We start from the raw sequence: 176,265 nt of genomic DNA, 5'->3' as shown, positions 1-176,265 counted from the left end.
CAGCGCGTGTGCGACGGTGGACGTGCGGCGGTGCGGCGGTCCTTGCGAGCGCCGCCCGGCCCGCCGCACGCACCACGCCGTGTCGTGCCACGCCGTGTCGGGTCGTGTGGAATCGGGTCGTGTCGGGTCGTGTCGGTGCTACGCCGCGAGTGCGTGCCCGGGGTGCAGGACGACCTTGGTGTAGCCCTCGATCCGCTGGTCGAACTTCTCGTAGGCGCCCGGCGCCTCCTCCAGCGGCAGTTCATGGGAGACCACGAAGCTGGGCTTGGCCCGCCCCGCGATGATCAGGTCACGCAACTGGCGGTTGTACTGCTTGACGTTGCACTGACCGGTACCCATCCGCTGACCCTTCTCGAACATCCTGCCGATGGACACCAGCAGTTGCCCGTGCTTGGCGTGCTCGTCCGGTCCGCCCGGGTCGGACGGGACGTACAGACCAGGCACGCCGAGCATGCCGGTCGGCCGTACCGTCTCGACGAGGCTGTTCAGGACGACGGCGGGTTCCTCGTGACTCGCGTCGTGCGCCTGGGCCTGGTAACCGACGGCGTCGACGCCCTTGTCCGTCCCCTCTCCCGCGGTCTGCTCCTTGATCTGTTCGGCCGGGTCGCCCTTGGTGAAGTCGATCGGTGTCGCGCCGATCTCCTCGGCCTTGGCGAGCCGCTCGGGCACCCGGTCGACCGAGAACACCTTGGACGCGCCGCGCAGCAGCGCGGAGTACGCGGCCATCAGCCCGACCGGTCCGGCTCCGAAGACGGCGACGCTCTCGCCGGGTGTCACCTGCGCGAGCTCGCACCCGTGGTAGCCGGTCGGGAAGATGTCGGCGAGCAGCACGAAATCGGTCTCGAACTCGTTGCCCGGCGGCAGCTTCAGGCAGTTGAAGTCGGCGAACGGCACCCGCAGCAGCTCCGCCTGACCGCCCTTGTAGGGGCCCATGGCCACATAGCCGTAGGCGCCGCCGGCGAAGCCCGGATTCACCGTGAGGCAGAAGCCGGTCTTGCCGGCCAGGCAGTTCTTGCAGAAGCCGCACGCGACGTTGAAGGGCATGACGACCCGGTCGCCCTCGGACAGCGAGGTCACGCCGGAGCCGGTCTCCTCGACGATGCCGAGGTTCTCGTGCCCGAAGACGATGCCCGACTCGGCGGACGTACGCCCCTCGTACATGTGCAGGTCGGACCCGCAGATGGCGGTCGACGTGACCCGTACCAGCACGTCGTTCGGGTGCTGTATCCGTGGATCGTCGACGTCCCTGACGGCGACGCTGAACGGCTTCTCGTAGACAACGGCTTTCACCTGGCTCACCTCCGCGTCGAACGCCGGGCGGCGGACGGACCGCGCGGACCCGAGGCTTTGGCCAGGAGAAACACGTCAAGGCAGGCCCCCGGTCCATGCCGTAACCCTGGGCGCTCGTGTTCACCATCGGACACTTCCAGGGAACGCCGATCGCGCAGGCACTGCAACCCTGGACGGCGCCTCGGCGTCCGGCGCGGGCGGAGGGAGGTGTGCGCCGACGCGATGGACCGGCTGCTGGTGTCAGCGGGGCAGTCGGTGGGTGAACCAGTCGCCGGCCAGCTGCGCGACACGTTCCAGAGTGCCGGGCTCCTCGAACAGGTGCGTGGCGCCTGGGACGACCTCCAGCCGGGTCTCGCCCGGAATCCGTGCCATCGCCGCCCGGTTGAGCCGCAGGACCTCGCGGTCCCGCCCGCCGACGATCAGCAGGGTCGGCTGCCGGACGGACGGCAGTGCGTCCCCGGCCAGATCCGGTCGGCCTCCCCGGCTGACGACCGAACGGACCGCGTCCGGGCGCTCGGCGGCGGCGACGAGCGCGGCCGCGGCACCCGTGCTGGCGCCGAAGAACCCGCACCCCAGGCCCGCGGCCGGCGGGTACCCGCGGAGCCAGTCGGCGAGGCCGACCAGGCGCGCGGCGAGCAGGCCGATGTCGAAGCGGAGCGCGCCCGTGAGCTCGTCGGCCGTCTCCTCGTCACGGGTGAGCAGGTCGGCGAGGACAGTGCCGATCCCGGCGGCGCGCAGTTCGCCGGCGACGAAGCGGTTGCGGGGACTGTGGCGGCTGCTGCCGCTGCCGTGCGCGAACAGCACGACGCCCTTCGCCGCCTCGGGCACGGCCACGTCGGCGTCGAGCCGCACCCCGGTGGCGGGTATCCGCACGCTCTCCACTACAGCGTTCACGGCACCCTCCTCTCCCGCGGGGGTTCCATGATGCTCCGAGGGCGCGCCGGGTGTCGCGGCCGACCGGATTCCACGCTTCTCGCCGGGTACCCGGCTGCTGCCGCCACACCGCAGGCGGCGGGAAACGAGGACACGAGCGATGACGACAACAACCCACCACCCCACCCGCCCGACGGTGGGCGGACTCCGGACGGACCTGCTCGGGATCTATCTCAACGACCACCTGGCCGGGGCCACGGCCGGAGCCGGCCGCGCCCGGTTCATGGCCCGGTCGCATCGTGACACCCCGGCGGCCGGAACCCTGCGGGCGCTGGCGGAGGAGATCGCCGAGGACCGCGCGAGCCTGGTCGGCGTCATGCGGCGCCTGGGCGTGCCGGAGCGCCGGTACAAGACCGTCGCCGCCGGCACGGCCGAGCGACTCGGGCGCCTCAAGAGCAACGGACGTCTCCTGCGCCCCTCGCCGCTGACGCTGGTGGTCGAGCTCGAGTTCCTCCGGCTGGGGGTCAAGGGCAAGGAACTCGGCTGGCGGACCCTGCGCTCGCTGGCCGAGGTGGACGACCGCCTCGACGAGCGGGCACTCGACGCACTGATCGAACGGGCCCGGCGGCAGACGAGCACGCTGGAGGAGCTGCGGGTCGGCACGGCCCGGGACGTGCTGGTCAGCGGCTGATCGTATTCGTCCGGCCGCCGGGTGTTGCCTCCGCGTCGAGTGGGGTACCCGGCCGCTGTGCGAAAGCGAACCGAGCACGACGCGAAGGCCGAGGGGCCCCGGACCGCCGAGGACGAGCTGCTGGAGCAGGTCGGGAAGCGGGCCGGGCGGGCGGACGCCGACCGGGGCGCGCCCGAGCGGGCCGGGTCCGGCGACCCGATCACCCCGAACCCCGAGGCCAACGAGAGGACCCTCCGGGGGCGCACCGCGCCCCGGGACTGAGCCTGCGACGAGGAGGAACAGATGAGCACGGTCAAGGAAGCCGTGGACGTCGACGTCCCGATCCACACGGCCTACAACCAATGGACCCAGTTCGCGGACTTCCCGAACTTCATGGAGGGTGTCGACGAGGTCACGCAGCTCGACGACCGCCACAACCACTGGACCACCAGCATCGGCGGGGTGCGGCGCGAGTTCGACACCGAGATCGTCGACCAGTTGCCGGACGACCGGATCACCTGGCGGACCATCGACGGTGACACCCGGCAGCGCGGGTCCGTCCGCTTCGAGCCACTGGACCCGACGCACACGCGGGTCGAGCTCACGATGGACGTGGAGCCCTCCGGGCTGGCCGAGAAGGGCGCCGACGCGCTCGGCATGATCGACCGGCGGGTCAAGGGTGACCTGCGTCGCTTCAAGGACTTCATCGAGAAGCGCGGCGCCGAGAGCGGCGCCTGGCGCGGCCGGATCCGGCCCGGCGACCCTGGCGGCCTGCACTGACTGCGCCGGGCTGAGTGCCCCGACCGGTACCGGATCTCTCCCCCGGGAAAACCCCGGGCCCCCAGCGGGCCCGGGGTTCCGTCGTGTGCGGGGCGCTTCGGCGCCCCGCGGGAGCTGCGGCCGCGCTGTGTGCAGAACCACGTGGTCCCGCGTCACGCGCTCTATCTCCGCGAGCCCGCCTCGGGATACCGTTTTGCCGGATCCTGGTCGGTTTCCGACTGGTTCCGATCAGTTCCCCGGTCGGCTACCTGGTCGGCAGGCAAGTTCTCGGACGGTTCGGCAGTGCTCGCAGATCTCTCCCCGCTCATCGCGGCCACCGCGCGCTGGCTCGCGGGCGCCTTTCCCGCTCACGGCGGCGCCTTCGCTGCCGCGCGGTGCGAAGCCCAGGTACGGCAGGCCGTGACGGTCGCGGCCTGGCTGCGCTATCCGACGGCGCTGGACGCGGGTCTGGTCGCCATGACGGGGCCCGGAGGTTCGGCGCGGCTGGACTGGGTCACCGGCGGTGACGCCGCTGACGACCCGGACGGCGACTGGCGCACCTGGGTGGACGAGGTGGTGGCGAGCTGGGCCGCCGGCCTGCTCGGCGACCCCGAGCTGGCGAGCGCCGCGGTCGGCGCGCTCGGGACGGGGGAACACCTGGCGTCGGGGCCGGTGGACTTCCGGCGGCTGCTCGTCCCGGACGAGGACGACCGGCGGGCGGCGTCCCTGCTGCGCCATCCCGACCTGCTCGCGCCCGTGGCCGCGCTGCACCACGCGCAGCTGCTGCGGCGCCTCGACCGGCCCGGCCGCCCCGTCTCGGCCTGAGCCCCACCGCTCAGGCGGCCGTCTCCAGGGCCTCCGGCAGGGTCGCGTCGCCGTGCGGCGGCCGGATCGCCACGGGGGCCGAGGTGCGCCGTACCCGTACGGCGAAGCCGGCCGCGATGCTCCCGGCGACGAACAGGCCGCCGCCCACCAGCGCCCCGCGGGCCCCGGCCGTCTGCATGAGCAGGCCGAGCAGCGGGGGCCCGCCGAGGCTCCACACGGTCCCGATGCTGTTCCAGACGCCGAGCACGCGGCCGCGCAGATGTGCGGGCGGGTCGGTCTGCAGGACGGACGTCATGGCCGTGTCGGAGACGGACTCCACCGCCGCCATGGGCAGCACGAGCACCAGCAGCACGAGCAGCGACGGGGACAGCCCCGCCACCGCCTGCAGCACTCCGCCGACTGCGGCGAGGAGGCCGACGAGCCGCACCGAGGGCCGGCGCAGCCGCCCGCCCAGGACGGCCCCGACGATGCCGCCCGCCGCCAGCACGGCGGAGACGGTGCCGAAGGCGCCCGCCCCGCCGGCCAGCGGTCCGGTGACCAGGACCGCCAGGGTCAGCCCGTAGTTGCGTCCGAAGACCGAGCTGACGGCGGAGACGCAGGCCAGTGCGACCAGTCGCGGCCGGCGGGCGAAGAACGCCAGCCCCTCGCGGACGGTGAGCGCGGGCTCCTGGGCAGCGGGTTCCGAGAGGGTCGGCGACGCCGGGGCCCCGGCGTCCCGCACCGGGCGCAGGAACGGCACCACCGACGCCACGAGCAGGAACGACACTCCGTTGGCCAGGTACGCGGAGGCCGTACCCAGGAAGCCGACCGTCACCCCGGCCAGGGCGGTGCCGACCAGCCGGCCCGCGCTGTGCACCAGCGCGCCCACGCCGATCGCGGACGGGAGGTCCTCCGCGGGGACGAGGTCGTTGCCCAGCAGGGCGCAGGCGGGTCCGTCGACGGTGGCGATGACGCCGGTCACCGCGGCCAGCAGGAGCAGGCCGGTCATGTCGAGCCGGTCCAGGGCCACCAGCAACGCTGTGGTGAAGGCGACGGCGCCGAGCAGTGCCTGGCTCACCGCCACGGTGGTGCGGCGGGGCCAGCGGTCCACGGCCGCGCCGCCGAACACGCTGATGAAAAGGGCCGGGGCGGCCTGCACGGACACCGAGAGGCCGGTGGCGGCGGCCGAGCCGGTGATGTGGAGCACGAGCAGGTTCTGCACCGTGAGCTGCATCCACGTGCCCGCGTTGGACAGGAAGTTCGCGGCGGACCACCAGCGCATTCCGGGATGGCGCAGTGACCGCCAGGGCGAGCGGGACGCGTTCGCGGAGGTCTGGGCGGGGCGAGACGCCTGGGCAGGGGGAAAGGCAGGGGCAGCAGACACAGCGGTACTCGGCAACCGGGGAGGCGGGAGGGGACCGGCGGAGGCGGAGGGCGCCGGCTGCGCTGCACGGCGGCTCCATCCGGTCGATGAGGCTCCGCCATGGTGGCAGACGGTGCGCCCGGCCCGGGAGCGACTGCTTCTCCCTCGCGACCACGGCACGGCCAATCCGCGCGCGCCGTGCCCGAATTGACCACCGAGTGTGCTTGCTCACAGGGGCCGCTCAGTTGGTTTCAACGCCTGAACACGACTGCGGCCACTCCGAACCGTCCCCCCAGAACCGCGCCGCGTGCATCCTGGGCCGCGCTGCGGGCATCACGCAGCGTGCATCACCTTGCGCGCATCGCAGCCTGCATCACGCGGCGTGCATCGCCCCTGCGCGGGGCGCGGCGGTCCGCCCCGCACCGCATCGCCGGTCCGACCCGGCCGGGGCCACGCCGGGAGGCCGCCCCGGGAAGGTGCCGAGAACGTGCCGGAGCCCGGCGCGCTCGGCGCCGGGCCCCTGGGTCGGACGGCAGGGTGCGGGTCAGTCGGGCTTGCCGCGGCCCGTCAGCGCGTCACGGAGCCGGTCGACCAGGCCGGCGCCGGGCGCCAGCATCTTGTTGGCCGGGGGCTTGTCCGGGGCCGCCGGGTGCGGACGGGTCGGCGCCGTCTTCTTGGCCTGGCGGACCTTGTCGCCCAGGTCGTCGAGGGCGTCCGGCGGACACGCCGCGCGCAGCCTCGGGAAGAGGTTCTGCTCCTCGTCCTCCACGTGCATGCGGATCTCGCTCATGAGGGAGGTCAGGAGCGAGTCGAACCGGGCGTCGTCCGGTTCGCAGCTCTCCAGATCCTTCATGATCTGCTCGGCCTTGGCGTGGTCCTCCAGCTCCTTGTCGGCCAGCGCGCCGCCGCCCTCGACGTGCTCACGCACCGCCGGGTAGAGATAGGCCTCCTCGGCCACCGAGTGCCGTACCAGTTCCATCGTGGCCTGGTCGGCGTACAACTTGCGGTTCTTGTCACCGGACGGCAGTGCCTCGATCTTGCCGAAGATCTCCTCCACCTCCCGGTGGTCGGTCATCAGCTCGTCGATGACGTTTCCCCCATGTCCCATGCCCTTCACCTCCACACGTGGCACGGCGGTCCGGGATCCGGGCCCGCCGCGGCACGAGTGCCCGCAGCCGGGCACCTCACACGGGCTGCGCCATGGGACGAAGCGCGCATACTGGAATCAACGTGTGAAAGCTACTGGCACGGGAACTCCGTCCCAGAGCCGCCGGGAAGACGGCGGCAGCCGCAGCCGGCCGGACCGCGGACGGTCGGACCGCTCGGCCCCGACCCCCATCGAACCTTCTCTTTCACATCTCACTGTCACCTCTTGCACCGCGCCGGACCTGCAGTGCCCGGGCGTGTGGTCCCGTGTGGCCCCGGTAGCGGTCGAAGGACATCCCATGACTGATGCCTCGTCAGCCCTGCCCTGGCGGCATGCCGTGGTGACCGGCGGAGCCGGTTTCCTCGGCAGCCACCTGTGCGAACGCCTGCTGGATGCGGAGGTCGAAGTCGACTGCGTCGACAACCTGCTCTCCGGTGCCCGGGAGAACGTCGCCCACCTGGCCGGCCGGACCGGTTTCCGGTACGTCGAGCACGACGTCAGCGCGCCGGACGTCGGCCGGAAGCTGACCGGGCCGTACGACCTGGTCCTGCACTTCGCCTGTCCGGCCTCCCCCGCCGACTACCTGAGTCATCCCCTGGAGACGCTGGACGTGGGAAGTCTGGGCACCCGCAACATGCTGGACGTCGCGGAGCGGGACGGAGCACGCTTCCTGCTGGCCTCGACGTCCGAGGTGTACGGCGATCCGCTGGTGCACCCGCAGCGCGAGGACTACTGGGGCAACGTGAACCCGGTCGGTCCGCGCAGCGTGTACGACGAGTCCAAACGGTTCGCCGAGGCGCTGGTCACCGCGCATGCGGGCAGCCGGGGCGCCGACGCGGGCATCGTCCGTCTCTTCAACACCTACGGGCCGCGGATGCGCGCCCTGGACGGGCGTGCCGTGCCCACGTTCGTCTGCCAGGCGCTGGCCGGCGAGCCGCTGACGGTGGCCGGCGACGGCAGCCAGACCCGCTCGCTGTGCTACGTCGACGACACCGTGGCGGGGATCCTGCTGGTCGCAGCCAGCCGGTCGGTGCGCCCGGTCAACATCGGCGGCAGCGACGAGGTCACCGTCCGCGACATCGCCCGGCGGGTACGGGAGTTGACCGGATCCGGGTCCCCGATCGAGTTCGTCGAGCGGCCCACCGACGATCCGCAGCGCCGCCGGCCCGACACCACGCTGGCCCGTGAGCTCCTCGGCTGGACGCCCCAGGTGCCCTGGGAGGAGGGCATCAAGCAGACCATCGCCTACTTCGCCGCCCGTCCGGCCGCCGCGCCGGACCCGCGCGGCTGACTCCCGCCCCGCCCACCGTCTCGGAGGCACCGCATGCGCGTCCTGGGAATCAACGCTCTCTTCCACGATCCGGCCGCCGCCCTGGTGCTGGACGGCCGCATCGTGGCGGCGGCCGAGGAGGAACGCTTCAGCCGGCGCAAACACGGCAAACGCCCACTGCCCTTCTCCGCGTGGGAACTGCCCGAGCGGTCCGCCCGTTGGTGCCTGGACCAGGCCGGGCTGAGCGCTGCCGACCTGGACGCGGTCGCCTACTCCTACGACCCCGGACTCGCCCTTCCGGCAGAGCAGTTGGGCCTCGACGACCCCTGGGACGGGCTGCGCCAGGAGTACGCCCGGCAGGCCCCGGCGTTCCTGGCCGAGGCGCTGCCCGGACTCGACCCGGAGAAGGTGCGCTTCGTCGCCCACCATGTCGCCCACGCCGCCTCCGCCGGTCAGGCCTCCCCGTATCCCGACTGCGCGGTCCTGGTGCTGGACGGCCGCGGCGAGTGCGGCTCCCATCTGGCCGGCCGCTACGTCAACCGTGAACTGGAGGTCCTGTCGGCGCAGTCGCTGCCGGACTCGCTGGGCCTGTTCTACGAGGACCTCACCCAGCATCTCGGATTCCTGCGCAGCAGCGACGAGTTCAAGGTGATGGCGCTGGCCTCCTACGGCCGCCCGCGCTTCCTCGACGTGCTGCGGGAGTACGTCCGCCTGGAGGCGGGGAACGGGGACGGCGGCGGCTTCCGGGCCCGGCCGGTGCCCTGGGCGTCGCTGGTGCCGGCCCGGTCCCGCGGCGACGGCTGGACCGAGGGCCACGCCGATCTGGCGGCCAGCGCGCAGGCCGCTCTGGAGGAGGTCCTGCTGGGGCTGGTGCGCTCGCTGTACGAGCGGACCGGCGAGCAGGTGCTGACCCTGGCCGGTGGGGTGGCGCTCAACTGTGTCGCCAACTCGCGCCTGTTCCGGGAGAGTTCCTTCGACACCATCTGGGTGCAACCGGCCGCCGGGGACGCCGGCACCGCGCTCGGCGCCGCCCTGCACGTGGCGAACCAGAAGGAGACGGTGGAGGCGATGCCGGGCGCCGCGCTCGGCCGGGGCTGGCGCGACGACGAGCTGCGGGCCTGGCTGGAGCGCGCGGCCGTGCCGTACGAGGAGCCCGCCGACATCGCCGAGACCGTGGCCGCCGAGCTGGCCCGGGACGGCATCGTGGCCTGGTTCCAGGGGCGCAGCGAGTACGGCCCCCGGGCGCTCGGGCACCGCTCGCTGCTCGCCCATCCCGGCCGGGCGGCCAACCTGGAGCGGTTGAACGCCGTGAAGGGGCGTGAGGAGTTCCGGCCGGTCGCCCCGATGGTGCTCGCCGAGCGGGCCGCCGAGCTGTTCGACGGGCCGCTGCCGAGCCCGTACATGCTCTTCGTCCATGAGGTCGCCGAGGAGTGGCGGACCCGCATCCCGGCGGTCGTGCACGTGGACGGCACGGCCCGCATCCAGACCGTGGACCGGGCCGAGGAACCGCTGGTGGCCCGGATGATCGAGGGGTTCGAGGCCCGGACGGGGCTGCCCGTGGTCGTCAACACCAGCCTGAACACCGCGGGCCGGCCGATGGTGGACGACCCGCGCGACGCCCTGGAGTGCTTCGGCTCCGCGCCCGTGGACCTGCTGGCCCTCGGCCCGTTCGCGGTCCGCCGCAGGGAGGTCTTCGGATGAGTACGCCGGCCTACAGCGTGGTCGTCCCGACGATCGGCCGGGCGTGTCTCGCCGACTGCCTGCGGGCACTCGGCGCGGCCGGCGGCCCGCTCCCCGAGGCGGTCGTCGTGGTCGACGACCGTCCCGGGCCCGCCGCGCCGCTGCCGCTCGACGCGGCGGGCCCGCTGCGGGAGCGGCTCCGCGTGCTGCGGACCGGCGGACGGGGCCCGGCGGCCGCCCGCAACGCCGGCTGGCGCACGGTCGGCACACCGTGGACCGTCTTCCTCGACGACGACGTGCAGGTGCTGTTCGGCTGGTCCCACCGGCTCGCCGACGACCTGGGCGGGGCGGCGCCGTCCGTGGGCGGTGTCCAGGGCCGGCTGACCGTGCCGCTGCCGGCCGACCGCAGGCCCACCGACTGGGAGCGGAGCACCGCGGGGCTGGAGCAGGCGGCCTGGGCGACGGCCGACATGGCGTACCGCACCGCGGTTCTGGCCGAGGTCGGCGGCTTCGACGAGCGGTTCCGCAGGGCTTTTCGCGAGGATGCCGACCTGGCGCTGCGGATCCTGGAAGCAGGCTGGGCGCTGCACCACGGGCAGCGGGCCACCCGTCATCCGGTGCGGCCGGCCGGCCCCTGGGTGTCGGTACGGGCCCAGCGGGGCAACGCCGACGACGCCCTCATGACCCGGCTGCACGGCCCCGACTGGTGGGACCGGGCCCGCGCACCGCGCGGGCGGCTGCCCCGGCACGCGCTCGTGACGGCGGCGGCCCTGGCCGCGACCGCTCTCACGCTGGTCGGCCGCCGCCGGTCCGCCGTTGCCGCCGCGGCGTTGTGGGCGGCCGGGACCGCCGAGTTCGCCCTGGCCCGCATCCTGCCGGGTCCGCGCACCCCCCGGGAGACGGCCGTGATGACCGCCACCAGCGTGCTCATCCCGCCGCTCGCGGTGCGTCACTGGCTGACCGGGCTGATCCGGCACCGCGGCGCCGGGCCGCTGCGTCACCACGGCGAGCGCACCACCGCCTCCGCACCACTGCGGAGCACCTCGTGACCGCCGCCGGACCCGGTCCCACGCGCCCGTCGGGAGCGCCCCCGCGGGCCGTCACCGCCGTCCTGTTCGACCGCGACGGCACCCTGATCGCCGATGTGCCCTACAACGGCGACCCGGAGCGGGTCCGCCTGCTGCCCGGCGCCCGGCAGGCGGTGGACCTGCTGCGGGGCGCCGGCGTCGCCACCGGCGTGGTCAGCAACCAGTCCGGCATCGGGCGCGGCCTGCTCACCCATGCCGACGTGCGGCGCGTCAACGCACGGGCCGACGCGCTGCTGGGCGGCGTCGACGTGTGGCTGTACTGTCCGCATCCGCCCGAGGCCGGCTGCGACTGCCGCAAACCCCGCCCCGGACTGGTGCTGCGGGCGGCACGGCGACTGGGCAGCGCGCCGGGCGCCTGCGTGGTGATCGGCGACATCGCCGCCGACCTGGGGGCCGCTCGGGCCGCCGGCGCGCGAGGGGTGCTGGTGCCGAACGCGGCCACCCGGCCCGAAGAGGTCGCGCGGGCCCCGGTCACCGCCCCGGACCTGCTCTGTGCCGTCCGCGGGCTGCTGGGCGGTGACGGGTCGTGAGGGCACTGGTCGTACGCCTCGACAGCTTCGGCGACGTGCTGCTCGCCGGGCCCGCCGTGCGCGCCGTCGCCGCGCACTGCTCCCACGTCACCATGGTCTGCGGGCCGCGCGGCGAACCGGCCGCCCGGCTGCTACCCGGTCTCGACGAGGTCCTGGTGTGGGAGGCGCCCTGGGAGGGCTTCGACCCGCCCTCCGTGGCCGAGTCGGACGTCGACGGCCTGCTGGGACGGCTTCGGGCGGGCGCGTTCGACGTGGCTCTCGTCCTCACCTCGTTTCATCAGAGCTCCCTGCCGACAGCGCTGCTGCTGCGGCTGGCGGGCGTGGGGCGGATCGGCGCCGACAGCGTCGACCATCCCGGGCGGCTGCTGGACGTACGGCACCAGCGGGGCGAGGGACGGCACGAGGTCGAGGCCGCGCTGGACACCGCGATGGCGCTGGGTTTCCTGCCCCGGCCCGGTGACGACGGGCGGCTGCGGGTGCTGCCGCCCCCGGACACGGTGGCCCTCACCGGCCGCGGCCCCTACGTGGTGGTCCACCCCGGGGCCAGCGCACCGGCCCGCGCCTGGAGTCCCGAGCGGTGCGCCGAGGCCGTCGGGCTGCTGGCCGACGCGGGCCACCGGGTCGTGGTGACCGGCGGCCCGGGTGAGACCGAACTGACCCGGTCGGTGAGCGGGGAGGCGGGGATCGACCTCGGCGGCCGCACCGACCCCCAAACTCTGGCGGGTGTGCTGCGGCTGGCCGGAGCGGTGGTGTGCGGGAACACCGGGCCCGCACACCTGGCGGCCGCCGTCGGAACGCCGGTGGTCTCCCTCTTCGCACCGGTGGTCCCGGCCGAGCGCTGGGCGCCCTACGGAGTGCCGAGCGTGCTGCTCGGCGACCAGTGGGCGCCCTGCGCGGACAGCAGGGCCCGGCACTGTCCCGTCCCCGGACATCCGTGTCTGGAGGAGGTGACCGCGCAGGACGTGGTCGACGCGGTGCAGAAGCTTCTCTGAAAGGCATGTGAGCAGGAGATCCCGATGAACGTCCTGATATGGCACGTGCACGGTTCATGGCTGACGTCGTTCGTCCGCGGCCCCTACACCTTCCTCGTGCCGGTGACCCCGGACCGCGGGCCCGACGGTCTCGGCCGGGCCCGCACCTGGCGGTGGCCCGACTCGGTGCGCGAGGTGACGCCGGAACAGCTGCGCGAGGCGGACATCGACCTGATGGTGCTGCAGCGGCCGCACGAGCTGGACCTGGCGCGCGCGTGGACCGGCCGCCGGCCCGGCGTGGACGTGCCGGCCGTGTACGTCGAGCACAACAGCCCGCACGGGACGCCCGAGGGCACCCGGCACCCGCTGGCCGACCGCGACGACATCACCGTCGTGCACGTCACCCACTTCAACCGTCTGATGTGGGACAACGGGCGGGCGCCCACCGCGGTCGTCGAGCACGGGATCATCGACCCCGGGCACCTGTGGACCGGGACCGAGCCGCGGGCCGCGGTCGTCGTCAACGACCCCGTCCGCAGGGGCCGCACCACCGGCACCGACCTGCTGCCCCGGTTCGCCGAGTGGGTGCCGCTGGACGTGTTCGGGATGCGCACCGGCCCGCTCGCCGCCCACCTGGGGCTGCCGGCGGACCGCTGCCGCTGCCGCGACCTGCCGCAGGGCGAGCTGCATCCGGAGATGGCCCGCCGCCGCATGTACATCCACCCCGTGCGCTGGACGTCGCTCGGGCTGTCCCTGCTGGAGGCGATGTTCCTCGGGATGCCCGTGGTGGCCCTGGCCACCACCGAGGTCCGCGAGGCGGTGCCGGACGGTGCCGGGGTCGTCTCCAACCGGTTCGACGTCCTGCAGTACGCCGTGCGCGGATTCCTCGCGGACCCGGCGTACGCCAGATCGGCCGGGGAGGCCGCTCGGGCCGCGGTACAGGCCCGCTACGGAGAACGCCGTTTCCGGGACGACTGGGAGCGCCTGATCAAGGAGGTCACCCGATGAGCCACAGCCCCAAGCCGGCCGGTCGCGTCGCCATGGTCTCGGAGCACGCCAGCCCACTGGCCGAGCTCGGCGGACCGGACGCGGGCGGCCAGAACGTGTACGTCGCGCAGGTCGCCGGAGTGCTCGCCCGCCGCGGTCACGAGGTGGTCGTCTACACCCGGCGGGACGGGACGCGGCTGCCGGACCGGGTCGTCGCCCCGGACGGCGTGCAGGTCGTCCATGTGCCGGCCGGTCCGGCCGCGCCGATACCCAAGGACGAACTGCTCCAGTACATGCCGGAGTTCGGAGACCGGCTGGCCCGGGAGTGGGCGCTCGCCCCACCGGACGTGGTGCACGCCCATTTCTGGATGTCCGGGATGGCGGCACTGGCCGGCGCCCGCGGCCTGGGCCTGCCGGTGGTGCAGACGTACCACGCCCTGGGCACCGTGAAGCGGCGCCATCAGGGAGCCGCCGACACCAGCCCGCCCGAACGCGTCGCCATCGAGACGTCGGTGGGCCGGCAGTGCGCGGCGATCGTCGCGACGTGTCAGGACGAGGTGGCCGAGCTGGCGGCGATGGGCCTGCCCACGGGCCACGTCTCGGTGGTGCCCTGCGGAGTGGATCCGGTGCAGTTCTCCCCTGTTCCGGGGCTGCGGCGCGGGGCCGGCGGCAGTCCCCGGCGGCTGCTGACGGTCGGCCGGCTCGTCCCCCGCAAGGGATTCGACCGGGCGATCCGCGCGCTGGCCGGTGTCCCGGACGCGCAGCTGCTGATCGCCGGCGGCCCGGAACCGGCGCTGCTCACCGCGGAACCCGAGGCCGAACGGCTGTGGGGCGTCGCCCGCGAGTACGGGGTGTCCGAGCGGGTGGGCCTGCTGGGCGGGGTGAGCCGGCAGCGGATGCCCGCACTGATGTCCAGCGCGGACCTGGTGCTGTCGCTGCCGCGGTACGAGCCGTTCGGCATCGTCCCCGTCGAGGCCATGGCCTGCCGCACCCCCGTGGTGGCCACCGCCGTGGGCGGCCAGCTGGACACGGTGGTCGACGGCCTGACCGGTCTGCTGGTCCCCTCGGACGACGACCACGACACCGCGGCCACGATCCGCGCTCTGCTCGACGACCCCGCGCGGCTCGACGCGTACGGCGCGGCCGGCCGGCACCGGGTGCTCGACCGCTACACCTGGGACCGGGTGGCCGACGGACTCACCGAGGTCTACGGCGCCGTGGCCGGCGTGCCCTCGATGTCGGGGGTGCTGCGATGACCCTCGCCACCGACGTCACGCACTGCGACGACCTGATGAAGGCGCTGGAGGCCTTCCGGGCCGACGCCCCGCTGCTGCAGCGGTGGGGCACCGACCTGGCCGGGCGGATGTCCGGCGGGGCCCGACTGCTGGTCGCGGGCAACGGCGGCAGTGCCGCGCAGGCCCAGCATCTGACCGCCGAGCTGGTGGGCAGGTACCGGGAGGACCGGCCGCCGTTCTCGGCGCTCGCGCTGCACGCCGACACCTCGGCGACCACCGCCATCGCCAACGACTACGGGGTCCAGGAGATCTTCGCCCGCCAGGTGGCCGCGCACGGCCGCGCCGGGGACGTCCTGATGCTGCTGTCCACCAGCGGGGCCAGCGCGAACCTGCTGGTCGCGGCGGTCCGGGCGCAGCGCCTGGGGATGTCCGTGTGGGCGGCCACCGGTCCCGCGCCCAACCCGTTGCAGGCCTGCGCGGACGAGGCGCTCGCGGTGGCCGCGGCCACCGGCGCGACCGTCCAGGAGCTGCACCTGGTGGCCGTGCACATGATCTGCGAGGCCTTCGACCGGGCCGTCGAGCCGCCTGACGCGCCGCCCGGCACGCCGTCCGGTGCGTCGCCGCGCCGGACGGTGGCCGGGAAGGAGGGCGCATGACCGGCCCCGACCCGCTGCTCGTCGTCGGTGACGCGCTGCTCGATCACGACCTGTGCGGGCGGGCCGACCGGCTCGCCCCCGACGCCCCGGTGCCCGTGGTCAGCGGCGTACGGCGCACCACCCGCCCCGGGGGCGCGGCCCTCGCGGCCTGCCTGGCCGCCGCCGACGGCCGGGGGGTCACGCTCATCACCGCGTTGGGGGACGACCCGGCCAGCGCCCGCCTGCGCGAGCTGCTGGCGGACCGAGTGCGGGTGGTCGGGCTGCCCCTGGACGGCACCCTGTCCTGCAAGACCAGGGTGCTCGCCGAGGGCCGGCCGGTGCTGCGCCTGGACGACGGCGAGGGCCGCGCCCGCGAGGCCACCGACGAGGCCCGCCGGGCGGTCCTGGAGGCGGGCGCGGTGCTCGTCGCCGACTACGGCCGGGGCAGCGCCGATGCCCTGCGGGAGCCGCTGCGCCTGGCCGCCGGGCGGGTTCCGGTGGTCTGGGACCCGCATCCGCGGGGCGGCGCGCCGGTGCCGGGGATCCGGGTGGCGACGCCGTCGGCCACCGAGGCCCGTGCCTTCGCCGCCCGGCTCGGCACGAAGGCGGAGCCGGCGGACGACTCCGCCGGGCTGCGCACCGCCGCCCGGGACGCCGACACCCTCGTCGGCGCCTGGCGGGCCGCCTCGGTCGCCGTGACGCTGGGCGGCCGGGGGGCGCTGCTGTCCCACGGCGGGACCCCGCTGCTGGTGCCCTCGCCGGTGACGGCCGAGGGGGACGCGTGCGGCGCCGGGGACCGGTTCGCGGCGACGGCCGCCGGAGCGCTGGCCGACGGCGAGCTGACCGAGACGGCCGTCGGCGCCGCCGTGCACGCGGCCACCCGGTACGTCGCCGAAGGGGGCATGCGCTCCCTGGTCACCGAGTCCGAGGCGGCACCGGGTCCCGAGGCGGGACCGGCGGACGACGCGCTGCGCGTCGCGGCCCGGGTGCGGGCGGCCGGCGGCACGGTGGTCGCCGCGGGCGGCTGCTTCGACCTGCTGCACGCCGGACACGTCGCGCTCCTGCAGGCCGCCCGCCGCAGCGGCGACTGCCTGATCGTGTGCGTCAACTCGGACGCGTCGGTGCGCCGCCGCAAGGGCGACGGCCGGCCGTTGGTGACCGTCGCCGACCGGATCCGGGTGCTGCGCGCGCTGGAGTGCGTCGACGCGGTCGCCGTCTTCGAGGAGGACACCCCCGAACGGCTGCTCGGCGAGCTGCGCCCGCACATCTGGGCCAAGGGCGGCGACTACGCCATGGCCCCGCTGCCGGAGGCCCCGCTCGTCGCGGGCTGGGGCGGACAGGTGGTCCTCTTCCCCTACCTGGACGGCCGCTCCACCAGCGGCATCGCGGCCCGCGCGGCCCTCCGGGGGTGACGGCGCTGACCGCCCCCCGAGCGCCCCGGCTGCTGGTCCTGCGCGCGCTGGGACTGGGCGACCTGCTCACCGGCGTCCCGGCGCTGCGCGGCATCCGCCGGGCCCACCCCGGCCACCATGTCGTCCTCGCCGTGCCCGCGGCCCTCGCCGAGGCCGCGCTGGCCACCGGCGCGGTGGACGCGGTGCTGCCCGCCGAGGCCCCGGACCGGGCCGTGCCCTCCCTCACCCACTGGCCGGGGCCGCCCCCGGACCTGGCGATCGACCTGCACGGCAACGGCCCCGAGAGCCGCGACGCGCTGGCCGCCCTGCGGCCCCGCCGGCTGCTCGCGCACGCGGACCCGGGACGGCCGCCGATCTGGCGGGTGGACGAGCACGAGCGCGACCGCTGGTGCCGCTTCCTCCGCTCCTACGGCATCCCCGCCGACCCGTCCGACGTGCGGCTCCCTCCGCCGGCGGTGCCCTCCCCGGCGCCGGGCGCGGTCGTCGTCCACCCGGGGGCGGACGCGGCGGCCCGGCGCTGGCCCGCGGAGCGGTTCGGCGAGGTCGCCCGGCGGCTGCGCGGCGCCGGCCGGCGGGTCGTGGTCACGGGCGGACCGGGCGAGGACTCCCTGGTCGAGGCCGTCGCCGAAGCGGCCGGAGTCCCCGCGCGGGACGCGCTCTGCGGCGGGCTGCCCTTCGGCGCGCTGTCCGCGCTGGTGGCCCGTGCCGCGCTGGTCGTCAGCGGCGACACCGGCCTCGCCCACCTGGCGATCGCGCACGCCACGGCGTCGGTGACCCTCTTCGGACCGGTCTCGCCCCGCCTGTGGGGACCGCCCCCTGGGCTCCCCCGGCACGTCGCCCTGTGGCGGCCGGGGCCGCCCGGTGACCCGCACGGCACGGTCCCCGACCCACGCCTGCTGCTGATCGGCGTCGAGGACGTCCTCCGGGCGGCCTCGCGGGCCGTCCCCGCGCGGGAAGGAACTGACCGGCGTGTCTGACGGCCGAGTCACCGTCGCGGTGATCACCCGCGACCGGCGCGCCAGTCTGCTGCGCACGCTCGACGCGCTCACGATGCCCTGCCCGAGCGGCCCCACCCGCCGCTGCGTGGGCTTACCTGGACTCAGGCGGCCTCACTTCGCGCCACCGCCCCCGCTGCCGAAGGATCCGCTGGAGCCGGGCTGCCAGCGCGGGCGGGTCTGGTCGCCGCTGGGCCTGCTGGGCGCGTTGCCGAGCTGGTGCGGGGTGAGGCGTTCGTCCCCGTCCCCCGCCTGGGGCACCTCGTTCGGCTCGCGCATGGTCCGCTCCTCGTACACCGGCCCGGAGTCGGGCAGTTTCGGGTGCTCCGAACGCCGTGGCGGTGCCGACTCCCGCCGCCGCACCCCGATGCCGAGGCGCACGGCCGCCATCAGGGCGGCCGTGAGGAGCACGCCACAGACGACGATGATGATCATCCCTGCCGCCGAGCCGGCGGCTGCCAGTTGCTCGAGTGCTGTGTACATCAGCGCCGGGTACCCGCCGGCCGGCATCGAATGCCCCGACGGCGGGGCGTGGCGGACCCGGTCTTCGGCGGGTCAGCGGTAGCGTCACCTCGGAGCCGACCTGTCCCCTTCGTCTGTTCTGCCGGTTTCGTCGCCGCGGACGGCAGCCCGGCCCGCGCAGGCCGGCGGTTTCCGGGTACGGAGGGCAGGGCACCCGCGAGGCGCTTTCCGCGCCCGGAACGGCCGAGGAGGACCATGAGCGAAGTCTCGCAACGCGTCGGCGAAGCGCCCACGCCTCCCGCGGGACCGGCTCCGCTGGGGCGCAGGCTGCTGGGCTGGGCGTCCACGACCGACCACAAGGTGATCGGCCGGCTGTACATGGTGACGGCGTTCTGCTTCTTCCTCCTCGCCGGGCTGCTGGCGCTGGGCATGCGAGCCGAACTGGCCCGTCCCGGGCTGCAGTTCCTCAGCAACCAGACGTACAACCAGTTCCTCACCATCCACGGCACGATCATGATGCTGCTGTTCGCGACGCCGATGTTCGCCGGTTTCTCGAACGCGATCATGCCGCTCCAGATCGGCGCCCCGGACCTGGCCTTCCCCCGGCTCAACGCGCTCTCGTACTGGATGTACCTGTTCGGCGGACTGATCGTGGTCTCCGGGTTCCTGGTGCCCGGCGGGGCCGCGGCCTTCGGCTGGTTCGCCTACGCACCGCTGAACAGCGCCTACTTCTCCCCCGGGCCCGGCGGTGACCTGTGGGTGATGGGGCTGGTGGTCTCGGGCGTGTCGACGACCCTGACCGCCGTGAACTTCCTCGCCACCGTCCTGTGTCTGCGCGCCCCGGGCATGACCATGTTCCGGATGCCGATGTTCACCTGGAACGTGCTGTTCACGTCGATCCTCGTGCTGCCCGCGTTCCCGGTGCTGACGGCCGCGCTGCTGGCCCTCGAGTCCGACCGGAAGTTCGGCTCGCACGTCTTCGACGCCCACAACGGCGGGGCGCTGCTGTGGCAGCACCTGTTCTGGTTCTTCGGGCACCCCGAGGTGTACATCGTGGCGCTGCCGTTCTTCGGCATCATCTCCGAGATCATCCCGGTGTTCTCGCGCAAGCCGCTGTTCGGGTACCTGCCGATGATCGGGGCCACGACCTCCATCACCATGCTCTCCGCGGTCGTCTGGGCGCACCACATGTTCGCGACCGGCGCCGTGCTGCTGCCGTTCTTCTCCGTCATGTCGTTCCTGATCGCCGTGCCGACCGGCATCAAGTTCTTCGCGTGGATCGGGACGATGCGCGGGGGCTCGCTCTCGTTCGAGACCCCGATGCTGTGGTCGATGGGCTTTCTGGTGACCTTCCTGCTCGGCGGGCTGAGCGGAGTGCTCCTCGCGTCGCCCCCGCTCGACTTCCACGTCACCGACTCCTACTTCGTCGTGGCGCACCTGCACTACGTGCTCTTCGGCACGGTGGTCTTCGCCATGTTCGCCGGGTTCTACTTCTGGTGGCCCAAGTTCACCGGGAAGATGCTCGACGAGCGGTGGGGGAAGGTGCACTTCTGGCTGCTCTTCCCGGGGTTCCAGCTGACCTTCCTGGTGCAGCACTGGCTGGGCGCCGAGGGCATGCCCCGCCGGTACGCCGACTATCTGCCGGCCGACGGGTTCACCCTCCTCAACACCCTCTCGTCGGCGGGCGCGTTCCTGCTGGGCGTCTCCACGCTGCCGTTCCTGTACAACGTCTGGCTCACCGCCCACCGGGGGAAGCGGGTCGAGGAGGACGACCCGTGGGGGTTCGGGCGCGGCCTGGAGTGGGCGACGGGCTGCCCGCCGCCGCGGCACAACTTCACGGCACTGCCCCGGGTGCGGTCGGAGTCGCCAGCGTTCGACCTGCACCATCCGGAGATCACCCGGCTGGCGGAGAAGGAGGGGCTGCGATGAAGGTCGAGGCACTGCTCTTCGGCGGGGTGGCCGTCTTCTTCGGGGCCGCCGCCGCGCTCTACGGGGCGTGGTCGCGGGCCGACCCGGCCGGGACGGCGGCGCTGATCGTGGCGTTCGCGATGGCGACGCTGGTGTCGTTCTTCTGCGCGGTCACCTTCCTGCGGCACGGCCCGCGCGACCAGGACCGCACGGAGGCGGAGGTGGCGGACTCCGCCGGTGCGGTCGAGTTCTTCCCGCCGCACAGTCCCTGGCCGATCGTCACCGCGCTCGGCTTCGCGCTGGCGGCGACCGGGGTGGTGTTCGGGCTGTGGCTGTTCCTCATCGGCTTCGGTGTTCTGGCCCGGGGTGTCGCCGGGCTGGTGTTCCAGTACGTGAACCGGGGGGTTGATCAGGACTGAGCGGCCGGCGTGGGGCTCCCGGCCGGAACGAGGTCACCGGCCGGTGCTCGCTCTCGTAGCCGCCGGCGATCGTCTGCCGGACCTCACCGGTCTCCTCGCCCTCGGCCAGCCGCTCCTGTTCCGCATACAGCAGGGCCCGGCAGAGCCCGCGGGTGACGAAGAACGCGACGACGGGGCCGACCACCAGGGTGACGCGCAGGATCCAGGTCAGGGCGTTCACCGAGATCCGGAAGCTCTGCGCCACCACGTCGTTGCCGCCGGCCAGCACCAGGACCCCGTAGAAGGTCACCCCGGCCACTCCGAGGCCGGTCCGCACGGGCCGCTCCCGGGGGCGCTCGCTGAGGTGCTGTTCCTGCCGCCACTCCCCGGTCAGCCGCTGTTCGACGAAGGGGTAGGCGTACAGGACGGCGAAGAGCAGGGCGGGCAGGACCACGGCCGGCAGCAGGACGTTCCACATCAGGGTGTGCCCGGCGACGTTCGTCTCCCAGGGTGGCACCAGGCGCAGCGAGCCTTCCAGGAAGCCCACGTACCAGTCCGGCTGGGAGCCGGTCGACGCCTGGTCGGGGCGGTAGGGGCCGTACTTCCAGACCGGGTTGACCTGGGCGACCCCGGCGAGCGCCACCAGCAGTCCGCCGACGGTGAGGGACAGGCCGATGGAGGAGGCCGAGAACTGCGGGTAGAGCGGCTTGCCCACCACGTTCCCGTTGGTCCGGCCCGGCCCGCGCCACTGGGTGTGCTTCAGGTGGAAGACCAGGATCAGGTGGATGGTGACCAGGGCGATCAGCGCGCCCGGCAGCAGCAGGATGTGCAGACTGTACAGCCGGGGGATGATGTCGTGACCGGGGAACTCGGAGCCGAACACGAACATGCTCACGTACGTCCCGACCACGGGGAGGGAGAGCATGATGCCCTGGGCGATCCGCAGTCCGGTGCCGGACAGGAGGTCGTCGGGGAGCGAGTAACCGGCGAAGCCCTCGGCCAGGGCGAGCGCGAAGAGCGTGACGCCGATGACCCAGTTCATCTCCCTGGGTCTGCGGAAGGCGCCGGTGAAGAAGATCCGCAGCAGGTGCGCGCCGATCGCGGCGACGAAGACCAGCGCCGCCCAGTGGTGGGCCTGGCGCATCAGCAGTCCGCCGCGGATGTCGAAGCTGATCCGCAGGGTGGAGTCGAAGGCTCCGGACACCGGCTGCCCGCGCAGCGGGACGTACGTCCCCTGGTAGACGACGTCCCGCATCTCGGGCTTGAAGAAGAACGTCAGCCACACGCCGGTGAGCACCAGGACGATCAGGCTGTAGAGGGCGATCTCGCCGAGGAAGAACGACCAGTGGTCGGGGAAGGCCTTGCGCAGCAGCCGGCCGGCCCCGTCATGGACAGGCAGCCGGGCGTCCACCGCGTCCGCGAACCGCTCCCCCGCAGCACCGTGTCCGGGATTCACCCACGCCCTCCTCGCCTCATGCCATCCCTTGCCCGCCGGGCGCGGGGCGAGTACCCAGCCGCCTCGAAACACTCGCGCGGCTGGGCGGTGGCACCCGATCGGCTCAGGTGTTGGGCCTGGCCGCGCTGATGTCGCCGAGGGCGGACTCCTCGTCGCGTTCGATCGCGAGGTCGCCGAGGGCGAGGATGCCGACCGGCCGGTCGCCGTCGACCACCGGGAGCCGCCGCACGGCGTGCTCGCGCATCAGCCGGACGGCCCGGTCCAGGCTGTCGTCGGGGGTGACGGTCACCAGGTCGTCGCTGGCCGCCTGCATGACGGTGGTCCGGTCCGGGTCGGCGCCCTCGGCGAAGGCCCGCACCACCAGATCACGGTCGCTCACCAGGCACCGCAGGTGTCCTTCCTCGGTGACCAGGACCGCGCCGACGTCCTCGTCCCGCATCACCCGGGCCACGTCGGCCACCGACGCCTGCGGTTCGACGGTCACCAGGTCGCTGGTCATGATGTCGCGCACGTGCTGGGCCATGACCGGCCCCCTTCCCACTGTTCGAGGATGTCTGTCCGCAAGCCGGGTACCCCTCGTGCCCGGTCTCTCCCGGTCTGCCGGGAATCGGGACCCCGGAGTCACGGCGTGCCGAGCGAGTAGACGTGGAAGGCCCGTCCGATGACCGGCTGGGCGACGTTGCGCACCCGCACTCCCCCGCCGGTCATGCCGTGTTCCGTGCCGGCGTGGGCATGGCCGTGGACGGCGAGGTCGGCGCCCACCGTGTCGATGGCCTCGGCGAGGAGGTAGCTGCCCAGGAACGGGTAGATCTCCGGGGGCTCACCGGCCAGGGTGTCCGGGACGGGGGCGAAGTGGGTGAGGGCGATCCGCGCGTCGCACTCGTGCCCGCGCAGCTCTTCCAGGGCGGCGCGCAGGCCGTCGGCGCGGCGGCGCGCGTACCGGACGAACTCCTTCATCACGGGTTCGCCGAACTCGCCGGCGCACCGCCCGACGAACCCGCCGCCGAAGCCCTTGGTGCCGGCCACGCCGATCCGCAGGCCCCGGTGGCTCACGACGGTCGCCTCGCCCTCCAGGACGTGCGCCCCGGCGTCCCGCAGGATGGCCGTGACCTCCTCGGCGTGGTCGTCGTGGTGGTCGTGGTTGCCGAGTACGGCGACGACCGGGACGCCCAGGTCCTTGATCTCCCGGGCGACGACCTGCGCCTCGTCGGGGGTGCCGTGCCGGGTGAGGTCGCCGGCGAGCAGGAGGATGTCGGCGCAGGCCGGCAGGGTCTCGAAGGCCGGGCGGAGGGTGCCTTGGCTGTCGGGGCCCATGTGGATGTCGCCCACGGCCGCGACCCGGGTCATGCCAGCACTTCCGGGTGGTCGGGCGGGGCGCTCTCGGCGACGACCAGGTCGTCGTGGACCGGCACGTCCGCCAGTTCGTCGTGGACGGCGCGGCGAACGGCCTCCCGGCAGCCCGCGGACGGGACCGTACCGGTCAGCAGGACCGCGTCGCCGCGGATCTCGGCCCGCACCCCCAGCTCGCCGCACGGCCCGGCGGCGAGGTGCTCGGCGACGTGCGCCACGCGGTATTCGAGGTTCATCACTGCTCCCGCTGGGGTTCGATGACGTTCAGCCGCTCCAGGAGGAAGAGGAAGGCGGCGGGCATCGGCTCGTCGCCGCAGCGGCGCCGCACCTGCGTCCAGTCGACCTTCTCGCGCAGCGTGCGGGCCACCGGAAGGACGGCCCCGAAGTCGCAGTGGTGCTCCGAGAAGGCCATGTTCAGGTTGACCAGCAGGTCGGTCGCCGAGAGCACCGGCATGTGCACGGAATCGACCGGGAGTTCCTCGGCGCGGGCCAGCAGGTCCACGGTGACCGGCCGGTGGGCGAGTTCGAAGATGATGTCGACGTCCTGGTCGAAGCAGGAGGTCTTCACCAGCCAGTCCTCGGGCGGGACGCGCACCGTGAGCCCGGCCGAGCGCAGCGAGTCCGCCACCGCCTCGGCGTCCTCGGGAAGCACGCAGAAGTCGGCGTCGTGCCGGAGCCGGCCGCTGCCGCCGTGGGCGTAGACGGCGACACTGCCGGCCAGCGCGAACTTGTGCCCGGCGCGCTTCAGGATGGCGCCGACCTGCTTGGCCGCCTCCAGGATGGCCTGGGTGCGGTCGGGCGGCAGCCGCCCCGGCCCGGAAGGTTCCGGCGCCGACGGCCCCGGCCCGGACGATTCCAGCGCCGACGATCCCGGCCCGGACGATTCCAGCGCCGACGATTCCAGCGCCGACGAAACCGGCGCCGACGATCCCGGCCCGGACGATTCCGGCGCCGACGATCCCGGCGCCGGCGGTCCAAGCGTGGACGGCCCCGGCGCGGACGGTTCCGGCGCGGACGGTCCCGGCGCGGACGGTCCCGGCGCCGACGATTCCAACGCCGACGAAACCGGCGCGGACGGTTCCGCCACCGACGATTCCGGCGCCGACGGTTCCGGCACCGGGTCGGCCGTCCGGCGTACGGGTGCGCGCACCGTGTCCCGTCCGCTGCCCGTGGCCGGCCGCCGTTCGGCTCTCATCACCGGCTCCCTTCGGCCGCCAGAGCCGGGCCGCCCGCCCCGCCCGGCCCGCTCGACTCACTCGACCCGGTCGGCGCGGCGGACTCCGCCGACTCGGCGGCCGAGGTCGATGCCGCGCGCCGGCAGCGCCACAGCTCCTCGGCGTACGGCACGACGACGCCGGAGACGATCGCCCCGGCGAGTCCCGCCAGGTACGCGGCGGGCAGCGGATGCTCCTTGGGCAGCAGCCGCCAGTCCTGCGGACCGCGGCCGCCGCGCAGGGCGGCGCGGACCTGGTCGGCGTGCAGGCAGGCGGTGAAGGCCAGGGCGGTGAGCGGCAGCACCTCCAGGAAGCTGTGGATGTGCTGTTCGACGGGCCGTACCTCGCGCTCGCCGACGGCCAGCGAGACGTCCCACACGGCCGTCGCGCCGTGGGCGAGGGCGGCGCCGCCCATCACCGAGAGCACCAGGGGGTTGACCCGGGCCAGCAGGCCCATGAGCACCGGCACCCCGGCCTCGGTCATCATCAGGGCGTGGACGGCGGACTCCTTGGTGCCGCTGGTGTGCTCGATCCGGGTCCTTCGGTGCATCCACCAGTCGGCGAGGCCCGGCAGCACCCACAACGGCAGGGCACCGTACAGGAGGAAGCGCCGGCTGGCGTCCTCCACCTCGGTCGAGTGGAGCGGAACGCGCAGGTCGGCGGAGCGCCGCCAGTTCCGCCAGGCCTTCCGGGGCAGCACGCGCAGTGCCATGGACACCTCCGTGGAATCGGTCTGTCGGGGCCCGCCTCTCCGGTACCCCTCCTCATCCGGGCGACACGCCGTGCACAACCCGGTGGTCACCGGGTACTCGGCTGCGGTCCCCAGTCACACACGCGGATCAGGAGAGACGATGGCGGGCTTCGGATACTTCCTCTCGTGCGAGGAGCACGGCCCCGCGGAACTGGTCGAGCAGGCGCGGATGGCCGAGCAGGCCGGTTTCGAGTCACTGTGGATCTCGGACCACTACCACCCCTGGCACGACGGGCAGGGCCAGAGCCCGTTCGTGTGGTCGGTGATCGGCGCGTTGTCGCAGGCGGTCTCGCTGCCGGTGGAGACGGCCGTGACCTGCCCGCTCGTGCGCACCCACCCCGCGGTGATCGCCCACGCGGCCGCGACCGCCGCGGTGCAGCTGGGCGGCCGGTTCCGGCTGGGCGTGGGCACCGGTGAGGCGCTGAACGAGCACATCCTCGGCACGACCTGGCCCGAGGCGCCGGTGCGGCTGGAGATGCTGGAGGAGGCCCTCCAGATCATCCGGCGGCTGTTCACCGGGGAACAGGTCAGCCACCGGGGCAAGCACTACACCGTGGAGAACGCCCGCTTGTACACGGTGCCCGACGAGCCGGTGCCGATCGACGTCTCGGCGTTCGGACCGCAGGCCGCCGAGGTGGCTGCGCGCATCGGGGACGGGCTGATCACGATGATGCCCGACGAGTCCTTGGTGGAGCGGTTCCGGCGGGCGGGCGGCGGCACCAAGCCGGTGTACGGCGGCATGAAGGTGTGCTGGGGTCCCGACCGGCAGGCGGCGGTGCGCACCGCGCACCGGCTGTGGGCGAACGAGCAGCTGCCGGGCGAGCTCCCGCAGATCCTGCCGACCCCGCGCCACTTCGAGCAGGCCATGGACCTGGTCACCGAGGAGCAGGTGGCCGACTCCGTGCCGTGCGGTGACGACCCTCAGGAGCACGTCAAGGCCGTCAGCGCGTTCGTCGACGCCGGATTCGACACCGTCTACGTCAACCAGATCGGCCCTGACCAGCAGGGTTTCTTCGACTTCTACCGCACCGAGGTCCTGCCGCGGCTGCGGGACTGACCCGTACGAGGTGGTGGACGGCATGCCCGAGCCCGGAGAGACCGGCAGCAGCGCGCTCGTCGTGATCGACATGATCAACACGTACGACCACGAGGACGCGGAGTTGCTGCTGCCCGCCGCGGAGCGCGTCGTCCCGGTCCTGGCGGATCTGATCGGCCGGGCCCGGGAGGCGGGCGTGCCGGTGGTCTACGCGAACGACAACTTCGGGCTCTGGCGTTCCCATCACGGCGAGCTGGTCGAGTCCGCGCTGTCCCGCCCGCACGGCGACCTGGTGGAGCCGATCCGTCCCGACGACGACTCCCTGTTCGTCGTGAAGGCCCGGCACTCGATCTTCTACGACACGCCCCTGTCGTATCTGCTGTGGCAACTGGGTGTCGGGACGGTGGTGCTGACCGGTCAGGTCACCGAGCAGTGCGTCCTGTACTCGGCGCTCGACGCGCACATCCGCCACCTGGAGGTGACGGTGCCGCGGGACGCCGTCGCCTCGATCCACCCGCGGCTGGCGGACGCCGCGCTGGACATGATGGAACGCAACATGGGTGCCCGGATCATCCGGGCGAGAGAAGTCGACTTCCGGGGTACCCGGCGGCCCGTACCGGACGAAGCCGCGCAGCCCGGAGGTCGGCGATGAGCACACGTGTCCCCGGAAAATCCCTCGACGGCCTGGTCGCGGCCCTGCGGGCCGGGACCGACGCGGAGGTCCGCTTCGATCCCGGCAGCCGGGGCGCCTATTCCACGGACGGTTCCAACTACCGGCAGGTCCCGCTCGGCGTGGTCGTCCCCCGCACCGTCGAGGCGGGCGCCCGCGCGGTGGAGCTGTGCGCGCACTTCGACGTCCCGGTGCTGTCGCGCGGTGGCGGCACCAGCCTCGCCGGGCAGACCACGAACGCGGCGGTGGTGATCGACTGGAGCAAGCACTGCCACGCCCTGGTCTCGGTCGATCCCGAGGCGCGCACCTGCGTGGTGGAGCCGGGGATCGTCCTGGACGAGCTCAACCGGCGGCTGGCCGATCACCGCCTCCAGTTCGGCCCGAAACCGTCGACGCACAGCCACTGCGCCCTGGGCGGCATGATCGGCAACAACTCGTGCGGGGCGTCCGCGCAGGCGTACGGGAAGACGGTGGACAGCGTGCGCCGCCTCGAAGTGCTGACGTACGACGGTCTGCGGATGTGGGTGGGGCCCACCTCGCGGGCGGAGCGGGCGCGGATCGCCGCCGAGGGCGGGCGACGGGCTGAGCTGTACGACGGGCTCGACCGGATCGTCACCGAGTACTTGGCGGACATCCGGCACGGTTACCCCAGGATCCCGCGCCGGGTCTCCGGCTACAACCTGGACTCGCTGCTGCCGGAGAACGGCCTCGACGTGGCCAAGGCGCTGGTGGGCAGCGAGGGCACCCTGGTGACCGTCCTGCACGCCGAACTCGACCTCGTCCCCGTGCCGTCGTACGAGTCGCTGCTGGTGCTCGGGTACGACGACATCTGCCGGGCCGCCGACGACGTGCCCCGGCTGCTGGAGCACTGCTCGCCGGGGCAGCTGGAGGCGCTGGACGGGCGGATGGCGCAACTGATGCGCGAGGAGCACGCCTACCTCGACTCGTTGCGCGCCCTGCCCGAGGCGGAGAGCTGGCTGCTGGTGCAGTTCACCGGGGACAGCCAGGAGGAGGTGGACGGTCAGGCGCACGCCCTCCTGAAGGCCGTCGGCCGGTCCGAGAAGGACGCCTCGGTCGCCTTCTCCGACGACCCGCAGCGCGAGCAGCGGATGCTCAAGGCGCGGGAGGCCGGGCTCGGGGTGACCGCGCGGCCGCCGGACGACCGGGAGACCTGGGAGGGCTGGGAGGACTCGGCGGTGCCGCCCGACCGGCTGGGCGACTACCTGCGGGACCTGAAAGGGCTGTTCGAGGAGTTCGACTACGACCACCCGTCGCTGTACGGGCACTTCGGGCAGGGGTGCGTGCACACCCGGATCCCGTTCGGGGTGACGACGGCGGACGGGGTGGCGGACTTCCGGCGGTTCGTGGAGCGGGCCGCCGACCTGGTGGCCTCCTACGGCGGCTCGCTGTCCGGCGAGCACGGCGACGGGCAGGCCAGGGGCGAGCTGCTGACGCGGATGTTCGGGGAGCGACTGGTCGGTGCCTTCGGCGAGTTGAAGGCGCTGTTCGATCCGGGCAACCGGATGAACCCGGGCAAGGTCGTCGACCCGCACCCGGTGGACGGGCAGTTGCGGCTCGGGCCCACGTGGCGGCCGGCCACGCCCGAGACCCATTTCGGGTACCCGGAGGACGACCACTCCTTCACCCGGGCGGTCATGCGCTGCGTCGGCATCGGCAACTGCCGGGGGCTGCACGGCGACGTGATGTGTCCCTCGTACCGGGCCACCCGGGAGGAGGAGCACTCGACGCGCGGACGGGCGCGGCTGCTCTTCGAGATGCTGGACGGCCATCCGGACTCGGCGGTCGAGGACGGCTGGCGGTCGACCGAGGTCCGGGACGCCCTGGATCTCTGCCTGGCCTGCAAGGGCTGCAAGTCGGACTGCCCGACGGGCGTGGACATGGCCACCTACAAGGCGGAGTTCATGGCCCACCACTACGCGGGGAGGCCGCGGCCTGCCGCCCACTACTCGATGGGCTGGCTCCCGCTCTGGGCCCAGCTGGCCGAGCGCGCACCCCGGTTGGCGAACAGCGCGTTGCAGGCGCCGGTCCTGGGCCGGGCCGGTAAGGCGCTCGCCGGGGTCGACGGGGCCCGGCGGCCCCCGGTGTTCGCCGAGCGGTCCTTCGTGCGGTGGTGGCGCGCCCTGGGCACCGAGCAGCCGGACCCGGCGGATCCGGCGACGGTGGTGCTGTGGCCGGACACCTTCAGCAACCACTTCCACCCGGCGGTCGCGATGTCGGCCGTGCGGGTCCTGGAGGACGCGGGATTCCGGGTCACCGTGCCCGAGGCGCCCGTGTGCTGCGGGCTCACCTGGATCTCGACCGGTCAACTGGCCACCGCCAAGAAGGTGTTGCGGCGCACCCTGCGGGTGCTGCGGCCCTATCTGGACGCGGGCACCCCGATCGTCGGCCTCGAACCCTCCTGCACCGCCGTCTTCCGGTCCGACGCCCCCGAGTTGCTGCCCGGCGACCAGGACGTGCAGCGGCTGGCCCACCGGACGCGGACCTTCGCCGAACAGCTCGTCCACCACGCCCCCGCCGGATGGCAGCCGCCGTTCCTCGCCCGGCAGGCGACCGTGCAGACCCACTGCCACCAGCACGCGATCATGAAGTTCGACGCCGACCGGGAACTCATGCGCCGTGCCCGGCTCGACGCGGACGTCCTCGACGAGGGCTGCTGCGGCCTGGCCGGTAACTTCGGCTTCGAGCGCGGGCACCACGAGGTCTCCATGGCGGTGGGCGAGCTGGGGGTCCTGCCCGCCGTCCGCGCGGCCGCCCCGGACAGCCTGGTGCTGGCCGACGGCTTCAGCTGCCGCACCCAGATCGAGCAGGGCTCCACCGGACGCCGGGCCCTGCACCTGGCGGAGGCGCTGGCCCTGGCACTCGACGGGCCCCTGCCCGCCGACCGGCCCGAGCGGCTGGCCCGGCGGCCCGCCGAACCCTCCGGCACGGCCCGCTGGGCGGCCACCGCCGTCGCCGGGACCCTCACCGGGGCGGCCGCCCTGCGCGCCGTACGGCACCTGCGCCGCCCGTGACAGCACACCACTTCAGGAAAGGTTCTCGAACATGTCGACGAAGGTCTCCGACTACATCCTCCAGCGGCTGCGCGAGTGGGACGTGGAACACGTCTTCGCCTACCCGGGCGACGGCATCAACGGTCTGCTCGCGGCCTGGGGACGCGCGGAGAACAAGCCCCGGTTCATCCAGTCCCGGCACGAGGAGATGTCCGCCTTCGAGGCCTGCGGGTACGCGAAGTTCTCCGGCAAGGTCGGCGTCTGTGCCGCCACCTCCGGACCCGGCGCCATCCATCTCCTCAACGGCCTGTACGACGCCAAGCTGGACCACGTCCCGGTGGTGGCGATCGTCGGCCAGACCAACCGCAGCGCCATGGGCGGCTCCTACCAGCAGGAGATCGACCTGCTCAGCCTGTACAAGGACGTGGCCTCGGACTTCTGCGAGATGGTCACCGTCCCCGAGCAGCTCCCGAACGTGCTCGACCGGGCGATGCGCACCGCCATGGCGCGCCGCTCGGTGACCGCCCTGATCGTCCCGGCGGACGTGCAGGAACTCGACTACTCGCCGCCCGAACACGCCTTCAAGATGGTGCCGTCCAGCCTCGGCATGTCGCACTACGCTCCGGTGCCCGACGACGGCGACCTCCAGCGGGCCGCCGATGTGCTCAACTCCGGCGGCAAGGCGGCGATCCTGATCGGCCAGGGCGCGCGCGGCGCCCGCACGGAGGTCAAGGAGGTCGCCGAACGGCTCGGCGCGGGCGTCGCGAAGGCACTGCTGGGCAAGGACGCCCTCGACGACGACCTGCCCTACGTCACCGGCGCCATCGGACTGCTGGGCACCCGGCCGTCCTACGAGATGATGCGCGACTGCGACACGCTCCTCGTGATCGGCTCGTCCTTCCCCTACACGCAGTTCCTGCCGGCCTTCGGGAAGGCGCGGGCGGTGCAGATCGACATCGATCCGCACATGGTCGGGATGCGCTACCCCTTCGAGGTCAACCTCGTCGGCGACGCCGCCCGGACGCTGCGCCGGCTGCTGCCGCTGCTGGACCAGATGGAGGACCCGTCCTGGCGGCAGAAGATCGAGAACAACGTCAGGGACTGGTGGGAGGTGATGGACCGGCGGGCCGCCGTCTCGGCCGACCCGATCAACCCCGAGTACGTCGCCCACGCCCTCAGCGGGTTGCTCCCGGACGACGTCATCCTCTCCTCCGACTCCGGTTCGGCCGCCAACTGGTACGCCCGGCACCTGAAGCTGGGCGGGGCGATGCGGGGTTCGCTGTCGGGGACACTGGCCACGATGGGACCGGGCGTGCCCTACGCCATCGGTGCCAAGTTCGCGCACGGGAACCGGCCGGCGATCGCCCTGGTGGGCGACGGGGCGATGCAGATGAACGGCATGGCCGAGCTCATCACCGTCGCCAAGTACTGGCAGGACTGGGCGGATCCGCGGCTGATCGTCGCCGTCTTCAACAACCGGGACCTGAACCAGGTGACCTGGGAGATGCGGGCGATGGAGGGCGCCCCGCAGTTCCTGCCCTCGCAGTCCCTCCCGGACGTCGGGTACGCCGACTTCGCCCGCTCGCTGGGGCTGACCGGCATGCGTGTGGAGGAGCCGGGCGGGGTGCGCGGCGCCTGGGAGGCCGCGCTCGCCGCCGACCGGCCGTGTGTGCTGGACTTCGTGACCGACCCCGCCGTACCGCCGATCCCGCCGCACGCCACCCTCGACCAGATCGAGGCCGCGGCGGCCGCCGTCCTCAAGGGCGACAGCGACCGGGTGGCGATGGTCCGCCAGGGCTTCAAGGCCAAGGTGCAGGAGTTCCTGCCGCACCGGCACGAAGCGGGCCGACGGTGAGCGACCTGCCGGCCGTCGAGCGGGTGGACAGCGCCGTCTACACCGTCCCGACGGACACGCCCGAGGCGGACGGGACCGCGAGCTGGGACAGCACCACGCTGGTCCTGGTCACCGTCGGCTGCGGGGAGGTCACCGGGCTCGGCTACACGTACGCCCCGGCCGCGGCCGCGCGGGTCGTCGACGACCTGCTGGCCGGGGCGGTCACCGGCCTGCCGGCCCTCGACGTGCCGCGCGCCAACGAGGCCATGCAGCGAGCCGTGCGCAACGCCGGGCTGCCGGGGATCGCCGCCGAGGCGATCTCCGCCGTCGACATCGCCCTGTGGGACGCCAAGGCGCGGCTGCTCGGGCTTCCGCTGGTGCAGCTGCTCGGCGCCGCCCGGGACGACGTGCCGGTGTACGGGAGCGGCGGCTTCACCACGTACGACGAGCAGCACCAGGACCGGCAGCTGCGGGGCTGGGTGGAGGAGGAGGGCATCCCCCGGGTCAAGATCAAGATCGGTGAGTCCTGGGGCAGCCGCGAGACCCGCGACCTGGCGCGGGTGGGCCGGGCCCGAGAGAGCATCGGAGACGCGGCCGAGCTGTACGTGGACGCCAACGGCGGCTACGGCGCCAAGCAGGCGGTGCGGGTGGCGGCGGCGCTGGACGGGGAGGGCGTGACCTGGTTCGAGGAGCCGGTCTCCGCCGACCGCCTCGACGCGCTCGCCGCCGTCCGCGGGCGGGTCCTGGCCGACGTGACGGCCGGGGAGTACGGCTACACGCTGCCGTACTTCCGGCACATGCTCGCCGCCGGGGCCGTGGACTGCCTTCAGGCGGACGTCACCCGCTGCGGCGGGATCACCGTCTGGCTGCGGGTCGCGGCGCTGGCGCTGGGCCACGGCCTGGAGATCTCGGGGCACTGCGCGCCCGCCGCCCACGCGCACGCGGCGGCCTCGGTGCCGAATCTGCGGCACCTGGAGTGGTTCCACGACCACGTCCGCATCGAGCGGCTGCTCTTCGACGGCGCGCCGAGCCCGCGGGGCGGCGCCCTCCTCCCGGGCCGGGACGGCTCCCCCGGCCTGGGCCTCACCCTCCGCACGGAACGGGCCCGCCCCTACCGCGTCGCCTGACGGCCCGGAGCCGACGGGCCGAAGCCGACAGCCGAGGCCCACTGACCGAAGGAAAGGATCATGTCGCAAGTCGTCGTCATCACCGGAGCAAGCGCCGGTATCGGACGTGCCACGGCACGGCTCTTCGCCGAGCGGGGTGCGCGCGTCGCGCTCATCGCGCGGGGCGAGGCCGGGCTGGAGGCGACCGCCAAGGAGGTCGGCGAGCGCGGCGGCCGGCCGCTGATCCAGCGGGCCGACACCGCGGACCCCGCCCAGGTGGAGGCCGCCGCCGACGCCGTCGAGCGCACCCTCGGGCCCATCGACGTCTGGATCAACTGCGCCTTCACCAGCGTGTTCGCGCCCTTCACCGAGATCACCCCGGAGGAGTACCGGAGAGTGACCGAGGTGACCTACCTCGGCTTTGTGAACGGCACCCGGGCCGCCCTCGCCCGGATGGTCCCCCGGGACCGGGGCACCGTCGTCCAGGTCGGTTCCGCGCTCGGCGAACGGGCCATCCCGCTCCAGTCGGCCTACTGCGCGGCCAAGCACGCGATCAACGGCTTCACCTCGTCGGTCCGCGTGGAACTGCTGCACCAGGGCAGCAACGTGAACATCACCGTCGCCCAGATGCCGGCCGTCAACACCCCGCAGTTCTCCTGGGTGCGCACCCGGCTCCCCCGTCACGCGCAGCCGGTGCCGCCCATCTACCAGCCCGAGGTGGCCGCCCGCGGAGTCCTCCACGCCGCCGATCACCCCAGGCGCAAGCAGCGCTACATCGGGGCCACCACCGCGGCGACGATCTGGGCCAACCGGCTGGCCCCGGCGCTGCTCGACCGCTACCTGGCGCGGACGGGCTTCGACTCCCAGCAGACGGACGCGCCGGCCCTCGCCGGCCGGGGCAACCTGTACGCCCCGGCCGACGCCGCTCCCGGCACCGACCACGGCGCCCACGGCGAGTTCGACGAGCGGTCGCACGCCCACTCGGCGCAGGCCGCGCTGGCCCGGCACCCGGCGGTGACGGCCGCGGCCACGACCGCCCTGACCGTCGCCGCGGTCGGCGGGGTACGACGGCTGCTGGGCACCCGGAGCGGGTAGCCCCGGGCTCCCGCGTTTCCGGCAGGTTTCCGTCGGCTATGAGTGCCCGCCGCGATGGTCACGACTTGGGACCAAACGCTTGTGCGCTTGTGCGGCGCAGTGGACCATGGCCGGATCGCGCCCCTCCCGAGCACGTTGGAGCTCCCGGTGACCGCTGCACCCCTCGCACCCGAGCCGGTCGACTCGCCGGCCGCCGCCCAGGTGGAACGGCAGAAGCTGCGCAAGCACTTCGGCCGCTTCGACATCCTGTTCTTCCTGCTGTGCACCATCGTCGGCGTGGACACCATCGGCGCGGTGGCCAAGAACGGTGCCGAGGCGTTCACCTGGCTGATCGTGCTCGCCGTGGTGTTCTTCGTGCCCTCCGCGCTGCTGATCGCCGAGCTGGGGGCCGCCTTCCCCGACGAGGGCGGCCCGTACATCTGGACCAGCCGGGCCTTCGGCCGACTGGCCGGCGCCGTCAACAACTTCCTGTACTGGATCACCAACCCGGTGTGGCTGGGCGGCACCCTCGCCGTCTCCGCGGTCACGGCGTACACGACCTTCTTCAACGACGGGAAGGACCTGAGCACCCCCGCCTTCTACGTCTTCACCGTCGTCTTCGTCTGGGTGGGCGTGCTCGCGGCGATCCTCTCCTTCGACGTCGGCAAGTGGATCCCGACCATCGGTGCCTGGAGCCGGTTCGTGCTGCTCGGCCTGTTCACCGTCACGGTCGTGGTGTACGGCATCAAGCACGGCCTGCACGGCTTCGGCCTCGGCGATTTCTCGCCGACCTACGCCGGGTTCGTCGGCCTGGTGCCGGTGCTGATGTTCAACTACGTCGGTTTCGAGCTGCCCAACACGGCCGGCGACGAGATGACGGACCCGCAGAAGGACATCCCCTACGGCATCTTCCGCAGCGCCGTCCTCTCGGTCCTCCTCTACGCGCTGCCGATCCTCGGCATCCTGCTCGTCCTGCCGGTCAAGGCGATCACCGGCCTCGGTGGTTTCGTCGACGCGATCCGGCAGGTCTTCACGGTGTACGGCGGCCACGTCGGCGCCGACGGCACGGCCACACTCAGCGGGTTCGGCACCGTGCTCGGAGACCTGGCCGGGATCATGTTCATCCTCACGGTGCTGTCCTCCGGCGTCACCTGGATCATGGGCTCGGACCGCGCCCTGGCCGTCTCCGGCTACGACGGCGCGGCGCCCCGCTTCCTGGGCGTGATCTCCAGCCGGTTCGGCACCCCGGTCCGGGTGAACATCCTCAGCGGCCTGGTCTCCACCGGTGTCCTGATCCTCGCCCACCAGCTGACCAACGGCAGCGCGGCCAAGCTCTTCGGCGCGGTGCTCGGCCTCGCCGTGTCGACCACGCTCGTCAGCTACCTGGGCATCTTCCCGGCGCTCCCGTTCCTGCGCCGCAAGCACCCGGACGCACCCCGCCCGTACAAGGCCCCCTTCCCCTGGGTCATCAGCACGGTACTCACCCTGCTCATCCTCTTCGCCAGCGTGCAGCTGGTCGCGCCCGGGGCCGGCGACCACTGGTTCGGCGCCGACTACGCGCCGGACGGCTGGACCCACGCCGAGCGCGGGAAGTACCTGCTCACCGAGCTGGTCCCGCTGGTCGGCTTCATGCTCCTGGGTGTGCTGTTCTGGGCGCTGGGCCGACCGACCCGGACAGCGGCCGCCACGGGCGCCTCCCCCGCACCCGGAGCCGGCCACGACGGGTAGCCGAAGATCGTTGCGCGTACGCTCGTGCACATGGTTCAGCATCGGATGGTCGACGTGGGCGGGACCCGGCTGCACATCGCCGAGGAGGGCTCCGGTCCGCTGGTCGTGCTGCTGCACGGCTTTCCCGAGTCCTGGCACTCCTGGCAGCACCAGTTCGGTCCGCTGGCCGCGGCCGGCTTCCACGTGGTCGCCCCCGACCAGCGCGGGTACGGCAGCAGCGATCACCCCGCGGAGGTCGAGGCGTACAGCATCTTCCACCTGGTCGGCGACGTCGTCGGGCTGATCCGGGAGCTGGGCGAGGAGCGGGCGTTCGTCGTCGGGCACGACTGGGGCGCGCCGGTGGCCTGGCACACCGCACTGTTCCGCCCCGACCTGGTACGAGGGGTGGCCGGGCTGAGCGTGCCGCCGCCGTTCCGCGGGGCGCAGCCCCCGCTGGAGACGATGGACCGCAGGTTCGGCGGCCGCTTCTACTGGAACTACTTCAACCTGCCGGGGGTCGCCGACGCCGAGTTCGGCCGCGACCCGCGCACCACGCTGCGGAAGTTCTTCACCATGGCGTCCGGGGACGGCGCCGGCGCCGGGGAGGTCCGGCAGCCGCTGGTCGACGCCGAGCGCGGCTGGCTCGCGGACATGCCGGATCCGCGGGAGCTGCCGCCGTGGTTCACCGAGGCGGACCTCGACGCCCTCACCGAGAGCTTCTCCCACGGATTCACCGGCGCCCTCAACTGGTACCGCAACCTCGATCGCAACTGGGAACTGACCGCACCCTGGCAGGGCGCGGTCGTCTCCCCGCCCGCGCTGTACGTGTACGGCGACCGTGACCTGGTCCCGGCGTTCCCCGGCACCCCGGAACTCATCGCCCGTCTGCCCGAGCTGATGCCGAACCTGGTGCGCGAGCCCCTGCGGCTCGCGGGCTGCGGGCACTGGACCCAGCAGGAGCGGCCGGACGAGGTGAACGCGGCCCTCGTCGACTTCCTGACGTCCCTCGCCTGAACATGTCCCCGCCGGTCCCTCCCTGGGACCTGGATCCACCGCCCGCGGCCGGGCGGTCCGCGGCAGCCTCTACGATCCTTTTCGTGAGCGCGTGGAACACGATCCTGACCGCGGCAGGCATCACGGACCCGGAACTGCGCCGGGACTACAGCGTCCAGCGCCGGCTGGTGCGCAGGTACCGGCGCAGCGCCTACCTCGCCTGCCGGGTGCTGCTGCCGCCCGCCGTGCTGCCCCATGTGGTGGCCGCGACCGCCGTGATGCACCACGGGGACACACTCCTGGACTCCGGCCCGAAGCCGGAGCGGGCGGCGGCCTGGGACGCCTGGGAGGAACGGGTGCGCACCGCGCTGGAGACCGGCGCGAGTGACGACCCGCTGATCCGCACCCTGGTGCACACGGTCGGCGCACACCCGCGGCACCGGGCGGCCGTCGAGGAGTATCTGGCCACCGCGGCGGCCGAGCTGGCGTTCGACGGTTTCGCCGCGGAGGCCGACTACCAGGCGTACGTGGACGCCTACTCGCTGCCCGCCTTCCTCCCGATCGCCGGGCTGCTGGGACCGGAGAGCGACACCGACGGGCGGTTCCGCGCAGGGTGCCGCACGCTCATCGACGGCAGCCAGCGGCTTGACTTCGTCAACGACCTGGCCGAGGACCTGCGGGAGGGGCACCTGGGCATCCCGGCGGAGACCCTGAAGCGCTTCTCGGTCACGGTGGAGGACCTGGCCGCGGGCCGGACCTCCGACGGGCTGCGGCTTCTCATCGAGCACGAGGTCGAACGGGCCCGGACCGATCTGCGGTCGGGGCGGGAAGTGGCGGCCCTGATGCCGGCGCCCCACCGGCCGATGGTGAGCGCCCTCGTCGAGATCGAGCTGATGACCGCGGAAGCGGTACTGGCCCGCGGTACGGGAGTGCTGCGCGGTCCGGCGTCGCCTTCCCCGGCGGGCACCCTCAGGCTGTTGCTCGGTGCCCGCCGGGCGGCGGTGCGCGCTCAGCGGTAACAGGTGGTGATGCCCGGGAGCCAGCGGCAGGCGATCCCGGCGAAGCCGCCGTCGGCGACCACATCGACGCTCAACTCGTCTCCTCCGCGCAGAACTTGGCTGTCCTGGACCAGGCCGTCGGCGCCGTCGCTGATCGTCTGCACCAGCCAGCGGCCCCGGCCGATGGCCAGCGGCACGGTGGCGGTACGGGCGGCCCCGGCGTAGACCCCGCCGAGGAACCAGCGGTTCCCGCTGCGGCGGGCGAGCACGGCTTCCTGTCCGGGGCTGCCGGCCAGCAGCCGGGTGTCGTCCCAGGCCGCGGGCTCCTGGTCGAGGAAGTCACGGGCCAGGGGCCGTTGGTCGTACGACTCGGGGGTGCCCGCGAACATCTGGAGCCCCGACTCGTACACGACGGTGAGCCCGGCCTCGGCCGCGTCGGAGTCCGGGCGCTGGCCGACCCGCTGGAAGCCGCCGGGGGTGAAGTCCATGGAGCCGATGACATTGCGGGTGAAGGGCAGGGTGGTGAGGTGGGTGGCGGTGTTGGTGCGCTTCTCCTCGCCGCCGACGGCCTCCATGGTCATCACCTGGGGCCAGGTGCGCTGGATGCCCTTGGGCAGGGTGGCGCCGTGGAAGTCGACCATGAGGTGGTGCGCGGCGGTCTCCGCGAGGATCGTGTCGTACCACTGGAACATGGACTGCGCCTCGGAGTTCATGAAGTCGATCTTGACGCCCTTGACCCCCCAGCGTTCCAGGGTGGGCAGCCACTGGGCGCGCTCCTCCGGGGTGTCGAGGTCCCGCTGGTGGATCCAGACGATGATTCCGACGCCCTTGGCCCGCGCGTAGTCGACGAGTTGCGGCATCCAGCTGTCGGTCTGCCAGTCGGGATCGGTGACGTCCCACTCGTCCTTCTTGAAGTACCAGCCGGAGTCCACGGCCTCGTAGGGCCAGTGGTGTGCGGCCGCGTAGTCGACGTACGCCTTCTGCGCGTCGAGGCTCTGCCCGGCCGTACGGCCGCCGGCCAGCCAGGTCCACAGCACGGTGCCCGGGTGGACCCAGGAGGTGTCGGCGACCCTGGAGGCGGGGGCGAGGTCGTCCGTGAAGGTGGACCGGGTGACGGTGGCCAGGTCGCCGGTGATCATGGCCCGCCACGGCGTGGTGAGGGGGCCGTCGGTGTGGACCTGGCTGTCGGCGAGCCTGACCCGGTAGGTGCCGGTGCCCTGGGTGTGGGCGAGCCGGGCGCCGGAGTAGGCGCCGGTGAGGTCGGACTCGGCGAGCAGGGTGTAGCCGCCGTCGGTGGCGAACAGGGCCTGGTCCGAGTACTCGGCCGTCGGGGCGCTCGCTGCGGTGTACTGGTTGAACTGGCCCTCGTTGTCGACCCGGTAGGTGCTGAGCCAGGCGCCCGCGTCGGCGGGCAGGTTGAACGCCGAGGCCTCGCCGAGGACGTCGCCGTGGCCGGCGGGCAGCGCGTACCGGTAGGCGATGCCGTCGGCGGAGGCGCGGACGACCAGGTCGAGTCGGGCGCCGGCCGCGGTGGCGAAGGACAGCCGGGTCTCGTTCATGCGCACCCGTCGGTCCAGGCGCTTGCCGGACTTCGCCCGGTAACGCTCCTCGACCGTCCGGTCCTTGCGGTGCAGGAAGCGCAGTCCCTGGGAGAGGTCGGCCTGTTGGGTGACGATGCCGACGGGCGACGGTTCGATGACGGTACGGCCGTCACGGGAGACGGTGAGGCTGAGGGTGCCGGTGGTGTCGTCCAGGGCTATCCGGGCGCGGGGGGCGTGGGCCGCCTCGGTCACGGTCCAGGTGTGCGGCTGCTGTTGTCCGGCCCGTGCGGGCGCGGTGCCGAGGAGGGCGGCCGTCAGCCCGGCACAGAGCGCGGCGACCATGGTTGTGGGGAGTGGAACGGCCATGTGAGCTCTGCCTTCACGGTCGGTGGTCACGGCAGTCCCCACGCCGCGCCGGGTTCGCTGACGGCGACGGGAGCGATGACGAGGTCGGGGCGGGCGCCGGAGTGCACGAGGACCTCGCGGCCGCGGGGCAGGTCGATGGCGAGGGTGCCGTCGCCCAGGTCCTGCGTGCGGGCCGGGGTGCCGTCGTCGAGCAGGACGGTGAGCCGGCCGGTGAGGCCGTGCCGGAGCTTGAGCGGCTCACCGGCCAGGCTGCGGACGCGGACGAACCGGGTGCTGCCCCCCGTGCGGACGGCGCTGACCAGGAAGGCGCCCTGGGCGCGGAAGTCGTGCAGGGTGAGGTCGGCCCAGGCGGTGGGGACGGCCGGGAAGACCCGGATGACCCCGCCCCAGCTCTGGCAGAACATGTCGTGCAGGGACTGCGAGGCGGACAGCGGGGTCTCGATGACCGGACCGGCCTCCGTGTAGTGGGTGTTGGCCCGGCAGGGGTAGCGGGTCGTGGGGTCGAAGAACGTGCGCAGGTAGCCGAGGGCGGTGTCGCCGTCTCCGGTCATCGCGTACATCGAGGCGGCCCCGGTGTAGCTGTAGCCGCGGTGGGCGCCGGTCAGCGCGTGCCAGCGCACGACCGACTTCGTGATCAGCTCGCGGTTCTCGGGCTGGTCCCAGTTGACCAGGTACAGCGGGTACACCATCAGCAGGTGCGAGTAGTGGCGGTGGGACTGGTCGTACGGGGTGTCGGCGCCGATCATGAAGCCGTTGCCGTCGACCGGGTACGGGGCGAGCCGGGCCAGTATCTCCTGCCAGCGCGGTTTCAACTCGTCGTCGATATCGAGCAGTTCGGCGGACTCCAGGAGGGTCTGGCAGGCCCAGCGGATCAGCGCCAGGTCGTAGTTGGTGTCCTGCGGCGGGACGACCGGGTACTCGGGCGAGAGCGTGCTCGGCAGGTGCAGCCTGCCGTCGCTGCCCAGGGTGAGGAAGTGCCAGTAGTAGGTGACCGTGCGGCGCAGCAGCGGGTAGATCGTGTCGCGCAGCAGGGACCTGTCCATGGAGTGGCGGTAGGACAGCCAGACGTTGTGCAGCGCCCAGGTGAGGTCGCCGGTCTCCGCGCCGGTTCCCGGTTGTCCCACCTCCCGGTCGGCGAACATGTCGGAGCTGCGGCCGATGCCCGCGCTGTCCGGGCGGTAGGCGGCGGGCACGTTGGCGGTGAGCTGTTCCTGGCTCTGGCGCAGGGTGGTGGCGAGGGCGTCCAGTTCCGGGTGGTTGAAGGCGTGGATGAGCCAGTACTCGAGCTGGACGTTGAGGTTCCACCAGACGGCGGGCCAGGGGGTGGGTTCCAGCCAGGGCCCGGAGGTGGCCATGACCGGGCCGTCGGCGCGGCTGGCGGAGGCGACCTTGTAGAGCTGGATCCAGTGGAAGCTCTGCAGCCGCTGGTCGGGGAACGACACGAAGCTCTTCTGGTAGAAGGCGTGCCACCAGCGCGTGTGCCGTCGCCTGAGGCTGCCGTACGACACCGCGCGCCGCAGGTTGCGCCGGGAGTCCGCCTCGGCGGCGCTGTCCGAGGGGAAGCTGTGGCCGACGCTCAGCAGCAGGTCGTCGCCGGTGCGCCGGTAGGAGGTGGCCGTCTGGCCGCCGCCGGTGAGAGGCTGGAGGACTTGTTCGGTGCCGTCGGCCGTGGTCCGGGTGGACCAGGGCGGGTTGGCCGTGTAGCCGGCCGGCGGCGCCTCCTGGATCTTGCGGGGGCTGATGGCCTCCTCGGGGTGGAAGGTCCAGGTGACGCGCTCATCGCCGGTGGCCGTGACCCGGACGGCCAGGACCTCGTCGTGGATGAGGGCGGCGAGGGTGAGGGTGCCCGCGGTGGTGCTGACCGTGCCGGTGAGTTCGGCGTTCCACAGGCTCAGGCGCCAGTCGACGGCGGTGACGGTGCCGGCCGGTTCGAGGGTGAGGTGCCCGACGGGGAGGCGGGCGGTGCCCCAGCCGCTGCCGAACTGCGGGCGGTGGTCCTGGACCCGGCCGTGCTGGACCGTGAACCGGATCTGCTGGGTGCCGGGCTCCTGGTAGACCATGCTGCCGAGCAGCCCGTCGCCGAGGAACGGCGCCTCGTGCCAGAGGGTCGGCAGCCTGCTCCACAGCAGGTCCTGGCCGCGCAGGAACCGGTCCCAGGCGCCGTCGCCGGTCATGGTGTTGCGGAGTTTCCAGGGATGTCTCGCCGCTCCCGCGCCGCCCTGCTCCTCGTGGGCGCCGGCCTGTTCCGCGGCCGCCGCATGGGCGGTGCCGGGCAGGGCCGCGGCCGCCGCACCGCCGAGGGCGGTGCCGAGCACGGCTCTGCGGGGGACCGGTGAACGTTTGTCCGGGGGTGAGGTCATCATTGTCCTCCCTACCTGACGGATCCTCGATACATCGGGTGTATCGGCGAACCTAGAGACCCCACATACACCTGTCAACAAGGTCAACGCGGCGAAGTTCGCGCTTGCTTGAGCGAGTAGGCAGGTTTGAACTGGGCGTTCACAGGGCTGATCTTGAATCAACCGTTTGACTCCTCCGATGTTTTCGGAGTGTCCGCGGAGATCAGCCCGTGTGTCACTTCTGGTGGGGAGTGCCGACGCAGGTCCACAGCTGGAGTCCGGTGCCGTCGGCCGTGCGCGTGCGGCGCGGTTGCCGGCGAGCGATCAGAGTGCTGCCACCCACGCGTCGACCGTCGCGACCTCTGCCTGCTTGGGGAAGACCTTCTCCGTGAGCACGCGATGCACCTCGGGGTCGGAGTCGAGGCAGCCGTCGGACAGGACGGTCAGCTCGAAGTCGAGGTCGGCGGCCTGGCGCAGGGTGGACAGGACGACACCGCTGGTGGCGATGCCGGTGAGGACGAGGTGCTCGATCCCGCCGGCCCGCAGCACCATGTCGAGGTCGCTGCCGGCGAAGGCGCTGACGCGGCGCTTGGTGACGACCGGCTCGCCGGGCGCGGGGGCCACGTCCGGGTGGACCTGGGTGGCCCTGTCGTCCCCTGCCTGCCGCGTCGCGGCGCCCACGAGGCCGCGGAACATCTTGTTGCGGGGGCTGACCTCCGGGTAGCCCGGACGGAAGCCGACGACCACGTAGATCACCGGGACCCCGGCGCCCCGGGCGGCGTCGATCGCCTTGCCCAGGCGGGGCAGGTACCCGGAGTCGGGAAAGCGGTCGACGACGACCTGCTGGACATCCATGACGAGCAGGGCTTGCTGAGGCACCGTCTCTGTTCCTTCCACGTGCCCGTTGGTCATCAAGCGATTACTTGGCAACGTAGACCGCGCTGGGGGATCATGTCAACGCATGATTACTTCGTGGCGGACTCGGGAAACCGGGTCCGTCGAGGGGTCCCGGGTGGCGTTGGAGAGAGGAGCCGCTGTGTCGTCGGACGACGTGACGGATCAGGCCGCCGCCGGGGCTCGCCGCCGGGATGCCGCGGCGACCCGGCGGGCTCTGCTGCTGGCCGCCCGCAGCCGGTTCACGCAGTTGGGCTACGACCGTACGACGCTGCGGGACGTCGCCGCGGACGTGGGCGTCAACCTCGCCCTCATCAAGCGGTACTTCGGCTCCAAGGAGGGCCTGTTCAAGGCGGCGCTGGCGTCGACACCGCGGTTCCTGGGCGGCGACGGGGAGTTCCCGCGCGACCGGGCCGCGCTGGCCGAGGCGCTGAGCCGGCAGCTGGCGGCCGGGGCGTGGGCGGAGTTCGGCGAGCACCCCGTGCTGATGCTGCTGCGGGACTCCGGGGACGAGCAGGTGACCGATCTGCGCCGGCGGGCCCTGGCGGAGTTCGGCCGGCAGGTGCTCGAAGCCTCGGGCGCCCCTGCGGCACCCGACGCCCGGCTGCGGGCGGAGCTCCTGGTCGCCCTCGGCGTGGGGGTCGCCGTCGTACGCTCCGCGGTGGGCCTGCGGCCGCTGGCCGACGCGACGCCCGACGACCTCCTGGGCCCCCTCCGCGACATCGTGGAGGGGCTGCTCGGACCGCGTCCGGACTGAGCGGCCCGTCACGGACGGGGCACTCGGGCCAGGCGGAGCCCTCGACGACCTCGACGAAGTCGCCGCGCCGGAAGCCGGGGACGTGGTGGGCGAGCACGTCGGCCTTGACGTTGCCGAAGGTGGTGCCGGGGCGGTCCTGGATGACGCTTCACCACCACCGGCCGGCCGGACCAGCCGGACCGGCCGAGAGCCGCGACCTGCCGGCCGCCGGCTGCGGCACCGTCGTGGCTTGTCGCGCCACGCGGCGGAGCCGTACGACGGCACAGCCCCGCGCCCTTTCCGCGCTCGCCGCCCGCTCAGGGAACCAGCACCAGCCGCCCGCGCACCCCGCCCGCCGCGAGACGGGCGTGGGCCTTTGCGGCATCGTCGAGCGAGAACGTCTCGGCCACCCGGAGCGTCAGCACGCCCTCGTCCACGAGCCGCGCCAGCTCCGCCAGGCGGGTCCCGTCCGCGGTCACGCCGACGGCGGCCGTCCGCACCCCGCGCACCGGCGCCGGCTCACCGCCGGGCCGGACACCGACGTAGCCGCCACCGTCACGCACCCACTCCAGGGCAGGCTCGCCGAGGACCGCCGCGTCCAGTACGGCGTCGAAGCTCCCGGCCTCGGCCGTGCCCGCGGTGAAGTGCGCGGCCCCCAGCGACCGTACGAGCTCCTCGTCGGACTCGCGGGCCAGCGCGGTCACCGAGATCCCCCGGTGGGCGGCCAGTTGGACGGCGAAACCGCCGACCGCGCCCGCCGCACCGGTCACCAGGAGGGACTGCCCTTCGGTCAGCTCCAGCAGGTCCAGAGCCTGTGCGGCGGTCAGTCCGTTCAGCGGCAGCGTCGCCGCGTGCACGGCGTCCACCGTGGCCGGTGCCGTGGCCGCCGCGTCCGCCTCGACCACGACGTACTCGGCGTGCGAGCCGAGGGGCCGCACGATGCCGGGGTCCAGCGCCACCACCTGGTCGCCGACGCTCCAGGCGGTCGCGAAGCCGGCCGCGTCCACGGTCCCGGCGACGTCCCAGCCGAGCCCGATCCGCTTGCCCGCACCACCGAAGAAACCGGCCCGCACTCCGGCGTCCACGGGGTTCAGCGCCGCCGCCGCGACCTTGATCCGCACCTGGGTCGGGCTCGGCTCGGGCCGCTCCGTCTCCACGACCTCCACGGCCTCGGGTCCGCCGAACGTGTTCACCACTGCTGCGCGCATGACGCGTTGCTCCTCTGCGACTTTCCCGCCCAGGTCTCTCCCGGGCTGTCCGCAACCCTAGGAAGAGTTACTATCCATCGGTAAGTAGTTACCTGAAGGTGCCTAGGTCCCCCAGAGGTGAGCGATGCCGACCACGACAGCGGCCCAGCGGCGCGAGCAGGCGCGCGTGGAGTACGACGCGTTCATCCGGGCCTGCCCCACCAACCAGCTGCTCGACCGGATCAGTGACAAGTGGGTCAGTCTGGTCGTCTGCGCACTGGTCCCCGGCCCCCTGCGCTACAGCGAACTCGGCCGCAAGATCGCCGGCGTCAGCCCCAAGATGCTCACCCAGACCCTGCGCTCCCTGGAACGGGACGGCCTCCTCGCCCGCACGGTGACCCCGGCCGTCCCCGTCCGCGTGGACTACGAACTCACCCCGCTCGGCCGCAGCCTCTCCAGGCTGCTGGCGGGCGTGAAGGACTGGGCGGAGACCCACATCGAGGAAGTCCACGAGGCCCGCGAGCGCTATGACGCGGAGGCCGAGGGCTGAAGTCTGAGGGCTGAAGTCCACGAAATTGCAGGGCAGCCAAGGGCGTTGACCACGTCATGACCCAAGGACCAGCGCCTCGCCCCCTGTCCGACGAAGCCCTCTCCGACCTCCTCGGCACGCAGCAGTTCGGCACCCTCGCCACCGTCAAGCGCAGTGGCCGCCCCCATATGACCACCATGCTGTACAGCTGGGACGCCGACGCCCGCACGGTGCGGTTCTCGACCACCGCCGACCGCATCAAGGTCGCGCACCTGCGGCACAACCCCCATGCGGCACTGCATGTGCAGGGCGGTGACGTGTGGTCGTTCGCCGTCGCCGAAGGCGAGGCCGAGGTCTCCGCGATCACGGCGGTTCCCGGCGACGCGGTGGGCCGGGAACTGCTCGGGATGATCCCGCCGGCCGCGAAGCCGGAGCAGGAAGACGCCTTTCTGGAGCAGTTGGTCGCCGAGCGCCGAGTGGTGATCCGGTTGAAGGTGGACCGGCTGTACGGAACAGCCCTCGACATCAACGGCTAGGACGGGTCGGGTCCGTGCCGGCCATGACCCCTCGTCCGGGGCGGCGGCCGGTACGGCTGATTCCGTGCCCGACGGAACAGGCGGCTGAAAAGCGGTGTGCAGGTGATCGAACCCGCCGCTCGCAACCGTCAGTTCAAGCCTTTGTTCTGATGCGGTCATGACATGCGTGGCTTCCGAGTGTCAATCTGCTCTCCGGAAGTTCACCGCCTGCTCACAGGTGTCTCACACAACTCCCTTGTCCGTTACCTCACTTCACCTCGCACGGCAGCGAGAAGACCTGACCCGCTTCGAGCCGTGCCCTCCACCCGCGCCGCCGGACGGCCCTACCAGGCCGACCCGCTCTCCCGGGCCCCACCAGGGCCCGAACACCCCACAGAAGGAGAACGCATGCTCCGGCAGGACCGACACCACCGTCGCGCCAGACACAGCGTGGCCCTGGTGCTGACCGCCGCAAGTGCCCTGCTCGTGGCCGGTGTCCAGAACGGCACCGCCGTGGCCGCATCCAGCGGCCACGCCCCCGCCAAGATCCTGGCCACCCCCGACGCCGGCGCGGCTCCCGCCCGGCTCTCGCCCGCGAAGCACAGGGCGCTGCTCAAGGCCGCCGCGACCGGCGCTCCCGACACCGCGAAGGCCCTCGGCCTCGGCTCCGGCGAGAAGCTGCTCGTCAAGGACGTCAGCCAGGACGCCGACGGCACGACGCACACCCGCTACGAACGCACCTACCGGGGCCTGCAGGTCCTCGGCGGCGACCTGATCGTCCACGCCGACGGCGGACGCCTGACGGTGTCGCGGGCCACCAAGGCGGCTCTGACGCTCTCGTCCACCACGGCGAAGATCTCCGCGGCCACGGCGAAGGCCCGCGCACTCGCCACCGCGGCGAAGTCCGGCGCCGACCGCCCGGCGCTCGACGCCGCCCCGCGTCTCGTCGTCTGGGCCGCCTCGGGCCACCCCGCCCTGGCCTGGGAGTCCGTCGTCGGCGGCTTCCAGGACGACGGCACCCCCAACGAGCTCCACGTCATCACCGACGCCCGCTCCGGCAAGCAGCTCTTCCACTACCAGGGCGTCGAAACCGGCACGGGCACCGGCCAGTTCAACGGCACCGTGCCCCTGAGCACCACGCTCTCCGGTTCCACATACCAGCTCGTCGACGGCGACCGGGCCGGGCACCGCACCTACGACCTGAACCAGGGCACCTCCGGCACGGGCACGCTCTTCACGGACGACAACGATGTCTGGGGCGACGGCACCCCGGCCAACCGGCAGACGGCGGGCGTGGACGTCGCCTTCGGCGCGGCGGCCACCTGGGACTACTACAAGAACGTCTTCGGCCGCAACGGCATACGCAACGACGGCGTCGCCGCCTACAGCCGCGCCCACTACGGCAACAACTACGTCAACGCCTTCTGGCAGGACAGCTGCTTCTGCATGACGTACGGCGACGGTTCGGGCAACACCCACCCGCTCACCGCGCTCGACGTGGCCGCCCACGAGATGAGCCACGGCGTCACCGCGGCCACCGCCGGCCTCACCTACTCCGGCGAGTCGGGCGGTCTGAACGAGGCCACCTCCGACATCTTCGCCGCCGCCGTCGAGTTCTACGAGAACCTGCCGGCCGACGTCCCGGACTACCTGGTCGGCGAGAAGATCGACATCAACGGCGACGGCACGCCGCTGCGTTACATGGACAAGCCCTCCAAGGACGGCGCGTCCAGCGACTACTGGAGCTCCTCGCTGGGCGGCCTCGACGTCCACTACTCCTCCGGCCCCGCCAACCACTTCTTCTACCTGCTCTCCGAGGGCAGCGGAGCGAAGACGGTGAACGGGGTGGCCTACGACAGCCCGACCTACGACGGCCAGCCGGTGACGGGCATCGGCATCGACAACGCCCAACGCGTCTGGTACCGGGCGCTCACCACGTACATGACGTCGAGCACGAACTACGCGGGCGCCCGGACGGCCACCCTCCAGGCCGCGGCCGACCTGTTCGGCGCCTACAGCCCCTCCTACCTCGCCGTCGCCGACGCGTGGGCGGCGATCAACGTGGGCCACCGGATCGCGCTGGGCGTCAACGTGGCCCCGGTCCCGGACCAGCTCAGCGGCATCGGGCAGGCCGTGTCCCTGCAGACGGACGCCTACACCACCAACTCCGGCGCGGGCCTGACCTACACGGCGACCGGCCTGCCGGACGGCCTGACGATCAGCGACACGGGCCTGATCTCGGGTACTCCGACGACTCTCGGCACCAGCCGGGTCACCCTCACCGTCACCGACGACACCGGCGCCAGCAGCACCGTGAGCTTCTCCTGGGAGGTGGCCTACGTCTACGGCAGCACCACCCGCGTCGACATCCCCGACAACGGAGCGGCGGTGGAGTCCCCGGTCACCGTCACCGGACGCACCGGGAACGCCTCGGCGACCACCCAGGTCTACGTGAAGATCATCCACACCTACCGCGGTGACCTGACGGTCGACCTGGTCGGCCCGAACGGAACGGCCTACTCCCTGCTGAACCGCAGCGGCGGCTCCGCCGACAACGTCGACCAGACGTTCACCGTGGACGCCTCGGCGCAGCCCCTGACCGGCACCTGGAAACTCCGCGTCCAGGACCACGCCGCGATCGACGTCGGCTACATCGAGCAGTGGCGGCTCATTCCCTGATCCCTCCCTCCCGCCCCGCCGGAGCCGTTGTCCCGACAGGCCCTCGTGGCCCGGGGCAACGGCTCCGCCCACGTGCCGACGACAGCCGTTCGGCGTAACGTGTGGGGGGAGAAGCGGTCGCGGGCCATGCGGTCCGACGCTGTCCGTCGGCCCGGTGGTCTCCGTGGCGGGCACCCGCATTGAGTCAGGAGCGCATCATGGGGGCACCAGTACGTCCGCGCACGCGAGGCGGCCGCGCCGCTCGGCGCACCACTGTCGGACTCCTCACCACCGTGCTCGCCGCCGGGATGTGCACCGTGCCGGCCGCCGGGGCGACCGCCCGGCGCGTGCCCACCGCCCCTGCCGCCACCTGCGCCGACACGGTCTACGCGGGCATGACCCAGGCCCAGCGCGTGGGCCAGCTGTTCATGGGCGGCGTCGCGGCCACCCACCCGAGTACGACGGACCTGCGGACGCTGCGCGCCTACCACGTCGGGTCCGTGATGCTCACCGGGCGCAGCACCGCCGGAACCACCGCGACCAGGAACGTGGTCGACGGGATCCGCGCGGGCGCCGACACGGTCGGCGGCCGACAGGTCGGGCTGCTCGTCTCCACCGACCAGGAGGGCGGCCAGGTACAGGTGCTCAGCGGCCCCGGCTTCTCGGTGATGCCCAACGCCCTGACCCAGGGCACCTGGAGCACGTCGACGCTGCGCAGCCGTGCAGAGACCTGGGCGCGGCAGCTCAAGGCGGCGGGCCTGGACCTCAACCTCGCCCCGGTCGCCGACGTGGTGCCCGCGAGCCTCGGCACCCGCAACGCCCCGATCGGGCACTTCTACCGCGAGTACGGCCACACTCCCGCCGTGGTGACCTCGCACACCGGCGCCTTCGCCGCGGGCTTCCGCACGGCCGGGGTGATGACCACGTTCAAACACTTCCCCGGGCTGGGCCAGGTCATCGGCAACACCGACACCACCGCGAACGTCGTCGACTCGGTGACCACCGCGTCCAGTTCGAGCCTCCAGCCGTTCCAGAGCGGGATCAAGGCGGGCGCGCCGTTCGTGATGATCTCCTCGGCGAAGTACACCAAGATCGACTCGAAGCACCTGGCCGCGTTCTCACCGACCGTCATCAACTCGCTGCTGCGCACCAAGTTCGGCTTCAAGGGCGTCGTCATCTCCGACGACCTCGGCCAGGCGGTCGCAGTGCGTGCCTACACCCCGGCCCAGCGGGCGGTGCAGTTCATCGGCGCCGGCGGCGACATGGTCCTCACGGTCAAGGCGTCGACCGTACCGGCGATGGTGCAGGGGGTGCAGGCGCAGATGGCGAAGGACGCCTCCTTCCGCAACAAGGTCGCCGCCTCCGTGCACCGCGTCCTCGCGGCCAAGGCAGCCGCCGGCCGCCTCACCTGCGGCTGAGCCCCCGTCGCCGAGCGAGCTGACGCCCCCTCAACAGCGCTGCGCCACGGCGCGGCCGCCGGTCCCGGCTGAGCAGGTCGTCCAGCCGCTCGGAGGTCCGCCTGCCCGCCTCGCCGCCGGCTCCTGACAGCGCGCCCGAGGCGACCATGCCGACTGCCGAGAGCACCATGCCCACCTACGGTTCCCCTCAGCACTCCCCCGACTCGCCGGTGCCGCAATGCTGTCGAGGCGACCGGCGAAGTCGCGGCAACATCGGCGCCCGGGGCGGCGGAGCTCCGTGCCGGCGCCGCTCTCAGGCCGGGTCGAGGCCCGAGGTGTCCCGGTGGGAGACGGCGAGGTAGCCGACGAAGCAGGCGATGGCGGCCGTCCAGGCCAGGGTCACCGGCGCCAGGCCCAGGCCGAGCCCGCCCCTGCCGTGGCCGACCGCCATCCAGTCGGCGAGCGAGGCGCCGAGCGGCCGGGTGATGACGTAGGCCGTCCAGAAGGCGGGTACGGCGCTCAGCAGACCGCCGCGGTGGGCGACCGCGGGGACGCAGATCGCGACGGCGAAGAGGACCGCCGAGCCGAGGTAGCCGAGCCCGATGGTGGCGGTCAGGTCGCCGGCCGCGGTGCCGAGGGCGAAGGTGGCCAGGACGGCCGCCCAGTAGAAGACCTCCCGGCGGCGGGTGCGGATGCCGTGGATGGACAGGGTCCGCTCGACGGCGTACCAGAGGACGAAGACCGCGGTGAGCACGACGACGAAGAAGGGGGTGGACAGCGTGTAGGGCACGCCGAGGCCGACGTGCAGGACGTCGGCCGCCATGGTGCCGAAGACGCTGACCATGACCACGGCGGTCCAGTACACCCAGGCGACGTACCGGCGCACGGCGAACTGCACGGCCAGGGAGGCCGCCAGGGCGAGGCCGCCGAGACCGACGGCCGGTACCGGGCCGAGGACCTTGGCCAGCAGGTCCGACGCGGTCTCGCCCATTCCGGTGGTGAGCACCTTGATGATCCAGAAGTAGGCGGTCACTTCCGGCACCTTGTTCGCCATGGTGCGCAGCGGAACGCGGGAAGGGTCGTCGAGGAGGTGCTCTGTGGTCATGGTCGGCACCATGACACGCCGGCCTCCCGGCGCCACAGAGGTCTTTGCCAATGCTTTGGCGCCTCTGGTGCATGAGTTTCAGGTCCGCCCCGCGAACCTGAACGCAACCTGTACGCCGGGGCATCCCTCCTGGTCGCAGGGGTCGAGCAGGTGGTAGGGAAGCGTGTTCCGCACCCACCACGGAGCGAGAAGGAGCGGCGAGGAGGCGGACGGGCCGGGCGATCGTCTAGAGTTCCCCCTACGTCTACAGGGCTGTAGTCGCACTGGTGTCCGTGTGAAGCCGTCCGCCGGAAAGGGCCCCGTTCATGACCGCACCGCTCCTCGCCGCGTCACAGCTGGCCGTGAACGTGCTCGACGCCCATTCGCTGCTGGCGGCCTTCGGCGTGCTCGGCGTCGGGGTGGTGATGTTCGCGGAGACCGGGTTGCTGGTCGGGTTCTTCCTGCCGGGTGACTCGCTGCTGTTCACCGCCGGCCTGCTGTGCACCGGCTCGGCGCACGGCGGTCTGCACCTGTCGCTGGGACCGCTGCTCGTGGCGGCGGCCACGGGTGCGCTGGCCGGGGCGCAGTGCGGGTACCTGATCGGCCGCAAGGCCGGCGGGACGCTGCTGGCCCGCAGCCGCTCCCGGCGTCTGCACGAGGGGGTGACGCGCGCGGAGGAGTATCTCGACCGGTACGGCCACGCGAAGGCCATCGTGCTGGCCCGCTTCGTGCCGGTCGTGCGGACGGTGCTCAATCCGATGGCGGGGGCGCTGGAGGTGCCGGTGCGCACGTTCACCCGCTGGCAGATCGTCGGCGGCCTCGTGTGGAGCCTCGGTCTCACCCTCGCGGGGTACGCGCTGGGCTCGTCGATCCCGAACGTCGACCGGTACCTGCTGCCGCTGGTGGCACTGATCGTGGTCGTGTCGCTGGTCCCCGTTCTCGCCGAGGTGTACCGGGGGCGACGGGCCGCCACGTCCGAAGAGGGCCGCGGCTGATCACCGCCCGGCGGAACCCGGCGGAGCGGGCCGTACGGCCGTAGACCCGATGGAGGACCATGCGCCACAAGATCCTGGTCGTCGAGGACGATCACGCCCTGCGTGACGTGCTGCGCCGGGGGCTGGCCGACGAGGGCTTCGAGCCGGTGCCCGCCGCCGACGGCGCCGGCGCCCTGCGGCTGACCGGCGACGGCATCGGCGCGGTCGTCCTGGACGTCGGCCTGCCGGACGCGGACGGCAGGGACGTGTGTCAGGCGATGCGCGCCAACGGGTTCACGGCGCCGATCATCTTTCTGACCGCTCGCCACCACCTGTCCGACCGGCTGTCCGGGTTTTCCGCGGGGGCCGACGACTACCTGCCCAAGCCGTTCCACCTCGCCGAACTCGTCGCCCGGCTGCGGGCCGCGCTCAGACGGGCGGCGCCGCCGACGGTGTCCACGGCCGGCGACCTCGTACTGGACGCGGTCCACCACCGCGCGAACGTCGGCGAGGCCGAGATCGAGCTGTCCCCGACGGAGTTCCGCCTGCTGGCCGCTCTCGTGGCCGCCAACGGCGCCCTCGTGAGCCGTCGTGACCTGGTCCGGGCCGCCTGGCCGGACGGCGCCCAGGTCAGCGACAACACGCTGGACCAGTACCTGAGCCGGCTGCGCCGCAAGCTGCGCGCGGCGGGCAGCGCCCTGAGCCTGGGGACGGTGCGCGGGGTCGGCCACCGGCTGTCATGACCGGCCTCCGAAGGCGCCTGACCCCGCGCACCCTGCGCGGCCGGCTCTCGCTGGTGGCGCTGACCACCGCGGCCCTCCTGATGACCGTCCTGACCGTGGTGTTCAACACCGTGGTGGACCGCAGCCTGCAACACCAGGCGGACGCCGAACTGCGCAGCCGCGCGGACGCCGTCGCCACCACGGTGGACACCAGCGGCCCGCGGGTACGGGTGCTGGAGACGGTCAATGACCGGCTCCTCGACGCCAACGTGTGGATCTACACGGGCACCCGTCTGCTGGAGAAGCCCCCGGCCACCGCCGCCGAGGGCTCGCTGACCCGGTCCGCCGCGCGGCTCGCCGTACGGGGCGACGGGGTCTGCACGACCGTGGCGGCCGGCCGTCCTGGGCCGGTGCGGCTGTGTGCCCGCTCCGTGGCCGGGGTCCGCGGCACGGCGACGGTGGTCACCGCCCTGGACCTCGCGCCGTACCGCAACTCGGCTGCCGCCGTGCTGGTGGGTTCCCTGGTCCTGGACGCCGTCATGCTCGCGTGCACCTACGCCCTGACCCGCCTCGCCGTCGGGCGGGCGCTGCGTCCGGTGCGGACCATGACCGACCAGGCCACCGAGTGGAGCGCCGCGGGGTCCGACGAGCGCTTCGGCGCCGCCCACCATCCGGCCGAGCTCGCGAATCTGGGCACGTCGCTGGACGCACTGCTGGACCGCATCCGCACCGTGCTGGGGCACGAGCGGCAGCTGACCGGGGAGCTCTCCCACGAACTGCGCACCCCGCTCACCCGGATCATCGTCGAGCTGGACTGGTGGCGGGCCCGGCCGCGCTCCGCCGCCGAGACCCGCGCCACGCACGAGGTGATCGCCGAGGCCGCCCAGGCCATGCGGACCATCTGCGACACCCTGCTGGACGACGCCCGCGAGGAGGCGCGCACCGCCGCCACGGCGGCCCCCGGCGCCACGGCCGTCGGGCCGGTCCTCAACCGGCTGGTCGACCGGCTCGGGGCGCCGGCCCGGGTGACGGCCGTCGTCGACACGTCGGGCCCGGAGCTGGCGGCAGGTGTCCGGCCGGCCCTGCTCGAACGGATCGTCAGCCCGCTGCTGACGAACGCGCTCCGGTACGCGCGCTCCACGGTGACCGTGTCCGCGCGACCGGTGCCCGGCGGGGTGCGGATCAGCGTCACCGACGACGGCCCCGGCGTGCCGGAGGTGTTCGTGGGCGACCTCTTCCAGCCGGGTCGCCGGGCGGATCCGGAGGACGGGCACGACGGCGCCGGCCTCGGACTGCCGCTCGCCCGGCGCCTGGCCCGGACCGTCGGTGGCGAGGTGTCCCACGACTCCGCGTACACCTCGGGCGCCCGTTTCCTGGCCGACCTGCCCGCCGGATGAAACCCTGCGGATCCACGGCGCGGGCATGCGCCATCAGGCGCGCGCGTGCGGACGCCCGCCCGTCAGAGGTTGATCATGTGGCCGGCGAGCCCGTGCAGGGCGTCCTGGACCGCCTCGCTCAGCGTCGGATGGGCGTGCACGTTGCGGGCGAGTTCATGCACCGTGAGGTCCCATCTCTGGGCGAGGGTCAGCTCGGGCAGCAGCTCCGTCACGTCCGGTCCGATCAGGTGGCCGCCGATCAGTTCGCCGTACCGGGCGTCGCTCACCAGCTTGACGAACCCCACCGTGTCGCCGAAGCCGTGCGCCTTGGCGTTGGCGGTGAAGGGGAACTTCGCCACCCGCACGTCGAAGCCCCGGGCGCGGGCCTCGGCCTCGGTCCAGCCGAAGCTGGCGATCTGCGGCTGGCAGAACGTCGCGCGCGGGATCATGCGGTAGTCCAGTTCCATGGTCTCCGCCCCGGCGATGCTCTCGGCGGCGACGATGCCCATGGCCTCGGCGGTGTGCGCGAGCATCAGCTTGGCCGTGACGTCCCCGATGGCGTAGATGTGCGGCCGGCTGGTGCGGCAGTGCCCGTCGACGTCGATGGCACCGCGCTCGGTGAGGCGGACCCCGGTGCTGTGCAGCCCGTAGCCGGCCGTCCGGGGCTGGAAGCCGGTGGCCTGGAGGACCTTGTCGGCCTCCAGGACCTGCTCCGAGTCGCCGGAGGCGACCGTCACGCGGACGCCGTCCTCGCTCTCCTCGATGGAGCGCACGGCCGTGGAGGTCAGGACCCGGATCCCCTGCCGCTTGAAGCGCCTGGTCAGCTCGGCCGAGACCTCCTCGTCCTCCAGCGGGGCGATCCGGTCCAGGAACTCCACCAGCGTGACGTCGACGCCGTAGGACCGCAGCAGATAGGCGAACTCGACGCCGATGGCCCCGGCGCCCGCGATGATCAGGCTGGACGGGAGGGTGTCGGAGAGGATCTGTTCCTCGTAGGTGACGACGCGACGGCCCAGCACGGTGCCCGGCAGAAGTTTCACGGTGGAGCCGGTGGCGATGATGCAGGAGCGGAAGGAGAGCGTCGTCTCGCCGTCCTTCAGGCGCACCTGGAGGGTGTGCGGATCGAGGAAGGTGCCCTGCCCCTCGAACTGTTCGATCTTGTTCTTGCGCATGAGGTAGCCGACGCCCTTGACGCGTCCGTCGGCCACCACCCGGCTGCGCTCGTAGGCGGCCCGGTAGTCCAGCGCCACCTCACCGCTGATCTTCACTCCGAACTTCTCGGCGTCGTGCAGGATCAGCTGGGCGACCTCGGCGTTGCGCAGCAGCGCCTTCGCCGGGATGCAGCCGATGTTCAGACAGACGCCGCCCCAGAAGCGACCCTCCACGATGGCCGTGCGCAGGCCCAGCTGGGCAGCCCGGATGGCGGCCACATAGCCGCCCGGTCCGGCCCCCAGGACGACGACGTCGAAGTCGGTCCGCATGGCTCCACCTCACCGTTGTGCCGAGTCGGTCTGCTCACTCCACCGTCGCACGATCGGGCGGCCCGATCAGCCGGTCACCGAGAACGGCTCCCACCGCTGCGCGTGCCGCTCGTTCCAGAGGTCGGCGAGCTCGCCCAGCGCGCGGCTGAGGCGGCCCAGCCGACAGGCGACAGTGCCCGCGGCCAACACCGTTCGCTCTCCTGCGCGTTAGAGGTTCCGCAGAGCGCCTGTCGCAGTACTTTCGCGGAATTGTCCGTGATCGGTAACGGATGGATCCGGCGCCCGCCGCCATCCGTCCTGACGGGTGCACGAGATGGACCGGACACCCAGGAACGGGGCGCACATGGCACGGCACGGCGGACGGGGATGGTACGGCCAGATGGTCGCGGCGGCGCTCGGGGTCACAGCCGTGACCGTGGCCGCCTCGCTGTGGACCGCGCAGGCCGGCCCCGTCGACGACCGTGCGGGCGGCGGTACCTCGGTGCGGCACAGCGCTCCGAGGGCGGCTCCGGCCCCGGTGTCGGTGGAGATCGCACACGCCTCGGACCGGGGCACCGGGGGCGTGAACATCACCATCGACGACGGGCCGGACCCGGTCTGGACCCCCAAGGTGCTCCAGGTGCTCAAGGAGTACGGCGTGAAGGCCACCTTCTGCATGATCGGACCGCAGGCGCAGGAGCACCCGGACCTGGTCAGGGCGGTGGTGGCGGCGGGGCACCGGCTGTGCGACCACACGGTCTCCCACGACGTCACCATGGACACCAAGCCCGAGGCCTACCAGTCGCAGCAGATCCTCGATGCCGAGCGCATGATCACCGAGGCGTCCGGGGGCGTCCGGCCGCTCTACTACCGTGCCCCGGGCGGCGCCTTCACCCCCTACAGCCGTAAGCTCGCCGCCGCGCACGGCATGCGGCCGCTGGGGTGGAACGTCGACTCGAAGGACTTCGAACGCCCCGGCACCGCCGCCATCGTCGCCACGGTGAAGGAGGAGATGCCGAACGGTCCGACCATCCTTTTCCACGACGCCGGCGGCGACCGCTCCGAGACGGTGGCCGCCCTGCGCGAGGTGCTGCCGTGGCTGAAGGACCAGGGATACGCGTTCGGCTTCCCGGTGCGCTGAACACGGAGCGGCACGTCCAGCGTGGCGGTGGGCACCGGCCGGCGCGGAGGTCGTACGCGCCGGCAAATGTTGCGGTGGGCCCGGCGGTGCCCGCATATGGGTGGTGAGCGCGGTGCGGCGGCGGGGCCGGCTGCCGGGGCCAGCGGAGGTGGACATGTCGGGGCGGGCGCCACGCCTGGTGACGTGGCTGCGCGACCGGGACCCGGATCTCGCGGCGACCCGGCGGGCCGGGCGGACGGCGCTGGTGATGCCCGCCCTGTTCGCCCTGTGCACCGAGGTGCTGCACTCCCCCGTCACTGCCAGCTACGCCGCGTTCGGCGCGTTCTCCATGCTGCTGCTGGTCGACTACTCCGGGCCGATGGTCGAGCGGCTGCGGGCGCAGGCGGCGCTCGCGGTGGCCTGGCTGGTGCTGATCTGCCTCGGCACGCTGGCCGCGCGGTGGCTCTGGCTCGCCGTGGCGGCCACGGTCGTGACCGGGTTCGTGGTGCTCTTCGCCGGGGTGGTCAGCTCGGTGCTGGCCGGCAGCTCTACGGCGCTCCTGCTGGCCTTCGTGCTGCCGGTCAGCGCCCCGGCCGCGCCCGCGCAGCTGCCCGAGCGGCTCGCCGGCGCGGGCCTGGCGGCGGCGGTCGCGCTGCCCGCCGTCGCCCTGCTGTGGCCGCGCCCCGTCGCCGACCCGCTCACCGCCCCGGCGGCCGCCGTCTGCCGTGCCGCCGCCGGATATCTGCGCATCCGCGCGAGCCTGCCGGGCCCGGACGGGCCGGGGTCCGACGCCGACCGGTGCCGGGCGGGGGCGGAGCAGACCTCCCGGACCGGCGCGGAGCTGCGCGGCGCCTTCGAGGCCACCCCGTACCGCCCCACCGGTCTGTCCGCGACCTCACGGGCGGTGGTCCGGCTGGTGGACGAGCTGACCTGGCTCTGCGGCATCCTCGTGGACCGGTCCGAGTACACCGCCGAGCCCCCGGCCTGCGATCCGGCCGCGCACACCGTGCGTCGCGCCGCCGCCGGGGTCCTGGAGGCGGCCTGCGACCTGCTCACCGACCTGGACGGGGACACCGGCCCGCTGCGGGCCCGCGGGAAGCAGCTGCGGGCGGCCCTGGCCGAGATGGAGCACAGCTCCACCGTCCGGGTGCCCGCCGAGCATCCGGGCGGCACCAGCACGGCGGAGGTCTACGGGTTCATCGCCACGCTCGACGTGTCCTTCCGCTCCCAGGAGCTCGGCTTCGCCGTGCTGCAGGTCGCCGACAACGTCGACGTGGCGGCCACCGCCTGGCAGCGCAGCTGGGCCGAGCGGCTGCTCGGCGGTGAACCGGGCGCGCTGGCCGCACCGCTCACTGCCGCCCGGGAGCGGGCCGTCACCCATCTCCGCCCCGACTCCGTCTGGCTGCACAACAGCCTGCGCGGCGCCGTAGGCCTCGGCATCGCCGTGTTCCTGGCCGGGATGACGGGCGTCGGCCACTCCTTCTGGGTGCTGCTGGGCACGTTGTCGGTGCTGCGCTCCAACGCGCTCAGCACCGGGCAGAACGCCGTCCGCGCCGTCCTCGGCACCGTGGCCGGTTCCGTGGTGGGCGCCGGGCTGCTGCATCTGATCGGTCATCACGGCACCGCCCTGTGGTTCGTGCTCCCCGTGGCCATCCTGTTCGCCGGGATCGCGCCCGCCGCCGTCTCCTTCGCCGCCGGGCAGGCCGCGTTCACCGTCACGCTCGTGGTGCTGTTCAACATCGGCCACGACCCGAACTGGCACATCGCCCTGCTGCGCGTCCAGGACATCGCGCTGGGCTGCCTGGTCAGCGTGCTGGTGGCCGCGTTCTTCTGGCCGCGCGGCGCCCGGGGCGCGGTCCACAAGGCGCTCGCGGAGGCGTACGACGACAGCGCCCGCTACCTCGGTGACGCCGTGGACCACGCCCTCGGGCGACGCCACCGGGCCGACCTCGAGCCGCAGAGCCGGGTGGCCGCGGCCGCCGCCCGCCGCCTCGACGACGCGTTCCGCACCTACCTGGCCGAACGCGGCGCCAAGCCGCTGTCGCTGTCCTGCGCGACCACGCTCGTCACCGGAGTCGTCGCGCTGCGGCTGGCCGCGGACGCCGTCGTCTCCCTGTGGCAGGGCGAGGACCGGGCCCGCGCGCAGGCCGTCCGGACCGACGCCCACCGTGCCGTCCTCGGGTCGGCGGCCCTCGTCACGGACTGGTACCACTCCTTCGCCGCGAGCCTCACCGGCCGTTCGCCCGTGCCCGGCGCCGTGCCGCTCCAGCCGAAGTGCGCCGCGCGGCTCGTGGAGTCTGTCCGCACCGAACTCAGCGACGCCCAGGGCCGGGCCACCCCCGTCGCGGTCCGGATCATCTGGACCGACGACCACGTGGACGCCGCCCGCAGGCTGCAGCCCGGTCTCGCCGAGGCGGCGAGGACCCAGGCGAGGGCGGCCCACGGCCGACGGACGGCGGGGTCCGTCAGCGCGGTTCCGCGGGCCCCTGCCCGCTGACAGCGCGGGACGGCAGAACCCGGCGCGGAGGCAACGGCACCCGGCGCGGGACGGGGGGAACCGGCGCAGGACGGGGGCACCCGGCGCGAGGCGGCAGGACCCAGCGCGGGACGGCAGAACCAGCGCGGGACGGGGAGAACCGGCGCGAGGCGGCAGGACCCAGCGCGGGACGGCAGAACCAGCGCGGGACGGCAGGACACGGCGCGAAGCGGCAGAACCCGGCGCGGGGCTCCGGGGCGCTGCCAGGGTTCCGTTCCTCGCCGCCCCCGGCGGGAGGGACGGCTGCTCCGGGTGGACCGCGCCGAGGAGCCGGGGCAGCCACCCGCGCGGCTCCGGCGGGCGGCCGGTCGACGTGCCGTCAGCTCGCGGTGCGCCGGAGGCGTCCGGCGTACCGCTTCTCCAGTTCCAGGTTGCCCTCGAAGCCGCCGGGCACGTTGGCCGAGACGTACACCGGGGGCCGCTCGCCGGAGGCGAGGAGGAGGCCGGCCGCCTCGGCCACCGCCATCTGCACGAGCATGACCCCGGTCAGCGTGGACAGCGCGCAGACCGCGCCGCCGCCCGGGAGTCCGAGAAGGGCGTCGCCGGGCGGGGCGGCGTTGTCGAGGACCACGTCGGCCAGGTCGGCGAGCTTCCTGCCGCTCGGGTGACCGGCCGGGACGGCCCTGGTGTGGGCGAGGGAGGTGAGGGCGAGGACGCGGTGTCCGCGTTCCCCGGCATGCAGCGCCATCTCCACGATCACGTTGTTCACCCCGGAGTTGGAGATGACGACGAAGAGGTCCTGGGGGTGCGGGGCGGCGAGGTCGTAGAGACGGGCGGCGATGCCGGGCCGGCGTTCCAGGAGCGGGTCGTCGAGGACGCTCGGGGGCTCGCCGCCGTGGAGGACGAGGTCGGCGATGCTGATCCGGTTGGTGGGCACCAGCCCGCCCGCGCGGCCGGCGACTTCGAGGACCACGGCCTGGGAGTGGCCGGTGCCGAAGGCCTGGACCACCCCGCCGGCGCGGACGCAGTCGGCGATCAGGCCCGCGGCCCGGGTCACGTCGGCGCGGGCGGCCTCGGTGAGGCGCCGGAGGGCGGCGAGGCCCTCCCGCGCGAAGCGTTCGGCGGTCACCGGCTCGGTCCCGAACTCGTCGGCGGACTCGACGGACACGTGCGCACTCCCCACTGCCGGGAACAACCGGAAGGGCCGGCCCGGCCGGGGTGAGCCCCCGGGACACGCGCCGACGTCTGATTGAATCAGCCCAGCCAGCCTTATTCCGATGAATCGATAAATCACGTACCGCGTGTACGGGGCCAGGGCGCCGCGCGGCGGTCCTGGTATTCATCGGACGCCGTATACGGTGGCTGATACCTTCCCTGCATGCCCTCGACCGACGTCACCACACTCATCCGGACCGAGCTGCCGCGCCTGGCCGGCTCCCTGCGGAAGGTCGGCGAGCTGATCCTGGAGGATCCGGCCGCCGTCACCCACTGTTCGGCCGCGGAGCTGGGCCGCCGCACCGGCACCTCGCAGGCGACCGTGACGCGTTTCTGCCGGGCCGTCGGCCTCGACTCCTACCAGCACCTGCTGATAGCGCTCGCGCAGGAGCGGGGCCGGGGCGAGGCCTCCGACTGGGGCACGGCCGAGATCGGTCCGGACATCTCCCCGGACGACAGCCTGGAGCGGGTCGTCAAGGTGGTCGGCACGGCGGATCTGCGGGCCGTCCAGCAAACCCTGGACCGGATCGACCTGGACGCGGTCGAGCGGGCCGCGCAGGCCATGGCCCGGGCCCGGAGGATCGACGTCTACGGTGTGGGCGGCAGCGGCGCGGTGGCCCAGGAGACCGAGACCCGGCTGTTCCGGATCGGGTGTTCGGTGCGGGGCTGGACCGAGGTGCACGCCGCGGCCACCTCGGCCGCCCTGCTCACCCCTGCCGACGTCGCGATCGGCATCTCCCACTCCGGGGCGACCCGCGAGACGACCGAGCCGTTCGAGACGGCCAGGGAGCGCGGCGCGACGACGATCGCCCTCACCGCCGACCCGCGGTCCCCGCTCGCCCGCGCCGCCGACATCCGGCTCATCTCCTCCACCTCCGAGACCAGCTTCCCCACCGGCATCATCGGCGCCCGCCACTCGGTCCTGGTCCTCATCGACTGCCTGTACGTGCGGGTCGCCCAGCTCTCCTACCAACGGGCCAGCGCCTCACTGGCGTTGACCGACCACATCGCGGGCCGGCACGCGGCGAAGTCCCGGCGGCCGCGCTGAGCTCACCGCCTTTTCGGGAAGAGGATCCGCCGAGACATGCGGCGGTTGGCGTGCCAGCCGTACCTGCGCCGGTTGAGCCGGCCGGCCTTCCCGCGCAGGGGCATGCGGGAGAGGAGGTCGGCGCCCCGGTCGTCCAAGGGCGGGGTGGGCGCGCGGTAGGCGGGTGCCGTCACGGGGATGCCTCGTGGGTCAGCGGCGGGCGGCGAGGAGCCGCGCGAGCGCCACGGCGCCCGAGCGGCCGTCCGGCACCGGGGTGATCGTGAGGCCGAGATGGGCGAGCCGTTCGGTCAGCGGTCTCAGCAGGGGGCCGTCCGGGGCGACCAGTCCGCCCGTGACGACCAGGACCTCCCCCGGGCGCGGACCCAGCGCGGCCACGGTCCCGGCGAGATGGGTGGCCGCCTCCTGGAGGATGGCCTCGGCGACCGCGTCCTGCTCCGCCGCCGCACGCGGCACCAGGGGCGCCAGATCGGCCAGCCGCACCGGCGGCCGGTTCATCACGGCGGGCAGCAGAGCGGCCCGGTAGGCGGCGCGCCGGGGCGACGCCCAGAGCCCACCGCGGGGACCGGACACCGGATCCGCGCCGCCGCCCGAGAACCCTCCAGACACACCATCGCCCAGGAACGGCCAAGAGCCCCTGCCGTTCCCCGGCGCCACATCCCCGTCGCCCGGAAACCCCCCGGACCCACCGTCGCCCCCGGGCGCCGGAGACCCGCCACGGCCCGGCAACCGCCCAGACCCGCCGTCGGCCGGGAGCGGCCGAGAGCCGCCCTCGCGTGCGGAGCCTGACACCCCACCCCCGGCCGGGAATCCGGGCACCCCACACTCGGCCGGAAGCGTCGAAGCCCCGCCGTCGGGCGAAGTCGTCCCCGGTTCGCTCCCGGTCGGGGGCAGTGCGGGTGCCGGGACTCCGAGTGCCTGCCCGACCGCCGCTGTCAGTGCTGTCGCCCTCCCCCTGCCGTCCGCTGCCCGCAGGGCCGCCCGTACCGCCTCGCGCCCGATCCAGAAGCCGCCGCCGTCGTCCCCCAGCAGCCAGCCGTCCCCGCCGCAGGTGGCGACCAGCGCGCGGCCCTCGATCCGGGCGGCGACGGCGCCGGTGCCGGCCACCAGGGCGAGTCCGTCGGCGGGCCGGCCGGGCGCACCGGCGAACGCCGCCTCGATGTCGCTGTAGACCTCGACCGCCGCGTCGCCGATGCCCAGCCGGGTCAGCGCGGCGGTGAGAGCGGCCCGTGCCCGTGCCCGGCCGGGCTCCGCGTCGGGGGACCGGGCGGCTCCTGCGAAACCGCCGACGACGGCGGCGACCCGCGCGCGCTCCGCCGTCGGCACGGCCGACGCGACCGCCTCGGCCAGGTGCCCCGCTAGTTCCGCCGATGGCACGGTCAGCGCGTTGCCCGGCCCGGCCACGCCCTCCCCGAGCGTGCGCCCGGCATCGGCGTCCGCGAGCACGGCACGGGTCCGGGTGCCGCCGGCGTCGATCCCGACGACCAGCCTCGCTCCCGGACCCGCTGCCGGATTCGGGTTCAAATCACTGTTCATTGCCGTCCATGGTGGTTGCTACATTCGCGTGAGACAAGGTCCGAGGAGTGTCCGAGGCCCCGAGGAGGACGCCATCAGCACGCCCCCGCCCGTCCCCGAACTCCGCTTCGGCGTCAACTACACCCCACGCCGCGGCTGGTTCCACGCATGGCACGACGTCGATCCGGACGCCACCCGCGAGGACCTGGCGCAGATCGCCGGGCTGGGCCTCGACCACGTCCGGGTCTTCCACCTGTGGCCGCTGCTGCAGCCCGACCGCACTCTGGTCCGCTCCGCCGCCGTGGCCCAGCTCACGCAATTGGTGGACATCGCCGCGGAGTTCGGCCTCGATGTCCTCGTGGACGGCATCCAGGGCCATCTGTCGAGCTTCGACTTCTACCCGGCGTGGACGCGCGGTCGGCACCATCGCAACGTCTTCACCGACCCCGACGCCGTCGCGGCCCAGGCCGCCCTGCTGCGCACCCTCGGCCGCGCCCTGACCGGCCGCCCGAACCTCCTCGGCCTCCAGCTCGGCAACGAGCTGAACAACCTGGTCGAGCACAACCCGGTGACGGTCGCCGAGGTGGACCACTACCTGGACACGCTGCTGGCCGCCGCGCGGGAGGGGCTGGGCGACGGCGTCGGCCTGGTCACCCACTCCGCGTACGACGCGGCCTGGTACGACGACGGCCACCCGTTCACACCGGAGACGTCGGCACGCAAGGGCGACCTGACCACCGTGCACCCGTGGGTGTTCTCCGGCGACTGCGCCCGCCGCTACGGCGCCCGCTCGCCCCAGGTGCGGCATCTCGCCGAGTACGGCACCGAGCTCGCCAAGGCCTACGCGGTGGACCCCGCCCGCCCGGTCTGGGTCCAGGAGACCGGCGCGCCCGAACCGCACGTCCCGGCCGCCGACGCCCCGGACTTCGCCCGCGCGACCCTGCGATACGCCGCGGACTGCACGCAGCTGTGGGGCGTCACCTGGTGGTGCTCCCACGACGTGGACCGGACGCTCGCCGACTTCCCCGAACTCGAGTACACGCTGGGCCTGTTCGACACGGCCGGCCGCCCCAAACCGATCGCGCACGCGCTGGCGGAGACCGTGGCGGAGCTGCGCGGCCGACGCCCGCCGGCCCCTCGGGAGACCGCGCTGGTCCTGGACTGCACGCCCGCCACCCGCGCGGTCTCCGGTCCGGGCGGCGCCTTCTTCGAGACCTGGACGCGGGCGCGTGCGGAGGGCGCCAGGCCGGCGATCGTCCTGGCGGAGCGGGCCACCGACGACCGCCATCTCGCGGCCCGGGGTGTCAAGGAGCTGATCCGGCCCTAGGGACCATTCCTTCACACCGGGATGCGCGAGCGGCCGGCCAGGTGCCCGCCGGCGGTGTGAGGATCCGCACTCCCCACGGCATTGCGTCCGGCGGCCCGACACGCAAGAGTGTTCCAACCGCCGTGCCCAACCGGCGAGTTCCTTCTGTCGACCGCCGTACGCGGTGGCCCGGGCGAAGAGGAAGAGAAGCGCGTGAGCCGCATATCGGTCCGGGGAATCGCGGTGGCGTCGGCCACCGCGGTCACCGCTGTGGGAAGTGTCGTCGGTGTCGCCTCGGGCAGCAGCGCGCAGAACAACGACGCGGACGCGACGGCGGCCGATGCCACCCTTCTCGCGGACCTGCCCGCGGGGCAGCAGGCTCAGGTGCAGACGGCGTCGCTGACGCGGCAGGCCGACGCGATGGCGGTGCAGGCGGACGCGAGCGCCCGGAAGGACGCCGAGCAGAGCGCGCGGGCGGCGGCGGCCAAGGCCGCGAAGGCCAAGCAGGCCGCCGCCAGGCAGCGCGCGGCGGCCAAGGCCGCGGCCGGTGACCCCACCGCCGGCTTCCCGGTGCAGAGCTCCTACACCGTGGCGCAGATCAAGGCCATCGCCGCGCAGATCGTGGGCAGCGGCCAGTTCCAGTGCTTCAGCAACATCGTGGATCACGAGTCCACCTGGAACTACCTCGCGGTCAACCCCTCCTCCGGCGCCTACGGACTCGTCCAGGCGCTGCCCGGCAACAAGATGGCCTCGGTCGCCTCCGACTGGCGGACCAATCCGGCCACGCAGATCAAGTGGGGCCTCAACTACATGAACACCGCCTACGGCAGCCCCTGCCAGGCCTGGGCGTTCTGGCAGGTGCACCACGCGTACTGAGCACCGGCGGCCTAGGGCTGTGCCTCGACGGAGCGGCCCGGCCGCCGGGTGAAGCGCCGCAGCCCCCGGCGGGTCGGGCTGAGGGGCGTGTCCTCGGGGGCGGCCGGTCCCTGGCCCGCGGTCAGCGCCGGTGCCGCGGCCGGGGCGGGTACGGTCCGGTTGCCCCGTTCGAGGCGCTTCCTGACGGCCTGGGCCATGGCCTGGTGGGCCGGTTCCAGCGAGATGCCCTCCGCCACCAGGTGGTCCCACATGTGCAGCAGTTCCTGCCCCCGGGTGGCCACCTGTCCGTCGTCCGTCAGCCGCTGCCAGGCCGCGGTGGCGCGGGCGACCTCGGGCGCCGCGCGGTTCAGGTCCGTGCGGCAGCGGATGCGTGCGACGGTCAGCGCCAGGACGGTGGAGTGCATGTAGTCGCCGCGCTGGAACGCGAGGTACGCCTCGATCGCCCGTGCCTCCAGGGAGAGTTCGTCCTCCGCGCCCCTGCGCAGCGTGAGGTGCTCGCGCAACGCGCTGGCGAGGACGGACGCGGCGTGCAGCTCTCCGCGCTGCGCGTGCTGGATGATGCGTTCGACACGGGCGAGCGGAGGGAACGCCTCCTCCTCCGCGGCGGTGCGCTCGCGCCCGGGCGGCAGGTCCTCCTCCTCGCCGATGGTCCGGCTGGAGCCGTCGGGGTGGACCCGCAGGCGCGCCACCTGGAGCACGCTGCGGTCGATGACGGTGGCCGCCACCGGGGCGCCCAGGGTGCGGGCGAACATGGCGATCGCGTCGAGGATCGCCTCGTTGGGCGGCCGCGTGCCGCCCATCTCCAGGAGGTGGCCGTTGACCACCGTCGACCCGTCCTCGGCCACATAGGCGTCGAGCCGGACCAGCGGCGGTGCGCTCAGCGCGGGCAGGTTCCCCCCGTCGCGGGGGGTGAGTGAGGAGGTCATCCGTTCAGACTCCGGGTCGGACGACACCGAGGATGGGCATGGAGGCGGCCGGGGCGATCGTGACGGTGCGTCCGGGCCGCGGAGCGTGGACGATCCGCCCGCCTCCTATGTACATGCCCACGTGGGTGGCGTCGTAGTAGATGATCAGGTCGCCGGGCTGTACGGAGGCGAGAGCCACCCGGGTCAGTCCCTGCCACTGCGCCTGCGAGGTGCGGGGTATGGGGTGCCCGGCCGCCGCCCAGGCGGTGGAGGTGAGGCCCGAGCAGTCGTACGACGAGGGGCCCACGGCGCCCCACACATACGGCTTGCCGATCTGCGCCAGCGCGAAGTCGACGGCCTTCGCGGCCGCTCCGCTCGCCTGGGGCGTGCCGCCGTCCGAGCCGGTGCCGGTCGAGGTGCCGCCGCCGGAGCTGAGACCCGCCCACTTCGACGTGGCCGCTTGCGCCTCCTTCTTCTCCAACTGGGCCAGTTTGCGGGTCTGTTCCTTTTTGAGGCCGGCCTCGATCCGCTCGGCCTCGGCGATCCTCTTCTCGATCTTCCGCTTCGCGTCCGCCTGGTCCGCGCGGGCCTTCTTCAGCTCCCGCAGCCTCACGGCGGCGGCGTCCGTCTGCCGGCTCAGCTCGGCGCGGGCGCGCTGCCGGCTCTCGGACACGGTGACCAGACTGCGCAGCGCCTGGCGGGCCTGGGCCGCGTCGTCCAGGGCGTGTTCGGGGTGGTCTCCGAGCAGCAACTGGATGCCGGTGGAGTCGAGGTTGCCCCCGCGGTACTGCGTGCGGGCGGCGGCGCCCGCGAGGTCGTGCAGGTCGGCCAGCCTGTCCTCGGTGCGTGCCAGGTCCTGGTGGAGCGAGGCCAGCCGCTTCGCCTGCGCGGCTGCCTTCACGTCGGCGGCGTCGTACGCCTCGGTCGCCACCTCCGCCTGGCGGTAGAGGCCGGTCAGTTCGTGGTGGATGTCCTCGATCGACTGGTCGTCGCGCGGATCGGGTGTGCCCGGGGTCGCGTAACTCGGGCCGGGTAACAGGGTGATCGCGCAGACGAAGACTGCTGTGGCGGCTCGGCTCCGCAGTCGTCTGCCGCGAGTCGACACGTTCATCGGCCCCATCTTCAGAGAACTGTTCGCGTCTCGAACACATTACCCCGCCTGGTGCGGGCCGCCCCTGGACCCCCGGGCGTGTCAACCTCCCCGCACGCCTCTCGCTCACCGCCACAGCGACGGGTGAAAGGTACCGATACATCACCGATTGCCCGGATTACCACCGGGCCGGCCGAGGCCACACCTTCGCGGTGTGTGACCGTCCGGCCGACCGCCCACCTCTCAAACGGACGGCCGGGCCAGGAGAGCGGGCACCAGGAAGTGCCCTCGATCCGGAGCGGGTTGCCCTGGAAGCCGGCACGCACGACGACGCCGGGCACGGTCGGCGCGACCGTGCCCGGCGGGTCGTCCGGCTGACCGCAACGTCCTAACCACACGTCAGGGTCGGTGCCCCCCAGTCGCCGTGGTCGTTGCCGTTGCCGTCCCCGGCGTCACCGACCCTGAGGTCGAGCACCTGGGCACCGCTGACGTCGACGTCGATCGGGACCGCGGCCTGTCTGCCGCGGACCGTCGGCGTCGTCACCAGGGTCCTGCCGTCGGCGATCACGGAGAACGTCACCGTACCCGCCCCGCCGGTCTCGTCGTCGACACCGACGTGGGCCGTCAGCCGGGAGCAGGTCCCGGCGAGGTAGAGCTGGACGTCGCTGACCGAGTTGGTGCCCAGGCCCTTGGCGTAGCCGACGCCGGCGATGGTGATCGCGCGGCCGTCACCGGCGGCCTGTTCGCCGACGCTGGTGTCGCGCTCCACGGGGCCCCACCCGTTGGTGGACGACAGGAAGGGCAGGTCGCTCACCGCGCTCTGGCCGGCCGGCGGGGTCGGCGGGATCCCGCCGACGATGCGCTCGTCGGCTCCGGTGGTCCGCCGCCCGCTCTGCACGTAGTCCACCGTGGCGGTCAGCGCCGAGGCGGACGGCAGCGTCCCGGCCGGCGGCTGGACCTTCCAGGTGAAGGTGGCGGAGTCCCCCGGTCGGACACGCGCGACCGAGGCGGGGTCGGTGGCGGTCACCGTCCAGCCGTCGGGCGCGGAGAGCACAGCCGTCAGGCCGGAGGCGGACGGCCGGTCCTTCGGCACCGCCACCGTCGCCTCGGCCGTGAAGGCGTGGCCGGGCTGCGCGGTGTCCGGCACGTCCAGGGTGACGTCCGCTCCGGGGCGCTGGGGCATGGCGTACTTCGCCGCGTCGTAGCGGGGGCTGTCGTTCTGGGCGACCCGCAGGGACGAGGCGTAGCTGCCGTAGTCGGTCAGCGCGACCTTGCCCAGGCCGCCGGTGCTGCCGTCCAGGTTCCACACGGCGATGGCGATGCTGTTGTGGCCGTTGGTGTCGAGGATGCCGTTGGGCACGGGGAACGTGTGCTGGGGGCCGAGGTAGTTGACGTAGTTGCCGACCTGCCAGCCGTTCACGAAGATCGTGGCCCGGTACTTGCGGGACGGGTCGTCGGTGAACGTCAGCCCGAGCGAGGTGTCCTGCCCGTGCGGGAGGTCCAGCTCGGCGTCCGTGCGGTACCAGGAGACGCCGGGACGGGTGTCGGTGGCCGGCAGGGACACCTGGTCCCACTTCTTGTCCGGGTAGCCCGGCAGCGACCAGCCGGCCCGCTCGCCGTACAGACCGCCCGTCGAGAGCGGGCCGCGCACCGTGTCCTGGAGGTCCTCGCCGCCGCGTACTCCCTGCACCCGCCAGGTGACGGAGGTCAGCGGCGCCCCGACCAGGGAGGCACTGGTCAGACCACGGGCGGTCTTGTTCCCGTTGGTCGAGTTGTAGTCCTCCTCGTGCCCCATGTCGACGGTGAGCACGGCGATGACGTTGTCGCCCGACGACCGCACCGAGCCGGACGGGAAGGCGAAGTCGGCGCTCCCCGTGGTGGAGCTGCCCAGGAAGGTGCCGTTGAGCCAGGCGGAGAACGCCTGGGCGCCGCCGCCGGAGTCCGAGACCAGGTGGACGCCGGTCTCCTTGCCGCCGGCGCGGAAGCGGCCGCGGTACCAGGTGTTGCCGGTGTGGAAGCCGTAGTCGTCCGCGTAGAGCACCGGCAGCGCGTCGCCGCCGGAGACGCTGTTGGTGGTCGTCCTGTCGGCCACCTGCCAACTGGTGTCGTCGAAGCCAGGGGCCGACTCGGGGGATTCCTCGGCGTGCTTCCAGTTCGTGAGTGCCGGCAGATTGATCGCGGCGGCCACCGGGATCGTGCCCGTGGCGCTGGTGTCGGTGGACCGGGTGCGCACCGTCCGGCCGTTCCAGGTGACGCGGTCGGCGGAGCTGAACACCTCGATGTTCTTGTCGTCGGCGTTGTCGCCGGTGAGGGCGACGGTGCGGCCGCCGTCCAGGCTGGTCGCCGTCCGCAGCAGGTGGGTGCCGCGCACGAGCACCGGGCCGGTCGCCGTGTCCTGGCGCCAGAAGGTCTTCGCCGTGTCCTTGTCGCCGAGGAGCAGCAGGAGCGGACGCTTTCCGGCGGCGCTGACGCTGACGCGGACCAGGCCCTTGTGCGTGTAGTTCAGCCGCAGGTCCCCGGTGGCCGCGTCCCAGGTGGTGGTGACCGGGCCGCCGGTGGCGGTCACGGTGGGCTGCGCGGCGTAGCGCAGGACGGTCTCGCCGTCGCTGCCCGGGTCGCCGTAGAGCACGGCGACGTCCCGGTCCCCGATCGTCGCGCTGGTCATGAGCTCCGACGTGGAGTACTGCAACCGCGCGTCGCCGAGCCGGTAGTTCGCCACGATCACGTGCGAGTCGCGGCCGTCGAGGGTGATCGCGGTGCCGGGCTGCTGGGGCACGACCGGATAGGTCGGCTGTGCGGCGGCGGTGCCTGTCGGCACGTCGATGGCGTCGACGGCCACGTAGTTGTCCGTCGACCCCGAGCTGTGCGTCCCGTCCACGACGATCTTCAGGGTGTGCGCACCCGGTGCCAGACCGGTCTTCTGGAAGAGCACCGCCTGGTTCTCGCCGCCGGAGTCGTCGACCGTGGCCTGCTTGGTGCCGTCGAGGTAGACGTCGGCGTAGCCGTGGTTGTTCGTCTTCGAGCCGATCCAGCGGATCGCGGTGCCGTCGAACGGGACGGTCAGCGAGTCACCGGCCTTGTTCGAGAACGACTCCGTGTGCTTGTAGTCGCCGCCGGTGTAGCTGGTGTCGGCCACGTGCGACCACGAACCGGTGTACTGGAGCGCGGAGTCGGGGTCGTCCCAGGTGTAGGTGGTGTCCGCGGCCGGCTGGGCGTCGAAGTCGAGGGAGATGTGCGTCTTGTCGACCGCGGTGGAGGTGGAGTTGCCGTGCCGCAGGACGTGGAACTGCGTCCCGGTGTCGGGGTTCATCCGGGCGGTGTCGACGACCGCGGAGTCGTCGGGCGGGGTGGCCCTGATCGCCTCGGTCTTGGTCAGCGGGGCGACCGACTGGGTGAAGTACCCGATCAGCTTGTCCTCGGCGTACTTCGCATCGAGCTGGCGGGTCTCGCGGATCGCGGCGCCGTAGTCGTACGACGTGTAGTTCTGCGGCATGCCCAGCCAGCCCCAGTTGGTGCCGCCGTAGGTCATGTAGAAGCTCTGCGCGGTGGTGCCGACGGCGATGTTCTGCTTGTAGAAGACGTCGGCGAACTGGTCGTTGATCAGCTGGGCGCACTTGTCGTAGCCCGGCCCGCCCCAGGGGTCGAAGGCGCCGCCCTGGAACTCCGGCGAGTACAGGGGCTTTCCGGCGGGGTGGTCGTAGCTGATGTCGGGGACGCCGTTCCACTTCGCGGGGTTGGAGCAGTCGAAGCCCTGCGGGTAGGAGTCCGGGCCGTCGACGTCCAGCGCGCCCGTACCGGAGTTGAAGGTGCCGTTGTTGTTGCCGGTCAGCGGGACCGTGATGCCGTCGGCGCGGGCCTTGTCCTCCAGGTGCTGCATGTAGGAGCGGCCGGCGGCCGAGCCGTTGTAGTACTCGTTCTCGACCTGGTAGGCGATGACGGAGCCGGTGCCGTTGGTCAGTTGGTGGCGGGCGATGATCCGGTCGATCTGGGTCAGCCACTCGTCCGCGTACTTGAGGAACCGCGGGTCGTCGCTGCGGTTGTCGCCGGCCTTGGTGGTCAGCCAGCCGGGCAGACCGCCGCTGTCGACCTCGGCGTTGATGTACGGCGCCGGGCGGGCGATGACGTAGAGCCCGGCCTCCTGGGCCATGTCGAGGAGCTTGTCGACGTCACGCACCCCGGTGAAGTCGTACACCCCCGGCTTCGGCGAGTGGTAACCCCAGTCGAAGTACAGCGAGGTGGAGTTGAAGCCGGCGGCCTTCATCTTCTGGAAGATGTCCCGCCACAGGTCAGGGCTCGGCAGCCGGAAGTAGTGGAACTCGCCGGACCACAGGTAGGTGCGCTTGCCGTCGACGAGGAAGGAGTAGCCGTCCAGGCTCACCGTGTGCGGCTGCGGGGCGGCGGTGGCCGCGGCGGTCTGGGGTGGTCCGCCGACGTCCCGGGCCGCCGCGGCGGCGGGTGTCATCATGCCCGCGGCGAGGGCGACGGTCGCGGCCGCCGCGAGGGCGGGTCGCCACCACCGCCGCCTACCGGGTCTCGCAGGCTCTGAACCGATCCGATCACTCCGCACCACGGCCTCCAGACCGACTGAGTAATCAACACCAAACAGACTCGGGCAAAGTCGAACAGTAAAGGTGCGCAAGCCTCAACACAATGGGTCGGGACAACACGGCCGTGGCGCCTGGGACAACGCGTGATTCCGGCGGGCCGCGCTGCCGCGGTCGTGCGGTCCGCACCGCGGCGGCAGGCGGCGAAGGGGACGTGCGAGGGCGGTCAACAGGGGCCTGCGCAGCAGGAATTGCCGGTGCAGCGCGGCCGTGTGACGACAGGAGGGGGCGCGCTGGGGCGAGACGGGGCCGTCGCGAGGCGGACGTGCGCGGGTGCTGTCCGCCTCGCGAGGCCGGGGGCGGGTGTCAGGAGGCGAAGTGGTGGGTGCCGGAGGGGACCCGGTAGACCGCGCAGCCGTCCTCCTGGCGCAGGAACGTCCCGTGGGTGTGGGTCACCGTCTTCGGGTCGTCGGTGGGGATCCAGACCTCGGCGGTGGTGTTGGGCGGCACCGCGCAGGTCAGGGTGAAGCGCCCGGACCGCTGCCGCCACCGGGTGGCGACGGGGCCGTGGACAGAGGTGAAGCGGGCGTGGGCGGTGGTGACGGCGCCGCCGGGGCGGGGGCGGATGACGATCTCGCGGTAGCCCGGCCGGCCCGCCGCGATGCCGGCGATGTTGGCGTACATCCACTCTCCCACCGAGCCGTACGCGTAGTGGTTGAACGAGTTCATGCCGGGGTCCTGGAAGCTGCCGTCGGGCCGGATGGAGTCCCAGCGTTCCCACATGGTGGTGGAGCCGCGGTCGATCTGGTAGCCCCAGCTGGGGAAGGTGCGCTGCTGGAGCAGCCGGTAGGCGACGTCGGTGTGGCCGGTGTCGGTCAGGACGGGCAGCAGCCGGGGCGTGCCGAGGAAGCCGGTGGACAGGTGCCAGTCCCTGGCCTCGATGAGGGCGACGAGGCGGTCGGCCGCTGCCCGGCGCGAGGCGTCGGGCAGCAGGTCCATGGACAGGGCCAGGACGTACGCCGTCTGCGTGTCGCCCTGCACCCTGCCGTCGGAGGTGACGTAGGCGCTCTGGAAGGCCGACCGGATCCGCTCGAAGAGGTCGCGGTACGTCGTGGCGTCCGCCTCCTCGCCGAGTTCCGCCGCCATCCGGGCCGCGAGGTCGGCGCTGTGCGCGAAGTACGCGGTGGCGATGACGTCCTTGGGGGTGTCGTCGTCGATGTTCAGCCAGTCGCCGTAGCCCTCGGCAGGGCGCAGCAGGCGGTCGCTGTGTTGTTCCAGGTAGGCCAGCCAGTCCCGGACGGAGGGCAGGGCGTCCGCGATGACCTGGCGGTCGCCGTAGGCCTGGTACAGGGCCCAGGGCACGGTGACTCCGGCGTCGCCCCAGCCTGCGGTGCCGTCGCCGAGGGTGCCGACCACCGGCGCGACGTCCGTGAACGACCCCTCCGAGGTGCGCGAGTCCCGCAGGTCGACGAGCCACTTGGACAGGAACCTGGCCGACTCCATGGTGTAGGCGGCGGTGGGCGAGAAGACGTTGATGTCCCCCGTCCAGCCCAGCCGTTCGTCGCGCGCGGGCGTGTCGGTGGGCACGGAGAGGAAGTTGCCGCGCTGCCCCCAGGTGATGTTGTGGTGCAGCTGGTCGAGCATCGGCACGTCGGTCTCGAAGTCCAGGGTGAAGGGGGCGTCCGTGTGCATCACCCGCCCGGTGACGGCCTGCGCCGTGGGAGTGCCGGGGAAGCCGGTCACCTCGACGTACCGGAAGCCGTGGAAGGTGAAGCGCGGCTCGTAGGTCTCCTCCCCGCCGCCCCTGAGGGTGTAGGTGTCCGTCGCCGCCGCGCTGCGCAGGTTCGCGGTGTAGAGCGTGCCGTCGGGGTTGAGCACCTCGGCGTGCCGGAGCCGGACGGTCGTGCCCGCGGCGCCCGACACCCGCAGCCGCACCGAGCCGACCATGTTCTGGCCCAGGTCGAACACGTGGACCCCCGGTTTCGGCTGGGTCACCTCCCGCGGTGTCAGCTCGCGCTCCACCCGGACCGGCCCGTCCGCCTGTGCGACGATCAGCCCGGGGCCGGCCTCGCCCTCCTCGCGGACCGCGAGCCAGTCGCCGTCGTCGAAGCCGGGCGAGGTCCAGCCCGGGGTCTCCTTGCGGGCGTCGTACGTCTCGCCGTTCAGCAGGTCGGCGGCGACGATCGGCCCGGCGGCGGCCCGCCAGTCGGGGGACGAGGTGACGCGCTCCCTCGTGCCGTCCGCGTACTCCACCTCCAACTGCGCGCGAAGCAGCGGGTGCCGGCCGTACTGACCAGGCCCGAACATGCCCACGTTGCCCGCGTACCAGCCGGGTGCCAGCAGGGCCCCGAGGGCGTTGGCGCCGGGCCGCAGGAGCGTGGTGACGTCGTACGTCTGGTACTGGACACGGGTGCGGTAGTCCGTCCAGCCGGGCGCGAGCCGGTCGTCGCCGACGCGGCTGCCGTTGAGGTGGGCCTCGTACAGGCCGAGCGCGGTGGCGTAGAGGCGGGCACGGGCCACCTTCCTGCGCGGGAGCCGGAACTCGTGGCGCAGTTGGGTGACGGCGTACGACACCGGGACGACCCTCCCCCACGGCCCGCCGCCCCACGCGGCCGCCACCCTGGCGGCGGGCCAGTCGCCGTCGTCGAAGCCCGACTCCCGCCAGCCGTCGGCCGGTTCGGTGTCCGTGGCCTTCCAGGTGGCGTCGGTGAACACCCGCTGCTCGCCCGAGGCGGTACGCACCACGAGGACGGCGACCAGTCCCGCGGGGCCCACGCTCGCGTTGGTGGCCGAGACGGCGATGACGTTGTCGCCCGCGCGCACCCGGTCCAGTACGTCGATCACGGCCGGGCGGCGCCAGTCCTCGTTGTCGGTGTCCAGGTCGGTGTGCGCGACCTCCGCGCCGTTCACGGAGACGGCGTACACGTTGTCGGCGGTGATGGCGAGCGTCGCCGCGGTGATCCCGGCGGGCAGCTCGGCGGTGCGGCGGAACCAGCGGGTGGCCGCCGGCACGCTGCTCGTCGGGTCGCCCTCGGGGAACCAGATCCATGAACCGCCCTCGAAGGACGGCGCGTCGGTGAGGCTCGCCGGTGCGGAGATCCACTCGGCGGTCCACTGACCCGTGTCCATGAGCCCGGTCTCCCACCAGGCGGGCGCGCTCCAGCCGGAGACCCGGCCGTCCCCGTCCCACACCCGCACGGACCAGTGGTAGCGCGTCCGGGACTGCAGCGCGGGACCCGCGTACGGCACGAGGACGGAGTCGCCGGAGACGACCTTCCCGCTGTCCCAGACGTCCGGGCGCGCCAGCCCCGACGGGGTGGTGGCGACGCGGACCTGATAGGCGCTCTGCCGCGCGCCCACCCGGTCGGAGAGCAACGGCCAGCTGAGGCGGGGGCGTCGGGCGTCGAGGCCGAGGGGGTTGGGGACGTACTCCACGGTCGGCGCGGCCACGCTCAGCCCGGCAAGCGTCGCGTCCGGCCGTGTCCGTGCCTGGGTCCGGGGCGGTCCGGCGGCCGAGGCCGTCGCTGCCGTCGCGCCGTCGACGGCGGCCGCCGCGACCGTGGCGGCGGCGCCCGCGAGCATGTTCCTCCTGCTGATCATCTGCTCTCCTCACTCCGGGGTGGCACGACTCAGTGCTTGAATCGATTCAATCTAGAGGGGCGTGGGTACCGTAGAGCCGGGCGAGGCGGGGGTCAATCGCTGTGGCGGCGATTCAGGGACACGGCTGGTTCGGGTCAGTGCGCGAAGGAGCCCTGCGCGGAGCGCGGGCCGTACAGGATTGAACGGTTTCAATCGAGCGGTTCCCGGCGCGCCGATCCAGTGTCGGCGCCGGGCGTGCGGCCGAGCTGCGGTGCGCGCGGGCGGTGCGGGCCGTGCCGCCCGGTCTCGAGACCCGTGGGGGCGGCCGATGCAATGCCGAACCCTTACACGTCTCCAGCCGGTTGACCTCCCTGGACCACATCTCGGCCGGGCGGGCCAGGGAGTCCCGGGACGGCGTCGAGGTGGCCCGCACCCTGTGGAACTCGCGGGAGGACGACGCGGTCATCCGGTCGGTGGCCACGAGCCGTCACCTCGACCGCGGACGCGTGCACTCCACCGACCTCACCGGCGAGACCGCACCGAGTACACCGGCACCACCCTGCGCGACCACCTCGGCCTGCGCGCCCGCCTCACCCACCGCTCCGTCCCCGAGCGACGCCGGGCGGGCTGAGCACGTCGTCGGCGGGGCAACGGCCACGCCGGACGTAGCGGTCGGCGGGGGCCGCGACGGTGCCCCTGCGACGAGTTCTGCCCCGCTCCCCCTGGACGGCTTCGGCGCGCACCGGCCGGGGGCCGGGAACGGCTCAGCCGCCGGGGCGGACCGTGCGCGGGGTCATGGAAGGTGAGGTGAGCAGAGGCCCACCCCGCCGGTCGATGAGTTCCCCACAGGTCTCACGTTCCCGCGACGCGCGGCCGCCACGCGAGCGTGCCGCTGAAACGGGTGACCGGGCGCGGCAGCCGTTCGCCGTCGAGAGTGATGTCGACGGCCTCGTTGTAGAAGGCGAGCAGCCCCCGGACGGCGCCGACCGCGGGCAGCGGGTCCGGGTAGCTCCAGACGACGTTGGGCGGGACGGCGGCCGCTGCGCGCCACGACCAGTACTCGGCGGTGCCCTTGTACGGGCAGGCCGTGTGGTGGTCGGTGGCTTGGAGCAGGTCGAGGCGGACGTCCTCGCGTGGGATGTAGTAGCGGGTGGGCAGGCCGGTCTCGAAGAGCAGGACCGGCCGGCGGGTGTCGGCGGCGACCGTGCCGTCGATCTCGACCACGACGTGACGGCTGCTGGGGATGGCGTCCACCCGCTTGTGCGGGTCACGGGGGTGGACGAAGATCTCTTCCTCCTCCTCGTACCAGTGGTCCAGGCCCCGCCCGACGCGCCGGAACCACTCGAAGGCGATGTGGCCGGCCAGGTCGGCGGCCGGGAAGGTCCAGGCGGCGTTCTCCAGCAGCTCGCCGTCGACCTCGACGTCGTAGAAGATCCGCGAGCCGGTGTGCGTGCCGGTCGGCGGGTTCGCCGCGGGACGCAGGAGCTCCTGGCGGACCTCGGCGTGCGGGAACGCGTACAGCGGTACGGGAACGCCGGGTTCCCAGACCAGGACGGGGTGACGGCTGTCGACGACCGTGACGTCGCCCTTGCGGCCGCGCACCCAGCGCTCGCTCGGCTCCCACAACAGGCCCTCGGGGGTGGTCCGCACGGACGGTGCGGTCGGGAACGTGGTCATGGGCGGCTCTCCTTCGGCTGGTTCACACGGTGGCGTCGGCGTCTCCACCGGCACGCTCCCACACCGAGACTGGTTCGAGGCCCGAGCCGTCCCGGGCGCAGCCTGCCGTTCGTCCGGCCTGACGACGCCGTCCTCCCGAGGAGGGCGTCGACTCGCGGCATTGACGTACGACAAAACCGATCCGTAGCATCACCAACGGCATTGAGTGTCAGCGTCAAGCCCTGGCTCGCTGACCGGCAACCCTCCCGCGCGGTGGGGTGCTCCAGGTGAAAGCCCGGCGGGGTCACCGACGACTCCCGCAAGCGCGTGGCCCCGTGACCGGGGCCGGAGACGGGGAGGTTCGGTATGCGACACAGCGATGACCCCGTTGCCTCCCCCGCCGGCGCCACATCGATCTGAAGCGCTCGACCAGCTGCCTCTGTCGGGCCTGACCGGCCCGGCTGCCGCCGGCTGACATCCGTCACCGGCCCCGGCCCCTGCGCGCCGTCCTTCCCTCTCGCCACCGGTCACCGGTGTCGTCCGCATGCCAACTCCCTGTCTGCACAGCGCATCCCCGGCTGGAGTGGATCCGCCCGGGCCGCACACGCCGTCATGCCTGCGCACGTCCGTGCGCGGTCGTGCCCCGGTGACACGAGTAGGAGAAAGACCTCCGTGACTGCACTTCCGGATTTCGGACCTTCCCGATGGGCGCCCCTGGCCGCGCTCCTGATCACCAGCGTCCTGCTGACCGCGTGCGGTTCGGGCGGCGACGGCTCCGGCGGCGGAAGCGGCCAGGCGAAGTCCGGCGGCACCCTGACCTTCGCGGTGGGATCCGACGCCGGCTGCGTGGACCCGCAGCAGGTCGGCAGCAACGACACCATCTACTCGGTGCGCCAGACCGTGGACTCCCTCACCGACCAGGACCCGAAGACCGGCAAGATCGTGCCGTGGCTCGCCAAGAGCTGGGACATCAGCGCCGACGCCACGACGTTCACGTTCCACCTGCGGTCGGGCGTCACCTTCAGCGACGGCTCGAAGCTGACCGCGCAGGTGGTCAAGGACAACTTCGACGCGGTGCCGAACCTCGGCGCCCTGGGCACTCTCGCCGAGGGCTATCTCAGCGGCGTCAAGAGCACCACGGTGGTCGACCCGCTCACCGTGAAGGTGTCCTTCAAGCAGCCCAACGCCCAGTTCCTCCAGGCGACTTCGACCCACTCGCTGGGGATCGAGTCCTCGGCGAGCGTCAAGAAGAGCCCGCAGCGCAAGTGCAGCGACGGGGTGGTCGGATCCGGGCCGTTCGTGCTGAGGCAGTACGTGCAGAACCAGTCGATCACCCTGGGCAAGCGCACCGGGTACGACTGGGGTTCCTCGCTGTGGTCGAAGAAGGGCGAGGCCTACCTGGACAAGCTGGTGTTCAAGGTCGTGCCCGAGGCAGGGGTGCGGGCCGGCAGTCTCCAGTCCGGGCAGGTGGACGCGATCAGCAGCGTCGGCAGGGCCAACGAGGCAGCGCTGAAGGGCGGCCAGGTGACCCTCCAGAGCCGGGCCAACCCCGGTGTGGTGTTCGGTCTCGGGCTGAACAACTCCCGGCCGCTGCTGAAGGACGCGAAGGTCCGTCAGGCGATCTCGGCCGCCATCGACCGCAAGCAGATCGCCGACACGGTCTTCCCGACCGGCACCCGGCCGGCGACCAGCGTCCTGGCGCACACCACGCCCGACTACACCGATCTCTCCGCGGACCTCGCGCTCGACACGGCCAAGGCGAAGTCGCTGCTGGATGCGGCCGGCTGGAAAGCGGGCAGCGACGGTATCCGCGCCAAGGACGGCAAGAAGCTCACCCTGACCGTCAGCTGGTTCCCCAACGCGGCCACCAACCAGCCCGCGCTGGAACTCGTCCAGCAGCAGCTCAAGGCTGTCGGTATCGACGTGGTGCTCAAGCAGCTCCCGGTCACCCAGTTCGCCACCACGCTCCAGTCGGGTGACTTCGACGTGGTGTGGGGGAACGTGACCCGCGCCGACCCGGACATCCTGCGCAGCTCCTTCTCCTCCCAGCTGGGCAACTTCTACCACTTGCCCGCCAGTTCGCTGGACACGGCACTGTCCGCGCAGGCAGCGACCACGGACACCGCGAAGCGCGAGGAACTGGTGTCGGAGGCGCAGAAACTGATCGTCCAGAACGCGTACGACGTGCCGGTGGTGGAGCTCCAGACCCAGCTCGGCGTCTCGAAGAAGGTGCACGACCTGGAATTCGACTCCGGCAGCCGCGTACAGCTGCACGACACCTGGATCGGCTAGCGGATGCGCCGCTATGTGATCAAACGGCTGGCGCAGGCGGTCGGGGTGCTGTGGGCGGCCTACACGGTGTCGTTCCTGGTCCTGGACTTCCTGCCGGGTGACCCGGTCTCGGCGATGGCCGGGGCCGGGATGGACACGGGGCAGGTCGACCCGGCCCAACTCGCCAGGCTGCGGCACGAGTACGGCTTCGACAAGCCGGTGCTGGTGCAGTACGCCGAGTACCTGGGCCGGGCGGTGCGCGGCGACTTCGGCGACGCGGTCTCCACCGGCCGCCCGGTGACCTCCACCCTGGCCGACGCGCTGCCGCAGACACTCCAGCTGACCGGTGCCGCACTGCTGCTGGCGGTGGTCCTCGGCGGCGGCCTCGCGGTGGTGGCGACGTACACCTCGCGGCGGTGGCTGCGGCAACTGCTGCTGTCGCTGCCCCCGCTGGGGGTGTCGGTCCCGACGTTCTGGGTGGGGCTGCTGCTCGTCGAGGCGTTCTCCTTCAAGCTCCACTGGTTCCCGGCCTTCGGCAACGACGGGCTGAAGGGGCTGGTGCTGCCGGCGCTCACGCTGGCGGTCCCGACCGGCGCGCAGGTCGCCCAGGTGCTGGCGAAGAGCCTGCTGACCGCACTGGACCAGGCCTATGCGGAGACCGCGCGGGCCAAGGGCGCGGGCCGGTGGCGGGTACATCTGCGGCACGCGCTGCGCAACGCGTCACTGCCGGCGCTGACGGTCGTGGGCCTGCTGGTCGGGCAGCTGATCGCCGGTTCGGTGGTGGTCGAGACGGTGTTCTCCCGTGACGGTCTGGGCCGGGTGACCGCGGGGGCGGTCACCGCCCAGGACATCCCGCTGGTCCAGGGGGTGGTGGTGTTCGGCGCGCTGATCTTCGTGACGACGAACCTGCTCGTGGACCTCGTCTATCCGCTGCTGGACCCGCGGATCGTGGTGGCCTCCGACAGAAGGGCGAGCTTCGCATGAGTCAGAGCCTTGTCGACGACCGGGCCGAGGCCGCCCTCGGCCTCGCCCGGCCGGTCGGGGACGGAACCCCCGCGGAACCCGGCCGCCCTGCCGGGATCCGCCGGGTGCTCCGCTTCCTGCTGCGCCGCCCGGGCCTGCTGCTGTCCGTCGTCGTCCTCGTGCTGGTGGTGCTGGCCGCATTCTGGCCGGACCTGTTCACCTCGCAGGACCCGCTGAAGGGGGTGCCGTCCCAGAACTTCCGTGGTCCGAGCGGCAGTCACTGGTTCGGCACGGACGAGCTCGGCCGCGACGTCTTCTCCCGGGTGGTCCACGGCGCCCAGCTCTCCCTCAAGGCCACGCTGATCGCGGTCCTGGTCGCGTTCGTGGTCGGCGGTCTGCTGGGCGTGGTCGCCGGGTTCGTCGGCCGCTGGGTGGACGACGTGCTGATGCGCTTCGTGGACGTCCTCCTCTCCATCCCCGCGCTGTTCCTGTCGCTGGCCCTGGTCACCGCGCTCGGCTACGGGACGGTGAAGGTGGCCGTCGCGGTCGGCATCGCCAGCGTCGCGTCCTTCGCGCGGGTGGCGCGGGCGGAGGTGCTCCGGGTGCGGCAGGCGGTGTTCGTGGAGGCGTCCCGGTCCTGCGGCGCCCGCTGGTACTCGGTGCTCGGCCGGCACGTCCTGCCCAACGCCGCAGGACCGGTGATCGTGCTGGCCACCCTGGACTTCGGCTCCTCGATCCTGGCCGTGTCGGCACTGAGCTTCCTCGGCTACGGCGCACCGCCGCCCGCCCCTGAGTGGGGGACGTTGATCTCCGACGGCCGCAACTACCTGGCCAACGCATGGTGGCTGACCGCGCTGCCCGGACTGGCGATCGCCGCGACCGTACTGGCCGCCAACCGCGTCGCACGGGCGCTGGACGGCGAATGGGCACGGCAGCGATGACCCACGACGCACGCGAGAACGACGACGCACGCGAACGCGGCGGACCACGCGAGAGCGGCGGACCGCGCGAGAGCGACGACGCGCCCGAGAACACCGACGTACACGAGAACGGTGAGGACGTGAGCACACCCCTCCTGGAGATCCGCGGCCTGTCCGTGTCGTACCGCACCCGGGGCGGCACGGTGCGGGCCGTGCGCGGCGTGGACCTGGACGTATGGCCAGGGCAGGTGACCGCGGTGGTCGGCGAGTCCGGCTCCGGCAAGAGCACCACCGCACACGCCGTCACCCGGCTGCTGGCGGCGAACGGCACCATCGACGCGGGCACGGTCCGCTTCGGCCGGCGCGACCTGGCCACCCTCTCCGAGGCGGAGCTGCGTACCGTGCGCGGCGCGCGGATCGGGCTGGTCCCGCAGGATCCGACGGTCTCGCTCAACCCGGTGCAGCGGATCGGCGACCAGGTCGCGGAGGTGCTGCGCATCCACGGTCTGGCGACCCGGCGCGGGGCCGCGGCCGAGGCGGTCGCCGTCCTCGACCGGGCCGGGCTGCCCGACGCGGCCGTCCGGGCCCGGCAGTACCCGCACGAGCTGTCCGGCGGCATGCGGCAACGGGCCCTGATCGCGGTCGCGATCGCGGCGAAGCCCGAGCTGATCATCGCGGACGAGCCCACCAGCGCGCTGGACGTCACCGTGCAACGGGTGATCCTCGATCATCTCCAGCAGCTCACCGAGGAGTCGGGCACCGGGATCCTGCTGGTCACCCATGACCTCGGGGTGGCCGCCGACCGGGCCCAGCGCCTGGTGGTCATGGAGCAGGGCAAGGTCGTCGAGGCGGGCGAGACCCGGGCCGTCCTCGCCGACCCGCAGCACGAGTACACCCGGCGGCTGCTGGCCGCCGCCCCGAGCCTGACCACGGCCCGCCCCCGTACCCCGGTCTCCACCACCCCGCCCGGCACGACGCCTCCCCTGGTCGAGGCACGCAACCTGGTCAAGGAGTTCAGGCTGCCGCGGGCCGGCGGCGAGGCCCGGACCCTGCGCGCGGTCGACGACGTCAGCCTCACCCTGCGGCGCGGGCAGACCCTCGCCCTGGTCGGGGAGTCGGGCTCGGGCAAGTCCACCACCGCCCGGCTGCTGCTGCGCCTGGCCGAGGCGACCTCCGGACAGGTGCTGTTCGACGGCACCGACGTCACCACCGCCAAGGGCTCCGAGGTCAGGGAGCTGCGCCGGCGTGCCCAGCTGATCTACCAGAACCCGTACGCCTCGCTCGACCCGCGCTTCTCCATCGGCGAGGTGATCACCGAGCCGTTGCGGGCGTTCAAGGCCGGCGACCGCGCCACCCGGCTCGACCGCGCCCGCGAACTGCTCGACCGGGTCGCGCTGCCCGCCGCGACGCTGGAGCGCCGCCCGGCCGAGCTGTCGGGCGGCCAGCGCCAGCGGGTGGCCATCGCGCGTGCCCTCGCCCTCTCCCCCGACCTCGTGGTGTGCGACGAACCCGTCTCCGCGCTCGACGTGTCCGTCCAGGCCCAAGTCCTGGACCTGCTGGCCGAGTTGCAGGCGAACACCGGCGTGGCCTACCTGTTCATCTCCCACGACCTGGCCGTCGTCCGGCAGATCGCGCACCAGGTCGCCGTCATGCGGGCCGGAAGGGTCGTCGAGACGGGCCCGCCCGAGGAACTGTTCTCCGAGCCCCGCCACGCGTACACCCGCGAGCTGCTGGCCGCGATCCCCGGCGGCCCCGCCCCCTCCCCCGCCACGGCGACCACCACCGGCCAAGGACCAGCATGAGCACTCCCACCCTCACCTCTCTCGCCTTCCTGACGCCCGGCAACTTCGCCGACGACGACCCCTACCCCGGCCTGGAGGAGACCCTCCAGCTGTTCGAGTACGGCGAGCGGCTGGGCTACGACGGCGCCTGGATCCGGCAGCGCCACCTCGAACACGGCGTCGGTTCGGCGGCCGTGTTCCTCGCCGCGGCCGGCCAGCGGACCGAGCGGATCGAGCTCGGTACGGCCGTCATCCCGATCGGCTACGAGAGCCCGTTCAGGCTCGCCGAGGACCTGGCGCTGGCCGACGTCCTGTCCCGGGGCCGGCTCCAGATCGGTTTCAGCACCGGCATGCCGCACGCCGACCTGCTCGGGGACCTGGTGTACGACGGCGAGTGGCGCAACTTCGACCTGTCGTACGGCAGGATCGCCCGGGTCGTGGAGAACCTGCGCGGCGACTACCTCGGCGGCCCGGACACCGTCATCCACTCACCGGGCAACGTCCAGCGCCCCCGGCTGCAACCGCACAACCCTGGCCTTGCACGCCGTATCTGGTACGGCGGCGGAAGCCTGCGCTCGGTCCGCTGGGCCGCCGGGCAGGGCCTGGGTCTGCTGTCCGGGAACATCGTCACCGGCGAGGGCACCGACGACTTCACCACGGCCCAGCTGAACCTGCTGTCGGAGTACCGGCGCGCGCTGCGAGGGGACCGAACGCCGCGCGTGGCCGTGGGCCGGGTGATCGTCCCCCTCGACAGCGCCGACCCGGCCACCCGTGCCCGCTACCTCGCCTACGCGGCGAGCCGCCACGAGCGCACCCTGGCCCCGCAGGGCCCCAAGCGCACCCTGTTCGCCCCGGACGTCGTCGGGACCGCCGAACAGATCCTGGAGCAGCTGACCGCCGACCCGGTGCTCGCGGAAATCCACGAACTGCGCCTGGAGTTGCCGTACGAGTTCCACCGGGAGGAGTACGAGCAGATCCTGCACGACATACGGCACCTCGTCGCACCCGAGCTGGGCTGGCGGCCCGTCGCACCGGCGGTCCAGGGGGCGGCCCGTTGAACACCGCGGTCACGCATCGCCGGCCGGCCGGACGTTCCGGCCGGGCGGGTTGACCACGAAAGCCTCCCGGGTGCCCGCTCACCGTGCAGACAGCGGTCTCCGACTCGCCGTGGCAGTCGGCGGCACCCGGCAGTGCTCGTGGCCAAAGTCCCTGTGGATGGGTGTGTCACCCCCGGTCAGCGGCAGACCACTGCCCCCGCGGGTGACCGCGACGATCTCCGCGGCGATCGACAGTGCCGTCTCCTCGGGGGTGCGGGCGCCGAGGTCGAGACCGACCGGGCTGCGCAGCCGGTCGAGCTGCCACTCGGGCACGCCCTCGGCGCGCAGCCGCACCATGCGGTCGGCCTGGGTGCGCCGGCTGCCGAGCGCGCCGACGTATGCCACGGGAAGCGCCAGGGCCCGCGACAGCAGGGGGATGTCGAACTTGGCGTCATGGGTGAGCACACAGATGACGGTACGGTCGTCGGTGGCAGTCTTGCGCAGATGGCGATGCGGCCAGTCGACGACGACCTCGTGGGCGTCGGGGAAACGCTCGCGCGTGGCGAACACCGGGCGGGCGTCGCACACGGTCACCCGGTAACCGAGGAAACGCCCGAGGGTCGTCAGGGCCGCGGCGTGGTCGATGGCGCCGAAGACCAGCATGCGCGGCGGCTCCGCACGGGCCTCGACGAACAGGGTGAACGGCTGCCGGTGGCCGTCGCCCGCCGTGCCGAGCACCACCCGGGCCCAGTGCCGTCCGGCCGCGAGAACCTGGCGGGCCTCGGCCGCCGCGGTCTCGTCCGATCCGGCGGCGCCGCCGAGCGACCCGGCGTACGAGCCGTCGGCGCGCACCAGCAGCGAACGGCCCAGCGTCCCCGGCGGACCGTCCACGACGCGGGCCAGCGCCGCGCGGTCACCCCGGAGCACGGGCACGACCGCAGCGCGGTCTGCGGCGTACACCGGGACGACCAGTATCTCGATCACCCCGCCGCAGGTCACCTGGGACAGAAAGGGGTCGTCGCCGTCCGGTCCGAACCGGGTCAGGACCGGCTCCCCGGACGCCAGCACCTCTCGGCACAGTTCGTAGACAGCCCCCTCGACACAGCCTCCGGACACGCTGCCCACGGCGACACCCGTGGCGTCGACCGCGAGCGCGGCGCCCGGCAGCCGCGGAGCGCTCCCGTCCACAAAGACCACGGTGGCGACAGCGAAGTCACGGTCCTGTTCGCACCATTCACACAGCTCAGCCGCGATGTCCAGCACTGCGGTCCCTTTCGCGCTAGTTCGGCGGGTTCGGCAGGTACGGAGCGAGTCAAGGGCCGTGCCGGTCCGCTATCGGCCGCCGACCGAGCCGTGTATTGCCACCAATATGGGGGATGACGCCGCGAGAATCAACGGCCCCTGTTTAAAGGGGCCAGGTGCCGTTGACTTAAGGGCGGGCAATTATCGCGGCCTTGTCGAACTGCCCACGGCCGACCGGGCGGTTCGGTCACCGGAGCGCTGTCCGCCAGGTCCGACCTGTGCCTGGTCACAAGGCTTGAGCTGGGCAGTTGTTGCCGGTTACCGAGGCGCTCGACGCCGTTTTGTTGCGCCGTAAATCGTACCCGCGGCAGCATCGCGGTTAAGTCACCAGCGGAACGGGAGACTCCCGTTTTGCAACAGATTTGGCTTGCCTCGGACAGCCCCACGGTGTCTTCTTGTGAAGTATCGAGCGGAGTCCAGCGCCTTTTACCGAGAGGGGCATTACGTGTCCGTTGGAAAACGGCGAGTAGCACTACGAATTGACTCGGAAGAAGGAATCTCCACGGTGCCGGAGGCGCATCGGGCCATCGTCATCGGCTCCGGTTTCGGCGGCGCCGTCGCCGCGCTGCGGCTGGGTGAGGCCGGTGTACAGACGCTCGTACTCGAACGCGGCAGGCACTGGGAGACCAGCCTCAGCGAGCCGGTGTTCGGCAATGAACTGACACCGACCAGCGAGATGTTCTGGCAGCGCGACTTCGCCATCTGGCTCACGATGGAACCGACGCTCATCGACCGGGTGCCCGGCCTCATGGAGGTCATCACCGCCGGCGGCATCCAGATCGGCACGGCGGCCTGTGTCGGCGGTGGCTCCGTGGTGTACGCAGGCGTGACCGTGCAGCCGGAGCGACGCCACTTCGAGGCGCTCTTCCCGCGCGGGGTCTCCTACGAGGAGCTCGACCAGGTGCAGTTCCCGCGCGTTCGGCGCATGCTGAACGCGTCGTACATGCCGAACGACATCTACCAGGCGGACCCGTTCACGCACTCACGGGCCTTCGACAGCCAGATGAAGCGTGCCGGACTGCCGACCGAACCGGTCCAGACCACCTTCAACTGGAGCCGGGTGCGGGGTGAGCTGGCCGGCCGGCTGCGCCCGTCGTCGATCCTGGGTGAGTCGTCCTTCGGCAACAGCAACGGCGCCAAGCATGACCTGACCCAGAACTACCTGCCGGCCGCGATGGCCACAGGCCATGTGCGGCTGTGCCAGCTGACCGAGGTGACGTCGATCTCCACCGGACCGGGCGGGCGGGGGTACTCGGTACGGGTGCGACGGCACGCCCCCGACGGGGGAATCGTGGACAGCCGTGAACTCACCTGCGACATGCTTTTCGTGGCGGCCGGTTCGGTGAACACCACCCGGCTGCTGGTGCGCGCCCGCGACACCGGCACCCTGCCCGATCTGAACGAGCACGTCGGCACCTGCTGGGGCGGCAACGGCGACGCCTTCGTCTACCGGACCTTCGACGGCGCCACCGGGGTCAGCCAGGCGGCGCCCTGTGCCTCGTCGTTCTTCGCCGACGAGGGCTTCGGCATGCCGATCCGGGTCGAGAACTGGTACGCGCTGGCCTTCGCCGGCGAGCCGTACCTCTCGCAGTTCAGTGTCGCCGTCGACATGGACAACCGCGGCACCTGGACGTACGACCGGGTCAGCGACCAGGTGAAGATGCTGGACTGGGGCCCGGAGAAGAACCTCGCTCCGGAGAGCGCCGCCATGGCCGTCAGCCAGACGGTCATCGGACGCGGCATGGCCGGGCCGGCCCCGGTGCTGCCGCCGACCGGAGGGACCGCCCATCCGCTCGGCGGCTGCCCCATCGGCCGGGCCACCGACCTGTACGGCCGGGTCAGGGGATACCGTCATCTGTACGCGCTGGACAGCTCGTTGGTGCCGGGAAACGCCGCGGGCGCCAATCCCTCGCTGCTCATCGCGGGACTGGCCGAGCGGGCGATGGACGAGATCCTCACCCACGGCGGCTGACAGGGCCGGCCACGGGTTCGAGCCCGGTGGCACCGGCGACCGCGGTGTCCTGAGGACCACATCGCCGTGGGGAAGCGGCCCGCCCAGAGCTTCGCCGGACCGCTTCCGCATGCGCGTGCCGTCGTCCTCCGCATCCGTGTGCCACCGTGCGGATTCCGTGTCCCGTCGCTCAGATCAGCTTGTCGACGGTGTCAGATCAGCTTGTCGACGGTGATCGGCAGGTCACGGACTCGCCGTCCGGTGGCATCGAAGACGGCATTGCCGATCGCGGCCGCGGTGCCCACCGTGCCGAGCTCGCCGATGCCCCGGGCACCGAGCGGGCTGAAGTTGGTGTCCGGGTGGTCGAGGAAGTGCACATCGAAGCCGGGCATGTCGGCGTGGACCGGGACTACGTAGTCGGCGAGGTTCCCGTTGGCGAACCGGCCGGTCTCCGGCTCCGCCCGCAGCCCCTCAAGGAGCGCCTGGCCGATGCCGAACATCACGCCGCCCACGATCTGCCCACGCGCGGTCTTCCGGTTGATGATCCGGCCGCCGTCGACCACGGTCGTCCAGCGGTTCAGCCGCACCTCGCCGGTCGCGCGGTGCACCCGCACCTCGCAGAAGTGCGCGGCGAAGGAGTGGACGGCGAACCGCAGCCGTTCCGCGCCGGGCATGGCCAGTCCCGGGGAGTCCAGCCAGTCCCGGCCCAGCAGTGTGAGCAACTCTCCGAAACCGAGGCGCAGTTCGCCGCTGATCAGGTGTCCGTCCGCGTAGCTCACCGCGTCCTCGGACTGACCGTGGAACGGGGATTCCGGCTCGCCGACCGCGAGTTCGACCAGCTGCCGGCGTACCGCGACCGTCGCCGACCGTACGGCCGCGGTGGTGCTCGCCGTACCCATCGAGGCGAACGCGCCGTAGTTCAGCGGCAGTGCCGAGTCGCCCAGGTGGGCCTCCACCCGGTCCACGGGGATACCGAGATCGTCGGCGCACACCATCGCCAGGACGGTACGCATGCCGGTCCCGGGGTCCGACGCGGCACTGGAGACGGCCGCTGTTCCGGCGGCGGTCAGCCGCACCCCGGCGGCGGTGATCGGCAGCAGCTGTCCGGGGTAGGTCGCCCCCGCCATGCCGGTTCCGACCAGCCAGTCGCCCTCCTCCCCCGCCGACTGCCGTGGTCCGGTGCGCGGCTGCCAGCCGAAGCGTTCGGCGCCCACCCGGTAGCACTCGTCCAGGTGCTTGCTCGACCAGGGGACACCCCGGCCGGGAAAGACCGTGGCGTAGTTGCGCATGCGCAGTTCGATCGGGTCCAACCGCAGCTCGGCGGCGAGTTCGTCCATCGCGCTCTCCAGCGCGAAGGATCCCGGTGCCTCGCCGGGCGCCCGTACCCAGGTGGTCGGCGGCGAGTCCAGCGGCACCACGGTCTGGCCGACGTGGATGTTGGGGCACCGGTACGTGTACCTCGACGTCGTGTGCGCGGCCGTTTCGTAGATCACCCCGGACAGCGAGAGGCTGGACACGGCGTCGTGCTTCAGGGCCACCAGCGTGCCGTCGCGGTCGGCGCCCAGGGCCACGGTCTGCGAGACGGCGGAGCGGTGGCCGACCACACTGAAGACCTGCTCCTGGGTGAGGACGGTACGCACCGGGCGGTCGAGTTCGCGGGCGGCGGCCGCGGTCAGCAGCGAATGCGGCCAGACGTACAGCTTGCCGCCGAAGGCGCCGCCGACGTGCGGGCTGACCACCCGGACCTGGTCCATCGCCAGTCCGAGGGTCTCGGCGGCGGCCAGCGCGTGGCCCAGCGGGCTCTGCGAACCGAGCCGCAGGGTGAGCGTCCCGTCCGCCCAGGAGGCGAGCACCGCGTGCGGCTCCAGGGCCAGCGGCACCTCGGGCGGCTGGGTGTACGTCGCCGAGACCGTGACGGGCGCCGTGTCCAGCGCCTCGTCCACGGAGCCGAGGCCGGGGGCGACGATGTCGACCTGGGAGTCCTCGAAGTGGACCGGCACCGGTGGCGGCACCGCCCTCGCCAGTCCCTGGGCGAACGACGTCCGGGCGGGCTCGGTGTGGTACTGGGGGCGGATCAGTGAGGCGGCGTACCGGGCCTGCTCATAGGTCTCGGCGACCACCAGGCCGATGATCTGGCCGTAGTACCGCACCTTGTCGTCCTGCAGGGGCAGCCAGAACTGACCGACGAAGCTCAGGTCCGCGGTGGTCTTCACACGGTGCAGTTTGAGCGGGTTGAACGGGGAGTAGACGCCGAGCACGCCGTCGGCCCGCTCGGCCGCGGTGGTGTCCATGGCCTGCACGGTGCCGCGGGCCACCGTGCTGAGCACCAGGGCACCGTGGGCCATGCCGGGCACGGAGACGTCGGCGGCGTAGTCGGCCCGTCCGGTGACTTTGGCGGCGCCGTCGACGCGGGTGAGCGACGCGCCGATGATCGGTGAGGTCACGTCAGCCTCCGAGCCGGACGAGAGCGTGGGTGACGGTCTGCCGCAACAGGCGGACCTTGAAGGCGTTGCCCTCCAGCAGCCGGGCGCCGGCCGTGGCCTGCCGGCCGGCCCGTGCCGCGCTCTCGGGGGTGAGCCGGGCACCGCGCAGTCCGTCCTCGGCCGCACGCACCCGCCAGGGCCTGGTGCCCACTCCCCCGAGGGCGATCCGGGCGTCGGCGACGACTCCGTCGGCCGTCAGGTCGACGGCCACCGCGACCGAGACCAGCGCGAACTCGTAGGAGCGCCGGTCGCGGATCTTGACGTACGCCGACCGCGCCGCCCACGGCAGCCGGGGGACGGTGATCCGAGTGATCAGTTCACCCGGCCGCAGCTCGTTCTCGATGTGCGGGGTGTCACCGGGCAGCCGGAAGAACTCGTCGAGCGGGACCCGCCGTACGCCGTCCGCGCCGCGCAGTTCCAGGACCGCGCCGAGCGCGACCAGGGCGACGGCGGGGTCGCTGGGGTGGGTGGCCACGCAGGACGGGCTGGTGCCCAGCACGGCGTGGCCCCGGTTGTCGCCGGTCAGGGCGGAGCAGCCGCTGCCCGGTTCACGCTTGTTGCAGGGCATGGCGGTGTCCCGGAAGTAGCCGCACCGGGTCCGCTGCAGGACGTTGCCGCCGATGGAGGCCATGTTGCGCAGTTGCGGGGAGGCGCTGACGAGAACCGCCTGGCGCAGGACCGGACAGCCGCCGGCCACCGCGGGGTGCCGCGCGATGTCCGCGAGGCGTTCGAGGGCGCCGATGTGCAGACCCTCGTCGTCGGTGTGGATGCCGTGCAGGGGCAGCGCGTTGACGTCCACGACCCGTCGGGGGCGGGCTACGCCGAGTTTCATCAGGTCGACCAGGGACGTGCCGCCGGCCAGGTAGGCGGCGTCCTCGACGTGACACGACAGGGCCTGCTCCACGGTGCCGGGTGCGGTGAAGGCGAAGGGTCGCATCAGCGGGCTCCGTCGGGTTCGTCCGGTCCGGTGGTCTGTTCGGCCGCGGTCTCAGCGGCGCTGCGCACCGCGCGCAGGATGCCGTCGTAGGCGCCGCAGCGGCAGATGTTGCCCGACATCGACTCGCGCACCGAGGCGTCCGACCGGGCCAGGCCCTCGTCCACCACACACACCGCCGACATGATCTGACCGGGGGTGCAGAAGCCGCACTGGAAGCCGTCGTTGTCGAGGAAGGCCTGCTGCACGGGGTGCAGTCGCTCGCCGTCGGCGAGTCCCTCGATGGTGGTGACCTGCTTGCCGTCGGCGGCGGCCGCCAGGGTGAGGCAGGACAGCACCCTACGACCCTCGATGTGCACGGTGCAGGCGCCGCACTGGCCGCGGTCGCAGCCCTTCTTGGTGCCGGTGAGGCCGAGGCCGTCGCGCAGCGCGTCCAGCAGCGTGGCGCGGACGTCGGTCCGCACCTCCTGCGTCGCACCGTTGACGTGCAGGACGACCGGGATCGACGAATCCGTCATGGGTCCTCCTCCGTAACGTTCGTGAGTGGTACGGGAAGAGTCAGGAGCGCTCCGCAGAGCGAGGATGCGCGGGACCACTGTCGCCTAACCGACTGATGAGTGTCAAGCGGTTGATAATATGCAGTCACTGTAAGGGCGTTCCGCGGGTTGCTCGCCCGTCACCGCCGGGCACCCGTCAAGCAACTCGCCGCCCCGCGACGGCGTCCATCACCCCGGGACGGCAAGCGCCGGCACCGCCCTCAAGCAGGGCCGACCTCCCTTCGGACACGGGGGCGGCCGGTGCGCGACGCCTGAACAGGCGTTGAACAGCCGCATACCAATTGCAGGGGGTAAAGTGCTTGACACCTGGCTCAGGAGCTATGGCACGCTCTCCCCTGATACGACCGCGGATCCGTGGCGAAGCGGGTCGCCCGAGAGCGGATCCGTGTCACTGGCACCGTATCCGGGCGCGGTTCGGCTTCCGGAGGCCCTTCAGACGAACGGTGCGACGACGGATCGGGCCCCCGGCTCCCGCAGACGACACGTCCCGCCGAGCATCAGCCGCACCGGCAGGATCCCCCACCTCGCTCTGGAGGCTTCGACATGCCGCCGACCAGCACCGGCGCATCGTTCTTCAGCACGACGCACACCATCCCGCGGGACTGGACCACGGACCGGATGCCCGCCCTGACCGGCACCCTGGCCGTGGTCACGGGGGCGAACGGCGGCATCGGTCTGGTCACCGCCCGCGAACTGGCCCGCGCCGGTGCCACGGTGGTCCTCGCCGTCCGCGACCCCGCCAAGGGCGACGCGGCCGCCGAGACCATCGGCAACGCTGTTCCCGGCGCCTGTCTGCGGGTCCGCCGGCTGGATCTCGCCGACCTCGGATCGGTACGCGACTTCGCCGCACGGCTCACCGCCGAGCACGACACCCTCGACCTGCTGATCAACAACGCCGGCGTCATGGCCGTGCCCCGGCGGCGCACCACCGCCGACGGCTTCGAACTGCAGCTGGGCACCAACCACTTGGGGCACTTCGCGCTCACGGGGCTCCTGCTGCCCGCTCTGCTGAACGCCCCGCAGGCCCGCGTCGTCACGGTGAGCAGCACCCTGCACACACTGGGCCGCATCGACTTCGACGACCTCCACGGCGAGCACCGGTACAGCCGGTACGCCGCCTACGGTCAGTCGAAACTGGCCAATCTGCTCTTCACCGGCGAACTCGACCGGCGCGCCGCGGCCGCCGGCAGCCGGCTGCGCGCGGTGGCCGCCCACCCCGGCTATGCCTCGACCGATCTCCAGCTGACGGGGCAGCACGCGGTGACGCGGTCCGTGATGGCCGGCTGCAACGCGCTCTTCGCCGTCAGCCCGCGCACCGGAGCGCTGCCCGTGCTGTGCGCGGCCACCCTGCCCGGCCTGCCGGGCGGGGTTTTCGTCGGGCCGCGCGGCCTCGGCGGCTACCGGGGTTCGCCCGGCGTGGCCCGGCCGCACCGGCGCGCGCAGGACCAGCGCGGCGCGGCCCGGCTCTGGGAGGTCTCCGCCGACGCCACGGGCGTCCACTACGACTTCCGGGACCGTGGCGCGCCCGCGCAGGGCCCGTCCCGTTCCGAGCGGCGGCTGGGGGACTGACGTCATGACAGCGCAGAAGAAGAGGAAACCGGAACCCGCCCCGCGCGAGGCGGACGTCGTCGTCATCGGTGCCGGGCTGGCCGGACTGACCGCGGCCGACGCGCTGCTGCGGGCCGGTCTGGAACCGCTGGTCCTGGAGGCACGCGACCGGGTCGGCGGACGCACCCTGAGCGAACCGATCGGTGACGGCGCCGTGGTGGAACTGGGCGGCCAGTGGCTCGCCCGGGGCAACGCCCGGATGGCCGAGCTCGCCGGGCGTGCCGGAGCGCCGCTCTTCCAGAACCACTCCGGCGGCACCGACCTGATGGAGATCGCGGACCGGATCCGCAAGCAGCGTGGCGCGCTGCCGCCGCTGAACCTCCCGGCGCTGCTCGACGTCGGCCTGGCCCGCCTCAGGCTGGACCGGATGGTCAGCTCGGTCCCGGTCCGGGCCCCCTGGCGGGCACCGCGCGCCGACTGGCTGGACGGCCACAGTGTGGGCCAGTGGCTGGACCGCAACGTCCGCAGCCGCGAGGGCAGGGAACTGCTGGACCTCGCCTTCACCACCCTCTGGGGCGCCGCACCGGACCGGATCAACCTGTTGCAGGCGCTGATGTACATCGGCAGCACCGGGCGCTTCGACAACCTCACCACGACCAAGATCCAGGACCGGATCACGGGCGGCGCGGCCCGCGTCGCGCAGTGGCTGGCCGCCGGCCTCGGCGACCGTGTGCTGCTGGATGCACCGGTCACCGAACTGGTACGCGGCAACGGCACCGTCGAGGCGGTCTCCGCCCGCGGCAGGGTACGGGCACGGCGTGCGGTGGTCGCCCTGGCACCCCAGCTCGCCGACCGGATCGCCTTCGAACCCAGGCTGCCGCACGACCGCGCGACAGCGCTGCGCAGCCTGCCGATGGGCGCGGTGACCAAGGTGTCGGCGGTGTACAGCACCCCGTTCTGGCGGGAGCACGGTCTCAGCGGCAAGGCGCTGACCTCCCGGGGCCCGCTGACCGCGGTCTTCGACAACACGGCTCCCGGCGACGGGGCGGTCGGCGTCCTGGTCGGCTTCGTCCCCGGTGACCGCGCCCGCGACCTGGCCGTCCTGCCCGCCGGGGAGCGCCGACGCGCGGTGCTCGGCACCCTCGTACGGCTCTTCGGGCCCGAAGCAGGCGCACCCGACCTGTACTTCGAGAAGGACTGGACCTCCGACCCGTGGTCCCGCGGCGGCTACTTCGGCCTGCCGGAGATCGGCGCCATGCACGGCGCGGTCCGGATGCTCGCCGAGCCGGCCGGCCCGGTCCACTGGGCGGGCTCGGAGACCGTGCTCAAGGACTACGGCGGCATGGAGGGCGCGGTGGCCTCCGGCGAACGCGCGGCGGCCGAGGTGCTGGCCGCGCTGACGGCGGAGGTCGAACAGCCGGTGTGACCGGACGGGCAAGCGAACGGGGGCTTCAGGCAATGTCGAACGACCGTGACCGGAGGTGGTCCACGATGAGTCTGCTGGCACAGGAACGGCACGGCGCCGTGCTCACCGTACGGGTGCGCAACGAGCCGTTCAACTTCATGACCGGCCGGCTGCTGGCCGAACTGTCCGACGCGGTGGCCCGCGCCGAGCGGGATCCCACCGTGCGCGCGGTGGTGCTCGCGAGCGCGGTGCCCGGAGTGTTCATCGGCCACTACGACATCGAGGAACTGCTCGCCGGCGCCGAGGCGGGCGGCATGGAGGTGCCCGCGCGGCTCGCCCCCGCACCCTTGCGCCTGGTCGGCGCGCTCGGCCGGCTGCCCGGCATGCGAGGCCTCCTGGAACACACCCCGGTGGCCGGGCTTCAGGCGCTGCTCGCCTTCCATGACGTGGTGCGCCGGATCCAGAACAGCGACAAGGTGTACGTCGCGGCGATCGACGGCACCGCGCTGGGCGGCGGGTTCGAGCTGGCGCTCGCCTGCGACGTGCGGATCATGGGCGACGGCCGGTACGGCATCGGGCTGATGGAGATCGCCTTCGGACTGCTGCCCGGGGGTGGCGGCAGCCAGCTGCTGGCCCGGACCATCGGGCCCGGCCGGGCGCTCGAACAGCTCCTGGAAGGAAGGCTGTTCACCCCCGCCGCCGCGCTGGAGGCCGGCCTCGTGCACCACGTGGTGCCCCCGGACGAGGTGGCCGGGCACGCGTCCCGGACCGCCACCCGGCTGGCACGGCGGCCGCCCGGCTCGGTCCGCGCGGTGAAACGAGCCGTGCACCGCGGCGGTTCCAGCGGCCTCGGCCGGGGCCTGGCGATGGAGCGGGCCCTGTTCCTCGCCCTGGTCAGCCGCCGCTCCACCCAGTCGGCACTGCGGCGCTATCTCAAGGACCTGCAGACCCACCGCCGGGTCATCGGCGGCGACGTGGCCGCCTTCGTGGAGAACCGCCTGCCCGCCTGGCAGTCCGGGACGGCCACCGAGGCCGAGACCCGCTGACCTCCCGTCCCTCGAGGAACAGCGCGCTGATCATCCCCTCTGATCCACCCACCCGTTCCTGGAGTGATGAACCATGCTGGGAAACCCAGTCGGAGACGGCGTTCGCGTCGCGGTGGTAGGCAGCGGCATCTCGGGCATGTCCGCCGCGCTCCAGCTGGAGCGCGCCGGTTACGAGGTCGACGTGATCGAACGGGACGACCGGCTGGGCGGTCGCTTCGGCATCGCCAGTCTGGGCGACCGGCCGGTCATGATGGGCGGCAAGAACATCGGCAGGCGCTACACCGCGTTCCGCTCCTGGCTCGACAGCCTCGGCACCTACGCGTGGGAGTCCTTCGGCATCAACACCTCCGTGATGAAGGAGGACGAGGTGCTGACCCTGGACAGCACCCGGCGCGGCCGCTCCCTCGCCAGCGTCCGCAGGATGGCCACCCCGCGCGACCTGGTCCGGCTGGCCGCGATGGCGGCCCGGATCCAGGCCGACGAGTCCAACAAGTTCCTGGGCTCGAAGTACTTCACCGAGCTGTCCCGCAGTCACGATCACGAGCCGCTCAGCGCCCACTTCAGCGAGAAGATCGTCAAGTCGCTGCTGCGTCCCATGACGGTCCGGATGAACGGCGCCGAGCCCGACGACGTCTACCTGGGCACCTTCGGCACCAACCTGGCTCTCCTGCTCGACCACTACGACCAGCTCGTGGACAGCGTCCAGCCCGCCCTCGACGCCTTCTCCCGACGCGTGAACGTACGGCTCAACACCACCGTCGAGGGCCTGCTGGTGCGCGGTGGACGGCTGGCCGGGGTCCGGCTGGCGGAGCACGGCAAGGAGGCGCAGGACGCCGAGTACGCCGGCGTGGTCGTGGCCGTGCCCGCCTACAGCGCGGCGGACATCGTCCGCGACGAACTGCCCGGCCTGAGCAAGCGGTTGTCCGAGGTGCGCTACAACCCCTCCAGCGTGATGCTCGTCGAGTACGACCGGCCCGTCTTCAGCTCCCAGGTGCGGGCGCTGGCCATCCACGACGACGGGCCGTGCAGCAACGCCGGCTCGTACGGCATGAACGACCGGCACATCGTCCGCTACACCTTCAGCGGCCGGGGCGCGCGCAACACCGAACTGTCCCCGGAGCAGTTGGAGACCTGGGTCGCCGACGCCGAGCGGCGGCTGACCCGGTACCTGAGTGTCGGCCGGGCCAGGCCGATCCGGTCGGTGGGCAAGATCTGGCCCGCCGCCTACAGCGCCTATCTGCCCTACCACGGCGAGTTCCTCTCCGACGTGGAGCACGCGGTCGCCAGCCTGCCCGGGCTGGAGCTGTCCGGTGACTACCTGTGGGGCGTCTCCATCGAGGCCTGCACCCGGGCCGGCAACGCGGCGGCCGCCCGTCTGGACGCGGAGCTGTCCCAGCACGCCCCGGTGCGGTCGTGATCGGCCGCCGTGCCGGCTCGGCCGGGCGCGGGTGGGCGGTGGTGACGGGTGCCTCGTCCGGCATCGGCGCCGCCCTGGCGAGCGAACTCGCCGCCCGGGGGCATCGTCTGCAGTTGGTGGCCCGGCGCAAGAACCGCCTGGAGAGCCTGGCGGGCGAACTGCGCCGACGCCACCGCGTCGAGGTGGTGGTGCGCGAGTGCGACCTGTCCGACCGCGCGGAGCGGGCCGACCTGTGCCGTGAACTGGCGACGCTGGAGGTCAGCACGCTGGCCAACAACGCCGGCTTCACCACCTGCGGACCGCTGGCCGACAGCGACCCGCGGCGCGAGGCGCAGGAGGTCGAGGTGAACGTCGTCGCGGTGCACGATCTCACCTTCGCCGTGCTGCCCGGAATGCTGGCCCGGCGCAGCGGACGCATCCTCATCACCGGCTCCACCGCGGGCATGCAGCCCGTGCCGACCGCGGCCACCTACGCCGCGACGAAGGCGTTCGTGAACACCTTCGCCGAGTCCTTGCACGGCGAACTGCGCGGCACCGGCGTCAGCTGCACTCTGCTGGCGCCCGGCCCGGTGCGCACCGAGTTCATGACGGTGGGCGGCGCCGAGCAGCTGGAGGAGCGCACCTGGTTCGCGTGGCAGACCCCCGAGGCGGTGGCCAGGGCGGGACTGCGCGCGGCCCGGTGGGGCCGGCGGATCGCCGTGCCCGGTCCGATGGCCAGACTCCAGGGGTTCACCGGTCGCCATCTGGCCCACGAGCTGACGTTCCTGGTCCTGCGTACCGTCGTCCTGCCCAGGCTCCGCGAGCCGGGGCGGACCGCTGCCGCCACCGCGTCGGCCGAGCAGCGGGATCCGCCGACGCCGGCGCGCGGCCGCGAGATCTAGGATGTCCTGAATTCCGGTTGCGCCGATTCAGCGGCGCCACTTGATTCCGAAAGGGACGCACGGAGAAGCTGCCGAGGACGCAGGTAGACGGCTTGGGTCGGAGACCCGGCCCGGCGCGTCACGGCCCGAACAGCAAGAGGAAGAGGAAGCGGAACAGGAAATTCTGTCCGGCGGTGGGATTTCGTCGCCGGAGTCACGGGGGAGAAATGATGAACGAGATAACCGAGGAGCGCTTATCGGACCGGCTGGCGATCGGGATGCTGGCCCTGGTCTATCCGCCGGAGATGATTGAGCGGGCGATCCGCAGGTGCGGCCGGCTGGGCGTTCGCAACCGTCTGCTGCCACCGCAGATCATGGTCTACTTCGTGCTGATCATGTGCCTTTTCCCGAACGAGTCGTACGAGTCGGTGGCCCGGCTCCTGGCCGAGAGCCTGCCCATGACCATTCCGGGCCAGGCGCTGAAACTCGGCACGGTGCCCTCCACCGCAGCCGTGTCACGGGCCCGGATGCGGCTGGGCGTCGAGCCCATGAAAGCGCTTTTCGCCGACGCCGCCCGGCAGCCCGCGCCGGGCGGCGGCCAGGGCACCCGCTACCGGGGCTGGCGGCTGCGCACGCTGGACGGCAGGGTCACCAACGCCTCCGACTTCCCCGACACGGCCGCCGCGGACCACGGGCAGCCGGCCGGGGCCTCGTCCGCGTTGCGGGTGAGTGTGCTGGCCGAGGAAGGCACCGGGATGCTGCTGGACGCCGAGATCCTCCCGGCCGAGGCCGGCCTGGAGGTGGCGGCCGAAGGGCTCCTGCGCCGGCTCGGCCTGGGCGATCTGCTCCTCGCCGACCGCGAATACGCCTGCCCCCGGCTCTGGCACACCGCCGTGGCCAGGGGCGTCGACCTGCTCTGGAGCGTCGCCGACGACTCCCTGCCCGCCCGGCCGGTCAGCCGGCTGCCGGACGGCTCCTGGCTGTACCGGATGCCGCACCCCGAGAACCCGGCCGCGCCCGCGGTCGGAGTGCGGGTGATCGACGCCTGCCCGAGCGGCGGTCCACGGCTGGCCACCACCCTGCTGGACCCCGCCGTGGCGCCGGCCGCAGAGCTGCGCGGCGTGCACACGGACCGCTGGTCCTTCCTGCGGGCCGCCGACCAGCTCCACGCCCTGCGGCGGTCGCCGAAGAAGGCGTTCCGCTCCCGCTCCCCGGAAATGATCGAGCAGGAGCTGTGGGGCTATCTGCTGCTCTACGGTGCCATGCGGAAGCTGTCCAACAATCGCTTCCCCTGAGTCGCCGTACATTCCAGCCGCTTAAGTCACCGAAATAGCCCGCCGCTTAAGTCACCGAAATGCCCCGCCGCTTAAGTCACCGGAAAGCCGTGGACACGGAATTCTCCGAATGAAGTTGACGCCGGACGTAGCGGACGGATATCGTCGCGAAGGTGTCCGCCCGGTAGGCGGACGAGTCCGAGCCAAGTCATTCGAACGCGGCTTTCCGGGACGATCGCGCGGGCTCCGCGCCGGGCCCGCACGGGGCCATGCGGTGTCGACGCCGGGTGGGAACGAATCCGTATCTCACTGCGCGGCAACTGCGCCCAGCCGTTTTGCTGTGCGATATGGCCGTGCCGTCTTCGAGTACCTATGGGAGCGGGAAATTGGAAACGCCATTGAAGGCTCCGAACATCTCCGCGCTGCTGTCGGAGAACGCACAGCAGCGAGGTACGGAGACCGCCTACACCATCCTGGGCAACGGCCATGACGAATCCGACGTCCTGACTCATGGTGCGCTCGACCTGATGGCGCGGGCCACCGCAGCTCGGCTGCAGCGTTCACTGCGGGCCGGCGACCGGGCGCTGGTCCTCGCCGTCGACAACACCGACTTCATCCGGGCCTTCATGGCCTGCCAGTACGCCGGTGTCGTCGCGGTCCCCGTCGCCCCTCCCCTCCCGCTGCGCAATCCGCGCAAGGTCACCACCCTGCGGACGATCGCCCAGGACTGCGGCGCCCGCGCCGTCCTGACCGGCAGCGGCACCGCACTGCACGAACCGATCCGGGAGTTCTCACCGGAGCTGGCGGCGCTGGAGTGGATCGAGGTCGACACCGTGCCGGTGAGCGAGGCGGCCGGCTACCGGGCGCCGCGCATCCGGGCCGAGGACCTGTCCTTCCTCCAGTACACGTCCGGATCGACCTCGCTGCCCAAGGGAGTGATGGTCAGTCACCGGGCGCTGCTGCGCAACGAGGAGATGTTCTCCGCTGTCATGGGGATGACCTCCGAGGACGTGATCGTGTCCTGGCTTCCGCTGTACCACGACATGGGCCTGATCGGGAAAGTGCTGCAGTCGTGCTACCTGGGCGCCCATCTGGTCCTGATGCCGTCGGCCGCCTTCGTGCAGCGCCCCGCGCGCTGGCTGCGTGCGATCACCCGCTACCGAGGCTCGGTCTCCGGTGCCCCCAACTTCGCCTACGACCTGTGCGTCAGCCGCGTCCTGGAGGAGGACCGGGCCGAGCTCGACCTCAGCAGCTGGAAGGTGGCCTTCAGCGGTGCGGAGCCGATCCGGCCCGCCACCTTCGAGGCGTTCGCCCAGGCGTACGCCCCGCACGGCCTGGCCCCCGAGACGCTGCAGACCGGCTACGGGCTCGCCGAGGCCACCCTGGTCGCTTCCGGCGGAGTACGCGGTCAACGGCCTCTCACCCGTGACGTCGACCGCGAGGAACTGCGCCGGGGACGGGCGGTGCCCGGCGACGACTACACGATGATCAGCGTCGGACGCGCCCGGCTGAGCCGCAGGTTCGTCATCGTCGACCCGGCCACCCTGCGCAGCTGCGAGGACGGTGCCGTGGGCGAGATCTGGATGTCCGGCGCGGACCTCCCGCTCGGCTACTGGGGCCGCCCCGACGCCACGCGCGAGACCTTCGCGGCCCGACTGGCCGACACCGGCGAAGGCCCCTTCCTGCGCACGGGCGACCTCGGCGTTCTCCTCGACGGCGAGCTCTACGTCACGGGCCGGCTCAAGGACGTGATCATCGTCGGCGGCCTCAACCACTACCCGCAGGACATCGAGGCGTCCGCCGAGGCGGCCCATCCCTGGATCCGGCCCGGCTGCTGCGCCGCGTTCGCGGTGGAGCGCGACGGGCGGGAGCAGGTCGTTCTGGTCGCCGAGGTGATCCGGCCGTCCGGCAGCTGGCGAACCGGTGACGAGGCCGCCGCGTCGGCCGTACCCACGCTGGCGCAGATCAGGCGCCAGGTGGCCGTCGCGGTCAGCGCCGACCACGGCATCCAGCTCGACGACATCCACCTGGTCGCACCCGCCTCGACGTTCAAGACGTCCAGCGGGAAGATCCAGCGCGCCTGGTGCCGTACCGCCTACGAGCGGGGTGAGTTCACTCCGGCCCGGGAGCCGGGTGGCCGTGCCCTTGAGGGAGTCACCCGATGACGGTGGAACGCCGGACCTCCGACTGGCTCACCCGGGCCGTGGCGGAACTGCTGCACCTGCCCGCCGGGGACATACCGACCGACCTTCCCTTCGCCGCGCTCGGTCTGTCCTCCATGCAGGTACTGGAACTCTCCGACCGGCTCCAGGTGTGGGCCGGCGTCGAACTCGGTCCCACCGCCGCCTACGACCATCCCGACATCGACGCGATCTCCGCCCATGTGGCCGCGCTGAGCGGCGCGGGGACCGGTGCCGAGGCCGCCGAGCCGACCGCACCGCTCCGAGGTGCCAAGGCCGCCGAGCCCGTCGCCGTCGTGGGGATCGGGTGCCGGGTCCCCGGTGCCGCAGGGCCGGAGGCCTTCTGGACGTTGCTCACCGACGGCGTGGACGCCGTCGGTGAGGTGCCGTCCGACCGGTGGGACCCCACGGCGTTCGACGATCCCGGCGCGGCCGGCCCGGAGCGGGTGAACGCGCGCTGGGGCGGCTTCCTGGCCGACGTCGCGGGCTTCGACTCCGAGTTCTTCGGTGTCGCCTCGCGCGAAGCCGCCCGGATGGATCCGCAGCAGCGCCTCGCCCTTGAGGTCGCCTGGGAGTCCCTGGAGGACGCCGGGATCGCCCCCGACCGGCTGTCCGGTTCCCGCACCGGCGTCTTCATGGGGGTGTCCAGCTTCGACCACGGCACCGCCGTGTTCAGCTCGTTGGAGGACGCCCAGCCCTACGACGGCACCGGCGGCGCGCTGAGCATCGTCGCGAACCGGCTGTCCTATGTCCTCGACCTGCGCGGGCCCAGCCTGGTGGTGGACACCGCGTGCTCGTCCTCCCTGGTCGCGGTGCACCTGGCCTGCCAGGCGCTGCGCGCCGGCGAGGCCGAGCTGGCGCTCGCCGGCGGGGTCAACGTCATCACCAGCCCCCGCATCGCCCTGAGTTTCAGCCAGGGCGGGCTGATGGCCGCCGACGGGCGCTGTAAGCCCTTCGACCACCGGGCCGACGGCTATGTGCGCAGCGAGGGCGTCGGCGTCGTGGTCCTCAAACCGCTCTCCGCCGCCGTCGCCGACCGGGACCGGGTCTACGCGGTGATCCAGGGCAGCGCCGTCAACCAGGACGGCCGGACGAACGGGCTGACCGCGCCGAACGGCCCGTCGCAGGAGGCCGTGCTGCGTGCCGCGTACCGTGCGGCCGGGGTGCCCACCAGTGACGTCGGCTATGTCGAGGCGCACGGCACCGGCACCGCGGTCGGCGACCCGATCGAGGTCGCCGCACTGGCCGGTGTACTCGGCACGGGCCGCCCGGCCGCACGCCCCCTCAGGATCGGCTCGGTCAAGTCCAACCTGGGCCATCTGGAGGCGGCCGCGGGGGTGACCGGGCTGATCAAGACCGCGCTCGCCCTGCACCACCGGCGGATCCCGCCGACCCTGCACTACCGGCAGGCCAATCCGCTGCTGGGGCTGGACCGCGTCCCGGTGACCGTCGTCGCCGACACCACCGACTGGCCGCTGCGGGCGGACGGCACCCCGGCCGCGGCCGGCGTCAGTTCGTTCGGCTTCGGCGGAACCAACTCCCATCTGGTGCTGTCCGCCGCACCCGAAGCGGCCCCCGAGGCCGCCGACGCCTCCGTGGCCGACGGGGCGCATACACCGCCTCGGCTGATCCCCCTCTCCACCCGCTCCGCCGACACGTTGCCGCGACGGGCCGCCGCCTGGGCGGCCCAGGCCCGGTCGGCCACGGGCGACCCCGGCTGGCCGGCCCGCTTCGGCGCGGCCGCCGCTCATCGCACCGAGCATGCCCCGTACCGGGCCGCGGTGGTCGCCGCGGACGCGAAGGAGGCCGCCGAGGCGCTCGACGCGCTCGCCGCCGGCGAACGAAGCGCGTACGCCGTGCCGGGCCGCCGGACGGCCCGGCACCGGCCGAAGGTGGCGCTGGTCTTCCCCGGGCAGGGGTCTCAGTGGGCGGGCATGGGGCGCCGGCTCGCCCTGACCGTGCCCGTCTTCCGTTCGGCCGTCCGGGAGGCGGACGCCGCGATCGCCCGCCATCTGGGGCGTTCGCTGTGGAGCGACGAGCACGGTCTGGTCGCCGAGAGCACCGCCGAGGTCCAGCCCGCTCTGTTCGCGATGCAGGTCGCCCTGGCCGAGACCTGGCGTGCGTGGGGGCTGCGGCCGGCGGCGGTGATCGGCCACAGCATGGGCGAGATCGCCGCGGCCCGGGCGGCCGGCGCGCTCACCCTGGCCGACGCTGCCGCGGTGGTGTGCGAACGCAGCCGGCTGCTCACCGAGATCTCCGGGCTCGGCGGGCTGGTACTCGTCGAACTGGGCGAGGACGAGGCGGCCGCGCTGATCACGGGCCGGACGCACGAACTGTCCGTCGCGGCGCTCAACGGCCCGCGCGCCACCGTGCTGTCGGGCACCCCGGCGGCCCTGGACGAGGTGGTGGCGCGCCTGGACGCCCAGGGGGTGTTCGCCCGTCGGATCTCGGTGGAGTTCGCCGCCCACAGCCCCCAGGTCGAACCCCTCCAGCCGCGGCTGCGCGCCGCGCTCGCCGCGCTCACCGCCCAGGACTGCGACGTCGCGCTGTACTCCACCGTGACCGGCGAAGCGGTGCGCGGGCACGAACTCGGCCCCGACTACTGGGTGACCAACGTCCGGGCCCCGGTGCGCTTCGGCCCCGCCCTGGGGCGGCTGCTCGCGGACGGCTGCGACACCTTCGTGGAGATCGCCCCGCACCCGGTACTGGCCCGGCCGGTCGCCGACCACCTCGACGAGAGCGGCCTCACCGAGGCCCTCGTGGTCTCCTCGCTCCGCCGCGACGAGGACGAACCACGCTCCCTGCTGACCGCGCTGGGCACGCTGTACACGGCGGGCGTGCCCGTCGACTGGAGCGCGCTTCACCCGGGGCCCGCCCGGCACACCCCGCTGCCCCGGCACGGCTGGCGGCACCGGCACTTCCCGATCGCACGGCTCGGCGACGGCCGACGCCCCACGTCCGCCCGCCGGACCGGCGGGCGGCTGCTGGGCGCGCGTGTCCCGGTGGGAACGGAACCGGCGTTGCGGCTGTGGGAGTTGCCGCTCGGCCCGCAGAGCGCGCCCGAACTCCTCGACCACGTGGTCGAGGACGTCCCGCTGGTCGCCGGGGCCTACTGGCTGACCGCCGCCGTCCAGGCCGCCGCGCAGACGGCGCAGGGCAGGCCGGTGGCACTGCACGAGGTGTCGTTCGCCCAGCCGTATCCGCTGCTGGACGAGGGCCGGGAACGGCCGCTGCAGATCGCCGTCCGGCCCGGTCCGGACGGCCGGGAGCACTTCACCGTCGTCTCCTGCCCGTCCGACGGCCGCCCGGTGACCCACGCGGAGGGCGTGCTCGGCGAGGCGCCCGGCGGCACTCCCCTCGGGCCGTCCGGCGACCTGGACGAGGTCCGGGCCCGCTGCGCCACCGAGGTGCCGGCCGACGGCCACTACCGGCGGCTGGAGGCGGCCGGGTTGCGGTACGGACCCCGGTTCCGGGGCCTCGAACGGCTGGCGGTCGGTGACGGCGAGGCACTCGGCCGCGTCCGGCTGCCCGAGGGGCTGGACGCCGGCGCGCCGCCGCTGCACCCGGCGCTGCTCGACTCGTGTCTGCACACCGTGGCCGCCGCGACCGCCGGGACCGGCCGGCAGGACGCGCTGCCCCTGCCGGTGGGCGCGGACACCGTGTGGAGCGCCACCGAGGGCACCCCCCTGCGCACCGGCTGGTGCCACGCCCGGATCCTGGAGGCGGGTCACGAGCGGATCGTCGCCGACGTCACGGTGCTCGACGACACCGGAACCCGCGTCTGGTCCGCGACCGGTCTCCGGATCCGGCTCACCGCCCCGCGGCGCCGGCCCGAGGACGGCCGGCTGTACGAGGTGCGCTGGACGCCGTACGACACCGGGCCCGCAGCGCCGGACCCCGGCCGCTGGCTGCTCCTGGCCGACGAGGCGTCCCTGGGGACCGCGGCCGGCCTGGCCGAACGGCTCACCCGGGCCGGCGCGCACTGCGCGACCCGCCGGCCCGGCGCGGACTCGGGCTTCGGCGATCTGACCACCGCCGAAGAGGACGGACCACTGCGCGGCATCGTCGACACCAGGGCCGCCGCGGTGCGGCCGGGGGCCACCGCGCAGGACGAGGCGGACCGCACGGCGGACGCCCTGGAACCGGTCCGGGCGGTGACCGGCGGACGATGGCGGCACGCCGCTCCCCGGTTGTGGCTGCTCACCGCGGGCACCCAGGTCCCCACCGGCGCCGCCGGGGACGAACTGCCCACGGGGGCCGGGCTGTGGGGACTCGGCCGGACCGTCGCCAACGAGTTCCCCGCACCGGGTTGTTCGCTGATCGACCTGGACCGCGACCCGGCCCCCCGGGACCTGGACGCGGCCACCGCCGCGCTCCTGGCGGCCGAGCCCTGCACGCAGGTGGCCGTGCGCGCCGGCGAGCTCACCGCGCCGGTGCTGCGCGAGGCCGCCCGCGATCCGCTGGCCGGCACGCGCGCACTGCGCGCCGACCGCGTCTACGTCCTCACCGGCGGCCTCGGCGAGCTGGGCATGCGGGTGGCCCGCCGGCTGGCCGGCCGGGGCGCCCGTCACCTGCTGCTGATCGGCCGCAGCGCCCCCTCCGAGTCCGCCGCCCGGCAGCTGGCCGAACTCCGCGCCGGGGGCTGCGACATCCGGGTCGCCCAGGCCGACGTCTCCGACGCGGACAGCCTGCGCACCGCGCTGCACGGTCCGCACCCCGACGCGGGCCCGGCCCGCCCTCCCGTCGGCGGGGTCGTGCACCTGGCCGGAGTCCTGGCCGACGCGCTGCTGCCGGACCTGGCGCCGCGGGACCTGGCCCGTGCCTTCGCGGGCAAGGCGGTCGGCGCCTGGCACCTGCACGAGCTCACCCGGGACGAACCGCTCGAATTCTTCGTGCTGTTCTCCTCCCTCGCGGGCCTGATCGGTTCCCCGGGGCAGGGGGCCTACGCGGCCGCCAACTCCTTTCTGGACGCGCTGGCCTGCCGCCGGACCGCCCTCGGGCTGCCGGCGCACAGCATCGCCTGGGGCACCTGGGCCGGTGCGAGCCTCGCGGCGACCGGGGGCGGCACCGACCGGCTCGCCGCACGGGGCGTACCGCCGCTGGATCCCGGCACGGGGCTCGAACTGCTGGACGCGGCCCTGTGCGGCGACCGTCCGCAGCTCGCCGCCACCGCCCTCGACCCGGCCCGACTGGCCGCGGCGGGTGTGTGGCCGTCCGCCCGGGAACTGCTCGCCCCGCTGCTGACGGCCTGGCAGGACGGTCTGCCGGGCACTGCCGGCGCGCGGCCCGGCACGGTGGACGCGGAGATCCTGGCCGCCGGCAGCCCGGCACAGCGCCGGCAGGCGATGGTGGACTTCCTCACCGACCAGGTCGCCCAGGTGCTCAGCGCGCGGCCCGGCACGGTCGCGGCCGACGCACCCTTCCACAGCATGGGCCTGGACTCGCTGATGGCGATCGAGCTGCGGGGCCGGCTGGAGTCAGCGCTGGGCATCCGGCTCTCGGCGACGCTGGTGTACGCCCATCCCACGGTGGGCGCGCTCGCCGACCAGGTGCTGTCCCGGCTGCTGCCCGGCGACACGCCGACGACCGGCGAACGGAACGCATCAGACGGCCGGGGCGCCGCGCTGGTACCGCCCGGGGCGACGGCTCCGGGGCCGGACCCGGACACCGGCCTGGCGCACCTGGACGATGCCGAGGTGGCGGCGCTGCTCGCCGCGGAACTGGACGCGTTCGAAGCGGAAGGGGAGGAATGAGCGTGCCGACCGCGACCGACCAGCGCAGGCTGCTGGAGCAGGCACTGCGTCAGCTCAAGGACGCCCGGGCCCGGCTGGCCGCCGTGGAGCGCGCTGAGGAGCCCGTCGCCGTGGTCGGGGCAGCGGTGCGCGCGCCCGGCGGTGTCGAGGACCTCGACGGGCTGTGGCGGGTGCTGCGCTCCGGTACCGACACGGTGACCCCGTGGCTGGACGACCCCGAGGGCCGCCGTGACGGCGGTGGCCGCCGCACGGGCCGCTGGGCCGGGCAACTCGACCGGGTCGACGGCTTCGACGCCGAGTTCTTCGGCATCGACGCGGCGGAGGCCGACCGGATGGATCCGCAGCAGCGGCTGGTGCTGGAGGCGGCCTGGGAGGCCGTCGAGGACGCGGGGCTGCCCGCCGAACGCCTCCGGGACCGTCCCACCGGGGTCTTCCTCGGCCTCTACGGCGGCGACTACCTGACGGCGCAGTTGTCCGGGCAGGCCGCCATCAACGCCTACACCGCGCCGGGCGGCGCCCACACCATCGCCGCCAACCGGCTGTCGTATCTGCTGGATCTGCACGGCCCGAGTCTGGCGGTCGACACCGCCTGCTCCTCCTCCCTGGTCGCCCTGCACCTGGCGGTCCGGTCGCTGCGCGCGGGCGAGTGCGACTTCGCGCTGGTGGGCGGAGTCAACGTGGTGCTCTCGGAAGCCGCGATGTCGGCCACGGAGAAGGTACTGCCGACCGCGTCCGCCGGGCGCTGCCGTACCTTCGACGCGGCCGCGGACGGCATCGTCCGCGCCGAGGGCTGCGGCATGCTCCTGCTGGAGCGCCGCTCCGACGCCCACGCGGCCGGCCGGCGGGTCCGCTCGCTGGTCCGGGGTACCGCGGTCAACCACAACGGCCGTGCCAACGGCCTGACCGCGCCCAGCCCCACCGCCCAGGCCGCGCTGCTGCGCCGGGCGCTGGCCGACGCACGGGCCGACGCACGGGACGTGCTCTATGTCGAGGCGCACGGCACCGGCACCCGGCTCGGCGACCCCATCGAGACCGAGGCGCTGCGCGAGGTCTACGGCGAGGGCGACCGGCCCTGCGCGATCGGCGCGGTGAAGACCAACTTCGGCCACCAGGAGGCGGCGGCGGGCATCATCGGGCTGCTCAAGACGATCCTGGTCCTGGAGCACGGTCAGGTGCCGCCGAACCTTCATCTGGACCGGCTCAACCCGGAGATCGACCTGGGCGACAGCCGGCTGACGATCCCCACCGCGCTGTCCCCGCTGCCGGGCGCCGAGCGCCGTCTCGGTGCCGTGAGCTCGTTCGGCTTCGGCGGCACCAACGCCCACGTCGTGCTGGAAGGCCCGGTCACCGGGGCCCCGCGGTCACAGAACGAGCCGGCCGGTCCGCTGCGTGGCCGGCTGCTGCTGCCGTTGTCGGCCCGCAGCGGCCCGGCGCTCGGCGCCCTCGCCGCCGTCTACGCGCGACGGCTGGCCGGGCTGGACCCGCGCGCCGCCGAGGAACTCTGCGCGGCCGCGGCGACGAGCCGCGACCACCACGCCGTCCGGCTCGTCGCCGGCGCCGACTCCGCCACCGCGCTGGCCCGCGAACTGGCCGCGGTCCGCACGGAGTTCCTCCGCCCACGGGCCGCGGGGCCGCGCGTCGCCTTCGTCTTCAGCGGCCAGGGCACCCAGTGGACCGGCATGGGCGGCCGGCTCCTCGACGAGGAGCCCGTCTTCCGAGCCGAGGCAGAGGCGTGCGACGCCGTGGTCCGGAAGCTGGCCGGCTGGTCGGTGCTGGAGGAACTCGCCAAGCCCGAGGGGGCCGGCCGGCTGCACGAGACCGAGGTGGCCCAGGTCTGCATCGCCGTCCTCCAACTGGGCCTCGCCGCGTTGTGGCGGTCCTGGGGTGTGGAGCCCCATGCCGTGACCGGGCACAGCATGGGCGAGATCGTCGCCGCCCGGGTGTCCGGCGCCCTCGACCGCGAGGAGGCCCTCGACCTGCTCGTCACCCGGGCCCGGATCACCGAGGCACACGCGAGGGGCGGTGCGATGACCGCGATCGCCCTGTCGGCGGAGGAGGTGGCGGGGCTCGTCGAGAAGGCCGGTGACCGCATCGGCCTGGCCGCCGTCAACGGCCCGCGTTCCACCGTCGTCGCCGGGGATCCCGACCAGATCGCCCTCCTGGAGTCCCTCGTGGGTCCGGACGCCGGGACCAGGCGGCTGCCGGTGCAGTACGCCTTCCACAGCCCGCTGCTGGACGGGGCCGACCGGCGGCTCGCCGACGGCCTGCGCCACCTGCGTCCGCGCGGCGGCGGCGTGCCGCACTACTCCACCGTCACCGGTGACCGGGTGCGTGCCGACCAGCTGGACCACGTCCACTGGGGACGGAACCTGCGCGGCACCGTCCTGTTCGGCGCCGCCGTGCAGGCGCTGGCCCGGGACGGCGTGACCGTGTTCCTGGAGATCGGGCCGCACCCGGTGCTGCTCCGGGACATCGGCGCGACGCTGGAACGGGCCCCGGGCCCGCGGTACACCGTCACGGGCAGCCTGCGGCGCGACATGTCCGCACGGGAGTGCCTGGACAAGGCTCTCGGCGAGCTGTACGAGGCTGGTCTCTCCGTGCGCTGGGAGGCGGTGTTGCCACCGCCCGCCCGGCATGTGCCGCTGCCCGCCTACCCCTGGCAGCGGCGACGGCACTGGCTTCCGTTGGAGAGGGTCTCGGCGGCCACCGCTCCCGTGGGCGCCGACGACGGTGCGGCGTCCGTGGCCGCGCCGCCGGCGGCCGGGCGGTCGCCCGCCGAACTGGAGGCCATCGTCGCCGCGTACATCCTCGACCGACTGTCGGAGGCCCTCGACACGGACAGCGCCGCGCCGGTGCCGGCCGACGGGCCGCTGACCGCGCTCGGACTCAGTTCCCTGGCGCTGGTTGAGCTCAAGAACCGCATCGAACGGGACTTCGCGGTCGCCGTACCGCTCCAGGCTCTGCTGGAGGACGGCACCCCCCTGGCCCTGGCCCGGACGGTCGCCCAGGCCCTGGAACCGCGGGATCCGCACGACGACCTTCGCACCGGAAGTGACGCCTCATGAACTCTGTACCGCACGGCTCCCGGCCGGCCGCCGTCATGGCGCCGGCGCCCCCTCCCGAGTCGGGCGCGCTCCTCGTGCGGGCCCGGCCGGAACCCGCCGCCCGGATGCGTCTGGTGTGCTTCCCGCACTCCGGCGCCGGCCCGGCCGCCTTCCGGCGCTGGGCGCAGCGGCTCGCCCCCGGCATCGAGGTGTGGAGCGCGGTACTGCCCGGCCGGGCCACCCGGACGGGCGAGCCCTTCGCCAACCGGTGGGAACCGTTGGTCGAGGAGTTCGCCACCGCGGTGACCGCGGCGGTGCCGGGTCCGTACGCGCTGTTCGGGCAGAGCCTGGGCGCGATGCTCGCCTTCGAGGTGGCCCGCGAGCTCGGCCGCCGCGGCGGCGGTCCGGTGCACCTGGTCGCCGCCGCCAGCGCGGCGCCGGACGTCCGTGAGACACCGCCGATCCCTTCGGACGACACGGCGCTGGTCGAGGAGATCGACCGGCGCTACGACGGGATCCCCGCAGAGGTCCGGGCGGTACCCGAACTGGTCACGTACTTCCTGCCCGTACTGCGCGCGGACCTCGAACTGGCCGCTTCCTACGTCTACCGGCCGGGGCCGCCGCTGGACGTCCCGGTCACCGTCTTCGCGGGGGACCGGGACGGCACGGTGCCCGCCGCAGGCCTGGAGAGATGGCGCGGGCACACCGGCGCCGACTGCGAGAGCCACCGGCTGACCGGTGGTCACTTCGCCGTGACCGACCACGAGGACCACGTGCTGGACGTGATCCGGCGGCGGTTGTCCGGCTGACCGCCACCACCACGACGGAAGAAGGGGCACGGCATGGCCGCACCACTGGAATGCCCGCCCGCGCTGCGGCACAGCCGCATCGAGGGCTTCGGCACGTACCGGCCGACCCGGGTGGTCGGCAACGACGAGATCTGCCGGTCGATCGAGTCCAGCAGCGAGTGGATCGTCGCCCGCTCCGGGATCCGCAACCGCAGGTTCGCCTCCGCCGAGGAGAGCCTGATCGCCATGTGCGAGGCCGCCGGGGCCGCCGCGCTCGCCGATGCCGGCGTCTCCCCCGGCCAGGTGGACGCGGTGCTCGTCGCCACCATGTCCTACCGGCTGATCACCCCGTCGCTGGCGGCGCAGGTCGGTGCCCGGCTGAACCTCCCGTCCCCGGCGGCACTGGACATCGGCGCGGCCTGCTCCGGTTTCTGCTACGGCCTCGGGCTCGCCGGCGACCTGGTCCGCACCGGGAGCGCCGGCCGGGTGCTGCTCATCGGGGCCGAGCGGATGACGGACATCGTGGATCCCGGCGACCGGTCGACGGCGTTCCTGTTCGCCGACGGCGCCGGCGCCGCGGTGGTCGGTCCCGCCGACACCCCGGAGATCGGTCCGGTGGCCTGGGGCTCGGACGGGTCCCAGAGCGACGTCATCCGGATGTCCCATACGGGTGCTCCGGCCGGCCGGCCCGAGCGGGGTGCCGCGCCCGCGCTGCTGATGGAGGGCCCCGCCGTGTACCGCTGGGCGATCTCGCAGCTCACCGAGGTCGCCCAGCGGGCCATGAAGAACGCCGGAGTCGGCGCGGGCGACATCGACGTGTTCGTACCGCACCAGGCCAACCTGCGCATCGTGGAGTCGCTGGCCCGGTCGCTGAGTCTGCGCGACGACGCGGTGTGCGCCCGCGATGTGATCGAGGCGGGCAACACCTCCGCCGCATCCGTGCCGCTGGCTCTTGCCGCGCTGCGCGCGCAGGGCCTGGCCAGGCGGGGCGACCTGGCCCTGCTGATGGGTTTCGGCGCCGGTCTCGCCTACGCCGCCCAAGTCGTCCGGCTGCCGTGAGGCCGCCCCAGCCAACCCCGAGGAGTCCGTTGTGGCCGAGCAGTTCGACGTGGTGGTGGTGGGTGCGCGGGTGGCGGGTTCGCCGATGGCCACCCTGCTCGCCCGGCGCGGCGTGAAGGTCGCCGTACTCGAACAGGCGGTGTTTCCCCAGCCCACGCTGTCCTCCAACGTGTTGCAGGCCGATTCGCTGGCGTTCCTGGACCGCCTCGGCGTGCTGGGCCGGATCCAGGACACCAAGGCGCAGTTCATGACGCGCAGCGACACCCGGCTGAACGACTTCCGGTTCACCGCCGACTTCCCGTCCTTCGACGGCTACGTGGGCGGCGCCGCGTGCATCCGCCGGGTGGTTCTCGACCCGATCCTGGCCGAGGCGGCGGCCGGCGCCGGCGCCGACCTCCGGATGGGCACCAAGGTGACGGGGCTCCTGGAGGAACAGGGCCGGGTGTCCGGGGTCCGGTTCGTCAGGAACGGTGTGGAGTCCCGGATCAGGGCCCGGCTGGTGGTCGGCGCCGACGGCCGCGAGTCCACCGTGGCCAGGCTGCGCGGCGCCCGCCGTTACAACGTCACACCCAACGAACGCTGGTACTACTGGACCTACTTCGAGGGCGCCGACCTCACCGTCACGCCCACCTTCGTGCTGCACCGCTGGGAGGACCGGCACATCTTCGCCGGGCCCGCCGATCACGGCCTGTACATCGTGGGGGTGTCCCCGCAGAACCATGAGAAGGAGCGGTTCCGCCGGGACCGGCGGCGCTCTCTCATGGAGCACGTGCGCAGTTGCGAGCCGGTGGCGGAGGTGCTGGCCGAGGCCAGGATCGCCGAGAAGATCTACGGCATCCTGCGGTTCGACGGCTATTTCCGGGAGTCGTCCGGCCCCGGCTGGGTGCTGATCGGGGACGCCGGCCATTTCAAGGACCCGGCGGCCGGGCGCGGCATCGGTGACGCCTTCCGTCAGGTCGAGCGGCTGGTGCCGGCGGTACTGAGGGCGCTGCGCGGATCCGACACGGGGATCGACCGGGCCACCGCCGAGTTCGCACGCTGGCGCGACCGGCACTACGCGCCCTTCTACGGGCTCGCCAACGACCTGGGCCGAGTGGGCCCGCTGCCCGCCGTCGTACCCGAGGTGGTGGCGAAGCTGTACGGCGACGGTGACATCGACCGTTTCCTGCGGCTGTTCAGCCATCACCTCAGTCCGGCCGACGTGCTGACCCCGGGCCGGGTGCTGTCGGCGACGGCCCGTCGGCTGGCCGGCCCCGAGCGCGGCGGCTGGGACTTCGCGAAGGAGGTGGGCACGACGCTGCGCGACGAGGCCCGCCGCCGCTGGTCCGCGTTCCGCCCGGACTTCGAAGCGACACCGGCCCGCGCGGACGTGCCCGGCCGACGAACCACCCCTCTGTCCGAAGGCGGTACGACATGACCATCAACGACACCATGGAGCCGCAGCGGGTCCGGGAGCGCCTGACCTTCGACCGGACCGTGCCACGGGCCATCGCGCACCGCCGGGCGGTCGGCGAGGTCTTCATCACCGACTCCTCACCGGCCGGCCCCGACACCTTCCTGCTGGCCTGGCAGATTCCGCGGGCGCACGCGCTGTGGGGGGACCGGCTGACCGCCCACCACGATCCCTTCGCCACCGCCGAGGCCGCCCGCCAGGGCTGCTTCGTCATCGTCCACCGGTATCTGGGCATCGCGCTGGACCTGCCGTTCAGCCTGCAGCGGTTCGAGTTCCGGGTGACCGCGGGCCTGGAGCCGTACCGGGACGACCGGCGGTGGCCGCTGCAGGGCCTGTTGCGCTACCGCATCGGTCACAAGGAGTTCCGTGGCGGCGATCTGGGCAGTATGCGCGTCGACGGCGAGGTGGAGATCGACGGCACCACGGCGATGACCGTCAGCGGTGACGTGGTGTTCCTGTCGCGTGGCGACTACGAGGCGCTGCGCGCCTTCCAGCGGTCGCGCAAGCCCCTGGCCGCCGTCCCGTCGTGGCAGCCCGCCACTCCGGTGCCGGCCGCCCGGGTGGGGCGCCGTGACGAACGCAACGTCGTGGTCGGCGCGCCGGGTACGACGTCCTTCCCGGCGGGGTTGCTGCGCTATCCGATGGTCATGGACCGGGACCATCCGTCGTACTTCGACCATGACTACGACCATGTGCCCGGTCCGTTCATCGTGGAGGGCTTCCGCCAGGCCGGACTGCTCGCGGCCTGCGGCGCGGGCCTGCTGCCTTCGCCGGTGGCCGCCCTGACCGGTCTGACGGCCACCTTCGCCGACTTCGGTGAGTTCGAGGGGCCGTTGGAGTACGTGGCGGAGGCCACCCCCGGTACCGACGGCCGGGCCGACGTCCGCGTGGGCCTGCACCAGTTCGGCGCCGAGATCGCCGAAGGCCGGATCGAACTGACCCCCTGCCCCTGACGGCCCGTCAGAACATCCGAAGGAGCGAACATTGGCAAGTCAGGCGAACGACGCCGTACGGCGCGTCGCTGTGGTCATCGAGGACACGATCCACCGCTACGCCGTCGAAGGAATGCTGCACTCCGTCCCCGGCCTCGACACGGTCCGAGCGGGCCACGACGGCAGCCACCGCGACGGGCACCCGGTCGACGCGGTGCTCGCCGCGGCCGGCGACCTGGCCGCCGAGCCCGTGCTCGGCGCGGTGCGCGCGGTGTGCGCCCGGGGAGCCAGGCTGGTGCTCCTGGTGGACGGGCCGGAGGCGGCGGAGGTACCGCGGCTCGGGAACTGCCCGGTGCACGGTTTCCTCGACTGGGCGGAACTGGACCCGGGCACCCTGGCCGACGCGGTGGCGGACGTGCTGGCGGGGAAGTTCGCGGTCTCCGCCGGCCTGGCCCGGCGGCTGATCAGCCGGTCGGCCGCCGACGGCCGCCCGGCCCCGGCCGCCGTGCCGGGAGCACTGCGCGGCCCCGCCGGGGTCGCGCTGACCCCGCGCGAGCTCCAGGTGCTGCGACTGCTGGCCGAGGGGCTGAGCAACAAGCAGGTGTCGCGCCGTCTGCTGATCTCCGAGCACGGGGTGAAGCGGCTGGTCGGCAATGTCCTGGCCAAGCTGAACTGCCCCAACCGCACCCTGGCGGTGGTACGGGCCATGGACGACGGCCTGCTCGCCATCTGAACGCGCGCACGGCCCGGCGCGCCGGGCTGTGCCGCGCCGCCCGCCACCGCTCAGCCGCTCAGCCGGGCGGCCAGTTCGCGCTTCAGGATCTTGCCGCTGGGTCCGAGCGGGAAGCCGTCGACGAACTCCACTCTGCGCGGGTACTTGTACCCGGCGAGCCGGTCCCGGCTCCATGCCACGATCTCCGCGCCCAGCGCGGTTCCGGGCCGGACACCGGAAACCGTGCGCACCACCGCGCAGACCTCCTCGCCGTAGCGCTCGTGCGGCACCCCTATCACCGCCACCTCGGCGATCGCCGGGTGCCGCATCAGCACGTCCTCCACTTCGCGGGGGTACACGTTGTAGCCGTTGCGCAGCACCATGTCCTTCTTGCGGTCGACCACCGACAGATAGCCGTCCTTGTCCTTGACCCCGAGGTCACCCGAGCGGAACCAGCCGTCGACCAGGGCCGCGGCGGTGGCCTCGGGGCGGCCCAGGTAGCCGGCCATCACGCCGGGGCCGCGTACGACGATCTCGCCGACCTCGTCCGCGGGCAGCAGCTCGATCCGGTCCTCGACGTCGGAGCGCGCGATCTCCACCTCCGTACCCCACAGCGGCATTCCTACCGTGCCCGGCCGGGTCGGCCAGGCACGCTGGTTGTAGGCCACCGACGAGGACGTCTCGGTGAGTCCGTACCCCTCGTAGATCCGGCAGCCGTAGACCTCCTCGAACCGTTCGAGCACGGCCACCGGGAGTGCCGAACCACCGCTGTAGGCGCGGTCGAGGGGAGGCCGGCAGGGGTCCTTCCCGGCGGCGTCCAGCAGCGCGATGTACATGCTGGGGACACCCATCAGCACTGTGCAGTCGTAGGCGGTCATCGTGCGCAGCGCCTCGCCTGCCTCGAAGCGGTCCATCAGCACCATCGTGGCGCCGGCCCGGAAGCAGGTGGCCATGCCGCAGATCTGGCCGAAGGTGTGGAACAGCGGCAGGCAGCCCAGCAGCACGTCGTCGGGCCCGAAGGCGAACGGCGACTCCATGCCGATCTGCACGTTCATCGTCACGTTGAGCTGGGTGAGCATCGCGCCCTTGGGGCGGCCCGTGGTCCCGGAGGTGTAGAGCACCAGGGCCAGGTCGGCCGGGGCGCGAGGCACGGCCGCGGCGACCGGCTCGGTGGCCTCGGCGAGGCTGTCCAGCGCGAGTGCGCCGGGCAGTTCGCCGGCGCCCACCGTCAGCAGCCGGGTACCGGTCGCCTCCGCCGCCGGCCGGCCCTCGCCGAGCAGCGGGCCGGCGCAGATCAGGGCCGCGCACTCGGCGTCCCGCAGGATGTACGCGATCTCCTCGGCCTTCAGCAGGCCGTTCACCGGAACCACGACGGCGCCCGCGGCCAGCGCGCCGAAGTAGGCGGCGGGGAAGACGACGTCGTTGCCGATCAGCACCGCCACCCGGTCGTCAGGGCGGATTCCCGTACGGGTCAGCGCAGCGGCGTAGCACCGGGCCCGTCGCCACAGGTCCCGGTACGTCATTTCCTGGCCGTGCTGGACCAGCGCCGGGTGTTCGGGGCGGCGCAGCGCGGCCTCCCGGAGCACGGAAGCCAGGGACAGGGACAGGGACACACAACCTCCTCGCGTCAGGTCCGGGACGGCCTCGGGGCCGCGGGGCGCCCCGGACCGGTGGGAGTCCGGCCGGGAGCGGCGGGGCGCTTCAGCCTTCGACCGGGGTGCCGTTCCGGGGCAGGCCCAGTTCCTCCCAGATGCCGTCGAGCGCCTCGGCGAACTTCTCGACGTCGCTGGTGGTGTGGGTGGCCGAGGGGGCGACCCGGAGGATCTCCTCGCCCGCCCGCACGCTCGGGGCGTTGATCGCCTGGACGTAGATGCCGTGTCGCTGCAGCAGCATGGCGGACGCCCGCTGGCACTTGAGGTCGTCGCGGACCAGGACGGAGACGATGTGCGAGTCGGGCGAGACGAACGGGATGCCGCGTTCGCCCAGCAGCCGGTGCAACAGCCGCGCGTTGGTGGCCAGCCGGGTGCGCTCGACGTCGCTGGAGCGCAGGTGCTGGACGGCGGCGAGAGCGCCGGCGGCGGTGGCCGGCGGCAGCGAGGTGGTGAAGATGAACGGCCGGGAGAAGCTGCGGACCGCCTCCACCAGCGGGGCCGGGCCGGCGATGTAGCCGCCGGCGGTGCCGAAGCCCTTGGCCATGGTGCCCATGATCACCGTGAACCGGTCGGCGATGCCGAGCGAGGCGGAGATCCCGGCGCCCTCGGGGCCGTACATGCCGACCGCGTGCACCTCGTCGAGGAACGTGGTGGCGTGGTGGCGGTCGGCCAGGTCGGCGATCTCCTCCAGCGGCGCGATGTCGCCGGACATGGAGTACACCGACTCCAGCACGATCAGCTTCGGGCGGTCCGGGTCGGCGGCGGCGAGCAGCTCCGCGAGGTGTGCCGTGTCGTTGTGCCGGAAGATCACCTTCTCGGCACGGCTGTGCCGGAGCCCGTCGATGATCGAGGCGTGGTTGAGCGCGTCGGAGAAGACCAGCGTGTCGGGGTGCCGGCCGGCCAGCACGGTCAGCGCGCCGTCGTTGGCGGTGTAGCCGGAGCTGAACACCAGCGCCGACTCCTTGTGGTGCAGCGCGGCCAGTTCGTCCTCCAGCAGAACGTGGTAGTAGTTCGTGCCGCCGATGTTCCGGGAGCCGCCGGAGCCGGCGCCGAAGGCGTCGATCGTGGTCTTCATCGCCTCCAGGACCGACGGGTGCTGTCCCATGCCGAGGTAGTCGTTGCTGCACCAGACGCTGATCTCCTGGTCGGGGCCGGTGGTCCCGGTCCGGGCCATCGCGCTCGGAAAGCGTCCGGCGCGGCGTCCTATCTCCAGGAAGGAGCGCTTGTGTTCACCGAGTTCTTCCAACTCGGCGACGAAGAAGTTCAGGAGCTGGGTCATGGTCAACTCGCCTTCTGCGTGGCTGTGTTCGGCCTCCGCCGCGTTGCGGAGGGCCCGGTGCCGGGGGCGGCCGGCGCTCAGCCGGCGGGGTGGAGCCGGCGCAGCCGGTTCTTGTCGGGCTTGCCGGAGACACCGAGCGGGAGTTCGTCGAGGAAGTGGACCTCTTCCGGTGCGTGGGCGGGCGAGATCTTCTCCGTGACGAGCTTGCGGATGGCGTCCGCGGTCAGCTGGGACCCCGAGCGGCGGACCACCGCGGCGTGCAGGTGTTCCAGGTTGTCCAGGTCACGGATCCCGTAGACGGCGACGTCGGCGACGCCGGACAGGGTGGCGATCTCCCGTTCCAGCACGGCCGGGTAGATCTTCACGCCGTCGATCTTCACCACGTCGGCGACCCGGTCGACCAGGGAGAGGTAGCCCTCCTCGTCGAGGAAGCCGATGTCGCCGGTCAGGTACCAGCCGCCGCGCAGGGACCGGTTGGTCAGCGCGGGGTCGCGCAGGTAGCCGTCCATCAGGGCGGGCGAGCGGACCCACACCTCGCCGGTCTGCCCGACGGGCAGCTCCGTGCCGGACTCCTGGTCGCAGATCTTCAGCCGGACCTCGGGGAACGGGCGCCCGACCGTGGTGCGCAGCCGCGCGTCGTCGTGGTCGCCGGGTAGCAGGATGGTGATCCGGCCGGCCTCCGCGCTGCCGTACGCCTGGAGCAGGACCGGTCCGAACACCTCGGCGGCTTCGGCCAGTTTGGCGGGGGCGGCGGCGACACCGGTGTAGATCAGCGCCCGCAGTGTGCCGATGTCGGTCTTCTCCTCCTTCACCACCTCCATCGCCTGGTACAGGTGCGGGGTGGCCATGAAGGTGCGGGTGATGCCGTGTTCCTCGATCGCCCGCACGACCCGGGTGGCGTCGAACTCCTCGTGCAGCACGACCGTGCCGCCCAGGATCAGCACCGAGTCGGCCACCGGTCCCACCACGAAGCTCAGCGGGGTGGCCACGAGCAGCCGGGGATCCGGCTCGGACACCAGCGGGACGGTGCCGCGGACGGTGAAGTCCGCCACGCGATGGGAGACACACACCCCCTTGGGCTGGCCGGTGCTGCCGCTGCTGAAGGAGAGCTGAGCGAGCGATCCCGGTTCGCGGCGGGGCAGTTCGCCCAGCTCGGCGAGGATCTCCTCGCCGCTCTCTCGGGCGGGCGCCACCGCGGGCGGGGTGGTGAGTCCGCCGTCGGCGGGCTCCGCGAGCTGGAAGCGGCCCGAGGCGCGGTCTGCCAGTTCCCGGGCCCGGGGGGCGTTCTCGGTGTCGGTCCACAGCACGGCGGCGGCCGAGTCGAAGAGGATCCGCAGCTGGGCCTCGCGGGACAGGACCGGCACAGTGGAGCCCGGGTTCGCGCCGCGGATGAAGGTCACCGCCCCGCCGAGCAGATGGGTGGCGTAGCGGACGGAGAGCATCTCCGGGCTGTTGGGTGCCACGAGGACCGCCACCATGGTTCCCGGGCCGATGCCGAGCTTGCGCAGGGTCCGGACCGACTCGGCCACGGAACGGGCCAGCCGGCCCGCGGTGATCCACTCTCCGCGCCAGTGCACGGCGGCGCGGTCCGGGTCGGCGGTCAGCGCGGTCAGGAGTTCCAGGGCGTATCCGGCGTCCTCGTTCCGTGGCCCGTCCGCACGGTCCGTGTCCGTCATCGTGGTCTCCATTTCGAATGATCCGAAGAACTGGGTGCTTTCGGGCGGCAGTTGCGCTCTTCCGGGGGGACGTGCCTCAGCTTCTCCCGGTGCGCTGATCCCCGGAACCAACCATTGACGTGTCCGAACGGGCGTCCCCGCGTGCCCCGTTCGGCCACCCCGATCAGGGGAGGGGGGTAGCCCTTCGGCCACCCCCCTCGGCAGCGCGGCCACCTCCCCGCGCCGGCGCGACCAGACCCTCCAGGAAGGGCGCTCCCGTCAGTTCCTCGCTGAGCGCCCGCAGCCGGGGCCGCGCAAGGGGACGCATGCTGCCTTCCGGCCGGCTTCTCGTGCACGGAAGTCATTGCGATACGATTCGGTATCGTATCTTTAAAAGGGGTTGCCTGCCGGGCTCCTGCTACGGTGGCGATCATGTGGTCGGGACCGCGGGAGAAGGCCGGCGCCGGCGGCCACTGCGGGCCAGAACCGCGGAAAGTGGGTGCGGAGCAGTGACGCTGTCAGCCGACGAATCGGCCGCGAGGCGCGGGCGGCCACGCCGCGCGGATGTCGACCGGACGGTCATCGAGACCGTGCTGCGCCTGCTCACCGAGGGCTCCAGCTTCGCCGAGCTCTCGATCGAAGGCATCGCGAGAGAGGCCGGCATCGGCAAGACCACCGTCTACCGCCGCTGGCCGAGCAAGGACGCGCTCCTCCTCGACGTGCTGCAGAGCGTCGAGGAGCCGCTGCCGGAGCCGGCCGGACGCTCCCTGCGCGAGGACCTGGTCGGCGCGGTCGAGGCGACCAGGCTGCGCAACCTCGCCAAGTACGAGTCCGCGCTGATGCGGAACATGCTGACCCAGGTCCACAGCAGCCCGGAGCTCTGGCAGCGCTACCAGCACACGTTCGTGCTGCCGCGCCGCCAGGTCCTCGGCCGCATCCTGCGACGCGGGATGGACGCCGGGGAGATCCGTCCGGAACTCGGCGAGGACCTGGAGCTCCTGATCGACATGGTGGTCGGCCCGGTGCTCTACCGGGCCACCCTCCACCCCGACGCGCTCCTCGTCGACCGCCTGGCCGAGAAGGTCGTGGACACCTTCCTCGACGGAGTACGCCCGCGTCCTCAGTCCGGCAGTGCCACCGAGAGCGCGTGACGGAAGACGTCACCGGGGTCGTAGCGCTTCTTGATCTGCTGCAGGCGGGTGTAGTTCTCGCCGAAGTACAGCGTGGACCAGGGCGTGCCCGAGGTGTTCTGCTCCGGGTCGGCGAGGTCGATGTCCGGGTAGTTGATGTACGACCCGTCGGTCGCGGGACCGGGCGCGGGCACGCCCCCCGTGGCCGCGTACAGGTCGCGGTAGCAGGAGCGCACCCATGCGATGTGGTCGTCGTCCTGCGCCGGGTCCGCCCAGCTGCTGGCCAGGTAGCTGATGAGGACGGAGTCGCGGTGCGGGTTCGCGGTCGCCGTCCGCGGCAAGGTGTTGACCTTCCCCCCGAAGGCGAAGAGGAGAAGGGCGCCCACGCCGGAGTACGTGTAGGCGTTGAGGTGGTCGTACACGGTCTTGAACTGCTCAGGGGTGTACGGCCGCCGCAGGTACGCGGCCTTGGCCTTGCCCCGGTTGTACGGTGAGGGCCCGCCGCCGAACAGGCTGGCCAGCTGCGCCTGCAGCCAAGGCATCGTGGTCTGCGTGACCGTGTGCTTCGCTGCGACGCCGGCGTTGAGCGCGGCCACGTAGTCGTTCATCAGCCCGGCGGCGTCGGGCAGCGTCCCGTCCATCTCGGCGACGAGGCTGATGGCGCCCGCGCTGGGCTGGTCCAGGACCAGCGCGCTGTTCAGGCTCGCGTAGGGGCCGCCGTCCTCGCTGTTGGCGGCGTGCCAGGCGCCGTGGTTGGTGAGCAGGGTGATGAAGTCGCCCTCGCTCAGACCACTCCACGGCCAGGAGACGGTGGTGACGAGCACCGACTTCGGCGGCACCGGCAGCAGGGCCGAGGGGTCCGTCCCGGTCGCGTCCGGCGAGCGGAACAGATACCGGGTGACCACGCCGTAGTTGCCGCCGCCGGAACCGGTGTGAGCCCACCACAGGTCGCGGTGGGGGTCAGCGGGGTGCCGGGTGGCGACCACGGTCCTCGCGGTGCCGGACGCGTCGACCACCACGACCTCGACGCCGTACAGGTGGTCGACGCACATGCCGTGCCGGCGGGACATCGAGCCGAAGCCGCCACCCTGCACGAATCCGCCGACACCGACCGTCGGGCAGGTGCCGCCGGGGATGACGACGCCCCAGGCCAGGAGCAGCGCCTTGTAGACGTCGCCGAGCATGGCGCCCGACTCGACGGCGAAGGCGTTGTGCCGGGAGTCGTAGGAGACGTTCTTCAACTGGGACACATCGATGAGCATCCGCACCGCCGGGTCGTCCACCAGCCGGTCGAGGCAGTGGCCGCCGCTCCTGACGGCGATCCGCCGGCCCGCGTCGACGGCCGCCTGGACGGCCTGTCGCACCTCCTCCGTGGTGAACACCTGTCTGACCTCGTCCGGGGTGCCGGTGAAGCGCCGGTTCGCCCCGCGGGTCGTGAGGTACGGGTAGCGCGGGTCGTCCGGCAGCACGGCGACCGCGTCCGGCGGCCTCACCGAGGCACCGGTCGTGGCGTCGGCCAAGGCGGTGCCCTCGGCCCCTCCGAGGCCCAGTGCGGTGACGCCACTCGCCACGGAGGCGCCCACGAACGTACGGCGTGACAGTCCAGCCATCTCTCGTTACTCCCCCTGGTCCCGGCGGGCCTGCCGAACCGGCCCGCCGGGGTCGACGATCAGTGTGGTGTGTCCGTCACCGGTTCGCGCGCAGCTTCTCCAGCTCCGCCCCGGTCCAGTCCAGCAGGTCCTTCCACGCGGCCCGGGCCTCCTCCAGGATCTCCTCCTCCAGCGTCTGGACGATCAGCCGGTGGCCGATGATCCGCAGACCCGAGAGGATCTCCAGCGCCTTCGCGTAGTTCGGGCGCACGGCGTCGGAGCCGTCACTGCCGCCGTGGTCGGCGACCGCGTCGAGCGTGGCCTGCGACATCGCGGTGATGACGTCGGACGCCACCAGGCCGTCCACGTACGCGGTGTCCGCGAGCTCGGGGTTCGTCACCGTGGTCGAGGCCCACAGCAGCCGGGTCGGCCGGGCGCCGGCGGCTGCCAGGCCGGCCCACTCCTCGGCGGCCTCCTGTCCCGACTCGGCACGGCCGTACAGCTTGTCGTAGTCCTGCAGCGCGAGTTGGGCGTTGGCCAGCGCGCCCTTGCCGACCAGGGCGAGCGCCTCGGGCGTGCCGAGCGCCCTGAGGCGCTCGTCGGCGAGCAGGTCCACGCGGCCGAGGAAGAACGACGCCACGGAGTTGATCTTCCGGAGGTCGTGGCCGTTGGTCTTCGCCTCCTCAAGTCCGGCCAGGATCGCGTCGATCATCAGGCGCCAGCGCCGGTGCGAGACGAGGTGGGTGGCGTCCACGCTGATGCCGGCCCCGACCACCGAGGAGATCGCGTAGTAGCCCGCCTCGTTGGAGGGAATCCTGAGCACGATGTTCGGACGGTCGATCAGCCGCACCAGTTCCTTGGCCTCGGCGACCGTCGGATCGCTGCGGTTCGCGAGCCGGGGGCTGATCTGGAGTGACACCCAGCCGTCGGCCCCGTCGGTCGCGTCGTGCAACGGACGGAGCACGTCGGCCGCGGCCCGCACGTCCTCGACGAGGATCGCGCGGAGGGCCTCCTCGGCCGTCACACCCTGCTCCGCGAGGGAGCGGAGCTGCTCGTCGTAGGTGGCATTGCCGACGATCGCCTGCCGCCAGGTCGCCGGGTCGGTGGCGACTCCGACCACGTACCGGTCACGCACTAACTCGGCGAGCCGGCCGCTGCGGACCAGGTCGCGGTCGAGGCCGTCCAGCCAGACGGCCACACCTGCGTCATGAATCTTCCGCAGGTTTTCGCTCATCGTTCTCTCCTCATGAGGTGATCGGTCTTTCTGATGCGACAGCGCGCGTTCGACATGCCTGCCGACGGGGGTACACCGCGATTTTCGGGCCCGATTTTTCCGGGCGTCAGGGATGAGAAAAGAACTCACCCGACGGACTTTTCTCTCGGGATTCAGCGGGCAACTACTCGCCGGTCTCGGCGAATTGTCTTTCCCGGTCGCCCCGAGCCGTGCACCTTGAATTCCAATCCGCGGTCACGGAAACACTGGCACGCCGCCCCACAGTCGTCAAGGACCTGCAGGACGACAGTCAGTGAATTCTGAAACGGTGCTTGTCGACCATCAATCGATTGTTACAGGGCCAGCAGGAATCCCCCGGCATCACCCGGCGGAGGCCCTGGAGACATCCGGTTCAGGACGCGCGGGATTCCCGGTTCTCGCGCTCCAGACCATCCGCCAGTTCTTCGAGCAACCTACGGAGCTGTTCGGCCTCGTCCACTCCGAGGACTCTGGCGATCGTCCGTTCGAGCTCGATCATCGCGGCGTCCGCCTCCGCCAGGAGCTCCTCCCCCTTGTCGGTGATCCAGATCTCGACCACGTTCAGGTGGCGGGCGTTGGGCCTGCGCTCGATCAGCCCGCGCTGCTCCAGCCGATTCGCGAGGCTCGCCACGTTCTGCGGGGTGACGTGCAGCTCCCGCGCCAACTCTGCACCCGTGGCGCCGAGATGCGCGGAGGCAGCGGCGAGCAGCGAATAGTGGGCGGCGTGCATCTCAAGGTGGCGGAGCTGCTGCTCCTTGGCAACGTCCAGCGCGCGCCCGGCACGGCGCGCCGACCAGATGATTCGGTTGAAACCTTGATCGTTCATGGCTCACTCCCGTGCTGGGCGCGACCCTGTAAGCGCTTGGCGTGCCTCAGGTGATTACTGACGGTCAGGGCGGAACGATATCAGCGGGCCCACCGCCGTGCCGGTGGGGGGCGTCACCCTACGTGCATGCTCCTCTCGTCGCAGTTTCAACCACACCGCCGCGTACGGTCGTGCGACCCCACTCCGTCGAGGAAGGTGTCGACGACCCGCTCCGCCAAACCCTCCACCTGCAGCACCTCCGGGCGCAGGGTGGCACGGTAGAGCACGGGGCCGGCCAACATGTCGACCAACAGGTCCAGATCCGCCCCGACGTCGGCCCGGATCTCCCCGCTGTCGATGCCCCTGCGCAGGATGCGCACGAACGCCGCCCGGCGAGGTGCCACGAACGTGTCACGGTAGTGCTGCCAGAGTTCCGGGCTGCTCTGCACCTGCGCCAGGACGTTCCGCATCAGCGCGGACTCGCCCTTGGTCAGATTCCGTTTCCTGGTCGCCTCGACGGCCGCGACGAGATCCTCCCGCAGGGATTGTCCGCCCGGTTCCGGAAGCGGCACCTCGACGGCCTCCAGCACGTCGATCAGCAGAGCCTCCTTCCCCGGCCAGCGGCGGTAGACCGTGGTCTTGCCGACGCCCGCCTCCCGGGCGATCCCCTCCATCGAGAGCTCACCGAAACTGACGCCCTGCGTGAGCAGCCGCAGCACGGTCTCGATGACCGCACGGTCGACGTCCGCGTTGCGCGGGCGGCCGCGCTGAGCGGTCGTCGAGCCGAGCGACTCCGTCACTGCTCGGCACTCACCTTCGGCGGCTCCGGGGCGGCCTCCGACTCCGCGGCCGGACGCGGCTTGCCGGGCAGGGTCAGCATGGCGACGACGGCGCCGAGCACCGCGACGGCCGCGGCGGCGACCGACGTGACGTGCATGGCGTGGACGAACGCGTCGTCCGCGGACCGGATCAGCGCCCCAGCCCTGGCACCCGTCCCGGCCACGGCATGGGTGGCCTCGATCGAGTGCACGGCCACGTGCCGCTGAGCCGGCGTCAGGACGTCGAGGGCTCCCTGGACGCGGTGTTTGTAGAGGGCGGCCAGCAGCGACCCCAGGACCGCGGTGCCCAGCGCCCCGCCGCCCTGACGGAAGACGTTGGTGATCGCCGATCCGGTGCCGGCCTTCTCACGAGGCAGCGACGACATGATCACCACGGTGGCGGGCGGGGTGATGTGGGCGAACGCCACACCGAGCATCGCGAACAGCACTTCGAGCACCCAGATCGGGCTGGTCCGGCCGAGCAGCAGGAATCCGACGAACGTCACGGCGTCGAGCAGAAGCGCGAAGACGCAGGTGGCACGGACCCCGAACTTCGTGACGACATGGCGCGCCCTGGGGGCGAAGAAGATCTGGGCGGCCGCCAGCGGCACCATCAGCAGACCGGTTTCCAGCGCGGTGTAGCCGCGGACGGTCTGGATGTAGAAGATGACGTAGAAGGTGACGCCGAACAGTGCGAACGACATCAGGCAGATCGCCAGGATGGCGCCGGTGAACCGCATGTTCTTGAAATAGGTGACATCGAGCGAGGGGTGGTCGATGCGCCGTTCCCACCATACGAAGGCGGCGAGGATCGCGACACCGCCGAGGAACGGCGCCCACACCGAGGTCGGGGTGACGCTGCCCGCCTGACCGCCCTGGATGATGCCGTAGACGAGCAGGACCATGCCGGCGATGGAGAGGGCGACGCCCAGCGGGTCCAGACGGGCGCTCCGCGGGTCCTTGGACTCGGGCACCAGGATGAACATGGCGACCAGGGCCACGGCCACGACCGGCACGTTGATCAGGAAGACCGAGCCCCACCAGAAGTACTGGAGCAGGGCGCCGCCGATGATCGGCCCGAGGGCGACGGACAGGCCGACGACGCCGGTCCAGATGCCGATGGCCCTCGGCTGCTCCGAGCGCTCGAAGACCTGGGTGAGGAGGGCGAGGGTCGCGACCGGGATGAGTGCGCCGCCGACGCCCATCAGAGCCCGGTAGGCGATGAGTTGGCCCGGCGAGTCGGCGACGGTGCACAGCGCGGAGCTGAGGCCGAACAGGAACATGCCGGTCAGCAGGACCTTCTTGCGCCCGATGCGGTCACCGAGCAGACCGCCGGTGAAGAGCAGCCCGGCGACGACGAGTGCGTAGGCGTTGACCGCCCACTGGAGCTGGCTCTGGCTGGCTCCCAGGCCTTCCGGCTTGGGCTCGGCCAGCGTCTTCAACGCCACGTTGAGGATCGAGAAGTCCAGAACGGTGACGAGCACGCTCAGCAGCAGGACGGCCAGGATCAGCCAGCGGCGACGGTGGATCGCCTCGGGGATGGTGGGTGCTTGGTTTACGGCCATGGACCCATCGTAGGAGAATTTCGATACGATGTCGTAGCGTATCGATTAAAGAGAAGGCAAACCGCCGATGACTGGCGGGAGTTCGAACCATGCGGACACGAAGAAGCGTGTGCGGGATGTCCGGCTGCGATCGGACACCCCACACACGCGGTCAACCGGCCCCGACGGGCCCGCGGTCCACCGGACGTTCAGGCGGACGTCCGCTGCATCTGCTCGATGCTGATCACCCCGTTGGGGCAGATGTCGGCGGCCTCCCTGACCGACGACCGGAGGGCCTCGGGCGGGTCGCTGTCGATGACGACGACCAGGCCGTCCTCCTCGTTCTGGTCGAAGACTTCCGGGGCGGTCCGGACGCAGCTTCCGGCACCGCAGCATTTGGTGCGGTCAACGTGAACGCGCATGGTGCTCCCAAGGTCGGTCCGACCGCCCCAGCGGTCCGGTCGGCAGGTGGTGTTGCCGGGACAGGGGTCCCCCGCGCGGCCGAGCGCCCGTCACCAGGCGACGGGCAGGGCACCGATCCCGTAGACCGTGGTGCTCTGACGCAGCGGGATGTCTTCGAAGGGGCAGTCGAGTCGGAGCTTCGGCAGCCGCCGCAGCAGGGTTCCCAGGGCGATCTGCAGCTCCACCCGGGCCAGCGGCTGACCGAGGCACTGATGGGGACCGAAGCCGAAGGCGACATGCCGGCGCGCGTTGCGCCCGACATCCAGCGTGTCGCCGCCAGGGAAGGCGCGCTCGTCCCGGTTGGCCGTGTTGATCATGCAGAGCACCCCGTCACCGGCCTTGATCACCCGGCCGCCGATCTCGATGTCCGACGCGGCGACCCGGGGGATGCCGTTGTGAACGATCGTCAGGTACCGGAGCAGTTCCTCGACCCCGCCCGTGATCAACGACGGGTCCTCGCGCAGCCTGGCGAGTTGGTCGGGGTTGCGGAGCAGGGCGAGCGTGGAGAGCGCGATCATGTTCGCCGTGGTCTCGTGGCCCGCGATCACCAACAGCCGGGCCGTGCTGGCGATCTCGTCGTACTCCAGATCACCGCGGGCGACGAGGCGGCTGATGATGCTGTCGTCCGGCTTCTCCTTCTTGGCCCTGGCGATGTCCTCCATGTACCGCAGCAGGTCGTGCTGCGAGGCACGGACCTCCTCCGCGGTCGCCGTGATGCTGAAGAGCGTGGTACTGCGCTCCTCGAAGAAGGAGTGGTCCTCGTACGGGACGCCCAGCATCAGGCAGATCACGGTCGAGGGCAGCGGCAGCGCGAACTCGGCGACCAGGTCCGCCGAATCCCGGCCGTCGGTCATCCGGTCGAGCAGCTCGTCCGTGTGGCGCTGGATGTCCGGGCGCATCGCCTCGGCGCTCTTGACCATGAAGTCCGAGGTGAGCATCCGGCGCAGCCGTGCGTGCTCCGGGTTGTCCTGCCGGAACATGGTCGGCTTCATGCTGCGCACCAGCTCACGGACACCGGCCACGAGGAACGGGAACCCGGGGTTGAGCGCGTCGGCGCTGATCCGCGAGTCCTGGAGCAGCTCGCGCACGTACTGGTGTCCGGTGATCAACCAGGGCGAACTGCCGTCCCACAGCGTGACCCGCGTGATCTCCTCCGTGCGCTGCAGGTCGGCGAGGCCGGGTGGCGGATCGAAAGGGCACCCCGAGGCCTTGGGCAGGGGGAAGTCGATGGCGGCGGGCTGGTCCGCGTTGCCGGTGGTCGGTTCGGCGGTGGTCATTCGGCTGGTCCTTCCATGGAGCGGGACGCGGCACTGCCGTGACCGACGATGCTGGCAGCGCCGATTGATGACGGGCCGGTGGGGCGGCGACGGCTCACGCACCTCTGGGGGCCGGCAGGGCGTCCCCGCGTCCGACGCCGGTGCGGACCGGATCACCTGGTCACAGCCACCGACCGTATCTCAACCACTTTATAAGCTACAAGAGGTTCCCCGGAATTAAGCGGTTCCCTATGATGCCGATGACTGCACCCCGCGAGAAGGAGTCTCGTATGGCGATCAAGCTGGGCCTCGGTCTTCCGCAGCTCAGTCAGTACGACATCAGTCGCGATGTCGCCGCGGTCGCACGGTCCGCGGAGGAAATCGGCTATGAGGGCCTCTGGGTGTTCGAGGTCACCATGTATCCCACCCCCATGACCCAGGGCTATCACGGGGTCCCCGGACAGCCGTGGCCCGAGTGCTTCCGCAGCTGTGCCGACCCGCTGGTCACGCTGGCGCTCGCCGCCGCCGCCACGGAGCGGCCCAGGCTGGGGACCAGTGTGCTGGTGGCCGCCCTGCACGCCCCGTTCCAACTGGCCCGTTCGCTCGCGGCTCTGGACGTGGCCAGCCGCGGCCGGCTGGTCGCCGGTCTGGGCACGGGCTGGTCGACCGACCAGTGCGCCGCGGCCTCGATCGCGCCGTTCGAGAAGCGGGGCGCGGCACTGGACGAACTGCTGGACGTCTGCGCGGCCGTGTGGGGTCCGGATCCCGTCTCCCACCAGGGCGAGCTGTGCACCATCGCGCCGTCCGCGGTGAATCCCAAGCCGGCGCATCCCGTCCCGATCTTCATGCCGGCGCTCAGCGCCCGTTCCAAGCGGCGTCTGGTGGACCGCGCGGACGGCTGGATGCCGGTGGCCCATGGTCCGCGTGAACTCGCGGACGAGGCGAAGAAGATCGAGGACCTGGCCGTCGAACGCGGCCGGGAACGGCCGTTGGAGGTCTGCCTGCGGGCCATCGCGGCCTATACGCCGAAGCCGATCGAGAGCAAGGACCGCATGCCCTTCTACGGCAATGCGGCGCAGATGGCCGAGGACGCGGCGGCACACGCCGAGGCACACGGCATCGACGAACTCCTGCTCGACCTGCAGATCACCCCGCGGGACGCGCAGGAGCTGATCGACATCGCCGCCGAGGTCCACGAGGCGATTCGGGCCGTCGGCATCTGAACGGGGCAGGTCCTGCGCGGGCCGCCGGTCGGCCCGCGCAGACCGCACCGCCAGTCCGCCGCCGCGCCGTCAGCGGTCCGCTCTCAGAGCGGAATCCGCCCCTTCCTCTGCCCGCGGGAGGCCCGCCGATGATCACTCCGCCCCGCCGCCGGCTCCGGCGGCTGCCCGGCGTCGGCGCGGCGCCGTGCTGGAACGCGCCATCCTCGACGCCGCGCTGGAGCAACTCGGCACCGTCGGTTGGATCGGTCTCACGATGGTGGGAGTCGCCGCCCGTGCCCGGACCGGCAAGTCCGCGGTCTACCGCCGCTGGCCGTCCAAGGAGGAGCTCGTCGCGGACGCGCTCCGGGCGGGCCTGCCGCCCTTCACCGCCGCCGGTGACCTGGGCAGCGTCCGGGACTAACTGCCGGCCTTCTGCGGGTGGGCGCGCGAGGCACTGCTCTCCCCGTTCGGTCTTGCCCTGCGCTCCGTCCTGCACGCATGCGATCCCCTGCACGGGGGAGGCGTCCACGACGTGGTGTTGGACGTCGTCCTGAACCCGGCGATCGAGCTCCTCGGCGCCATCGTCGAACGGGGGGTCGCACGCGACGAGGTGCCCTCCGCTGCCGCGAACTCCTATGCACGGGGCGCCATTCCCGCCATGGTGATGTACCGCCTGAGGGTACGGGAGAGCACCTGGGACGCCCCGGAGATCGGGGAGATGATCGACCACCTGATGATGCCGCTGCTGCGCCCCGGCCAGGCCTGCATGGTCGCCAGGGCGCCTGCCAGGCCCGCCTCTGGCGGTGTGGACGCCTCCCGTGGCAGCCGGTTCCCGCTTCCCCACTCCCAGGTGTGTTTGACAGCACCGCCGGGCATCCACCATGCTTCCACTAATTCATTAACACAAGCGTGGTGGACCGAGGAAGGCGACGTGATCGACTACCGGATCGACCGCGGCAGCGGCGTGCCGGCCTACGTGCAACTCGTTCAGCAGACCGAGCGAGCGCTCCGGATGGGGTTCCTCAAGGTCGGGGACAAGCTGCCCACGGCCAAGGAGGTGGTGGCGGCGACCGCCATCAACCCCAACACCGTGCTGCGGGCCTACCGCGACCTGGAGCAGGCCGGTCTGGTCGAACTGCGCCGCGGCCTCGGAACCTTCGTGACGCGATCACTCGCCCGGCCGGGCGCGGCGGACGACTCGCCGCTGCGCCGCGAGATCGCCGACTGGGTGACACGCGCCCGCGCCGCCGGTCTGGGCCGGCCCGACGTCCTCGCCATGGTCGCCGCGGCGCTGGACGCCTACGACGGACACCACGACAGCCAGACCCCGGGCGACCGGGAACGGAACAAGGAGGACGCATGACCGGGCCTGACGCGCCGGCAGCGCTGCGCGCCACGGGACTCGGGTTCCGGTACCGGAGACGGGGCGGCTGGGCCCTGCGGGACTGCGAGTTCACCGTGCCCGGCGGCCGCATAGCCGCCCTCGTCGGCCGCAACGGCGCCGGCAAGAGCACCCTGCTGCACCTGGCGGGCGGTCTCCTGCGCGCCGGCTCCGGGGACCTGCGCGTGCTGGGCGCCGTGCCCGGCACCACAGAGGCCCGCGCCCGGGTCGCCCTGCTCACCCAGGACAAGCCGCTCTACCCCCGTTTCACCGTGGCGGACACCCTGCTGATGGGCCAGAAGCTGAACTCCTCCTGGGACCGGACGGCCGCCGAGCGGATCGTCCGCGAGGGCGGCATCCCGCTCCACGCCCGCGTCGGCGACCTGTCCCCCGGGCGGCGCACCCGCGTCGCGCTCGCCGTGGCCCTGGGCAAACGGCCCGAACTCCTGCTGCTCGACGAGCCGCTGGCCGACCTCGACCCGGTGGCGCGAGGCGAGATCATGGCGGAACTCATGGCCGAGGCCGCCGAGCGCGGCACGAGCATCGTGCTCTCCTCGCACGTCCTGCCCGAACTGGAGGAGACCTGCGACTGGGTGCTGGTGCTGCGCGACGGCCGCGCCGAGCTGAGCGAGGACGCCGAGACCCTGCGCGAGAGCCACACCGTACTGACCGGACCCGCCGACCGGGCCGACGCCCTGGTCGCACAGCACACCGTCGTCCGGCGCCGCACCACCGGACGGCAACTGACCGCCCTGGTACGGCAGCGCGGACCGCTGCGCGGCGACTGGCACGCCGCACGGCCCCGGCTGGAGGACATCCTGATCGGCTACCTCCAGGCCGAGGAGGAGCCGCGCCGGCGCGCCGCGGACGAGCGGACGGAGGCGGCGGCATGAAGGGCTCCCTCTGGCTCGCCTGGCGCCAGCAGCGCGTACCGGCCGGCATCGGTGCGGCCGCCCTGGTCCTCGCCGCGGCGATCGCCGCCCACTACCGCTCGGGCATGCTGGACGCCCTGCACAGCGGGCTGTTCGCCCACTGTGCCACCGGGCCGCTGTACTGCACGCGGTCCGACACCGGCCTGCCGCTCCTGCTGGACGTCGAACCCCTGAAGTACCTCGGGGCGCTGAACATCGTCCTGCCCGTGGTCATCGGCGTCTTCTGGGGCGCCCCGTTGCTGGGCCGCGACCGGGAACTGGGCACCCATCGCCTGGTGCTCGCCCAGGGCCTGAGCCGCGGTCAGTGGTTCACCTCCCGGTTCGCCATGGCCGCGGCGACCACGACCGCCCTCTCCGCCCTGCTGGCCGGGGTTTTCGCCTGGTGGTGGCGGCCGGCCGCCGACCGCAGCTACGGCCTGTTCTGGTACGACGGCACGGCGCTGAGCGGTTCGGGACCGCGCGTCGTCGCGGCCGCCCTGTTCGGCCTGGCGGCCGGCACCCTGCTGGGCCTGCTGGCCCGACGCGTCCTGGCGGCGATGGCCCTGACCCTGCTGGTGACGGGGGTGACGGCACTCCTGCTGGAGTGGACGCACCGGACCCGGCTCCTGGTGCCGCCGCACACCTACGTCAGCGCCGGCAGCGTCCCCAAGGAGCCCATGGGCGAGAAGTGGTCGACCGGCCACTACGGTCTGATCACGGCCTCCGGCCGCCACGACTCGGTCCTCAACTGCCCCTTCCCGTCCGGCGCCCAGCTCAGGTCGTGCATGACGGCACACGGCTACGTGGCCCGCTTCTACGAGGCCAACCCGGCCGGCGACTACTGGACCTTCCAGTGGGCCGACACCGCGGTCCTCGGCGGCCTGGCCGTCCTGCTCACGGTCGTCACCGTGCTGCTCCTGCGCCGCCGCGTCTGACGCGGCCGCCGTACGGCCCGCCTCGCCTCTCGCCACCCGCCTCTTCTCATTCCCCTTTTCTGCTCTGCACGGAGGTCGCTTCGCCATGCCCACCGACGCCACGTCGCCGAAGAAACCGCGCCCCCACCACGCCGTCCTCACCACCCGCTGACCCGGGCCCGGTTCCGACATGCCGTCCCCCGAACCCCAACCCCACCGCGGGCAGGTGCGCCTGACCGCCATAGACGGGCTGCGCCTGGTAGCCGCGCTGATGGTCGCCGCGTACCACTTCCTGGGCACGCCCACCCCGCACTTCTGGGGCCGAACCGAACTCCGGGACTCCGTCCCGGCACTGCACGCGATCAGCGGCTACGGCTGGCTGGGCGTCGAGTTCTTCTTCCTCATCAGCGGCTTCGTGATCTGCATGAGCTGCTGGGGGCGGACCCCGGCGCAGTTCACCGTCTCCCGGATCTCCCGGCTCTTCCCGGCCTACTGGTGCGCGGTGCTGCTGGTCGTCCTGCTCGTCCTGGTCTCGCGACTGGCCCGATGGCCCGCCGCCACGCACGTCGACCCTCGTACGGTCCTGGGAAACCTGACCATGGCCCCGGCACCGCTGGGACTCGATCCGGTCGACGGAGTCAGCTGGACCCTCTGGGTGGAGGCGCGCTTCTACCTGCTGATGGCGGCCCTCCTCGTCGTCGGTCTGTCCTACCGGCGGGTGGTGGCCTTCTGCGGGGCCTGGCTCCTGGCCGGGGTCATCGCCCTCGAACTCCACTCATCCCTGCTCGACGAGTTCGTGCTGACCCGGTACACCGGTCTGTTCGTCGCCGGCATGGTGCTCCACCTCATGCACCGGTTCGGACAGAGCCTGCTGCTCTGGCTGCTGCTCGGTTTCGCCTGGTGCTATCAACTCACCGTGCTCGAGGCCCGGGTGGCCGACCACGCCGTCGTGCCGCCCGGCGAGAGCCGGCCCTCCTGGGCCGTCTGCGCGATCGTGCTCACGGTGTGCCTCGGGCTGCTGGCCCTCGCCGGCGTCGGCCCGCTCACCGGACTTCGCTGGCGCTGGCCGGTCACCGCCGGGGCGCTCACCTACCCCTTCTACCTCGTCCACCAGAGCCTCGGGGTCCCCTTCGCCAAGGGCCTGATCCGTGTCTTCCCTGGGCTGGGGCCGCTGCCCGCGACGGCGTTGTCCGTCAGCTGCATGCTGGGGCTGTCCCTCCTGGTCCACACCCTGGTGGAACGGCGGCTCGGACGCCGGCTGAGGCAACGCCTGACGCTCGACCTGCGGCCGCGGGAACTCGCGCCGCCGGCCCCACTGACCCGCACGCGGTGACTCCTCCGCAACCCAGCGAAGACAAGGACTCGCATGCTCTTCACCGGACGTTCCAGACGCTCCCGCATACTCATCGCCCTCGCTGCTGCGGCAGCCGCCGTCCTGGCCGTCGCCGTCACCGTGGCCCTGACGGTGACGACCTACGACCACACGACACCGCGGGCCGCCCGTGACAAGGCATCAGGATCGGTGACCGGGCCGGTCGACTGCCGCAGGGCGAAGTGCGTGGCCCTGAGCTTCGACGGCGGCCCCAGCCCGACCACGCCCCGACTGCTGGACATCCTCAGGCAGGACGGCCTGCACGCCACCTTCTTCGTCCAGGGCCGGGGTCACATCTCGAAGTACCCCGCCATCCTGCGCCGCATCGCGGCCGAGGGGCAGGAGATCGGCAACCACACCTGGACCCACCCCAGGCTGACGGACCTCGACGAGGCGGGCGCCCGCAGGGAACTGGCCCGGACCCAGGACGCCATCGAGCGGATCACCGGCGAACGACCCGTCCTGATGCGGCCGCCTGAGGGCCGCACCAACCGCAAAGTGGCCAAGGTCTGCCGTGAGTTGGGTCTGGCGCAGGTGCTGTGGAGCGTCACCGCCAAGGACTACGAGACGACCGACTCGGCCCTGATCACCCAGCGGGTGCTCGACCAGACCCACCGCGACGGCATCATTCTCCTGCACGACCTCCACAAGGGCACCGTGCCCGCCGTCCCCGGGATCATCAAGGCGCTGGAGCGGCGCGGCTACACGATCGTCACGGTGTCGCAGCTGCTCGCCCCCGCCAAGCCCCGGCCCGGCATGGTCTACCGGCCCTGAGGCACCTCGACGGCGGCCCCACCCCCTGTCGCTCTCCCCGCGGGCATCCGGACCCTCGACGTGAACTGAAGTCGGTTCAGACCACTGCCCGGCTCGGCACCGGGCACGCGCGGCGCGGCCATCGGGCGGTCCGGCGTCCCCGGGTGCCGTAGTGGCTGGTTCGCGTGATTCCCCGGGCCCTCGTGGCCGTCCCGGCGGGCGGACAGAACGACGGGAGGACAGCCCGGCAGGGCGTCCGTCAGTGGCAGGGCCACGACCGCCAGGACCTGAGTACTTCTCTGAACTAAGGCCTCTCTTTGGTCAGCTTCGGCGAGGGCGGGGCCAGCCTGGCCACGCTGATGGCGAAGTCCCGGTACAAGAAGCCGGAGAACGTACGGCGAGGCGGTCGCCGTGGTCACCAGCCTGCTCGCGCCTGAAAACAACAGACGCTGGGGTCTTGTCCAAGGCTGAAGCGTACGACCGAAACTCGTCGACTTCACCTATGCGGCGGGGTTCCTGGGCAGGAGGCGGGCGAGCCAGTCAGTGCGGGTTCGGCGGGCTGCGGCCGAGATGTGTGCCTGCGGGTACAGGGCATCGAATCCGTGGAAGCCGCCTGCCCAGACGTGGAGTTCGGCCTGGCCGCCGGCCGCCCAGATGCGGATGGCGTAGTCGGTGTCCTCGTCGCGGAAGACTTCGGCGGAGCCGGTGTCGATGTAGGTGGTCGGCAGGCCCGCGAGGTCGTCGGCCAGAGCGGGTGAGACGTATGCGGGTACCTCGTCGTCGGGGAGGTCGCCGAGGAGGCAGCGCCATCCGAATCCGTTCATCTCACGGGTCCAGACGCCGGGCCCGTTCGAGTACTGGAAGCTGGAGATGGTGGTGTTGCGGTGGTCGAGCATGGGGCCGATCAGGACTTGGGCGGCGATCGTCGGGGTGCCGAGGTCGCGGGCCAGCAGGGTGACGCCGGCGGCGAGGCCGCCGCCCGCGCTGGCGCCTGCGACGATGATCCGGGCGGGGTCGATGCCCAGTTCGGCGGCGTGGTCGGCGATCCAGAGCAGTCCCTGGTAGCAGTCGTCGACCGGGATGATGCCGGTGGACTCGGGCGCGAGCCGGTAGTCGACGGAGACCACGACGGCGCCGAACTCGTCGAGCCACTCCAGCGGGATGTCAATCTGTGAGAAGCGGTCACCCATGACCATCCCGCCGCCGTGCATCCAGTAGACGCAGGGTGCGGCAGCGGTGCGATCGCTGTTCGCGGGGCTGAAGACGGACAAGGGGATCGGGGTGCCGTCCGGACTCGCAACGGTGACCTCGCGCCGGTCGATAGCGCGACCTTCGAGGAGGGGTTCGACGGGCATCGAGGAGAGGGGGCGTACCTGCGCCAGCACTTCCGGGCTGAGCTGGGACATCAGCGGCATGTCGGCCAGGAGTTCCTGCAGTTCGGGATCGAGGGAGGGGCGTGCTGTGGTCATGGTCGTTGCCTCTCGTGGGCGGTGGCGGGACGGTCGGGCGAGGACCGGGGCCACCTCGGTGGGAACCGAGGCGGCAGAGGCCGGGGGGGTGGGGTGTTCGACGGGTCAGAGGGCGAATTTGCCGCGGACCGGAACGTAGTCGGTGTACTCGGAGTCCTTGGCGAGCAGCGGCTCGATCTGCGCCACGATGGCCTGCGCGGTCTTGCCGGCGAAGACACGGTGGTGGTCCTCCTCGCTGGTCCAGCCTTCGGCGACGTGGACGACGTCGGGGTCGGACGCGGAGCGGGAGACGAGGTAGACGAGGCAGTATTCGCTCGCGCCGGGGCTGCCCTCGTTCAGTCCGGTCAGCAGCAGGTCGACGAGCTGGTCGCCCATACCGGGCCTGGCGGTCAGGGTGGCGCTGAAGCCGTACTCGGCAATCATGGATTCTCTCTCTTCCTCTTCGGTGATGGAGTGCGGTGATTCCATTCAAGGGCTTTGAGCTGTGGAAACGTTAGACCGATACTCGTTCCTACTTGCACGATCCTCGCGACTTTGGGAACCGTGACGCGGAATGGTGCTGCAATGGACACATGGACCTCGAAGAACTCCGCACCCTGCTGGCCCGCCATGCGCGGCCCGACTGGACCACCGCCGTCGACGGCGTCCTCATCTCGAAGGTCGACCGCCCTGATCCGCCGGCCCCTTCGATGTCCGGCACGCTCCTGGCGGTCATCGCCCAGGGCGCCAAACGCCTCGCCCTGGGTGAGAGGGTGTTCGAGTACGGGCCCGGGCAATACCTGGTCGCATCCGTCGATCTGCCTGTCACAGGACAGTTCACCCAGGCCGACCCCAAGCAACCGGCGCTGGGATTCGGTCTCGTCCTGGAACCGTCCGCCGTTGCCGAGTTGCTGCTTGAGGCCGGGCCCGGAGACGCCCCCCGGAGCAGCGGGGGCGCGCCGTCGGGGATCGCCGTCAGTGACGCTCCGGCCGCGCTGCTGGACGCGGTGGTCCGGCTGCTGCGCCTGCTCGACGAGCCCCGCGACCGGGCCGTACTAGCCCCGCTGGTCAAGCGCGAGATCCTGTGGCGTCTGATCACCGGCGAGCAGGGAGCGACGGTTCGCCAGCTCGGCCTGGCCGACAGCAGCCTCAGCCACATCTCGCGGGCCGTGCGCTGGATCCGCGAGCACTACGCGCAGCCCTTCCGGGTCGAGGACGTAGCGCGGCAGTCCGGCATGGGCGTCTCCGCCTTCTACCGCAACTTCCAAGCAGTGACCGCGATGAGCCCCATCCAGTTCCAGAAGCAGATCCGGCTCCAGGAGGCCCGGCTGCTGCTCGCCACCCACCCCGGAGACGTCACCGGAGTCGGCCACCGCGTCGGCTACGACAACCCGTCGCAGTTCAGCCGGGAGTACCGCCGCCAGTTCGGCGCACCCCCCAGCCAGGACGCCGCCCGCCTGCGTCAGGCCGTGCGTGCGCCAGCAGGCCTCCTGCCCTGAGCCGGGTGGGCTTCACTGGAGGATCGTGCAAGGAGCAGCGAGGATAGTTCTACTATCTCGGCAGGTCAGAGCGATTCAATGGGATCACCGGTTCTCCCGTGGAGCAGGAAAATGCCTGCCCACCCGTATGGATTCCACATCGCAAAGGGGCGCACCATGAAGACCGTTCTGATCACTGGCACCTCATCCGGGTACGGGCGGGAGACCGCCCTCTACTTCCACTCGCAGGGGTGGAACGTCATCGCCACGATGCGTACGCCGCGTCCAGGCCTCCTTCCTGAGTCGGACCGGCTCCGCGTCATCGAGCTCGACGTGACCAGGCCCGAGAGCATCACCGCCGCGTTCCAGGCAGCCGGGACCATCGACGTCCTGGTCAACAACGCGGGCGTCCCATCGATCGGCGTGTTCGAGGGCACCCCTATGGCTCGGGTACGGGAAGTCTTCGAAACCAACACGTTCGGCGTGATGGCGGTGACACAAGCGGTGCTGCCCCAGTTCCGCGAGCGCGGCTCCGGCGTGGTGGTCAACGTGACATCCAGCGTGGTGCTGGGCCACATGCCGCTCACAGCCGTCTACAAGGCGAGCAAGATGGCCGTCGAAGGGTTCACCGCATCCCTCGCGCTCGAACTCGCGCCCTTTGGCGTCCAGGCGAAGACGGTCGAGCCGGGCGCCTGCCTAACGACGAACTTCGCAGCCAACGCGGCCAAGGCGGCGGACGGGGCACCGCTGGACGAACTGATCCCGGCGCCCTACGCGTCATGGGCGAAGAAGGCCATGGGCGACTTCACGGCGCAGGACCTGTTCACCAAGGAGAGCGACGTCGCCGAGACAGTGTGGCGAGCCGTGCACGACACGACCGGCCAACTACGATTCCCCGCCGGCCCCGACGCGGTCTCGCTCTCCCAGGCGAAGTGATAAGCCAGCGACCACGGCAGGTCATGGGCTGGCACCCTTCGGCGGTGACAGCATCAATGTCAGTGGCTCCGGCTACGTTCTGCTCAGTGGATCCCCCGGACGGACGGCGGATCCGTATGGGGAGGGGTCTGGTCTGCCATGTCCACCGGTACTGCCACGGGGTCGACGACGTATCTGGAGCTGTCCCAGGAGGACGGAACCGCGCACAAGTTCTACGAGGTCTCCGTCGCCGGCCTGGTCGTGACCGTGCGGTACGGCCGGATCGGCGCCGCCGGGCAGACGCAGACGACGACGTTCGCGACGGTGGAGAAGGCCCAGGCCGCCGCCGCGAAGACGGTCGGCGAGAAGGTCCGCAAGGGGTACGCCCCGGCCGTGCAGGGAGCCCGCGCGCCCCGCTCCGTGACCCGGCGTCAGGTCGCGTCGGCCCCCTCCACCGCGCGCTCCGCCGCGCCTGTGCTGTGGCGCTTTCGCACCGGCTCCGCCGCGTTCGGCATCCATGTCGACGACGACCGCTGCTGGGTCGGCAACCAGTCGGGCGATGTGTACACCCTGGACCACGAGGGCGGCGTGCTGGCCCGCTTCAGCCTCCCGGACGGCGTGAAGTGCCTGGTCGCCGACGACTTCTGGATCTACGCGGGCTGTGACGACGGCAAGGTGTACGACCTGTCCTCGAAACTGCCGTTCGTGGCCTACGACATCGCGGCCGACGTCGACATCTTCTGGCTGGACATCCACGAGGGAGTGCTGGACGTCTCCGACCGCGACGGCCGGCTCACCGTCATCGACCACGAGGACGAGCACCAGTGGGCCCGCCGCAGTCCGGGCGAGCAGGCCTGGATGGTCCGCGCCGACGAACGGGCCGTGTACCACGGGCACACGAAGGGCGTCACCGCGTACGCCCCCGACGGCGGCCGGGAGTTGTGGCACACGCCGACCAGGGGCGGGGTGCTGTTCGGCTGGCAGGAGGGCGACGTGGTGTACGCGGGCACCGCCCACAAGGCGGTCCAGCGGCTGTCGAAGGCGACCGGCGCGATCGAGGCGACGTACACCTGTGACAGCGCCGTGTACTCGTGCGCGACCTCGCCGGGCGGGCGGTTCGTGTTCGCCGGTGACGCGGCGTCGTCCGTCTACTGCTTCGACCGGAACGGCACCCGGCTGTGGAAGCTGGGCACGGGCGGCGGTTCGGCGCTGTCGATGCAGTACCACGGCGAGCGGCTCTACCTGGTGACCACCGACGGCTCCCTGGTCTGCGTGGACGCGAGCGAGGCGGCCGTCGCGGCGGCCCAGCAGGGCTCGGTGCCGGTGCCCCGGGACGTCAAAGCGGCCGCGGCGATGCCGGCCTGTGCGCCGGCCATGACCGTGGCCGCGGTGACCACCGTCGCGCAGGCGCCCACCGGGGCGATCGTCGTGGAGTGCGTCCAGGAGGCGGGCCGGGTCCGGGTACACGTCGTCTCGGACGGCTACGACCGGTCGCTGAACGTGCAGTTCCCCCGTGCGATACGCGAGCCCGGGGCCCGCTACGTCGTGGACTCCCTGCACACCGCGGCCGGCGGTTTCTACCGGGTGCGCGGTGACATCCGGCGACTGCTCTGAGCCGGGGACGACACTCTGAGGGTCCAGCGTCTCGAAGCGGACGTTCACCGGGGGGCGTGGATCACTGCGCCGCGCGCACTTCTGCCGCAGCTCACGCCCCTGCCGTCGCAGCAACTGCCCGAGCCGAGCGCGGCCCAGGCCGCCGACAGGGGCGTCGACACCCTCCTGCGCGGGCTCGGGGCGCGCTGATCGCCGCGGGGGTTGTGGCACGCCCCCGCGTCTGATTGGGTACGGCCCGACACAACGGGGGGCGGGCGTGGACCAGACAGCAGGGCAGGACGTACGGGGGGCGCTGCCCGCGGAGCTCGGGCGGGCGATACGGCGGACCGCCGCCGACATCGCGGCCGTGCTGGACGGCGTGCGCGACACCGGTGCGGCCGTACCGGGATCGCGCTGGACGGTCGGCGAGGCGGCGGCCCACCTGGCGCTGGCCAACGAGCTGATGGCCGACCTCGCCGAAGGCCGGGAGCGCCCGTACGGGGACGGTACGCCGCAGAGCCTGGCGGCGGCGAACGCCGACTCGCTGGCCGTGTTCCGGGAGCGCCGGGCGGCCCCGCTCGCGGCGATGATCACCGCGCAGGCGGAGCGCTGTGCCGTCGCGCTGGCCGCGGCGGCCGACGGCCCGGCGCCGGTGACCCCGCTCGGCCCGATGGACCGGCCCGTCCTCGCCTCCTATCTGCTCACCCACATGCTGGGCCACGGCTACGACCTCGCCCGTGCGCTGCGGCGCCCCCACATGATCGACGCCGAACGGGCCGGGCTGTGCGTGCCGTTCCTGCTCGCGGTGATGCCAGCCGTGGCGGACGGCTCGGCCACCGCGGGGCTGACCGCCCGGTACACGATCCGGCTGCGCGGCGGGGACGCCTTCGGCGTCGCCGTCGCCGACGGTGCCGTACAGGTGGCCCCGGAGCCGTGCGACCGCCCTGACTGCACGATCCTCATCGATCCGGCCGCCTTCCTGCTCATCGCCCTGGGCCGGCGCGGCCCGTGGCCGGCGATGGCCCGCGGACAGGTGCTCGCCTGGGGCCGCAGGCCCTGGCTCGCACCCGGCTTCCCGGCCCTTTTCGTCGCACCCTGATCTCGCGTCAGCGCCCCTGCCCGCGCGCCCCGCGGCCAGGACCCGCGGCCGCGCCATGGCGACGGACCCCGTGCCGTGACCCGCCGGTCCGGCGTGCGCCCCCCGTTCGGCCCAACGCCGCTCGCCCAGAAGAGGCGAGCGGGCGTGACCGGTGTGACCGTGGTGGAAGGTATGGGCGGCGCGCACGGATCCGAGGAGGCTGCATGGCCGAGGGACTGGTCGACGGCAGAGCGCCCCGCGCTGCCCTGGTGGACGGCTCCGGCCGCCCCGCACCGACCTTCGAACAACTGAGTGCCGTCGCCGATGCCGTGCTCTACGAGGGTTACCTCCTGTACCCCTATCGGCGGTCCTCGCCGAAGAACCGTGCCCGCTGGCAGTTCGGGGTCCTCTTCCCGCGGGACTGGGCGGAGGCCGACGGCCCTGTCAGACCGGGGGTGTCGGGTTCGGCGGACTCCTGGTACCAGCAGACGGAGTGCCTGCTGCGGGTGTCCCGCCCGGACGCGGCCGCACGGCTGCGGGTGCGGGTGCGGTATCTGCAGGTGCAGCACAAGCAGGTCGAGGACGGTGCCGGGCGGCCGGTCGAGTCGCTGACCTGCGCCGACGGGAGCGTACAGCTGACCTTCGAGGAGGCGGTGGCCCGCGAGAGCGACCTCACGATCGCGCTGGAGGAGGGAGAGCACCGGTTTCCGGTGGGTTCCCCGGCCGGCACCGACACCTGGGAACTGCCCGCCGGGGCCGGGCGCATCGTGCGGCGCCGGGAGGAGGTGCGGGCGAGTACCGTGCTGGTGGCCGAGCGGCTCGGCGAGGACCTCTTCCGGCTCCGGGTGCGGACCGTGAACGAAGGCCGCGCCGGGGACCCCCACGCCTCGCGTGACAGAGCCCTGCGGCAGGCGCTCATCGCCACCCACACCCTGCTCGGCGTCGAGGGCGCGGAGTTCGTCTCCCTGATCGACCCAGGCCCGGCCCTCCAGGAGGCCGCCCGGAAGTGCTGCAACGACTTCACCTTCCCGGTGCTGGGCGGCGCGCCCCCGGCCACCGCCCCGGCGGACGGTTCGGTGTCCGCCCTGCTGCTCTCCTCGCCGATCATCCTCCCCGACCATCCGCAGGTGGCGCCGGAGAGCCCGGGTGACCTGCACGACGCCGGTGAGATCGACGAGATCCTCACCCTGCGCACCATGCTGCTGACGGAGGAGGAGAAGCGGGAGGCGCGGGCCACCGACCCGCGGGCCGCCGAGATCCTCGACCGGGTGGACACCATGCCACCGGAGGTCTTCGAGCGGCTGCACGGCGCCATCCGTTCCCTCACACCCCTCGGCGTCGGCGTAGCCGCAGCAGGCGCGGCATCAGCAGGCCCAGCCTCGGCAGGCCCAGCCTCGGCAGGCCCAGCCTCGGCAGGCACAGGCTCGGCAGGCACAGGCTCGGCAGGCGCAGCGTCAGCAGCCGGCGACGGCTCCCGCGCCGGGCGTCCCGCCTGGTGGCAGGAGGGTGGCGACGACGGGTTCGCCCCGGCCACCGACACCGTCCTGGTCGACGGCGTGCGGGTCGGCGGCGGCAGCCCGGTGCGGTTGCGCCCGCGCGGCAAGGGCGCCGACGCCCAGGACATGTTCCTGGCCGGCCGGACCGCGACCGTGGCCGCCGTCTTCCACGACGTGGACGGCAGCACCCATCTGGCGGTCACCGTGGACGACGACCCGGCGGCCGAACTGCACGGCTGGTACGGCCGTTACCACTACTTCCGGCCCGACGAAGTCGAGCCGCTCGGGGGCACCGACGTCCCGGATCCAGCGACGGCGACCGCGCCGTCCCCGGGGCCCACTCCATCGGAGGCCTAGCGTATGAGCACCACAAGCGGCACCACCGCCGTCGGCGGCGAACCGAGCCGAGCCGAGGAACGCCAGGGGTTCGACGAGATCACCATCCTCTGGATCTCCGAGGGCATGAGCTGCGACGGCGACACCGTCTCCGTGACCGCGGCCGACCAGCCCTCCATCGAGGACGTGGTCCTGGGTCTGATCCCGGGGATCCCGAAGGTCAACCTGGTCAACAAGGTGCTCTCGCCGAGCCTGGGCGGTGAGGACTTCCTCGCCCCCTACCGGGCGGCCGCGCGGGGCGAGTTGGAGCCCTTCATCCTCGTCATCGAGGGGTCGGTACCGAACCAGAACATCATCGAGGGCGACGGCTACTGGACGTCGTTCGGCAACGACCCGGAGACCGGTCAGCCGCAGACCCTCAACGACTGGATCGACCATTTGGCGCCCCGTGCCTGGGCGGTGGTGGCCATCGGAACCTGCGCCACCTTCGGCGGCATCCACGCCATGGCCGGCAACCCGACCGGCAGCATGGGCCTCGCGGACTACCTGGGCTGGGACTTCAAGTCCCAGGGCGGGCTGCCGGTGGTGAACGTACCGGGCTGCCCGGTCCAGCCGGAGAACTTCATGGAGACCCTGGTCTGGGTGCTCTACCACGCCGCCGGCACCGCTCCCCCGCCGCCGCTGGACCACATGCTGCGACCGCAGTGGCTGTTCGGCAAGACGGTCCACGAGGGCTGCGACCGCGCCGCCTACTACGAGCAGGCGACCTTCGCGGCGGACTACAACTCGCCCAAGTGCCTGGTCAAGACCGGCTGCTGGGGCCCGGTCGTGAACTGCAACGTGCCCAAGCGGGGCTGGATGGCCGGCATCGGCGGCTGTCCGAACGTCGGCGGCATCTGCATCGGCTGCACCATGCCGGGCTTCCCGGACGCGTTCATGCCGTTCATGGACGAGCCGCCCGGCGGCACCCTCTCCTCGCTCGCGATCAAGCCGTACGGGGCGGTCATCCGCCGGCTGCGCGGCTTCACCAACGAACTGGTCAACCACGAGCCGAAGTGGCGGCACAACAAGCGCAAGCTCACCAGCGGCTACGCCCCGCGCTGGCGCCCCTGACGCGTCACGGCTCACGCCACGGCGAATCCCCCCCACCCCGACCCTCCCTCAGTCCCCCACAGCAAAGGTCAGCGAACGCCGATGACAACCGAGGCCCGGCAACAGGGGCGCAAGCCCGCGCAGATCGTGGACATGTCCTGGGATCCGATCACCCGGATCATCGGAAACCTGGGCATCTACACGAAGATCGACTTCGCCAACCGGGAGGTGGTGGAGTGTCACAGCACCTCCTCCCTCTTCCGCGGCTACTCGGTCTTCATGAAGGGGAAGGACCCGCGCGACGCGGGTTTCATCACCTCCCGCATCTGCGGCATCTGCGGCGACAACCACACCACCTGTTCCGACTACGCCCAGCAGATGGCGTACGGCGTGAAGCCGCCGCCGCTCGCCGAGCACATCGTCAACCTCGGCGAAGCGGCCGAGTACATGTTCGACCACACGATCTTCCAGGACAACCTGGTCTTCGTGGACTTCTGCGAGCAGATGGTCAAGGCCACCAACCCGAGCGTGCTGGCCCGCGCGCAGAAGACCAGCGCGCCGCGCGGTGACATCCACGGCTACCGGACCATCGCCGACATCATGAAGGCCTTCAACCCCTTCGAGGGCGAGGTCTACAAGGAGGCCCTGAAGGTCTCCCGGACCACCCGCGAGATGTTCTGCCTGATGGAGGGCCGGCACGTCCACCCCTCCACCCTCTATCCGGGCGGGGTCGGCACCATGCCTCAGCCGACCGCGTTCACCGACTACCTCAGCCGGCTGATGCACGTCATCGACTTCGTGAAGAAGGCCGTCGCCATGAACGACGACGTCTTCGACTTCTTCTACGAGGCGCTGCCCGGCTACGAGGAGGTCGGCAAGCGGCGCATCCTCCTGGGCTGCTGGGGCGCCTGGCAGGACCCGAAGGTCGTCGACTACCGGTACGAGAACATGGAGCGCTGGGGCAGGGCGATGTACGTCACCCCCGGCATCGTGGTCGACGGCGAGCTGGTCACCAACAGCCTGGTCGACATCAACCTGGGCCTGAGGATCATGCTCGGCTCCTCGTTCTACGAGGACTGGGTCAACGAGGACCCGTTCGTCACCCACGACCCGCTCGGCAACCCCGTCGACATGCGGCACCCGTGGAACCAGACCACCCTCCCGGTGCCGCAGAAGCGGAACTTCGAGGGCAACTACAGCTGGGTGATGAGCCCCCGCTGGTTCGACCGGCGCACCGGCGACCACCTGGCCCTGGACACCGGCGGCGGCCCGCTGGCCCGGCTCTGGTCGACCGCGCTCAGCGGCATCGTCGACACGCCGTACATCAAGGCCACCGGCACCAGCGTGCGGATCTCGCTGCCCAAGGGCGACTCCCTGCCGGAGACCACGCTGGAGTGGAAGATCCCGAAGTGGTCCAACACGATCGAGCGCGACCGCGCCCGGCCCTACTTCGTGGCCTACGCGGCGGCCATGGCCCTGCAGTTCCTGGACGAGGCGATGGGCCTGGTGCGGTCCGGCGACACCAAGGTGTTCGAGGACTTCGAGGTGCCGGACGAGGCGATCGGCTGCGGCTTCCACGAGGCCGTGCGCGGGGTGCTCTCGCACCACCTGGTGATCAAGGACAAGAAGATCGCCAACTACCACCCGTACCCGCCGACCCCGTGGAACGCCAGCCCGCGCGACAAGTTCGGCACGCCGGGCCCGTACGAGGACGCCGTCATGGGCCAGCCGATCTTCGAGGAGAACGGCCCGGACGACTTCAAGGGCGTCGACATCATGCGCACGGTCCGCAGCTTCGACCCCTGTCTGCCGTGCGGTGTCCACATGTACACCGGCAAGGGCAAGACCCTGAGCGTCACGCACTCGCCGGTGTACGGGGCCAGTCATGGCTGACGCCCGGCTCGACGGCCCGGCGGTCGAGTCCCGGCTGGCCCGGCTCGACGGGTTGCTGGAGAGCCTGGAGTCCGCTCCGGGGCCGACCGGCGGATCGGCCGTCGAGGCGGTACGGCTGCTGACCGAGGTCTACGGCGAGGCGCTCGCCCGGGTCCTCGACCACGCCGACGCCTCCCTGGCCGAGCGGCTGGCCGGCGACGAACTGCTCGACCACCTCATGGTGCTGCACGACATCCACCCGGACTCGCCCGAGCTCCGGGCCGCCCGCGCCGTGGAGCGGTTGCGCCCCGCCGTGCGGGAACGCGGCGGGGACGTCGAGTGGGCCGGCGTGGAGGGCGAGGTGGGCCGGGTGCGGCTGGCCACGGGCGGCGGTTGCGGCTCGGGGTGCGGCGGAGGTACCACGGAGGTGACCGACGCCGTCCGGGCGGCGGTGCTCGCGGCGGCCCCCGAGCTGGCCGACGTGCAGCCGGTGCCCGAGACCCCGGCGCCCGCCTTCGTCCCCCTGGACTCTCTGCGCCGGCCACAGGAGGCCCGGTGATCACCCGGACACCGCCCGGCGGAGCCCTGGCCCGCCTCATCCGCTCCTCGGCCGACCGGCGGCCGGCGGCCGGGGCGGAGGTGTGCGACCTGTGCGCCGAGCCGCTGTCCGAGGGGCATCCGCATCTGTACGACACCGGGCCGGGCGAGGTGCGCTGCGCCTGCCGCGCCTGCTCGGTGCTGTTCGACGGCACCCGGCAGGGAGCGGGCGCCGGGGAGGGCCGGTTGCGGCTCATCCCCACCCGCCGGGTCCGGCTCCCGGAGGTCGACACCGCCGCCCTCGGCGTCCCGGTCGGCCTGGTCTTCTTCGTGCCGCGCGCCGACGGCTCGGTCACCGCCGAGGGACCGAGCCCGGCGGGTGCCATGCGCTGGGAAGTGGCGGCCACGGCCTGGCAGCGGGCGGTCGCGGGCTGCCCGGCCCTCGGCACCATGACCCCCGACGTCGAGGCGCTGCTGGTCAACACGGTGCACGGCCTCGACCACCACTGGATCGTCCCGGTCGACGACTGCTTCCGCATGCTCGCCGTCGTCCGCCGGGAGTGGCGCGGTCTGTCCGGCGGCGGCCGGATGTGGCCGGCCGTGGAGCGTTTCTTCGAGGAGCTCACCGAGCGGCCTTGAGGAACGGCAACACAGGAAGGAGCGACCCTATGGGCAGTATCCGAGTCGGGCGGGCCCCGGCCCCGCCCGCCACCCCCTCCCACCGGCCCCGCAATCAACCCGGCACACCCGGCCCCGTCAATAAACACAAAAGTCACCACACCCACCGCACCGCCGACGCGCGGCGCTCGACCAACATCCACTGGAAGCGGCACGACGTGCTGCTGGACGTCATGCCGAACATCCCGCCCGGATGACACGGAACGAGGGAGTGCCCCCGATGAAGATGCAACGCAAGAGAACCGGCACGGCGGCCCAGCGCGTCCTGACCGCCGAGGTCGCCGTGGTGGGCGGCCTGGTGCTGGCCCTGTTCGTCACCGAGATCCCGAGCATGATGCGCGAGATGAAGATCTGGCGGATCGCCGGCGGGCTGCGCGCCCGGCACCGGTATCCGTGAGCCGGTCGTGCACGAACTGTCGATCGCGACCGCGATCGTGGAGCAGGCCGACGAGTGGGCCCGGACGGACGGCGCGGACCGGGTCCGCGCGGTGACCGTCCGGGTCGGCGAACTGTCCGGGGTCGTCCCCGACGCCCTGGACTTCGCCTTCGAGGTGGCCCGCGACGGCACCGCCCTCGCGGGGGCCCGGCTGGTGGTCGAGCAGGTGACCGCGCGAGCCTGGTGCGAGCCGTGCGCCGAGGAGTTCACGGTGGGCATGCCGCCGTTCTTCTGGTGCCCGCGCTGCGACCGGCCCTCCACCGACCTGCGCAGCGGCCGGGAGCTGGAGATCACGGCGGTGGAATGACCCCGCCGGTGCCCGGGTCGGTCCGGGCACCGGCGGGGTCGTCGCCCTGCCACCGGCGGCACGTCGCCGGCGGACGCCGCCCGCACACGTCTGTTGCGCACGCCGCCGGCAGACGTCCTCAGCAGATGCGGGGCAGTTGCTCGCCCAGCGGAAGGTCGACGACCCGGGTACCGCCGAGGCCGGTCGCCACCACCACCATGCCGGGGTGCTCGGTCACGCACTGGCCGACGACCACCGCGCCCGCCCCCTGCGGATGGGCGCGCATCGCGGCGAGCACCGCCTCGGCCTCTGTCGGCGGGACGAAGGCGACCAGGCGCCCCTCGTTGGCGACGTACAGCGGGTCGAGGCCGAGGAACCCGCAGGCGGCCGCGACCGCGTCCGGCACCGGGATCGCGCGCTCGGCCAGGCGTACCCCCGTACCGGAGGCGCGGGCGATCTCGTTCAGCGACGCGGCCAGGCCGCCGCGGGTCGGGTCGCGCAGGACGTGGATGTCGGGGGTGACGTCCAGCATGGTGGCCACCAGGTCGGCCAGCGGCGCGGTGTCGCTGGCGATCTCGACGCCGAACTCCAGCCCCTCGCGCACGCTGAGCACCGCGACGCCGTGCAGCCCGATGGGTCCGCTCACGATGACGGCGTCGCCCGGCCGGGCCCGCTGCGGCCGGATGTCGACCCGCTCGGGGACCAGGCCGATGCCGGCGGTGGTGACGTACACCCCGTCGCCGTGCCCGGACTCGACCACCTTGGTGTCGCCGGTGGCGATGGTGACCCCGGCCGTCTCGGCCGCCGCGCCCATGGCCCGCGCGACGCGTTCGACGACGGCCAGTTCGACGCCCTCCTCCAGGACGAAGGCGGCGGACAGGTAGGCGGGCCGGGCGCCGCTCATGGCCAGGTCGTTGACGGTGCCGTTGACGGCGAGGTCGCCGAGGCAGCCGCCGGGGAAGAACAGCGGCCGTACCACGTAGGAGTCGGTGGACAGGGCCAGGCGGGCGCCGCCGAGGTGCACGACGGCGGAGTCGGTCAGCCCGGCGAGCAGGGCGTTGCCGTAGGCGGGTGCGAAGACCTGCTCGATGAGTTCGGCGGAGAGGGCGCCCCCTCCGCCGTGGCCCATGATCACGACCGGCTGGTCGCGGATCGGCGCCGGACAGCTCCAGTTCGCGGGGTCGACGACGGTCTGCTCAGCCAACGGGGTTCATCTCCTCGCGCGGGAGCGCCGGTTCGGACATCCGGCGGTAGAGGTGGTAGGCGGCGCAGGCACCCTCGCTGGAGACCATGGTGGCGCCGAGCGGGGTGCGCGGGGTGCAGGTGGTCCCGAAGGCCGCGCAGTCGGTGGGCTTGATGAGGCCTTGCAGGACTTCGCCGGCCCGGCACTCGGCAGGTTCCTCGGTGCGGATGCCGGTGACGTCGAAGCGGTGCTCGGCGTCGAAGTCGCGGTAGGCCTCCCTCAGCCGCCAGCCGCTGGCGGGGATGCGGCCGATGCCGCGCCAGGAGCGGTCGGTGACCTCGAAGACCTCCTCGATCATGCGGAGGGCGGCCGGGTTGCCCTCGGGGCGCACGGCGCGGGGGTAGGCGTTCTCCACCCGGTGCTCGCCGCGCTCCAGCTGGGCCACCGTGCGGCGGATGCCCTCCAGGATGTCGAGCGGCTCGAAGCCGGTGACGACCACGGGAACCCGGTGCCGTTCGGCGAGTTCGGGGTACTCGCCCATGCCCATCACGCTGCACACGTGCCCGGCGGCCAGGAAGCCCTGCACCCGGCAGGCCGGGGCGGTCATGATGGCCTCGATGGCCGGGGGGACCCGGACATGGGAGACCAGGAGGGTGAAGTTGGCCAGGCCGAGACGCCTGGCCTGGTGGACGGCCATGGCGTTGGCGGGCGCGGTGGTCTCGAAGCCGATGGCGAAGAACACCACCTGCCGGTCCGGGTGGCTGCGGGCGAGCTGGAGCGCGTCGAGCGGCGAGTAGACCACGCGGACGTCACCGCCCTCCCCCCTGACCCGGAACAGGTCCCGGTCGGTGCCGGGGACACGGAGCATGTCGCCGAACGAGCAGAAGATCACGTCGGGGCGGGCGGCGATCTCCAGTGCCTTGTCGATGCACTCCAGTGGGGTGACACAGACCGGGCAGCCCGGCCCGTGGATCAACTCCACCTCTTCCGGCAGGAGTTGGTCGATGCCGTGCCGGATGATCGAGTGGGTCTGGCCGCCGCACACCTCCATCAGGGCCCAGGGGCGGGTGGCGGTGGCCCGGATCTCGTCCAGCAATCGGCGGGCCAGCTGGGGGTCGTTGAACTCGTCGAGGTACTTCACCGCGCCTCGCTCCCCTCGGTCTCCTCGGCCGCCTGCCGCGCCGCCTGCTGCCAGGCGTCGCCGAACTCCTCCTCCAGCAGCCCCAGTTCCTCGAAGAGTTCGAGGGAGGCCAGGGCCGACTCCTCGTCAAGCCGCTGCAGGGCGAAGCCCACGTGGACGATGACGTACTCACCGACCTCGACGTCCGACACGTATTCCAGACACACCTGCTTCTGCACCCCGCCGAAGTCGATCAGGCCGGTGAGCGGATCGGCGGTGTGGTCGATGCTCACGACCCTGCCGGGCACTGCCAAACACATGGGTCACTCCGTCTCGTCGCTGGGTGTTGTCCGTCCGTCGCCGGACCGCCGGTGGGCCGCCACCAGCAACTGGCCGAGCGCCAGCCCGCCGTCGTTGGGCGGGACCTCGCCGTGCAGCAGGACCGTGAAGCCGTCGCCGTGCAGCAGGCCGGTGCTCGCGCTCTCCAGCAGGGCGTTGGCGAACACGCCTCCGGTGAGGGCGACGGTGGTCAGTCCGGTGGCCCGGCGTGCGCCGCGGCAGAGGTCCAGGACCACCTGGGCGACCCCGCGGTGGAAGCGGGCCGCGATCACCGGCGCCGGGGTGCCGCGACGCAGGTCGGCGACGACCGCGCGCAGCACCGGAGCCGGATCGAAGCGGTCCCCGAAGGGGTACGCGGCCGTCTCCGCGCCCCAGGCCGCGCAGGCCTGCGCCTCCAGCTCCAGGGCGGCCTGGGCCTCGTGACCGGCGCGGTGGCAGACGCCGGCGAGGGACGACACCGCGTCGAAGAGGCGCCCCATGCCGGACGTGGCCACGCAGCCGACCTCGCGCCGCAACTGCCCTTCCAGGAGCCGCAGTTCGTCCTCGGCGCAGGCGGCGACGCAGGGCAGGTCGGGGTCCCAGGGCAGCCCGGCCGCCCAGAGCCGGGCCAGTGCGGTCCGGCACGGGTTGGCGACACCCGCGTCGCCGCCGGGCAGCGGGGCCGGGGCGAGGTGGGCGAGCCGCCGGTAGCCGGTGTAGTCGGCGACGAGCAGTTCACCGCCCCAGACGGTGCCGTCGTCGCCGTAGCCGGTGCCGTCGAAGGCGACCCCGATGACGGGTGTGCTGCCGTCGAGGCCCGCCTCGGCCATGGCGGAGGCGATGTGGGCGTGGTGGTGCTGGACGAAAACCGGTTCGCCCAGACCGAGTTGGCGGGCACGACGGCGGGCCCAGGCGGCGGAGTGGTAGCCGGGGTGGCGGTCGGCGGCGATGAGCCCGGGGCGGACCCCGGTCAGCCGGCGCACGTGCCGCTCGGCCCGGACGGCCGCCTCCAGGGTGGCCAGGTCGCCCATGTCACCGATGTGCGGCCCGAACCAGGCCAGGTCGTCCTCGCCGGCGCACAGCGCGTTCTTGAGGTCGCCGCCCACCGCGAGCGCGGGCCGCACCGGGACCGGCAGGCGCAGCGGGCTGGGCGCGTAGCCGCGGGAACGGCGCAGCACCTGCTCGGTGCCGTCGGCGCGGACCCGCAACAGGGAGTCGTCGCAGGGCGAGGCGATGGGCCGGTCGTGGGCCAGCCAGGCGTCGGCCAGTCCGGACAGCCGGGTCAGCGCCTCGTCGTCGTCCGTGACGATCGGCTCGCCCGAGCGGTTGCCGCTGGTCATGACCAGGACGCGGGGGCCGGGCGGGTCCCCGGGCAGGCCGAACAGCAGGGTGTGGACGGGGGTGTACGGCAGCAGCACGCCGAGGTGCGGGCTGCCGGGGCAGACGCCGGGGGCGAGCCGGGCGGCGGGGCGGGGGCGGAGCAGGACGATGGGGCGCCGGACGCTGGTGAGCGCGGCCCGTTCGGCCGTCCCGATCTCGGCGATCCGCTCCGCCTCGGCGAGGTCCGCGCACATCACCGCGAACGGCTTGTCGCCGCGCGCCTTGCGGGAGCGGAGGGTGTCGACCGCGCGGGCGTCGGAGGCGTCGCAGGCCAGGTGGTAGCCGCCGACGCCCTTGACGGCGACGATCCGCCCGGCGGCGAGCAGGTCCCGGGCACCGGCGAGGGCGGCACCGTCGCGGGCGGCTCGCACCCCGCTGCCCGGCGCGGGCACCAGCCGCAGCCTGGGGCCGCAGTCCGGGCAGGCCACGGGCTGGGCGTGGAAGCGGCGGTCGGCGGGGGCACCGTACTCCCTGGCGCAGGCGGGGCACATGGGGAAGCCGGACATGGTGGTGACGGCGCGGTCGTACGGCATGCCGGTGGCGATGGTGAAGCGGGGTCCGCAGTGGGTGCAGGTGATGAAGGGGTGGCGGTGCCGGCGGTCGGCCGGGTCGGCCAGTTCCCGCAGGCAGTCGGCGCAGGTGGCGGTGTCGGGCGGGAGCAGGGTGCGGCCCGGGGCGGACTGTTCGGTGGCACGGATGGTGAAGCCGGGGTCGGCGCCGGTGGCCGGTACCTCCTCGACGGCCACGGCGGTCACGGTGGCCAGCGGCGGCGGCTCCCCGGCCAGCCGCGCGCAGAACCGTTCCACGCCGGCCGCCGTGCCCTCGACCTCGATGAGCACGCCGCTCGCCGTGTTGCTGACGAACCCGGTGAGCGCGAGGTCGGCCGCGAGGCGGTGGACGTGGGGGCGGAAGCCCACGCCCTGCACGGTGCCGCGCACCGTGACGCGCCGGCGGACGGCCGCCGCCGTGGTGGTGGGCGCGGTCACGAGGCGGCGGGGGCGTGCACGTGACCGTGCGGGTGCGGGGCCAGCGGCGGCCGGTGGACCGGGGCGCCGTCGCGGACGGCGAGCACCCGGTCGAGGACCGTGTCGACGCCGTCGCCGGTACGGGCGCAGGACCGGACGATCTCCACCCCGGGGTTGACCCGCCGCACATGCTCGGCGAAGGCGGTCTCGTCGAAGCCGGCCGGCCCGGTGAGGTCGGTCTTGGTGAGCACGACCAGGTGGGCGGAGCCGAAGGCGGTGGGGTACTTCGACGGCTTGTCCTCGCCCTCGGTCACCGCCATCAGCACGATCCGCAGGTGCTCGCCGAGGTCGTAGGAGGCCGGGCAGACCAGGTTGCCGACGTTCTCCACGAACAGCAGCGCGGTGTCCGGTGGCAGCCAGCCCTCCAGGTGGCCGCGGACCTGCCGGGCCTCCAGGTGGCACAGCCCGTCGGTGAGCAGCTGCTTCACCGGCGCCCCCGAGCGGGCCAGCCGCTGCGCGTCGTTCTCGGTGGCCAGGTCGGCGGTGAAGGCGGCCACGGACACGCCCCGCTCGCCCGCGCGGGCCAGCACCCGGCCGAGCAGTTCGGTCTTGCCGCTGCCGGGGCTGGAGAGCAGGTTCACCACCGCGACCCCGCGGGCGGCCAGGTCGCCGCGCAGGCTCGCGGCCAGGCCGTCGTTCCTGGCCAGGACGGCCCGGGTGACCTCCTCCGACTGACACATGAGAACTCCGCTCCTCGGTTCGCCGGGCTCGGGACGAACGCGCGGAGCGGGTGGGTCCGCGTCCTGGTCCGCCAAGCGCCGCACTGGTCGTTCCGTTCGTTCGCCGCGGGCCGGTGGGGGCTGGTCGGGCCCGTGCGGCGGAGCCGCACGCCGGCCGCGGTGTCCCGCGCCCTGACGGGGCGCGGTGCCGCGGCCGGCGTCACCGGGTCCGCTCAGCGATCCTCCGCGCCGGCGGCGGCTGTCGGCGGGCGACGGGCCGCGGCGGGGGCCGCGGATTCCTCCGGGCGGGCCAACGCGGGTGTGGCCAGGGGGTCGGCGAGCAGGACCGGGACCAGGTCGTGCAGCGCCGTGACGGCGCGTTCGACCGCGTCCCGGACGGGCGCGCTCAGGCCGGGGGCGATGTCCTCGTCGCCGCGCGGCGGTTCCCCGGGCTCGCAGGCGAGCACGAGGACGCGGGGCAGGGGCTCCTCGCCCAGGTGTGCGGCGAGCGCGAGCACCGTGGCCGGGTCCATGCCGTGCGCCTCGGGCGGGGCGGCCGGGCGACGGCCGGGGCGGTCGGGCTCGACCAGGGAGAGGGTGCCGGGGCGTTCGCCGCGTACCGCCGCGTCCACGAGGACGACCACCGGCCAGCCGTCGAGCAGGCTGTAGGCGAGGTCCATGCCCCGGATGCCGAAGTCCCGGACCTGCGCGCCGGGCGGCAGCGGGCGCCGCTCCAGGGCGCGGACCACCTCCGGGCCGAAGGCGTCGTCGCCGAGGAAGATGTTGCCGACGCCCGCCACCAGCAGCCGGGTCACCGGGCACCGCCCGGCACCTTGCGGACGAAGGCGGAGCGCAGCGCGTGGTAGGCGGCGCCGGGGTCGAAGAACAGGGCGCGCATCCGGGCGAGTTCGTCCGCGCGGTACGCGGCGAGCGGCCGCTCCTCCTCGTCGGCGCGGCGGGCCGCGGCCTTGGCGGCGATCCGGCGGGCCAGACCGGCCGAGTCGTCGGCGAGCGCGGCGGCGAGTCGCTCGACCTCGGCGGTGAAGCCCTGCGCGGGAACCGGCACCAGCCGGTCGACGAGCCCGGTCCGGGCGGCCGTCGCGGCGCTCACCGGCCGGGCCTCCTCGGTCAGCCGCCGGGCGGTGTCCGCCCCGACCCGGCGGGGCAGCGAGTACGTCCAGAACTCCGAGCCGTACAGGCCCATCCGCCGGTAGTGCGGGTTGAGCACGGCGCCGGAGCGGCACCAGACCTCGTCTGCGGCGAGGGCGAGCATGGCGCCGCCGGCCGCCGCGTTCCCGCCGAGCGCTGCCACGACGAGCCGGTCGGTGGTCCGCAGCACGGCCTCGACCAGGTCGTCCATGGCGCCGAGGTTGGCCCAGGACTCCTCGGCGGGGTCCGCGGCGGCCTCGATGACGTTGAGGTGGATGCCGTTGGAGAAGAAGTCGCGGCGGCCGCCGAGCACCAGGACCCGGGTGGGCCGGCCGAGGGCGTACCGGTAGGCGGCGAGCAGGCGCCGGCAGTGGTCGGTGCTCATCGCGCCACCGGGCAAGGAGAAGTGGAGGAGGCCGACGTCGCCGTGCTGCCGGTAGCCGATGTCGGTCCAGGTGCGGCGGCCCGCGGGCAGTTCCAGCGGGGCGGGGCGCTCCGGGAGGTCCAGGCCGGCGAGGACGTCGGTGGCGGGACGGCGGAAGGGGGCCGGGTCGCCGGAGCCCTTGCGGGGGCGCAGTTCCGGGATCCAGACCGCGCCGTCGCGGGTGGCCCGGCAGACCCCGCCGGCCCGGGTCGCGAGCAGTTCCCCGGGTTCGCCGCGCAGTTCGTCCTCCGGGTGACCGCCGTGCAGGAACACCTCACGGCCCAGGAGTTCGTCGAGCACCCCCGGCTGCGAGTCGGCGCCGCGCAGCTTGCGCAGCACCGTCGCGGTGTCGTCGGCCGTCCAGTCGATCCGCCGCCGCTCCTGCCGGAAGGCGTCCCGCCAGACGACCTGCCGGTGGATCGCCGGATCGCTCTGCGGCCGCGGCTTGTACGAGCCGTCCGCGTACCGGCGTACGGCCTGGTGGACGGCGGTGAGGGCGGCGTCGGCCACCTCGTTGCGGTAGAGGTCGCTCTTGCCGACCGGTGCCACCTCGAACGGCTCGCTCGCCCAGACGGCGCCCGCGTCCATGGCCGCCTCGGCCTGGAGCACCGTCACCCCCCACTGTTCGGCCTGACCGGCGATGGCCCAGTCGAGGGCGGCCGGGCCCCGGTCGCCGAGCGGTCCCGGATGCACGATCAGGCAGGTGTGCCGCCGCCAGACGTCCTCCGGGAGCGCCGTCCTCAGCATCGGCGCGACGATCAGCTCCGGGCGGTGGTCCCGTACGGCGTGGCGGACGGCCTCGGGGTCCTGGCGGGCGAGGACCACGTCCACCCGGTGGCCGAGGTCGGACAGTTCGGCGTGGACCCGCTGGGACAGGCTGTTGAACGCGCTCGTGACGAGCAGAATGTCCATGGTGCGGCATGTTCGCCGGTTCAGCGGCTCCCGGAAAGGACCCGGTCGGCGTTTCGCGGGCCGTCCTGCGCCAGGCGGTCCTCCCGGCCCCGGAACGCCCACTCCATCCGGGGTTCCATCACGCAGCGGAAGACCCGGCGCACCGGTGGCGTGCACAGCAGGGTCACCACCACGGCGGCGACGAGGGTGGCCGTCACCGCGCCCAGCGGGCCGTGCATCCAGGCCGGGTCGTACCAGTGGGCGGGCTTGGCGCCCTGGACGACGAAGCCGTGCAGCAGGTAGCCGTAGAGCGTGCCCGCGCCGAGGGCGGTGAACCAGGTGCGGCGGCCCGGGACCCAGGCGAGGAAGCAGGCGGTCAGCACCAGGGAGCACCCGAAGGTGGCCAGCGTCATGACGGGCCCGTACCAGGCGGGCACGCCGAGCTGCTCGGCGCTGTCCCGGTGGAAGAACCAGCGGTAGCCCAGGTGCGGCACCGACCAGTACGCCACGGCGAGGGCGCAGCAGGCGACGGGTACGGCGGCCACCCGGACGCGCCGGCGGCGCAGCAGGCGGAAGTGCTCCGGCCGCAGGCACAGCCCGAGCACGAAGTACGGCAGGAACTGCAGGACCCGCTGCAGGTCGAGGTCGTTGCCGATGGACGACGACAGGCTCGCGAGCATGGCGACGACGAGCGCCACGGGCAGCGGCCGACGCAGTTGCCGCCAGACGGGGGTGGTCAGCCGCCAGACGAAGAGGGCCGCGAGGAACCAGGTCAGGTACAGCGGGTCCAGCAGACTGATCTCGCGGTCCGGGGCGTGGTCGCTCCAGCGGGTGAAGAGGGTGTAGGCGACCTCGAACACCACGTAGGGCACGGCGACCCCGGTGACCAGCCGCCTGATCCGGGCCGGGCTCGCGTCGAAGCCGCGGGAGAAGTAGCCCGAGACGATGATGAACGCCGGCATGTGGAAGGCGTACACGAACGTGTAGAGGGCGGTGACGGTACGGCTGTCCGAGCGCAGCGGCTCCCAGGCGTGCCCGACGGCGACGAGCACGATCGCCAGGTACTTCGCGTTGTCGAACCAGGCGTCGCGACGGGCGGCCGGTGGGCCGCCTCGGCCGGCCGGGGCGGGGCCGGGCGACGGGACCGGACGGGGCGGCGGGGCCGGTGAGCGGTCCTCGTCGGGCGCGGGGGTGTCGAACGGGGTAGCTGTTTCGCGGGAGCCGGACAGACCGGAACACCTCTCATGCGGCATGCGCTCCGGAGAGCGGCGGGGGACGGGGCGGTACTCCGGTCACGCTGCTCTCCGGAATCCGGACCGGTAAACACACGATGTTTTTCGGATGCCGGAGCGGGAAACGGGGACCGTCCGCCGTGCCCGGGGCGCGAAGATGGGTCGGCCCGTGTCGACCGATGCCTCTGGGGAGCGTGCCACGTGACGTCGTCGGACCGTGTCCGCGCAGGATTCGCGGACCTGTTGGACACCCGCCCGGAGATCCTGCGGGAGGCCGCGGAGGACTTCGGCCACCTGGTGTGCGCACCGCCCCTGGGCGTGCTGCGGCCCCGGTCGGCGGCGGGGGTCAGGGACGCGCTGGCGTATGCCGGACCGCGCGGGATCCCGGTGGCGGCGCGATCCGGCGGCCATTCGATGTACGGCCAGGGACAGGCGCGCGACGGCATCGTCCTCGACCTGCGTGAGCTCGCCGCGGTCGGGCCGGTGACCGGCGACCGGGTGGAGGCGGGGGCGGGGGCGCTGTGGCGGGACGTGCTCGCGGCGACGCTGCCGTACGGGCTCGCCCCGCCCGTGCTCACCGACTACCTCGGGGCCGGCGTCGGCGGGGTGCTGAGCGTGGGCGGGCTGGGCGGCGCCAGTCACCGGCACGGCCTGGTCGCCGACTCGGTGCTGGAGCTGGAGGTGGTGACCGGCGCCGGCGAGCACCTGATCTGCTCGCCGGAACGGCACGGTGCCCTCTTCCACGCCGTCCTGGCCGGTCTGGGACAGGTCGCCGTGATCATCCGGGCCACCCTGCGGCTGTCCCCCGCGCCCGCCCTCGTCCGCCGCTACTGCCTGCACTACCCCGACCTCGACGCCTACCTCCGCGACCAGCGCCTGCTGGCGACCGACCGGCGCTTCGGCCACCTCGAAGGACAGGCCCGCCCGGCCGAGGGCTCCGGCGACGACTGGACGTACATGGTGGAGGCGGTCGCCGGCCACCGGGGACCGACCCCGCCCGACGACAGGGCGCTCCTCGGCGGCCTCTCCTTCGCCGCCTGCGAGATCACGGACCTCGGACACGCCGAGTTCGCGCACCGGGTCGCCGCGGACGAGGAGGTCCTGCGCGAGACCGGCGAGTGGCTGCACCCGCACCCCTGGCTGAACCTGCTCCTGCCCGACGACACCGCCGCCTCCGTGGTGACCGGCATCCTCACCGACCCCGCCTTCCGGGACCTGCGCGTCAACGGCCTGGTCCTGCTCTACCCCCTCCTCACCGGCTCCCTGCGCGCCCCGCTGTTCCGCCGCCCGCGGGGCGAGGTCGTCCACCTGCTCGCGCTGCTGCGCACCGCCGCACCGGGCGCGGCCGGCCCGATGGTGGCCGCCAACCGCGCGGTGTACGAGCACGCGCGGGCGCGGGGCGCGGTCGCCTACCCGGCCAACGCGCTGCCGATGTCCCCCGGAGACTGGCGGCAGCACTACGGCAGCCGGTGGAGCGCCCTGGCCGAGGCCAAAGCCGCCCACGACCCGCACGGCGTCCTGGGCGGGGGGCACGGCCTGTGGGAACCGGTGTGAGCCGGGAGCGCACCGGGAGGCCGGCCTCGGGTTCCGTGGCGGTGTCGAGGCGGCCGCGTCGTACGCGCGGACTTCGGGGTCGCCGGGGCCCGGTTTCCTGACGAAGCGCCACGCCGAGCGCGGCCGGGGGTGGGCGCCGGGGGGGCGCCGCAGGCACTCGCGGGGGCCGGCCCCCGGCCGGACGCGGCAGCCGACCGGAGTGAGCGCGGGGCGGCCCGTGCCTGGCGCGAGGGCGCAGCCGGGCCAGGTCCGACGCCCACGGCCACGACGGCCGGCGACCCGCGCACCGTCTGCCAGGGCGCGCGGGCGGTGCACCGGGACTGGCCCAGCTCCCGGCTGGTGACCCTGCGCGGTACGGACCAGCACGCGGTGTTCGGTGTCTACGGCAGTGGCTGCGCCGACGCGACGGTCGGCGCGTACCTCGCCACCGGGCGGCTTCCCGCGGCGGACGTCACCTGCGCCGCGCGTCCCGTGCCAGCGCCCTGAACTCCTCCCAGCGCACCCGCGGCCGGGGCAGGCCGCGCCGGCCCAGATAGCGGTCGGTGGCCCGCCTCGTGTCGCGGAGCACGCGCACCGCGTCGCTCACCCGGCCCGATCCCATGGGCTCCACCACCTTGGTGGGGACCAGCACCCAGCCGGTGCCGGCCGCTCGCAGTTCGCCGCGCACGAGGGCGTTGTGCAGGTGGTTGAGGTGGTCGTCGTGCCGGTGCACGAGCAGGGCGGCGGGACCGGCGGCGGCCGGGCAGTCGGCCGGTACGTCCACGGCGAAGCCCTCGCTCGTGGGCACCGGCCGGGTCCGGGCCAGCACCGGCGCCCCGGAGGCGTCCCGCGCGGCGAGCACCGCCGTGCGGAAGCGGGCGAGCTGGGCGGCGCCGGCCAGGTCACCGGTAGCGGCCGGCGCGGCGGAGGCGGCGGACGCGCCGGCCGCTTCGGACAGCGGCGGCCGTACGACGACCTGCCCCGGTGTCACGGTGATCAGCAGCCGCAGGTAGTACCAGTCCATCAGGAACCGCATCGGCGCCGAGACGTACGCCCTGCTGTGCGGCTGCCGTTCGAACAGCATCCGCCAGTAGTCCTCGGCGCCCTGCGGTCCGGTCATGATCTCGTCGGGGCAGTCGGCGTGTCCGCCGACGAATATCTGCGGGGCCCCCTCCAGGCCGCTGCCGGTGGGGTCGGAGAAGAGCAGGGCGACGCGGCCGTCCCGGCGGATGTTCAGCGCCTTCTGCGCGAAGGCCAGGGAGGTGCTGAGCAGCAGGGTCCCGTCCGGGCGGCGGCGTACGGCCGTGGGCCAGGCGAGCGGGGTGCCGTCCCGGCCCAGGGTGGCGAACTCGCAGGTGCGGTAGGCGTCCAGGGCGTCGAGCGGGGCGGAGTCGAGCAGGCTCATGGTCTACTCCCCCGCCAGAGGGGCGCGCATGGCGCGGCAGTAGGCGGCGTACTGGCGGCGGCCGACGGCCTGCCAGAGCAGCCGGCCGAGCAGCGGGACCTTGCCCAGGAAGAAGGCGCTCTCCTCGGGGGTGGCCTCCTCCAGGATCGCGCCGAGGGCCAGCAGGCGCTTGTTCTTCGGCAGCCCTTCCAGGCCACGCTGCCCCACCCGTTCCCATTCGGCGACGGTCAGATGCACGGCGACCAGCGGCAGCACCGAGCGCTCCTCCTCGTCGAGGTGCTCCAGCAGCGCGGTCCGGTGCGCGTCGAGCGCCAGCGCCAGTTCCTCGCCGGGTGTCCGGTCCCCGGACCGCTCCCACGGCTCGGTCCACTCGGCGACCGCCCCCAGGGTGCGGTCGATCGCCTCGTGCTGCCGCGTCATCCGTTCCACCAGCGCCTCGTCGTGCGCGGCCCGCTGCCGCAGCAACGGCCAGATCAACTCGTCCTCGGCGTGGTGATGGTGGTGCAGGCCGAGGGCGTAGTCGCGCAGGGCGGCGGCGATCCGCGCCGCGCGGGCCCGGTCGCCGTCGGGCACGGCGCGCACCAGCCGGGGCAGCAGCGCTGACTCCCGGCGGAAGACCCGGTGGACCACGACCATTTCGTGGGTGTGGGGGCGCTCCGCGGTGGCGGAGGCGCCAGGACTGCTGTTGAGGGACACGCTTTTCCTGCTCCAACGTTCTGGTGACGGCGTCGGCTGCCCACCGTGCCCCGCCCCACTTGGGGTCTGCTTGGCGGCCTGCTTGGCGGCGGGTCCGGCAGCCGGCGCGGCGGTCCCGTGCGGCCGGCGTTCAGCGTCTGTTGACCGGATCGACGCGGCGCTCGGGTAGATTCCCGCGGCGTGCTGCGTTTGAGAGTCCTGGGTCCGCTGGGTGCCGACCTCGCCGGGACACCGGTCGAGTTGGGTGCCCCGCGGCAGCGTGCCGTGCTGGCCCTGCTGATCGCGGCCCGGGGCGCCGTGGTCCCGGTCGACCGGATGACGGACGCGCTGTGGCGGGGCGAGCCGCCCGCCAAGGCCGGTGCCTCGCTGCACGCCTATCTCTCCAATCTGCGCCGGTCGCTGGAGCCGGGGCGGCCGCCGCGGGCACCGGGCACCGTCCTGGTCACCGTGGCGCCCGGGTACGCGCTGCGGGTGGCCGGGGACGCGGTGGACGCCTGGCGGTTCGAGACCTGGGTCGGGCGCGCCCGCACCGCCCCGGCCGAGGAGGCCCGGCTGCTGCTCACCGAGGCGCTGGGCTGGTGGCGCGGACCGGCCTTCGCGGAGCACGCGGACGAGGAGTGGGCCGCCGCCGAGGTGGTCCGGCTGACCGGGCTGCGCCGGGAGGCCGCGGAACTCGCGGTGGCGGCGGACCTGCGCACCGGCCGGGCCGCACAGGCCGCGACCGACGCCGAGTCGCTGGTCCGGGACAGCCCGCTGCGCGAGGAGGGCTGGCGGCTGCTCGCGCTCGCGCAGTGGGCCTGCGGCCGCCAGGCCGACGCCCTCGCCGCGCTGCGCCGCGCCGGTGCCGTCCTGCGCGCCGAACTCGGCTGCGATCCGGGGCCCGCCCTGCGGGACCTGGAGCACGCCGTGCTCAACGGGCGGCTCGACGTGCTGCGCGCCGCCGTGCCCGAACCCGAGCCGGCGCCCGCCGCCGTTCTCGCCCCGCGCGGCGGGCCCGGTCTGTTCGTCGGCAGAGGTCCGGAACTGCGCGGCCTGGACGAGGCGGCGCGGGCCGCCCGGCAGGCGGGCGGCCTCGTGCTGGTGACGGGTGCGGCCGGGGCGGGCAAGTCCGCGTTCCTCGGCCGGGCCGCCGCCCGGCTGCGGGAGTCGGGCTGGCGGGTGGTGATCGGGCGCTGCCCCGAGTACGAGGGCGCGCCGCCCGCCTGGGCCTGGGTGGAGGCGCTCGGCGCGCTCGCCCGCGAGGTGCCCCCGGACCGGCCGGAGGAGCTGGCGGTACTGCTGCGGGAGCAGGAGAGCGCGGCCGCCCCGGCCCAGGACGAGGCCGCCGCCGGCCGCTTCCGGATGCACCGTGCCTTCGCCGCCTGGCTGCGTGCCGCGGCCGCCCGGGGCCCCCTGGCCGTGCTGCTGGAGGACCTGCACCGGGCCGACGCCGAGACCCTCGCCCTGGTCGAGGCGGCGGCCGCCGTCACCGGGGTGCCCCTGCTCACCGTCGCCGGTTACCGGCCCACCGAGGTCGGTGAGCACCTCCTGAAGACCCTCGCCCATCTCGCCCCGGCGGCCCCGCACCGCATCGCGCTCGGCGGCCTGACCGTGCGGGACACCGCCACCCTGGTCGAGGCGGTGTGCGGCACGGCGGTGGATCCGGCGACCGTGGCGGCGGTGGCCGAGCGCACCGGCGGCAATCCTTTCTACGTCCTGGAGAGCGCCCGCCTGCTGGCGGACGAGGGGGCGCTGGTCGCAATCTCCGACGTCCCGCAGGGGGTGCGTGACGTGCTGCGGCGGCGCCTGGCGCTGCTGCCCCCGGCCGCCCGGTCCGTGGTGCAGCTGACCGCCGTCCTGGGTCTGGAGGCCGAGGTCGCCCTGCTCGTCGACGCCGCCGACACGGACGAGGAACAGGTCCTCGGGGGCCTCGACGCGGCGCTGGCCGCCGGCCTGCTCGCCGAACCCGGGCCGGGCCGCGTACGGTTCGTGCACGCCCTGGTCCGCGACACCGTCTACGCCGACCTGTCCGGCGCCCGGCGGTCCCGGCTGCACGCCCGCGCCGCGCGCCTCCTGCGCCACCACCGTCCCGGCGAACTCGCCGCCCTGGCCCACCACTTCGCCCGGTCCGGCAGCACGGCCGACGCCCCGCTCGCCGTCGACTACGCACTGCGGGCCGCCGAGACCGCCGAACGGCGCTACGCCCACGACGTCGCGGTCACCCTGATCCAGCAGGCGATCGACACCCATACCGCCGCCTCCGGCGACGACACCCCGCCGGACCGGCTGATCGAGCTGCTGGTGCGGCTGCTCGGCGCGCAGGTGCGGACCGGCGCCACGGACGCGGCCCGGCGCACCCGGCAGCGTGCGGTGGAGCTCGCCGAACAGGCCGACCGGGGCGACCTGGCCGCGGCCGTGTACGGGGCCTGGACCGAGCCCGCGCCCTGGCGCAGCCGGCTCGAAGGGCCGTACGACGGGACGGCGCTGGCCCGCCTGGAACGGCTCGCCGCCGATCCCGGCCTCGACGGCCCGACGCGGGCCCGGGTCCTCCAGGCACTCGTCGACGCGGTGGCCGCCGAGGACCCGCCCCGGGCCGCTCAGGCGGCCCGCGCCCAGCTGGCGCTCGCCCGTGAAGACGGCGAACCGGGTTTGATGGCGGCCGCGTTGATGGCCTCGGCGCGGTTGCTGCCGCACGAGACCATGGCCGGCACCCGGCCGCCGCTCACCGCCGAACTGCGCCGGCTGGCCCTGGCCCACGACCTGCCCGCCTATCGCTGGGTCTGCGAGAACCTGGACGCCATGACCGCCGCCGCCCGCAACGATCCGGCCGCGGTGCGGCGGCACACCGCGCAGGGTCTGGTCCTCGCCCGCCGCTACCGCCTGGTGTGGGCCCAGGGGCTGAGCGCCGCGACCTCCGCGATGCTGGCGGCCGTGACCGGGCACTTCGAGGCGGCGGAGACCGGGTATGCCGAGGCGGACACCCTGTTGCAGCGAGTGGGCGCCCACCACGCCACCGGTCTGCGCACGCTCGGGCTGATCAGCATGCGGCTCGTCCAGGACCGTGCGGCCGACGTCGAGCCGCTGACCCGGACGGTGTACGAGGCGGCGCCCGGCCAGGTCGGGGTGGCGTGGGCGCTGGTCCTGGCGCGCCTGGGCCGGCTCGACGAGTCGCTGGCCGTACCCCGGTCCGCCGAACCGCCGCGGGACCATCTCTACGGCCTGGAGCTCGACTTCCGCGCCGAGCTCGCGCTGCTGCACCGGGACCGCGACGCGGCGGCCGCCCTGCTCGGGCACCTGCGGCCGCTGCGCGACCAGCTGGCCGGCGCGGCGGGTGGGGCGTACGCGAGCCGTCCCCTCGCGCACGCCCTGGCCGACCTGCACCGGCTCCTCGGCGAGGAGCAGGCCGCCGCCGAGGGCTACGCGCTGGCCGCCCGCACCGCGCACGCCTGGGGCTCGGCCCACCTCGCGGCGAACGCCCGCCGGGCCGCGGCGGACCTCGCCGCGGCCCGCGCACGCCGTCGCACCTTCACGGGCTGACCGGCACCGCCCGGGGCGTCAGCCGCCGAGCGCGGTCATCACCACCGCCTTGGCCTCCTCCTGCACCCGGGCCAGGTGGTCGGGGCCCTGGAAGGACTCGGCGTAGATCTTGTAGACGTCCTCGGTGCCGGAGGGCCGGGCCGCGAACCAGGCGTTCTCCGTGGTCACCTTGATGCCGCCGATCGCGGCGCCGTTGCCGGGGGCCTCGGTGAGGACGGCGGTGACCGGCTCCCCCGCCAGGGTCTGGGCGGTGACCTGGGCCGGGGAGAGCTTGGCGAGGAGGGCCTTCTCCTCCCGGGTGGCGGGGGCGTCGATGCGGGCGTAGGCGGGTTCGCCGAAGCGGGCGGTGAGATCGGCGTAGTGCTCGGAGGGGGTCCGGTCCGTCACGGCCGTGATCTCGGAGGCGAGCAGGGCGAGCAGGATGCCGTCCTTGTCGGTGGTCCACACCGAGCCGTCCCGGCGCAGGAAGGAGGCGCCGGCCGACTCCTCGCCGCCGAAGCCGATGGCGCCGCCGACCAGTCCGTCCACGAACCACTTGAACCCGACCGGGACCTCGACCAGCCGGCGGCCGAGGTCGGCGGCGACCCGGTCGATCATCGAGGAGGAGACCAGGGTCTTGCCGACGCCGGCGTCCGCCGCCCACTGCTCGCGGTGCCGGTAGAGGTAGGAGATGGCGACGGCGAGGTAGTGGTTGGGGTTCATCAGGCCGGCGTCGCGGGTGACGATGCCGTGCCGGTCGGCGTCCGCGTCGTTGCCGGTGGCGACCCGGAACTCGGCCCGCTTCTCGATGAGCGAGGCCATCGCGTACGGCGAGGAGCAGTCCATGCGGATCTTGCCGTCCCAGTCCAGGGTCATGAACCGCCAGGTGGGATCGGTGTACGGGTTGACCACGGTGAGGTCGAGGCCGTGCCGTTCGGCGATCCGTCCCCAGTAGGCGACGGACGCGCCGCCGAGCGGGTCGGCGCCGATGCGCAGTCCGGACGCCCGGACCGCGTCGAGGTCGAGGACGCTGGGCAGGTCGTCGACGTAGACGCCCATGAAGTCGTACCGGCCGGTGGTGGGCGCGGCGAGCGCGCGCTCGTACGGGACCCGCCGGACGTCCTTCATCCCGCCGGTGATGATCTCGTTGGCGCGGTCCTGGATCCAGGAGGTGGCGTCGGAGGCGGCGGGGCCGCCGCTGGGCGGGTTGTACTTGAAGCCGCCGTCGGCCGGCGGGTTGTGCGAGGGGGTGACCACGACGCCGTCCGCGAGGCCGGTGGTGCGGCCCCGGTTGTGGGTGAGGATGGCGTGCGAGACGGCCGGGGTGGGGGTGTAGCCGTCGGCGCTGTCGACGAGGACGGTGACGCCGTTGGCGGCGAAGACCTCCAGCGCGGTGACCTTGGCCGGCTCGGACAGGGCGTGGGTGTCGGCGCCCAGGAAGAGCGGGCCGTCGGTGCTCTGGCCGCTCCGGTACTCGCAGATGGCCTGGCTGGTGGCCGCGATGTGGTCCTCGTTGAACGCGGTCGCCAGTGACGATCCGCGGTGTCCCGAGGTGCCGAACGCCACGCGCTGGGCGGGGTCGGACGGGTCGGGGTGCAGCGCGTAGTAGGCCGTGACCAGCCGGGCCACGTCGACGAGGTCCTCCGGAGCCGCCGGCCGGCCCGCTCGCTCATGCGGCATGAGTCCACTCCTCCGCAGTCGTTGATCGTTCGCTCGCCGCCCATCTTTCCCTGCCGGTGGCCGCGCACGCGAGTGCGGCACCGGCCGCGCGCCGAGGACTCGGCGGGTTCACGGCGGGTTCACCGGAGTCGCAGCGCGTTCGGGGCCCGCTCTTCGAAGATGTCGACCAGCCAGTCGAAGACGGTGGCTCCGCGTCCGGCGCGGGCCTCGGCCAACTGGGCGGTGAACTCCGCCCGGTGGGACGGGTGGCTGCGGGCGAGCCTGCTCTCCAGTTGGCGGGCGGTCTCCGCGTGGCCCAGATGCGCACGGGACGTGTCGTGGTCGCGCCACTCGAAGACGAAGTCACGGTCGTCGGGCGTGCCGAAGCCGCCGCCGAGGCAGTCGGCGAACGCGTCGAGGTTACGGCCGAAGTAGCCGCCGGGGCCGTTGACCGCCTCGCCGACCACCCGCCAGAAGTCCTCCAGGGTGGTGATCGCGGTGCCGTCCAGTACGTAGGTCTGCGTCACGGCCCGCAGGATACGACGCGCGCCGGCCGTGAGCGGGGACTGCGGCCCTGCGCGGGGCGACGCGGAGGTGGGTGACGGAACGGGCGAGGGTCTCCGGAATTCGCCTGGCTCCGGAGGCCCTCGCCCGTCGTTCGGCGGGTGGGTCAGTGCGGTGTGGGCACGGTGCGCGTCGCGGCCGGCGCCCCGGCCGGTCTGGGGTTGAGGACGCGGTCGGCCAACTCGCCGAAGAGCAGGCCGAATCCGCCCCACAGCGACACCTGGATGGCGAGCGCCGAGAGCCGGAACCGCCAGAGCAGGGTGGCCGGGAAGTCCTTCGGCACCTCGTTGACGACCGGCAGGAACTGGTACGCCAGCCCGATGACGACGGCGAACGCGACCACCGCGAGCACGGTCGCCCACCAGGTGCCCAGCCGGGGCCGGAGTCGCCGGCCGAGGAGGGTGGCGGCGACCGCGAGGAGCACGCTGAGCAGCATCATCAGGAAGTACAGCGTGGTCCGCTTGCCGATGGTGTCCGGGTCGCCCACGGACGGCGGGTTGGCCGGGTACTTGAGGAACGGCACCACGTACACGGCGACGAGCGCGCAGCCGGACAGCAGCAGCGCGGTCGCCCGCGGCGAGAAACGGCCGACGCGGCCGAGGGCGAAGCAGTAGGCGAGCGCGGCGATGCCGCCGAAGGAGACGCCGTAGACCAGGACACCGGTGGCCAGGCCCGCGGTGGACTGCAGGGAGCGCGAGACGACCGCCATCTCGTGCTCGTGCGTGTGGGCGTCCTCGAAGCTGATCGCCTTGTCGACGTTCGGCTCGCCGAGCAGGTAGGCGACGACCAGGGCGAGCACGCCGGCGGCCAGGCCGGCGAGCATGCCCCGCACCAGGAGGTTTCTTACGGTTGCGGAGTTCATCGGGTGTGCGGTGTCCCCCGCGTCAGTGGCAGGGGAAGCCGAGCAGGTGGCGGGCGTCGTGCACCCATTCGTGGACGTTCGTGCCGCTGAACACGGAGGTGGCGCCCTGTTCGGCGCCGACGAAGTACAGCAGGACCAGCATCAGGATGCCGAAGAAGACCGCCCAGGGAGCTATCGCGGACAGCGGCAGCTTGGCGGGGACGGCGGGGGTGGTGGCGGTCGGCGGAGCGACGGTCTGCGCCATGGCAGGACCTCCTCTGGGAGTTCGCGTCCCATCTCGGTGGTGCACAGGACGACGGCCACGGGTCTGACTCACGAGCGGCCCTGGGGCTCTCGCATACAGTGGCGCGACCGTGCCGGATTCCCACCGGCTTCCGTCTCGCCGTCGTCGATATCGGACAGACCGTACCGCGTGTCAGGGGCACGGCCAAGACCGCGTCAGCAGGCGTGATCTTCGTCTCGCGCCTGGTGGGCGGCGGTCGGGAGGGGGCAGCCCGCGGCGACCAGGCCCAGTTCGCGCTCGCCGAGCGGGGCGAAGAAGCGGTCGACGTCGGCGTCGGTGACCTCGGCGAGGGTGGCCGGGGACCAGCGCGGGGCGCGGTCCTTGTCGACGACCTGGGCGCGGATGCCCTCCACCAGGTCAGGGGTGGCGAGGGTGGCGCAGGAGACCCGGTACTCCTGGTTCAGGACCTCTTCCAGCGAGCCGAGCCGCCGGGCCCGGCGCACCGCCCGCAACGTGACCTTCAGGGCGGTGGGCGACCTGGACAGCAGGAGGTCCGCGGTCTCCTTCGCCGCCGGGTCGCCGTGCGCGCGGAGCCGCCGGACGATCTCCTCGACCGTGCCGGCCGGGTAGCAGGCGTCGATCCACGCGCGGTGCCCGGCCAGTTCGCCGTCCGGGGCCCGCCGCACCTGCCGGGCGAGCGCCTCGGGCACAGGCAGCTCGGCGAGGTCGGCGAGGAGGGCGGGGAGCGCGCCGGACGGCACGTAGTGGTCGGCGAGTCCGCACAGCAGGGCGTCGGCGGCCCCGATCTGAGTACCGGTCAGGGCGAGATGCGTGCCGAGTTCGCCGGGCGCCCGGCCGAGCAGGCGGGTCCCGCCGACATCGGGAACGAAGCCGATCCCGGTCTCCGGCATGGCGATCCGCGACCGCTCGGTGGCGATCCGGACGCTGCCGTGGGCCGAGACGCCGACCCCGCCGCCCATCACGATCCCGTCCATCAGCGCGACGTACGGCTTCGGGTAACGGGCGATACGGGCGTTGAGCCGGTACTCGTCCCGCCAGAACGCGGCCGCGGCCGACCCGTCGCCGTCCCGGGCGTCGTCGTGGACGGCACGGATGTCGCCGCCGGCGCACAGGCCGCGCTCGCCTGCCCCGGAGATGACGACGGTCCGCACGGCCGGGTCCCGCTCCCACTCGGTGAGCGCCTCGTCGACGCGGCGCACCATCGTGTGCGTCAGCGCGTTGATGGCCTTCGGCCGGTTGAGCGTGATGTGCGCGGCCCGTCCGTCGACGTGCAGCAGGACGGGTTCCTCGGCGCCGGTCATCCGGACACCTCCGCCGGGCCGCGGGCCGCGCTGAGGCGCATCATCTCGTCGGTTCCTTCCGGACGGGGCAGGACGCACGGGTCACGAACGATCTTCTCGCGACCGTCCCACCCTCCGCACACCGCCCCCGGACGGTCCTGCCGAGCGCGAGTCCGTCGCCGACGGTCTGTCCGACCGGGGTGTGGGTCGCCCCGGCAGGGGTCCTCTGGAGGCCGGGTGAACCGGGAGGGAACTCTTGGTCATGGGTTTGCCTGGGCGGCCGTTCGAGCGGCAAGGGCTGCCTAGCATGAGGCGATCACGAACGGTACGGATCCCCTGGGAGCTCGGGATGGTGTTGTCCGGCCCCGGCTGGAGGTCGTCACGTCCCTGGGCGGTCGTCGGTGTCGCCGTCGTGTGCCTGGTGGCCGGGTTCCTGGCGCTCACGCACGAATCGCGGCAGGCGCACGCCGGCCCAGCCGCGCTGCCGCACACCACCGTGGAGGTGTCCGCCAGCCGCTGCGGCCGGGGCTGGAGCGCCCCTGTTCCCGGGGTCCAGGTCTTCGACCTGCACAACCCGACCGACGGTGCCGCCGACGTGCTCCTGGAGGACCCGGCGAGCCGGGCCGTGTACGGCGAGGTGGAGGGCATAGGGCCCGGTACGACCCGGGAGCTGACCGTCCGGCTCGGCAAGGGCGCGTACGCGTTCCGGTGCGTGCCCGACGACGCCGACGCCGTCACCGGGCCGACCGTCCGGATCACCAGGGGCCGCAGCGGCCCGGCCGTGGCGCCGGTCAGCGAGCACGACCTGATCCCGCCGGCGCTGGCCTACCAGAAGTGGGTCGGCGGCGGCCTGGCCGACGTCGTACGGCTGACGACGGCCCTGCGGGCCGCGATCGACCGCGGCGATCTCGCCGCCGCCCGTGCCGCCTGGCTGCCCGCGCACCTGGAGTACGAGCGGCTAGGCGCCGCGTACGACGCCTTCGGCGACGCCGACGGCGCGGTCGACGGCACGGACGCGGGGCTGCCCGGCGGGGTCCACGACAAGGACTTCACCGGCTTCCACCGGATCGAGTACGGGCTGTGGCACGGGCAGTCCGCCGCCGGCCTGCGCGGCCCGGCCGCCGCTCTGCTCAAGGCGGTCACGGCGCTGCGCGACGGCTGGGCGCAGACTCGGATGGACCCGGCCCAGCTGGGGCTGCGGGCGCACGAGATCCTGGAGAACACGGTGCAGTTCGAGCTGACCGGCCGTACCGACTTCGGCAGCGGCAGCAACCTCGCCACCGCCCGCGCCAACCTGGACGGCACGGTGGCGGTGCTGGCCCGGCTGCACCCGCTGCTGACCACCCGGTACGCCGGTCTGGCCGCGCTGGAGAGCGAGTTGCGGCGGGCCGGCACGACCCTCGACGGCTTCGATCACGACGGCACCTGGACGCCGCTCGGCAGGCTCGGCCACCGGCAGCGCGAGGATGTCGACGCGGTCCTCGGCGACCTGGTGGAGCGGTTGGCGTCGGTGGCGACCCTGTGCGATCCGCGGAGGACGGCATGAGCGCGCACGAGACGACCGGCAAGGGCGCGGTGGGCCGCCGCGGGTTCCTGCGCGGCGCGGCCCTCGCGGGCGCGGGGCTGGCGGCCGGCGGCGCGACGGCCCCCGGCACGGACACCTCGGACACCGGCGCCGCCACCGGCACACCCGCGATCGCTCCCTTCCACGGCGCCCGCCAGCTGTCCGCGATCGCCCCGCCCCGCCGGACGACGGTGTTCGCCTCCCTCGACGTCACCGCCGGCAGCCGCGCCGAGCTGACCGACGTACTGCGCACGCTCACCGACCGCGCCCGCTTCCTCACCTCCGGCGGCACCCCGGCTCCGGTCGGCATCACCGGGCCGCCCGCCGACTCGGGCGTCCTCGGCGGCCAACTGCCGTCCGGCGCACTGGCGGTGACCGTCGGGGTCGGCGGCTCCCTCTTCGACGACCGGTTCGGGCTCGGGAGACTGAGACCGCGTCGGCTCACGACGATGCCGGCGTTCCCGGACGACGACCTGCGGCCCGAGTGGTGCCACGGCGACCTCAGTTTGCAGTTGCACGCGGACGACACGGACACCGTGCTGCACGCGCTGCGCGACATCGCCCGGCACACCCGGGGCGGTCTGCAGGTCCGCTGGCGGCTGGACGGCTTCACCAGTCCGCCCCGGCCGTCCGGCACCCCGCGCAACCTGCTGGGCTTCAAGGACGGCACCGCCAACCCGGAGACCACCAGTGCCCGGGAGATGGACCGGCTGGTGTGGGTGGGCCGGGACTCCGGCGAACCGGACTGGGCGGCGGGCGGCAGCTACCAGGTGGTCCGGCTGATCCGGATGCTGGTGGAGTTCTGGGACCGGGTCTCGCTCAGCGAGCAGGAGCGCATGTTCGGCCGGTCCCGCGAGTCCGGGGCGCCCCTGGACGGCGACGCCGAGCACGACACGCCCGACTACGCCGACGACCCGAAGGGCGACGTCATCCCGCTGGACGCGCACATCCGGCTGGCCAACCCGCGCACCACGGCCACTGCCGACCAGCGGATCCTGCGCCGCGCGTACAACTACGACCGGGGCATGGACAGCAACGGCAACCTCGACATGGGCCTGCTGTTCTGCTGCTACCAGCAGGACCTGGCGCGGCAGTTCGAGACCGTGCAGAAGCGGCTGGCCGGGGAGCCGCTGACGGACTACGTCTCGCCGTTCGGCGGCGGCTACTTCTTCGCCCTGCCCGGTGTGCGGGACCGCGACGACTGGTACGGGCGCGCCCTGCTGACCTGAGCCTGTCCGGACAACTTCAGGTGATTTCCGTAGCCGATACGGTCAACACGCAGTCAAGGTTTGCCCCGGCATCCCTGACCCGGTGTTCATTCACCCGCCATCACGGCTCCGCCGGAACGCCCGCGAACGAGCGAAGCATCCCTGGCTGTACGACGCAGTGACGCTCATGCCCGGAGGGGAACCCGCATGGCCAGCACAGGAAGACGAACGGCGACGAGGAGCCTCGGCGCTCTCGCCGGGGCCGCCGTACTCACCGTCCTCGGCGGTACCGCGCCCAGCTGGGCCGCCGCACCCGCCGGGCACAGCGGCGGCTCGTCGACCGCCACCCCGATCAAGCACGTGGTCGTGCTGTTCGGCGAGAACATCTCCTTCGACCACTACTTCGCGACCTACCCGAAGGCCGCGAACACAGACGGCACCAAGTTCACGGCGTCCAGAAGGACCCCCAAGGACGTCGACACCCTCGCGCACGCCGGGCTGCTGACGAAGAACCCGAACCAGTACCTGCCCAAGCGGCTCACCCCGGCGCAGGCGATGACCTGCGACCAGAACCACTCCTACGGCCCGGAGCAACTGGCCTACGACGGCGGCAGGGCCGACCAGTTCGTGCAGAACACCGAGGTCGACAAGTGCTCCGGCGGCCTGTTCGGCGAGCCGGGCCTGGTCATGGACTACTACGACGGCAACACCGTCACCGGTCTGTGGAACTACGCCCAGCAGTACGCCCTCGACGACCGCTCCTACAGCTCGGTCTACGGCCCGTCCACGCCCGGCGCGCTCAACCTGGTCTCGGGTCAGACGCACGGCGCGATCTCCGTGGACCCGGTCACCGGCAAGCAGACGCCGACCCCGGACTCCTACGCCATCGCCTCCCCGGACGCCAAGGGGGTCGGCACGGTCGTCAACGACCCCGACCCGGCCTACGACGACTGCTCCGACAAGGACCACACCAGCACCAGCGCGCTGGCGGCGCTGCGGGGCCGGAACATCGGTGACCTGCTCAACGCCAAGAAGGTGACCTGGGGCTGGTTCCAGGGCGGCTTCCGCCCGTCCACGGCCTACACCGGCACGTCCGGCTCGTGGGCCAGGTGCGACACCGCGCACACCAACGTGGGCGGTGCCTCCGTAATCGACTACAGCCCGCACCACAACCCGTTCTCGTACTACAGGTCGACGTCCAACCCGCACCACCTGGCGCCGAAGAACGTCGCGGAGATCGGTCACAACGGCCGGGCCAACCACAACTACGACCTGACCGACTTCACCGCGGTGGCCAAGGCGGGCAAGCTGCCTGCCGTCAGCTTCCTCAAGGCCGGCGAGTACCAGGACGGCCACGCCGGCTACTCCGACCCGATCGACGAACAGCACTTCCTGGTCAACGAGATCAACACCATCCAGAGCTCGCCGCAGTGGAAGTCCACCGCGATCGTCATCGCCTACGACGACTCCGACGGCTGGTACGACCACGCCTACGCCAAGCCCCGCAACGGCTCCAAGGACAGCACGGTCGGCTCCAACGGCAAGGCCCTCGACAGCGTTGCCTGCCAGGCCGGCCCGGCCGCGTCCGGCGGCTACGCCGACCGCTGCGGCCCCGGCACCCGGCAGCCGCTGCTGGTCGTGTCGCCGTACAGCAAGGTGAACAAGGTCGACCACACCCAGACCGACCAGTCCTCGATCATCCGCTTCATCGAGGACAACTGGCACACCGGGCGCGTGGGCGACCACTCCTTCGACGCCACCGCCGGCTCGCTGACGAACATGTTCGACTTCCGGCACCCGAACGACAAGCAGGTACTGCTGAACGCGAACGGCTCCGTCCGGCACATCGGCCCGATCCGCCACGTCGCCCCGGTGAGCACCCGCATCACCCCGGGCCCGGCGATGGTGGACACGGCCGCCACGACCGACTCCGGTCGGTTCCCGGCCCTGCCGGTCGGTCTCGGCGCGGGTGCCCTGGTGGCCGCCGGCGCCACGGGCACCTTCCTGGCCCTGCGCCGCAGGCAGCGCACGGCCCTCTGACGCCGATCCCGTCCCGCCCCGCTCGGCACGGTCCACCTCCCCGGACCGTGCCGAGCGGCGTACTCCCCGCAGGGCGTTCTCACCGGGGTGCGGCTTGCGCGGCGGGCGGCCGCCGGAGGGACGGACCACGGCGTCCGCCGGGTACCCGTCAGGCGGCGGTCGTGCGTGCGGTTGTCGTCCGTCGTGCGGCACGGGATGCTGAGGGAGCACGGAGGGAAGCGGTGCCATGGATCGTTTTCCGAACGCGGCCGACGTCGAGTTCCACAGTCCTCTGGACCTCACCAAGGCCGCGGCCGCGGTGCTGGACGCCGAAGGCCGCGTCTCGGGGTGGGGTCCCTCGGCCCAGCGTCTCCTCGGCCATCGGCCCGAGGACGTGGTCGGCCGGCCGGCGGCCCTGCTGCTGGCCGCGGATCCCGGACAGCGGCTCTCCGGGCTGTGCAGGGCGCCCCAGCCCCGCAGCACGGTGCTGGACCTGTCCCGCAGCGACGGCAGCAGCCTGCGCGCGGCCGTGACCTTCAGTCCGCTCGCGCCCCGGGGCGTGGCCGCGACCGTGGTGGTCGCGGCGGAGCTGGCGGCGCTGCGCGCCTGGGAGGCCCAGCTGGCCATGCTGCAGGGACTGGCCACCGAGTCCTCCGTGGGCCTGACGATCTTCGACACCGACATGCGCGTGGTCTGGGGGAACGTCTCCACCGACCTGGAGCTGGCGGGGGTCGCCCAGTACGTCGGCCGTCCGGCCTCGGACCTCTTTCCCGAGGGCGAGTTCATCTCCCGCCACCACCCTCCGGACGAGGACCAGATCATGGCGCACGTGCTCACGACGGGCGAACCGATCACGGGCATGCACTACCGCGGGCGAGCTCCCGCCGACCCGGGGCGCGAGCACGTCTGGTCCTGCTCCTACCACCGGCTGGTGGACGCCCGCGGTGAGCCGCTGGGGCTGTTCGAGGAGTCGCTGGACATCACCGACCGCTACCGCGCCCAGGAACGGCTGTCGCTGCTGGTGCGGGCGGGCAAACGCATCGGCGCCTCGCTGGACGTGCGCCGTACGGCCGCGGAGCTGGCCGACGTGGCGGTGCCGCAGCTGGCCGACGAGGTGCTGGTGGACCTGCCGCCGGCGGTCATCGAGGGGCGTCAGCCGCCGACGGGTTCGGCGCCCGGACACAGCCTGCTGCGGATGCACGGCCGGACCCCGGAGGAGTTCCGGACCAGTCCCGTCTCCTACCCGCCGTCGTCGCCGCAGGCGCTGAGCCTGGCCACCAGCCGCCCCGTCGTCGACGCGGCCAAGGACGGGGCGCCGGACGGACCGGATCCGGACGGCCGCCACTCCAGCCTGTTCGTCCCGCTGCTCGCCCGGGACGCGGTGCTCGGCCTCGCCACCTTCCGGCGCAGCAGCAACCCCGACCCGTTCGGACCCGAGGAGCAGACCCTCGCGGTGGAGCTGACCGAGCGGGCCGCCGTCGGCATCGACAACGCCCGCCGGTACACCAGCCAGCACGCGGCGGCCCTGGTGCTGCAGCGGAGCCTGCTGCCGCAGCACCTGCCCGAGCAGAGCGCGGTCGACGTGGCGTACCGCTACCTGCCCGCCGACAGCCGGGTGGGCGTGGGCGGCGACTGGTTCGACCTGATCCCGCTGTCCGGGGCCCGGGTGGGGCTGACCGTCGGCGACGTGGTCGGACACGGCGTGCACGCGGCCGCGACCATGGGGCGGCTGCGCGCCACCGTGCGGACCCTGGCCCTGCTGGACCTGGACCCGGCCGAGCTGCTCACCCGGCTGGACGGCCTGGTCGCGCAGGACTCCGAACCCCACGCGGACGACGGGCTGGGCGACGAGGCGCTCGGGGTGACCTGCCTGTACGCGATCTACGACCCGGTCAGCGGCCGCTGTGTCTGGGCCAGCGCGGGCCATCCGCCGCCGATCGTGGCCGACGCGAACGGCGCGGTGGCGCTGTCCGCGCTGGCCCCTGGACCGCCCCTGGGGCTGGGCAGCCTGCCCTACGAGAACGTCGAGCTGAGCCTGTCCGACGACAGCGTGGTGGCGTTCTTCACCGACGGCGTGGTGGAGGACCGGCGCACCGACATCGACAGCGGTATCGACCGTCTCGCCCATGTGCTCACCTGGCAGCGCTGCCCGCTGGAGGAGCTCTGCGACCGCGCGCTGGCGACCCTGCCGCCGGGGCCGCAGGCGGACGACGCCACCCTCCTGCTGGTGCGCACCCGGCGGCTCGGCACCGGCCAGGTCGCGGACCTGGAGCTGCCGCCCGACCCGGCGATGGTGGCGCGGGCCCGCACGGACACCGAGCGCCAGCTGGAGACCTGGGGGCTGTCCGACCTGGCGTTCACCGCGGAGCTGGTGGTGAGCGAGCTGGTCACCAACAGCATCCGGTACGCCACCGGGCCCGTCCTGCTGCGCCTGATCAGGGACCGCAGCCTGCTGTGCGAGGTCTCCGACAACGCGCACACGGCACCGCACCTGCGGCGGGCCCGCCGGGACGACGAGGGCGGCCGCGGCCTGTTCCTGGTCGCGCAGATGTGCCAGCGCTGGGGCACCCGCTACACGGGGTCCGGGAAGACCATCTGGGCCGAACTGGCCATTCCCTGACCGGAGCGGCGGGGGGGGGGGGGGGGGGCCGGGGCGGGCCCCCCCGCCGGGCGCCCCCCCGCC

140 protein-coding genes, 3 pseudogenes and 2 riboswitches are annotated in these 176,265 nt (G+C 72.9%); of the genes and pseudogenes, 86 read left to right on the top strand and 57 right to left on the bottom strand.

Annotated elements, in window-relative coordinates; translation table 11 throughout:
- Positions 1-138 precede the first annotated feature (138 nt).
- Positions 139-1,290 carry a glutathione-independent formaldehyde dehydrogenase gene (locus AB0M11_RS06460; protein WP_365702024.1) on the bottom strand — a complete coding sequence of 384 codons (1,152 nt, stop codon included), beginning with the start codon at positions 1,288-1,290 and terminating at the stop codon, positions 139-141.
- A gap of 240 nt (positions 1,291-1,530) precedes the next feature.
- Positions 1,531-2,184, bottom strand: a complete 654-nt coding sequence (locus AB0M11_RS06455; RefSeq protein ID WP_365702022.1) for an alpha/beta fold hydrolase — start codon at positions 2,182-2,184, stop codon at positions 1,531-1,533.
- 139 nt (positions 2,185-2,323) lie between these two features.
- On the opposite strand from AB0M11_RS06455, the gene AB0M11_RS06450 reads away from it, so the two are divergent.
- From AB0M11_RS06450 to AB0M11_RS06435, 4 genes are all read left to right on the top strand, one after another.
- Positions 2,324-2,854, top strand: a complete 531-nt coding sequence (locus tag AB0M11_RS06450) for a hypothetical protein (protein ID WP_365702020.1) — start codon at positions 2,324-2,326, stop codon at positions 2,852-2,854.
- A gap of 57 nt (positions 2,855-2,911) precedes the next feature.
- On the top strand, positions 2,912-3,115 hold the full coding sequence (locus AB0M11_RS06445; RefSeq protein WP_365702018.1) for a hypothetical protein: 204 nt from the start codon (positions 2,912-2,914) through the stop codon (positions 3,113-3,115).
- Positions 3,116-3,136: 21 nt separating this feature from the next.
- Positions 3,137-3,613: an SRPBCC family protein gene (locus AB0M11_RS06440; RefSeq protein ID WP_365702016.1), complete on the top strand. Its 477-nt coding sequence runs from the start codon at positions 3,137-3,139 to the stop codon at positions 3,611-3,613.
- Positions 3,614-3,895: 282 nt separating this feature from the next.
- Positions 3,896-4,417: a hypothetical protein gene (locus tag AB0M11_RS06435; RefSeq protein WP_365702014.1), complete on the top strand. Its 522-nt coding sequence runs from the start codon at positions 3,896-3,898 to the stop codon at positions 4,415-4,417.
- 10 nt (positions 4,418-4,427) lie between these two features.
- On the opposite strand, the gene AB0M11_RS06430 is transcribed toward AB0M11_RS06435, so the two are convergent.
- A complete protein-coding gene (locus tag AB0M11_RS06430) occupies positions 4,428-5,795 on the bottom strand; it encodes an MFS transporter (protein ID WP_365702012.1) in 1,368 nt (455 codons plus the stop codon).
- Between the two features lie 508 nt (positions 5,796-6,303).
- Entirely contained in the window at positions 6,304-6,867 is a 564-nt protein-coding gene (locus tag AB0M11_RS06425) for a hemerythrin domain-containing protein (RefSeq protein WP_365702010.1), read from the bottom strand.
- Between the two features lie 337 nt (positions 6,868-7,204).
- On the opposite strand from AB0M11_RS06425, the gene AB0M11_RS06420 reads away from it, so the two are divergent.
- The 10 genes from AB0M11_RS06420 to AB0M11_RS06375 are packed head-to-tail and all read left to right on the top strand — an operon-like array spanning position 7,205 to position 17,691.
- Positions 7,205-8,197 (top strand): NAD-dependent epimerase/dehydratase family protein, encoded by a 993-nt coding sequence (locus AB0M11_RS06420; RefSeq protein ID WP_365702008.1) that lies wholly within the window; start codon positions 7,205-7,207, stop codon positions 8,195-8,197.
- Between the two features lie 33 nt (positions 8,198-8,230).
- Complete coding sequence (locus AB0M11_RS06415; protein ID WP_365702006.1) at positions 8,231-9,877, top strand: carbamoyltransferase C-terminal domain-containing protein; 1,647 nt, start codon at positions 8,231-8,233, stop codon at positions 9,875-9,877.
- A complete protein-coding gene (locus AB0M11_RS06410) occupies positions 9,874-10,905 on the top strand; it encodes a glycosyltransferase (RefSeq protein WP_365702005.1) in 1,032 nt (343 codons plus the stop codon). The genes AB0M11_RS06415 and AB0M11_RS06410 overlap by 4 nt, the downstream gene beginning before the upstream one ends.
- Entirely contained in the window at positions 10,902-11,474 is a 573-nt protein-coding gene (locus AB0M11_RS06405) for an HAD-IIIA family hydrolase (RefSeq protein ID WP_365702003.1), read from the top strand. The genes AB0M11_RS06410 and AB0M11_RS06405 overlap by 4 nt, the downstream gene beginning before the upstream one ends.
- Positions 11,471-12,466 carry a glycosyltransferase family 9 protein gene (locus AB0M11_RS06400; RefSeq protein ID WP_365702001.1) on the top strand — a complete coding sequence of 332 codons (996 nt, stop codon included), beginning with the start codon at positions 11,471-11,473 and terminating at the stop codon, positions 12,464-12,466. Before AB0M11_RS06405 ends, AB0M11_RS06400 begins: the two co-directional genes overlap by 4 nt.
- 24 nt (positions 12,467-12,490) lie before the next feature.
- On the top strand, positions 12,491-13,453 hold the full coding sequence (locus AB0M11_RS06395; RefSeq protein ID WP_365701999.1) for a glycosyltransferase: 963 nt from the start codon (positions 12,491-12,493) through the stop codon (positions 13,451-13,453).
- Positions 13,450-14,688, top strand: coding sequence for a glycosyltransferase (locus AB0M11_RS06390; protein ID WP_365701997.1), 1,239 nt, complete (start codon positions 13,450-13,452; stop codon positions 14,686-14,688). Before AB0M11_RS06395 ends, AB0M11_RS06390 begins: the two co-directional genes overlap by 4 nt.
- Entirely contained in the window at positions 14,685-15,323 is a 639-nt protein-coding gene (locus AB0M11_RS06385; RefSeq protein WP_365701995.1) for an SIS domain-containing protein, read from the top strand. Before AB0M11_RS06390 ends, AB0M11_RS06385 begins: the two co-directional genes overlap by 4 nt.
- Positions 15,320-16,714: a PfkB family carbohydrate kinase gene (locus AB0M11_RS06380; protein ID WP_365701993.1), complete on the top strand. Its 1,395-nt coding sequence runs from the start codon at positions 15,320-15,322 to the stop codon at positions 16,712-16,714. Before AB0M11_RS06385 ends, AB0M11_RS06380 begins: the two co-directional genes overlap by 4 nt.
- A complete protein-coding gene (locus tag AB0M11_RS06375; protein ID WP_365701991.1) occupies positions 16,711-17,691 on the top strand; it encodes a glycosyltransferase family 9 protein in 981 nt (326 codons plus the stop codon). Before AB0M11_RS06380 ends, AB0M11_RS06375 begins: the two co-directional genes overlap by 4 nt.
- A gap of 132 nt (positions 17,692-17,823) precedes the next feature.
- Here AB0M11_RS06375 and AB0M11_RS06370 read toward each other — a convergent pair whose 3' ends face one another.
- The gene (locus tag AB0M11_RS06370) at positions 17,824-18,192 is read right to left on the bottom strand and encodes a DUF6479 family protein (protein WP_365701989.1); all 369 of its coding nucleotides are present in this window, start codon (positions 18,190-18,192) and stop codon (positions 17,824-17,826) included.
- Between the two features lie 234 nt (positions 18,193-18,426).
- Between AB0M11_RS06370 and ctaD the strand changes: the two genes are divergently transcribed.
- Both ctaD and AB0M11_RS06360 read left to right on the top strand, forming a co-directional pair.
- A complete protein-coding gene (ctaD, locus tag AB0M11_RS06365) occupies positions 18,427-20,100 on the top strand; it encodes a cytochrome c oxidase subunit I (RefSeq protein WP_365701987.1) in 1,674 nt (557 codons plus the stop codon).
- On the top strand, positions 20,097-20,498 hold the full coding sequence (locus AB0M11_RS06360; RefSeq protein ID WP_365701985.1) for a cytochrome c oxidase subunit 4: 402 nt from the start codon (positions 20,097-20,099) through the stop codon (positions 20,496-20,498). The genes ctaD and AB0M11_RS06360 overlap by 4 nt, the downstream gene beginning before the upstream one ends.
- Here AB0M11_RS06360 and AB0M11_RS06355 read toward each other — a convergent pair.
- The 6 genes from AB0M11_RS06355 to AB0M11_RS06330 form a co-directional block, all read right to left on the bottom strand.
- The gene (locus AB0M11_RS06355) at positions 20,419-21,933 is read right to left on the bottom strand and encodes a ubiquinol-cytochrome c reductase cytochrome b subunit (RefSeq protein WP_365701982.1); all 1,515 of its coding nucleotides are present in this window, start codon (positions 21,931-21,933) and stop codon (positions 20,419-20,421) included. The two genes, AB0M11_RS06360 and AB0M11_RS06355, sit on opposite strands and share 80 nt — an antisense overlap.
- A gap of 103 nt (positions 21,934-22,036) precedes the next feature.
- On the bottom strand, positions 22,037-22,456 hold the full coding sequence (locus AB0M11_RS06350) for a CBS domain-containing protein (RefSeq protein ID WP_365701980.1): 420 nt from the start codon (positions 22,454-22,456) through the stop codon (positions 22,037-22,039).
- A 98-nt stretch (positions 22,457-22,554) separates the two neighbouring features.
- Complete coding sequence (locus AB0M11_RS06345; protein WP_365701978.1) at positions 22,555-23,280, bottom strand: metallophosphoesterase; 726 nt, start codon at positions 23,278-23,280, stop codon at positions 22,555-22,557.
- Entirely contained in the window at positions 23,277-23,519 is a 243-nt protein-coding gene (locus AB0M11_RS06340; RefSeq protein ID WP_365701976.1) for a hypothetical protein, read from the bottom strand. The genes AB0M11_RS06345 and AB0M11_RS06340 overlap by 4 nt, the downstream gene beginning before the upstream one ends.
- Positions 23,519-24,142 carry a hypothetical protein gene (locus tag AB0M11_RS06335; RefSeq protein ID WP_365702032.1) on the bottom strand — a complete coding sequence of 208 codons (624 nt, stop codon included), beginning with the start codon at positions 24,140-24,142 and terminating at the stop codon, positions 23,519-23,521. The genes AB0M11_RS06340 and AB0M11_RS06335 overlap by 1 nt, the downstream gene beginning before the upstream one ends.
- 335 nt (positions 24,143-24,477) lie before the next feature.
- Positions 24,478-25,209 (bottom strand): diguanylate cyclase, encoded by a 732-nt coding sequence (locus AB0M11_RS06330; RefSeq protein WP_365701974.1) that lies wholly within the window; start codon positions 25,207-25,209, stop codon positions 24,478-24,480.
- 139 nt (positions 25,210-25,348) lie between these two features.
- Between AB0M11_RS06330 and AB0M11_RS06325 the strand changes: the two genes are divergently transcribed.
- The 9 genes from AB0M11_RS06325 (at position 25,349) to AB0M11_RS06285 (ending at position 37,698) form a co-directional block, all read left to right on the top strand.
- Positions 25,349-26,305 (top strand): LLM class F420-dependent oxidoreductase, encoded by a 957-nt coding sequence (locus AB0M11_RS06325; RefSeq protein WP_365701972.1) that lies wholly within the window; start codon positions 25,349-25,351, stop codon positions 26,303-26,305.
- A gap of 22 nt (positions 26,306-26,327) precedes the next feature.
- Positions 26,328-26,936, top strand: a complete 609-nt coding sequence (locus AB0M11_RS06320; protein WP_365701970.1) for an isochorismatase family cysteine hydrolase — start codon at positions 26,328-26,330, stop codon at positions 26,934-26,936.
- The gene (locus tag AB0M11_RS06315) at positions 26,933-29,986 is read left to right on the top strand and encodes an FAD-linked oxidase C-terminal domain-containing protein (RefSeq protein ID WP_365701968.1); all 3,054 of its coding nucleotides are present in this window, start codon (positions 26,933-26,935) and stop codon (positions 29,984-29,986) included. The genes AB0M11_RS06320 and AB0M11_RS06315 overlap by 4 nt, the downstream gene beginning before the upstream one ends.
- 31 nt (positions 29,987-30,017) lie before the next feature.
- Positions 30,018-31,820 carry a thiamine pyrophosphate-requiring protein gene (locus AB0M11_RS06310; RefSeq protein ID WP_365701966.1) on the top strand — a complete coding sequence of 601 codons (1,803 nt, stop codon included), beginning with the start codon at positions 30,018-30,020 and terminating at the stop codon, positions 31,818-31,820.
- Positions 31,817-32,926 (top strand): enolase C-terminal domain-like protein, encoded by a 1,110-nt coding sequence (locus AB0M11_RS06305; RefSeq protein ID WP_365701964.1) that lies wholly within the window; start codon positions 31,817-31,819, stop codon positions 32,924-32,926. The genes AB0M11_RS06310 and AB0M11_RS06305 overlap by 4 nt, the downstream gene beginning before the upstream one ends.
- A gap of 60 nt (positions 32,927-32,986) precedes the next feature.
- Positions 32,987-34,000, top strand: a complete 1,014-nt coding sequence (locus tag AB0M11_RS06300; protein WP_365701962.1) for an SDR family oxidoreductase — start codon at positions 32,987-32,989, stop codon at positions 33,998-34,000.
- A gap of 147 nt (positions 34,001-34,147) precedes the next feature.
- Positions 34,148-35,707, top strand: a complete 1,560-nt coding sequence (locus AB0M11_RS06295) for an APC family permease (protein WP_365701960.1) — start codon at positions 34,148-34,150, stop codon at positions 35,705-35,707.
- A gap of 30 nt (positions 35,708-35,737) precedes the next feature.
- On the top strand, positions 35,738-36,700 hold the full coding sequence (locus AB0M11_RS06290; RefSeq protein WP_365701956.1) for an alpha/beta hydrolase: 963 nt from the start codon (positions 35,738-35,740) through the stop codon (positions 36,698-36,700).
- 83 nt (positions 36,701-36,783) lie between these two features.
- Positions 36,784-37,698: a squalene/phytoene synthase family protein gene (locus AB0M11_RS06285; protein WP_365701954.1), complete on the top strand. Its 915-nt coding sequence runs from the start codon at positions 36,784-36,786 to the stop codon at positions 37,696-37,698.
- Here the strand turns inward: AB0M11_RS06285 and AB0M11_RS06280 are convergent.
- The 3 genes from AB0M11_RS06280 to AB0M11_RS06270 all read right to left on the bottom strand — a co-directional run bounded on the left by AB0M11_RS06280 (position 37,689) and on the right by AB0M11_RS06270 (position 42,802).
- Positions 37,689-39,584 carry a glycoside hydrolase family 97 catalytic domain-containing protein gene (locus AB0M11_RS06280; protein ID WP_365701952.1) on the bottom strand — a complete coding sequence of 632 codons (1,896 nt, stop codon included), beginning with the start codon at positions 39,582-39,584 and terminating at the stop codon, positions 37,689-37,691. The two genes, AB0M11_RS06285 and AB0M11_RS06280, sit on opposite strands and share 10 nt — an antisense overlap.
- A 26-nt stretch (positions 39,585-39,610) precedes the next feature.
- Positions 39,611-41,944 (bottom strand): Tat pathway signal sequence domain protein, encoded by a 2,334-nt coding sequence (locus AB0M11_RS06275; RefSeq protein ID WP_365701950.1) that lies wholly within the window; start codon positions 41,942-41,944, stop codon positions 39,611-39,613.
- Positions 41,945-42,247: 303 nt separating this feature from the next.
- On the bottom strand, positions 42,248-42,802 hold the full coding sequence (locus AB0M11_RS06270; protein ID WP_365701948.1) for a cysteine hydrolase: 555 nt from the start codon (positions 42,800-42,802) through the stop codon (positions 42,248-42,250).
- Between the two features lie 157 nt (positions 42,803-42,959).
- On the opposite strand from AB0M11_RS06270, the gene AB0M11_RS06265 reads away from it, so the two are divergent.
- Positions 42,960-43,574, top strand: a complete 615-nt coding sequence (locus AB0M11_RS06265; RefSeq protein WP_365701946.1) for a helix-turn-helix domain-containing protein — start codon at positions 42,960-42,962, stop codon at positions 43,572-43,574.
- A 22-nt stretch (positions 43,575-43,596) separates the two neighbouring features.
- Here AB0M11_RS06265 and AB0M11_RS06260 read toward each other — a convergent pair.
- Positions 43,597-43,716: pseudogene (locus AB0M11_RS06260) on the bottom strand (diguanylate cyclase); the annotation flags it as partial.
- 154 nt (positions 43,717-43,870) lie between these two features.
- Positions 43,871-44,761, bottom strand: coding sequence for an NADP-dependent oxidoreductase (locus tag AB0M11_RS06255; protein WP_365701944.1), 891 nt, complete (start codon positions 44,759-44,761; stop codon positions 43,871-43,873).
- Positions 44,762-44,885: 124 nt separating this feature from the next.
- On the opposite strand from AB0M11_RS06255, the gene AB0M11_RS06250 reads away from it, so the two are divergent.
- From AB0M11_RS06250 to AB0M11_RS06235, 4 genes are all read left to right on the top strand, one after another.
- On the top strand, positions 44,886-45,290 hold the full coding sequence (locus tag AB0M11_RS06250; RefSeq protein ID WP_365701942.1) for a helix-turn-helix domain-containing protein: 405 nt from the start codon (positions 44,886-44,888) through the stop codon (positions 45,288-45,290).
- A gap of 56 nt (positions 45,291-45,346) precedes the next feature.
- Entirely contained in the window at positions 45,347-45,805 is a 459-nt protein-coding gene (locus AB0M11_RS06245) for a TIGR03618 family F420-dependent PPOX class oxidoreductase (protein ID WP_365701940.1), read from the top strand.
- A gap of 387 nt (positions 45,806-46,192) precedes the next feature.
- Positions 46,193-48,463, top strand: coding sequence for a M4 family metallopeptidase (locus AB0M11_RS06240; protein WP_365701938.1), 2,271 nt, complete (start codon positions 46,193-46,195; stop codon positions 48,461-48,463).
- Positions 48,464-48,660: 197 nt separating this feature from the next.
- Entirely contained in the window at positions 48,661-49,860 is a 1,200-nt protein-coding gene (locus AB0M11_RS06235; protein ID WP_365701936.1) for a glycoside hydrolase family 3 N-terminal domain-containing protein, read from the top strand.
- A gap of 292 nt (positions 49,861-50,152) precedes the next feature.
- On the opposite strand, the gene AB0M11_RS06230 is transcribed toward AB0M11_RS06235, so the two are convergent.
- Positions 50,153-50,944: a hypothetical protein gene (locus tag AB0M11_RS06230; RefSeq protein ID WP_365701934.1), complete on the bottom strand. Its 792-nt coding sequence runs from the start codon at positions 50,942-50,944 to the stop codon at positions 50,153-50,155.
- A 305-nt stretch (positions 50,945-51,249) separates the two neighbouring features.
- Between AB0M11_RS06230 and AB0M11_RS06225 the strand changes: the two genes are divergently transcribed.
- The 3 genes from AB0M11_RS06225 to AB0M11_RS06215 are packed head-to-tail and all read left to right on the top strand — an operon-like array spanning position 51,250 to position 54,016.
- Positions 51,250-51,918 carry a DedA family protein gene (locus AB0M11_RS06225; protein ID WP_365701932.1) on the top strand — a complete coding sequence of 223 codons (669 nt, stop codon included), beginning with the start codon at positions 51,250-51,252 and terminating at the stop codon, positions 51,916-51,918.
- Between the two features lie 59 nt (positions 51,919-51,977).
- Positions 51,978-52,640: a response regulator transcription factor gene (locus tag AB0M11_RS06220; protein ID WP_365701930.1), complete on the top strand. Its 663-nt coding sequence runs from the start codon at positions 51,978-51,980 to the stop codon at positions 52,638-52,640.
- Complete coding sequence (locus AB0M11_RS06215) at positions 52,637-54,016, top strand: HAMP domain-containing sensor histidine kinase (protein WP_365701928.1); 1,380 nt, start codon at positions 52,637-52,639, stop codon at positions 54,014-54,016. Before AB0M11_RS06220 ends, AB0M11_RS06215 begins: the two co-directional genes overlap by 4 nt.
- Positions 54,017-54,078: 62 nt before the next feature.
- Here AB0M11_RS06215 and lpdA read toward each other — a convergent pair whose 3' ends face one another.
- A complete protein-coding gene (lpdA, locus tag AB0M11_RS06210) occupies positions 54,079-55,476 on the bottom strand; it encodes a dihydrolipoyl dehydrogenase (RefSeq protein ID WP_365701926.1) in 1,398 nt (465 codons plus the stop codon).
- A gap of 343 nt (positions 55,477-55,819) precedes the next feature.
- Here lpdA and AB0M11_RS06205 point away from each other — a divergent pair, with 343 nt between their 5' ends.
- Entirely contained in the window at positions 55,820-56,596 is a 777-nt protein-coding gene (locus AB0M11_RS06205) for a polysaccharide deacetylase family protein (protein ID WP_365701924.1), read from the top strand.
- Between the two features lie 154 nt (positions 56,597-56,750).
- Positions 56,751-59,072 carry an FUSC family protein gene (locus AB0M11_RS06200; protein WP_365701922.1) on the top strand — a complete coding sequence of 774 codons (2,322 nt, stop codon included), beginning with the start codon at positions 56,751-56,753 and terminating at the stop codon, positions 59,070-59,072.
- 358 nt (positions 59,073-59,430) lie between these two features.
- On the opposite strand, the gene AB0M11_RS06195 is transcribed toward AB0M11_RS06200, so the two are convergent.
- Positions 59,431-60,219, bottom strand: coding sequence for an SIS domain-containing protein (locus tag AB0M11_RS06195; RefSeq protein ID WP_365701920.1), 789 nt, complete (start codon positions 60,217-60,219; stop codon positions 59,431-59,433).
- Between the two features lie 210 nt (positions 60,220-60,429).
- Here AB0M11_RS06195 and AB0M11_RS06190 point away from each other — a divergent pair, with 210 nt between their 5' ends.
- The gene (locus AB0M11_RS06190; protein ID WP_365701918.1) at positions 60,430-61,314 is read left to right on the top strand and encodes a MurR/RpiR family transcriptional regulator; all 885 of its coding nucleotides are present in this window, start codon (positions 60,430-60,432) and stop codon (positions 61,312-61,314) included.
- Positions 61,315-61,316: 2 nt separating this feature from the next.
- Here the strand turns inward: AB0M11_RS06190 and AB0M11_RS06185 are convergent, their stop codons facing one another.
- Both AB0M11_RS06185 and AB0M11_RS06180 read right to left on the bottom strand, forming a co-directional pair.
- Positions 61,317-61,487 (bottom strand): hypothetical protein, encoded by a 171-nt coding sequence (locus AB0M11_RS06185; protein WP_365701916.1) that lies wholly within the window; start codon positions 61,485-61,487, stop codon positions 61,317-61,319.
- A gap of 16 nt (positions 61,488-61,503) precedes the next feature.
- Entirely contained in the window at positions 61,504-62,847 is a 1,344-nt protein-coding gene (locus AB0M11_RS06180; protein WP_365701914.1) for a BadF/BadG/BcrA/BcrD ATPase family protein, read from the bottom strand.
- A gap of 28 nt (positions 62,848-62,875) precedes the next feature.
- Between AB0M11_RS06180 and AB0M11_RS06175 the strand changes: the two genes are divergently transcribed.
- Positions 62,876-64,153, top strand: coding sequence for a glycosyl hydrolase (locus AB0M11_RS06175; RefSeq protein ID WP_365701912.1), 1,278 nt, complete (start codon positions 62,876-62,878; stop codon positions 64,151-64,153).
- Positions 64,154-64,345: 192 nt separating this feature from the next.
- On the top strand, positions 64,346-65,008 hold the full coding sequence (locus tag AB0M11_RS06170) for a transglycosylase SLT domain-containing protein (protein WP_365701910.1): 663 nt from the start codon (positions 64,346-64,348) through the stop codon (positions 65,006-65,008).
- An 11-nt stretch (positions 65,009-65,019) separates the two neighbouring features.
- Here AB0M11_RS06170 and AB0M11_RS06165 read toward each other — a convergent pair whose 3' ends face one another.
- From AB0M11_RS06165 to AB0M11_RS06145, 5 genes are all read right to left on the bottom strand, one after another.
- Positions 65,020-65,934, bottom strand: a complete 915-nt coding sequence (locus AB0M11_RS06165) for a hypothetical protein (RefSeq protein WP_365701908.1) — start codon at positions 65,932-65,934, stop codon at positions 65,020-65,022.
- A gap of 4 nt (positions 65,935-65,938) precedes the next feature.
- A complete protein-coding gene (locus AB0M11_RS06160; RefSeq protein ID WP_365701906.1) occupies positions 65,939-67,024 on the bottom strand; it encodes an NlpC/P60 family protein in 1,086 nt (361 codons plus the stop codon).
- A gap of 367 nt (positions 67,025-67,391) precedes the next feature.
- A complete protein-coding gene (locus AB0M11_RS06155; protein ID WP_365701905.1) occupies positions 67,392-71,570 on the bottom strand; it encodes a beta-galactosidase in 4,179 nt (1,392 codons plus the stop codon).
- A 343-nt stretch (positions 71,571-71,913) separates the two neighbouring features.
- Positions 71,914-75,147, bottom strand: a complete 3,234-nt coding sequence (locus tag AB0M11_RS06150; RefSeq protein ID WP_365701904.1) for an alpha-L-rhamnosidase — start codon at positions 75,145-75,147, stop codon at positions 71,914-71,916.
- Between the two features lie 831 nt (positions 75,148-75,978).
- Positions 75,979-76,803, bottom strand: a complete 825-nt coding sequence (locus AB0M11_RS06145; protein ID WP_365701903.1) for a DUF427 domain-containing protein — start codon at positions 76,801-76,803, stop codon at positions 75,979-75,981.
- A 197-nt stretch (positions 76,804-77,000) separates the two neighbouring features.
- A riboswitch (SAM riboswitch) is annotated at positions 77,001-77,114 on the top strand.
- A gap of 66 nt (positions 77,115-77,180) precedes the next feature.
- Between AB0M11_RS06145 and AB0M11_RS06140 the strand changes: the two are divergent.
- The 6 genes and pseudogenes from AB0M11_RS06140 to AB0M11_RS06115 all read left to right on the top strand — a co-directional run.
- Positions 77,181-77,234 (top strand): annotated as a pseudogene (locus AB0M11_RS06140) (putative leader peptide); the annotation flags it as partial.
- A 220-nt stretch (positions 77,235-77,454) separates the two neighbouring features.
- Positions 77,455-79,074, top strand: a complete 1,620-nt coding sequence (locus AB0M11_RS06135) for an ABC transporter substrate-binding protein (protein ID WP_365701902.1) — start codon at positions 77,455-77,457, stop codon at positions 79,072-79,074.
- 3 nt (positions 79,075-79,077) lie between these two features.
- The gene (locus AB0M11_RS06130; RefSeq protein WP_365701900.1) at positions 79,078-80,037 is read left to right on the top strand and encodes an ABC transporter permease; all 960 of its coding nucleotides are present in this window, start codon (positions 79,078-79,080) and stop codon (positions 80,035-80,037) included.
- Positions 80,034-80,957 carry an ABC transporter permease gene (locus tag AB0M11_RS06125; protein WP_365701899.1) on the top strand — a complete coding sequence of 308 codons (924 nt, stop codon included), beginning with the start codon at positions 80,034-80,036 and terminating at the stop codon, positions 80,955-80,957. Before AB0M11_RS06130 ends, AB0M11_RS06125 begins: the two co-directional genes overlap by 4 nt.
- On the top strand, positions 80,954-82,738 hold the full coding sequence (locus AB0M11_RS06120; RefSeq protein ID WP_365701898.1) for an ABC transporter ATP-binding protein: 1,785 nt from the start codon (positions 80,954-80,956) through the stop codon (positions 82,736-82,738). The genes AB0M11_RS06125 and AB0M11_RS06120 overlap by 4 nt, the downstream gene beginning before the upstream one ends.
- Positions 82,735-83,775 (top strand): LLM class flavin-dependent oxidoreductase, encoded by a 1,041-nt coding sequence (locus tag AB0M11_RS06115; RefSeq protein ID WP_365701897.1) that lies wholly within the window; start codon positions 82,735-82,737, stop codon positions 83,773-83,775. The genes AB0M11_RS06120 and AB0M11_RS06115 overlap by 4 nt, the downstream gene beginning before the upstream one ends.
- A 78-nt stretch (positions 83,776-83,853) precedes the next feature.
- Here AB0M11_RS06115 and AB0M11_RS06110 read toward each other — a convergent pair whose 3' ends face one another.
- Entirely contained in the window at positions 83,854-85,017 is a 1,164-nt protein-coding gene (locus AB0M11_RS06110; RefSeq protein ID WP_365701895.1) for an XdhC/CoxI family protein, read from the bottom strand.
- Between the two features lie 544 nt (positions 85,018-85,561).
- Here AB0M11_RS06110 and AB0M11_RS06105 point away from each other — a divergent pair.
- Positions 85,562-87,028: a GMC oxidoreductase gene (locus AB0M11_RS06105; RefSeq protein WP_365701893.1), complete on the top strand. Its 1,467-nt coding sequence runs from the start codon at positions 85,562-85,564 to the stop codon at positions 87,026-87,028.
- Positions 87,029-87,219: 191 nt separating this feature from the next.
- On the opposite strand, the gene AB0M11_RS06100 is transcribed toward AB0M11_RS06105, so the two are convergent.
- The 3 genes from AB0M11_RS06100 to AB0M11_RS06090 are packed head-to-tail and all read right to left on the bottom strand — an operon-like array spanning position 87,220 to position 90,942.
- Positions 87,220-89,451 (bottom strand): xanthine dehydrogenase family protein molybdopterin-binding subunit, encoded by a 2,232-nt coding sequence (locus AB0M11_RS06100; protein WP_365701891.1) that lies wholly within the window; start codon positions 89,449-89,451, stop codon positions 87,220-87,222.
- Position 89,452: 1 nt separating this feature from the next.
- The gene (locus AB0M11_RS06095) at positions 89,453-90,427 is read right to left on the bottom strand and encodes a xanthine dehydrogenase family protein subunit M (protein ID WP_365701889.1); all 975 of its coding nucleotides are present in this window, start codon (positions 90,425-90,427) and stop codon (positions 89,453-89,455) included.
- Entirely contained in the window at positions 90,427-90,942 is a 516-nt protein-coding gene (locus AB0M11_RS06090; RefSeq protein ID WP_365701887.1) for a (2Fe-2S)-binding protein, read from the bottom strand. The genes AB0M11_RS06095 and AB0M11_RS06090 overlap by 1 nt, the downstream gene beginning before the upstream one ends.
- Positions 90,943-91,524: 582 nt before the next feature.
- Here AB0M11_RS06090 and AB0M11_RS06085 point away from each other — a divergent pair.
- The 14 genes from AB0M11_RS06085 to AB0M11_RS06020 all read left to right on the top strand — a co-directional run bounded on the left by AB0M11_RS06085 (position 91,525) and on the right by AB0M11_RS06020 (position 114,473).
- A complete protein-coding gene (locus tag AB0M11_RS06085) occupies positions 91,525-92,550 on the top strand; it encodes an oxidoreductase (protein WP_365701885.1) in 1,026 nt (341 codons plus the stop codon).
- Between the two features lie 4 nt (positions 92,551-92,554).
- Positions 92,555-93,955 (top strand): FAD-dependent oxidoreductase, encoded by a 1,401-nt coding sequence (locus tag AB0M11_RS06080; protein WP_365701883.1) that lies wholly within the window; start codon positions 92,555-92,557, stop codon positions 93,953-93,955.
- 65 nt (positions 93,956-94,020) lie between these two features.
- Positions 94,021-94,980, top strand: coding sequence for an enoyl-CoA hydratase/isomerase family protein (locus tag AB0M11_RS06075; protein ID WP_365701881.1), 960 nt, complete (start codon positions 94,021-94,023; stop codon positions 94,978-94,980).
- A 73-nt stretch (positions 94,981-95,053) separates the two neighbouring features.
- Complete coding sequence (locus tag AB0M11_RS06070; protein ID WP_365701879.1) at positions 95,054-96,397, top strand: FAD-dependent oxidoreductase; 1,344 nt, start codon at positions 95,054-95,056, stop codon at positions 96,395-96,397.
- Positions 96,394-97,278: an SDR family NAD(P)-dependent oxidoreductase gene (locus AB0M11_RS06065; protein ID WP_365701877.1), complete on the top strand. Its 885-nt coding sequence runs from the start codon at positions 96,394-96,396 to the stop codon at positions 97,276-97,278. Before AB0M11_RS06070 ends, AB0M11_RS06065 begins: the two co-directional genes overlap by 4 nt.
- A gap of 209 nt (positions 97,279-97,487) precedes the next feature.
- A complete protein-coding gene (locus AB0M11_RS06060) occupies positions 97,488-98,552 on the top strand; it encodes a transposase domain-containing protein (RefSeq protein ID WP_365701875.1) in 1,065 nt (354 codons plus the stop codon).
- Between the two features lie 377 nt (positions 98,553-98,929).
- Positions 98,930-100,696, top strand: coding sequence for a fatty acyl-AMP ligase (locus tag AB0M11_RS06055; RefSeq protein WP_365701873.1), 1,767 nt, complete (start codon positions 98,930-98,932; stop codon positions 100,694-100,696).
- Positions 100,693-106,464 carry an SDR family NAD(P)-dependent oxidoreductase gene (locus AB0M11_RS06050; protein ID WP_365701871.1) on the top strand — a complete coding sequence of 1,924 codons (5,772 nt, stop codon included), beginning with the start codon at positions 100,693-100,695 and terminating at the stop codon, positions 106,462-106,464. The genes AB0M11_RS06055 and AB0M11_RS06050 overlap by 4 nt, the downstream gene beginning before the upstream one ends.
- Entirely contained in the window at positions 106,461-109,529 is a 3,069-nt protein-coding gene (locus AB0M11_RS06045) for a beta-ketoacyl synthase N-terminal-like domain-containing protein (RefSeq protein ID WP_365701869.1), read from the top strand. Before AB0M11_RS06050 ends, AB0M11_RS06045 begins: the two co-directional genes overlap by 4 nt.
- Positions 109,526-110,317, top strand: coding sequence for a thioesterase domain-containing protein (locus tag AB0M11_RS06040; protein ID WP_365701867.1), 792 nt, complete (start codon positions 109,526-109,528; stop codon positions 110,315-110,317). The genes AB0M11_RS06045 and AB0M11_RS06040 overlap by 4 nt, the downstream gene beginning before the upstream one ends.
- A 33-nt stretch (positions 110,318-110,350) precedes the next feature.
- Positions 110,351-111,355, top strand: a complete 1,005-nt coding sequence (locus tag AB0M11_RS06035; RefSeq protein ID WP_365701865.1) for a beta-ketoacyl-ACP synthase III — start codon at positions 110,351-110,353, stop codon at positions 111,353-111,355.
- 31 nt (positions 111,356-111,386) lie between these two features.
- The gene (locus AB0M11_RS06030; protein ID WP_365701863.1) at positions 111,387-112,772 is read left to right on the top strand and encodes an NAD(P)/FAD-dependent oxidoreductase; all 1,386 of its coding nucleotides are present in this window, start codon (positions 111,387-111,389) and stop codon (positions 112,770-112,772) included.
- Entirely contained in the window at positions 112,769-113,761 is a 993-nt protein-coding gene (locus tag AB0M11_RS06025; RefSeq protein WP_365701861.1) for an AfsA-related hotdog domain-containing protein, read from the top strand. Before AB0M11_RS06030 ends, AB0M11_RS06025 begins: the two co-directional genes overlap by 4 nt.
- A 31-nt stretch (positions 113,762-113,792) precedes the next feature.
- Positions 113,793-114,473 (top strand): response regulator transcription factor, encoded by a 681-nt coding sequence (locus AB0M11_RS06020; RefSeq protein ID WP_365701859.1) that lies wholly within the window; start codon positions 113,793-113,795, stop codon positions 114,471-114,473.
- A 50-nt stretch (positions 114,474-114,523) separates the two neighbouring features.
- Here the strand turns inward: AB0M11_RS06020 and AB0M11_RS06015 are convergent, their stop codons facing one another.
- The 3 genes from AB0M11_RS06015 to AB0M11_RS06005 all read right to left on the bottom strand — a co-directional run bounded on the left by AB0M11_RS06015 (position 114,524) and on the right by AB0M11_RS06005 (position 119,059).
- Positions 114,524-116,059 carry a long-chain fatty acid--CoA ligase gene (locus AB0M11_RS06015; RefSeq protein WP_365702030.1) on the bottom strand — a complete coding sequence of 512 codons (1,536 nt, stop codon included), beginning with the start codon at positions 116,057-116,059 and terminating at the stop codon, positions 114,524-114,526.
- A gap of 94 nt (positions 116,060-116,153) precedes the next feature.
- On the bottom strand, positions 116,154-117,383 hold the full coding sequence (gene hemA / locus AB0M11_RS06010; protein ID WP_365701857.1) for a 5-aminolevulinate synthase: 1,230 nt from the start codon (positions 117,381-117,383) through the stop codon (positions 116,154-116,156).
- Positions 117,384-117,460: 77 nt separating this feature from the next.
- The gene (locus tag AB0M11_RS06005) at positions 117,461-119,059 is read right to left on the bottom strand and encodes an AMP-binding protein (RefSeq protein WP_365701855.1); all 1,599 of its coding nucleotides are present in this window, start codon (positions 119,057-119,059) and stop codon (positions 117,461-117,463) included.
- A gap of 488 nt (positions 119,060-119,547) precedes the next feature.
- Between AB0M11_RS06005 and AB0M11_RS06000 the strand changes: the two genes are divergently transcribed.
- A complete protein-coding gene (locus AB0M11_RS06000; RefSeq protein WP_365701853.1) occupies positions 119,548-120,189 on the top strand; it encodes a TetR/AcrR family transcriptional regulator in 642 nt (213 codons plus the stop codon).
- Here AB0M11_RS06000 and AB0M11_RS05995 read toward each other — a convergent pair.
- From AB0M11_RS05995 to AB0M11_RS05965, 7 genes are all read right to left on the bottom strand, one after another.
- Positions 120,159-121,778 carry an FAD-binding protein gene (locus tag AB0M11_RS05995; RefSeq protein ID WP_365701851.1) on the bottom strand — a complete coding sequence of 540 codons (1,620 nt, stop codon included), beginning with the start codon at positions 121,776-121,778 and terminating at the stop codon, positions 120,159-120,161. The genes AB0M11_RS06000 and AB0M11_RS05995 overlap by 31 nt on opposite strands.
- A 76-nt stretch (positions 121,779-121,854) precedes the next feature.
- Positions 121,855-122,991, bottom strand: coding sequence for a transaldolase (gene tal / locus AB0M11_RS05990; RefSeq protein WP_365701849.1), 1,137 nt, complete (start codon positions 122,989-122,991; stop codon positions 121,855-121,857).
- Positions 122,992-123,382: 391 nt separating this feature from the next.
- A complete protein-coding gene (locus AB0M11_RS05985) occupies positions 123,383-123,835 on the bottom strand; it encodes a MarR family transcriptional regulator (protein ID WP_365701847.1) in 453 nt (150 codons plus the stop codon).
- Positions 123,836-123,981: 146 nt separating this feature from the next.
- Positions 123,982-124,614: a TetR/AcrR family transcriptional regulator gene (locus tag AB0M11_RS05980; RefSeq protein WP_365701845.1), complete on the bottom strand. Its 633-nt coding sequence runs from the start codon at positions 124,612-124,614 to the stop codon at positions 123,982-123,984.
- A complete protein-coding gene (locus AB0M11_RS05975; RefSeq protein ID WP_365701843.1) occupies positions 124,611-126,197 on the bottom strand; it encodes an MFS transporter in 1,587 nt (528 codons plus the stop codon). Before AB0M11_RS05975 ends, AB0M11_RS05980 begins: the two co-directional genes overlap by 4 nt.
- A 188-nt stretch (positions 126,198-126,385) precedes the next feature.
- On the bottom strand, positions 126,386-126,598 hold the full coding sequence (locus tag AB0M11_RS05970) for a ferredoxin (RefSeq protein ID WP_365701841.1): 213 nt from the start codon (positions 126,596-126,598) through the stop codon (positions 126,386-126,388).
- A 90-nt stretch (positions 126,599-126,688) separates the two neighbouring features.
- A complete protein-coding gene (locus AB0M11_RS05965) occupies positions 126,689-127,915 on the bottom strand; it encodes a cytochrome P450 (RefSeq protein ID WP_365701839.1) in 1,227 nt (408 codons plus the stop codon).
- A gap of 269 nt (positions 127,916-128,184) precedes the next feature.
- Here AB0M11_RS05965 and AB0M11_RS05960 point away from each other — a divergent pair, with 269 nt between their 5' ends.
- The 7 genes from AB0M11_RS05960 (at position 128,185) to AB0M11_RS05930 (ending at position 134,448) form a co-directional block, all read left to right on the top strand.
- Positions 128,185-129,117, top strand: coding sequence for a TIGR03619 family F420-dependent LLM class oxidoreductase (locus AB0M11_RS05960; RefSeq protein WP_365701836.1), 933 nt, complete (start codon positions 128,185-128,187; stop codon positions 129,115-129,117).
- 184 nt (positions 129,118-129,301) lie between these two features.
- Positions 129,302-129,517, top strand: coding sequence for a helix-turn-helix domain-containing protein (locus AB0M11_RS05955; protein ID WP_365701834.1), 216 nt, complete (start codon positions 129,302-129,304; stop codon positions 129,515-129,517).
- A gap of 510 nt (positions 129,518-130,027) precedes the next feature.
- A complete protein-coding gene (locus tag AB0M11_RS05950) occupies positions 130,028-130,459 on the top strand; it encodes a GntR family transcriptional regulator (RefSeq protein WP_365702028.1) in 432 nt (143 codons plus the stop codon).
- Positions 130,456-131,370, top strand: coding sequence for an ABC transporter ATP-binding protein (locus AB0M11_RS05945; RefSeq protein ID WP_365701832.1), 915 nt, complete (start codon positions 130,456-130,458; stop codon positions 131,368-131,370). The genes AB0M11_RS05950 and AB0M11_RS05945 overlap by 4 nt, the downstream gene beginning before the upstream one ends.
- On the top strand, positions 131,367-132,323 hold the full coding sequence (locus AB0M11_RS05940) for a transporter (RefSeq protein WP_365701830.1): 957 nt from the start codon (positions 131,367-131,369) through the stop codon (positions 132,321-132,323). Before AB0M11_RS05945 ends, AB0M11_RS05940 begins: the two co-directional genes overlap by 4 nt.
- Positions 132,324-132,492: 169 nt before the next feature.
- Positions 132,493-133,635 (top strand): acyltransferase, encoded by a 1,143-nt coding sequence (locus AB0M11_RS05935; RefSeq protein WP_365701828.1) that lies wholly within the window; start codon positions 132,493-132,495, stop codon positions 133,633-133,635.
- 33 nt (positions 133,636-133,668) lie between these two features.
- Entirely contained in the window at positions 133,669-134,448 is a 780-nt protein-coding gene (locus AB0M11_RS05930) for a polysaccharide deacetylase family protein (RefSeq protein ID WP_365701826.1), read from the top strand.
- 479 nt (positions 134,449-134,927) lie between these two features.
- Here the strand turns inward: AB0M11_RS05930 and AB0M11_RS05925 are convergent, their stop codons facing one another.
- The gene (locus tag AB0M11_RS05925) at positions 134,928-135,896 is read right to left on the bottom strand and encodes an alpha/beta hydrolase (protein ID WP_365701824.1); all 969 of its coding nucleotides are present in this window, start codon (positions 135,894-135,896) and stop codon (positions 134,928-134,930) included.
- Positions 135,897-136,001: 105 nt separating this feature from the next.
- Positions 136,002-136,319, bottom strand: a complete 318-nt coding sequence (locus AB0M11_RS05920; RefSeq protein ID WP_365701822.1) for an antibiotic biosynthesis monooxygenase — start codon at positions 136,317-136,319, stop codon at positions 136,002-136,004.
- A gap of 149 nt (positions 136,320-136,468) precedes the next feature.
- Here AB0M11_RS05920 and AB0M11_RS05915 point away from each other — a divergent pair, with 149 nt between their 5' ends.
- The 12 genes from AB0M11_RS05915 to hypA all read left to right on the top strand — a co-directional run bounded on the left by AB0M11_RS05915 (position 136,469) and on the right by hypA (position 147,693).
- Positions 136,469-137,374 (top strand): AraC family transcriptional regulator, encoded by a 906-nt coding sequence (locus AB0M11_RS05915; protein ID WP_365701820.1) that lies wholly within the window; start codon positions 136,469-136,471, stop codon positions 137,372-137,374.
- Between the two features lie 156 nt (positions 137,375-137,530).
- The gene (locus AB0M11_RS05910; protein ID WP_365701818.1) at positions 137,531-138,289 is read left to right on the top strand and encodes an SDR family oxidoreductase; all 759 of its coding nucleotides are present in this window, start codon (positions 137,531-137,533) and stop codon (positions 138,287-138,289) included.
- Between the two features lie 138 nt (positions 138,290-138,427).
- A complete protein-coding gene (locus AB0M11_RS05905; protein ID WP_365701816.1) occupies positions 138,428-139,882 on the top strand; it encodes a WGR domain-containing protein in 1,455 nt (484 codons plus the stop codon).
- Positions 139,883-140,138: 256 nt separating this feature from the next.
- Positions 140,139-140,960, top strand: coding sequence for a maleylpyruvate isomerase family mycothiol-dependent enzyme (locus AB0M11_RS05900; RefSeq protein WP_365701814.1), 822 nt, complete (start codon positions 140,139-140,141; stop codon positions 140,958-140,960).
- A 203-nt stretch (positions 140,961-141,163) separates the two neighbouring features.
- Positions 141,164-142,792 (top strand): hypothetical protein, encoded by a 1,629-nt coding sequence (locus AB0M11_RS05895; RefSeq protein ID WP_365701812.1) that lies wholly within the window; start codon positions 141,164-141,166, stop codon positions 142,790-142,792.
- A gap of 3 nt (positions 142,793-142,795) precedes the next feature.
- On the top strand, positions 142,796-143,884 hold the full coding sequence (locus tag AB0M11_RS05890; RefSeq protein WP_365701810.1) for a hydrogenase expression protein HypE: 1,089 nt from the start codon (positions 142,796-142,798) through the stop codon (positions 143,882-143,884).
- Between the two features lie 81 nt (positions 143,885-143,965).
- On the top strand, positions 143,966-145,756 hold the full coding sequence (locus tag AB0M11_RS05885) for a nickel-dependent hydrogenase large subunit (RefSeq protein WP_365701808.1): 1,791 nt from the start codon (positions 143,966-143,968) through the stop codon (positions 145,754-145,756).
- The gene (locus AB0M11_RS05880) at positions 145,749-146,294 is read left to right on the top strand and encodes a NifU family protein (protein WP_365701805.1); all 546 of its coding nucleotides are present in this window, start codon (positions 145,749-145,751) and stop codon (positions 146,292-146,294) included. The genes AB0M11_RS05885 and AB0M11_RS05880 overlap by 8 nt, the downstream gene beginning before the upstream one ends.
- A complete protein-coding gene (locus tag AB0M11_RS05875) occupies positions 146,291-146,911 on the top strand; it encodes a DUF5947 family protein (RefSeq protein WP_365701803.1) in 621 nt (206 codons plus the stop codon). Before AB0M11_RS05880 ends, AB0M11_RS05875 begins: the two co-directional genes overlap by 4 nt.
- Before the next feature lie 29 nt (positions 146,912-146,940).
- On the top strand, positions 146,941-147,147 hold the full coding sequence (locus tag AB0M11_RS05870) for a hypothetical protein (RefSeq protein WP_365701801.1): 207 nt from the start codon (positions 146,941-146,943) through the stop codon (positions 147,145-147,147).
- A gap of 29 nt (positions 147,148-147,176) precedes the next feature.
- Positions 147,177-147,347 carry a hypothetical protein gene (locus AB0M11_RS05865; RefSeq protein WP_365701799.1) on the top strand — a complete coding sequence of 57 codons (171 nt, stop codon included), beginning with the start codon at positions 147,177-147,179 and terminating at the stop codon, positions 147,345-147,347.
- 7 nt (positions 147,348-147,354) lie between these two features.
- Positions 147,355-147,693, top strand: coding sequence for a hydrogenase maturation nickel metallochaperone HypA (gene hypA / locus AB0M11_RS05860; protein WP_365701797.1), 339 nt, complete (start codon positions 147,355-147,357; stop codon positions 147,691-147,693).
- A 118-nt stretch (positions 147,694-147,811) separates the two neighbouring features.
- Here the strand turns inward: hypA and hypE are convergent, their stop codons facing one another.
- The 8 genes from hypE to AB0M11_RS05820 form a co-directional block, all read right to left on the bottom strand.
- Entirely contained in the window at positions 147,812-148,801 is a 990-nt protein-coding gene (hypE, locus tag AB0M11_RS05855; RefSeq protein ID WP_365702026.1) for a hydrogenase expression/formation protein HypE, read from the bottom strand.
- Between the two features lie 67 nt (positions 148,802-148,868).
- A complete protein-coding gene (gene hypD, locus AB0M11_RS05850) occupies positions 148,869-149,996 on the bottom strand; it encodes a hydrogenase formation protein HypD (RefSeq protein WP_365701795.1) in 1,128 nt (375 codons plus the stop codon).
- Positions 149,993-150,295 (bottom strand): HypC/HybG/HupF family hydrogenase formation chaperone, encoded by a 303-nt coding sequence (locus AB0M11_RS05845; protein WP_365701792.1) that lies wholly within the window; start codon positions 150,293-150,295, stop codon positions 149,993-149,995. Before AB0M11_RS05845 ends, hypD begins: the two co-directional genes overlap by 4 nt.
- A 3-nt stretch (positions 150,296-150,298) precedes the next feature.
- Positions 150,299-152,659, bottom strand: coding sequence for a carbamoyltransferase HypF (hypF, locus tag AB0M11_RS05840; RefSeq protein WP_365701790.1), 2,361 nt, complete (start codon positions 152,657-152,659; stop codon positions 150,299-150,301).
- On the bottom strand, positions 152,656-153,378 hold the full coding sequence (hypB, locus tag AB0M11_RS05835; protein WP_365701788.1) for a hydrogenase nickel incorporation protein HypB: 723 nt from the start codon (positions 153,376-153,378) through the stop codon (positions 152,656-152,658). The genes hypF and hypB overlap by 4 nt, the downstream gene beginning before the upstream one ends.
- Positions 153,379-153,590: 212 nt before the next feature.
- The gene (locus AB0M11_RS05830) at positions 153,591-154,172 is read right to left on the bottom strand and encodes a hydrogenase maturation protease (RefSeq protein ID WP_365701786.1); all 582 of its coding nucleotides are present in this window, start codon (positions 154,170-154,172) and stop codon (positions 153,591-153,593) included.
- Positions 154,169-155,842, bottom strand: coding sequence for an enoyl-CoA hydratase-related protein (locus AB0M11_RS05825; RefSeq protein WP_365701784.1), 1,674 nt, complete (start codon positions 155,840-155,842; stop codon positions 154,169-154,171). The genes AB0M11_RS05830 and AB0M11_RS05825 overlap by 4 nt, the downstream gene beginning before the upstream one ends.
- Positions 155,843-155,862: 20 nt before the next feature.
- On the bottom strand, positions 155,863-157,074 hold the full coding sequence (locus AB0M11_RS05820; protein WP_365701782.1) for an acyltransferase family protein: 1,212 nt from the start codon (positions 157,072-157,074) through the stop codon (positions 155,863-155,865).
- A 180-nt stretch (positions 157,075-157,254) separates the two neighbouring features.
- Here AB0M11_RS05820 and AB0M11_RS05815 point away from each other — a divergent pair, with 180 nt between their 5' ends.
- Together AB0M11_RS05815 and AB0M11_RS05810 are read left to right on the top strand one after the other, a co-directional pair.
- Positions 157,255-158,607, top strand: a complete 1,353-nt coding sequence (locus AB0M11_RS05815; protein WP_365701780.1) for an FAD-binding protein — start codon at positions 157,255-157,257, stop codon at positions 158,605-158,607.
- A 273-nt stretch (positions 158,608-158,880) separates the two neighbouring features.
- Positions 158,881-159,093: pseudogene (locus AB0M11_RS05810) on the top strand (alpha/beta hydrolase); the annotation flags it as partial.
- Here the strand turns inward: AB0M11_RS05810 and AB0M11_RS05805 are convergent.
- A complete protein-coding gene (locus AB0M11_RS05805; protein ID WP_365701778.1) occupies positions 159,059-159,991 on the bottom strand; it encodes a pyridoxamine 5'-phosphate oxidase family protein in 933 nt (310 codons plus the stop codon). The pseudogene AB0M11_RS05810 and the gene AB0M11_RS05805 sit on opposite strands and share 35 nt — an antisense overlap.
- 3 nt (positions 159,992-159,994) lie before the next feature.
- The gene (locus AB0M11_RS05800) at positions 159,995-160,687 is read right to left on the bottom strand and encodes a hemerythrin domain-containing protein (protein WP_365701776.1); all 693 of its coding nucleotides are present in this window, start codon (positions 160,685-160,687) and stop codon (positions 159,995-159,997) included.
- A 180-nt stretch (positions 160,688-160,867) separates the two neighbouring features.
- Here AB0M11_RS05800 and AB0M11_RS05795 point away from each other — a divergent pair, with 180 nt between their 5' ends.
- A complete protein-coding gene (locus AB0M11_RS05795) occupies positions 160,868-164,203 on the top strand; it encodes a BTAD domain-containing putative transcriptional regulator (protein WP_365701774.1) in 3,336 nt (1,111 codons plus the stop codon).
- An 18-nt stretch (positions 164,204-164,221) separates the two neighbouring features.
- Here the strand turns inward: AB0M11_RS05795 and pgm are convergent, their stop codons facing one another.
- The 5 genes from pgm to AB0M11_RS05770 all read right to left on the bottom strand — a co-directional run bounded on the left by pgm (position 164,222) and on the right by AB0M11_RS05770 (position 168,812).
- On the bottom strand, positions 164,222-165,862 hold the full coding sequence (pgm, locus tag AB0M11_RS05790) for a phosphoglucomutase (alpha-D-glucose-1,6-bisphosphate-dependent) (protein WP_365701772.1): 1,641 nt from the start codon (positions 165,860-165,862) through the stop codon (positions 164,222-164,224).
- 119 nt (positions 165,863-165,981) lie between these two features.
- Entirely contained in the window at positions 165,982-166,368 is a 387-nt protein-coding gene (locus tag AB0M11_RS05785) for a barstar family protein (RefSeq protein ID WP_365701770.1), read from the bottom strand.
- 143 nt (positions 166,369-166,511) lie between these two features.
- Entirely contained in the window at positions 166,512-167,267 is a 756-nt protein-coding gene (locus tag AB0M11_RS05780) for a CbtA family protein (protein ID WP_365701768.1), read from the bottom strand.
- A gap of 22 nt (positions 167,268-167,289) precedes the next feature.
- Positions 167,290-167,511, bottom strand: a complete 222-nt coding sequence (locus AB0M11_RS05775; protein WP_365701766.1) for a CbtB-domain containing protein — start codon at positions 167,509-167,511, stop codon at positions 167,290-167,292.
- Positions 167,512-167,547: 36 nt separating this feature from the next.
- A riboswitch (cobalamin riboswitch) is annotated at positions 167,548-167,689 on the bottom strand.
- Positions 167,690-167,705: 16 nt separating this feature from the next.
- Positions 167,706-168,812 (bottom strand): enoyl-CoA hydratase/isomerase family protein, encoded by a 1,107-nt coding sequence (locus AB0M11_RS05770; RefSeq protein ID WP_365701764.1) that lies wholly within the window; start codon positions 168,810-168,812, stop codon positions 167,706-167,708.
- Positions 168,813-169,098: 286 nt separating this feature from the next.
- Here AB0M11_RS05770 and AB0M11_RS05765 point away from each other — a divergent pair, with 286 nt between their 5' ends.
- The 4 genes from AB0M11_RS05765 to AB0M11_RS05750 all read left to right on the top strand — a co-directional run bounded on the left by AB0M11_RS05765 (position 169,099) and on the right by AB0M11_RS05750 (position 176,202).
- Entirely contained in the window at positions 169,099-170,337 is a 1,239-nt protein-coding gene (locus AB0M11_RS05765; RefSeq protein WP_365701762.1) for an EfeM/EfeO family lipoprotein, read from the top strand.
- Complete coding sequence (gene efeB / locus AB0M11_RS05760) at positions 170,334-171,584, top strand: iron uptake transporter deferrochelatase/peroxidase subunit (protein ID WP_365701760.1); 1,251 nt, start codon at positions 170,334-170,336, stop codon at positions 171,582-171,584. The genes AB0M11_RS05765 and efeB overlap by 4 nt, the downstream gene beginning before the upstream one ends.
- Before the next feature lie 186 nt (positions 171,585-171,770).
- Positions 171,771-173,603, top strand: coding sequence for an alkaline phosphatase family protein (locus AB0M11_RS05755; protein ID WP_365701758.1), 1,833 nt, complete (start codon positions 171,771-171,773; stop codon positions 173,601-173,603).
- Between the two features lie 226 nt (positions 173,604-173,829).
- Entirely contained in the window at positions 173,830-176,202 is a 2,373-nt protein-coding gene (locus AB0M11_RS05750; RefSeq protein ID WP_365701756.1) for a SpoIIE family protein phosphatase, read from the top strand.
- Positions 176,203-176,265: the final 63 nt, after the last annotated feature.

The organism is Streptomyces sp. NPDC051987, assembly GCF_040680735.1.
GTDB lineage: Bacteria > Actinomycetota > Actinomycetes > Streptomycetales > Streptomycetaceae > Streptomyces.
Note: the sequence above shows the minus strand (reverse complement) of the source record. Positions and strands in the feature narration are given on the sequence as shown.

What these genes read in the sequence shown, in the direction of transcription:
- AB0M11_RS06075 (WP_365701881.1), top strand. Translation starts at nt 94,021, where the DNA reads ATGAGTCTGCTGGCACAGGAACGGCACGGCGCCGTGCTCACCGTACGG.
- AB0M11_RS05755 (WP_365701758.1), top strand. Translation starts at nt 171,771, where the DNA reads ATGGCCAGCACAGGAAGACGAACGGCGACGAGGAGCCTCGGCGCTCTC.
- AB0M11_RS05970 (WP_365701841.1), bottom strand. Translation starts at nt 126,598, where the DNA reads ATGCGCGTTCACGTTGACCGCACCAAATGCTGCGGTGCCGGAAGCTGC.
- AB0M11_RS06130 (WP_365701900.1), top strand. Translation starts at nt 79,078, where the DNA reads ATGCGCCGCTATGTGATCAAACGGCTGGCGCAGGCGGTCGGGGTGCTG.
- hypE (WP_365702026.1), bottom strand. Translation starts at nt 148,801, where the DNA reads ATGGGCCACGGCGGAGGGGGCGCCCTCTCCGCCGAACTCATCGAGCAG.
- AB0M11_RS06080 (WP_365701883.1), top strand. Translation starts at nt 92,555, where the DNA reads ATGACAGCGCAGAAGAAGAGGAAACCGGAACCCGCCCCGCGCGAGGCG.
- AB0M11_RS06150 (WP_365701904.1), bottom strand. Translation starts at nt 75,147, where the DNA reads ATGATCAGCAGGAGGAACATGCTCGCGGGCGCCGCCGCCACGGTCGCG.
- AB0M11_RS06330 (WP_365701974.1), bottom strand. Translation starts at nt 25,209, where the DNA reads ATGGCACTGCGCGTGCTGCCCCGGAAGGCCTGGCGGAACTGGCGGCGC.
- AB0M11_RS06215 (WP_365701928.1), top strand. Translation starts at nt 52,637, where the DNA reads ATGACCGGCCTCCGAAGGCGCCTGACCCCGCGCACCCTGCGCGGCCGG.
- AB0M11_RS05895 (WP_365701812.1), top strand. Translation starts at nt 141,164, where the DNA reads ATGGCCGAGGGACTGGTCGACGGCAGAGCGCCCCGCGCTGCCCTGGTG.
- AB0M11_RS06225 (WP_365701932.1), top strand. Translation starts at nt 51,250, where the DNA reads ATGACCGCACCGCTCCTCGCCGCGTCACAGCTGGCCGTGAACGTGCTC.
- AB0M11_RS06255 (WP_365701944.1), bottom strand. Translation starts at nt 44,761, where the DNA reads ATGCGCGCAGCAGTGGTGAACACGTTCGGCGGACCCGAGGCCGTGGAG.
- AB0M11_RS05820 (WP_365701782.1), bottom strand. Translation starts at nt 157,074, where the DNA reads ATGCCGCATGAGAGGTGTTCCGGTCTGTCCGGCTCCCGCGAAACAGCT.
- AB0M11_RS05925 (WP_365701824.1), bottom strand. Translation starts at nt 135,896, where the DNA reads ATGACCACAGCACGCCCCTCCCTCGATCCCGAACTGCAGGAACTCCTG.
- AB0M11_RS06180 (WP_365701914.1), bottom strand. Translation starts at nt 62,847, where the DNA reads ATGAACAGTGATTTGAACCCGAATCCGGCAGCGGGTCCGGGAGCGAGG.
- ctaD (WP_365701987.1), top strand. Translation starts at nt 18,427, where the DNA reads ATGAGCGAAGTCTCGCAACGCGTCGGCGAAGCGCCCACGCCTCCCGCG.
- AB0M11_RS06300 (WP_365701962.1), top strand. Translation starts at nt 32,987, where the DNA reads ATGTCGCAAGTCGTCGTCATCACCGGAGCAAGCGCCGGTATCGGACGT.
- AB0M11_RS05935 (WP_365701828.1), top strand. Translation starts at nt 132,493, where the DNA reads ATGCCGTCCCCCGAACCCCAACCCCACCGCGGGCAGGTGCGCCTGACC.
- AB0M11_RS06310 (WP_365701966.1), top strand. Translation starts at nt 30,018, where the DNA reads ATGTCGACGAAGGTCTCCGACTACATCCTCCAGCGGCTGCGCGAGTGG.
- tal (WP_365701849.1), bottom strand. Translation starts at nt 122,991, where the DNA reads ATGAGCGAAAACCTGCGGAAGATTCATGACGCAGGTGTGGCCGTCTGG.
- AB0M11_RS06235 (WP_365701936.1), top strand. Translation starts at nt 48,661, where the DNA reads ATGGGGGCACCAGTACGTCCGCGCACGCGAGGCGGCCGCGCCGCTCGG.
- AB0M11_RS06440 (WP_365702016.1), top strand. Translation starts at nt 3,137, where the DNA reads ATGAGCACGGTCAAGGAAGCCGTGGACGTCGACGTCCCGATCCACACG.
- AB0M11_RS06120 (WP_365701898.1), top strand. Translation starts at nt 80,954, where the DNA reads ATGACCCACGACGCACGCGAGAACGACGACGCACGCGAACGCGGCGGA.
- AB0M11_RS06320 (WP_365701970.1), top strand. Translation starts at nt 26,328, where the DNA reads ATGCCCGAGCCCGGAGAGACCGGCAGCAGCGCGCTCGTCGTGATCGAC.
- AB0M11_RS06290 (WP_365701956.1), top strand. Translation starts at nt 35,738, where the DNA reads ATGGTTCAGCATCGGATGGTCGACGTGGGCGGGACCCGGCTGCACATC.
- AB0M11_RS05985 (WP_365701847.1), bottom strand. Translation starts at nt 123,835, where the DNA reads ATGAACGATCAAGGTTTCAACCGAATCATCTGGTCGGCGCGCCGTGCC.
- AB0M11_RS06040 (WP_365701867.1), top strand. Translation starts at nt 109,526, where the DNA reads ATGAACTCTGTACCGCACGGCTCCCGGCCGGCCGCCGTCATGGCGCCG.
- AB0M11_RS06425 (WP_365702010.1), bottom strand. Translation starts at nt 6,867, where the DNA reads ATGGGACATGGGGGAAACGTCATCGACGAGCTGATGACCGACCACCGG.
- AB0M11_RS06025 (WP_365701861.1), top strand. Translation starts at nt 112,769, where the DNA reads ATGACCATCAACGACACCATGGAGCCGCAGCGGGTCCGGGAGCGCCTG.
- AB0M11_RS06115 (WP_365701897.1), top strand. Translation starts at nt 82,735, where the DNA reads ATGAGCACTCCCACCCTCACCTCTCTCGCCTTCCTGACGCCCGGCAAC.
- AB0M11_RS06125 (WP_365701899.1), top strand. Translation starts at nt 80,034, where the DNA reads ATGAGTCAGAGCCTTGTCGACGACCGGGCCGAGGCCGCCCTCGGCCTC.
- hypB (WP_365701788.1), bottom strand. Translation starts at nt 153,378, where the DNA reads ATGTGTCAGTCGGAGGAGGTCACCCGGGCCGTCCTGGCCAGGAACGAC.
- AB0M11_RS06060 (WP_365701875.1), top strand. Translation starts at nt 97,488, where the DNA reads ATGAACGAGATAACCGAGGAGCGCTTATCGGACCGGCTGGCGATCGGG.
- AB0M11_RS05930 (WP_365701826.1), top strand. Translation starts at nt 133,669, where the DNA reads ATGCTCTTCACCGGACGTTCCAGACGCTCCCGCATACTCATCGCCCTC.
- AB0M11_RS06450 (WP_365702020.1), top strand. Translation starts at nt 2,324, where the DNA reads ATGACGACAACAACCCACCACCCCACCCGCCCGACGGTGGGCGGACTC.
- AB0M11_RS05825 (WP_365701784.1), bottom strand. Translation starts at nt 155,842, where the DNA reads ATGGACATTCTGCTCGTCACGAGCGCGTTCAACAGCCTGTCCCAGCGG.
- AB0M11_RS06240 (WP_365701938.1), top strand. Translation starts at nt 46,193, where the DNA reads ATGCTCCGGCAGGACCGACACCACCGTCGCGCCAGACACAGCGTGGCC.
- AB0M11_RS06085 (WP_365701885.1), top strand. Translation starts at nt 91,525, where the DNA reads ATGCCGCCGACCAGCACCGGCGCATCGTTCTTCAGCACGACGCACACC.
- efeB (WP_365701760.1), top strand. Translation starts at nt 170,334, where the DNA reads ATGAGCGCGCACGAGACGACCGGCAAGGGCGCGGTGGGCCGCCGCGGG.
- AB0M11_RS05770 (WP_365701764.1), bottom strand. Translation starts at nt 168,812, where the DNA reads ATGACCGGCGCCGAGGAACCCGTCCTGCTGCACGTCGACGGACGGGCC.
- AB0M11_RS06070 (WP_365701879.1), top strand. Translation starts at nt 95,054, where the DNA reads ATGCTGGGAAACCCAGTCGGAGACGGCGTTCGCGTCGCGGTGGTAGGC.
- AB0M11_RS06315 (WP_365701968.1), top strand. Translation starts at nt 26,933, where the DNA reads ATGAGCACACGTGTCCCCGGAAAATCCCTCGACGGCCTGGTCGCGGCC.
- AB0M11_RS05775 (WP_365701766.1), bottom strand. Translation starts at nt 167,511, where the DNA reads ATGGCGCAGACCGTCGCTCCGCCGACCGCCACCACCCCCGCCGTCCCC.
- AB0M11_RS05975 (WP_365701843.1), bottom strand. Translation starts at nt 126,197, where the DNA reads ATGGCCGTAAACCAAGCACCCACCATCCCCGAGGCGATCCACCGTCGC.
- AB0M11_RS06250 (WP_365701942.1), top strand. Translation starts at nt 44,886, where the DNA reads ATGCCGACCACGACAGCGGCCCAGCGGCGCGAGCAGGCGCGCGTGGAG.
- AB0M11_RS05885 (WP_365701808.1), top strand. Translation starts at nt 143,966, where the DNA reads ATGACAACCGAGGCCCGGCAACAGGGGCGCAAGCCCGCGCAGATCGTG.
- AB0M11_RS06370 (WP_365701989.1), bottom strand. Translation starts at nt 18,192, where the DNA reads ATGTACACAGCACTCGAGCAACTGGCAGCCGCCGGCTCGGCGGCAGGG.
- lpdA (WP_365701926.1), bottom strand. Translation starts at nt 55,476, where the DNA reads ATGCGGACCGACTTCGACGTCGTCGTCCTGGGGGCCGGACCGGGCGGC.
- AB0M11_RS06340 (WP_365701976.1), bottom strand. Translation starts at nt 23,519, where the DNA reads ATGAACCTCGAATACCGCGTGGCGCACGTCGCCGAGCACCTCGCCGCC.
- AB0M11_RS06275 (WP_365701950.1), bottom strand. Translation starts at nt 41,944, where the DNA reads ATGACCTCACCCCCGGACAAACGTTCACCGGTCCCCCGCAGAGCCGTG.
- AB0M11_RS06200 (WP_365701922.1), top strand. Translation starts at nt 56,751, where the DNA reads ATGTCGGGGCGGGCGCCACGCCTGGTGACGTGGCTGCGCGACCGGGAC.
- AB0M11_RS05805 (WP_365701778.1), bottom strand. Translation starts at nt 159,991, where the DNA reads ATGAGCCTGCTCGACTCCGCCCCGCTCGACGCCCTGGACGCCTACCGC.
- AB0M11_RS05940 (WP_365701830.1), top strand. Translation starts at nt 131,367, where the DNA reads ATGAAGGGCTCCCTCTGGCTCGCCTGGCGCCAGCAGCGCGTACCGGCC.
- AB0M11_RS06345 (WP_365701978.1), bottom strand. Translation starts at nt 23,280, where the DNA reads ATGACCCGGGTCGCGGCCGTGGGCGACATCCACATGGGCCCCGACAGC.
- AB0M11_RS05945 (WP_365701832.1), top strand. Translation starts at nt 130,456, where the DNA reads ATGACCGGGCCTGACGCGCCGGCAGCGCTGCGCGCCACGGGACTCGGG.
- AB0M11_RS05960 (WP_365701836.1), top strand. Translation starts at nt 128,185, where the DNA reads ATGGCGATCAAGCTGGGCCTCGGTCTTCCGCAGCTCAGTCAGTACGAC.
- AB0M11_RS06190 (WP_365701918.1), top strand. Translation starts at nt 60,430, where the DNA reads ATGCCCTCGACCGACGTCACCACACTCATCCGGACCGAGCTGCCGCGC.
- AB0M11_RS06095 (WP_365701889.1), bottom strand. Translation starts at nt 90,427, where the DNA reads ATGCGACCCTTCGCCTTCACCGCACCCGGCACCGTGGAGCAGGCCCTG.
- AB0M11_RS05995 (WP_365701851.1), bottom strand. Translation starts at nt 121,778, where the DNA reads ATGGCTGGACTGTCACGCCGTACGTTCGTGGGCGCCTCCGTGGCGAGT.
- AB0M11_RS05880 (WP_365701805.1), top strand. Translation starts at nt 145,749, where the DNA reads ATGGCTGACGCCCGGCTCGACGGCCCGGCGGTCGAGTCCCGGCTGGCC.
- AB0M11_RS06415 (WP_365702006.1), top strand. Translation starts at nt 8,231, where the DNA reads ATGCGCGTCCTGGGAATCAACGCTCTCTTCCACGATCCGGCCGCCGCC.
- AB0M11_RS06325 (WP_365701972.1), top strand. Translation starts at nt 25,349, where the DNA reads ATGGCGGGCTTCGGATACTTCCTCTCGTGCGAGGAGCACGGCCCCGCG.
- AB0M11_RS05765 (WP_365701762.1), top strand. Translation starts at nt 169,099, where the DNA reads ATGAGGCGATCACGAACGGTACGGATCCCCTGGGAGCTCGGGATGGTG.
- AB0M11_RS06230 (WP_365701934.1), bottom strand. Translation starts at nt 50,944, where the DNA reads ATGACCACAGAGCACCTCCTCGACGACCCTTCCCGCGTTCCGCTGCGC.
- AB0M11_RS06035 (WP_365701865.1), top strand. Translation starts at nt 110,351, where the DNA reads ATGGCCGCACCACTGGAATGCCCGCCCGCGCTGCGGCACAGCCGCATC.
- AB0M11_RS06385 (WP_365701995.1), top strand. Translation starts at nt 14,685, where the DNA reads ATGACCCTCGCCACCGACGTCACGCACTGCGACGACCTGATGAAGGCG.
- AB0M11_RS05915 (WP_365701820.1), top strand. Translation starts at nt 136,469, where the DNA reads ATGGACCTCGAAGAACTCCGCACCCTGCTGGCCCGCCATGCGCGGCCC.
- AB0M11_RS05780 (WP_365701768.1), bottom strand. Translation starts at nt 167,267, where the DNA reads ATGAACTCCGCAACCGTAAGAAACCTCCTGGTGCGGGGCATGCTCGCC.
- AB0M11_RS06145 (WP_365701903.1), bottom strand. Translation starts at nt 76,803, where the DNA reads ATGACCACGTTCCCGACCGCACCGTCCGTGCGGACCACCCCCGAGGGC.
- AB0M11_RS06220 (WP_365701930.1), top strand. Translation starts at nt 51,978, where the DNA reads ATGCGCCACAAGATCCTGGTCGTCGAGGACGATCACGCCCTGCGTGAC.
- AB0M11_RS06380 (WP_365701993.1), top strand. Translation starts at nt 15,320, where the DNA reads ATGACCGGCCCCGACCCGCTGCTCGTCGTCGGTGACGCGCTGCTCGAT.
- AB0M11_RS05910 (WP_365701818.1), top strand. Translation starts at nt 137,531, where the DNA reads ATGAAGACCGTTCTGATCACTGGCACCTCATCCGGGTACGGGCGGGAG.
- AB0M11_RS05920 (WP_365701822.1), bottom strand. Translation starts at nt 136,319, where the DNA reads ATGATTGCCGAGTACGGCTTCAGCGCCACCCTGACCGCCAGGCCCGGT.
- AB0M11_RS06360 (WP_365701985.1), top strand. Translation starts at nt 20,097, where the DNA reads ATGAAGGTCGAGGCACTGCTCTTCGGCGGGGTGGCCGTCTTCTTCGGG.
- AB0M11_RS06090 (WP_365701887.1), bottom strand. Translation starts at nt 90,942, where the DNA reads ATGACGGATTCGTCGATCCCGGTCGTCCTGCACGTCAACGGTGCGACG.
- AB0M11_RS06160 (WP_365701906.1), bottom strand. Translation starts at nt 67,024, where the DNA reads ATGAACGTGTCGACTCGCGGCAGACGACTGCGGAGCCGAGCCGCCACA.
- AB0M11_RS05965 (WP_365701839.1), bottom strand. Translation starts at nt 127,915, where the DNA reads ATGACCACCGCCGAACCGACCACCGGCAACGCGGACCAGCCCGCCGCC.
- AB0M11_RS05905 (WP_365701816.1), top strand. Translation starts at nt 138,428, where the DNA reads ATGTCCACCGGTACTGCCACGGGGTCGACGACGTATCTGGAGCTGTCC.
- AB0M11_RS06045 (WP_365701869.1), top strand. Translation starts at nt 106,461, where the DNA reads ATGAGCGTGCCGACCGCGACCGACCAGCGCAGGCTGCTGGAGCAGGCA.
- AB0M11_RS06280 (WP_365701952.1), bottom strand. Translation starts at nt 39,584, where the DNA reads ATGGCCGTTCCACTCCCCACAACCATGGTCGCCGCGCTCTGTGCCGGG.
- AB0M11_RS06005 (WP_365701855.1), bottom strand. Translation starts at nt 119,059, where the DNA reads ATGACGGACACGGACCGTGCGGACGGGCCACGGAACGAGGACGCCGGA.
- AB0M11_RS06245 (WP_365701940.1), top strand. Translation starts at nt 45,347, where the DNA reads ATGACCCAAGGACCAGCGCCTCGCCCCCTGTCCGACGAAGCCCTCTCC.
- AB0M11_RS05750 (WP_365701756.1), top strand. Translation starts at nt 173,830, where the DNA reads ATGGATCGTTTTCCGAACGCGGCCGACGTCGAGTTCCACAGTCCTCTG.
- AB0M11_RS06410 (WP_365702005.1), top strand. Translation starts at nt 9,874, where the DNA reads ATGAGTACGCCGGCCTACAGCGTGGTCGTCCCGACGATCGGCCGGGCG.
- hemA (WP_365701857.1), bottom strand. Translation starts at nt 117,383, where the DNA reads ATGACCCAGCTCCTGAACTTCTTCGTCGCCGAGTTGGAAGAACTCGGT.
- AB0M11_RS06350 (WP_365701980.1), bottom strand. Translation starts at nt 22,456, where the DNA reads ATGGCCCAGCACGTGCGCGACATCATGACCAGCGACCTGGTGACCGTC.
- AB0M11_RS05890 (WP_365701810.1), top strand. Translation starts at nt 142,796, where the DNA reads ATGAGCACCACAAGCGGCACCACCGCCGTCGGCGGCGAACCGAGCCGA.
- AB0M11_RS06165 (WP_365701908.1), bottom strand. Translation starts at nt 65,934, where the DNA reads ATGACCTCCTCACTCACCCCCCGCGACGGGGGGAACCTGCCCGCGCTG.
- pgm (WP_365701772.1), bottom strand. Translation starts at nt 165,862, where the DNA reads ATGCCGCATGAGCGAGCGGGCCGGCCGGCGGCTCCGGAGGACCTCGTC.
- AB0M11_RS05865 (WP_365701799.1), top strand. Translation starts at nt 147,177, where the DNA reads ATGCAACGCAAGAGAACCGGCACGGCGGCCCAGCGCGTCCTGACCGCC.
- AB0M11_RS06395 (WP_365701999.1), top strand. Translation starts at nt 12,491, where the DNA reads ATGAACGTCCTGATATGGCACGTGCACGGTTCATGGCTGACGTCGTTC.
- AB0M11_RS05845 (WP_365701792.1), bottom strand. Translation starts at nt 150,295, where the DNA reads ATGTGTTTGGCAGTGCCCGGCAGGGTCGTGAGCATCGACCACACCGCC.
- AB0M11_RS06420 (WP_365702008.1), top strand. Translation starts at nt 7,205, where the DNA reads ATGACTGATGCCTCGTCAGCCCTGCCCTGGCGGCATGCCGTGGTGACC.
- AB0M11_RS06205 (WP_365701924.1), top strand. Translation starts at nt 55,820, where the DNA reads ATGGCACGGCACGGCGGACGGGGATGGTACGGCCAGATGGTCGCGGCG.
- AB0M11_RS06390 (WP_365701997.1), top strand. Translation starts at nt 13,450, where the DNA reads ATGAGCCACAGCCCCAAGCCGGCCGGTCGCGTCGCCATGGTCTCGGAG.
- AB0M11_RS06050 (WP_365701871.1), top strand. Translation starts at nt 100,693, where the DNA reads ATGACGGTGGAACGCCGGACCTCCGACTGGCTCACCCGGGCCGTGGCG.
- AB0M11_RS05870 (WP_365701801.1), top strand. Translation starts at nt 146,941, where the DNA reads ATGGGCAGTATCCGAGTCGGGCGGGCCCCGGCCCCGCCCGCCACCCCC.